Annotated in this window: 188 protein-coding genes, 1 tRNA gene, 1 other RNA gene and 1 pseudogene (1 of these 191 running past the window's edge); 109 read left to right on the plus strand and 82 right to left on the minus strand. The window is 58.0% G+C overall.

Annotation, left to right across the window (positions count from 1 at the left end):
- From sdhA to V6F78_RS00545, 10 genes are all read left to right on the plus strand, one after another.
- Window positions 1–1,068, plus strand: partial view of a succinate dehydrogenase flavoprotein subunit gene (gene sdhA / locus V6F78_RS00500; RefSeq protein WP_047274260.1) — the 3' portion only. It extends 708 nt beyond the left edge of the window; the window shows 1,068 of its 1,776 coding nt (coding positions 709–1,776); its start codon lies beyond the left edge, outside the window; the stop codon is at window positions 1,066–1,068.
- An 11-nt stretch (window positions 1,069–1,079) separates the two neighbouring features.
- A complete protein-coding gene (locus V6F78_RS00505) occupies window positions 1,080–1,784 on the plus strand; it encodes a succinate dehydrogenase iron-sulfur subunit (RefSeq protein WP_047274262.1) in 705 nt (234 codons plus the stop codon).
- 259 nt (window positions 1,785–2,043) lie between these two features.
- Window positions 2,044–4,875 (plus strand): 2-oxoglutarate dehydrogenase E1 component, encoded by a 2,832-nt coding sequence (locus V6F78_RS00510; RefSeq protein WP_047274264.1) that lies wholly within the window; start codon window positions 2,044–2,046, stop codon window positions 4,873–4,875.
- 39 nt (window positions 4,876–4,914) lie between these two features.
- Window positions 4,915–6,135 (plus strand): 2-oxoglutarate dehydrogenase complex dihydrolipoyllysine-residue succinyltransferase, encoded by a 1,221-nt coding sequence (odhB, locus tag V6F78_RS00515; RefSeq protein ID WP_047274266.1) that lies wholly within the window; start codon window positions 4,915–4,917, stop codon window positions 6,133–6,135.
- Between the two features lie 106 nt (window positions 6,136–6,241).
- Window positions 6,242–7,678 carry a dihydrolipoyl dehydrogenase gene (gene lpdA / locus V6F78_RS00520; RefSeq protein ID WP_047274268.1) on the plus strand — a complete coding sequence of 479 codons (1,437 nt, stop codon included), beginning with the start codon at window positions 6,242–6,244 and terminating at the stop codon, window positions 7,676–7,678.
- Window positions 7,679–7,904: 226 nt separating this feature from the next.
- A complete protein-coding gene (gene sucC / locus V6F78_RS00525; RefSeq protein WP_047274270.1) occupies window positions 7,905–9,071 on the plus strand; it encodes an ADP-forming succinate--CoA ligase subunit beta in 1,167 nt (388 codons plus the stop codon).
- Window positions 9,071–9,952 carry a succinate--CoA ligase subunit alpha gene (gene sucD / locus V6F78_RS00530; RefSeq protein ID WP_016780174.1) on the plus strand — a complete coding sequence of 294 codons (882 nt, stop codon included), beginning with the start codon at window positions 9,071–9,073 and terminating at the stop codon, window positions 9,950–9,952. Before sucC ends, sucD begins: the two co-directional genes overlap by 1 nt.
- Window positions 9,953–10,540: 588 nt before the next feature.
- Complete coding sequence (gene brnQ / locus V6F78_RS00535; RefSeq protein ID WP_047292762.1) at window positions 10,541–11,854, plus strand: branched-chain amino acid transport system II carrier protein; 1,314 nt, start codon at window positions 10,541–10,543, stop codon at window positions 11,852–11,854.
- 153 nt (window positions 11,855–12,007) lie between these two features.
- Window positions 12,008–12,748: a DUF599 domain-containing protein gene (locus V6F78_RS00540; RefSeq protein WP_047274276.1), complete on the plus strand. Its 741-nt coding sequence runs from the start codon at window positions 12,008–12,010 to the stop codon at window positions 12,746–12,748.
- Window positions 12,745–13,146, plus strand: a complete 402-nt coding sequence (locus V6F78_RS00545; protein ID WP_047277739.1) for an MAPEG family protein — start codon at window positions 12,745–12,747, stop codon at window positions 13,144–13,146. The genes V6F78_RS00540 and V6F78_RS00545 overlap by 4 nt, the downstream gene beginning before the upstream one ends.
- Window positions 13,147–13,213: 67 nt before the next feature.
- Here V6F78_RS00545 and V6F78_RS00550 read toward each other — a convergent pair whose 3' ends face one another.
- Complete coding sequence (locus V6F78_RS00550; RefSeq protein ID WP_047274280.1) at window positions 13,214–13,492, minus strand: hypothetical protein; 279 nt, start codon at window positions 13,490–13,492, stop codon at window positions 13,214–13,216.
- 336 nt (window positions 13,493–13,828) lie between these two features.
- On the opposite strand from V6F78_RS00550, the gene htpG reads away from it, so the two are divergent.
- Both htpG and V6F78_RS00560 read left to right on the plus strand, forming a co-directional pair.
- Window positions 13,829–15,733, plus strand: a complete 1,905-nt coding sequence (gene htpG, locus V6F78_RS00555; RefSeq protein ID WP_047274282.1) for a molecular chaperone HtpG — start codon at window positions 13,829–13,831, stop codon at window positions 15,731–15,733.
- Between the two features lie 58 nt (window positions 15,734–15,791).
- Window positions 15,792–16,520 (plus strand): dienelactone hydrolase family protein, encoded by a 729-nt coding sequence (locus V6F78_RS00560; RefSeq protein WP_047277737.1) that lies wholly within the window; start codon window positions 15,792–15,794, stop codon window positions 16,518–16,520.
- Window positions 16,521–16,550: 30 nt separating this feature from the next.
- On the opposite strand, the gene trhP is transcribed toward V6F78_RS00560, so the two are convergent.
- Window positions 16,551–17,906 carry a prephenate-dependent tRNA uridine(34) hydroxylase TrhP gene (gene trhP, locus V6F78_RS00565; RefSeq protein ID WP_048375846.1) on the minus strand — a complete coding sequence of 452 codons (1,356 nt, stop codon included), beginning with the start codon at window positions 17,904–17,906 and terminating at the stop codon, window positions 16,551–16,553.
- 160 nt (window positions 17,907–18,066) lie between these two features.
- Here trhP and V6F78_RS00570 point away from each other — a divergent pair, with 160 nt between their 5' ends.
- Complete coding sequence (locus V6F78_RS00570) at window positions 18,067–19,149, plus strand: AI-2E family transporter (RefSeq protein WP_047274288.1); 1,083 nt, start codon at window positions 18,067–18,069, stop codon at window positions 19,147–19,149.
- On the opposite strand, the gene V6F78_RS00575 is transcribed toward V6F78_RS00570, so the two are convergent.
- From V6F78_RS00575 to V6F78_RS00705, 27 genes are all read right to left on the minus strand, one after another.
- Window positions 19,146–21,263 carry a TonB-dependent receptor family protein gene (locus tag V6F78_RS00575; RefSeq protein WP_332726437.1) on the minus strand — a complete coding sequence of 706 codons (2,118 nt, stop codon included), beginning with the start codon at window positions 21,261–21,263 and terminating at the stop codon, window positions 19,146–19,148. The genes V6F78_RS00570 and V6F78_RS00575 overlap by 4 nt on opposite strands.
- 85 nt (window positions 21,264–21,348) lie before the next feature.
- Window positions 21,349–22,305, minus strand: coding sequence for a class I SAM-dependent methyltransferase (locus V6F78_RS00580; RefSeq protein WP_332726438.1), 957 nt, complete (start codon window positions 22,303–22,305; stop codon window positions 21,349–21,351).
- A 4-nt stretch (window positions 22,306–22,309) separates the two neighbouring features.
- Window positions 22,310–23,542 carry a YcaO-like family protein gene (locus tag V6F78_RS00585; protein ID WP_332726439.1) on the minus strand — a complete coding sequence of 411 codons (1,233 nt, stop codon included), beginning with the start codon at window positions 23,540–23,542 and terminating at the stop codon, window positions 22,310–22,312.
- 52 nt (window positions 23,543–23,594) lie between these two features.
- Window positions 23,595–23,726 carry a hypothetical protein gene (locus V6F78_RS00590; RefSeq protein WP_257011166.1) on the minus strand — a complete coding sequence of 44 codons (132 nt, stop codon included), beginning with the start codon at window positions 23,724–23,726 and terminating at the stop codon, window positions 23,595–23,597.
- Window positions 23,727–24,127: 401 nt separating this feature from the next.
- On the minus strand, window positions 24,128–24,979 hold the full coding sequence (locus V6F78_RS00595; protein WP_332726440.1) for an alpha/beta fold hydrolase: 852 nt from the start codon (window positions 24,977–24,979) through the stop codon (window positions 24,128–24,130).
- A 433-nt stretch (window positions 24,980–25,412) separates the two neighbouring features.
- The gene (gene nuoN, locus V6F78_RS00600) at window positions 25,413–26,882 is read right to left on the minus strand and encodes an NADH-quinone oxidoreductase subunit NuoN (protein ID WP_047274292.1); all 1,470 of its coding nucleotides are present in this window, start codon (window positions 26,880–26,882) and stop codon (window positions 25,413–25,415) included.
- Between the two features lie 7 nt (window positions 26,883–26,889).
- Complete coding sequence (nuoM, locus tag V6F78_RS00605) at window positions 26,890–28,422, minus strand: NADH-quinone oxidoreductase subunit M (protein WP_047292770.1); 1,533 nt, start codon at window positions 28,420–28,422, stop codon at window positions 26,890–26,892.
- 38 nt (window positions 28,423–28,460) lie between these two features.
- On the minus strand, window positions 28,461–30,314 hold the full coding sequence (gene nuoL / locus V6F78_RS00610; RefSeq protein ID WP_047277731.1) for an NADH-quinone oxidoreductase subunit L: 1,854 nt from the start codon (window positions 30,312–30,314) through the stop codon (window positions 28,461–28,463).
- Window positions 30,311–30,619, minus strand: a complete 309-nt coding sequence (nuoK, locus tag V6F78_RS00615) for an NADH-quinone oxidoreductase subunit NuoK (protein ID WP_003446970.1) — start codon at window positions 30,617–30,619, stop codon at window positions 30,311–30,313. The genes nuoL and nuoK overlap by 4 nt, the downstream gene beginning before the upstream one ends.
- A 1-nt stretch (window position 30,620) precedes the next feature.
- The gene (gene nuoJ, locus V6F78_RS00620; RefSeq protein WP_047292772.1) at window positions 30,621–31,124 is read right to left on the minus strand and encodes an NADH-quinone oxidoreductase subunit J; all 504 of its coding nucleotides are present in this window, start codon (window positions 31,122–31,124) and stop codon (window positions 30,621–30,623) included.
- 9 nt (window positions 31,125–31,133) lie between these two features.
- Window positions 31,134–31,682 carry an NADH-quinone oxidoreductase subunit NuoI gene (gene nuoI / locus V6F78_RS00625; RefSeq protein WP_016780194.1) on the minus strand — a complete coding sequence of 183 codons (549 nt, stop codon included), beginning with the start codon at window positions 31,680–31,682 and terminating at the stop codon, window positions 31,134–31,136.
- A gap of 12 nt (window positions 31,683–31,694) precedes the next feature.
- Window positions 31,695–32,702: an NADH-quinone oxidoreductase subunit NuoH gene (gene nuoH, locus V6F78_RS00630; protein WP_047274301.1), complete on the minus strand. Its 1,008-nt coding sequence runs from the start codon at window positions 32,700–32,702 to the stop codon at window positions 31,695–31,697.
- Entirely contained in the window at window positions 32,699–35,413 is a 2,715-nt protein-coding gene (gene nuoG, locus V6F78_RS00635) for an NADH-quinone oxidoreductase subunit NuoG (RefSeq protein WP_047277730.1), read from the minus strand. Before nuoG ends, nuoH begins: the two co-directional genes overlap by 4 nt.
- Window positions 35,414–35,545: 132 nt before the next feature.
- Entirely contained in the window at window positions 35,546–36,901 is a 1,356-nt protein-coding gene (gene nuoF, locus V6F78_RS00640; RefSeq protein WP_047274304.1) for an NADH-quinone oxidoreductase subunit NuoF, read from the minus strand.
- Window positions 36,898–37,395: an NADH-quinone oxidoreductase subunit NuoE gene (nuoE, locus tag V6F78_RS00645; RefSeq protein ID WP_047274305.1), complete on the minus strand. Its 498-nt coding sequence runs from the start codon at window positions 37,393–37,395 to the stop codon at window positions 36,898–36,900. The genes nuoF and nuoE overlap by 4 nt, the downstream gene beginning before the upstream one ends.
- Window positions 37,396–37,397: 2 nt before the next feature.
- Entirely contained in the window at window positions 37,398–39,182 is a 1,785-nt protein-coding gene (gene nuoC / locus V6F78_RS00650) for an NADH-quinone oxidoreductase subunit C/D (protein WP_047274306.1), read from the minus strand.
- Window positions 39,183–39,255: 73 nt separating this feature from the next.
- The gene (locus V6F78_RS00655) at window positions 39,256–39,930 is read right to left on the minus strand and encodes a NuoB/complex I 20 kDa subunit family protein (protein ID WP_019412096.1); all 675 of its coding nucleotides are present in this window, start codon (window positions 39,928–39,930) and stop codon (window positions 39,256–39,258) included.
- Window positions 39,931–39,940: 10 nt separating this feature from the next.
- Complete coding sequence (locus V6F78_RS00660) at window positions 39,941–40,354, minus strand: NADH-quinone oxidoreductase subunit A (protein WP_003446990.1); 414 nt, start codon at window positions 40,352–40,354, stop codon at window positions 39,941–39,943.
- Window positions 40,355–40,894: 540 nt separating this feature from the next.
- Window positions 40,895–42,220, minus strand: coding sequence for an isocitrate lyase (gene aceA, locus V6F78_RS00665; protein WP_047274311.1), 1,326 nt, complete (start codon window positions 42,218–42,220; stop codon window positions 40,895–40,897).
- A 232-nt stretch (window positions 42,221–42,452) separates the two neighbouring features.
- Window positions 42,453–43,196, minus strand: a complete 744-nt coding sequence (locus V6F78_RS00670; protein ID WP_048375869.1) for a secretin N-terminal domain-containing protein — start codon at window positions 43,194–43,196, stop codon at window positions 42,453–42,455.
- A 150-nt stretch (window positions 43,197–43,346) separates the two neighbouring features.
- A complete protein-coding gene (locus V6F78_RS00675) occupies window positions 43,347–43,769 on the minus strand; it encodes a GNAT family N-acetyltransferase (protein ID WP_332726441.1) in 423 nt (140 codons plus the stop codon).
- Window positions 43,762–44,928, minus strand: a complete 1,167-nt coding sequence (locus V6F78_RS00680; RefSeq protein WP_047280448.1) for a ribosomal protein uL16 3-hydroxylase — start codon at window positions 44,926–44,928, stop codon at window positions 43,762–43,764. The genes V6F78_RS00675 and V6F78_RS00680 overlap by 8 nt, the downstream gene beginning before the upstream one ends.
- Before the next feature lie 83 nt (window positions 44,929–45,011).
- Window positions 45,012–46,382: an adenylosuccinate lyase gene (gene purB, locus V6F78_RS00685; protein ID WP_169858786.1), complete on the minus strand. Its 1,371-nt coding sequence runs from the start codon at window positions 46,380–46,382 to the stop codon at window positions 45,012–45,014.
- A gap of 128 nt (window positions 46,383–46,510) precedes the next feature.
- The gene (gene hflD / locus V6F78_RS00690) at window positions 46,511–47,131 is read right to left on the minus strand and encodes a high frequency lysogenization protein HflD (RefSeq protein ID WP_047274318.1); all 621 of its coding nucleotides are present in this window, start codon (window positions 47,129–47,131) and stop codon (window positions 46,511–46,513) included.
- Window positions 47,128–48,261, minus strand: coding sequence for a tRNA 2-thiouridine(34) synthase MnmA (mnmA, locus tag V6F78_RS00695; protein WP_047292781.1), 1,134 nt, complete (start codon window positions 48,259–48,261; stop codon window positions 47,128–47,130). The genes hflD and mnmA overlap by 4 nt, the downstream gene beginning before the upstream one ends.
- Window positions 48,262–48,320: 59 nt before the next feature.
- Window positions 48,321–48,767 carry an NUDIX hydrolase gene (locus tag V6F78_RS00700; protein ID WP_047292783.1) on the minus strand — a complete coding sequence of 149 codons (447 nt, stop codon included), beginning with the start codon at window positions 48,765–48,767 and terminating at the stop codon, window positions 48,321–48,323.
- Window positions 48,768–48,915: 148 nt separating this feature from the next.
- The gene (locus V6F78_RS00705) at window positions 48,916–51,138 is read right to left on the minus strand and encodes an NADP-dependent isocitrate dehydrogenase (RefSeq protein ID WP_047292785.1); all 2,223 of its coding nucleotides are present in this window, start codon (window positions 51,136–51,138) and stop codon (window positions 48,916–48,918) included.
- A gap of 466 nt (window positions 51,139–51,604) precedes the next feature.
- Between V6F78_RS00705 and icd the strand changes: the two genes are divergently transcribed.
- Window positions 51,605–52,861: an NADP-dependent isocitrate dehydrogenase gene (gene icd / locus V6F78_RS00710; protein WP_047274325.1), complete on the plus strand. Its 1,257-nt coding sequence runs from the start codon at window positions 51,605–51,607 to the stop codon at window positions 52,859–52,861.
- 74 nt (window positions 52,862–52,935) lie between these two features.
- Here the strand turns inward: icd and V6F78_RS00715 are convergent, their stop codons facing one another.
- On the minus strand, window positions 52,936–53,208 hold the full coding sequence (locus V6F78_RS00715) for a cold shock domain-containing protein (protein ID WP_143517929.1): 273 nt from the start codon (window positions 53,206–53,208) through the stop codon (window positions 52,936–52,938).
- A 224-nt stretch (window positions 53,209–53,432) separates the two neighbouring features.
- Here V6F78_RS00715 and clpS point away from each other — a divergent pair, with 224 nt between their 5' ends.
- Both clpS and clpA read left to right on the plus strand, forming a co-directional pair.
- On the plus strand, window positions 53,433–53,795 hold the full coding sequence (clpS, locus tag V6F78_RS00720) for an ATP-dependent Clp protease adapter ClpS (protein ID WP_047274327.1): 363 nt from the start codon (window positions 53,433–53,435) through the stop codon (window positions 53,793–53,795).
- A 29-nt stretch (window positions 53,796–53,824) separates the two neighbouring features.
- On the plus strand, window positions 53,825–56,095 hold the full coding sequence (clpA, locus tag V6F78_RS00725; protein WP_047274328.1) for an ATP-dependent Clp protease ATP-binding subunit ClpA: 2,271 nt from the start codon (window positions 53,825–53,827) through the stop codon (window positions 56,093–56,095).
- A gap of 122 nt (window positions 56,096–56,217) precedes the next feature.
- Here the strand turns inward: clpA and infA are convergent, their stop codons facing one another.
- From infA to aat, 3 genes are all read right to left on the minus strand, one after another.
- Window positions 56,218–56,436, minus strand: coding sequence for a translation initiation factor IF-1 (gene infA / locus V6F78_RS00730; protein ID WP_002553999.1), 219 nt, complete (start codon window positions 56,434–56,436; stop codon window positions 56,218–56,220).
- Between the two features lie 100 nt (window positions 56,437–56,536).
- The gene (locus V6F78_RS00735) at window positions 56,537–57,244 is read right to left on the minus strand and encodes an arginyltransferase (RefSeq protein ID WP_047274330.1); all 708 of its coding nucleotides are present in this window, start codon (window positions 57,242–57,244) and stop codon (window positions 56,537–56,539) included.
- Window positions 57,245–57,352: 108 nt separating this feature from the next.
- The gene (gene aat, locus V6F78_RS00740) at window positions 57,353–58,039 is read right to left on the minus strand and encodes a leucyl/phenylalanyl-tRNA--protein transferase (protein WP_332726442.1); all 687 of its coding nucleotides are present in this window, start codon (window positions 58,037–58,039) and stop codon (window positions 57,353–57,355) included.
- 425 nt (window positions 58,040–58,464) lie between these two features.
- Between aat and V6F78_RS00745 the strand changes: the two genes are divergently transcribed.
- The 6 genes from V6F78_RS00745 to cysG all read left to right on the plus strand — a co-directional run bounded on the left by V6F78_RS00745 (window position 58,465) and on the right by cysG (window position 66,083).
- Entirely contained in the window at window positions 58,465–60,867 is a 2,403-nt protein-coding gene (locus tag V6F78_RS00745) for a DNA translocase FtsK (protein ID WP_047292790.1), read from the plus strand.
- A gap of 52 nt (window positions 60,868–60,919) precedes the next feature.
- Window positions 60,920–61,543, plus strand: coding sequence for an outer membrane lipoprotein chaperone LolA (lolA, locus tag V6F78_RS00750; RefSeq protein ID WP_047292791.1), 624 nt, complete (start codon window positions 60,920–60,922; stop codon window positions 61,541–61,543).
- Window positions 61,544–61,694: 151 nt separating this feature from the next.
- Window positions 61,695–63,020: a replication-associated recombination protein A gene (locus tag V6F78_RS00755; RefSeq protein ID WP_047292793.1), complete on the plus strand. Its 1,326-nt coding sequence runs from the start codon at window positions 61,695–61,697 to the stop codon at window positions 63,018–63,020.
- Window positions 63,017–63,391 (plus strand): fluoride efflux transporter CrcB, encoded by a 375-nt coding sequence (gene crcB, locus V6F78_RS00760; protein ID WP_047274335.1) that lies wholly within the window; start codon window positions 63,017–63,019, stop codon window positions 63,389–63,391. Before V6F78_RS00755 ends, crcB begins: the two co-directional genes overlap by 4 nt.
- Before the next feature lie 16 nt (window positions 63,392–63,407).
- Window positions 63,408–64,688, plus strand: a complete 1,281-nt coding sequence (gene serS / locus V6F78_RS00765; protein ID WP_047277720.1) for a serine--tRNA ligase — start codon at window positions 63,408–63,410, stop codon at window positions 64,686–64,688.
- Window positions 64,689–66,083 carry a siroheme synthase CysG gene (gene cysG / locus V6F78_RS00770; protein WP_332726443.1) on the plus strand — a complete coding sequence of 465 codons (1,395 nt, stop codon included), beginning with the start codon at window positions 64,689–64,691 and terminating at the stop codon, window positions 66,081–66,083.
- Window positions 66,084–66,121: 38 nt separating this feature from the next.
- On the opposite strand, the gene V6F78_RS00775 is transcribed toward cysG, so the two are convergent.
- The 3 genes from V6F78_RS00775 to V6F78_RS00785 form a co-directional block, all read right to left on the minus strand.
- Complete coding sequence (locus V6F78_RS00775) at window positions 66,122–67,309, minus strand: osmoprotectant NAGGN system M42 family peptidase (RefSeq protein ID WP_047274338.1); 1,188 nt, start codon at window positions 67,307–67,309, stop codon at window positions 66,122–66,124.
- Between the two features lie 71 nt (window positions 67,310–67,380).
- Window positions 67,381–69,126 (minus strand): N-acetylglutaminylglutamine synthetase, encoded by a 1,746-nt coding sequence (gene ngg, locus V6F78_RS00780; protein WP_047292798.1) that lies wholly within the window; start codon window positions 69,124–69,126, stop codon window positions 67,381–67,383.
- A 3-nt stretch (window positions 69,127–69,129) separates the two neighbouring features.
- A complete protein-coding gene (locus tag V6F78_RS00785) occupies window positions 69,130–70,902 on the minus strand; it encodes an N-acetylglutaminylglutamine amidotransferase (RefSeq protein ID WP_047292799.1) in 1,773 nt (590 codons plus the stop codon).
- A gap of 511 nt (window positions 70,903–71,413) precedes the next feature.
- Here V6F78_RS00785 and V6F78_RS00790 point away from each other — a divergent pair.
- The gene (locus V6F78_RS00790) at window positions 71,414–76,228 is read left to right on the plus strand and encodes an NEL-type E3 ubiquitin ligase domain-containing protein (RefSeq protein WP_332726444.1); all 4,815 of its coding nucleotides are present in this window, start codon (window positions 71,414–71,416) and stop codon (window positions 76,226–76,228) included.
- Between the two features lie 9 nt (window positions 76,229–76,237).
- Here V6F78_RS00790 and mnmC read toward each other — a convergent pair whose 3' ends face one another.
- Window positions 76,238–78,217, minus strand: a complete 1,980-nt coding sequence (gene mnmC, locus V6F78_RS00795; RefSeq protein ID WP_332726445.1) for a bifunctional tRNA (5-methylaminomethyl-2-thiouridine)(34)-methyltransferase MnmD/FAD-dependent 5-carboxymethylaminomethyl-2-thiouridine(34) oxidoreductase MnmC — start codon at window positions 78,215–78,217, stop codon at window positions 76,238–76,240.
- 141 nt (window positions 78,218–78,358) lie between these two features.
- Here mnmC and pap point away from each other — a divergent pair, with 141 nt between their 5' ends.
- Entirely contained in the window at window positions 78,359–79,873 is a 1,515-nt protein-coding gene (gene pap / locus V6F78_RS00800) for a polyphosphate:AMP phosphotransferase (protein WP_047292805.1), read from the plus strand.
- A 66-nt stretch (window positions 79,874–79,939) separates the two neighbouring features.
- Here the strand turns inward: pap and V6F78_RS00805 are convergent, their stop codons facing one another.
- Window positions 79,940–81,331 carry a class II fumarate hydratase gene (locus V6F78_RS00805; RefSeq protein WP_047275355.1) on the minus strand — a complete coding sequence of 464 codons (1,392 nt, stop codon included), beginning with the start codon at window positions 81,329–81,331 and terminating at the stop codon, window positions 79,940–79,942.
- Window positions 81,332–81,525: 194 nt separating this feature from the next.
- On the opposite strand from V6F78_RS00805, the gene V6F78_RS00810 reads away from it, so the two are divergent.
- The 7 genes from V6F78_RS00810 to V6F78_RS00840 all read left to right on the plus strand — a co-directional run bounded on the left by V6F78_RS00810 (window position 81,526) and on the right by V6F78_RS00840 (window position 89,340).
- Window positions 81,526–82,041 carry a DUF2059 domain-containing protein gene (locus V6F78_RS00810; RefSeq protein ID WP_047277713.1) on the plus strand — a complete coding sequence of 172 codons (516 nt, stop codon included), beginning with the start codon at window positions 81,526–81,528 and terminating at the stop codon, window positions 82,039–82,041.
- Between the two features lie 11 nt (window positions 82,042–82,052).
- The gene (locus V6F78_RS00815) at window positions 82,053–82,358 is read left to right on the plus strand and encodes a BolA family protein (RefSeq protein WP_047275352.1); all 306 of its coding nucleotides are present in this window, start codon (window positions 82,053–82,055) and stop codon (window positions 82,356–82,358) included.
- Between the two features lie 102 nt (window positions 82,359–82,460).
- Window positions 82,461–83,399, plus strand: coding sequence for an oxygen-dependent tRNA uridine(34) hydroxylase TrhO (gene trhO / locus V6F78_RS00820; protein WP_047275350.1), 939 nt, complete (start codon window positions 82,461–82,463; stop codon window positions 83,397–83,399).
- A 3-nt stretch (window positions 83,400–83,402) separates the two neighbouring features.
- Window positions 83,403–84,038 (plus strand): DsbA family protein, encoded by a 636-nt coding sequence (locus V6F78_RS00825; RefSeq protein ID WP_047277711.1) that lies wholly within the window; start codon window positions 83,403–83,405, stop codon window positions 84,036–84,038.
- Window positions 83,968–85,848, plus strand: coding sequence for an ABC transporter ATP-binding protein (locus tag V6F78_RS00830; protein ID WP_230683769.1), 1,881 nt, complete (start codon window positions 83,968–83,970; stop codon window positions 85,846–85,848). Before V6F78_RS00825 ends, V6F78_RS00830 begins: the two co-directional genes overlap by 71 nt.
- A gap of 202 nt (window positions 85,849–86,050) precedes the next feature.
- Window positions 86,051–88,507 carry an EAL domain-containing protein gene (locus V6F78_RS00835; RefSeq protein WP_047292807.1) on the plus strand — a complete coding sequence of 819 codons (2,457 nt, stop codon included), beginning with the start codon at window positions 86,051–86,053 and terminating at the stop codon, window positions 88,505–88,507.
- Window positions 88,508–88,551: 44 nt separating this feature from the next.
- Window positions 88,552–89,340 (plus strand): TenA family transcriptional regulator, encoded by a 789-nt coding sequence (locus tag V6F78_RS00840; RefSeq protein ID WP_047275344.1) that lies wholly within the window; start codon window positions 88,552–88,554, stop codon window positions 89,338–89,340.
- Window positions 89,341–89,417: 77 nt separating this feature from the next.
- Here V6F78_RS00840 and V6F78_RS00845 read toward each other — a convergent pair whose 3' ends face one another.
- From V6F78_RS00845 to V6F78_RS00860, 4 genes are all read right to left on the minus strand, one after another.
- Window positions 89,418–90,158, minus strand: a complete 741-nt coding sequence (locus V6F78_RS00845; protein ID WP_314398217.1) for a YciK family oxidoreductase — start codon at window positions 90,156–90,158, stop codon at window positions 89,418–89,420.
- Window positions 90,159–90,203: 45 nt separating this feature from the next.
- Window positions 90,204–90,875 carry an N-acetylmuramic acid 6-phosphate phosphatase MupP gene (gene mupP, locus V6F78_RS00850; RefSeq protein ID WP_047275340.1) on the minus strand — a complete coding sequence of 224 codons (672 nt, stop codon included), beginning with the start codon at window positions 90,873–90,875 and terminating at the stop codon, window positions 90,204–90,206.
- 3 nt (window positions 90,876–90,878) lie between these two features.
- The gene (gene ubiG, locus V6F78_RS00855) at window positions 90,879–91,577 is read right to left on the minus strand and encodes a bifunctional 2-polyprenyl-6-hydroxyphenol methylase/3-demethylubiquinol 3-O-methyltransferase UbiG (protein WP_047275338.1); all 699 of its coding nucleotides are present in this window, start codon (window positions 91,575–91,577) and stop codon (window positions 90,879–90,881) included.
- A 63-nt stretch (window positions 91,578–91,640) separates the two neighbouring features.
- Entirely contained in the window at window positions 91,641–92,972 is a 1,332-nt protein-coding gene (locus V6F78_RS00860; RefSeq protein WP_070414232.1) for a TRZ/ATZ family hydrolase, read from the minus strand.
- A gap of 108 nt (window positions 92,973–93,080) precedes the next feature.
- On the opposite strand from V6F78_RS00860, the gene mtnA reads away from it, so the two are divergent.
- The 32 genes from mtnA to V6F78_RS01020 all read left to right on the plus strand — a co-directional run bounded on the left by mtnA (window position 93,081) and on the right by V6F78_RS01020 (window position 128,373).
- Window positions 93,081–94,157, plus strand: coding sequence for an S-methyl-5-thioribose-1-phosphate isomerase (gene mtnA / locus V6F78_RS00865; protein ID WP_332726446.1), 1,077 nt, complete (start codon window positions 93,081–93,083; stop codon window positions 94,155–94,157).
- 273 nt (window positions 94,158–94,430) lie between these two features.
- Window positions 94,431–97,094, plus strand: a complete 2,664-nt coding sequence (gyrA, locus tag V6F78_RS00870; protein WP_047277709.1) for a DNA gyrase subunit A — start codon at window positions 94,431–94,433, stop codon at window positions 97,092–97,094.
- Between the two features lie 149 nt (window positions 97,095–97,243).
- On the plus strand, window positions 97,244–98,329 hold the full coding sequence (serC, locus tag V6F78_RS00875) for a 3-phosphoserine/phosphohydroxythreonine transaminase (RefSeq protein WP_047275388.1): 1,086 nt from the start codon (window positions 97,244–97,246) through the stop codon (window positions 98,327–98,329).
- Entirely contained in the window at window positions 98,329–99,423 is a 1,095-nt protein-coding gene (gene pheA, locus V6F78_RS00880; protein WP_047275333.1) for a prephenate dehydratase, read from the plus strand. The genes serC and pheA overlap by 1 nt, the downstream gene beginning before the upstream one ends.
- A gap of 11 nt (window positions 99,424–99,434) precedes the next feature.
- Window positions 99,435–100,547, plus strand: coding sequence for a histidinol-phosphate transaminase (hisC, locus tag V6F78_RS00885; RefSeq protein ID WP_332726447.1), 1,113 nt, complete (start codon window positions 99,435–99,437; stop codon window positions 100,545–100,547).
- The gene (locus V6F78_RS00890; RefSeq protein ID WP_332726448.1) at window positions 100,540–102,783 is read left to right on the plus strand and encodes a bifunctional prephenate dehydrogenase/3-phosphoshikimate 1-carboxyvinyltransferase; all 2,244 of its coding nucleotides are present in this window, start codon (window positions 100,540–100,542) and stop codon (window positions 102,781–102,783) included. Before hisC ends, V6F78_RS00890 begins: the two co-directional genes overlap by 8 nt.
- Window positions 102,780–103,469 carry a (d)CMP kinase gene (gene cmk, locus V6F78_RS00895; RefSeq protein WP_047277706.1) on the plus strand — a complete coding sequence of 230 codons (690 nt, stop codon included), beginning with the start codon at window positions 102,780–102,782 and terminating at the stop codon, window positions 103,467–103,469. Before V6F78_RS00890 ends, cmk begins: the two co-directional genes overlap by 4 nt.
- A 123-nt stretch (window positions 103,470–103,592) precedes the next feature.
- Complete coding sequence (gene rpsA, locus V6F78_RS00900; protein ID WP_016780248.1) at window positions 103,593–105,287, plus strand: 30S ribosomal protein S1; 1,695 nt, start codon at window positions 103,593–103,595, stop codon at window positions 105,285–105,287.
- Between the two features lie 327 nt (window positions 105,288–105,614).
- Entirely contained in the window at window positions 105,615–105,923 is a 309-nt protein-coding gene (ihfB, locus tag V6F78_RS00905) for an integration host factor subunit beta (protein WP_047275326.1), read from the plus strand.
- 11 nt (window positions 105,924–105,934) lie between these two features.
- Window positions 105,935–106,183 (plus strand): lipopolysaccharide assembly protein LapA domain-containing protein, encoded by a 249-nt coding sequence (locus V6F78_RS00910; RefSeq protein WP_047292814.1) that lies wholly within the window; start codon window positions 105,935–105,937, stop codon window positions 106,181–106,183.
- Window positions 106,184–106,492: 309 nt separating this feature from the next.
- The gene (locus tag V6F78_RS00915) at window positions 106,493–107,863 is read left to right on the plus strand and encodes an LPS O-antigen chain length determinant protein WzzB (protein WP_094991254.1); all 1,371 of its coding nucleotides are present in this window, start codon (window positions 106,493–106,495) and stop codon (window positions 107,861–107,863) included.
- Between the two features lie 79 nt (window positions 107,864–107,942).
- Complete coding sequence (locus tag V6F78_RS00920) at window positions 107,943–109,400, plus strand: MBL fold metallo-hydrolase (RefSeq protein WP_332726449.1); 1,458 nt, start codon at window positions 107,943–107,945, stop codon at window positions 109,398–109,400.
- A gap of 112 nt (window positions 109,401–109,512) precedes the next feature.
- Entirely contained in the window at window positions 109,513–110,040 is a 528-nt protein-coding gene (gene rfaH, locus V6F78_RS00925; protein ID WP_048376002.1) for a transcription/translation regulatory transformer protein RfaH, read from the plus strand.
- Between the two features lie 159 nt (window positions 110,041–110,199).
- A complete protein-coding gene (rfbA, locus tag V6F78_RS00930; protein WP_047275317.1) occupies window positions 110,200–111,072 on the plus strand; it encodes a glucose-1-phosphate thymidylyltransferase RfbA in 873 nt (290 codons plus the stop codon).
- Complete coding sequence (locus V6F78_RS00935; protein WP_095007857.1) at window positions 111,072–111,488, plus strand: sugar 3,4-ketoisomerase; 417 nt, start codon at window positions 111,072–111,074, stop codon at window positions 111,486–111,488. The genes rfbA and V6F78_RS00935 overlap by 1 nt, the downstream gene beginning before the upstream one ends.
- Window positions 111,482–112,678, plus strand: coding sequence for an ankyrin repeat domain-containing protein (locus V6F78_RS00940; protein ID WP_332726450.1), 1,197 nt, complete (start codon window positions 111,482–111,484; stop codon window positions 112,676–112,678). The genes V6F78_RS00935 and V6F78_RS00940 overlap by 7 nt, the downstream gene beginning before the upstream one ends.
- On the plus strand, window positions 112,678–113,784 hold the full coding sequence (locus tag V6F78_RS00945; RefSeq protein WP_332726451.1) for a DegT/DnrJ/EryC1/StrS family aminotransferase: 1,107 nt from the start codon (window positions 112,678–112,680) through the stop codon (window positions 113,782–113,784). The genes V6F78_RS00940 and V6F78_RS00945 overlap by 1 nt, the downstream gene beginning before the upstream one ends.
- Before the next feature lie 2 nt (window positions 113,785–113,786).
- A complete protein-coding gene (locus V6F78_RS00950) occupies window positions 113,787–115,043 on the plus strand; it encodes an O-antigen translocase (protein WP_047292823.1) in 1,257 nt (418 codons plus the stop codon).
- A gap of 34 nt (window positions 115,044–115,077) precedes the next feature.
- Window positions 115,078–115,983, plus strand: a complete 906-nt coding sequence (locus tag V6F78_RS00955) for a glycosyltransferase family 2 protein (protein WP_047292825.1) — start codon at window positions 115,078–115,080, stop codon at window positions 115,981–115,983.
- Window positions 115,984–115,996: 13 nt separating this feature from the next.
- On the plus strand, window positions 115,997–116,848 hold the full coding sequence (locus V6F78_RS00960) for a glycosyltransferase family 2 protein (protein WP_080963769.1): 852 nt from the start codon (window positions 115,997–115,999) through the stop codon (window positions 116,846–116,848).
- Between the two features lie 262 nt (window positions 116,849–117,110).
- Window positions 117,111–117,527 carry a hypothetical protein gene (locus tag V6F78_RS00965; RefSeq protein WP_332726452.1) on the plus strand — a complete coding sequence of 139 codons (417 nt, stop codon included), beginning with the start codon at window positions 117,111–117,113 and terminating at the stop codon, window positions 117,525–117,527.
- Window positions 117,528–117,541: 14 nt separating this feature from the next.
- On the plus strand, window positions 117,542–118,006 hold the full coding sequence (locus V6F78_RS00970) for a hypothetical protein (protein ID WP_332726453.1): 465 nt from the start codon (window positions 117,542–117,544) through the stop codon (window positions 118,004–118,006).
- 1 nt (window position 118,007) lies between these two features.
- Window positions 118,008–119,066: a glycosyltransferase family 4 protein gene (locus V6F78_RS00975; protein WP_332726454.1), complete on the plus strand. Its 1,059-nt coding sequence runs from the start codon at window positions 118,008–118,010 to the stop codon at window positions 119,064–119,066.
- Window positions 119,059–120,183, plus strand: coding sequence for a GDP-mannose 4,6-dehydratase (gene gmd, locus V6F78_RS00980; protein WP_047280429.1), 1,125 nt, complete (start codon window positions 119,059–119,061; stop codon window positions 120,181–120,183). The genes V6F78_RS00975 and gmd overlap by 8 nt, the downstream gene beginning before the upstream one ends.
- Before the next feature lie 3 nt (window positions 120,184–120,186).
- Entirely contained in the window at window positions 120,187–121,161 is a 975-nt protein-coding gene (fcl, locus tag V6F78_RS00985) for a GDP-L-fucose synthase (protein WP_332726455.1), read from the plus strand.
- A complete protein-coding gene (locus tag V6F78_RS00990; protein ID WP_277620544.1) occupies window positions 121,121–121,636 on the plus strand; it encodes a GDP-mannose mannosyl hydrolase in 516 nt (171 codons plus the stop codon). Before fcl ends, V6F78_RS00990 begins: the two co-directional genes overlap by 41 nt.
- A 19-nt stretch (window positions 121,637–121,655) precedes the next feature.
- The gene (locus V6F78_RS00995) at window positions 121,656–123,071 is read left to right on the plus strand and encodes a mannose-1-phosphate guanylyltransferase/mannose-6-phosphate isomerase (protein ID WP_332726456.1); all 1,416 of its coding nucleotides are present in this window, start codon (window positions 121,656–121,658) and stop codon (window positions 123,069–123,071) included.
- Window positions 123,072–123,075: 4 nt separating this feature from the next.
- A complete protein-coding gene (locus tag V6F78_RS01000; RefSeq protein ID WP_332726457.1) occupies window positions 123,076–123,825 on the plus strand; it encodes a glycosyltransferase family 2 protein in 750 nt (249 codons plus the stop codon).
- 5 nt (window positions 123,826–123,830) lie between these two features.
- The gene (locus tag V6F78_RS01005; protein WP_332726458.1) at window positions 123,831–124,799 is read left to right on the plus strand and encodes an NAD-dependent epimerase/dehydratase family protein; all 969 of its coding nucleotides are present in this window, start codon (window positions 123,831–123,833) and stop codon (window positions 124,797–124,799) included.
- A 39-nt stretch (window positions 124,800–124,838) separates the two neighbouring features.
- On the plus strand, window positions 124,839–125,858 hold the full coding sequence (locus V6F78_RS01010; RefSeq protein ID WP_332726459.1) for an MraY family glycosyltransferase: 1,020 nt from the start codon (window positions 124,839–124,841) through the stop codon (window positions 125,856–125,858).
- Between the two features lie 75 nt (window positions 125,859–125,933).
- On the plus strand, window positions 125,934–127,931 hold the full coding sequence (locus tag V6F78_RS01015) for a polysaccharide biosynthesis protein (protein WP_047292835.1): 1,998 nt from the start codon (window positions 125,934–125,936) through the stop codon (window positions 127,929–127,931).
- Between the two features lie 109 nt (window positions 127,932–128,040).
- Window positions 128,041–128,373 (plus strand): ComEA family DNA-binding protein, encoded by a 333-nt coding sequence (locus V6F78_RS01020; RefSeq protein ID WP_047275289.1) that lies wholly within the window; start codon window positions 128,041–128,043, stop codon window positions 128,371–128,373.
- An 84-nt stretch (window positions 128,374–128,457) separates the two neighbouring features.
- Here the strand turns inward: V6F78_RS01020 and V6F78_RS01025 are convergent, their stop codons facing one another.
- On the minus strand, window positions 128,458–128,994 hold the full coding sequence (locus V6F78_RS01025; protein ID WP_332726460.1) for a TetR/AcrR family transcriptional regulator: 537 nt from the start codon (window positions 128,992–128,994) through the stop codon (window positions 128,458–128,460).
- A 132-nt stretch (window positions 128,995–129,126) separates the two neighbouring features.
- Entirely contained in the window at window positions 129,127–129,294 is a 168-nt protein-coding gene (locus V6F78_RS01030; protein WP_070414737.1) for a DUF2897 family protein, read from the minus strand.
- 230 nt (window positions 129,295–129,524) lie between these two features.
- On the opposite strand from V6F78_RS01030, the gene pyrF reads away from it, so the two are divergent.
- Window positions 129,525–130,223 (plus strand): orotidine-5'-phosphate decarboxylase, encoded by a 699-nt coding sequence (gene pyrF, locus V6F78_RS01035; protein ID WP_047277690.1) that lies wholly within the window; start codon window positions 129,525–129,527, stop codon window positions 130,221–130,223.
- 84 nt (window positions 130,224–130,307) lie between these two features.
- Here pyrF and V6F78_RS01040 read toward each other — a convergent pair whose 3' ends face one another.
- Entirely contained in the window at window positions 130,308–131,312 is a 1,005-nt protein-coding gene (locus V6F78_RS01040) for an NADP-dependent oxidoreductase (protein WP_332726461.1), read from the minus strand.
- A 171-nt stretch (window positions 131,313–131,483) separates the two neighbouring features.
- Between V6F78_RS01040 and V6F78_RS01045 the strand changes: the two genes are divergently transcribed.
- The gene (locus V6F78_RS01045) at window positions 131,484–132,245 is read left to right on the plus strand and encodes an SDR family oxidoreductase (RefSeq protein WP_332726462.1); all 762 of its coding nucleotides are present in this window, start codon (window positions 131,484–131,486) and stop codon (window positions 132,243–132,245) included.
- Window positions 132,246–132,297: 52 nt separating this feature from the next.
- Here the strand turns inward: V6F78_RS01045 and V6F78_RS01050 are convergent, their stop codons facing one another.
- Window positions 132,298–133,488, minus strand: coding sequence for a benzoate/H(+) symporter BenE family transporter (locus tag V6F78_RS01050; RefSeq protein ID WP_047275280.1), 1,191 nt, complete (start codon window positions 133,486–133,488; stop codon window positions 132,298–132,300).
- A 228-nt stretch (window positions 133,489–133,716) separates the two neighbouring features.
- Here V6F78_RS01050 and V6F78_RS01055 point away from each other — a divergent pair, with 228 nt between their 5' ends.
- A complete protein-coding gene (locus V6F78_RS01055) occupies window positions 133,717–134,484 on the plus strand; it encodes a GntR family transcriptional regulator (protein ID WP_047275278.1) in 768 nt (255 codons plus the stop codon).
- Window positions 134,485–134,600: 116 nt separating this feature from the next.
- On the opposite strand, the gene guaD is transcribed toward V6F78_RS01055, so the two are convergent.
- The 4 genes from guaD to xdhA are packed head-to-tail and all read right to left on the minus strand — an operon-like array spanning window position 134,601 to window position 140,559.
- Window positions 134,601–135,899, minus strand: a complete 1,299-nt coding sequence (gene guaD, locus V6F78_RS01060; protein ID WP_332726839.1) for a guanine deaminase — start codon at window positions 135,897–135,899, stop codon at window positions 134,601–134,603.
- 8 nt (window positions 135,900–135,907) lie between these two features.
- On the minus strand, window positions 135,908–136,750 hold the full coding sequence (gene xdhC, locus V6F78_RS01065) for a xanthine dehydrogenase accessory protein XdhC (protein WP_047292846.1): 843 nt from the start codon (window positions 136,748–136,750) through the stop codon (window positions 135,908–135,910).
- Window positions 136,743–139,112, minus strand: a complete 2,370-nt coding sequence (xdhB, locus tag V6F78_RS01070; protein WP_094990992.1) for a xanthine dehydrogenase molybdopterin binding subunit — start codon at window positions 139,110–139,112, stop codon at window positions 136,743–136,745. Before xdhB ends, xdhC begins: the two co-directional genes overlap by 8 nt.
- Window positions 139,105–140,559, minus strand: a complete 1,455-nt coding sequence (xdhA, locus tag V6F78_RS01075) for a xanthine dehydrogenase small subunit (RefSeq protein ID WP_047292850.1) — start codon at window positions 140,557–140,559, stop codon at window positions 139,105–139,107. Before xdhA ends, xdhB begins: the two co-directional genes overlap by 8 nt.
- A gap of 233 nt (window positions 140,560–140,792) precedes the next feature.
- On the opposite strand from xdhA, the gene V6F78_RS01080 reads away from it, so the two are divergent.
- From V6F78_RS01080 to V6F78_RS01110, 8 genes and pseudogenes are all read left to right on the plus strand, one after another.
- The gene (locus V6F78_RS01080) at window positions 140,793–141,452 is read left to right on the plus strand and encodes a GntR family transcriptional regulator (RefSeq protein WP_047275271.1); all 660 of its coding nucleotides are present in this window, start codon (window positions 140,793–140,795) and stop codon (window positions 141,450–141,452) included.
- A 2-nt stretch (window positions 141,453–141,454) separates the two neighbouring features.
- Window positions 141,455–144,943, plus strand: a complete 3,489-nt coding sequence (gene smc, locus V6F78_RS01085) for a chromosome segregation protein SMC (protein ID WP_332726463.1) — start codon at window positions 141,455–141,457, stop codon at window positions 144,941–144,943.
- Window positions 144,944–145,200: 257 nt separating this feature from the next.
- Window positions 145,201–146,091 carry a cell division protein ZipA gene (gene zipA / locus V6F78_RS01090; RefSeq protein WP_047292853.1) on the plus strand — a complete coding sequence of 297 codons (891 nt, stop codon included), beginning with the start codon at window positions 145,201–145,203 and terminating at the stop codon, window positions 146,089–146,091.
- Window positions 146,092–146,188: 97 nt separating this feature from the next.
- Window positions 146,189–148,546, plus strand: coding sequence for an NAD-dependent DNA ligase LigA (ligA, locus tag V6F78_RS01095; protein WP_332726464.1), 2,358 nt, complete (start codon window positions 146,189–146,191; stop codon window positions 148,544–148,546).
- A gap of 259 nt (window positions 148,547–148,805) precedes the next feature.
- Window positions 148,806–148,902: signal recognition particle sRNA small type (gene ffs, locus V6F78_RS01100), an RNA gene on the plus strand.
- Between the two features lie 856 nt (window positions 148,903–149,758).
- Window positions 149,759–150,022, plus strand: a pseudogene (locus V6F78_RS22380) (PAS domain-containing protein); the annotation flags it as partial.
- Window positions 150,023–150,244: 222 nt separating this feature from the next.
- On the plus strand, window positions 150,245–151,306 hold the full coding sequence (locus V6F78_RS01105; protein ID WP_371058065.1) for a methyl-accepting chemotaxis protein: 1,062 nt from the start codon (window positions 150,245–150,247) through the stop codon (window positions 151,304–151,306).
- A gap of 22 nt (window positions 151,307–151,328) precedes the next feature.
- A complete protein-coding gene (locus tag V6F78_RS01110; protein WP_083333900.1) occupies window positions 151,329–153,026 on the plus strand; it encodes a putative bifunctional diguanylate cyclase/phosphodiesterase in 1,698 nt (565 codons plus the stop codon).
- Window positions 153,027–153,030: 4 nt separating this feature from the next.
- Here V6F78_RS01110 and V6F78_RS01115 read toward each other — a convergent pair whose 3' ends face one another.
- Window positions 153,031–153,774, minus strand: a complete 744-nt coding sequence (locus V6F78_RS01115; RefSeq protein WP_048377003.1) for a substrate-binding periplasmic protein — start codon at window positions 153,772–153,774, stop codon at window positions 153,031–153,033.
- A 144-nt stretch (window positions 153,775–153,918) separates the two neighbouring features.
- Here V6F78_RS01115 and dnaX point away from each other — a divergent pair, with 144 nt between their 5' ends.
- The 3 genes from dnaX (at window position 153,919) to recR (ending at window position 157,152) form a co-directional block, all read left to right on the plus strand.
- A complete protein-coding gene (gene dnaX, locus V6F78_RS01120) occupies window positions 153,919–155,985 on the plus strand; it encodes a DNA polymerase III subunit gamma/tau (RefSeq protein WP_048377004.1) in 2,067 nt (688 codons plus the stop codon).
- A gap of 74 nt (window positions 155,986–156,059) precedes the next feature.
- On the plus strand, window positions 156,060–156,398 hold the full coding sequence (locus V6F78_RS01125) for a YbaB/EbfC family nucleoid-associated protein (protein WP_017527493.1): 339 nt from the start codon (window positions 156,060–156,062) through the stop codon (window positions 156,396–156,398).
- 151 nt (window positions 156,399–156,549) lie between these two features.
- On the plus strand, window positions 156,550–157,152 hold the full coding sequence (gene recR, locus V6F78_RS01130) for a recombination mediator RecR (protein ID WP_047275252.1): 603 nt from the start codon (window positions 156,550–156,552) through the stop codon (window positions 157,150–157,152).
- A 44-nt stretch (window positions 157,153–157,196) separates the two neighbouring features.
- Here the strand turns inward: recR and V6F78_RS01135 are convergent, their stop codons facing one another.
- Both V6F78_RS01135 and fnr read right to left on the minus strand, forming a co-directional pair.
- Complete coding sequence (locus tag V6F78_RS01135; protein WP_047292866.1) at window positions 157,197–157,742, minus strand: adenine phosphoribosyltransferase; 546 nt, start codon at window positions 157,740–157,742, stop codon at window positions 157,197–157,199.
- 47 nt (window positions 157,743–157,789) lie between these two features.
- Complete coding sequence (fnr, locus tag V6F78_RS01140; RefSeq protein ID WP_047277670.1) at window positions 157,790–158,524, minus strand: fumarate/nitrate reduction transcriptional regulator Fnr; 735 nt, start codon at window positions 158,522–158,524, stop codon at window positions 157,790–157,792.
- A 187-nt stretch (window positions 158,525–158,711) separates the two neighbouring features.
- Between fnr and V6F78_RS01145 the strand changes: the two genes are divergently transcribed.
- Window positions 158,712–159,152: a hypothetical protein gene (locus V6F78_RS01145; RefSeq protein ID WP_047275380.1), complete on the plus strand. Its 441-nt coding sequence runs from the start codon at window positions 158,712–158,714 to the stop codon at window positions 159,150–159,152.
- Here V6F78_RS01145 and hemN read toward each other — a convergent pair.
- From hemN to ccoN (V6F78_RS01215), 14 genes are all read right to left on the minus strand, one after another.
- Window positions 159,145–160,527 (minus strand): oxygen-independent coproporphyrinogen III oxidase, encoded by a 1,383-nt coding sequence (gene hemN, locus V6F78_RS01150; RefSeq protein ID WP_047277668.1) that lies wholly within the window; start codon window positions 160,525–160,527, stop codon window positions 159,145–159,147. The genes V6F78_RS01145 and hemN overlap by 8 nt on opposite strands.
- A gap of 136 nt (window positions 160,528–160,663) precedes the next feature.
- Window positions 160,664–161,347 (minus strand): sulfite exporter TauE/SafE family protein, encoded by a 684-nt coding sequence (locus tag V6F78_RS01155; protein WP_047282560.1) that lies wholly within the window; start codon window positions 161,345–161,347, stop codon window positions 160,664–160,666.
- On the minus strand, window positions 161,340–161,570 hold the full coding sequence (ccoS, locus tag V6F78_RS01160; protein WP_070414730.1) for a cbb3-type cytochrome oxidase assembly protein CcoS: 231 nt from the start codon (window positions 161,568–161,570) through the stop codon (window positions 161,340–161,342). Before ccoS ends, V6F78_RS01155 begins: the two co-directional genes overlap by 8 nt.
- Window positions 161,571–161,590: 20 nt before the next feature.
- Window positions 161,591–164,041, minus strand: coding sequence for a heavy metal translocating P-type ATPase (locus tag V6F78_RS01165; protein ID WP_047292870.1), 2,451 nt, complete (start codon window positions 164,039–164,041; stop codon window positions 161,591–161,593).
- Window positions 164,042–164,145: 104 nt separating this feature from the next.
- A complete protein-coding gene (locus V6F78_RS01170) occupies window positions 164,146–164,691 on the minus strand; it encodes a FixH family protein (RefSeq protein ID WP_047280410.1) in 546 nt (181 codons plus the stop codon).
- A 12-nt stretch (window positions 164,692–164,703) separates the two neighbouring features.
- A complete protein-coding gene (ccoG, locus tag V6F78_RS01175) occupies window positions 164,704–166,119 on the minus strand; it encodes a cytochrome c oxidase accessory protein CcoG (protein ID WP_047275235.1) in 1,416 nt (471 codons plus the stop codon).
- 328 nt (window positions 166,120–166,447) lie between these two features.
- Window positions 166,448–167,425 carry a cytochrome-c oxidase, cbb3-type subunit III gene (ccoP, locus tag V6F78_RS01180; RefSeq protein ID WP_047292874.1) on the minus strand — a complete coding sequence of 326 codons (978 nt, stop codon included), beginning with the start codon at window positions 167,423–167,425 and terminating at the stop codon, window positions 166,448–166,450.
- A complete protein-coding gene (locus tag V6F78_RS01185; protein ID WP_080960189.1) occupies window positions 167,422–167,613 on the minus strand; it encodes a cbb3-type cytochrome oxidase subunit 3 in 192 nt (63 codons plus the stop codon). Before V6F78_RS01185 ends, ccoP (V6F78_RS01180) begins: the two co-directional genes overlap by 4 nt.
- Window positions 167,614–167,618: 5 nt before the next feature.
- Entirely contained in the window at window positions 167,619–168,227 is a 609-nt protein-coding gene (gene ccoO / locus V6F78_RS01190) for a cytochrome-c oxidase, cbb3-type subunit II (protein WP_047275230.1), read from the minus strand.
- The gene (ccoN, locus tag V6F78_RS01195) at window positions 168,227–169,669 is read right to left on the minus strand and encodes a cytochrome-c oxidase, cbb3-type subunit I (protein ID WP_047275228.1); all 1,443 of its coding nucleotides are present in this window, start codon (window positions 169,667–169,669) and stop codon (window positions 168,227–168,229) included. The genes ccoO (V6F78_RS01190) and ccoN (V6F78_RS01195) overlap by 1 nt, the downstream gene beginning before the upstream one ends.
- Before the next feature lie 480 nt (window positions 169,670–170,149).
- Complete coding sequence (gene ccoP / locus V6F78_RS01200; RefSeq protein ID WP_047275226.1) at window positions 170,150–171,088, minus strand: cytochrome-c oxidase, cbb3-type subunit III; 939 nt, start codon at window positions 171,086–171,088, stop codon at window positions 170,150–170,152.
- Window positions 171,085–171,276: a cbb3-type cytochrome oxidase subunit 3 gene (locus V6F78_RS01205; protein WP_080960194.1), complete on the minus strand. Its 192-nt coding sequence runs from the start codon at window positions 171,274–171,276 to the stop codon at window positions 171,085–171,087. Before V6F78_RS01205 ends, ccoP (V6F78_RS01200) begins: the two co-directional genes overlap by 4 nt.
- Before the next feature lie 15 nt (window positions 171,277–171,291).
- A complete protein-coding gene (gene ccoO, locus V6F78_RS01210; RefSeq protein ID WP_047275222.1) occupies window positions 171,292–171,900 on the minus strand; it encodes a cytochrome-c oxidase, cbb3-type subunit II in 609 nt (202 codons plus the stop codon).
- Window positions 171,901–171,910: 10 nt separating this feature from the next.
- Window positions 171,911–173,335, minus strand: a complete 1,425-nt coding sequence (gene ccoN, locus V6F78_RS01215) for a cytochrome-c oxidase, cbb3-type subunit I (RefSeq protein WP_047275220.1) — start codon at window positions 173,333–173,335, stop codon at window positions 171,911–171,913.
- A 73-nt stretch (window positions 173,336–173,408) separates the two neighbouring features.
- Here ccoN (V6F78_RS01215) and V6F78_RS01220 point away from each other — a divergent pair, with 73 nt between their 5' ends.
- Window positions 173,409–174,092: an alpha/beta family hydrolase gene (locus V6F78_RS01220; protein WP_048377008.1), complete on the plus strand. Its 684-nt coding sequence runs from the start codon at window positions 173,409–173,411 to the stop codon at window positions 174,090–174,092.
- A gap of 50 nt (window positions 174,093–174,142) precedes the next feature.
- Here the strand turns inward: V6F78_RS01220 and V6F78_RS01225 are convergent, their stop codons facing one another.
- The 3 genes from V6F78_RS01225 to acnA all read right to left on the minus strand — a co-directional run bounded on the left by V6F78_RS01225 (window position 174,143) and on the right by acnA (window position 179,472).
- Window positions 174,143–175,708, minus strand: a complete 1,566-nt coding sequence (locus V6F78_RS01225) for a methyl-accepting chemotaxis protein (RefSeq protein ID WP_047275216.1) — start codon at window positions 175,706–175,708, stop codon at window positions 174,143–174,145.
- Between the two features lie 114 nt (window positions 175,709–175,822).
- On the minus strand, window positions 175,823–176,614 hold the full coding sequence (locus V6F78_RS01230; protein WP_095008523.1) for a CPBP family intramembrane glutamic endopeptidase: 792 nt from the start codon (window positions 176,612–176,614) through the stop codon (window positions 175,823–175,825).
- A gap of 116 nt (window positions 176,615–176,730) precedes the next feature.
- Complete coding sequence (gene acnA, locus V6F78_RS01235) at window positions 176,731–179,472, minus strand: aconitate hydratase AcnA (RefSeq protein ID WP_047292878.1); 2,742 nt, start codon at window positions 179,470–179,472, stop codon at window positions 176,731–176,733.
- Window positions 179,473–179,779: 307 nt separating this feature from the next.
- Between acnA and rlmM the strand changes: the two genes are divergently transcribed.
- Together rlmM and tusA are read left to right on the plus strand one after the other, a co-directional pair.
- The gene (gene rlmM / locus V6F78_RS01240; protein WP_048377011.1) at window positions 179,780–180,856 is read left to right on the plus strand and encodes a 23S rRNA (cytidine(2498)-2'-O)-methyltransferase RlmM; all 1,077 of its coding nucleotides are present in this window, start codon (window positions 179,780–179,782) and stop codon (window positions 180,854–180,856) included.
- Between the two features lie 14 nt (window positions 180,857–180,870).
- Window positions 180,871–181,119, plus strand: coding sequence for a sulfurtransferase TusA (gene tusA, locus V6F78_RS01245; RefSeq protein ID WP_047277650.1), 249 nt, complete (start codon window positions 180,871–180,873; stop codon window positions 181,117–181,119).
- A 90-nt stretch (window positions 181,120–181,209) separates the two neighbouring features.
- On the opposite strand, the gene V6F78_RS01250 is transcribed toward tusA, so the two are convergent.
- Window positions 181,210–182,613 carry an MATE family efflux transporter gene (locus tag V6F78_RS01250; RefSeq protein WP_047292881.1) on the minus strand — a complete coding sequence of 468 codons (1,404 nt, stop codon included), beginning with the start codon at window positions 182,611–182,613 and terminating at the stop codon, window positions 181,210–181,212.
- Between the two features lie 176 nt (window positions 182,614–182,789).
- On the opposite strand from V6F78_RS01250, the gene pdxB reads away from it, so the two are divergent.
- Window positions 182,790–183,932 (plus strand): 4-phosphoerythronate dehydrogenase PdxB, encoded by a 1,143-nt coding sequence (pdxB, locus tag V6F78_RS01255; RefSeq protein WP_047277648.1) that lies wholly within the window; start codon window positions 182,790–182,792, stop codon window positions 183,930–183,932.
- 53 nt (window positions 183,933–183,985) lie between these two features.
- On the opposite strand, the gene V6F78_RS01260 is transcribed toward pdxB, so the two are convergent.
- Window positions 183,986–184,162 (minus strand): PA1571 family protein, encoded by a 177-nt coding sequence (locus tag V6F78_RS01260; protein ID WP_047275201.1) that lies wholly within the window; start codon window positions 184,160–184,162, stop codon window positions 183,986–183,988.
- A gap of 255 nt (window positions 184,163–184,417) precedes the next feature.
- Between V6F78_RS01260 and V6F78_RS01265 the strand changes: the two genes are divergently transcribed.
- Window positions 184,418–186,175, plus strand: coding sequence for an ABC transporter transmembrane domain-containing protein (locus V6F78_RS01265; protein ID WP_442965102.1), 1,758 nt, complete (start codon window positions 184,418–184,420; stop codon window positions 186,173–186,175).
- A gap of 119 nt (window positions 186,176–186,294) precedes the next feature.
- Here V6F78_RS01265 and ppnP read toward each other — a convergent pair whose 3' ends face one another.
- Both ppnP and V6F78_RS01275 read right to left on the minus strand, forming a co-directional pair.
- Window positions 186,295–186,576, minus strand: coding sequence for a pyrimidine/purine nucleoside phosphorylase (gene ppnP, locus V6F78_RS01270; protein ID WP_047292885.1), 282 nt, complete (start codon window positions 186,574–186,576; stop codon window positions 186,295–186,297).
- 78 nt (window positions 186,577–186,654) lie between these two features.
- Window positions 186,655–187,197, minus strand: coding sequence for an exonuclease domain-containing protein (locus tag V6F78_RS01275; protein WP_332726465.1), 543 nt, complete (start codon window positions 187,195–187,197; stop codon window positions 186,655–186,657).
- Window positions 187,198–187,429: 232 nt separating this feature from the next.
- Here V6F78_RS01275 and V6F78_RS01280 point away from each other — a divergent pair, with 232 nt between their 5' ends.
- Both V6F78_RS01280 and V6F78_RS01285 read left to right on the plus strand, forming a co-directional pair.
- Window positions 187,430–188,209, plus strand: a complete 780-nt coding sequence (locus V6F78_RS01280; protein ID WP_254658303.1) for a substrate-binding periplasmic protein — start codon at window positions 187,430–187,432, stop codon at window positions 188,207–188,209.
- A gap of 61 nt (window positions 188,210–188,270) precedes the next feature.
- A complete protein-coding gene (locus tag V6F78_RS01285) occupies window positions 188,271–189,272 on the plus strand; it encodes a GNAT family N-acetyltransferase (RefSeq protein WP_169859008.1) in 1,002 nt (333 codons plus the stop codon).
- 53 nt (window positions 189,273–189,325) lie between these two features.
- On the opposite strand, the gene V6F78_RS01290 is transcribed toward V6F78_RS01285, so the two are convergent.
- Window positions 189,326–189,874, minus strand: a complete 549-nt coding sequence (locus tag V6F78_RS01290) for an RNA polymerase factor sigma-70 (RefSeq protein ID WP_047292898.1) — start codon at window positions 189,872–189,874, stop codon at window positions 189,326–189,328.
- Between the two features lie 367 nt (window positions 189,875–190,241).
- Between V6F78_RS01290 and V6F78_RS01295 the strand changes: the two genes are divergently transcribed.
- Entirely contained in the window at window positions 190,242–191,000 is a 759-nt protein-coding gene (locus tag V6F78_RS01295; RefSeq protein WP_332726466.1) for a thioesterase II family protein, read from the plus strand.
- A 114-nt stretch (window positions 191,001–191,114) separates the two neighbouring features.
- Window positions 191,115–204,113: a non-ribosomal peptide synthetase gene (locus V6F78_RS01300; RefSeq protein ID WP_332726467.1), complete on the plus strand. Its 12,999-nt coding sequence runs from the start codon at window positions 191,115–191,117 to the stop codon at window positions 204,111–204,113.
- 48 nt (window positions 204,114–204,161) lie between these two features.
- Here the strand turns inward: V6F78_RS01300 and dsbG are convergent, their stop codons facing one another.
- Genes dsbG through dsbD form a run of 3 tightly spaced genes read right to left on the minus strand, consistent with a single transcriptional unit; the run spans window position 204,162 to window position 207,526 of the window.
- Window positions 204,162–204,935: a thiol:disulfide interchange protein DsbG gene (gene dsbG / locus V6F78_RS01305; protein ID WP_047292903.1), complete on the minus strand. Its 774-nt coding sequence runs from the start codon at window positions 204,933–204,935 to the stop codon at window positions 204,162–204,164.
- The gene (locus V6F78_RS01310) at window positions 204,914–205,783 is read right to left on the minus strand and encodes a TlpA disulfide reductase family protein (protein ID WP_047275375.1); all 870 of its coding nucleotides are present in this window, start codon (window positions 205,781–205,783) and stop codon (window positions 204,914–204,916) included. The genes dsbG and V6F78_RS01310 overlap by 22 nt, the downstream gene beginning before the upstream one ends.
- Window positions 205,784–207,526 carry a protein-disulfide reductase DsbD gene (gene dsbD / locus V6F78_RS01315; protein WP_332726468.1) on the minus strand — a complete coding sequence of 581 codons (1,743 nt, stop codon included), beginning with the start codon at window positions 207,524–207,526 and terminating at the stop codon, window positions 205,784–205,786.
- Window positions 207,527–207,652: 126 nt separating this feature from the next.
- Between dsbD and V6F78_RS01320 the strand changes: the two genes are divergently transcribed.
- The 5 genes from V6F78_RS01320 to V6F78_RS01340 all read left to right on the plus strand — a co-directional run bounded on the left by V6F78_RS01320 (window position 207,653) and on the right by V6F78_RS01340 (window position 213,173).
- A complete protein-coding gene (locus tag V6F78_RS01320) occupies window positions 207,653–208,333 on the plus strand; it encodes a response regulator (RefSeq protein ID WP_047275179.1) in 681 nt (226 codons plus the stop codon).
- The gene (locus tag V6F78_RS01325) at window positions 208,330–209,664 is read left to right on the plus strand and encodes an ATP-binding protein (protein WP_047282548.1); all 1,335 of its coding nucleotides are present in this window, start codon (window positions 208,330–208,332) and stop codon (window positions 209,662–209,664) included. The genes V6F78_RS01320 and V6F78_RS01325 overlap by 4 nt, the downstream gene beginning before the upstream one ends.
- A 161-nt stretch (window positions 209,665–209,825) precedes the next feature.
- The gene (cycA, locus tag V6F78_RS01330) at window positions 209,826–211,238 is read left to right on the plus strand and encodes a D-serine/D-alanine/glycine transporter (protein ID WP_047292907.1); all 1,413 of its coding nucleotides are present in this window, start codon (window positions 209,826–209,828) and stop codon (window positions 211,236–211,238) included.
- Window positions 211,239–211,462: 224 nt separating this feature from the next.
- On the plus strand, window positions 211,463–212,869 hold the full coding sequence (locus V6F78_RS01335) for an aspartate aminotransferase family protein (protein WP_047292909.1): 1,407 nt from the start codon (window positions 211,463–211,465) through the stop codon (window positions 212,867–212,869).
- Between the two features lie 82 nt (window positions 212,870–212,951).
- Window positions 212,952–213,173: an MbtH family protein gene (locus tag V6F78_RS01340; protein ID WP_047275172.1), complete on the plus strand. Its 222-nt coding sequence runs from the start codon at window positions 212,952–212,954 to the stop codon at window positions 213,171–213,173.
- A gap of 83 nt (window positions 213,174–213,256) precedes the next feature.
- Here V6F78_RS01340 and V6F78_RS01345 read toward each other — a convergent pair whose 3' ends face one another.
- Window positions 213,257–214,336, minus strand: coding sequence for an asparaginase (locus tag V6F78_RS01345; RefSeq protein ID WP_047275170.1), 1,080 nt, complete (start codon window positions 214,334–214,336; stop codon window positions 213,257–213,259).
- A gap of 439 nt (window positions 214,337–214,775) precedes the next feature.
- Between V6F78_RS01345 and V6F78_RS01350 the strand changes: the two genes are divergently transcribed.
- From V6F78_RS01350 to rbsD, 6 genes are read left to right on the plus strand one after another with little or no spacing between them, the layout of a single operon-like run.
- The gene (locus V6F78_RS01350; protein WP_332726469.1) at window positions 214,776–215,726 is read left to right on the plus strand and encodes a sugar ABC transporter substrate-binding protein; all 951 of its coding nucleotides are present in this window, start codon (window positions 214,776–214,778) and stop codon (window positions 215,724–215,726) included.
- A 54-nt stretch (window positions 215,727–215,780) separates the two neighbouring features.
- The gene (locus V6F78_RS01355; protein WP_169839596.1) at window positions 215,781–217,334 is read left to right on the plus strand and encodes a sugar ABC transporter ATP-binding protein; all 1,554 of its coding nucleotides are present in this window, start codon (window positions 215,781–215,783) and stop codon (window positions 217,332–217,334) included.
- The gene (locus tag V6F78_RS01360; protein WP_094990974.1) at window positions 217,331–218,308 is read left to right on the plus strand and encodes an ABC transporter permease; all 978 of its coding nucleotides are present in this window, start codon (window positions 217,331–217,333) and stop codon (window positions 218,306–218,308) included. Before V6F78_RS01355 ends, V6F78_RS01360 begins: the two co-directional genes overlap by 4 nt.
- A 3-nt stretch (window positions 218,309–218,311) precedes the next feature.
- Window positions 218,312–219,346 (plus strand): LacI family DNA-binding transcriptional regulator, encoded by a 1,035-nt coding sequence (locus V6F78_RS01365; protein WP_094990973.1) that lies wholly within the window; start codon window positions 218,312–218,314, stop codon window positions 219,344–219,346.
- 9 nt (window positions 219,347–219,355) lie between these two features.
- On the plus strand, window positions 219,356–220,276 hold the full coding sequence (rbsK, locus tag V6F78_RS01370) for a ribokinase (protein ID WP_332726470.1): 921 nt from the start codon (window positions 219,356–219,358) through the stop codon (window positions 220,274–220,276).
- Window positions 220,273–220,677, plus strand: coding sequence for a D-ribose pyranase (gene rbsD / locus V6F78_RS01375; protein ID WP_332726471.1), 405 nt, complete (start codon window positions 220,273–220,275; stop codon window positions 220,675–220,677). Before rbsK ends, rbsD begins: the two co-directional genes overlap by 4 nt.
- Window positions 220,678–220,810: 133 nt before the next feature.
- Here the strand turns inward: rbsD and V6F78_RS01380 are convergent, their stop codons facing one another.
- On the minus strand, window positions 220,811–221,005 hold the full coding sequence (locus tag V6F78_RS01380) for a hypothetical protein (RefSeq protein WP_047277613.1): 195 nt from the start codon (window positions 221,003–221,005) through the stop codon (window positions 220,811–220,813).
- 133 nt (window positions 221,006–221,138) lie between these two features.
- On the opposite strand from V6F78_RS01380, the gene V6F78_RS01385 reads away from it, so the two are divergent.
- Both V6F78_RS01385 and V6F78_RS01390 read left to right on the plus strand, forming a co-directional pair.
- On the plus strand, window positions 221,139–221,444 hold the full coding sequence (locus tag V6F78_RS01385) for a hypothetical protein (RefSeq protein WP_047292922.1): 306 nt from the start codon (window positions 221,139–221,141) through the stop codon (window positions 221,442–221,444).
- Window positions 221,445–221,603: 159 nt separating this feature from the next.
- Window positions 221,604–221,915: an I78 family peptidase inhibitor gene (locus V6F78_RS01390; RefSeq protein ID WP_048377032.1), complete on the plus strand. Its 312-nt coding sequence runs from the start codon at window positions 221,604–221,606 to the stop codon at window positions 221,913–221,915.
- A gap of 69 nt (window positions 221,916–221,984) precedes the next feature.
- Here the strand turns inward: V6F78_RS01390 and V6F78_RS01395 are convergent, their stop codons facing one another.
- Together V6F78_RS01395 and V6F78_RS01400 are read right to left on the minus strand one after the other, a co-directional pair.
- Window positions 221,985–222,197 (minus strand): cold-shock protein, encoded by a 213-nt coding sequence (locus V6F78_RS01395; protein WP_003179963.1) that lies wholly within the window; start codon window positions 222,195–222,197, stop codon window positions 221,985–221,987.
- A gap of 294 nt (window positions 222,198–222,491) precedes the next feature.
- Complete coding sequence (locus tag V6F78_RS01400; protein ID WP_332726472.1) at window positions 222,492–222,818, minus strand: hypothetical protein; 327 nt, start codon at window positions 222,816–222,818, stop codon at window positions 222,492–222,494.
- A 355-nt stretch (window positions 222,819–223,173) separates the two neighbouring features.
- On the opposite strand from V6F78_RS01400, the gene thrS reads away from it, so the two are divergent.
- From thrS to V6F78_RS01445, 9 genes are all read left to right on the plus strand, one after another.
- Window positions 223,174–225,096: a threonine--tRNA ligase gene (thrS, locus tag V6F78_RS01405; RefSeq protein ID WP_047292933.1), complete on the plus strand. Its 1,923-nt coding sequence runs from the start codon at window positions 223,174–223,176 to the stop codon at window positions 225,094–225,096.
- A complete protein-coding gene (infC, locus tag V6F78_RS01410; protein WP_169835808.1) occupies window positions 225,096–225,647 on the plus strand; it encodes a translation initiation factor IF-3 in 552 nt (183 codons plus the stop codon). Before thrS ends, infC begins: the two co-directional genes overlap by 1 nt.
- 60 nt (window positions 225,648–225,707) lie before the next feature.
- A complete protein-coding gene (gene rpmI / locus V6F78_RS01415; RefSeq protein WP_002553160.1) occupies window positions 225,708–225,902 on the plus strand; it encodes a 50S ribosomal protein L35 in 195 nt (64 codons plus the stop codon).
- 29 nt (window positions 225,903–225,931) lie between these two features.
- A complete protein-coding gene (gene rplT, locus V6F78_RS01420) occupies window positions 225,932–226,288 on the plus strand; it encodes a 50S ribosomal protein L20 (protein WP_047275143.1) in 357 nt (118 codons plus the stop codon).
- Between the two features lie 109 nt (window positions 226,289–226,397).
- Window positions 226,398–227,414, plus strand: coding sequence for a phenylalanine--tRNA ligase subunit alpha (gene pheS, locus V6F78_RS01425; protein ID WP_047275141.1), 1,017 nt, complete (start codon window positions 226,398–226,400; stop codon window positions 227,412–227,414).
- A gap of 26 nt (window positions 227,415–227,440) precedes the next feature.
- Complete coding sequence (gene pheT, locus V6F78_RS01430; protein WP_169859002.1) at window positions 227,441–229,819, plus strand: phenylalanine--tRNA ligase subunit beta; 2,379 nt, start codon at window positions 227,441–227,443, stop codon at window positions 229,817–229,819.
- Between the two features lie 3 nt (window positions 229,820–229,822).
- Complete coding sequence (gene ihfA / locus V6F78_RS01435) at window positions 229,823–230,125, plus strand: integration host factor subunit alpha (RefSeq protein ID WP_002553164.1); 303 nt, start codon at window positions 229,823–229,825, stop codon at window positions 230,123–230,125.
- Window positions 230,106–230,462 (plus strand): MerR family transcriptional regulator, encoded by a 357-nt coding sequence (locus V6F78_RS01440; RefSeq protein WP_047275136.1) that lies wholly within the window; start codon window positions 230,106–230,108, stop codon window positions 230,460–230,462. The genes ihfA and V6F78_RS01440 overlap by 20 nt, the downstream gene beginning before the upstream one ends.
- 78 nt (window positions 230,463–230,540) lie before the next feature.
- A tRNA-Pro gene (locus V6F78_RS01445) sits at window positions 230,541–230,617 on the plus strand.
- Window positions 230,618–230,686 lie beyond the last annotated feature (69 nt).

The following is a 230,686-nucleotide window of genomic DNA, read 5'->3' on the forward strand; positions in this document are numbered from 1 at the left end:
GTGCAGGACATCGAAATGTGGCAGTTCCACCCAACCGGTATCGCCGGCGCGGGTGTACTGGTTACAGAAGGTTGCCGTGGTGAAGGTGGATACCTGATCAACAAGCACGGCGAGCGTTTCATGGAGCGTTATGCGCCGAACGCCAAAGACCTGGCTGGACGTGACGTAGTCGCTCGCTCGATGGTTAAAGAAATCATCGCGGGCAACGGTTGCGGTCCGGATGGCGACCACGTGATGCTGAAACTCGATCACCTGGGTGAAGAAGTGCTGCACAGCCGTCTGCCAGGCATCTGCGAACTGTCCAAAACGTTCGCGCACGTTGACCCGGTTCTGGCGCCAGTTCCAGTAGTTCCTACTTGCCACTACATGATGGGCGGTGTTGCCACCAACATTCATGGTCAGGCAATTACTCAGGACGCTGAAGGCAATGACGCAATCATTCCTGGCTTGTTCGCGGTCGGTGAAGTGGCGTGCGTATCGGTTCACGGTGCCAACCGTCTGGGCGGCAACTCGTTGCTCGACCTGGTGGTGTTCGGTCGTGCGGCTGGCCTGTTCCTTGAGCAGACCCTGAAAGAAGGCGTTGATTACGCCCGTCCACGTCAGGCTGATATCGATGCTGCCCTGGCACGTCTGGATGGCTTGAACTCGCGCACTGATGGCGAAGACGTGGCTACCCTGCGTAAAGAGCTGCAAAGCTGCATGCAGAACTACTTCGGTGTATTCCGTACTGGCGAATACATGCAGAAGGGTATTGCCCAGCTGCAAGAGCTGCGCAAGCGCATCGCCAACGTGAAAATCAACGATAAGAGCCAGGCATTCAACACGGCCCGTATCGAAGCACTTGAGCTGCAAAACCTGCTTGAAGTGGCTGAAGCCACTGCAATCGCTGCTGAAACCCGTAAAGAATCGCGCGGTGCTCACGCCCGTGAAGACTACGAAGATCGTGACGACGTTAACTGGCTGTGCCACACCCTGTACTTCCCGGGTGAGAAACGCGTAGCCAAGCGTGCGGTGAACTTCTCGCCGAAAACCGTTCCGACCTTCCAGCCAATGGTTCGTACTTACTAAGGGTGGCCGATATGTTGAAAGTCAGTGTTTATCGCTACAACCCGGATCAGGACGCTGCACCGTTCATGCAAGAGTTCCAGGTCAATACCAATGGTAAAGACCTCATGGTGCTGGACGTTCTGGCCCTGATTAAAGAGCAGGACGAAGGTTTTTCCTATCGTCGCTCTTGCCGCGAAGGCGTGTGTGGCTCCGACGGCATGAACATCAACGGCAAGAACGGCCTGGCGTGCGTAACGCCGCTGTCCGCTGTCGTAAAAGGTAACAAGTTGGTGATCCGTCCGCTGCCAGGTTTGCCGGTTATCCGTGACCTGGTCGTCGACATGAGCATCTTCTACAAGCAATACGAGAAGGTGAAGCCGTTCCTGCAGAACGATACGCCGGCCCCGGCCATCGAACGTCTGCAATCGCCAGAAGAGCGTGAAAAGCTCGACGGTCTGTACGAGTGCATCCTGTGCGCTTGCTGCTCGACTTCGTGCCCGTCCTTCTGGTGGAACCCGGACAAGTTCCTGGGCCCTGCTGCACTGCTGCAAGCCTACCGTTTCCTGGCTGACAGCCGTGACACCAAGACCAGCGAGCGTCTGGCTTCACTGGATGACCCGTTCAGCGTATTCCGCTGCCGCGGGATCATGAACTGCGTGAACGTGTGTCCGAAGGGTCTGAACCCGACTAAGGCCATCGGCCACGTGCGTAGCATGCTGCTGCAAAGCGGCGTCTGATACACCGCTCTACCGTAGATCGCTGTAACCGAAGATGCTGCGGCGCAGGCTTCAACCGGCGCCGTAGTTTTAACCTGAGCAGCAGCTCACAAAGTTGCGGCTCTTATTTTGAAGAAATGAGACCAGCAGGGGCATCCGGGCTGGTACCCGGACTATCAGCGTGATCCTAAGTGGCTTGTTTTAGTCGCTGTATTCGGACTTTCTCAAGCATGCTCTGGTGTTCTCGTCGATGGTGTCCCCTAACCGAGGGTGACCAAGCATGCAAGAAAGCGTGATGCAGCGCATGTGGAACAGCGGCTATCTTTCAGGTGGTAACGCTGCCTATGTGGAAGAGCTCTACGAGCTCTACCTGCACGACCCTAACGCTGTGCCAGAAGAATGGCGCACCAAATTTCAGACGTTGCCGACTGACGGCAACTCTGCCAACGATGTTTCGCACTCCACAATCCGCGACCATTTCGTGCTGCTGGCAAAGAACCAGCGCCGCGCCCAACCGGTTTCCGCCGGGAGCGTGAGCAGTGAGCACGAGAAGAAGCAGGTTGAAGTGCTGCGATTGATCCAGGCCTATCGGATGCGCGGCCACCAGGCAGCCCAGCTTGATCCGCTGGGGCTGTGGCAGCGTCCTGCACCTGCAGACCTGTCGATCAATCATTACGGCTTGACCAATGCCGATCTTGATACGACCTTCCGTGCCGGCGACCTGTACATCGGCAAAGAGGAAGCGAGCCTACGCGAAATTCTCGAAGCGTTGCAGCAGACATATTGCCGCACCATTGGCGCAGAGTTCACGCACATCGTCGATTCCGAGCAGCGCCACTGGTTTGAACAGCGCCTCGAAAGCGTGCGCGGCCGCCCAACGTATTCGGCTGAAGTCAAAAGCCATCTGCTTGAGCGCGTCACGGCTGCCGAAGGTCTGGAAAAATACCTGGGCACCAAATACCCGGGCACAAAGCGTTTCGGCCTGGAAGGTGGCGAGAGCCTGATTCCTTTGCTGGACGAGCTGATCCAGCGTTCGGGCAACTACGGCACCAAAGAAATCGTCATCGGCATGGCCCACCGGGGTCGTCTGAACGTATTGGTGAACACCTTCGGCAAAAACCCGCGCGAGTTGTTCGACGAGTTCGAAGGCAAGAAAAAGATCGAGCTGGGTTCCGGTGACGTTAAATACCACCAGGGCTTCTCCTCCAACGTCATGACCTCCGGTGGCGAAGTTCACCTGGCCATGGCGTTTAACCCGTCCCACCTGGAAATCGTTTCTCCAGTGGTTGAAGGGTCTGTACGTGCACGCCAGGATCGTCGTAACGACAAGACGGGCGACAAGGTTCTGCCGATTTCCATCCACGGTGACGCTGCGTTCGCAGGTCAGGGCGTGGTCATGGAAACCTTCCAGATGTCGCAAACACGCGGCTTCAAGACTGGCGGTACCGTACACCTGGTGATTAACAACCAGGTGGGCTTCACCATCAGCAACCCGCTGGACTCGCGTTCCACCGAGTACTGCACCGACGTCGCGAAAATGATTCAAGCGCCGATCCTCCATGTCAATGGTGATGATCCGGAAGCCGTCATGTTCGTGACCCAGCTGGCTATCGACTACCGCATGCAGTTCAAGCGTGACGTCGTGATCGACCTGTTCTGCTACCGCCGTCGCGGTCACAACGAGGCCGACGAGCCAAACGGCACTCAGCCGCTGATGTATCAGCAGATCGCCAAACAGCGCACCACCCGTGAACTGTATGCCGACCGTCTGACTCAGGAAGGTGTGGTTGACACAGATCGCGTTCAGGCCAAGATCGACGAATACCGCAACGCGCTGGACAACGGTCTGCATGTGGTAAAAAGCCTGGTCAAAGAGCCTAACAAAGAGCTGTTCGTAGACTGGCGTCCATACCTGGGCCATGCCTGGACTGCGCGTCACGACACGCGTTTTGATCTCAAAACCCTGCAAGAACTGTCGGCCAAGCTGCTGGAAATTCCAGAAGGCTTCGTCATGCAGCGTCAGGTGTCGAAGATCTACGAAGACCGTCAAAAAATGCAAGCCGGTGGCCTGCCGATCAACTGGGGTTATGCCGAAACCATGGCATACGCGACCCTGGCGTTCGAAGGTCACCCGATCCGCATGACGGGTCAGGACATCGGCCGCGGTACGTTCTCGCACCGTCACGCCGTGTTGCACAACCAGAAAGACGCCAGCACCTACATTCCGTTGCAGCACCTGTACGAAGGTCAGCCTCGCTTTGACCTGTACGACTCGTTGCTGTCGGAAGAAGCGGTATTGGCGTTTGAATACGGCTACTCGACCACCACGCCAAACGCGCTGGTGATCTGGGAAGCCCAGTTCGGCGACTTCGCCAACGGTGCGCAGGTTGTGATCGACCAGTTCATCACCAGCGGCGAGCACAAGTGGGGTCGCCTGTGCGGTCTGACCATGTTGCTGCCACACGGTTATGAAGGTCAGGGCCCCGAGCACTCCTCGGCACGTCTTGAGCGTTACCTGCAGCTGTGCGCCGAGCACAACATTCAGGTGTGCGTACCGACCACTCCGGCACAGATCTACCATCTGCTGCGTCGTCAGGTCATCCGTCCGCTGCGCAAGCCGCTGGTGGTACTGACGCCGAAGTCGTTGCTGCGCCACAAACTGGCCGTGTCGACCCTCGAAGATCTGGCAGAAGGTTCGTTCCAGACCGTTATCCCGGAAATCGACGCGCAGGATCCGGCGAACGTCGAGCGCATCGTCCTGTGTAGCGGCAAGGTCTACTATGACCTGCTGGAAAAACGCCGTGCCGAAGGTCGTGAAGACATCGCCATCGTGCGTCTTGAGCAGCTGTACCCGTTCCCTGAGGACGACTTGATTGAAGTCCTGGCTCCGTACAAAAACGTCAAACACATTGTTTGGTGTCAGGAAGAGCCGATGAACCAGGGTGCCTGGTACTGCAGCCAGCATCACATGCGCCGCATCATTGGCGGTCACGACAAGTCGCTCGTACTTGAGTACGCGGGCCGTGACGCTTCTGCTGCACCTGCTTGTGGTTATGCATCGATGCACGCCGAGCAACAGGCCAAACTGTTGCAAGACGCGTTTACTGTTTAACGCCTTCGCGCACTGAACCGAATTAAAGGAACCACGAACATGGCTATCGAGATTAAAGCCCCAACTTTTCCGGAATCGGTTGCCGACGGCACCGTTGCCACCTGGCACAAGCAACCGGGCGACGCTGTAAAGCGTGATGACCTGATTGTTGATATCGAGACCGACAAAGTTGTGCTGGAAGTACTGGCCACCGCTGATGGCGTACTGGGCGCAATCGTCAAGAACGAAGGCGACACCGTTCTGTCCGACGAAGTGCTGGGCTCTATCGTTGAAGGCGGCGCGGCGGCTCCAGCTGCACCGGCCGCTGCTGCTCCTGCCGCTCAGGCCGCTGCACCTGCTGCCGATGGCGAAGATGACCCGATCGCTGCACCGGCTGCGCGCAAAATTGCTGAAGAAAACGGCATCAACATCGCTTCCGTTGCCGGTACTGGCAAAGGTGGTCGTGTGACCAAGGAAGACGTCGTTGCTGCTGTAGCGGCCAAAAAAGCCGCGCCTGCTGCTGCACCTGCCAAAGCGGCTGCGCCTGCTGCAACTGCACCGGTATTCGCTGCTGGCGACCGCGTTGAAAAACGCGTTCCGATGACCCGCGTTCGTGCCACTGTGGCCAAGCGTCTGGTTGAAGCGCAGTCCAACATGGCGATGTTGACCACCTTCAACGAAGTGGACATGACTGAAATCATGGCACTGCGTTCGAAGTACAAGGACCTGTTCGAGAAGTCCCACAACGGCGTGCGTCTGGGCTTCATGTCGTTCTTCGTGAAGGCCGCCACTGAAGCGCTGAAACGCTTCCCGGCTGTCAACGCTTCGATCGACGGTTCCGACATCGTTTACCACGGCTACGCAGACATCGGCGTTGCCGTGTCCAGCGACCGCGGCCTGGTGGTGCCTGTTCTGCGTAACGCAGAGCTGATGAGCCTGGCGGAAATCGAAGGCGGTATCGCTGCCTACGGCAAAAAAGCCCGTGACGGCAAACTGTCGATTGACGAAATGACCGGCGGTACGTTCACGATCACTAACGGTGGTACTTTCGGTTCGATGATGTCGACCCCGATCGTTAACCCGCCGCAAGCTGCGATCCTGGGCATGCACAACATCCTTCAGCGTCCTATGGCCGTCAACGGTCAGGTTGTCATCCGTCCGATGATGTACCTGGCTCTGTCTTACGATCACCGCTTGATCGACGGCAAAGAAGCTGTAAGTTTCCTGGTAGCAATCAAAAACCTGCTGGAAGATCCAGCGCGTCTGCTGCTGGATATCTGATAGAAGCAGCCATGAGCTGCAAGTCTGAAGCCTGCGGTCGTTCGCGACCTGGCTTTGGCTTGCAGCTCGCGGCTTGAAGCTTGTCGCTAAAAGAGGATTCTTTTACATGTCTCAGAAATTTGACGTTGTAGTGATTGGTGCGGGCCCTGGTGGCTACGTTGCAGCCATCAAGGCCGCTCAACTGGGCCTTTCGACTGCTTGCATCGAAAAATACACCGACAAGGAAGGCAAACTGGCGCTGGGCGGTACCTGCCTGAACGTTGGCTGCATTCCATCCAAGGCGCTGCTGGACAGCTCCTGGAAGTACCACGAAGCCAAGGATGCATTCGCCATCCACGGCATCAGCACCGGTGAAGTGAAGATGGACGTGCCAGCGATGGTAGGCCGTAAGGCCAACATCGTTAAAGGTCTGACTTCCGGCGTTGCAACCCTGTTCAAGGCCAACGGTGTGACGTCCCTGCAAGGTCACGGCAAATTGCTGGCCGGCAAGAAAGTTGAACTGACCAAGCCGGACGGCAGCGTAGAAATCATCGAAGCCGAGAACGTGATTCTGGCTTCGGGTTCGCGCCCGATCGACATTCCGCCAGCTCCAGTTGATAACAACGTCATCGTTGATTCGACCGGCGCCCTGGAATTCCAATCCGTACCCAAGCGTCTTGGCGTGATCGGTGCAGGTGTGATCGGTCTGGAGCTGGGTTCGGTATGGTCACGTCTGGGTGCTCAGGTGACGGTTCTCGAAGCCCTGGATACTTTCCTGATGGCGGCTGACGCTGCTGTGTCCAAGGAAGCCTACAAAACCCTGACCAAGCAAGGTCTGGACATCAAACTGGGCGCCCGCGTTACCGGTTCCAAGGTTAACGGCGAAGAAGTCGTTGTGACCTACACCGACGCCAACGGCGAACAGACCATCACCTTCGACAAGCTGATCGTAGCGGTAGGCCGCCGTCCGGTGACCACCGAGCTGCTGGCAGCCGACAGCGGCGTGACCATTGACGAGCGCGGTTTCGTGTTTGTTGACGATCATTGCGCCACCAGCGTACCGGGCGTTTACGCCATTGGTGACGTAGTGCGCGGCATGATGCTGGCTCACAAGGCTTCCGAAGAAGGCATCATGGTTGTCGAGCGCATCAAAGGTCACAAGACCGAGATGAACTACGACCTGATTCCATCGGTTATTTACACTCACCCGGAGATCGCGTGGGTCGGTAAAACCGAACAGGCCTTGAAAGCTGAAGGCGTTGAAGTTAACGTCGGCACCTTCCCGTTCGCCGCCAGTGGCCGTGCCATGGCAGCAAACGACACCGGTGGCTTTGTAAAAGTCATTGCTGATGCCAAAACTGACCGCGTACTGGGCGTCCACGTGATTGGCCCGAGCGCAGCAGAGCTGGTACAGCAGGGCGCTATCGGTATGGAATTCGGCACCAGTGCCGAGGATCTGGGCATGATGGTTTTCTCCCATCCAACCCTGTCCGAAGCGTTGCACGAAGCAGCGCTGGCAGTGAATGGCGGCGCCATCCACATTGCCAACCGTAAGAAACGTTAAGACCAGACAATAAGAAACCACGGCGGTTTGCCCGTCGTGAGCCTTGCTCGCAAGCCTCACCGCGGAACTTCCGCCGGACGCAGTCTTGTCCCGTTTCAATCAGGCCCGACTCCGCCCACGCGGGTGTCGGGTTTGTTGAAACAGTGCAAGCAGCAGTCACAGGTGGTGCGGCACTAATAAAAGTGCAGCGCCGAATGCGCAGTACCTAACGAAGACGGTAAAAAGCATGAATCTTCACGAGTATCAGGGTAAGCAGCTGTTCGCTGAATACGGCCTGCCAGTATCCAAGGGTTATGCAGTAGACACCCCGGAAGCGGCCGCAGAAGCATGCGACAAAATCGGCGGGACCGAATGGGTTGTAAAAGCCCAGGTTCACGCAGGTGGTCGCGGTAAAGCGGGCGGTGTAAAGCTGGTTCGCAGCAAAGAAGACGCTAAAGCATTCGCACAACAGTGGTTGGGCAAGCGTCTGGTGACCTACCAGACTGACGCCAATGGTCAGCCGGTCACCAAGATCCTGGTTGAATCGTGCACTGATATCGCTAAAGAGCTGTACCTGGGCGCTGTCGTTGACCGTTCGAGCCGTCGTATCGTGTTCATGGCTTCCACCGAAGGTGGCGTGGACATCGAGAAAATCGCGCACGACACTCCTGAAAAAATTCTTAAAGCCACGATTGATCCATTGGTTGGCGCTCAGCCATTCCAGGGTCGTGAGCTGGCTTTCCAGCTGGGTCTGGAAGGCAAGCAGGTTTCCCAGTTCGCCAAGATCTTCGTAGGTCTGGCCAAACTGTTCCAGGACCACGATCTGGCCCTGCTGGAAGTGAACCCGCTGGTTATCAAGACTGACGGCGATCTGCACTGCCTCGATGCGAAAATCAACATCGACGCTAACGCCATGTACCGTCAGCCAAAGCTGAAGACTTTCCACGACCCGTCCCAGGACGATCCGCGCGAAGCGCACGCTGCCCAGTTCGAACTGAACTACGTAGCGCTGGAAGGCAACATTGGCTGCATGGTTAACGGCGCTGGCCTGGCCATGGGCACCATGGACATCGTCAATCTGCATGGCGGCAAACCTGCCAACTTCCTCGACGTTGGCGGCGGTGCTACCAAAGAACGTGTGACTGAAGCGTTCAAGATCATTCTGTCCGACAGCAATGTTGCCGCAGTATTGGTTAACATCTTCGGCGGCATCGTTCGTTGCGACATGATTGCCGAAGGCATCATCGGTGCAGTGAAAGAAGTCGGCGTTAAAATCCCGGTGGTTGTGCGCCTTGAAGGCAACAACGCTGAACTGGGCGCTAAAGTACTGGCAGAAAGCGGCTTGAACATCATCGCTGCTACCAGCTTGACCGACGCTGCTCAACAAGTTGTCAAAGCTGCGGAGGGCAAGTAATGAGCGTCCTGATCAATAAAGACACCAAAGTTATCTGCCAAGGCATCACCGGTTCGCAGGGCAGCTTCCACACCCAGCAAGCCATTGAGTACGGCACCAAAATGGTCGGCGGTGTGACGCCGGGCAAAGGCGGCACCACTCACCTGGACCTGCCTGTTTTCAACACGGTAAAAGAAGCAGTAGCGGCGACTGGCGCAACAGCCAGCGTTATCTACGTACCGGCTCCGTTCTGCAAGGACTCCATCCTTGAAGCGGCGTTCGGTGGCATCAAGCTGATCGTGTGCATCACTGAAGGCATTCCTACCCTGGACATGCTGGACGCTAAAGTTAAGTGCGACGAGCTGGGCGTGACCCTGATCGGCCCTAACTGCCCAGGCGTGATCACGCCGGGCGAATGCAAAATCGGCATCATGCCAGGTCACATCCACTTGCCAGGCAAAGTAGGCATCGTGTCGCGTTCCGGCACCCTGACTTACGAAGCCGTCAAGCAGACCACTGACGCCGGTTTCGGTCAGTCGACCTGCGTGGGCATCGGTGGTGACCCGATTCCTGGCTCCAACTTCATCGACATCCTGAAGCTGTTCCAGGAAGACCCGAAGACCGAAGCGATCGTGATGATCGGTGAGATCGGCGGTTCGGCTGAAGAAGAAGCGGCTGCCTACATCAAGGCAAACGTGACCAAGCCGGTTGTTTCCTACATTGCTGGTGTGACTGCCCCTGCTGGCAAGCGCATGGGCCATGCGGGCGCAATCATCTCCGGCGGCAAGGGCACTGCAGACGAGAAGTTTGCTGCTCTGGAAGACGCAGGCGTTAAAACCGTGCGTTCGCTGGCAGACATCGGCAAGGCTCTGTCCGAGCTGACTGGCTGGGCTATCAAATAAGCCACGTGCTTGATTGAGTGCTACACCAGACAAAGGCCACCTTCGGGTGGCCTTTGTGCGTTCAGTACCCCGGTACTTTGAAAAACCCTGTGGCAGGGTCATTATTCAGACTCCAGGCTGTAATCTTCGCTGGGTCTGGTCGCTTCAGGTTTGGCTGCACAGGAATGCTACCTGCCAAGCATTGCGTTCGTTTGAGACGTTCAATAGCGTCTTTGACGGGGCCAGCCCCCCTTGAAGCAGCGTCGTGCTGATCGCCATCAGCGACAAATCCCGTACAACCTGTTGCCGGACTCCCAGCCGTTTAGTGAATGGGTGCGTAGGTTGTTGTGTGCTGCCATGTAGGAAAAGCACACCAAGGCGAATTTCGATGTCATCAAAGCGACAACTGCATGCGTTCATCGGACAGAACGCCCTGCAACAGTGCGTTGCAGGAAAAAAATGGGTAATCTGACGGCCAATTCTGCGTTCGCATCCCACAAGGAAGCCACGCGCTAGACGGGTTGGACTTATACAGTTCGACAGCATTTCCCACATCCGCACGGGAAATTCCCCCTCTAAATTCCGATTCAGTAGTGTGGTATTTCCGTAATGAAAGTATTGAAAGGCCAGGACATCCTGGCACTTGGGTTTATGACGTTTGCCCTGTTCGTTGGGGCTGGCAATATCATTTTCCCGCCGATCGTTGGCCTGCAAGCCGGACCGAATGTCTGGATTGCGGCGTTGGGCTTTCTGATCACCGCTGTAGGCCTGCCAGTCATCACCGTTGTGGCGCTGGCGAAAGTCGGCGGTGGCATGGCTGCGCTGAGCAGTCCGATCGGTAAAATCGCCGGTGGCTTGTTGGCCGCTGTTGCGTACCTGGCGGTAGGTCCGCTGTTCGCGACCCCGCGTACGGCCACCGTATCGTTTGAAGTCGGTCTTGCGCCCCTGACCGGAGAAAGCCCGCTCGCGCTGTTCCTGTACAGCTCGGTGTACTTCCTTATCGTGTTTTTCGTTTCACTGTACCCAGGCCGTCTGCTGGACACCGTGGGGCGCTTTCTGGCGCCGCTGAAAATCATCGCGCTGGCGATCCTCGGTATCGCTGCATTTGCATTGCCGGCGGGCGACATTGGCGTGGCCACCCCGGAATACGTTGCAGCGCCGTTCTCCCAAGGGTTCATCAATGGTTACCTGACCATGGACACGCTGGGCGCCCTGGTATTCGGCATCGTGATCGTTAACGCCATCCGCTCCCGTGGCGTGGAATCGCCCAAGCTGATTACCCGCTATGCCATTATTGCGGGTCTGATTGCAGGCGTCGGTTTGGCACTGGTGTATGTCAGCCTGTTCCGTCTCGGCTCGGGCAGTCATGAAGTTGCCGCTGGCGCCACCAACGGCGCGGCGGTGCTGCACGCGTACGTTCAGCACACCTTCGGCTCGCTGGGCAGTGGCTTCCTTGCCGTGTTGATTGCACTGGCTTGCCTGGTGACAGCAGTGGGTCTGACCTGTGCCTGTGCCGAGTACTTCAGTACTGTTCTGCCACTGTCCTACAAGGCCCTGGTGGTCATACTGGCCTTGTTCTCGCTGGGCGTGTCCAACTTGGGCCTGACGCAGTTGATCGCGTTCTCCATCCCGTTGCTGACAGCGATCTACCCGCCGTGCATCGTGCTGGTGGCGCTGAGTTTCTGCAAAGGCCTGTGGCATGCTCAAGCCAGGATTGTAGGCCCGGTCATGCTGGTGTCGTTTATCTTCGGTTCCATTGACGCACTCAAAGGCGCTGGTATGGCGGGCTGGATTCCGACCCAACTGGTCAACATGCCGTTCAGTGAGCAAGGTCTGGCGTGGCTGGTGCCTTCGCTGGTCGTTCTGCTCGGGGCGGTGATTTGCGACCGCATGCTGGGCAAGCGTCACGAAGCCTTGGCGTGATTGTTCAGTCCGCCAAAAGCGGGCGATGAACCCATAAAAAATGCCCTGTATCAATTTGATACAGGGCATTTTTTATGGGCGTGCCTTTTTGCTGGCCAAAGCGTCGAACGAACGTGCATAACTCTCACCTTCACGTGCGCTTCGGGAAACCCCATGTCGTTCATTCAGTCAAATTGGACTCATCTTTTAGCCGCTCTCTGGTTTGTCGTGTGCTGGGGTGGCTACACCCGCTATGCCACCTGGAAAGCGCGCGACACGGCTTGTCTGGCCAGTGTGCTGCACTTGTATCGAAAGGACTGGATGCGCCGCATGCTGTTGCGCGACAACCGCATTGCCGACGCTAGCGTGATCGGCAATCTGGAGCGTAATGCATCGTTTTTTGCTTCCAGCACGTTGATCATCCTGGCGGGTATTCTGACCGTGCTGGGTGCATCGGAGCGGGCAGTGTCCCTGTTGGCCGACATCCCGATGGTGCAACAAGCGTCGCAGGGCATGTCTGAAATCAAGTTGTTATGCCTGGCACTGGTGTTCGTCTATGCCTTTTTCACCTTTAGCTGGTGCATGCGCCAATACAACTTTGCCGCCATCCTTATTGGTTCGGCGCCCATGATTGGCGAGCGCGATGTGGCGGAACAAGAGCGCAAGGCGTTTGCATTGCGCGCCGCTAAAGTGATTTCGATGGCGGCCAACCAGTTCAACTTTGGCCTGCGTTCGTATTACTTCGGCATGACCATGCTGGCGTGGTTCGTCAGCCCGTGGTTATTCATGCTCATGAGTGCGGGTGTTGTCGTGGTTTTATACCGACGCGAGTTTCATTCCGACGTGTTGAGTGTCATGGTCTACACCCCGACTGAGGCGCTATTGCCTGAGCCAAACAAGGACGCAACCCCATGAGTATTCCGTTCTGGTGTGTGTTTATCAGCGCGTTGCTGATTTTTATTGCACGCATACCCGTAGCAAAAGCCATGAAAGAGCAGGGCGGTTATGACAACCAATTGCCCCGTGAACAACAGGCACGTTTGACCGGTTTGGGCGCGCGGGCACTGGCAGGGCATCAAAACAGTTTTGAAGCCTTCATGCTGTTTGCCGCCGCTGTATTGATGGCACACACCACCCAGACTCAGGGCTTTGTGATTGACACTTTGGCCATCGTTTTTGTCTGTGCGCGGAGTGTGTTTTTGCTGTGCTATTGGGCAGATCTGGCGTGGCAACGCTCCGTGGCCTGGGTGGTCGGAATGCTTTGCACGCTGTTGTTAATGTTGAGCCCGACGTTCAAGACGCTGTTGCTCTGATCGGTCAAACTGCAGACAAAGTAAAGCCCGCATCAAGCGGGCTTTCTTTTGCAGCCAAGTAAAGGAATTACTTGGTAGCAGGAGCGGCTTCTGGAGCAGCCGGTGCAACTGGAGCAGCCGGAGCGGCTTCTTCAGCAGCAGCTTTGTTCGATTCAGCTTGAGCTTTAGCCGCTTCAGCATTCTCTTTTGCTGCTTCGTTTACTTTGTCTTGTGCTTCATTCATTTTTTCTTGAGCTTGCTCGGAGTGTTGAGCAGCATCTTGTGCTTTGTCTTCGGATTTTTTGTCGCAAGCAGCGAGACCGAGGGAAGCAGCCAACATCAAGGCAACAGCGAAAGTCTTACGCATGGGGTGTTTCTCCTTATTGAGTATATCTACCGGCCGTTTGAGCACAGGCCGATAGCTTAAGTTCCTTGGGTGTGCAGATATATAAATGCACGCCGCGCGCGAATTCTACGCAGTCACCGGCGGACAAGCCAAGCACATTAGTAATGGCCCGGTAATATCGTCGTAATGCCCTGTATAGAGGGGCTCGACACGGTGCAGCAACCGGCGAAAAGCAATGGGTCCGTTTTGATTCAAAACACAGGCCTTGAAATTTCGATGCCAGCCCCAACGTTCATGACATCCCGCCGCCAACCCTCTAGGGCGTGGCTCATGCCATCAAATTGGAGTTTTATAACAATGAGCGTGGAAACTCAAAAGGAAACCCTGGGCTTCCAGACCGAGGTCAAGCAACTGTTGCACCTCATGATCCATTCGCTGTATTCCAATAAGGAAATCTTCCTTCGCGAATTGATCTCGAACGCCTCCGACGCTGTCGACAAATTACGTTTTGAAGCGCTGTCCAAGCCAGAACTTCTGGAAGGCGGCGATGAACTTAAAATCCGTGTGAGCTTCGACAAGGACGCCAAGACCGTCACCCTCGAAGACAACGGTATCGGCATGAACCGTGACGACGTCATCACCCACTTGGGTACGATTGCCAAGTCCGGCACTGCCGATTTCATGAAAAACCTCTCGGGCGATCAAAAGAAAGATTCGCACTTGATCGGTCAATTCGGCGTGGGCTTCTACTCTGCTTTTATCGTCGCTGACAAAGTCGACGTGTTCAGTCGTCGTGCCGGTACACCTGCCAGCGAAGGCGTTCACTGGGCGTCCAAAGGCGAGGGCGAGTTTGAAGTTGCCACGATCGAAAAACCTGAGCGCGGCACCAAGATCGTTCTGCACCTGAAGTCCGGCGAAGAAGAATTCGCCGATGGCTGGCGCCTGCGCAACATCATTAAAAAGTACTCTGACCACATCGCCTTGCCGATCGAGCTGCCAAAAGAACAGGCCGCTGCAGAAGGCGAAGAAACGCCTGCGCTGGAATGGGAAACCGTTAACCGCGCCAGCGCCTTGTGGACCCGTCCTCGCACTGAAGTCAAGGACGAGGAATACCAAGAGTTCTACAAGCACATCGCCCATGACTTCGAAAACCCGCTGGCCTGGAGCCACAACAAGGTCGAAGGCAAGCTGGAATACAGCTCGTTGCTCTATGTGCCTGCCCGCGCTCCGTTTGACTTGTACCAGCGTGAAGCGCCTAAAGGCCTGAAGCTGTACGTACAGCGCGTATTCGTCATGGATCAGGCTGAGTCCTTCCTGCCGCTGTACCTGCGCTTCATCAAAGGCGTGGTCGACTCCAACGACCTGTCGTTGAACGTGTCGCGTGAAATCCTGCAAAAAGACCCGATCATCGACTCCATGAAGTCGGCGCTGACCAAGCGTGTCCTGGATATGCTGGAAAAACTGGCGAAGAACGAGCCCGAGAAATACCAGGGCTTCTGGAAAAACTTCGGTCAGGTGATGAAAGAAGGCCCGGCTGAAGATTTCGCCAACAAAGAAAAAATCGCCGGTCTGCTGCGCTTCGCGTCTACCCACGAAGAAGGCGGCGAGCAGACGGTTTCCCTGGCGCAATACCTTGAGCGTGCCAAAGAAGGCCAGGACAAGATCTACTACCTGACCGGTGAAACCTACGCTCAGGTCAAAAACAGCCCGCACTTGGAAGTCTTCCGCAAGAAAGGCATCGAAGTGCTGCTGTTGACCGACCGTATTGATGAGTGGCTGATGAGCTACCTCAGCGAATTCGACGGCAAAACCTTTGTTGACGTAGCCCGTGGCGACCTCGATCTGGGCAATCTGGACTCCGAAGAGGACAAGAAAGCCGCAGAAGAAGTGGCCAAGGCCAAAGAAGGTTTGGTAGAGCGCATCAAGACGGCCTTGGGCGACAGCGTCAGTGAAGTGCGTGTATCGCACCGTTTGACGGACTCCCCGGCCATTTTGGCCATTGGCGAGCAGGATCTTGGTTTGCAAATGCGTCAGATCCTTGAAGCCAGCGGTCAGAAAGTGCCGGATTCCAAGCCCATTTTCGAATTCAACCCGGCTCACCCGTTGATCGAAAAACTGGATGCGGAACAGAGTGAAGAGCGTTTCGGCGATCTGTCGCACATCTTGTTCGACCAGGCGGCACTCGCGGCAGGCGACAGCCTGAAAGATCCGGCGGCCTATGTCCGTCGACTCAATAAGTTGTTAGTTGAGTTGTCCGTGTAAGACGTCTATAAAAACCCGCTTCGGCGGGTTTTTTTTGTTTCAAATTCAGAGGTTTTCAATGGAATCAATAACGCTCCAATCGGTGATCTACCAAATTGATGGCCAGCCTTACGAGGGCCGTCTTGCCTATGATTCGAGCCGAGCGGATCCGTTACCGGGGTTGCTGATGGCGCCCAACTGGATGGGTATCAGTACCGGGGCTGAAGAGATTGCCAAGTCCGTGGCCGAACAGGGCTACGTTGTACTGATTGCCGACTTGTATGGTCAGGGTGTCCGGCCATCGAACGCTGACGAGGCGGGTGCGGCGATGATGCCGCTGAAAAACGACCGTGCCTTGCTGCGTAAACGCATGTGGGCCGCCTACGATAACTTGCGTACCACCTCGTTTGCCAAGGTCGACAGCGCCAAACTCGCAACCTTCGGCTTTTGTTTCGGCGGCTGTTGCTCGCTGGAGCTGGCCCGTGGCGGAGCGCCGTTGAAAGCAGCGGTATCCTTCCACGGTACTCTGGATACCCCCAATCCTGTTGATGCCAACAGCATCAAGGGCGCCGTTCTGGTGCTGCACGGGGCGTCCGACCCCCTGGTGCCCCACGAGCAGCTCCCGGCCTTTGAAAACGAGATGAATGCAGCGGGCGTTGACTGGCAGTTGCTCAGCTATGGTGGCGCTGTGCACTCGTTCACAGATCCCCACGCCAACGTCCCGGGCAAGATGATGTACGACGCCAAAACGGCGAAGCGCGCTTTTATCGCGATGCATAACCTGCTGGATGAAGTGTTCAGGGATTGATCGCTTCACCCGCAGCAATGACGCTGGCTGTTACAGCGCTGTGTGTTTGATCGTCTCGCTGATGGTCAAGTCCCGCATCAGCAATGCATAGCCCAGGTCCACTTGATCGGGAATCGGCAGGTACACCGTGTGGCCATCACCGGGCGCAACCTCAATTGGCAAGTTGGCACTGCTGTGTAATTGATAAAGGTCGAAGTGGTAGTTGCCGCGCGGGGTCATCAGTTCCAGATGATCGCCCACGGCAAACCGGTTTTTAACCTTGACCTCGGCCATGCCGTTGCGCCGTTCCCCTGTCAGCTCGCCCACGAACTGCTGACGCTGGGACAGTGAACTGCCATGCAGGTAGTTCTGGTACTCGTCATGCACATGGCGACGCAGGAAGCCTTCGGTGTACCCGCGTTGCGCCAGAGACTCCAGGTCAGTCATCAGGCTTCGGTCAAAATCACGGCCTGCCACGGCGTCATCAATGGCCTTGCGGTATACCTGCGTGGCCCGGGCGCAGTAAAAGTGCGACTTGGTGCGGCCTTCGATTTTCAGCGAATGCACGCCCATGTGCGTCAGTCGGGACACGTGCTGAACGGCGCGCAGGTCCTTGGAGTTCATGATGTATGTGCCATGCTCGTCTTCAAACGCCGCCATGGGCTCTTCAGGACGATTGGCTTCATGCAACATAAACACCTGGTCGGTCGGCTGGCCTATGCCCAGGGTCGGCTCCACAGACGGGTCAACCACGTTGACGATATTGCCCAATTCATTCTCGGTGGCGGGCGCAGCTTCATACTTCCAGCGGCAAGCGTTGGTGCAACTGCCCTGATTGGCATCTCGCTTGTTCATGTAGCCGGACAACAGGCAGCGCCCCGAATAGGCCATGCACAGCGCGCCATGCACGAAAATCTCCAGCTCCATGTCAGGCACTTGCTGACGAATCTCTTCGATTTCTTCCAGTGACAATTCGCGGGACAGGATGATTCGGCTCAGCCCCTGCTGGCGCCAGAATTCGACGCTCGCCCAGTTCACCGTATTGGCCTGCACCGACAGGTGGATCGGCATGTGTGGAAAGTGCGTGCGCACCAGCATGATCAGGCCCGGATCAGACATGATCAACGCATCCGGGGCCATCGCAATCACCGGTTCCAGGTCCTTGAGAAAGGTACGCAGCTTGGCATTGTGCGGCGCGATATTGACCACGACGTAAAAGCGTTTGCCCTGGGCTTGCGCTTCTTTAATGCCGATGGCCAGGTTGTCGTGGTCGAATTCGTTATTGCGCACCCGCAAGCTGTAGCGCGGTTGGCCTGCGTACACGGCATCGGCGCCATAAGCGAAGGCGTAACGCATGTTCTTCAGGGTGCCGGCAGGGGCGAGGAGTTCGGGCGGTGCAAGGGACATAGTCGAGCCATTCGCAAAGGGCGCGATGTTAATCGAGCTTAAACAGTGGAATGTTGATCTGGATCTATGCTTTATGCAGCAACGATGGCACTTGGCAGACGCTTTGCGGACTAAGCAGGCGCTAACCGACGAATGTGCGCCTTACTGACATGGACGGCCTATGAACGAAACAAGCCTGCAACGCAAAACCCTGCTGTTATTGTTGGCCTTGGTCACAATTGCTTTCATCTGGATTCTGTTGCCGTTCTACGGCGCGATTTTCTGGGCCGTCGCACTGGGGATTCTGTTCGCCCCCTTGCAACGTAAATTACTGCTCAAGCTCAAGGGGCAACGCAACCTGGCGACCTTCGCCACCTTGGGCATATGTACCGTGATCGCCATTTTGCCGGTCATCGTCACCACCGCCCTGCTGGTGCAGGAAGTGGCGATGCTCTACAACGACGTGCAAAGCGGCAAGATCAACGTCGCAAGCTACGTCATGCAGTTCAAAGACATCTTGCCGATGAATGTTCAGAATTGGCTGGACCGCTTTGGCCTGGGCAATATCGCCGGTTTGAGTGAAAAAGTGTCTAAGGGTGCGCTGGAAGGCAGCCAGTTCTTTGCCACGCAGGTCTTCAGTTTTGGCCAGAGTACCTTCGAGTTGGTGGTGAGCTTTTTCATCATGTTGTACCTGCTGTATTTCTTTATCCGTGATGGCCAGCAGATGGTGCGCAGCATTCGTAATGCGGTGCCGCTGGCTGAGCAACAGAAGCGTTTGCTGCAGCTCAAACTGCGTCGCGTGGTGCGGGCGTCGGTCAAGGGCAACCTGGCAGTCGCTATCACACAGGGTGCCTTGGGCGGGCTGATGTTTTGGTTCCTGGGCATCCACAGTTCGTTGTTCTGGGCGGTGTTGATGATGTTTCTGTCGCTGCTGCCCGCCGTCGGCGCCGGTATTGTCTGGGCCCCGGTGGCCATCTACTTTCTGGTGACGGGCCAGGTGTGGGAGGGCGTGGTTCTGGCGCTGTATGGGGTGTTGGTGATCGGCATGGTGGATAACGTACTGCGCCCGATTCTGGTGGGCAAAGACACCAAAATGCCGGACTTCCTGATCCTGATCTCCACCTTGGGCGGCATGGCCATTTTTGGTCTCAATGGCTTTGTGATCGGGCCGTTGATCGCAGCCCTTTTTCTCTCCAGCTGGGGACTGTTCAGCGGAACGCGTCGCAAAGTCCGACTGCCCGCTGACATTCAGCCACGCGACTAGCGGAAGTTGTAAGACACCCCGACGTAGGCGCCCATGCCTTCGCCGGGGGTTGAGCGCGCAGCGTCCTTGCCCATATCGTCATAACCGGGCGTGACCGTTGCGGCGTAGCGCTGGCGGGTCAGGTTGCGCAGGTCGAGCCAGGTTTGCCAGTCTTTCTTGGGTGAGGCATACCCGAATGTGGCGCCCCACAGCCTGTACGAAGAGGTGTAATACGAGTTGGCGTAATCCACGGCCATGGGTGAAGCCACCTGCGTGTTGACACCCGCGTAGAACCCGCGCGGATGGTTGTAGCGAAGCTCGGCCTGATAGTAATGGCGGGGAATGCCGGGCAGCGCGTTACTGCCAAAACGATCGTCGTTGCGGTAGTGGAAGTCACTGAATGTGTAGGCCTGTCGCAAAGAGACGTTGCCAATCCCGTCTTTCTCCCACAACAGACTGTTGAGCCCGGCTTCAATCCCTTGATGAACAGTGGGGCTGGCGTTGGATTCGCCCACAATCGGTGCTTGAGTGGCGGTTGCAGCCTGAGTTTCGACGCTGAGTAACTCGTGGCGAATGGCCGAGTAGTACCAGGCGAGATCCCATTGGCCGAGCCATGAGTCGCCGCGAGTCCCCAACTCAAGAGTCGTGGCTGTTTGATTGCGTAAGGCAACAGGTGTGCTTTGACGGCGGGTGGCAGGGCCATTCCCGACGGGGAAAGTGATGGGCGAGCCCCAGATCATTGACCATGGGTGAGGCGGCTCGACGGAGCGACTCACATTGCCATACACCTGTAACTGGGAACTGAATTCATAACGCAGGCCGATACGTGGCGCGTAGTCCCAATCATGTTGGCTGACCTTGCCGCCGCTCTCGGGGTAGCTCACCTCGCTTTCACGACGGGTATAGATAAGGGCCATGCCTGTGGTGAGCCATACATCGGGTATCAGTTCCAGATCGTTGCTGGCGTGCAGCACGGTGTCCGAGCCTTGGTAGCTGAAGTCACGCATCTTTGTACCCGGAGGGTACGCTGCGGTGTTGCCCGCCGGTATCCGCACATACTCCGAAGCCCCGCTATTGGGCAGGTGCTTGGTACTGCGCAAGCCCACGGTGGTGTTGCTTTGCTGTCCGAACAGCGTGTCACGACGCTTGTAGTTCAAGGTGCCGCTCACATCGGTGTAGGCGACTTTCAGCCGGTTAGGGCCTTCACGCAGGTCCATCGGGTAGTCGTGATACACCATCGCAGCTTCAAGTTGCGAATTGTCGTCCAGGTACATCGTCGTCTTGTTGGCGAACCACGTACTGCCGGGTTGTGGACGGCTGTAATCTCCGGCGACATAGACCGGGTTGGACGAGCGGGGATGATGCTTGATCTGATCTTTAGTGACCCGGCCTGCCAGTTGGTTATCAGTCTCGCGATAGCGCAAATAAAAGCGCGTCTCCAATTGCGGGCTGAAACGATAACCGATGTTCGCCGCCATACCTTTGCTGCTGCCACGGGTATGGTCTTGATAACCGTTGGTATCGGAGTCATTCAGGGAAATGTAGTAATCAAGATCGCCCAGTACTTGCCCCGAACTGATCTGGCGCTTTTGATAGCCGTAACTGCCTGCCTCATACCGCACTTGCAGCGGGGCGGCGTCGTAGCCGGTATGGGTGACGTAGTTGATCGAGCCGCCCAGAGCCAGTGCCCCTGCGTCAAAACCATTGGCGCCGCGCAGGACTTCGGCGCGGCTGAGCCATAACGGTTCAAACAACTCATAAGGTGTGCCACCGGGACCGGTCAGCGGCAACCCGTCGAACATCACGTACAAACCTGAACCGTGCGCGCCGGGTACCCGATTGAGGCCAGAACCGCGCACCGAAACCTTGGCACCGTCATTGCCCGCTGACTGCGCATAGACGCCGGGCTGGTACGCGAGCACGTCGGTATTGCTGCCTGTTCGGCCGGTTTCAACCGTGTTCAGGTCAATCACATTGCTGGCGCCGGGCACTTCGTTCATCCGGGCTCGGGCCAAGTCCAACTCGCTGCTTTCTTCACTGCGAACCTGAACTTCCCCCAGCTCAAGTGGCCCTGCGAAGGAGGGCGATGCACAGGCAAGGGCCAAAGGCAGTAGCGGATAACAGAGAGAACGCATGAATGACAGGTCCAGGAGTGGTCGGGCGGCGCGCAAGCCTATACAAGGCAAGAATCGCTCGCAACCAGCACTTGGGGCTGAGGGTTTAATCAGTCGGTGATTGCAGCACATAGCATTCAAACAACTCCAGTTGGCCCGGCCGCGCGGCCAGGGAGGACATGAGGTTCAAGCCCAATACGCCCGCCCAATACCCCATATTGGGTAGCACCGGGGTATGGCCGAACACGATTGCCAACGCCCCCGGCTTCAATTGCCTCAAAAGCAGCACCAGCAGGTGTTGGGCTTGATCGCGACTCATCACCTCGGCGTTGAGAAAGCGCAGAAACATAACATCGCATTCTGCCGCCGGCTCCAGCGTTGCTTGCGCCGCACGATGGTGAAATTCCAGATTGGGTAATCGATGACGGGCGCGAGCCTGGTCGATCATGCTTGATGAGCAATCGGCCCCCGTGCAACGGGTATGGGGCAGGGCGCGGGCAATGGACGCCATGAACGCACCGGTGGAACACGCCGGGTCGAGGAGTTGAGCACCGGGCGTGAGTCGCGATTGCAGCAGGGCGATGCAATGCTCTCGAAAGTGCTGTTCATCCCTGTCCAGTGTATGGGCCAGTGCTTCGCTGAAGCGCCAGTGCTCCTCGCGCATGACGTGTTCCTGTGCGCGGTTATCGAGGACAGGGTAGGGGAAGTAGAGCGCGCTGTCCGTCAGGTTGGATGCCAGGAGAAAGCGCTGAGTTTTTTCTTGCTCGCACGCCGTAATGAACTGCACGGTGATGCCATCGTTCTCATAAACAACACGGGTAAAGCGTCCCAGCAACATGGACGGCTGGATCAGGCTAGACAGGTGCTGTCTGCCTTCGAAGGCGGTTGTAAGTGTTTTACGGCCCACCCAAAGGGTGTCCTTGATAGTGAGCATGAACAGGTTGTTAAGCCCGGGACCCACGGGTTCTGTCCACGACTTGTGTTGGTGGGGCTTCATGCAGCAGATCTCACGGATCTGCTGCTGGACGTGCTGCTCTTGGTGGACGCTCAGGCCATGATTCATAAGGTCACCCGTAACACTCATTGAGTGCCTGTCCGTGGGCTTGCGGGATGACAACGTTACCGGTGCTTACGATATAAAAACGTTCAAGCCCCGGAATCACCACATTGGCCAACGTGGTACCGCTGTCGGTTTGATAGAGGATGCTGATCCCCAGTTCGCGGTTGTGGCTGCGCACGTTATGGGCAATGACGCGAATCTGTTCGTCCAGCGTGTGGTGTTCGCAGTCCGCCGGTAGCGTCACACATTGCTGACGGGACTTGCTCATTAGGCCGTCTATATCCAGATGTAAACAACGCTGGAGCCGGGGGAACGGTGCCAAGTGACGCCATTGCCGTTCCAGGTGTCGGGCAGTGTCGGCACGGGTTGCGCTCAAACGCAATTGCACCAGTTCGGTCAGGGCGCGTTCGGCAGCATGGGGGGCGCTTAATGAAGTACCACAACCGAAAAGGCCAATAGGCCGGTTATCGCCAAGGCTGAAGGCGAGGTAGGTGTTAACGCAAAACTCACTGCTGATGTCGAGTAGAACCACGTCTGCATCCAACTCTGATTCAACGTCCTGCCAGAGTGTGGCCAGTGGATGGGGAGGTTGCGGACGCTGCACCCGACGTAGAGGCCGGTCTTGTTGATAATAAAAATGTCTGAGCAGGAAAAGTGAAAGTGCATCGCGCTCCAGGCATTCATTAATGGCGTGCAGTGCTGCTTCGTTGTAGGTGGCGCCAATGGCGATGCCGCTGTTGCTGAAGTAACGCCGAATACCGGCGTAGTAGAAGGTGTCCCCGGCCAACGGCCTGGCGCTGTACGCGGGCAAGCTGAAGGCGACCGGGTAGTAGAAGGTCGAAGTGTCGAGGGGACTGTGGTATTGGCGGCTGGCGATGTGAGCTTCAGTGTGTTGAATGACGCAATCCAGAAGACTGTCGTCGTGAAAGAACCCGTCGCGCGCGTAACGGTTCGCAGGGCGCATCTCAATCCCCGCGTGCATTTCATGGTGTTCGCTCAGGTAGTGTTCCAGCGCCTCGAAATAGGCCCCTACCAAGGCGCTGTCAGCATAGCCTTTTCCGGAACCGGCCCCCTTGGGCGTCGTGTGTGCGTCAGTCAGCGTGACGCGGGTATTCACGACGCGTTCCCCGAGCGTGTGAGCCGAGCCGACAAGCCCGAGGCAGGCCAGTTCTTGAAGCACTCGGGCATAGGCCTCGGCTAATGAAAGCTCACGTTCGTGCGCAATAATCGAGTGAGTCATAAGACATTCCGATTTAAGGAGGGGACGTCACAAACGTCCCCTCTTTGAAGTATCAGTCTGCGGTGAGTTCTTCTTTCTCAGCGTCGGTCAGTTCAAGTTGTTCCAGATGTTGCTGCTCGGTCTGTGAATCAAGCGTTTCTGTATCTGGCAGCGCTTGGGTGTTCATTGCCATGTAGTAGCCCATATCGAAAACCTTTTCTTATTGGATGGTTGGTTTGAATTGGCTTTGACTGTCAAAGCACGCGTTGAATTTAGTGGTGCCTGTTATTTCATGTCAATGAACGTTATTTTCAAAATTTTAGTTGAGGGCAATGTTTGGGTACATGTTTATAGTTGCTCGGCGCTGTTCAATATATCGTCGCTGTGCTGTTACGCAGCACACAGTTTAGCGTGCTGCTTCAGGCCGATAGGAAAAAGGCAATTGAGTTGGAGTGCAAGGTGGTGCGTGTAAGATGTTTAGAGTTGAACTTCAAATAGGGTACTTGCGCCGCGTAGAAAATCTTCTGGCGTGTGTAGTGGTTTTTATTGATTTAAGAAAAAGAGGATGAATTCAACTTCATTAGTCAGTATTTTCTTACACGAGCCTCAAGGATTCAGTGTTTCGCGAATTTTACTGAGTAAGGTTGGCTCAAGCGCATTGTGGCCAGCCCTCACCTGTACGACTGAGGCGCGAGACCGTTTCCGAAGCCACTCAAGGCTGGCCATACCGCACGTATCGTCGATGCCCTGAATCAGGGTCATCCTCGGACTAATCCTGAGGAGCATGTCGGCAGGGGTGAAAAAGTAGTGATTGAGGTGGTAATGCAGTTCGAGGCGGATGGAGGCAATGGCTGAGTGATCCACAAAGGCGTTCAGTTGCTCATCAGTCATGGACTCTCCCAGATGCGCTTTGCTCCAGTACATTGCCGCCGTCTGACGGGCTTGCGGGGTGCCGGTGCATAACGTGTTGTAGGTTCGCTGAAGGGTCAGTCCTGCCTCGGGTAAACGTTCAAGGGTCTGCTGAAGTATCCGGTCATAGGTATCGAAAACCTCATCGACAGGTGCAAATACGGAGGCGGCAATGCCGCGTTTTACCCGATGCTTAAGACGGTGCTGGTATTTCAACGCCAGCCAACTGCCCCACGACACTCCGAGCAGGCTGATGCGCTCAAAACCGAAATAGTGCCGCAGATCGTCTATGTCTTGAACCACTGCATCAGTGTTGTTGTTTGTTAACTCGCCTTGGGGAGTGGAGCGTCCGCAGCCTCGCTGATCAAATAAAATAACGTCAAAATGATTAAGGTCGAAGAACAGCAGATGCTTGTTGTTGCAGTAACCGCCTGGCCCGCCATGAAGAAAGAAGATGGGCTCGCCTTGGGGGGTTCCATGTCGCTCCCAATATAATTGATGACCGTCGCTCGTCGAATAATGACCGCTATGTTCAATGGCGGGATGCATAAAGTATTCCTGTATGTGTAAGCGTGAAGTGCAAGGGTGAGTTCAGGTAAGTGGTTGAACGTGAAAGTGAAAGGCTGATGAATTTATGAGGGGCGACAATGACTGTCAATGCGTCGTTGATCAGGATTCTGTTGGGTATTTTTTATAAGCTGTACACGTAAGAAGGTGTGTTCATATGCAATGTTTTAAATAGGTAAAGAATGTTTGATTCATGTGTTTAAGTTAGGCGTGAGTTCACAGTTAAATCGTGTGACAGGCGTTATCAGCGAATGGGTAGAAAGCTTAAATAAATGACCATTTTTACTGTCAGTCGTCGGTGGGTCGATGTGGATTTCTTAGGCTCCTGCGCGGCGTGGGGTGTGATAACGCGCAGACAAAAAAATACCCCGTGAAAGCCAGGCTTTCACGGGGTAGTGGGGCGAGCGAAGGGTGTTTAGCCCAGCAAGCCCAGTGTTGCGCGTTGCACCAGTTCCAGCATCGGCTGAGGGTAAACGCCCAGCACGAACACCAGTATCGACACCGCCAGCAGCATGACGCCGCCTGCCTTCTGCTCCCAGTTCAACGGGGCATCGTGGCGATGCAGTTTTGGCTCAACCAGGTACAGGGTGACCATCACACGCAGGTAGTAGAACACGCCGATGGCGCTGCCCAGGATCAGGGAAGCCACCAACCACCATTGCTGCGCCTGAACACCGGTAGCAATGATGTAGAACTTGCCGATGAAGCCTGCGGTCAGCGGAATACCGGCCAACGACAACATCATCACGGTCAGCACGGCAGTCATGTACGGACGGCGCCAGAACAGGCCGCGGTATTCATACAGGGCATCCGCATCACGCCCTTTGTAAGGCGAGGACATCAACGTGATCACACCGAATGCACCCAGGCTGGTGAGCACGTAGGTGATCAGGTAAACGCCGATGGCTTCCATGGCCATGCCTTTGCTCGCAACCAGAGCGATCAGCAGGTAGCCGAAGTGAGCGATCGACGAATAACCCAGCAGACGCTTGAGGTTGGTTTGCGTCAGCGCCAGCAAGTTACCAAACAGGATCGAGGCGATCGCGATCACGGTCAGTACATCGCTCATCACACCGGTGGTGGCCGCCGGGGAGATCTGGAACAACCGCACCATCACTGCGAAGACAGCGACCTTGGAGGCGGTGGCCAGGAATGCAGCCACAGGAGCTGGCGCCCCTTCGTACACGTCTGGTGTCCAAAGATGGAAAGGAACCAACGACAGCTTGAACGCCAGACCGACCAGCATCATGCCCAAACCCAGCTGGGCAATGGCGCTCGGAGCGCCTGTGGCGGCCAGTGCGTGACCAATACCGCTGAAGCTCAGGCTACCCGCTTCGGCATACAACAAGGCCATGCCGAACAACAGGAACGCAGAACCGGCCGCCGACAGCACCATGTATTTGATGCCGGCTTCCAGTGAGCGCTTGTTGAAAAAGGCATAAGCCACGAGCCCGTAAACAGGCACCGAAAGCAGTTCCAGACCGATGAACAGGCCAGCCAGGTGTTGCGCGCTGACCAGTACCAGTCCGCCCGACGCTGCCAGCAGCATCAACAGGTAAAGTTCTTCGCGGTTGCCCGGGTAACCGGTGCCGCCTTCACCCAGATAAGCATGCGCAAGTGTTACGCAGGCCAGGGTCGCGACCAGAATCAGCCCGATGTACAAGTAGGCAAAGTTGTCCAGCATCAACAGCGGAGTGACCGCCAGTGGAGCGACTTTCAACGCCGGGAAGATCGACAGCAATGCCAGGTTAAGACCCGCCACCGAAAGCAGGAAGGTCTGTGAGTGGTTGCGGCGCCACGCGATTGCCAGCATCACCACAACGAGGGTGATGCTGGTGATCAACAGTGGAGCAAGCGCGATAAAGTGTTGGATCGTGAATTCCATAGCGCTCTTACCGGGCCGAAGCGAGTTGAGTGAAGGCGGTGCCGAGCCATTGCTGCACGCCATTCATGGTCGCAGCAGAGGTGTCGAGGAACGGTTGCGGGTACACGCCGATGAAAATCAGCAGAACCGCCAGACCGAGCACCATGATCATTTCACGTGCATCCATGCCGGCCAGTACGGCGTCGGACTTGGAAGGGCCGAAGTAGGCGCGGTGAATCATGATCAACGAGTAGACCGAACCAAACACCAGGCCGGTTGTTGCAATCGCCGTGACCCAAGGGAAGCTGGCGAACGAGCCCATCAGGATCAGGAACTCGCCAACGAAGTTACCGGTGCCCGGCAAGCCCAGCGACGCCGCGGCAAAGAACAGGCTAATGGCTGGCAGGTAAGCGATCTTCGACCACAAACCACCCATTTCACGCATGTCACGGGTGTGCAGGCGCTCGTACAACTGACCGCTGAGGATAAACAGTGCCGCCGCCGATACACCGTGCGCCAGCATCTGGATCACCGCGCCCTGCAGAGCCAGCAGACTGCCGGAGTAAATCCCGATCAGTACGAAGCCCATGTGGGAAACACTGGAAAAAGCGATCAGACGCTTGATATCGGTTTGTGCGAAGGCGAGGAATGCGCCGTAGAAAATCCCGACCAGGCCCAGTGTCATGGCAATCGGCGCGAATTCGGCCGAAGCATTCGGGAAGAGCGGCAGGGCGAAACGCAGCAGGCCGTACGCAGCGGTTTTCAGCAAGATACCGGCCAGGTCGACCGAGCCCGCGGTAGGCGCTTGCGCGTGAGCATCCGGCAACCAGGAGTGGAACGGCACGACCGGCAGTTTCACGGCAAATGCAATGAAGAAGCCGAGCATCAGGATGTACTCGGTGGTGAGCGACATCTTGGTTTTCAGCAACTCGGCATAGCTGAAGGTCAGCACGCCGGTTTCATTGAAGTTGACCAGCACCAGACCCAGGATCGCCACCAGCATGATCAGGCCGGAAGCCTGGGTGAAGATGAAGAACTTGGTCGCTGCGTAAATACGGGTTTTCTTGCCGTCCGATGAACTGTGACCCCAGAGCGCGATGAGGAAGTACATCGGCACCAGCATCATTTCCCAGAAGAAGAAGAACATGAACAGGTCGATGGCGAGGAATACGCCGACCACACCGCCCAGGATCCACATCAGGTTCAAGTGGAAGAAGCCCACGTGACGCTGGATTTCTTTCCAGGAACACAAGACCGACAGCACACCCAGCAAGCCGGTGAGCAAGATCATCAGCAGGGACAGGCCGTCCAGTGCCAGATGCACGCTGATGCCGAAACGTTCGATCCAGACGTGCTTGAATTCAAGCGCCCAGACCGGGTCGGCACCCGGGTTAGGGGCCAGGTGGTAATCCCCGTGCGCCCACAGCCAAAGGCCGAGCGCAAGTTCGAGGGACATGGTCAGCAACGCAATCCAGCGTGGCAGGGTGGCGCCGAAGCGCTCACCCAGCCAGCACAACAGGCCGCCGATAAAGGGGATCAGGATTAGCCAAGGCAGAATCATGACGGGCTCAATTCCTTTCGCAATGTCGAAGGTTCATATCAGACCGCTACCAGTACGATGGCGCCCATGACCAGTACAGCACCGGCAGCCATGGAAGCAGCGTACCAACGCAGTTGACCGGTTTCGCTGCGGCTCAGGGCGTTGTGCCCGGCCTTGGCCATCTTCGGGACCAGGCCGATGGTCTGGTCCAGAGGGTCCTTGCGCAGCAGGCGGCAGATCAACAGGTACGGTTTGACGAACAGTTTGTCGTACAGCCAGTCGAAGCCCCACGCGGCGAACCACCAGGCCGACAGGAAACGACCGATGCCGCTGTTGGCTACAGCCGTCACGAAACGACGTTTGCCCAGGTAAAGCAGGGCTGCCAGCAGGATACCGGCCAATGCGATGGCGCCCGAGGCGATTTCAAGGCTGTGCTTGGCTTCGCCGCCGGCATGGCCAACGCTTTGTGGCAGTACGCCCGCCAGAGGAGGCGTGATCATTGCGCCGATAAAAGTCGACAGGACGATCAGCACACTCAGTGGCAACCAGTACGAAACACCATGGCCCGCGTGGGCTTCAGTCTTGGCTTCACCGTGGAAGGTGATGAAGATCAGGCGGAAGGTGTACAGCGAGGTCATGAACGCACCCACCAGACCGGCGTACAGCAACTCGTTGTTACCGCTGGCGAAGGCTTCCCAAAGAATTTCGTCCTTGGAGTAGAAGCCTGCGGTCAGCAGAGGCAAGGCCGACAAGGCCGCGCCGCCGACGATGAAGCTGATGTAAGCCAGTGGTAGTTTTTTCCACAGGCCGCCCATCTTGAAGATGTTCTGCTCGTGGTGGCAGGCGACAATCACCGCACCGGAAGCAAGGAACAACAGTGCCTTGAAGAAGGCGTGGGTCATCAGGTGGAAAATCGCACCATCCCATGCGCCGACGCCCAAGGCCAGGAACATGTAGCCGATCTGGCTCATGGTGGAGTAGGCGAGGATACGCTTGATGTCGGTTTGCACCAGTGCCGCAAAGCCGGCCAGTACCAGTGTCACGCCGCCCACGATGCCCACCAGATGCAGGACTTCAGGCGCCAGGGTGAACAGGCCGTGGGTACGAGCGATCAGGTAAACACCGGCGGTCACCATGGTGGCGGCGTGGATCAGTGCCGACACGGGCGTCGGGCCTGCCATGGCGTCTGCCAACCAGGTTTGCAGAGGCAATTGCGCCGATTTACCGACCGCGCCGCCCAGCAGCATCAGGGTCGCCAGCACGATCCAGAAATCACCGGCCTGGAACTTCAGCGGTGCCTGAACCAACAGCTCCTGAATGTTCAAGGTGCCCAACTGCTGGAACAAAATGAACAGGCCGATGGCCATGAACACGTCGCCGATGCGGGTCACGATGAAGGCTTTGAGTGCGGCGTTACCGTTGTTGCGGTTGCTGTAGTAGAACCCGATCAACAGGTAGGAGCACAGGCCCACGCCTTCCCAGCCGAAGTACACGAACAACAGGTTATCGGCCAGGATCAGGAACAGCATGCTGGCGATAAACAGGTTGGTGTAGGCGAAGAAGCGCGAGTAGCCGTCTTCACCGCGCATGTACCAGGAGGCAAACACGTGGATCAGGAAGCCGACGCCGACCACCACGCCGAGCATGGTGACTGACAGGCCGTCCAGGTACAGGGCGAAGTTCGGTTTGAACTCGCCCACTGCCATCCATTGCCACAGCACTTGCGTGTAGTGACCGCCTTCAGGCGGCGCAACGTTGAATTGCCAGATCACGTACGCGGCCACCAGCGCCGACAGGCCGATGGAGCCAACACCGATCAGGGCCGAGAGGTTTTCGCTGAAGCGTCCACGGGAGAACGACAGCAGCAAAAAGCCGATCAGGGGGAATACGAAAGTCAGAAAGAGAAGGTTCATCCGCGCATCTCACTGGCAGCATCGATATCAAGCGTGTGGAAGCGGCGATACAGCTGCAGCAGGATCGCCAGGCCAATACTGGCCTCAGCGGCTGCCAGGGTGATCACCAGAATGAACATCACTTGTCCATCCGGCTGCGCCCAGCGTGCACCGGCAACGATGAACGCCAGGGCAGCCGCGTTCATCATGATTTCCAGACTCATCAATACGAAGAGAATGTTACGGCGAACCATCAGTCCAACCAGACCGAGGCAGAACAGGACACCTGCTACTGCAAGGCCATGTTCCAAAGGTATTCCAGGCATCTTATTGCTCCTTCGCCTCGTTGCGGCCCAAGTGGAACGCCGTCACCGCTGCTGCAAGCAACAGCATCGAGGCGAGTTCGACCACCAGCAGATACGGGCCGAACAGGCTTATGCCGACGGCTTTTGCATCAATGGTGGTTTGACCGATGGCTGCGCCGCTCTGCTGTGCAAACAGCACGTACAGCAATTCGGCCAACAGGATGGCGGACAGAACGCTCGGTCCGATCCAAATGCCGGGTTTGAGCCAGTGGCGCTCCTGCGTCACCGAGGCCGGACCTTGGTTGAGCATCATCACCACAAACACGAACAGCACCATGATGGCGCCAGCGTAGGCGATCACTTCGAGAACGCCCGCAAACGGCGCGCCGAGGCTGAAGAAGGTCATCGCCACGGCAATCAGCGAAATAATCAGGTAGAGCAGGGCGTGCACAGGGTTGGTGTTGGTGATCACGCGCAGCGTGGACACGACAGCGACACCCGATGCGAAATAGAAAGCGAATTCCATCGTTCTTCCTTAAGGCAGCAAGCTCTTCACGTTGATCGGCTCGGCTTCGTTCTGAGCAGCGCCTTTCGGCTTGCCCTCAACGGCCATACCCGCAACACGATAGAAGTTGTAATCAGGGTTCTTGCCGGGACCGGAGATCAGCAGATCTTCTTTCTCGTACACCAGATCCTGACGTTTGAACTCGGCCATCTCGAAATCCGGCGTGAGCTGGATGGCGGTGGTCGGGCAGGCTTCCTCACACAGGCCGCAGAAAATGCAGCGTGAGAAGTTGATGCGGAAAAACTCCGGATACCAGCGGCCATCTTCGGTTTCGGCTTTTTGCAGCGAGATGCAGCCCACCGGGCACGCCACGGCGCACAGGTTACAGGCAACACAACGCTCTTCGCCGTCCGGGTCGCGGGTCAGGACAATCCGGCCACGGTAACGCGGTGGCAGGTAGACCGGTTCTTCCGGGTATTGCAGCGTGTCACGCTTGCGGAAGGCATGGCCAAACACCATCACCAGGCTGCGAAGCTGGGTGTAGGTGCCATGCACGATGTCAAACAAGTACTTGAACATGGGTCTCTATCCTCACTGAACCGCGCCGGCGGGCGTGTTCAACAACACGACTGCGGCGGTTACCAGCAAATTGATCAGGGTCAGCGGCAGGCAGAACTTCCAGCTGAAGTCCATCACTTGGTCATACCGAGGGCGCGGAATAGAGGCGCGCAGCAGGATGAAGATCATGATGAAAAACGCAGTCTTCAGGGCGAACCAGATAAACGGAATCTGCGGCAGGATGCCGAACGGCCCGTGCCAACCACCGAAGAACAAAGTCACCAGCAACGCCGAGATCAACACGATCCCGATGTATTCACCCACGAAGAACATGCCCCATTTCATGCCGGCATATTCAATGTGGTAACCATCGGCCAGTTCCTGCTCCGCTTCCGGCTGGTCGAACGGGTGACGGTGAGTCACGGCGACGCCAGCAATGAAGAAGGTCAGGAAACCGAAGATCTGCGGAATGATGAACCACAGGTTTTGCGCTTGATATTCAACAATGTCACGCATGTTGAACGAGCCGACCTGAACCACGATGCCCATCAGCGACAGGCCCATGAACACTTCGTACGACACAGTCTGGGCCGAAGCGCGCAGGCTGCCGAGCAGGGCGAACTTGTTGTTGCTCGACCAGCCGGCGAACAACACGGCGTACACCGACAGACCGGCCATGGCGAAGAAGAACAGGATGCCGATGTTCAGGTCTGCTACACCCCAGGTCGGGGTGATCGGGATAATCGCGAAGGCGATCAGCAAGGCGCTCATGGCCACTACCGGTGCGAGGGTGAAAATCACCTTGTCGGCAAACGGCGGGGTCCAGTCTTCCTTGAAGAACATCTTGATCATGTCGGCGGCGATCTGAAACGCGCCGAACGGGCCGACGCGGTTCGGACCGTAACGGTCTTGCCACAGGGCGAGCAAACGGCGCTCGACCCAGCTCAACAGCGCACCGCACACCACCACGGCGAGCAGGATTACCACGGCTTTGACCACCGAGAGAATCACGTCGATCACTTCAGGCGTGAACCAGGTCATTGGGCTGCCTCCTGCAAACCGTCAACGGTAAGACCAAAGATCGCAGGCGGGATGCCAGCCAAGCCGGCAGGCAATGCCACCAGGCCAGCACCCAGCTCTTCATTGATACGCAGCGGCAGGCGCAGGGTCACACCGGCTACGTTCAGGCTGAGCAGGGCACCGTCATTGACGCCCAGGCGATCGGCTTCGGACTTGGCCAGTGCGATGTAGGCGGCCGGGATGCGTTCTTGTACCGGCGCGGCTTTCGAGGAGTTCTCCTCGCTGCCCAGCAGGTGATAGAACGGCACGACGTGCCAGGTGCCACGGGCCGGGTTGAACGGGCCTGGAATGTTGGCGCACCAGTTCAGCGAATCACCTTTGCTTTCGATCAGGCGAATGCCCGGATCGCCCGCACGGATGTGGCCGCCGACTTCGTCTTGGAACTTGTTCCACGCTTGTGGCGAGTTCCAGCCCGGCGACCAGGCAAAAGGCACTTGCTGACGCGGCTCAACGGAGCCCGAGTAACCTTCCATGGAGAAGGCGAACGCGGTGTCCGGGTCTTGCGGAGTACGCGGTTCGTGAACGCTGATGTTGGCGCGCATGGCGGTGCGGCCGCTGTAGCGCAGCGGTTCGCGTGCCAGTTTCAGGCCTTTGATGCGGAATTCGGCCGAAGGCGCAGCGTCTACGATGCCGGCCAGATCTGGCGTGCAGGCAGCAGTGGCCTGAGTCACGTGATCCAGCAGCGTCCAGTCCACCGGCTTGTTCAGCAGGGTGCTGCGCAGGGCGTGCAACCAGCGCCAGCCTTCATGGATCAGGTTGGCGGAATCCAGATAACGAGGGTCGAACACCTGGAAGAAGCGCTGGGCGCGGCCTTCCTGGCTGACCAGCGTACCGTCGGCTTCAGCGAAACTGGCGGCCGGTAGTACCAGATCGGCACGGTCGGTGGTGGCGGTTTTCTGATGGTCGGCAACAATCACAACCTTGGCAGCGTCCAGCGCAGCGTTCACCTTCACGGCGTCCACGCGGGTGAACAGGTCGTTCTCCAGCACCACGATGGCGTCTGCCTGGCCGTCAATCACGGCTTGCAGCGCGGCGTCTACCGATTCGCCGCCGAGCATGGCCAGACCCAGGCTGTTGGCTTCCGGCACGACCAGGCTGATGGAGCCGGCTTTTTCGCGCAGGTGCAAGGCTTTGGCAATGTTGCCCGCCGCTTCGATCAGGGCTTTGGAGCCCAGTGACGTACCGGCAATGATCAGGGGGCGCTTGGCAGCGAGCAAGGCGTCTGCGATGCGCTGGGCCAATTGCTGGGCTTCGGCATCCAGACCGTCGACAGCAGGCGCGCTTGCATCGAGGGCGTGAGCCACGGCGAAGCCGATGCGGGCCAGATCGTCCGGTGCAGCGTGAACGCATTCTTCAGCGACGTCGTCCAGCTTGGTTTCAGCCAGGCTGGCGATAAACAGCGGATTCAGCGCGTGCTGACCGATGTTTTTCACCGCGGCGTCAAGCCATGGCTGAACGCGCATGGCCTCGGCCATGTCTTCAGCTTTGCCCTTGACGGACTGACGCAATGACAGCGCCATACGAGCGGCGGTCTGGGTCAAGTCTTCACCCAGAACGAAAATCGCGTCATGGTCTTCGATGTCGCGCAGGTTCGGCACCGGCAGCGGGCTGTCCTTGAGGACTTGCAGCACCAGGCGGATACGCTCCAGCTCACCGGCTTCGATACCCGAGTAGAAGTGCTCGGCGCCTACCAGCTCGCGCAACGCGTAGTTGCTTTCGAGGCTGGCACGAGGCGAACCGATACCCACAATGTTGCGACCGCGCAGCAGTTCGGCGGCCTTGTCCAGGGCCGCGTCGACGCTCAGCTTGTTGCCGTCGGCCAGCAGCGGCTGACGTGGGCGGTCGCTACGGTTGACGTAGCCGTAACCGAAGCGGCCACGGTCACACAGGAAGTACTGGTTGACCGAACCGTTGAAGCGGTTTTCGATCCGGCGCAGCTCGCCATAACGTTCGCCCGGGCTGATGTTGCAGCCGCTGGAGCAACCGTGGCAGATGCTGGGCGCAAATTGCATGTCCCACTTGCGGTTGTAGCGCTCGGAGTGGGTTTTGTCGGTGAACACACCGGTCGGGCAGACTTCGGTGAGGTTGCCCGAGAACTCGCTTTCGAGAACGCCGTCTTCAACGCGACCGAAGTACACGTTGTCGTGGGCGCCGAAAACGCCGAGGTCCGTACCGCCCGCATAGTCTTTATAGAAGCGCACGCAGCGGTAGCAGGCGATGCAGCGGTTCATCTCGTGAGCGATGAACGGGCCGAGTTCCTGGTTCTGGTGGGTACGTTTGGTAAAGCGGTAACGGCGTTCGTTGTGACCGGTCATCACGGTCATGTCTTGCAGGTGGCAGTGACCGCCTTCTTCGCACACAGGGCAGTCGTGCGGGTGGTTGGTCATCAGCCATTCGACAACGCTGGCGCGAAACACTTTCGCTTCTTCGTCGTCGATGGAAATCCAGCTTCCGTCAGTGGCCGGGGTCATGCAGGACATCACGATACGACCACGGGTGTCGTTCTCGTCGGTGTATTGCTTGACTGCACACTGGCGGCAGGCGCCAACACTGCCCAGGGCAGGGTGCCAGCAGAAATACGGAATATCGAGTCCCAGCGACAGACAGGCCTGTAACAGGTTGTCTGCCCCATCGACTTCGAGCTCTTTGCCGTCTACGTGGATAGTGGCCATGGTTCAAAGGTCTTCGTTGGCCCGGTGTCAGCGGGCGTGGCTAATGGAATCTTGTTATTCGTTCGAAGCAACCCAGCCTTACGGCGTTATCGAACGATCAGAGGGCGGCACGGACCGCCCCCATTCAGAACGTTACGCGCCGATAACAATCGGGCGTGCCAGAGGGGGAACACCGGGTTTTGCTTGCGCAATGCCGGCTTCGAACTCTGGACGGAAGTACTTGATTGCGCTGCCCAGTGGCTCCACGGCGCCCGGTGCGTGAGCACAGAACGTCTTGCCCGGACCGAGGAAACCCACCAGACCCAGCAGGGTCTCGATGTCGCCCGGCTGGCCTTCGCCTTTCTCGATGGCCATCAGCAGCTTGACGCTCCATGGCAGGCCATCACGGCACGGGGTGCAGAACCCGCACGACTCGCGCGCGAAGAACTGTTCCATGTTGCGCAGCAGTGAAACCATGTTCACGCTGTCATCCACGGCCATGGCCAGACCCGTACCCATACGGGTACCGACTTTGGCAATACCCCCGGCGTACATTTGTGCGTCGAGGTGCTCGGGCAACAGGAAACCCGTACCGGCACCGCCTGGCTGCCAGCACTTGAGCGTGAAGCCGTCGCGCATGCCGCCTGCGTAGTCTTCGAACAGCTCGCGAGCGGTGACGCCAAACGGCAGTTCCCACAGCCCGGGATTCTTGACCTTGCCGGAGAAGCCCATCAGCTTGGTGCCATGGTCTTCGCTGCCTTCGCGGGCCAGGGATTTGTACCAGTCAACGCCATTGCCGATGATGGCCGGTACGTTGCACAGGGTCTCTACGTTGTTCACGCAGGTCGGCTTGCCCCAAACGCCCACGGCCGCCGGAAACGGCGGTTTGGAGCGCGGGTTGGCGCGACGGCCTTCAAGGGAGTTGATCAGTGCGGTTTCTTCACCGCAGATATAACGCCCGGCACCGGTGTGTACGAACAGTTCGAAATCAAACCCCGAACCCAGGATGTTTTTGCCCAGCAGGCCTGCTGCCTTGGCTTCTTCGACGGCACGGCGCAGGTGCACGGCCGCGGTGGTGTATTCGCCACGCAGGAAGATGTAGCCGCGGTAGGTTTTCAGGGCGCGAGCACTGATCAGCATGCCTTCGATCAGCAGATGGGGCAGTTGCTCCATCAGCATGCGGTCTTTCCAGGTGTTGGGCTCCATTTCATCGGCGTTACACAACAGGTAACGGATGTTCATGGATTCGTCTTTGGGCATCAGCCCCCACTTCACACCCGTGGGGAAACCTGCACCGCCACGACCTTTGAGGCCGGCGTCTTTCACGGTCTGGACGATATCGTCCTGAGCCATGTCGGCGAATGCCTTGCGGGCAGCCGCGTAGCCGTTTTTGGCCTGATATTCGTCAAGCCATACCGGCTCGCCGTCGTCACGCAGACGCCAGGTCAACGGATGGGTTTCTGCCGTGCGCGCAATGCGGTTGGCAGGCCCGAAAGAAGTCAGGGTCATGGGTAGCCCTCCAACAACGTGGCAACGCCCGATGGCTGGACATCACCGAATGTGTCGTCGTCGATCATCAACGCCGGCGCTTTGTCGCAGTTGCCCAGGCAGCACACCGGCAGCAGCGTGAAGCGGCCGTCTGCGGTGGTCTGGCCCAGGCCGATGCCCAGCTTGGTCTGGATCTCGCTGACCACGGACTCGTGACCACCGATGTAGCAGACCATGCTGTCACACACGCGAATGATGTGACGGCCGACCGGCTGGCGGAAGATCTGGCTGTAGAACGTCGCCACGCCTTCAACGTCGCTGGCGGGAATGCCCAGCAGCTCGCCGATGGCGTAGATCGCGCCGTCCGGCACCCAGCCACGTTCCTTTTGAACGATCTTCAGGGCTTCGATCGACGCTGCGCGCGGATCTTCGTAGTGATGCATCTCGTGCTCGATGGCCGAGCGCTCGGTTTCGCTAAGGGCGAAACGGTCTGTCTGGATAAGCGTGCTGTTCATGCTTAGCGGTCCACGTCGGCCATAACGAAATCGATACTACCCAGGTAAGCAATCAAGTCCGCGACCATTTCGCCTTTGATCACCGAAGGGATCTGCTGCAAATGGGCAAAACTTGGGGTGCGAATCCGGGTGCGGTAGCTCATGGTGCCGCCGTCGCTCGTCAGGTAATAACTGTTGATGCCCTTGGTCGCTTCGATCATCTGGAAGGATTCGTTGGCCGGCATCACCGGGCCCCACGAAACTTGCAGGAAGTGCGTAATCAAGGTCTCGATGTGCTGCAAGGTGCGCTCTTTGGGCGGCGGCGTGGTCAGCGGGTGGTCCGCCTTGTACGGGCCGGCCGGCATGTTGCGCATGCACTGCTCGATGATTTTCAGGCTCTGGCGCATTTCTTCGACACGCACGATGCAACGGTCATAGGCATCGCCATTGGCCGCCAGCGGCACTTCGAACTCGAAGTTCTCGTAGCCGGAATACGGACGCGCCTTGCGCAGGTCGAAGTCGCACCCGGTAGAGCGCAGGCCAGCACCGGTGACACCCCATTCCAGGGCCTCTTTGGTGTTGTACTGGGCAACGCCGATGGTACGGCCACGCAAGATGCTGTTGTCCAGCGCGGCTTTTTGGTATTCGTCCAGACGCTTGGGCATCCAGTCGATGAATTCCTTGACCAGGCGATCCCAGCCATTTGGCAGGTCGTGGGCAACGCCGCCGATGCGGTACCAGGCCGGGTGCAGGCGGAAACCGGTGATCGCCTCAATCACTTTGTAGGCGCGCTGACGGTCGGTGAAGGTGAAGAACACCGGGGTCATGGCGCCCACATCCTGGATGTACGTCCCCAGGAACAGCAAGTGGCTGGTGATGCGGAAGAATTCGGCCATCATGATGCGGATGGTGTCGACCCGGTCCGGCACTTTGATGCCTGCCAGTTTTTCTACCGAGAGCACATACGGCAGGTTGTTCATCACGCCGCCGAGGTAATCGATACGGTCGGTGTACGGAATGAAACTGTGCCATGACTGGCGCTCAGCCATTTTTTCGGCGCCACGGTGGTGGTAGCCGATGTCAGGCACGCAGTCGACGATTTCTTCGCCGTCCAGTTGCAGAATGATGCGGAAGGCACCGTGAGCCGAAGGGTGGTTCGGGCCCAGGTTGAGGAACATGTAGTCCTCGTTCTCGCCGGAACGCTTCATGCCCCAGTCTTCAGGCTTGAAGCGTGCGGCTTCTTCTTCGAGCTGGACTTTGGCCAGGCTCAGGCTGTACGGGTCGAACTCCGTGGCGCGCGCAGGAAAGTCCTTGCGCAGCGGGTGACCTTCCCAGGTCGGCGGCATCATGATGCGCGACAGGTGAGGGTGCCCGGCGAAGTCGATGCCGAACATGTCCCAGACTTCCCGCTCGTACCAGTTGGCGTTCGGCCAGATCCCGGTCACGGTCGGCAGGCTCAAATCGCCTTCGGACAGGGCCACCTTGATCATGACGTCGCTGTTACGCTCAAGCGACATCAGGTGATAGAAGACGGTGAAATCGGCACCCGACGGCAGGCCCTGACGCTTGGTGCGCAGACGTTCGTCGACACCGTGCAGGTCATAGAGCATGACGTAGGGTTTTGGCAGGTTGCGCAGGAAGGTCAGGACTTCGACCAGTTTGGCGCGGGCAACCCAAAGCACCGGCATGCCGGTGCGCGTGGCCTGGGCAGTGAATGCATCAGGACCAAAACGGTTATTCAGTTCGACAACCACATCGTGGTCGTCAGCCTTGTAAGGCGGGATGTACAGAGCGGAGCCTGTAGTCATGGTTTTTTATCGCTTTCGTTCAACGTAAAGAATGAAGCCAGTGTCTCGTTCTATAAAAAGAAGCGGGGCTGGATCAGACTTCGTCGGGGCTGCGCAGGTTGGTCACCTGAATACGCTGTTCGCGGCGCTGTTCCTTTTGCGATGGCATCTCGGCGCGGTACACGCCTTGCTCGCCAACGACCCAGGAAAGGGGGCGACGCTCCTGGCCAATCGACTCTTGCAAGAGCATCAAGCCTTGCAGGAAAGCCTCCGGGCGGGGTGGGCAGCCGGGTACGTAAACGTCCACGGGCAAAAACTTGTCCACCCCTTGAACCACGGAGTAGATGTCGTACATGCCACCGGAGTTGGCGCACGAACCCATGGAAATGACCCATTTAGGTTCAAGCATTTGCTCGTAGAGGCGCTGAATGATCGGCGCCATCTTGATGAAGCAGGTACCGGCAATAACCATGAAATCCGCCTGACGCGGCGAGGCCCGGATAACTTCGGCGCCAAAGCGCGCGATGTCGTGGGGCGCCGTGAAGGCGGTGGTCATTTCCACGTAGCAGCACGACAAGCCGAAGTTGTACGGCCACAGGGAGTTTTTACGCCCCCAGTTGACCGTGCCGTTCAGCACGTCTTCAAGCTTGCCCATGAAAATGTTTTTGTGGACTTGATCTTCTAACGGATCGGAAACGGTTTCCCGTTTGCCGATCGGGTACTGCTCGTTAGGAGCATCCGGGTCGATCCTGGTGAGTTCGTATTGCATCGCCAAAGCCTCATTGTTTCAGCTTGGCCTGCCGCTTACGACGAGCTTCCGGTGCCCAATCAAGAGCACCCACCCGAAATAGGTAGACAAGGCCTGCCAACAGAATTGCTATGAAAACGAGAGCTTCGACGAATCCGGTCCAGCCGCTTTCGCGAACAGACACAGACCAGGCAAAGAGAAAGAGGGCTTCGATATCGAAGATCACGAACAGCATCGCGACCAGATAGAATTTGGCTGAGAGCCGCAAGCGGGCGCCACCGGTGGGTAGCATGCCGGACTCGAACGGTTCGTTTTTGCTGCGGCCCCAGGCTTTTGACCCGAGGAGGCTGGAGACGCCAAGCATGAAGGCACAAAGGCCGACAACGCCGAGAAGGAAAATGGCAAAGCCCCAGTTGTGGGCTATGAGTCCTGTCGCTTCGGGCATGCTGGTAATCCTTAACAGAGAGCCAATGTCTCTGAGCTCAAAAAGGTAATAAAGCAGTGACGATATGTCGCAGCGCAATTGATGGGCGGGATTTTATGGCTAAACACCCAGCAAGTAAATTTTCTAAGATGAATAAATTCAGTCCTTTAGTGGTATAGCTTCCTCCAAAGTCTACGTAGGCCACGTGGCACGGGCATTACAGCTTATTTCAGCGATGATGTTTTGTTTGCGCTGCAATGAACAACGCGGCGCCCAAATGATAATGAATATCGTTTAAATCCGAGTCTGTTGTTTTACAGCTTAGCCTGCCTGCGCAAGTTGGCTTATATATGTAGCCATTGCAAGTTTCGAACTTGGTTTTCTAACCCGATTCTGTTTTCGATTGATGGACCTGGATCAGGTTTTCGTCGATGTGCGGGGGGATCTTGACGAAATTCGGATAAAAAAACGCCCCGAACCAGTCGGGGCGTTATGTTCAAGGCATTGCGTTTGTTCTTTACAGGCGAGGCAATGGCCGTCGTTTCACTGGTTGCCGGGCAATCAGTGGAACTGTTCTTCTTCGGTCGAACCGGTCAGGGCGGTGACCGAGGACGAGCCACCCTGAATCACGGTGGTCATGTCATCGAAGTAACCGGTGCCTACTTCCTGCTGGTGTGCAACGAAGGTGTAACCCTTGGCGGCGTCAGCAAACTCCTGCTCTTGCAGCTTCACGTAGGCGGTCATGTCGTTACGGGCGTAGTCGTGCGCCAGGTTGAACATGCTGTGCCACATGTTGTGAATGCCAGCCAGGGTGATGAACTGATGCTTGTAGCCCATTGCCGACAGTTCGCGCTGGAATTTGGCGATGGTCGCGTCGTCCAGGTTTTTCTTCCAGTTGAAGGAAGGCGAGCAGTTGTAGGACAGAATCTGGTCCGGGTATTCCTTTTTGATCGCTTCAGCAAAGCGGCGCGCTTCGTCCAAGTCCGGCTTGGCGGTTTCACACCAGATCAGGTCGGCGTACGGCGCGTAGGCCAGGCCACGGGCAATCGCTTGATCCAGGCCAGCGCGCACTTTGTAGAAGCCTTCCTTCGTGCGTTCACCGGAGACAAATGGCTTGTCGTACGGATCGCAGTCGGAAGTCAGCAAGTCGGCAGCGTTAGCATCGGTACGGGCCAGAATGATGGTCGGTACGCCTGCCACGTCGGCAGCCAGTCGGGCCGCAGTCAGCTTCTGTACGGCTTCCTGGGTGGGCACCAATACCTTGCCGCCCATGTGCCCGCATTTTTTAACCGACGCCAGTTGGTCTTCGAAGTGAACGCCTGCAGCGCCGGCTTCGATCATGTTCTTCATCAGCTCGTAGGCATTGAGTACGCCGCCGAAACCGGCTTCAGCATCTGCCACGATGGGGGCGAAGTAGTCGATATAACCTTGGTCGCCCGGGTTCTTGCCGGATTTCCACTGAATCTGGTCGGCGCGACGGAACGAGTTATTGATGCGCTTGACCACGGTTGGAACGGAGTCCACCGGGTACAGCGACTGGTCGGGGTACATGGATTCGGCAGAGTTGTTGTCTGCCGCCACTTGCCAACCCGACAGGTAGATAGCCTGGATACCGGCTTTAACCTGTTGTACTGCCTGGCCCCCGGTCAGGGCGCCCATGCAGTTGACGAAATCTTTTTCAGGACGGAAGGACGGGTGTGCGCCCTGAGTCACCAGTTTCCACAGCTTTTCGGCGCCCATTTTTGCAAAGGTGTGCTCGGGTTGAACCGAGCCGCGCAGGCGGACCACGTCAGCAGCGGAGTAATCGCGAGTCACGCCTTTCCAGCGTGGGTTTTCGGCCCAGTCTTTCTCGAGGGCTGCAATTTGCTGTTCGCGTGTCAGTGCCATGGTGATAAACCTCGTCGCATAGGTCTGGGTTGAAAAATTTTTGCTCCACCAGGCACACAACCATTTTGTTCGTATACGTGCGTGAATGGCTTCTCGCTAGCGGTCAGAGGCGCTTTACAGGGCCTCTGATCGGCGGGAGCGGGGCCATCATGCCTTCGCTTTTTTGAGTCGTCAAACGTTTTGTAGTGCTTTTTTGGTGGCACTACATATTTGGTCTAATACGACCCGTCAGTCAGTTTTGGCCTTTTGGGTCGAGTGCGTCGACTTTGACCCGCAATGTCATGTCATCCCGGCTTTGAGTCGAGTAGGTGCGGGTTTGGCCCTGCTGGCCAGCCAGATTCTGGCCGCTGATGCCCGCCACTGTGATCCATTGGCCGAGGGGGCCGCTGACCTGTGTGTCGGTACTTTGCACGTTCACTACATCCGGCTGTTCCTGGCTCATGCGGTCGCGGTTGGTGCTGATCGCCAGGTGTACCGTTTCACCCGTAACGCTGGCGGTGATGTAGAAGCCCTTGGTCACATTGCGATAAGCAGTTTGTGCCGAGAGGCGCCCGTATGCGTCGGTCTGGGTGCTGGTCTGGGGAATGCTTTGGCCTGTCTGGATCAAGGCGGGAACACCTTCAGTGGCCTGAATCTGCTGAACGCCGCCGTCACGGCTGGCGGTGCTGTAGACCCGCGTATTGCTATTGCTGTCAGGCAGGTTGCTATCGCTGGTATCGACGGTGATCAGCAAACGGCGCGCAGGCGTGTCGAGCTGGCTGAGCAAGTCTTCCAGGCCCTGGATTTTCTGGGCCGGGGCCTCGACGATGAGTTGATTGCCGTAAACGGTGACGTTGCCGTCCTTGCCGATGAAGTTCTGGGCCACCGGCAGTAAGTCCGCGCTAGTGCGGTTTTGCAGTGTGATGACTTGGGTATCGGCAAGGGCGCTGAGGCTCAACAGCATCATCAGACCGGCGATGAGTGGGCGTAAGACCATGTCTGTTATCTCCGCAAGGCTTGAAAAGGGATGAAAGCAGTGTGCCAGTTTGTCGGCCTAAATGTGACGGGGTTGAATGACATACAGCAAAACGCCCTGCGATCCGACGATGGCAGGGCGTTTTTTATTCAGGAGCAGCGTTCACGTGTGTCAGGCGGAGCGCACCATGTCCACGTGCGGAATGCCCGCCTCCAGAAACTCGTCGCTCACGATCTTGAACCCGAGCCGCTCATAGAAAGGCGTGGCGTGCACCTGTGCGCTCAGCTTCACCTCTTTCAAGCCGAGTTCTTCGGCTTGTTCGAGGGTGGCCTGCATCAGGGCGTCGCCGACTTTCAGCCCGCGCCAGTCCTTGAGGACGGATACGCGGCCTATCTGGCCATCCGCCAGGAGTCGGGCCGTGCCAATGGCGAAATCGCCCTCAAAGGCCAGAAAGTGTACGGCGCTCATGTCGTCCGAATCCCACTCCAGTTCGGGCGGGACGTGTTGTTCGTTGATAAACACCGCTTCACGGATGCGTCGAAGTTCGGCGTTATCCTTTTGCCAGTCGGCGACACGTACGCGAATTTTATTCATCAGCGAACCCCAGGCTTCCTTGTTTGACCAATTCACACAGCAGGTTGCGGCCATCCTCATCTGCCAGCCACGGGCCGAGGTTTTCGGCATGCAAGGCATCGGCGGCACAGATCATTTTCAAGAGATCGCGCAGTTTGCCCGGCAGCAGACGGCTCTGTCCGCTGGCAAACAGAAGCAGGTCTTCATCCACTTCAGACCAGGCCAGTCGGGCACTCGGGTTGCGGATCAATACCGCGCCCTGGTCGAGACTGCCGAGCAGGTCTTCTTCTTCGAGCTCGGGGCCGACGACGAGTTCCGGATAGCGCGGCTCGGTCATGAACTGGCCGAACCAGGTCAGAAGCATGCGTTCATCGCTCATGTGTTCCGCGAGCAAACCTTTCAAGCGATCCAGCGCATCGCGCTGGATCTGATGCGGGTCGCTGACCGGTTGTGCGTCGGCATCGGTGTAACGTTCTTCATCCGGCAGGTACTGGCTGAGGAAGTCGGTGAAGTGGGTCAGTACTTCAGCGGCGCTCGGGGCGCGGAAACCGACCGAGTAGGTCAGGCAGTCGTCCACGGCTACACCGCTATGGGCAAGGCGTGGCGGCAGATACAGCATGTCGCCGGGTTCCAGTGTCCACTCATCGGTGGCCTGGAAGTCTGCCAGGATGCGCAGGTCGGCGTGTTCCAGCAGGGCGCTGTCGGAGTCGCACATCTGGCCGATCTGCCAGTGGCGCTTACCAGCCCCTTGCAGCAGGAATACGTCGTAATTGTCGAAGTGCGGACCGACGCTGCCGCCGGGGGCGGCGTAGCTGATCATCACGTCGTCAATGCGCCAGCTCGGCAGGAAGCGAAAGTGCTCCAGCAGCTCGCCCACTTCAGGCACGAACTGATCGACGGCTTGCACCAGCAAAGTCCATTCGCGTTCAGGCAGTTTGCCGAACTCATCTTCGGCAAAAGGCCCGCGGCGCAGCTCCCACGGGCGTTCGCCGTGTTCGATGACCAGTCGTGATTCGACCTCCTCTTCAAGTGCCAGACCGGCCAGTTCGTCGGCATCGATCGGGCTTTCGAAGTCAGGGATTGCCTGTCGGATCAGCAGCGGTTTTTTCTGCCAGTAGTCGCGCATGAATTCGCGTGCAGTCATGCCGCCCAGAAGTTGAAGAGGAAGATCAGGATTCATGTGTAACCTATTGAAAAGTTGCGCTTTGTATTCGGGAATAAAAACGCCCGGCACGGCCGGGCGTTAGTAGGTCGTTACAGCACTCAGATGCGCTTGGCCTGTTCGACCGCGTTGCCGATGTAATTGGCAGGGGTCAGCAGCTTCAGCTCGGCCTTGGCCGCTTCCGGCATTTCAAGGCTGTCAATGAACGTCTGCAGTGCTTCAGGGCTGATGCCCTTGCCGCGCGTCAGCTCTTTGAGCTTCTCGTACGGGTTTTCAATGTTGTAGCGGCGCATGACGGTCTGGATCGGCTCCGCCAGCACTTCCCAGCAGGCATCCAGGTCAGCAGCGATTTTCTGGGCGTTGAGCTCCAGTTTGCTGATGCCTTTGAGGCTGGCTTCGTACGCGATCACGCTGTGAGCAAAGCCCACGCCGAGGTTGCGCAGCACGGTGGAGTCGGTCAGGTCGCGCTGCCAGCGGGAGATGGGCAGTTTGCTGGCCAGGTGCTGGAACAGCGCGTTGGCGATCCCCAGGTTGCCTTCGGAGTTTTCGAAGTCGATCGGGTTGACCTTGTGCGGCATGGTCGATGAACCGATCTCGCCCGCGATGGTGCGCTGTTTGAAGTAGCCCAGGGAGATGTAGCCCCAGATGTCGCGGTCGAAGTCGATCAGGATGGTGTTGAAACGCGCAATGGCGTCGAACAGCTCGGCAATGTAGTCGTGCGGTTCGATCTGCGTGGTGTATGGGTTGAAACCCAGGCCCAGTTCGTCTTCGATGAAGGCGCGGGCGTTGGCTTCCCAGTCGATCTGCGGGTAGGCCGACAGGTGGGCGTTGTAGTTGCCCACGGCGCCGTTGATTTTACCCAGCAGCGGTACGGCGGCCACTTGAGCGATCTGGCGCTCCAGGCGGTAAACCACGTTGGCCAGCTCTTTACCCAGGGTGGTAGGCGACGCCGGTTGACCGTGGGTGCGCGACAGCATCGGCACGTCGGCAAAGCGGATGGCCAGTTCACGGATGGCTTCAGCGGTTTGACGCATCAGTGGCAGCATCACCTCATCACGGCCTTCGCGCAGCATCAGGGCGTGGGACAGGTTGTTGATGTCCTCGCTCGTGCAGGCAAAGTGGATGAATTCGCTGACATTGGCCAGTTCCGGCAGCTTGGCAGCCTGCTCCTTGAGCAGGTACTCAATGGCTTTGACGTCGTGGTTGGTGGTGCGCTCGATCTCTTTGACGCGTTCGGCGTGTTCCAGAGAGAAGTTTTCGGCCAGTTCATTCAGAACGGCGTTGGCTTCGGGGGAGAAGGCCGGGACTTCCGGGATGGCGGCGTGGGCAGCCAAACGCTGGAGCCAGCGAACTTCAACCAATACGCGGGCACGGATCAGGCCGTACTCGCTGAAAATAGGGCGCAGGGCCTGGGTTTTGCCGGCGTAGCGGCCGTCAACAGGGGAAACCGCAGTGAGCGAAGAGAGCTTCATGGGGTGTTCTCGGACAGTCGGGCAACGAAATGGGGCGCGTATCATACATGAAAAAACGGCCGGTCCGTTGCCAAGTGACCGGCGTCATACGCGAAGCGACGTTACAAAGGTGTGCGTTCTGGCGGGTGTTAGCCGCGCAGCATCGGATAAAGCTCTTTGAGCAGCTTGCGACGGCTGAATACCAGCTGCCAGCGATGACCGCCCAATTGGCGCCACAAGCGAGCCGAGCGGATCCCGGCCAGCAGCAGAGCGCGAATTTTGGCGGCGTTGCTGGGTTGTTGCAGGTTGCGCATGTCGCCGTGGACCTGAATGCGCTGGCGCAGCGTGCTGAGGGTGTCCTGATACAGTGCGCCACAGGCAGCCACGACGTTTTCATGGGCCGGACCGAAGTGCTCGACCTGGGACTGGATCTGCGGCAAGCGTTTGCCGATCAGTTCAAGCATGTCGTCACGCTTGGCCAGTTGGCGCTCCAGGTTGAGCATCGACAGGGCGTAGCGCAAAGGCTCGCGCTGCAACGTATTGGGGTCGCGTTCAAGGGCGCCAATGAGGGCCCGGTAACCTTCGCGCAGGTTGATGTCGTCACCGCCAAACACTTCCAGCGTGTCTTTCGGGTCGCGCACCAGCAATGTGCCAAGCATGCAGGCCAGATCCGCTTCGCCGACCTGGCCGGTGCGGGCGATTTTGTCCACCAGCACGGCAGCCAGAAAAACCCCGCCGAGTGCGATCAGTTGTTCCTGGGTGGCATTCATGCCTGTTCGCCCTTGTGGTTCCAGGGTTCGGCCACTTCGATCACGCCGCCACCCAGGCACACTTCGCCATCGTAGAACACCACTGACTGGCCGGGTGTAACGGCGCGTTGCGGGTCATCGAAGGTCGCGCGGTAGCCGCTGGCGGTTTTTTCCACCGTGCAGGGCTGATCGCTCTGGCGATAACGCACTTTGGCGGTCAGGCGCAGCGGGCTGTCGAGGTTAATCGGGTTGACCCAGAAAATCTCCGACGCGAGCAGGGCGCGCGAAAACAGCCATGGGTGATCGTTACCCTGGCCGACAATCAGCTCGTTGTTTTCGAGGTCTTTGTGCAGCACGTACCACGGCTCGTCGCTGGCGTCTTTCAGGCCGCCGATACCCAGGCCCTGCCGCTGGCCAATGGTGTGATACATCAGGCCGTGGTGGCGGCCGATGACTTCGCCGTCGGTGGTTTTGATCTCGCCCGGTTGAGCGGGCAGGTATTGCTTGAGGAAATCGCTGAAACGGCGTTCACCAATGAAGCAAATACCGGTGGAGTCTTTCTTCTTGGCGGTCGCCAGGCCATGTTGCTCGGCAATCTTGCGCACTTCGGGTTTTTCCAGTTCACCGACCGGGAACAGGGTGCGGGCAATTTGCTCGCCGCCTACCGCGTGCAGGAAGTAGCTCTGGTCTTTGTTTGGGTCCAGGCCCTTGAGCAGCTCGGTGCGGCCGTCGATGTCGCGACGGCGCACGTAGTGGCCGGTGGCAATCAGGTCGGCGCCAAGCATCAGGGCGTAGTCGAGAAACGCCTTGAACTTGATTTCACGGTTACACAGGATGTCCGGGTTAGGCGTGCGTCCGGCCTTGTATTCGGCCAGGAAGTGTTCAAACACGTTGTCCCAGTATTCGGCGGCAAAATTGGCGGTGTGCAGCTTGATGCCGATTTTGTCGCACACGGCCTGGGCGTCTGCCAGGTCATCCATGGCGGTGCAATAATCCGTTCCGTCGTCTTCCTCCCAGTTCTTCATGAACAGGCCTTCCACCTGATAGCCCTGCTCCATGAGCAGAACGGCGGAAACGGAAGAGTCAACACCGCCGGACATGCCGACAATGACGCGCTGTTTTTCGGGGGCGACTAAGGCTGGATCACGCATAGGGTTTCAATGAGTGTCTTGAAAAAGGACGCGATTCTAGCAGGCCCGAGCGCTCAAGGCTAAACCGAAGGGCGGATTAACGAGAGGTCAAACAATTTTCCGGACAGATAATCGTCGATGCAAAGCAAGGTCAGTTCGCTGCGCCAGCGGTGGCGTTGTGCGAGTAACTCGTCGCGGGTCAACCACCGCGGGCCGATAATCCCCGTATCGAGCGGTGAGTCGGGGTGATGCTTGAGCGCTTTGCCTGCAAAGCACACGCGCTGATAGGTCACACCATTGCTGGGGGCGGTGTACAGGTAAATGCCGATCACGCCAGTCAATTCAACGTCATAGCCGGTTTCTTCGAAGGTCTCGCGAATCGCGGCCTGGATCAGGCTTTCATTGGGGTCCAGATGCCCGGCAGGCTGATTAAGCACAGCGCGCTCGTGCTTGAGCTCTTCGACCATCAGGAAGCGACCATGGTCTTCGACGACCGTGGCAACTGTGATGTGGGGTTTCCATTCCATAAAATGTGCTCGGCTTGAAGGAGGGTGGGTTCTGGATCCTACAGAAAGTGTGTGCCAACCCCAACCTCTGCAGGTGTCGGCAGTGGGAAGCCCAAAAACACAAACCCCGGCGTCGTGGGCCGGGGTTTGTGGTGTTGCGGTGTTGCTCTTACACCGAAGCGATGATCGCGTTCAGTGTGGCGCTAGGGCGCATAACGTTGCTGACCTTGTCGGCATCGGCGTGGTAGTAACCACCGATGTCGACCGGCTTGCCCTGAACGGCGTTGAGTTCGGCAACGATGGTTGCTTCGTTCTCGGCCATGGCCTTTGCCACTGGGGCAAACTGGGCTTGCAAGTCTTTGTCTTCGGTCTGGGCTGCCAGGGCTTGTGCCCAGTACAGAGCCAGGTAGAAGTGGCTACCGCGGTTGTCGATATTGCCGACTTTGCGCGATGGCGATTTGTTGTTGTCGAGGAACTGGCCAGTGGCCTGGTCCAGGGTTTTGGCCAACACCAACGCTTTCGGGTTGTTGTAGGTCGTGCCCAGGTGCTCCAGGGAAGCAGCCAGTGCCAGGAATTCGCCCAGCGAGTCCCAACGCAGGAAGTTTTCTTCCAGCAGTTGCTGCACGTGCTTGGGTGCCGAACCGCCCGCGCCGGTTTCGAACAGGCCGCCGCCATTCATCAGCGGAACGATCGACAGCATTTTGGCGCTGGTGCCCAGCTCCATGATCGGGAACAGGTCAGTCAGGTAGTCGCGCAGAACGTTACCGGTCACCGAGATAGTGTCCAGACCCTTGCGGGTGCGCTCCAGCGTGAACTTCATGGCCTCAACCGGGGACATGATGCGAATGTCCAGGCCGCTGGTGTCGTGATCCTTCAGGTAAGCCTGAACTTTCTCGATCATCACGCCGTCGTGGCTACGTTGTGGGTCCAGCCAGAAAACAGCAGGGGTGTTGCTGGCGCGAGCGCGGTTGACGGCCAGTTTGACCCAGTCGCGGATCGGCGCGTCTTTGGCCTGGCACATGCGCCAGATATCGCCCGCTTCGACTTTTTGTTCCATCAACACGTTGCCGTTGCTGTCGCTCACGCGAACCACGCCATCGGTCTTGATCTGGAAGGTCTTGTCGTGGGAGCCGTACTCTTCGGCTTTCTGGGCCATCAGGCCAACGTTTGGCACGCTGCCCATGGTGGTCGGATCGAAGGCGCCGTGTTGCTTGCAGTCTTCGATAACCGCCTGGTAGATGGTTGCGTAGCAGCGATCCGGGATCACGGCCTTGGCGTCGTGCAGTTGACCGTCAGTGCCCCACATTTTGCCGGAGTCACGGATCATGGCGGGCATCGACGCGTCGACGATGACGTCGCTCGGCACGTGCAGGTTGGTGATGCCTTTGTCGGAGTTAACCATCGCCAGCGCTGGGCGATTGGCGTAGACCGCCTGGATGTCCGCCTCGATTTCGGCTTGCTTGTCCGCCGGCAGGGCCTTGATGCGGGCGTACAGGTCGCCGATGCCGTTGTTCAGGTTGAAACCGATTTCTTTCAGGACGTCAGCGTGTTTTTCCAGCGCGTCCTTGTAGAACTCGGCCACGATCTGACCAAACATGATCGGGTCGGAGACCTTCATCATGGTGGCTTTCAGGTGAACCGAGAACAGTACGCCTTGTTTCTTGGCGTCTTCGATTTCGGCCGCTACGAACTGGCGCAGGGCTTTTTTGCTCATGACGGAACAATCGATGATCTCGCCGGCCTGTACGGCCGTTTTTTCTTTCAGGACGGTGGTCGTGCCGTCTTGAGCGATCAATTCGATTTTGACGCTGTCCGGGGCTTCAATCAGGGCCGCTTTTTCGCTGCCGTAGAAGTCGCCTTCGCTCATGTGAGCCACGTGGGACTTGGAGTCTGCGGCCCAGGCGCCCATTTTGTGCGGGTGCTTGCGTGCGTAGTTTTTCACCGACAGCGGTGCGCGGCGGTCGGAGTTGCCTTCGCGCAGTACCGGGTTTACGGCGCTGCCCATGACTTTGCTGTAACGCGCTTTGACGTCTTTCTCGGCATCAGTGGTGACTGACTCGGGGTAATCCGGGATATCGAAGCCCTGCGCTTGCAGTTCTTTGATCGCGGCCTGCAATTGCGGGACCGAGGCGCTGATGTTAGGCAGCTTGATGATGTTGGCTTCAGGGGTAACGGCCAGGGCGCCCAATTCGGCGAGGTGGTCTGCTACGGCCTTGGCACCCAATTGCTCGGGGAAGCTGGCAAGGATTCGGCCTGCCAGAGAGATGTCGCGCGTCTCAACAGCGATATCAGCCGGAGCGGTGAACGCTTCGATGATAGGCAGCAGTGAATAGGTGGCGAGGGCCGGAGCTTCGTCGGTGAAGGTATAGATGATCTTCGAACGGGTGGGCATTTCGGATTAACTCTCTTCTTTGCTGAGCGTGCTCAGATTCTCGAGATGCGCAGGGTAGGCGCTTTCGTTCACAGTGAACAATGAGCCGAAAGTCGAGGTTCTTCGCGGTGATGTGAATGCATCAGTAGAGCGTCAAGCGGTCGAGCCGGGGTAACGGCTCAGCCTTTCTAGGCCTGAAAGACTCATTGCAGTGTGGTGCTTCGCGATGACTCCGCGGTCACCGGCGCAGTATACATAGGTCACTAATGTTCCGGCGAGGGCTGAGGTGGATCAGCGGTTATCCATTGGTCTAAGAAGCGTTCGCATATCGCCCTGTATTGTGTCGCTAACCCCTTTGTATCCGGGCTTGTCAGGAGGGTTGTGGCAGGCATGTAACCGGGTATGTAGAACATTCGGTTTGCGTCCCCATTCAACTGGGTTACGCTCGAGAGCGGCATAGATGTTAAACCCACATATGGAGTTCAGCATGGGATACAACAAGATCAAGGTTCCAGCCGCAGGTGAAAAAATCACCGTCAATGCAGACCACTCCCTGAACGTGCCCGACAACCCGATCATTCCTTACATCGAAGGTGACGGCATCGGTGTCGATATCAGCCCGGTCATGATCAAAGTGGTGGATGCTGCTGTGAGCAAGGCCTACGGCGGCAAGCGCAACATCTCCTGGATGGAGGTGTATGCGGGCGAGAAGGCGACTCAGGTTTACGATCAGGACACGTGGCTGCCTCAGGAAACACTGGATGCAGTCAAGGAATACGTCGTGTCGATCAAGGGCCCGCTGACCACGCCGGTCGGTGGCGGTATTCGCTCCTTGAACGTAGCCCTGCGCCAGCAACTCGATCTGTATGTCTGCCTGCGCCCCGTGCGTTGGTTTGAAGGCGTGCCCAGTCCGGTCAAAAAGCCGGGCGACGTCGACATGACCATCTTCCGCGAGAACTCCGAAGACATTTATGCCGGCATCGAATGGAAGGCCGGTTCGCCTGAAGCGAACAAGGTGATCAAGTTCCTGAAAGAAGAAATGGGTGTGACCAAAATCCGTTTCGACCAGGACTGCGGCATCGGCGTCAAACCGGTCTCCCGAGAAGGCACCAAGCGTCTGGCGCGCAAAGCCTTGCAATATGTGGTGGACAACGACCGCGAGTCGCTGACCATCGTGCACAAAGGCAACATCATGAAGTTCACCGAAGGTGCCTTCAAGGAATGGGCTTACGAAGTGGCGGCCGAGGAGTTCGGCGCAACCCTGCTCGACGGCGGCCCGTGGATGCAATTCAAGAACCCTAAAACCGGACGCAATGTCATCGTCAAGGACGCCATTGCCGACGCCATGCTCCAGCAGATTCTGCTGCGTCCCGCCGAATATGACGTGATCGCCACGCTCAATCTCAACGGCGACTACCTGTCCGATGCACTTGCAGCAGAAGTGGGCGGTATCGGTATTGCGCCGGGCGCCAACCTGTCGGACACCATCGCAATGTTCGAGGCCACCCACGGCACGGCGCCCAAGTACGCGGGCAAGGATCAGGTCAACCCCGGATCGCTCATTCTGTCTGCTGAAATGATGCTGCGACACATGGGCTGGACCGAAGCGGCGGACCTGATTATCAAAGGCACCAATGGTGCAATTTCGGCCAAAACCGTGACGTATGACTTCGAACGCCTGATGGAAGGCGCCACGTTGGTGTCGTCTTCAGGTTTTGGCGATGCGCTGATTGCCCATATGTAGGGCTTTAATGACAGAAAAGGCCGATTCATGTGAATGAATCGGCCTTTTTTTGCACTGACTGTGGGATCGGCGGGTCAGACCGAGAGGGTGTTGGCCTCTGTCGCAGTCGTGGGGGAGGTGACTTTATTGCTGGTGATCTTCACTGCGTGCAGGCCTTTGGGGCCTTGAGTGATTTGGAAATTGACTGGCTGGCCCGCTTTGAGCGTCTTGTAGCCGTCCATTTCAATGGCTGAAAAGTGGGCGAAAAAGTCGATCTTGTCTCCGTGTTCATCTTTGCCTTCCTTGGCGTCCGTGTTGATAAAGCCGAAGCCTTTGGCATTGTTGAACCACTTGACCGTGCCTTGCATACTCATATCCCTCTGCTGCAAACGACTCCATCACTGGAGTATCATCCAGTTCACTCGCACATCGACCCTGAAAGTGGTTGACTGTGCGGACCTTTACTCCCCACATTGGGTACCAATGGTTGTAACACCGTTTTACCGATAGTCAAGGTCACGCGGCGGCGCTGTTGAAATTTGACGCGTCTGCCTCCATCACTGTAACCGCACAACGACGAACCTTTCTTTCCATGCATGCAATCAGCCAGATTCGACTAACATTCAATCAGGATCGACCCGATTTTGATGACGACGACTCCGCTGGCTTGGCTGTGCAAGAGGCTAAGCCCGCACTTCAGGCGCCGCCGATGTACAAGGTGGTTTTGTTCAACGATGACTACACACCCATGGATTTCGTCGTCGAAGTACTTGAGGTGTTTTTTAACTTGAATCGCGAATTGGCGACCAAGGTCATGCTGGCCGTTCATACAGAAGGACGGGCAGTGTGCGGCATCTTTACCCGCGACATTGCCGAGACCAAGGCCATGCAGGTAAATCAGTACGCACGCGAAAGCCAGCATCCGCTACTCTGTGAAATCGAGAAGGACGGTTAACGCCGACCACTTGGGTATGAGGTGAAGCCATGTTAAACCGCGAGCTCGAAGTCACCCTCAATCTTGCCTTCAAGGAAGCCCGCTCCAAGCGTCATGAGTTCATGACGGTTGAGCACCTCCTTCTTGCGCTTTTAGATAATGAGGCAGCCGCAACCGTTCTACGCGCCTGCGGCGCAAACCTCGACAAACTCAAGCATGACCTGCAAGAGTTTATTGATTCCACAACCCCTCTGATCCCCGTTCACGATGAAGACCGTGAAACCCAGCCTACGCTCGGTTTTCAACGGGTTCTGCAGCGTGCGGTATTTCACGTCCAAAGTTCGGGCAAGCGTGAAGTGACCGGCGCCAACGTGCTGGTGGCCATTTTCAGCGAGCAGGAAAGCCAGGCGGTATTCCTGCTCAAGCAACAAAGCGTTGCCCGCATTGATGTGGTGAATTTCATTGCACACGGCATCTCCAAAGTGCCGGGTCACGGTGAACATTCCGACGGCGAACAGGACATGCAGGATGAGGAAGGCGGTGAAACCTCCTCTTCGAGCAATCCGCTGGACGCCTATGCCAGTAACTTGAACGAGCTGGCCCGTCAGGGTCGCATTGACCCGCTGGTTGGGCGTGAGCATGAAGTCGAGCGCGTGGCTCAAATCCTTGCGCGGCGCCGTAAAAACAACCCGTTGCTGGTCGGTGAGGCCGGGGTGGGTAAAACCGCAATTGCCGAAGGCCTGGCTAAACGTATTGTTGATAATCAAGTCCCGGACTTGCTGGCCAATAGCATCGTCTACTCGCTGGATCTGGGCGCGTTACTGGCCGGTACCAAATACCGTGGCGATTTCGAGAAGCGGTTCAAGGCGTTGCTGGGTGAGCTGAAGAAGCGCCCGCAAGCCATCCTGTTTATCGATGAGATCCACACCATTATTGGTGCTGGCGCTGCATCGGGTGGCGTGATGGACGCGTCCAATCTGCTCAAGCCGCTCCTGTCTTCCGGGGACATCCGCTGCATCGGTTCCACGACGTTCCAGGAATTTCGTGGCATTTTCGAGAAGGACCGTGCACTGGCGCGTCGCTTCCAGAAAGTGGACGTGTCTGAGCCGTCGGTTGAAGACACCATCGGCATTCTGCGCGGGCTGAAAGGGCGTTTTGAGCAGCACCACAGCATCGAATACAGCGACGAATCGCTGCGTGCCGCGGCTGAGCTGGCATCACGCTACATCAATGATCGCCATATGCCCGACAAGGCCATTGATGTCATCGACGAGGCGGGTGCTTACCAGCGCCTGCAACCGGTTGAGAAGCGCGTCAAGCGTATCGAGGTCGAGCAGGTGGAAGACATCGTGGCGAAAATCGCCCGAATTCCGCCTAAGCATGTGTCCAGTTCCGATAAAGAACTCCTGCGCAACCTTGAGCGTGACTTGAAACTGACCGTATTTGGTCAGGATGCGGCCATTGATTCTTTGTCGACGGCCATCAAGCTCTCCCGTGCAGGGCTCAAGTCGCCTGACAAACCGGTCGGTTCCTTCCTGTTCGCAGGCCCGACGGGCGTGGGTAAAACCGAAGCGGCCCGTCAACTGGCCAAGGCGCTGGGTGTTGAGCTGGTGCGCTTTGACATGTCCGAGTACATGGAAAGGCACACCGTCTCGCGTCTGATCGGTGCTCCTCCCGGGTACGTAGGGTTTGATCAGGGGGGGTTGCTGACGGAGGCAATCACCAAGCAGCCGCATTGCGTGTTGCTGCTCGATGAAATCGAGAAGGCGCACCCTGAAGTCTTTAACCTGTTGTTGCAGGTCATGGACCACGGGACGCTCACCGACAACAACGGGCGCAAGGCCGACTTCCGTAACGTGATCATTATCATGACCACCAATGCCGGGGCCGAGACCGCTTCCAGGGCTTCGATCGGGTTTACCTTCCAGGATCACTCGTCCGATGCCATGGAAGCGATCAAGAAAAGCTTCACGCCGGAGTTCCGCAACCGCCTGGACACCATTATTCAGTTTGGTCGCCTCAGTCACGAGGTCATCAAAAGCGTGGTGGACAAGTTCCTTACCGAGCTTCAGGCGCAGCTGGAAGACAAACACGTGCAGCTTGATGTCACAGACGCGGCACGTGGCTGGCTGGCGGCGGGTGGTTACGATGTGCTGATGGGTGCGCGTCCGATGGCGCGTCTGATTCAGGACAAGATCAAGCGCCCGCTGGCGGAAGAGATCCTTTTTGGCGAATTGGCCGATCATGGCGGTGTGGTTCACATCGACCTGAAAGACGGCGAGTTGACCTTCGAGTTTGAAACCGCGGTTGAAATGGCTTAAAGCAGCCCAGCATAAAAAAAGCGCCGAAAGGCGCTTTTTTTTATGGCGTGATGATCCGGATGCTGACAAATCGCAGGCAAACAAAAACGCCCGGCAGAACCGGGCGTTTTGTATTGACTTGATTAGCGAGCGCGGTAAGTGATGCGCCCTTTGCTCAAGTCATAGGGCGTCAGCTCGACGCGCACTTTGTCACCGGTAAGAATACGGATGTAGTTCTTGCGCATCTTGCCGGAGATATGCGCGGTTACGACGTGCCCATTTTCCAACTCCACGCGAAACATGGTGTTGGGCAGGGTGTCGACGACAGTGCCTTCCATTTCGAAGCTGTCTTCTTTCGACATGCAGTAAAGCCCTCGGTGTCCAGTGAATGGCCCGGTGCAACTGCGCCAGGCAAAAGCGGCGTGCATTGTGCCCGAAAAGTGGGGTTCACGCCAAGGGGGTTCAGTAAAGAGTGCTCCATCTTTGGTTAATCAGCAGTTCAATAGGCCTGTATTCGGTCTTGTAATTCATTTTTTTGCAGTTTTTGATCCAGTAACCGAGGTAAACGGCTTCCAGTCCAAGGCGCTCGGCTTCCGTGATTTGCCACAGGATGCAATAGCGGCCCAGGCTGCGGCGCTCTTCGTCGGGATCATAAAAGGTGTAAACCGCAGACAGGCCGTTAGGCAGCACATCCGTCACGGCCACTGCCAGCAGCCGTCCGTCCAGCCTGAATTCATAGAATCTGGAAAATGGCAGATCGCGCACCAGAAACGTCGAAAACTGATCGCGGCTGGGCGGGTACATATCGCCATCGGCATGGCGCTGCTCGATGTAGCGCTGATACAGGTCGAAGTGTTCTTCGCTGAACCCCGGCCTGGCCACCTGCACGTGCAGGTCTGCATTGCGCTTGAAGATGCGCTTTTGCTGACGGCTCGGGTTAAACAGCGCCACAGGGATGCGTGTTGCCGTGCATGCATCGCATCGCAGGCAGTGTGGGCGGTAAAGGTGGTCGCCACTGCGGCGAAAGCCCATTTCGGACAAGTCGGCGTACACCTGCACGTCCATCGGCTGGCTGGGATCGAGGAACAGCGTTGTGGCTTGTTCGTCGGGCAGGTAGCTGCAAGCGTGAGGTTGAGTGGCATAAAACTTCAAACGCGCCAGCTCGGTCATGATCGGCCCTCGGTGAATCCTTGAATTAAGTGTAAGCCAGCTCGGAAAACTCGCCCGTTAAACCTGGAGTGTTCTCCCGCACCCGGCGCGGGCAACTTTGCGCTACGGTCATGCCTGGCGGGGCCAGCAGGTGGTTGTCGGTTGATCGAGATGGTTGTGCAGGTAATCGGCGAACTGCACGCGCGGGATGGAGCGTGCGCCGAGGCTTTCGAGATGGCGGGTAGGCATCTGACAGTCAATCAAGACAAATCCCCAGGCCTGAAGCTGTTTGACCAGGGTAGCAAATCCGACTTTGGACGCGTTGTCGGCGCGGCTGTACATGGATTCGCCAAAAAACAGTTGGCCCATCGCCAGGCCGTACAAGCCGCCCACCAGTTCATCGTTCTCCCACACCTCAACAGAATGGGCGTGTCCACGTTCGTGAAGTTCGATGTAAGCATTTTGCATGTCGTCCGTGATCCACGTGCCATCGGCGTAGGCGCGTGGTGCCGCGCAAGCCTGGATGACCGCCTGAAAATCTCGGTCGTAGGTAACGGTGTATCGCTGCTGGCGCAGCACTTTGCCCAGACTGCGTGAAACATGCAGCTCATCTGGAAATAGCACCGTGCGCGGGTCTGGCGACCACCACAGGATGGGCTGGCCTTCGGAAAACCACGGAAAACAGCCGTGACGATAGGCCTGGACCAGGCGGTCGGCCGACAAATCGCCGCCTGCGGCAAGCAAACCATTGGGCTCGCGCATGGCGTTGGCCAAGGGGGGGAATGTCAGGGAGTCGCGTTTCAACCAGGTCAGCATGGCATTGAGTCTTACAGTAGAAGGGGAGGGCGGCTGCAACTCTGTCGCGCACGTGCGGTCTCAGTCGATCTGGCAGTCAATTCAGGGGCTGTGTGGCGCCTGTGATAAGTCTTTGTCACACAAGGTAATGCATGCTCAAATTGGCGCTTTGGGGCGTAGCACAAGACAATTTCTGTAACCTCGGGTGCCAGCATGGCATCGGCGGCGCAAACCCGTACAATGGCCCGCCTGTTTGAGCTGTTCTAAGCTGCACAGTATTCACTGTTTTACATGGCGGGCTGGTCATGAAAAAACACGTAATAGTACAAGGCTGTGTGTAAGGCTAGTCCAGTTTCATGTCTGAACTTGTCACCTGCTCGCCGTGAGCAGTATTTTTGCAGTCAATCCATAGTAGGGCGCGCCACAGGCGCAGGAAAACACGCGTTTTGAAGAAATCCACAGCAGCACCTAAAGAAGTTCCTCTCTGGCGTCAGCAATTGCACTACCGGCTCAAGGAAGGTGCGTTGATTGCGATTGGCGCCCTTTGCCTGTTCCTGATGATGGCGTTGCTGACCTATGCCAAAGACGATCCCGGCTGGAGTCATAACAGCCGCGTGGTGGATGTGCAGAACTTCGGCGGGCCTGCCGGTTCTTACAGCGCGGACATCCTGTTCATGGTGCTGGGCTACTTCGCCTACATCTTTCCGCTGCTGCTGGCGGTCAAGGCTTACCAGATCTTCCGTGAGCGGCATCAGCCCTGGCAGTGGAGCGGCTGGCTGTTTTCGTGGCGTCTGATCGGGCTGGTGTTTCTGGTGCTGTCCGGCGCGGCCCTGGCCCACATTCATTTTCACTCGGCTTCCGGCCTGCCGGCGGGCGCCGGTGGTGCACTGGGCGAAAGCCTGGGGGATCTGGCCAGGAACGCGTTGAACGTGCAGGGCAGTACGCTGCTGCTGATTGCGTTGTTCCTGTTTGGCCTGACCGTATTCACGGACTTGTCGTGGTTCAAGGTGATGGACCTGACGGGCAAGATCACCCTTGATCTGTTTGAGTTGATTCAGGGCGCTGCCAATCGCTGGTGGTCAGATCGTGCTGAACGCAAGCAACTGCAAGCGCAATTGCGAGAAGTCGACACCCGTGTCAGTGAAGTGGTGGCTCCCAGCGTTTCCGACAAACGCGAGCAGGCCAAGGCCAAGGAGCGCCTGATTGAGCGCGAACAGGCCCTGAGCAAGCACATGTCTGAACGTGAAAAACACGTGCCGGCGGTGATTGCCCCAGTGCCCACCAAGGCGCCGGAGCCCAGCAAGCGCGTGCAGAAAGAGAAGCAGGTGCCGCTGTTTGTCGACAGTGCGGTTGAAGGCACGCTGCCACCGATCTCGATCCTCGACCCTGCCGAAAAGAAGCAGCTCAACTACTCCCCTGAATCACTGGCGGCGGTGGGGCATCTGCTCGAGATCAAGCTCAAGGAGTTCGGCGTAGAGGTCTCGGTGGACTCCATCCACCCGGGCCCGGTCATTACCCGTTACGAGATTCAGCCCGCAGCAGGCGTCAAAGTCAGCCGCATTGCCAACCTGGCCAAGGACCTTGCACGTTCTCTGGCGGTAACCAGCGTGCGGGTGGTTGAAGTCATTCCGGGTAAAACCACCGTGGGTATCGAGATCCCTAACGAAGACCGCCAGATCGTGCGCTTCAGCGAAGTGCTGTCGACCCCCGAATTTGATAATGCCAAGTCGCCGGTTGCCTTGGCCCTGGGGCATGACATCGGCGGCAAACCGGTGATTACCGATCTGGCGAAAATGCCGCACTTGCTGGTAGCCGGTACTACGGGTTCCGGTAAGTCGGTAGGCGTCAACGCAATGATCCTGTCGATCTTGTTCAAGTCGGGCCCGGAAGACGCCAAGCTGATCATGATTGACCCGAAAATGCTCGAACTGTCGATTTACGAAGGCATCCCGCACTTGCTTTGCCCGGTAGTGACCGACATGAAAGACGCCGCCAACGCCTTGCGCTGGAGCGTGGCGGAGATGGAGCGTCGCTACAAGCTGATGGCCAAGATGGGCGTGCGTAACCTCGCGGGCTTCAACCAGAAGATCAAGGACGCCCAAGAAGCGGGCGAGCCGTTGACCGATCCGCTGTACAAGCGCGAAAGCATCCACGACGAAGCGCCGCTGCTGACCAAATTGCCGACCATCGTCGTGGTGGTCGACGAATTTGCCGACATGATGATGATCGTCGGCAAGAAGGTGGAAGAGCTGATCGCCCGCATTGCGCAAAAGGCCCGGGCGGCGGGTATTCACTTGATTCTCGCGACCCAGCGTCCTTCGGTGGATGTGATCACCGGTCTGATCAAGGCCAACATTCCGACCCGCATGGCGTTTCAGGTGTCGAGCAAGATCGACTCCCGGACCATCATCGACCAGGGCGGTGCCGAGCAACTGCTGGGGCACGGTGACATGCTCTACATGCCGCCTGGCACTAGCTTGCCGATTCGCGTGCATGGTGCGTTTGTGTCCGATGAAGAAGTGCACCGTGTGGTAGAAGCCTGGAAGCTGCGCGGCAGCCCGGATTACAACGACGACATCCTCAGCGGGGTGGAAGAGGCGGGCAGCGGCTTTGAAGGCGGTGGTGGCGAAGGCGGTGATGATGCAGAGACCGACGCCTTGTATGACGAAGCTGTCCAGTTTGTACTGGAAAGCCGTCGCGCCTCTATTTCAGCCGTTCAGCGAAAATTGAAGATCGGCTACAACCGCGCGGCGCGCATGATTGAATCCATGGAAATGGCCGGGGTTGTAACCTCCATGAACACCAATGGCTCGCGTGAAGTTCTGGCGCCGGCCCCACTACGCGACTGATCGGCCCGCGGCGCACTCGCGGGCCGGGTTTAACTAATCAAAGAGGGTTTTCATGCGTTTTTTCAGCATGCTGTTGCTACCGGTTCTGGCTATGTCTTCTCTTGCGGCTCATGCCGGCGAACAGGATGTAAAGCGGTTAGGCCAACTGCTGGGGCAGTCCAACACCATCAGTGCCCGTTTCAGTCAGTTGACGCTGGATGGCAGCGGCACTCAATTGCAGGAAACGGCCGGTGTCATGTCGGTCAAGCGCCCTGGGCTGTTCTACTGGCACACCGATGCACCTCAAGAACAGACCATGACCTCGGATGGCAAGAAGGTCACTCTTTGGGACCCGGATCTGGAGCAGGTGACCATCAAGAAGCTGGATGAGCGCTTGAACCAGACACCTGCTTTGCTGTTGTCGGGAGACGTCTCAAAAATTGATCAGAGCTTTGACGTAACCTCTAAGGAGCAGGGAGAGGTGTTGGTGTTCACGTTGAAACCCAAAACCAAAGACACCCTGTTCGACTCGCTCACGTTGTCTTTTCGCAACGGCAAGATCAACGATATGCAATTGATCGACAGTGTCGGTCAGCGCACCAATATCCTGTTCAGCGGGGTGAAGGTGAATGAAGACATTCCTGCCAGTACATTCAAGTTTGTCGTGCCCAAAGGCGCTGATGTCATCCAGGAGTAACTCACTGTGCCGATCGGGCGGTGACGCGCGGCTAGTATTTTTCTGGCCGTGCCAGAGCGTTTTTTTTCGCGCAGTCAGCGCCCCCGTGGCAGGGCGTGAGCATCGCCATGGCATTGGCCCGCAGCACACACGTGAGGTTGTTTAAGCAGTGATGGACCTGTTTCGAAGTGCACCAATCGCTCAGCCTCTGGCAGCCCGTTTGCGCGCCGCCAATCTGGATGAGTACGTGGGCCAGCAACATGTGTTGGCCCGCGGCAAGCCCCTGCGTGAAGCGCTGGAACAGGGCGCGTTGCACTCGATGATCTTCTGGGGCCCGCCGGGGGTGGGCAAAACCACGTTGGCGCGGTTGCTGGCGCAAGTGTCTGACGCGCACTTTGAAACCGTATCAGCGGTGCTGGCGGGCGTTAAAGAGATTCGCCAGGCCGTGGAAGTGGCGAAGCAGCAGGCCGCTCAATATGGCCGTCGTACCATCCTGTTCGTCGATGAAGTCCATCGTTTCAACAAGTCGCAGCAGGACGCGTTCCTGCCGTATGTTGAAGACGGCACGCTGATTTTTATCGGCGCTACCACGGAAAACCCGTCTTTCGAGCTCAACAACGCACTGCTGTCGCGGGCGCGGGTGTACGTACTCAAAAGTCTGGATGAAGCGGCCTTGCTCAAGTTGGTGCAACGCGCCCTGACCGAAGAAAAGGGCTTGGGCAAGCGGGGGCTGACCCTCAGCGATGAGGGCTTTCACGTGCTGCTCAGGGCTGCCGACGGCGACGGTCGGCGCCTGCTCAACCTGCTTGAAAACGCGGCTGACCTGGCTGAAGACCGCAGCGAAATCGGGACTGACCTGCTGCAAAGCTTGCTCGGCGATACCCAGCGACGTTTCGACAAAGGCGGCGAAGCGTTCTACGACCAGATATCGGCCCTGCACAAATCGGTGCGCGGCTCCAATCCCGACGGCGCCCTGTACTGGTTCGCGCGGATGATCGATGGCGGCTGCGACCCGCTGTACATCGCGCGCCGGGTGGTGCGCATGGCCAGTGAAGACATCGGTAACGCCGATCCACGGGCCCTGAGCCTGTGTCTGGCCGCCTGGGACGTACAAGAGCGTCTCGGCAGCCCTGAAGGCGAACTGGCTGTGGCGCAGGCCATTACCTACCTGGCCTGTGCGCCTAAAAGCAATGCGGTGTACATGGGGTTCAAAGCTGCGCTGCGCAGTGCGTCGGAATATGGCTCGCTTGAAGTGCCGCTGCACTTACGCAATGCGCCGACCAAACTGATGAAGCAGCTCGGTTATGGCGACGAGTACCGTTACGCCCACGATGAGCCGGATGCCTACGCAGCGGGGGAGGATTATTTCCCCGATGAACTGGAGCCTTTGCCGCTCTATCAACCGGTGCCGCGCGGCCTTGAGCTTAAAATCGGCGAGAAGCTCAAACACTTGGCCGCACTGGACCGCGCCAGCCCCTTGCAGCGGAGAAAACCTTGATTCCATTGGTCGCAGCTGTTTCTATCGGCGGTGTCGCCGGCACGTTGTTGCGCTTTGCGACTGGAAACTGGATCAACGCCAATTGGCCGCGGCACTTCTATACCGCGACATTGGCCGTTAATATCGTGGGCTGCCTGCTGATTGGCATTCTTTACGGACTTTTCCTGATCCGCCCGGAAGTACCGATCGAGGTCCGTGCCGGACTCCTGGTGGGTTTCCTGGGTGGTTTGACCACCTTTTCATCCTTTTCACTGGATACGGTGCGCCTGCTTGAAAGCGGGCAAGTGCCACTGGCACTGGGCTATGCGGCTCTCAGCGTATTCGGCGGGCTGCTCGCAACCTGGGCTGGCCTGTCCCTGACCAAACTTTGATAAACGAGAAACCGACATGCTCGATTCCAAACTGTTACGTAGCAACCTTCAGGACGTAGCGGACCGCCTGGCATCCCGAGGCTTCACGCTGGACGTGGCGCGCATTGACGCGCTCGAAGCCAAGCGCAAGGAAGTCCAGACCCTGACCGAGAAGCTGCAGGCAGAGCGTAATGCGATCTCCAAAAGTATCGGTCAAGCCAAGGCGCGCGGCGAAGACATCGCGCCGCTGATGGCCAGCGTAGAAACCATGGGCAGCGATCTGGCCAACGGCAAGGTTGAGCTGGACGCGATCCAGACTGAACTGGATTCGATCCTGCTGAGCCTGCCTAACCTGCCGGACGCCTCTGTGCCTGTGGGCGCGGACGAAGACGACAACGTCGAGATCCGTCGCTGGGGTACACCGGCTGCGTTCGATTTCGATATCAAGGACCACGTCGCGCTCGGCGAGCAACACGGCTGGCTGGATTTCGAAACGGCCGCCAAATTGTCCGGTGCACGTTTTGCCTTGTTGCGTGGCCCGATTGCCCGCCTGCACCGCGCCCTGGCGCAGTTCATGTTGAACCTGCACATCAATGAACACGGCTATGAAGAGGCCTACACGCCTTACCTGGTTCAGGCCCCGGCGTTGCAGGGGACTGGCCAGTTGCCCAAGTTCGAAGAAGACCTGTTCAAGATCAGCCGCGAAGGCGAAGCGGACCTGTACCTGATCCCGACCGCTGAAGTGTCGTTGACCAATATCGTGTCCGGCGAAATCGTCGACCACAAAAACCTGCCGATCAAGTTCGTGGCTCACACCCCGTGTTTCCGCAGTGAAGCCGGTGCGTCGGGTCGCGATACCCGTGGCATGATCCGCCAGCACCAGTTCGACAAGGTTGAAATGGTGCAGATCGTCGAGCCGTCCACCTCGATGGATGCGCTGGAAGGCCTGGTGGGTAACGCGGAAAAAGTGTTGCAACTGCTGGAACTGCCGTACCGCACCCTGGCGCTGTGCACCGGGGACATGGGGTTCAGTGCGGTCAAGACCTACGATCTGGAAGTGTGGATTCCGAGCCAGGACAAATACCGCGAAATCTCCTCGTGCTCCAACTGTGGCGATTTCCAGGCGCGCCGCATGCAGGCGCGTTTCCGTAACCCGGAAACCGGCAAGCCGGAGCTGGTGCACACCTTGAACGGTTCGGGTCTGGCGGTGGGCCGTACGCTGGTGGCCGTGCTGGAAAACTACCAGCAGGCAGACGGTTCGATCCGTGTACCGGACGTGCTCAAGCCTTACATGGGCGGCATCGAGGTCATCGGCTAAATGGAGTTTCTGCCGCTGTTTCATAACCTGCGTGGCAGCCGTGTCCTGGTGGTCGGCGGCGGGGAGATTGCCTTGCGCAAGTCTCGCCTGCTAGCAGACGCCGGCGCGGTGTTGCGGGTGGTTGCACCCGCCATTGAGCCGCAGTTGTGCGCGTTGATCGACAGCAGCGGTGGTGAGCAAGTCTTGCGCGGCTATGAGGAGGTAGACCTGCAAGGGTGTGTACTGATCATTGCCGCAACGGACGACGAACCGCTCAATGCCCAAGTCAGCGCCGACGCTCATCGGCGTTGCGTGCCGGTCAATGTGGTGGACGCGCCTGCGTTGTGCAGTGTGATATTCCCGGCGATCGTCGATCGCTCGCCGTTGGTGATTGCGGTGTCCAGCGGGGGCGATGCGCCCGTGCTGGCCCGCTTGATCCGCGCCAAGCTCGAAACCTGGATTCCTTCGACCTACGGTCAACTGGCTGGCTTGGCTGCGCGTTTTCGTGCCCAGGTCAAAGGCCTGTTCCCAGACGTGCAACAGCGTCGAGCGTTTTGGGAAGACGTGTTTCAGGGGCCGATTGCCGACCGCCAACTGGCCGGGCAGGGCGCAGAAGCCGAGCGTCTGTTGCTCGCCAAAATCAATGGCGAAGCAACGCTGGCCACCGGCGAGGTTTACCTTGTGGGGGCCGGGCCGGGCGATCCGGACTTGCTGACCTTCCGCGCACTGCGCTTAATGCAACAGGCCGATGTGGTGCTGTACGACCGCCTCGTGGCGCCTGCGATTCTGGAACTGTGTCGCCGTGATGCCGAACGTATTTATGTCGGCAAGCGCCGTGCCGATCATGCGGTCCCGCAAGACCAGATCAACCAGCAACTGGTGGATCTGGCCAAGCAGGGCAAGCGTGTGGTGCGCCTCAAAGGGGGCGACCCGTTCATCTTTGGTCGCGGGGGGGAGGAAATCGAAGAACTGGCCGCCCACGGGATTCCGTTTCAGGTGGTGCCGGGCATTACGGCCGCCAGCGGGTGTGCGGCGTATGCCGGTATTCCGCTGACCCATCGTGACCACGCGCAGTCTGTGCGATTCGTCACCGGTCACCTCAAAGACGGCACCAGCAACTTGCCGTGGAGCGATCTGGTCGCCCCGGCGCAAACCCTGGTGTTTTACATGGGGCTGGTGGGATTGCCGATCATCTGCGAGCAGTTGATCCGCCATGGTCGTTCTGCGGACACCCCGGCCGCCTTGATCCAGCAGGGCACGACCACCAATCAGCGGGTATTCACCGGCACGCTGGGCAATCTGGCCACGCTGGTCGCTGAGCACGAAGTCCATGCACCTACCTTGGTGATCGTGGGCGAAGTCGTACTGCTGCGTGAGAAACTTGCGTGGTTTGAAGGGGCGCAGGCCGAGGTCTAAGTTCTACCCCTCACCCTGGCCTGGGTGAGGGGCTTTTATCACGTGCGGTTATCGCCCACCAGGCTATCCACTGACGGCACCCGTGTGTCGCTCTCCATTTGCGTGTCGTGCTCCAGCTGGTGACTGAACCTGTCCAGCGAGCCTTGCGCAGGCTGCGCATCGCTGGCAAACACCGGCGGGCTCATCATGTACGCCCCGAGCAAGCGACTTAACGCCGCCAGACTGTCGATGTGGGTGCGTTCATAGCCATGCGTGGCATCACAGCCAAATGCCAACAGTGCACAGCGAATATCGTGCCCCGCCGTGACCGCTGAATGCGCATCGCTGAAGTAGTAGCGAAACATGTCCCGGCGTACCGGCAATTCGTTCTCCGCGCCCAGGCGCAGCAAATGCCGCGACAGGTGATAGTCATACGGGCCGCCTGAATCCTGCATCGCCACGCTCACCGCGTGTTCGCTGGAATGCTGGCCGGGGGCCACCGGGGCAATGTCGATCCCGACAAACTCACTCACGTCCCAAGGCAGGGCGGCAGCAGCCCCGCTGCCGGTTTCTTCGGTGATGGTGAACAGCGGGTGACAGTCGATTTGCGGCTGTTCGCCACTTTCCACAATCGCCTTCAACGCGGCCAGCAAAGCGGCCACCCCGGCTTTGTCATCAAGATGCCGGGCACTGATGTGGCCGCTTTCGGTGAATTCCGGCAATGGGTCGAACGCCACGAAGTCCCCCACGTTGACCCCCAGCGAATCGCAGTCGGCGCGGGTCGCGCAGTACGCATCAAGGCGCAGCTCGATGTGGTCCCAACTGATCGGCAGTTCATCGACGCCGGTGTTGAAGGCATGCCCTGATGCCATTAAAGGCAACACGCTGCCACGGATCACGCCGTTGTCGGTAAACAGGCTCACGCGGCTGCCTTCGGCAAAACGGCTGGACCAGCAGCCTACCGGGGCCAGCACCAGACGGCCGTTGTCCTTGATCGCACGCACGCTGGCGCCAATGGTGTCCAAATGCGCAGACACGGCGCGATCCGGGCTGTTTTTCTGCCCTTTGAGGGTGGCGCGCAAAGTGCCGCGACGGGTCAGTTCAAAGGGAATGCCCAGCTCCTCAAGGCGCTCTGCTACGTAACGCACAATGGTGTCGGTGAAACCGGTGGGGCTGGGGATGGCGAGCATCTCCAGCAATACCCGTTGCAGGTAATCGAGATCGGGTTCGGGAACAGTGCGGTTCATAAAGACTCCTGAAACGAGGCCCACCGCGCGCACGGCGTGCGGCGGGCCTGACGGGATGTTCAGCGGCTGGCCTAGGGCGCAGGCTGACGGTGAGGGAACAACAAGTCGATGAAGCGCTCGGCGGTGGGTTGCGGCTCGTGGTTGGCCAGCCCGACCCGCTCATTGGCTTCGATAAACACGTACTCGGGTTGATCGGCGGCGGGGACCATCAAGTCGAGCCCTACCACCGGGATATCCAGTGCGCGTGCGGCCCGCACAGCGGCATCCGCGAGCACCGGGTGCAAGATGTCAGTGACATCTTCCAGGCAGCCGCCGGTGTGCAGATTGGCAGCGCGGCGCACCGCCAGCGTTTCGCCCGCGGGCAGCACACTGGCGTATTCATACCCGGCCGCCTGCACCGTGCGCTCGGTTTCCGCGTCGATCGGAATACGACTCTCCCCGTCGGTGGCGGCCTGCCGTCGGCGGCTCTGTGCTTGGATCAATTGCAGGATGCTGTGATGACCATCGCCCACCACTTGGGCTGGGCGCCGGATAGCGGCGGCCACCACGTCAAAGCCGATCACCACAATGCGCAGGTCGAGGCCTTCGTGGAAACTCTCAAGCAGCACGCGACTGTCAAACGCCCGTGCGGCTTCAATGGCCTGCTGCACCTGCTGAATGTCGCTCAAGTCAACGGCCACGCCATTGCCTTGCTCGCCGTCCAGCGGTTTGACCACGATGCGTGCGTGTTGCTCCAGAAACGCCAGGTTGTCGTCGGCTTCGCCCGCCAGTTGTTGCGTAGGCAAGCTCAGGCCCGCCTCACTCAACACCTTGTGGGTCAGGCTTTTGTCCTGACACAAACTCATGCTGATGGCGCTGGTCAGGTCCGACAGCGACTCGCGGCACCGAATGCGCCGCCCGCCGTGGCTCAGGGTAAACAGACCGGCGGTGGCGTCATCAATCTGCACGTCAATCCCGCGCTTGTAGGCTTCTTCCACCAAAATCCGCGCATAAGGATTGAGCCCGGCTTCAGGGCCGGGGCCCAGGAACAGAGGCTGATTGATGCCGTTCTTGCGCTTGATGGCAAAGGTCGACAGGGTGCGAAACCCCAGCTTGTTGTAGAGGTTCTTCGCCTGTTGGTTGTCGTGCAGCACCGACAGGTCGAGGTAGCTCAGGCCACGGCTCATGAAATGCTCCACCAGATGGCGCACCAGCACCTCGCCCACGCCGGGGCGCGGGCACAGCGGATCGACCGCCAGGCACCACAGGCTGCTGCCGTTTTCCGGGTCGTGAAACGCGGTGTGGTGATTCAAGCCCATGACGCTGCCGATCACGGCGCCGCTGTCTTCATCTTCCGCAATCCAGTACACCGGGCCGCCCTGATGGCGGGCCGTGAGCAGGGTCGGGTCAATCGGCAACATGCTGCGGGCGATGTACAGCGAATTGATGGCCTCCCAGTCAGCATCGGTTTGCGCCCGGCGAATGCGGAAGCCGCGAAACACACGGGTGGCCTGGCGGTAATCGGTAAACCACAGGCGCAAGGTGTCCGAGGGGTCGAGAAACAACTGTTGCGGCGACTGCGCCAGCACCTGTTGCGGCGCGGCCACATACAGGGCGATGTCACGCTCGCCGGTTTGCTCATTCAGCAGTTCGTTGGCCAGGCTGGCCGGGTCGGGAAAGGTGTGCCCGATCAGCAGGCGTCCCCATCCGCAGTGCACAGCAACCGGTTGGGTATCCAGTGCGCTGCCGTCTTCGGCGAAGCGCGCTTGCAGACGTTCGTAGGAGGGCGCTTGTCCGCGCAGCAAGCGTTGGCTGTAGGCAGTGGCGAGGGGTTTCATGGGTCAGATTCCTTGTTCGCTCAGCCACAGGTTCAGGGCTGCCAGTTGCCACAGTTTGGAGCCATTGAGCGGCGTTAACTGGCTTTGTGGGTGGGTCAGCAGGCGGTCCAGCATGGCGGGCTGGAACAGGCCGCGGTCCTGGCTCGGATCGAGCAGCAAGTCACGCACCCAGTTCAGGGTATCGCCCTGCAAATGTTTCAGGCCGGGGACCGGGAAGTACCCTTTTTTACGGTCGATCACCTCGCTGGGGATCACCCGCCGGGCGGCTTCTTTAAGCACCTGCTTGCCGCCATCGGGCAGTTTGAAACGGGCCGGGATGCGCGCCGAGAGTTCGGCCAGCCGGTAGTCGAGAAACGGCGTACGTGCCTCAAGGCCCCAGGCCATGGTCATGTTGTCGACCCGTTTGACCGGGTCATCCACCAGCATCACCGTGCTGTCCAGGCGCAGCGCCTTGTCCACGCCTGCGTCGGCACCCGGCTGGGCGAAGTGCTCGCGCACAAAGTCCCCGGCAGCGTCATTGGCCGTGAGCCATTGTGGCTGCACGGTGGCTTTGTATTCGTCGTAGCTGCGATCAAAGAACGCCTCGCGATAGGCCGCATACGGATCGCTGGCGCCATCGACCTGCGGATACCAGTGATAACCGGCGAACAGCTCATCGGCGCCCTGACCGCTCTGCACCACTTTGCAATGCTTGGCGACTTCGCGCGACAGCAGGTAAAAGGCGATGCAGTCATGGCTGACCATCGGCTCGCTCATGGCGCGGAAAGCCGCAGGCAATTGCTCGATGATTTCGTGTTCGCCAATGCGCAGCTGGTGATGACGGGTGCCGTAATGCTTGGCAATCAGGTCTGAATACTGGAATTCATCACCCCGTTCACCGCCTGCGTCCTGAAAACCGATGGAAAAGGTCGACAAGTCTTGTACGCCCACCTCGCGCAGTAACCCCACCAACAAGCTGGAGTCCACACCGCCCGAAAGCAGCACGCCCACATCCACCGCCGCGCGTTGGCGAATGGCCACGGCTTCACGGGTGCTGTCGAGTACGCGGTCGCGCCAGTCTTCGAGCGTGAGGTGAGCCTCGTCGGCGTGGGGGCCATAGGGCAAGGTCCACCAGGTTTTCTGCTCCGTATTGCCTTGGGCATCGATGCGTAGCCACGTCGCAGGCGGCAGCTTTTCAATACCTGCAACCAGCGTGCGCGGGGCCGGCACCACCGCATGGAAATTCAGGTAATGGTTGAGCGCAACCGGGTCGAGCATCGGGCTGATATCGCCGCCCTTGAGCAGGGCTGGCAGGGTTGAGGCGAAGCGCAACCGTTCGCCGGTGCGCGACAGGTACAGCGGCTTGACGCCCAAACGGTCGCGGGCAATGAACAGGCGCTTGGCGTCCCGCTCCCAAATGGCAAAGGCAAACATGCCATTGAGCTTGGGCAGCAGCGCCTCGCCCCACGCGTGATACCCCTTGAGCAGCACTTCAGTGTCGCCCCCGGAATAAAAGGCATACCCCAGGGCTTCCAGTTCGGCGCGTAGTTCAGGGAAGTTGTAGATCGCCCCGTTGAACGCCAGGGAAAGGCCCAATTGACTGTCGATCATGGGCTGCGCAGAACCATCGGACAGGTCCATGATTTTCAGGCGGCGATGACCGAGGGCTATCGGCCCTTGACTGTGAAATCCCCAGGCATCGGGACCACGGGGTGCAAGGTGGTGGGTGATGCGTTCGATGGCTGCCAGGTCGGCAGGTTGTTGATCAAAACGTAACTCTCCAGCTAATCCGCACATACTGCTTGAACCCTTTTAAATCGGGGCCTTTCACGCTACTGCCGGGTTGCAGGATGTTCAGCGTGTACAGCCCGCCCCCGTCATGGAGCAGTGGCTGCGTGTTGCACCGGTTAAAAGCACGGTCTGCTGGCGTGGATCAAGTCGGGCGATAGACATCAAACACACCCTGGCACACGTGTGCCGGGTGTCATGCATCCTGCGGTGCCTCACACCCAGCGTGCGCAGTGCTAACAACCAGTAGCGTTCAGGCCCTGTTTTGGATCGGACGTAATGCTCTGACCTGTCTCCCGATCCATCCGGCGCGAATACCCAGTCAGAGCGCGCCGCTGTGAGTGACATGGTTTTTGTGAGTGCCGGGAAAGCGCGATCGTTCAAAAAAATTACAAATGGTCGTTTTCTGAAGGCCGTGAACGCGTACTCAAACATCCGCCGGTCATATTTATTTAGGTCATTAGGCAGGGGTTGCAGGGATAGGTTGGTGAGCTTATTCGACCTAGGCAGAGCTGTTGATATGACCGATACCCTCGCAACGTTGCCCCTTGATGCACGCGATTCAACCCTGAGTGATCTGCAGCCCCTTGAACTGGTACGCGGGCACATGCCCAAGTGGCTGCTGAATGCTCCGGCGAACACCCTCAAGGCGCTGAATACCGCCATGGCCCAGAGCCGTGCTTACCATGCCGTGTCAGGGCAGCGTTTTTCCGAGCTGGAAGGCATCGAAGCGTATTGCGCTCCGTTGCTTGAGGCTGAAGTCAAACGCAGGTTCGGCAATGTGCTCGACATTTTTCATGACCATCTGCATGTGGCACACGTGCACCTGATGACAGATGACACGCTGCTGGGCACGCTTCGTCATTACACCGTACTCGATGAACCCAAAACCCTGCTGTGGGCGGCCCTGCAAAATTTTTCGGAAGGCGAGGCCCTGCCCGGCGGTTTTAGCCCGCAAAGTCGAATCCGTCTGGCACGTTACCCAGGGACGGCGAGCCCTGTTCATCCTCACCAATTCGCCGCCTTGAGCCGTGAACTGAACCTGGGACTCAAATATCAGCAGTATTTGCAGGCGTTTTTGGGTGTTGCCCCCACGGGGGCGTCTGAACAAACGGACGCTCACGCCCAAACCGTGTCCAATCTGCGTGTACTCAAGCGTTATGACATGGAGGTGGATGCCCACATTGCGCACCTGAAAAACAACCTCAGCGACACGGCCTATCATGCCCTCCTGGGGTTGTTGTCGCAGAGTGCTGAACCCAGAGGACGAGGCAGCCCCACGCTTGACGGCAACGCGTTAGTACAAAGCTCGCTGTCGATACTGGACACCGTGATTGACGGTGTAGTGATTTTTTCGGCCCATGCACCGTTGTTGCACCCCAATGAACGCGTGCTGGTTTACATCCCCAACGACCCGGTTTCACCGTTCTTTGAGTTCAACTCATTGCAGGTGTTTATAGAAGAGTTGCAGGTGCGCCTCAAACGGTCGGAGTACGTGGATTTCTTCTCGCGTTTCGTCGCACTTGGCGCAAGGCCCGGCTTTTTGCAAAAGGTTAAGGCCGCCCCTCAATGGCTGGCGCTGGTGACCTCACCGCTGCGCGAGAGCGCCGCGCATTATCTGTGTACGGTTCAGTTGAAAAACATGTTTGCCGATGCCCGGGTGTTGGCCGTGCCGACGGGGGTGCAGGACGAGCAGGAACGCGAGCAAAAGTGGCAGCTCTATCAGAGCGTCGGCCTGTTTATCGTTAACGTGGCGTCGTTGTTTGTCCCGGTGCTTGGCGGGGTGATGCTGGCGGTTGCTGTGGGGCAGATGCTCTCAGAAGTGTATGAAGGCGTTGATGACTGGGCGCATGGTGATGTTGATCATGCGCGCGAGCACCTGTTGAACGTCGCACTGGACATCGTGACCACGGCTGCCACCGTGGTCGGGGGCGTGGTGGTCAAAAAGGTCGCCAGCCGCTTGAGCGAGACCACCACCGCCTTTTTTGAAGATTTCGAACCCATTCGCCGCGAAGACGGCACGGCGCGGTTATGGAACAAGCAGCTTGAACACTATGCCTATACCGGGGCGGCCGAGCACCGCCAGCACACGCGCGATGCAACCGGTTTTTTCAAGGTCGATGGCAAGCAACTGGTCACCGTGGATGGCAAACACTATGCCGTCGAACACGATGGATCCGCCAGGCAGTGGCGCATCGTCCACCCGCGTCGGCCAAAGGCATTCAAGCCCGGGCTTTTGCACAATCAGCAAGGGGCATGGCAGCACGCGCACGAACGTCCCCTTGAGTGGCAGGGCAGTGGGGTGCTGATAGGGCGATTGGGGCACGGTTCGACAGGTCTGGATGAATCGACGCTAGAGCAGATTCGTGCGTTGACAGGGACAGAAGCCGATGTAATGCGTCGTGTGCATCTGGAAAACCTGAAGCCACCCCCGATGTTGAACGTCAGCCTCAAACGCTTCGAGATGGACCGCCAGATCACCGGGTTTATCGAACAGATGAGGGCGGGGGGGTACACACAGCCCAAGTGGGCGGATTTGCAACTGAGCCTGCTGCCGCACTTGTCGGGTTGGCCCGAAGGCAAAGGGCTGGTGCTGGTCAATGGGGCGGGAGGCTCCCACCTTGAGTACGGCGTTGTGGAAGGGGAACGCCCCGACCTTGTCACTCTCACGCACACGGCGCTTGAACAAGGCAAGGTGCTTGAGACGGTGCTGGCGGCGCTGTCCCCAGAGCAAGTGAAGACGTTGCTGGGCAGCGACATCTCGGTGTCGCCCCTGCCTGTCGCAGCCTTGTCCAACGCCTTGAGTGCTTATGCCAGTGATAATCGGGCGGCCTTGTTTGAGCGCCTCTACGCACGTTTCAATGTGTCCGATTCCGCGCTGGTCACACCCATTGAAACGGCTTTTTCCGGGCTGCCAAAACCGGTGGCCCAGTCGCTGGTCGAGTCGGCCACCGATGTTGAACGCGATACGTTGCGCACCGGTAAGGTGCCCTTGACGCTGGCCGAACACGCCCGTGCCTACCTGCGTGACGGGCGTTTGAATCGCGCGTTTGAAGGCTTTTACCTGACCTCCCACATACCGAGCGCCATCGATACCAATCGTCTGGCCGGTCATTTTCTCGGTCAGATGCCCCATTGGCCGGTCAGTGCCTCATTTGAACTGCGCGATGCTTCTCCTTTGGGTGCGGTATTGCAACGGTGGGGGCGCTCTACACAACCGACGCGCTTGCTGGTCAAAACACAACACGGTTATCAGCGGTATGCACTTAAAGACAAGCGTTATGCCCTGGAACCGGGTGAGGATGCGCTGTTGTCAGGTGCGGTTTTCAAGTTGTTGAACAATCGCGAGCGCGAGGCGTTAGGGTTCTCGACAGCCAATGACGCGCCTGCTTTTAACGCAGTGTTGGGTTCAGTGGCGGTCAGTCAGCGTGAAGCATCCGCACACGCGTTGGGTATGCAATCGATCAAACCGCAATTCAAACCGCCGGTGCGCATGCTCGACGGTCAAATCGGGTATCCGCTTTGCGGGTTGGATCAGGGGCGTTATGCCCAGTCGTTACAACGCCGGGTGCGCGATCTGTACCCTGAATTTGCCGACCATCACGTGCAGGCGTACCTGGATTCCATCACCGAGAGCCAGCTTGAACCGCTGGTTTATCTGCGGGCACGCAAGCGGCAGAGGAAAATACTGCGTCAGGCGCTTCAGGCGTGGATTGATGCAGCCCCTCTGGACATGGCCGGTGCCCCCGCTTTGCACGATTACCCGGAAAGCCGGTATCAGGCCTCGCGCATGATTCAACGCAGTTGGCGTAAAGATCCGACCCACATGCCCTGGATCGATCGTCATCAAACCTATGAGTTGAATCTTGACGGCTTGCGCGTGGGCAATATGCCCAGATTGCCCACGCAGATCGATTTCAGCCACATCACGGATTTGAACCTCAGCAACATGGATTGCCGTCATAACGCTGACACGTTCCTTGAGTCGTTCACGGGGCTGAGGTCGTTACAGATGGACCATAACCGACTGGTGAATCTGCCCTCGCAATTGAAGACTATGCGGCAGTTACGACAGCTTTCACTGGCACACAACCTGTTGTACTTCACGGCAGAAGACACCGCTGTACTGGGTTCACTGCATGTGCTTGAAACGTTGAATCTCAATGACAATCTGCTGGGCCCCTCGCTGGATCTGAGTGAACTGCCGTACTTGCGCCGGGTGTATCTGCGCCGCACCTGGATTGAGCAGTGGCCAAGGGGGCTGCTCTCGCGGCCCATGCTGGAAGCGGCCGATCTGCGAGAAAATCAGTTGATGGATATTCCCGAACTGATTTATCAGGCCTCTGCCACGGTCACGCGTAATATTTCCTTGTCGGGCAACCCATTGTCAGCAGCGACCCGCTTGCGCCTTTCACGCTTTGTCGCCCAGGACGGTGGCAGCAGCTTCGGGATCAACACGGAGACCTTGATGAGTGAAACGGCGGCTTTTGATTTCTGGACCACCGGTATCACCAATCATGAGTTGGTGCGACGTGAGGCACTCTGGGCCGAGTTGAAAACAGACCCGTCTTCAGAAGACTTCTTCACGGTGATCGGCCGTCTGACCTCAACCGCAGATGCCCAGACCGTGCGCCAGGACTTGAGCCGCCGGATCTGGGAGATGATTGAGGCGGCCAACCGAAATCACACGCTGCGTCGCGACTTGATGAATATCGCCGCGGCGCCGCGCAGTTGCACAGACAGTGTTGCCCTGACTTTCAGCGCATTGGAGGTGACCATGCAACTGGCCAAGCTGAGTGCTGGCGGGTCAGCGCAGGAATCCGACCTGCTGAACTTCGCCACGGGTCTGTTCAGGCTCGATCAAGTGGGCAAAGTGGCCAGTGATGCGTGTGAGGCGCGATTGACTGCAGGAGGCCCTGCTCCCGATGAGGTGGAAGTCCATCTGGCTTACAGGATTGGCTTAAGTCAGGCCCTGAACCTGCCTGATCAGCCTCGCAGCATGGCCTTTAAAGAGATTGCTGGTGTCAGGCAAGCGGACCTGGACGCTGCCAAAGAGCGGGTTGAAGCCGCCGAAAAAACACCAGCGTTAGGTGAATTTGTCAGCAGCACCGAGTTCTGGCGTGAGCATTTGATTCGAAAATATCAGTCTGAATTTTCTCAGCTAACGGCCCCGTATTTTGAGCAATTGAGTGAATTGCTGCGCAACTCCCCGGAAATGAACAGTGAACGCTACCTCAGGTTGGTGAATGAGGTTCGGGCCGCAATGGACACGGCCGTTGACGGGTGGAGCCTGGCCAAAACACAGGCCATATTGCCAGCGCCCCCGTCCCGTTGAGGGGCGGCGTCAGCGCCTGCGAACCAACGCGCGTACGGCAAAGCGATTGGGGTGACAGGCTTGGGCAACGTCACGCGGCAGGGGCAGGGGCTCATTGTTGATCCACGCCGCCAACAACTCGCCCGACAAAGGCGCGGTTATCAGGCCGCGTGAACCATGACCGCTGTTGATATACAAACCGTCGAGCCATGGGCACGGTACGTCCGGCGCTTGCCGGGCGTCCTTGCTCAGTACGGCATACGCCTGGTCGAACGCCTGCGGGTCGGCAAGCGGCCCGACGATGGGCAGGTAGTCCGGGCTGGTGCAGCGAAACGCAGCCCAGCCCTGCAATGACTCGGGATCAAGGTGTTCCTTGCCCAGACGCTGCACCAAATCCGGGGAAATTTCTTGCAGCAACTCCAGATTGCCCTGATGGCCTTCGGGCGTGGTGGTCAAATCGTCATTATGGAAATCAAAGCTGGCGCCCACGGTGTGCTCGCCAAGTCGGCCGGGCGCCACATAACCCTCGGCGCAGACGACGGTGTTCAGCGCGGCACTGCGGGGGGTTTCGATCAATTGGGTGATTTGCCCGCGAATGCGCTTGAGGGGCAAGCCGCTGCTGGCCGGGAAGCGTTTGACCTCGGCGGCCCCCGCCAATATCACCACTGAGGCAGTGGCCAGCACGCGGTCGTCGTGCAACGCGCGCCACTGGCCGTCTACCTTGTCGAGTTGCAGCACGTCATGGTGCGTCAGGACTTTCACATTCGGGTGCAGTGTCTGGAAGCGGCACAAGGCCGGAGGGTGCACCCAGCCGCCCTCAGGGTAGAAAAGGCCGCCATGGGCCAGCTCGACACCGGCCAGGGCTTGGGCTTGGGGTTGATCCAGCAAGTGAACCAGCGCAGCAGGAAAGGCGGCGGCCAGTTGTGCCTGACGGTCAGCCTCCTTGGCATTGAAACCCAGTTGCAGCACGCCGCAGTCGTCCCAGTCCCGACCACGCTGCAAGTGTTCAAGCACACGACGGGTGTAGCCGAAGCCGCAGACGATCATCTGCGACAGCGCGGTGCCGTGCGCGGAAAGCTTGAGGTACAACACGCCCTGCGGGTTGCCCGAAGCCTCCTTGGCCAATCGTTCGTGACGCTCCAGCAGGGTCACTTGCCAGCCGCGTTTGGCCAGGCTGTTGGCGCTGGCGCATCCCGAGAGCCCGGCGCCAATTACCAATGCCGTGCGCGGGCCGTTGATTTGCGGCGGGCGAGCGAACCAGGGTTTGACGCCGGGTTCGGCCACCGCAGTTTCAGGCTTCCCCAAAAACACGCCCCGCAGAATTTCCCACTTGTGCCCGATTCCGGGCGTGCGACGCATTTTGAAGCCGGCTTCATTCAGCGCGCGGCGCACCCAGCCGGTGCTGGTAAAGGTGCTGATTGTGGCATCGGGTGCTGCCAGACGCGCCAACTGCGCAAACAGTTCGGGGGTCCACATCGCCGGGTTTTTTGCCGGGGCGAAGCCGTCCAGAAACCAGGTGTCGATTCGCGCATCGAGCTGCGGCAATTGTTCCAGCACATCGCCAATCAGCAAGGTCAGCGTGACCCGCCCGTTGGCCAGACTGAGGGTCTGGAACCCCGGATGAATCGCGAAATAGCTCGCCAGTAAGGGTTCACTGTACGGCGCCAGCTCTGGCCAGAGGCTGAGGGCGCGTTGCAGGTCCTCGCGGGTCAGCGGGTATTTTTCGACACTGACGAAATGCAGTCGGGCGTCAGGGTGGGCGGTTTCTTCAAACAATTGCCACGTACACAGAAAGTTGAGGCCGGTGCCGAAACCGGTTTCGCCCACCACAAAATGCCCGTGGGCGGGCAGGGCGGCAAAGCGCTCGCGCAAGGCATTTTGTTCAATGAACACATAACGGGTTTCTTCCAGACCGGATTTGTCCGAAAAATACACGTCGTCAAACAGTCGCGAGTGGGGGCGACCCTGGTCATCCCAGTCGAGCTGGGCATTGGGCATTTCAATCGTCATGGGGGGCTCGGTATCGGCAAGGCGGCCATTCTAGCGGATTGGCAGATGACAGCATGACCCATGACAGATTTGTGATCATTCTCCCCTACGCATGACAGATCATTCCGCTAGTCTTGTGGGCATCTTGCCAGGGAGTTTTCCATGTTCGAATCCGCTGAAATTGGCCATGTCATCGACAAAGAAACTTACGACAACGAAGTGCCCGCGTTGCGTGAGGCCTTGCTCGAAGCACAATACGAGCTGCATCAGCAGAAACGTTCTGCAGTGATTGTGCTGATCAACGGGATCGAAGGGGCTGGCAAGGGCGAAACCGTCAAGTTGCTGAACGAGTGGATGGACCCGCGACTGATCGAAGTGCGCACCTTCGACACCCAGACCGATGAAGAACTGGCGCACCCGCCGGCCTGGCGCTATTGGCGTCAGTTGCCGGCCAAGGGGCGAATGGGGGTGTTTTTCGGCAACTGGTACAGCCAGATGCTGCAAGGGCGCGTGCATGGTCAGTTCAAGAACGCGGTGCTCGATCAGGCAATCAATGGCGCTGAACGGCTGGAAAAACTGCTCTGCAATGAAGGCGCGGTGATATTGAAGTTCTGGTTTCACCTGTCGAAAAAACAGATGAAAGCCCGGCTCAAAGCCCTGAAGGACGATCCGCTGCACAGCTGGCGCATCAGCCCGCTGGACTGGCAACAGTCCGAAACCTACGACAAGGTGGTGCATTTCGGTGAGCGGATGATTCGTCGCACCAGCCGCGACTTCGCCCCGTGGAACATCGTTGAAGGCGTGGACCCGTATTACCGCAGCCTGACGGTGGGCAAAATCCTGCTCGAAGGCCTGCAAGCAGCAATCAATACCCCCAAAGTCAAGCCGCACTCCATCACGGTGCCGCCTTTGCCGGACCCTATAGACGGCAAGAGCCTGCTCGATTGTCTGAACATGACCCATCGTCTGGACAAAGACGATTACGAGGAGCAGTTGATTACCGAGCAGGCGCGTCTGTCCGGACTCATGCGCGATAAACGCATGCGCCGTCACGCGTTGGTGGCGGTGTTTGAAGGCAACGATGCGGCGGGCAAGGGCGGCTCGATCCGGCGCGTGGCCGCCGCCCTGGACCCCCGTCAATACAGCATCGTGCCAATTGCCGCCCCTTCGGAAGACGAACGGGCGCAACCGTACCTGTGGCGCTTTTGGCGGCAGATCCCGGCGCGCGGCAAGTTCACGATCTTCGACCGCTCTTGGTACGGGCGCGTGCTGGTGGAACGCATTGAAGGCTTTTGCGCTCAACAGGACTGGCTGCGCGCCTATGGCGAGATCAATGACTTCGAAGAACAGTTGCACAATGCGGGCGTCATCGTGGTCAAGTTCTGGCTGGCGATTGACAAGGACACCCAGCTGGAGCGTTTTCAGGCGCGCGAAACCATCCCGTTCAAACGCTTCAAAATCACTGAGGAAGACTGGCGCAACCGCGAAAAGTGGGACGAATACCGCGCGGCCGTGTGCGACATGGTGGACCGCACCAGTACTGAAGTGTCGCCCTGGACCCTGGTAGAAGCCAATGACAAGCGCTGGGCGCGGGTCAAAGTGTTGCGCACCCTTAACGATGCGGTGGAAGCCGCGTTCGAGAAACGCGACCGGCACGATAAAAAGCACAAGAAGTAACTAACGCGATCTTTCTCGGTGTTCGGCAGCGACGACAACGGTGGTGTCGTCGCTGCGCGCCTGCCGTCAGTGCTTACCGGTGCCCAACATGTTCTCTGGCCGCACCCACTGGTCGAATTCTTCGTCTGTGAGGTAACCCAGCTCCAGCGCGGCTTCGCGCAGGGTCAGGCCTTCGGCGTAGGCTTTTTTGGCGATTTCGGCCGATTTGTCGTAACCAATGTGCGGATTGAGTGCCGTCACCAGCATCAGGCCACGTTCCAGATGTTCAGCCATTTTCGCCGCGTCGACTTCCAGCCCGGTGACGCAATGCTTGTGGAAGTTGCTGCAGCCGTCTGCCAGCAGCTGGATCGATTGCAGCAGGTTGTGGACGATCACCGGCTTGTACACGTTCAGTTGCAAGTGTCCCTGGCTGGCGGCAAAGCCGATGGTCACGTCGTTGCCCATCACCTGGCAGGCCAGCATCGACAGGGCTTCGCACTGCGTCGGATTGACCTTGCCCGGCATGATCGAGCTGCCCGGCTCATTGGCGGGCAGTTTGATTTCGGCCAGCCCCGCGCGTGGGCCGGAACCCAACAGGCGGAAGTCATTAGCCAGTTTCATCAGCATGACCGCCAGAGTTTTCAGCGCACCTGACAAGTTGGTCAGGGGCTCGTGCCCCGACAGCGCGGCGAATTTATTGGGTGCAGTGACAAAGGGCAGGCCGGACAGCGCGGCCAGTTCAGCGGCAATCGCTTCGGCAAACCCGTGGGGCGCGTTCAGGCCGGTGCCGACGGCGGTGCCGCCCTGGGCCAACTCGTAGACCGCAGGCAGGGCCGCGTAGATGCCGCGTTCGGCGTAATCGAGTTGCGCGATAAACGCCGACACTTCCTGACCAAAAGTAATCGGCGTGGCGTCCATCATGTGGGTACGCCCGGTTTTCACCAGCTTCATGTGGCGTGCCGAGAGCTCCGCCAGGCCGCCGGTCAGTTCGCTGATAGCGGGCAGCAATTGTTCATGCACCGCTTTGGCCACGGCGATGTGCATGGCAGTGGGGAAGCAGTCGTTGGAGCTTTGGGAACGGTTGACGTGGTCATTGGGGTGCACCGGCGACTTGCCACCCCGGCCCTTGCCCGCCAGCTCGTTGGCGCGTCCGGCCAGCACTTCGTTGGCGTTCATGTTGCTTTGGGTGCCGCTGCCGGTTTGCCAGACGGCCAGCGGGAATTGGTCATCGTGTTCACCAGCCAGCACTTCATCGGCGGCCTGTTCGATCAGGCGGGCGATGTCGGCAGGCAAGTCGCCATTGCGGTCATTGACCCGGGCAGCGGCTTTTTTGATCAGCACCAGGGCGTGCAGCACGGGCAGCGGCATTTTCTCGTTGCCGATGGCAAAGTTGATCAGCGAACGTTGGGTCTGCGCGCCCCAATAGGCCTCCTCTGGCACATTCACTTCACCCAGGCTGTCGGTTTCGATACGGCTCATCTGGTGGCTTCCTCTCAGAAATGGATCACTGAGCTTAGGCCCGGATCGGGGAAAGGGGTTCAATCTTTGGTTTTATCGACTTTTGTCGACAGGATGAGAACCCTTATCACCCTCGGGGTTGAGTGACACACTTTGTTAGGCGCAGAATGGGCGTCCTTGGGGTTCTACCTCGCTTGCTAGATAAAGGAAACTCGATGACCCGTCTTCGCGCCATCTGTACAGCAGTTGCTCTGGTATGCGCCAGCGGCCAGGTTTTTGCCGATGCTGCCAGCCACGCTGCCAGTGCTGAAACCTTCCTGAAGCTGGCCCATGCCGACAAGCTGGGTACCCCGGTCTACATGCAAGTGCAGCAAATGTTCGCTCAACGCTTTGAGCAGACCAAAGCACCTGCCTCCAAGAAAGCCCTGCTGGAAACCTACCAGGCCAAGGCCAACACTGCGCTGGATCAGGCCATTGGCTGGGACAAGCTCAAGCCGGACATGGTCAAGTTGTACACCACCAACTTCAGCGAACCCGAGCTCAAGGAACTGGTTGCGTTTTACCAGTCGCCACTGGGTAAAAAAGTCTTGGAAAAAATGCCTCAGTTGACCCAGCAATCGGCACAAATGACCCAGGCCAAACTCGAAAGCGCCGTACCGGTGGTCAATAAGCTGCTGGCAGACATGACCGCAGAGCTGGAGCCAAAAGCGGCCCCGGCCAAGAAGAAGTAAGCGGAGCCTCAATGAACATGCAACAACGTATTGAATCGACGCTTGCCGCCTTGCAGCCTGTGCACCTGAGCGTGCTCGATGAAAGCCACATGCACAGCCGCGGGTTGCAGACGCACTTCAAGGCCGTGCTGGTCAGCGAGCAGTTTGCCGGTCTCAACAGCGTCAAGCGTCACCAAAAGGTATACGCCACCCTGGGTGACTTGATGGGCGAGTTCCATGCGTTGGCCTTGCACACGTACACGCCTGAAGAATGGGCGAAAATCGGCACGGCCCCGGCATCGCCGACTTGTGCTGGCGGTGATCGCCCGTTGGCTTAACCCGGGGGCTTTTTGCTAGAATCCGCAGCGCGCCGCTTAGCCGGCGCGTTTTTTTTGCATCCGGTTCACCCCTTACGAGGGTAGCCACCTGGAGAGAGTCCCATGACTGCGCCAATCGTTGTCGCTGCACTGTATAAATTCGTCACCCTTGAAGACTACGTCGAACTGCGTGAGCCGCTGCTCAAGGCCATGGTCGACAATGGCATCAAGGGCACTTTGCTGATCGCTGAAGAAGGCATCAACGGTACGGTTTCCGGCAGCCGGGAAGGCATCGACGGGCTGATGGCCTGGCTCAGGAATGACCCGCGCATGGTCGATATCGACCACAAGGAATCCTACTGCGACGACCAGCCGTTCTACCGGACCAAGGTCAAGCTCAAGAAAGAAATCGTCACCCTCGGCGTTGAAGGCGTAGATCCGAACAAGAAAGTCGGTACTTACGTCGACCCCGAAAACTGGAACGCGCTGATTAGCGACCCAGAAGTTTTGCTGATCGATACCCGCAATGACTACGAAGTGTCCATCGGCACGTTCGAAGGCGCTATCGACCCGAAAACCACCAGTTTTCGTGAGTTCCCGGACTATATCAAAGCCAACTTCGACCCGGCCAAACACAAGAAAGTCGCCATGTTCTGCACCGGCGGCATTCGTTGCGAAAAAGCCTCCAGCTACATGCTCAGCCAAGGTTTTGACGAGGTGTATCACCTCAAGGGCGGAATCCTGAAATACCTCGAAGAGGTGCCGCAGGAAGAAACCAAATGGCAGGGCGACTGTTTCGTGTTCGACAACCGCGTCACCGTGCGCCATGACCTGACCGAAGGTGAGTACGATCAATGCCACGCCTGCCGTACGCCGATCAGCGCGGCCGACCGTGAGTCCGAGCATTATCAGCCGGGTATCAGTTGCCCGCATTGCTGGGACAAACTGAGCGAGAAAACCCGTCGCAGCGCCATCGACCGCCAAAAGCAGATCGAATTGGCCAAAGCCCGTAACCAGCCGCACCCGATTGGCCACAACTACCGTAAACCTGCCGAGGCCTGAGCCATGTCAGCGCGCCTGCTCTATGTGATGGACCCCATGTGTTCGTGGTGCTGGGGCTTTGCGCCCGTCGCCCGGGCCTTGGTCGAGCAGGCGCAGGCCGCCGGAGTGGAGTTGCATCTGGTGGTCGGCGGGTTGCGCACGGGCAGTGGATCAGCCCTCGAACCGCACACCCGACGCTACATTTTGGAGCATTGGCAGGCGGTCACTGAGGCCACCGGCCAGCCGTTTACGGTTGACGGAGCGTTGCCCGAGGGTTTCGTGTATGACACCGAACCCGCCTGTCGGGCGATCGTTGCCGCGCGCAGCCTGGCCCCCGATTGTGCGTGGACCCTGACGGGTTTGATCCAGCAAGCGTTCTACGTGCAGGGCCGTGATGTGACCCAGGCCAGTGTGCTGGTGGAGCTGGCTGAAACAGCCGGTGTGCCGCGCATCGAATTTGCGGCGGCCTTCGACAGTGTCGAGCAACACGCCGCGACGGCGGCTGATTTTACATGGGTGCAAGATTTGGGCATTGCCGGGTTCCCGACGCTGCTGGCTGAGCGCAATGGCCAGCTGGCGTTGCTCACCAATGGCTATCAACCGCTCGACCCTTTATCTGATCTGCTCGGGCGCTGGCTGGACCGTGCCGCGCGTGGGTAACCCCAAGGAATCCCCTCTGAGTACTTCCCAACCGGATCGCCTGACCTGGGCTGAAATCCGTCGGCTGGCCCTGCGTCACAAAAAAGCGCTGTGGATTGCCAATGGCGTCGCAGTGCTGGCCACCCTGTGCAGCGTGCCGATCCCGTTGTTGCTGCCCTTGCTGGTGGACGAAGTGCTGCTGGGCAATGGCGATGCCGCGCTCAAGGTGATGAATCAGTTCTTGCCGACCACGCTGCAGTCTTCAGTGGGGTATATCGGCCTGATGCTGCTGGTGACGTTGATGCTGCGTTGTGGCGCGTTGTTGTTCAACGTGCTGCAAGCGCGGTTGTTTTCGCGGTTGGCCAAGGACATCGTGTTTCGCATCCGCCTGCGGTTGATCGAACGCCTGAAACGCATCTCGCTGGCGGAATACGAGAGCTTGGGCAGCGGTACCGTAACCACACATTTGGTGACCGACCTGGACACCCTGGACAAGTTCGTGGGCGAGACCCTGAGCCGGTTTTTGGTGGCGATGCTGACGCTGGTCGGCACGTCCGCGATTTTGTTGTGGATGCACTGGCAGTTGGCGCTGTTGATCCTGCTGTTCAACCCGCTGGTGATTTACGCCACGGTGCAGTTGGGTAAGCGGGTCAAGCACCTCAAAAAGCTCGAAAACGACAGCACCGCGCGCTTCACCCAGGCGCTGACTGAAACCCTGGATTCTATCCAGGAGGTGCGCGCCGGCAATCGTCAGGGCTACTTCCTCGGGCGCCTTGGGCACCGGGCTAAAGAGGTACGCGATTTCGCCGTGGCCTCGCAATGGAAAAGCGACGCCTCCAACCGGGCGAGCGGGTTGTTGTTTCAGTTCGGGATCGATATTTTCCGCGCTGCCGCGATGTTGACCGTGCTGTTCTCGGACTTGTCGATTGGCCAGATGCTCGCGGTTTTCAGTTACCTGTGGTTCATGATCGGCCCCGTTGAGCAGTTGCTGAACCTGCAATATGCGTTTTATGCGGCGGGCGGGGCGGTGACGCGTATCAACCAATTGCTGGCCCGCGCTGACGAGCCGCAGTACCCCGGTGGGGCCGATCCGTTCACGGGCCGGCAGACCGTCGGGGTGCAAGTGCGGGACTTGTGTTTCAGCTATGGCGAAGAGCGCGTGCTCGATCACTTGAACCTGACCATTGCACCGGGCGAAAAGGTGGCCATCGTCGGGGCCAGCGGTGGCGGCAAAAGTACCCTTGTTCAGTTGCTGTTGGGGCTGTACACGCCTCAGTCAGGCAGCATCTTCTTTGCTGGCGAAAGCCAGCCGGCCATCGGACTCGACACCATTCGTGAGCATGTTGCCGTGGTCTTGCAGCATCCGGCCCTGTTCAACGACACGGTGCGCGCCAACCTGACCATGGGCCGCGAGCGCACCGACGAAGCCTGCTGGCGGGCGCTGGAAATCGCCCAGCTCGACGGCACCATTCATACCTTGCCCCAAGGGCTGGACAGCATTGTCGGGCGCTCCGGCGTGCGGCTGTCCGGCGGTCAGCGTCAGCGGCTGGCCATCGCGCGCATGGTGTTGGCCGATCCCAAAGTGGTGATCCTCGATGAGGCGACCAGTGCGCTGGACGCTGCCACGGAATACAACCTGCATCACGCTTTGGGAAAATTCTTGAGCGGGCGCACGACTTTGATCATTGCCCACCGCCTATCTGCGGTAAAACAGGCGGATCGGGTATTGGTGTTTGATGGCGGCCGCATTGCCGAGCAGGGCGATCACCAACAGCTTATGGCTGAAGGCGGGCTCTACGCCAAGTTATACGGGCACTTGCAGCAAAGTTGAGCCTGCGTCGACGTTGCGTTTTCCCTGTTGAGTGCTTGAATCCCCAACATCAATCTCTTTTTTGTGCCTGATTGCCCGCCCGAAGCCTTTAGAGAGGGTCTGCACGTCTGGTTGTTTTGCTTGTCTGAAATTGACCTAGTCTCAAGTAGCTGTGAGGTATTTTCTCTGGTTTTCATCCAGCAATCTGAATGAAAGGGAACTCATGAAGCGTAAACGTGAACTTGGTACACCGCGGCTGTTGGGCATTGTGTGGCCGTTTATCGCGGTGGTGCTGTTCCAGGCGTTATTAGGCTGCGTGAGCCTGTATATGCTCTCGGCGGTTCGGGGTTATGTGGCGGGCGAAAGCCTGTGGTCCAAGGGTCAAAAAGATGCCATTTACTACCTCAATCTGTACGCAGACAGCCGCGATCCGGCCATTTTTGACAAATATCAGCAGGCTATCCGGGTGCCGCAAGGTGGTCATAATCTGCGGTTGGCGCTGGACCAGTCCCCCCCCGATCTGAATGCCGCCCGCGAAGGCATCTTGCAGGGCGGCAACAGCCCGGATGATGTAGCGAGCATTATTTGGTTCTATCGCCACTTTCGCCATTTCAGTTACCTGGACACCGCTATCCAAAAATGGACGGTGGGTGACGACTACCTGATTCAGCTCGATACGCTGGCGCAGGAAATGCACCAAAAAATCAGTGCCAATCAGGCCACCGACGCGGACGTGCAGCGCTGGAAGCAGCGGATTTTCGAAATCAACGAAGGCGTGACTCCGGCCGCCAAAGCGTTCAGTGACGCCCTGGGTGAAGGTTCGCGCTTCATTCAACAGTTGTTGATCTTCATTAACCTCGCCACCGCCCTGATGCTGATTCTGCTGGCCCTGTTGCGCACGCATAAAATCCTGGCGCAGCGCCGGGCCTTTGCCGAGGCGTTGCAGGTGGAGAAAGAGCGTGCACTGGTGACGTTGGAGTCGATTGGCGACGGGGTGATTACCACCGATGTCAATGGCGCCATCGACTACATGAACCCGGCTGCCGAACACCTCACTCACTGGAACTCCAAACAGGCGCAGGGCGTGCCGTTGGCGGCACTGTTCAGGTTGCTGGATGAAAATGCGCCCGATGACGGCTTAAAGCTGATCGACCATATTTTGAGCGGCCAGTTGGGCAACAGCAGCGACCACTCCAAGCTGATTCAGCGCATGGATGGCACCACGGTCGCCGTGACGCTGGTGGGCGCGCCTATTTTCAGTGCAGGTAAAGTGAGCGGCGCTGTGCTGGTGCTGCATGACATGACCCAGGAGCGGCAATACATCGCCAATCTCTCCTGGCAAGCGACCCACGACGCTCTGACCGGACTGGCCAACCGCCGTGAGTTTGAGTACCGCCTGGATCTGGTGCTGCAAAACCTGGGCCGTCAGCAGGGGCGGCACGCCTTGATGTTCCTCGACCTGGACCAGTTCAAATTGGTCAATGACACCTGTGGCCATGCGGCAGGCGATGAGCTGTTGCGCCATATTTGTGCGCTGCTGCATTCGGGGTTGCGCGAGGGCGATACCTTGGCGCGTCTGGGCGGTGATGAGTTCGGCATCCTGTTGGAGAACTGCGCGCCGGATATGGCGGAAAAAATTGCCGAGGGTTTGCGTCAGACCGTTCAAAGCCTGCATTTTGCGTGGAAGGGCCGTCCTTTCCTTAACACCATCAGCATTGGTCTGGTACACATTCACCAAGCCCCTGTGACGCTGGAAGGCTCGCTGCGCGCAGCGGACATGGCCTGTTACATGGCCAAGGAAAAAGGCCGTAACCGGGTGCAGGTCTACCATGCCGACGACTCGGAGTTGTCTTTGCGTTTTGGCGAAATGGCGTGGGTGCAACGCCTGCACGTGGCCTTGGAGGAGAACCGGTTTTGCCTGTATTCGCAGGAGATCACGCCGCTGGGGCAGGGCGTGCAAGACGGGCATATCGAAATCCTGCTGCGGCTGCACGATGAGTCGGGGCACATCATCCTGCCCGACAGCTTTATTCCGGCCGCAGAGCGCTATGGCTTGATGACATCGATTGACCGCTGGGTGGTCGAGAACGTGTTCAAAGTGATTTCTGAATGCTCGGCCTTGGGTTCTGATCAGTCGATGGCCATGTGTGCCATCAACTTGTCGGGCTCCACCATCGGTGATGAGGACTTTTTGCAGTTCCTGCATGAACAGTTCGCGTGTTATGGCGTGGCGCCGGAGCGGGTGTGTTTCGAAATAACCGAAACCAGCGCGATTTCCAATCTGGGCAGTGCGATCCGCTTTATCAATGACCTCAAAGGGTTGGGCTGCCACTTCTCGCTGGATGATTTTTGCGCCGGGATGTCATCGTTTGCGTACCTCAAGCATCTGCCCGTCGACTTTTTGAAGATCGATGGCAGTTTTGTAAAGGATATGCTGGACGATCCCATTAACCGCGCTATGGTTGAGGTTATTAACCATATCGGGCATGTTATGGGCAAACGCACTATTGCAGAGTTCGTTGAATCGTCGCAGATTGAGCAGGCATTGATCGAGATTGGTGTCGATTATGCTCAGGGTTACATCATTGAACGGCCGCGATTGTTCACCAGTGACAGCCTGTTGTCCCGCCCCAAGCGCTCATGGCCGTTGGCTTTGAAGGCGCCGGGCTCGTTGCGTTGAGGTTTTGCAGGTCTGTCTAATCACCTCTCAAAAGGAACCCGATTGTGATCGATACATTTGTTCGTACTGGCCCGCTCATGGAAGCCACCAGTTATCCGCAATGGGCTCAGCAGCTGATTCGTGACTGCGCGCCGAGCAAACGCCGGGTCGTGGAGCATGAAATCTACCAACGCATGCGCGACAACACGATCAACCCCAAAACCATGCGCATGTACCTGATCGGTGGCTGGCCGGTTGTCGAGCAATTCTCGCTGTACATGGGGCATAACCTGGGCAAAACCCGCTATGGCCGCCACCCCGGCGAAGACATGGCGCGTCGCTGGCTGATTCGCAACATTCGCGTCGAACTCAACCATGCCGATTACTGGGTGCATTGGGCGCGTGCCCATGATGTGAGCCTGGACGACATGATCGCCCAGGAGATCCCGGCAGAATTCCAGGCATTGAACGACTGGTGCTGGCACACGTGCACGGCGGACTCCCTGGCGGTCTCGATGGCAGCGACCAACTACGCCATTGAGGGCGCCGTGGGTGAATGGTCAGCGGTGGTCTGTTCCAGCACGGTGTATGAGGACTCATTCCCGCAGGAGGGGCGCAAGCGCGCCATGAAGTGGCTGAAGATGCATGCTCAGTACGATGACGAGCATCCCTGGGAAGCGCTGGAGATTATTTGCACGCTGGCGGGCTTGAACCCGAGCGAGGCGCTGCAAACTGAACTGCGCAAAGCGATTTGCAAAAGTTATGACTACAAATACCTGTTCCTGCAAAGCTGCCTGCAGTACGAGAAGGCGCCCGTGGCGCGCGAGCGCCTGGAGATGGTCGAGGCCGGTTAAGGCGTTTGATTTGAATGTGAGCGCATAAAAAAACCGCAGGTCGCGTACAGCGCAACCTGCGGTTTTTTAGTTCACGCTTACTGCGCGTCGAAGGCCTGGCCGTTGATGCCGCTGCTGTCCGGGCCCATCAGGTACAGGTACACCGGCATGATCGCGTCGGGCAGCGGGTTGTTTTCCGGGTTTTCGCCCGGGTATGCCAACGCCCGCATGCTGGTGCGGGTTGCGCCCGGGTTGACGCTGTTGGCGCGAACCGGCGCGATGCCGTCCACTTCATCGGCCAGGGTTTGCATCAAACCTTCGGTGGCGAACTTGGACACGCCGTACGCCCCCCAATAAGCCCGGCCTTTGCGACCCACACTGCTTGAGGTGAAGATCACCGAGGCGTCCTGCGACAGCTTGAGCAGCGGCAGCAGGGTGCTGGTGAGCATGAACATGGCGTTGACGTTGACCTGCATCACGCGCATGAAGTTCTCACCCGACAACTGCTCCAAAGGCGTGCGCGGCCCGATGATCGAGGCGTTGTGCAGCACGCCATCCAGGTGACCGAATTCGCTTTCGATCATGGCGGCCAGTTCGTCGTACTGGTGTGGCTGTGCCGTTTCCAGATTGAACGGGATAACCGCAGGCTGTGGGTGGCCTGCGGCTTCGATTTCGTCGTACACCTGGCTCAGATTGGCCTCGGTTTTGCCCAGCAGCAGCACCGTGGCGCCATGGGCTGCGTAGGTTTTGGCGGCGGCAGCGCCGATGCCCCGGCCAGCGCCGGTAACAAGAATGACGCGGCCCTGAAGCAGGTCGGGGCGGGCGGTGTAATCAAACATATAAAGCCTCTACGAGAAGATGGGGTCTAAGGCGGCGCTTGCTGCTTAGCAACTGCACATCGCGTTATCCAATACTTTGCGCAAATCGCAGGGGTGATCGACCACGACGTCAGCGCCCCAGTGATCCGGGTTGTCGTCGGGGTTGATATAGCCAAAGCGCACGGCGGCGGTCTTGGTGCCTGCATCGCGGCCCGATTCGATATCGCGCAGGTCGTCACCGACGTACAGCACGCTGGCCGGGTCGAGATCGAGCATCTTGCATGCCAGTGTCAGCGGCTCGGGGTCCGGTTTGCTGCGCGTGACATGGTCCGGGCAGATCAGCAGTGCCGAGCGCTCGGCCAGCCCCAGCCGCTCCATGATCGGCTGTGCAAAGCGCACCGGTTTGTTGGTGACGACGCCCCAGATCAGGTGTGCTTTTTCGATGTCGGCCAACAGCTCGGCCATGCCATCGAACAGCCGCGTATGAACGGCGCAATTGTGCTGGTAGCGTTCCAGGAACTCCAGGCGAAGGGCTTCGAACCCCGGGGACTCTGGGTCCATGTTGAACGTCACGGCTACCATGGCGCGTGCGCCGCCAGAGATTTCGTCGCGGATCAGCTTGTCAGCGATAGGTGGCAGGTCGCGTTCGGCCCGCATCGCCTGGCAGATGGCAATGAAGTCCGGCGCGGTATCGAGCAGGGTGCCGTCCATGTCAAAAAGAACTGCTCTTAAACGCATGGGTTACTCCTCGCGCAGGGTCTGGATCATGTAGTTGACGTCGACGTCCGACTCCAGCTTGTAATGCTTGGTCAGCGGGTTGTAGGTCAGGCCGATGATGTCTTTGACGCTCAGTCCGGCCTGACGGCTCCATGCACCCAGCTCGGAAGGGCGAATGAACTTCTTGAAGTCGTGGGTCCCGCGCGGGATCAGCTTCATGATGTATTCGGCGCCAATGATCGCGAACAGATAGGCTTTCGGGTTGCGGTTGATGGTGGAGAAGAACACCTGGCCGCCCGGTTTGACCAGACGATGGCAGGCGCGGATGACCGAGGCCGGATCGGGCACGTGCTCAAGCATTTCAAGGCAGGTGACCACGTCGAACTGCTCTGGCATTTCTTCGGCCAGCGCCTCGGCGGTGATCTGGCGGTAATCCACTTCCACGCCGGATTCAAGTTGATGCAGGCGGGCTACGGCCAATGGCGCCTCGCCCATGTCGATGCCCGTCACCTGGGCGCCGCGCTGGGCCATGGATTCACTGAGAATGCCGCCGCCGCAGCCCACGTCGAGGACTTTTTTGCCGGCCAGTTGCACGCGCTCGTCAATCCAGTTGACGCGCAACGGGTTGATGTCGTGCAGTGGCTTGAATTCGCTCTCACGGTCCCACCAGCGATGGGCAAGCGCTTCGAATTTGGCGATCTCGGCGTGGTCAACGTTGCTCATGGGTCAATCCTCTAAAACTGAAAAATCCGGGTAATGCGGCGGGCTGACACCCCCGCGTTGGTCTCAATGGGTGTGGCTGGCGATGCGCTCGCCCCAGGCTTTGGCGTTCGCGATCAGCTGTTGTTCATCCAGGCGGGTCAGGCGCCGGTCTTCGACCAACTGCTTGCCGCCCACCCACAGGTGCTGGACGCAGTCCCGGCCTGTGGCGTAGATCAGTTGCGACACGGGGTCGTAGACCGGCTGCTGGGCCAGCCCGCTCAAGTCGAAAGCCACCATGTCTGCATATTTACCGAGTTCAATGGAGCCGATATCGCTTTCAAGGCCCAAGGCGCGGGCGCCGTTAAGGGTCGCCATGCGTAACGCGCGGTGGGCGTCAAGTGCCGTGGCCGAGCCTGCGACGGCCTTGGCCAGCAAGGCAGCGGTGCGGGTTTCGCCCAACAAATCGAGGTCATTGTTACTGGCCGCGCCATCTGTGCCTACCGCCACATTCACCCCGGCCTGCCATAAACGCTCGACCGGGCAGAAGCCGCTGGCCAGTTTCAGATTGGACTCGGGGCAGTGAATCACGCTGGCGTTGCTTTCTACCAGCATCGCCAGGTCGTCATCGCTGATCTGGGTCATGTGAACGGCCTGGAAGCGCGGACCCAGCAACCCCAGGCGAGCGAGGCGGGCCAGCGGCCGCTCGCCCGTGTGCGCCTGCGCCTGATGCACTTCATGGGCGGTTTCGTGCACGTGCATATGAATCGACGCGTCCAGCTCATCGGCCACCACGCGGATTTTTTCCAGGTTTTCGTCGCTGACGGTGTAGGGCGCATGCGGGCCGAAAGCGATGTTGATCCGTGGATGACATTTAAGGTCGCCAAACAGTTCCACCGCCTGGCGCAACGACTCGTCCGCCGAACTCGCGCCGGGGATCGGGAAGTCGAGGATCGGAATCGCGACTTGCGCGCGGATGCCGCTTTCATGAACACGGTCGCAGGCGACCTTGGGGAAAAAGTACATGTCGCTGAAGCAGGTGATGCCGCCTTTAAGCTGTTCGGCAATCGCCAGGTCGGTGCCGTCGCGCACGAACGCTTCGTCGACCCACTTGCCCTCGGCGGGCCAGATATGGTCTTGCAGCCAGGTCATGAGCGGCAGGTCATCGGACATCCCGCGAAACAGCGTCATGGCTGCATGGCCGTGGGCGTTGATCAGCCCCGGGCAAAGCAGATTGCCGGGCAGTTCGCGGGTCTGGACAGCGGTGAGCTTCAGGGCGGTCGCGCGCGGGCCGATGAACACGATGCGCCCGTCACGAATACCGACACCGTGGTCCTTGAGTACGACGCCGGCCGGTTCGACAGGCACCAACCAGGTTGGCAACAGTAATAAGTCGAGGGGCGCAGTCGCAGTCGGCATCGAAAAGGGTGTCCAGTGCTTTATAAAAAGGAGGCGAAGTATACCCGAGCGTCTTGCTGGAGGGCTCGCTATAATCGGCGGCTTTGTTTCTGGGTGATGGGGGAAGGCATGCGCGATCGACTGTTGGCGGCGGAAAAGGTGAAGGCCATCGACTGGCGGGGCGAGGCCCTGTATCTGTTGGATCAGCGTATTTTGCCGTTCGAAGAAAGCTGGTTGCCCTACACCAGCGCTGAGTGTGTCGCACAGGCCATTCGCGACATGGTGGTGCGTGGCGCGCCGGCGATCGGTATCGCCGCCGGCTACGGCGTGGTGCTCGCTGCACGCACGCGCAAGGCGGCTGGCGGTGATTGGGTGGCCGCGCTGGAAGCCGACTTTTTGCTATTGGCTGATTCGCGGCCGACGGCGGTCAATCTGTTTTGGGCGCTGAACCGTATGCGCGAGCGCCTGGCCCGCGTGCAGCATCGCGAGGATGCGCTGCAGGCGCTCGAAGCCGAAGCCCTGGCCATTCATGACAGTGATCGCGAAGCCAACCTGACCATGGCGCAACTGGGTGTCGATGTGATTCGTCGGCATCAAGGCAACGCCCAGGCCGTGTTGACCCACTGCAATACCGGTGCGCTGGCGACTGGCGGTTTTGGTACGGCGCTGGGGGTGATTCGTGCGGCCTTCCTGGAAGGCATGATTGAGCAGGTCTATGCCGATGAAACCCGGCCGTGGCTGCAAGGTTCGCGCCTGACCGCCTGGGAATTGGCCAATGAAGGGATCCCGGTGACGTTGAATGCCGACTCGGCGGCGGCGCATATCATGAAAACCAAAGGGGTGACCTGGGTGATTGTGGGGGCCGATCGCATCACGGCAAACGGCGATGTGGCGAACAAAATCGGCACCTACCAGTTGGCCGTCAATGCCATGCACCATGGCGTGCGGTTTATGGTGGTCGCCCCCAGCTCGACCATTGACATGGCGCTGGACAGCGGTGAGTCGATCCCGATCGAGGAGCGGGACGGCGAAGAATTGCTGAGTGTGGGCGGCAAGCGCGTGGGCGCGCAGGTGTCAGCGTTCAACCCGGTGTTTGACGTCACGCCCGCGGACCTGATCGATGTGATCGTGACCGAAAAGGGCATCGTCGAACGTCCGGATGCCGCCAAAATGGCCCAGTTAATGTGTCGCAAGCGGCTGCATTAAGACGCTCTCGGCTCCCCAGAGCGCGTTTAAGCCGATAATTGGTGCACTTACTGTGTGCCATGCGCATCAGGGGGATAGGTGCGTGGCGGCGATTGTGATAACATCCGGCGGTTTCCAGGGTGGCCCGCAGGGGTTGCCCTTAATGCGCAAATCCGTGTCATAACTCGTTGATTTGTCGTAAGTCGTTGCTTGGCACGTGGCCAGCATCGGCGAGCTTCGTTCGTCCCGAATGGATGTGGCGAAGTTTCACCCGAAAAAGGAATCAGGCTTCTCATGGGCGAACTGGCCAAAGAAATCCTCCCGGTCAATATCGAAGACGAGCTGAAACAGTCCTACCTCGACTACGCAATGAGCGTAATTGTCGGGCGGGCACTGCCTGATGCACGCGATGGCTTGAAGCCCGTGCACCGGCGTGTGCTGTTTGCAATGAGCGAACTGAACAACGACTGGAACAAGCCGTACAAGAAATCTGCCCGTGTGGTCGGTGACGTAATCGGTAAGTATCACCCGCATGGTGATACTGCGGTGTACGACACCATCGTTCGAATGGCTCAGCCATTCTCCCTGCGCTACCTGCTGGTAGACGGTCAGGGTAACTTCGGTTCGGTCGACGGCGACAACGCCGCCGCCATGCGATACACCGAAGTGCGCATGACCAAGTTGGCCCACGAACTGCTGGCCGACTTGCACAAAGAGACCGTGGACTGGGTGCCGAACTACGATGGCACGGAAATGATCCCGGCGGTCATGCCAACCCGTATTCCCAACTTGCTGGTCAACGGCTCCAGCGGCATCGCCGTGGGCATGGCCACCAACATTCCCCCGCACAACCTGGGTGAAGTGATCGACGGCTGCCTGGCGCTGATCGACAACCCTGAGCTGAGCGTCGATGAGCTGATGCAGTTCATCCCCGGGCCGGACTTCCCGACAGCGGCGATCATCAACGGCCGTGCTGGCATTATCGAAGCCTATCGCACCGGTCGTGGCCGTATTTACATGCGCGCCCGTTCGATCATTGAAGACATCGACAAGGTCGGTGGTCGCCAGCAGATCGTGATCACCGAACTCCCTTACCAGTTGAACAAGGCGCGTCTGATCGAAAAGATCGCCGAACTGGTCAAAGAGAAGAAGCTCGAAGGCATTACCGAGCTGCGCGACGAGTCCGACAAAGACGGTATGCGTGTCGTGATCGAGCTGCGTCGCGGTGAAGTCCCGGAAGTCATCCTGAACAACCTGTATGCCCAGACGCAGCTGCAAAGCGTGTTCGGCATCAACATCGTGGCCCTGATCGACGGTCGTCCGCGCATCCTGAACCTCAAGGATCTGCTGGAAGCCTTCGTGCGCCACCGCCGCGAAGTCGTTACCCGCCGTACGGTATTCGAGCTGCGCAAAGCCCGCGAGCGCGGTCACATCCTTGAAGGTCAGGCCGTTGCCCTGTCCAACATCGACCCTGTGATTGCCCTGATCAAAGCGTCGCCCACGCCGTCGGAAGCCAAGGAAGCGCTGGTTAGCACGCCTTGGGAGTCTACCGCCGTGGTGGCCATGGTCGAGCGCGCAGGGGCCGATTCCTGCCGTCCGGAAAACCTGGACCCGCAATACGGCCTGCGTGATGGCAAATACTTCCTGTCGCCTGAGCAGGCTCAGGCCATTCTTGAATTGCGTCTGCACCGCCTGACCGGTCTTGAGCACGAGAAGCTGCTGGCCGAATACCAGGAAATCTTGAACCAGATCGGCGAGCTGATCCGTATCCTCAACAGCGCTGTGCGTTTGATGGAAGTGATTCGCGAAGAGCTGGAAGTGATCCGCGCCGAATACGGTGATGTGCGTCGTACTGAAATCCTGGATGCCCGTCTCGACTTGACGCTGGGCGACATGATTCCGGAAGAAGAGCGTGTGGTCACCATTTCCCACGGTGGTTACGCCAAGACCCAGCCACTGGCGGCTTATCAGGCTCAGCGCCGTGGCGGTAAGGGCAAGTCGGCTACCGGCGTCAAGGATGAGGACTACATTGCTCACCTGCTGGTAGCCAACAGCCACACCACGCTGTTGCTGTTCTCCAGCAAAGGCAAGGTGTACTGGCTCAAGACCTATGAAATTCCGGAAGCCTCCCGTGCAGCCCGGGGTCGTCCGTTGGTCAACCTGCTGCCGCTGGATGATGGCGAATACATCACCACCATGCTGCCAGTCGAGGAATACACCGAAGGTCACTTCATCTTCATGGCCACTGCCAACGGCACTGTGAAGAAGACCCCTCTGGAAGCCTTCAGTCGCCAGCGCAGCGTCGGCCTGATCGCCCTGGAACTGGATGAAGGCGACGTGCTGATCAGCGCCGCGATTACTGACGGCGAGCGCGAAGTCATGCTGTTCTCCGATGGCGGCAAGGTGACGCGCTTCAAAGAGTCTGACGTGCGTGCCATGGGCCGTACGGCGCGAGGCGTGCGCGGCATGCGTCTGCCGGAAGGCCAGAAGCTGATTTCGATGCTGATTCCTGAAGAGGGCAGCCAGATCCTGACGGCTTCGGCGCGTGGTTATGGCAAGCGCACCCCGATCAGTGAGTTCCCTGAATACAAGCGTGGCGGTCAGGGCGTGATTGCCATGGTCAGCAACGAGCGCAATGGCCGTCTGGTCGGTGCGGTTCAGGTGCTGGACGGTGAAGAGATCATGCTGATTTCCGATCAGGGCACTCTGGTGCGTACCCGTGTCGATGAAGTATCGAGCCTGGGACGTAACACGCAGGGCGTCACCTTGATCAAGCTGGCAAGCGATGAAACGCTGGTCGGGCTTGAGCGGGTTCAGGAGCCTTCGGAAGTCGAAGGCGAAGAACTCGAAGGTGAGGGCGAAGACGGTATCGAGATCGAAGGCGAGGTCCTCCGGGACGGCGCTGACGACGAGCAACCGCTAGAGGCTGCCGCTGACGAAGAAGCACCGCAAGAATAAGCGGACACACAGGGGGCGGATGAGAATTCGCCCCCTTGTTGTTTGTCCCGTATGAAAAATCGGCATCCCCGTGGGCGCGGTCTCGCGTTCAGTCGCAGTGCCGAGAACCGATTTATTGCATGACCCACCAAATCAGAGCGAGAGTGGATGTGAGCAAACGAGCCTATAACTTCTGCGCAGGTCCAGCTGCGCTTCCTGAAGCTGTCCTGTTGCGTGCCCAGTCCGAGTTGCTCGACTGGCATGGCAAAGGCCTGTCGGTCATGGAAATGAGCCATCGCAGCGATGAGTTCGTGTCCATTGCCACCAAGGCTGAGCAGGACCTGCGTGACCTGCTGTCTATCCCCTCGAACTACAAGGTTCTGTTTCTGCAAGGCGGCGCAAGTCAGCAGTTTGCTCAGATCCCGCTGAACCTGCTGCCGGAAAATGGCAAGGCCGATTACATCGACACGGGCATCTGGTCCCAGAAGGCCATTGAAGAAGCGTCGCGTTTTGGTGCGGTCAATGTGGCTGCCACGGCCAAGCCTTATGACTACTTCGCGATCCCGGGTCAGAACGAATGGAATCTGAATAAGGACGCGGCCTATGTGCATTACGCGCCTAACGAAACCATTGGTGGCCTGGAGTTTGACTGGATTCCGCAAACCGGTGATGTGCCGCTGGTGGCCGACATGTCCTCTGACATCCTGTCGCGCCCTGTGGATGTATCGCGTTTTGGCATGATTTACGCCGGTGCGCAGAAAAACATCGGTCCGAGCGGCATTGTGGTCAACATCATCCGCGAAGACCTGCTGGGGCGTGCGCGCTCCATCTGCCCGACGATGCTTGATTACAAGGTCGCGGCCGATAACGGCTCGATGTACAACACGCCGCCGACCCTGGCGTGGTACTTGTCTGGCCTGGTGTTCGAGTGGCTGAAAGAGCAGGGCGGTGTAGAAGCCATTGGCAAGCTCAATGAAGTGAAAAAGCGCACGCTTTACGACTTCATCGATGCCAGCGGCCTGTACAGCAACCCGATCAACAAGACAGACCGCTCGTGGATGAACGTCCCGTTCCGTCTGGCCGATGACCGTCTCGACAAACCGTTCCTGGCGGGTGCCGAGGCACGCGGCCTGTTGAACCTTAAGGGTCACCGTTCGGTAGGCGGTATGCGGGCTTCGATCTATAACGCTGTGGACATCAACGCCGTCAATGCGCTGGTGGATTACATGGCGGCGTTCGAGAAGGAACACGGCTAATGTCCGAACAGGAACTCAAAGCCCTGCGTTTGCGCATTGACAGCCTGGACGAAAAGGTCCTGGAGCTGATCAGTGAGCGTGCGCGCTGCGCGCAAGAGGTCGCGCGCGTCAAAATGGGCTCGCTGGCGGAGGGCGAGGTGCCAGTGTTTTACCGGCCTGAGCGTGAGGCGCAGGTACTCAAGCGGGTGATGGAACGCAACAAAGGCCCGCTGGGTAACGAAGAGATGGCGCGCTTGTTCCGCGAAATCATGTCGTCGTGCCTGGCGCTGGAGCAGCCGCTTAAAGTGGCTTACCTGGGGCCTGAAGGGACCTTCACGCAAGCCGCCGCAATGAAACACTTCGGTCATGCCGTCATTAGCAAGCCAATGGCTGCCATCGATGAGGTGTTTCGTGAAGTGGCGGCCGGGGCAGTGAATTTTGGTGTGGTGCCGGTGGAAAATTCCACTGAAGGGGCCGTTAACCACACGCTGGATAGCTTCCTTGAGCACGATATGGTGATTTGCGGCGAGGTTGAGTTGCGCATTCACCATCACTTGCTGGTGGGCGAGAACACCAAGACCGACAGCATCAGCCGTATCTATTCCCATGCCCAGTCGCTGGCCCAGTGCCGCAAGTGGCTGGACGCGCACTATCCGAACGTCGAGCGTATTGCTGTATCGAGCAACGCCGAAGCGGCCAAGCGCGTGAAAGGTGAGTGGAACTCGGCAGCCATTGCTGGCGATATGGCGGCGGGCCTCTACGGGTTGACGCGACTGGCCGAAAAGATTGAAGACCGCCCGGACAACTCCACGCGGTTCTTGATGATCGGCAATCAGGAAGTGCCACCGACCGGTGATGACAAAACATCGATCATTGTGTCCATGAGCAACCGGCCGGGTGCGCTGCATGAGTTGCTGGTGCCGTTTCATGAAAACGGCATCGATCTCACGCGCATCGAGACGCGTCCCTCGCGCAGTGGTAAATGGACTTACGTTTTCTTCATTGACTTTGCTGGCCACCACCGAGATCCGTTGGTCAAAAGCGTGCTGGAACAGATCAGTCAGGAAGCGGTAGCACTCAAAGTGTTGGGTTCCTACCCGAAAGCGGTTCTTTAAGGCGATTTCACATGAGCGGTGATTTTCTCGCCCTGGCATTGCCGGGCGTGCAACAACTTTCGCCTTACGTCCCAGGCAAGCCTGTGGACGAGCTGGCGCGTGAGCTGGGGATTAACCCGGACACGATCGTCAAGTTGGCGAGTAACGAAAACCCGTTGGGGCCCAGCCCTAAAGCGTTGGCGGCTATTGGCGACGCGCTGGCAGAACTCACGCGTTATCCCGATGGCAACGGTTTCGCCCTCAAGACATTGCTGGCAGAGCAGTGTGGCGTCGAGCTGGATCAGGTCACGCTGGGGAATGGTTCCAATGACATTCTGGAATTGGTGGCGCGAGCCTATCTGGGGCCGGGCCTGAATGCCGTCTTCAGCGAGCATGCGTTTGCGGTGTACCCGATCGTCACGCAGGCTGTGGGTGCGCAAGCGCGCGTAGTGCCAGCCAAAGCCTGGGGTCATGATCTGCCCGCCATGCTGTCCGCGATCGACGAGTCCACGCGAGTGGTGTTCATTGCCAACCCGAACAACCCGACCGGGACCTGGTTCGATGCGAATGCGTTGAACGAGTTTTTGCAGGATGTTCCGCAACGGGTGCTGGTGGTACTGGATGAGGCCTACATCGAATACGCGGATGGCGGCGATTTGCCAGATGGTCTGGAATTCCTGTCTGCTTATCCAAACCTGCTGGTATCGCGTACCTTCTCCAAGGCTTACGGCTTGGCGGCATTGCGTGTGGGTTACAGCCTGTCAGCGGCCGGCGTGGCAGATGTGCTGAACCGCGTGCGTCAGCCCTTCAACGTCAACAGTCTGGCATTGGCGGCTGCCTGCGCTGCGTTACGCGATGTGGAGTATCTGGCACAAAGCCGGCGTCTGAACCAGGCCGGTATGCAGCAGTTGCAAGAGGGTTTCCAGGCGCTGGGCCTGAGCTGGATTGCGTCCAAGGGCAATTTCATTGCGCTGGATGTAGGGCAAGACGCAGCGCCCGTGTATCACGGGTTGCTGCAGGAGGGGGTGATTGTGCGCCCTGTCGCCAACTACGGCATGCCGAACCACTTGCGCATCACCGTGGGGCTGCCCGCTGAAAACACCCGCTTGCTTGAAGCGTTGACCAAGGTTCTCGCTCGTGGGTGATGTCATCTCGAAACAGTCGGCCAAGCCCTTAGTGGGCCGACTGGTAGTGGTCGGATTGGGGCTCATCGGCGGCTCCTTTGCCAAGGGGCTGCGTGAAAGCGGGTTGTGCGTGGAAGTGGTCGGCGTCGATCTCAATGCTGCATCCCGTACCCTGGCCGTAGAGCTGGGCGTGGTTGATCGCTGTGAGGCGGATCTGGCAGTAGCCTGCCGCGGCGCTGATGTGATTCAGTTGGCGGTGCCGATCCTGGCCATGGAAAAAATGCTCGCTCAATTGGCGGGCATGGATCTGGGCCAGGCCATCCTGACCGATGTCGGCAGCGCCAAAGGCAATATTGTGCGCGCAGCCACTCAAGCGTTTGGCGGCATGCCGCCGCGCTTTGTTCCGGGCCATCCGATTGCGGGCTCCGAGCAAAGTGGGGTAGAAGCGTCAAATGCGCGTCTGTTCGAGCGGCACAAAGTTATTTTGACCCCGGTAGCCGACACGGACCCCGGAGCGCTCAAGGTTGTGGATGCGATGTGGCGCGCCCTTGGGGCTGACGTCGAGCACATGCAGGTTGAGCGTCACGATGAAGTCCTTGCGGCGACTAGCCATTTGCCACACTTGCTGGCATTTGGTCTGGTGGATTCTCTGGCCAAGCGCAACGAGAATCTGGATATTTTTCGCTACGCTGCGGGTGGCTTTCGCGATTTCACAAGAATCGCGGGCAGCGACCCGGTGATGTGGCATGACATTTTCCTCGCCAATCGCGAGGCAGTGCTGCGCACATTGGATACATTTCGCACAGACCTCGACGCCTTGCGCGACGCGGTCGATGCAGGGGATGGGCATCAATTATTGGGCGTGTTCACGCGCGCCCGTGTTGCTCGCGAGCATTTCGGTAAAATACTGGCCCGCCGGGCATATGTGGACCCTATGAATACGAATGATCTGATTTTCCTGGCAAATCCTGGTGGACACGCAATCGGCCGCATCCGTGTACCAGGCGACAAGTCCATTTCTCACCGCTCGATCATGCTTGGCTCGCTGGCTGAAGGCACGACCGAAGTGGAAGGGTTCCTTGAAGGCGAAGATGCGCTGGCAACATTGCAGGCTTTTCGTGACATGGGCGTGGTCATCGAAGGGCCGCATCAGGGGCGCGTCACGATTCACGGTGTCGGGCTGCACGGCCTGAAAGCGCCACCGGGGCCTATTTATCTGGGCAATTCCGGCACCTCGATGCGCTTGCTGTCAGGTTTGTTGGCGGCGCAACCGTTTGATACCACCCTGACCGGGGATGCCTCGCTGACCAAGCGTCCAATGAATCGCGTGGCCAATCCATTGCGTGAAATGGGCGCCGTCATTGAAACCGCTGCCGAAGGGCGTCCGCCAATGACGATTCGAGGCGGGCATGCGCTCAAGGGCATGAATTACACCCTGCCGATGGCAAGTGCCCAGGTTAAGTCCTGTCTGCTCCTGGCTGGCTTGTACGCTGAAGGCAAGACCTCGGTGACCGAGCCTGCGCCAACACGCGACCATACCGAGCGCATGCTGCGTGGCTTCGGCTATCCGGTGACGGTCGACGGTGCCACTGCTTCCGTTGAGTCGGGCCATAAGCTGACAGCGACACACATTGAAGTGCCGGGTGATATCTCCTCCTCAGCGTTTTTCCTGGTTGCCGCTTCGATCGCTGAAGGTTCGGATCTGGTGCTTGAACATGTCGGGATTAACCCGACCCGTACCGGTGTGATCGACATTCTGCATCTGATGGGGGCCGATATTACTCTCGAGAACCTGCGCGAGGTGGGGGGCGAGCCGGTTGCAGACCTGCATGTGCGTGCAGCGAAGCTCAAAGGTATCGATATCCCGCAAGCATTGGTGCCACTGGCTATTGACGAGTTCCCGGTATTGTTTGTGGCGGCTGCGGTGGCAGAAGGTCGGACTGTACTGCGAGGCGCCGAAGAGTTGCGTGTGAAGGAGTCGGACCGTATTCAGGTAATGGCTGATGGCTTGCAGGCACTGGGCGTAAAGTGCGAGACGACCCCGGACGGCATCATCATTGAGGGTGGTGCGATAGGGGGCGGCGAAGTCCATGGTCATGGTGATCATCGTATTTCGATGGCGTTCAGCGTGGCTTCGTTGCGTGCCACTGCGCCTATTCGCATCCATGACTGCGCAAACGTTGCCACGTCCTTCCCCAACTTCCTGGCGCTGTGCAAGCAGGTCGGCATGAATGTCGCTGAAGAGGCGCAGTCGTGAATCCGTTGGCGCCGGTGATTACCATTGACGGACCGAGCGGTTCGGGTAAAGGCACAGTAGCGGGGCGGCTGGCCACGGAGTTGGGCTGGAAGCTGCTGGATTCAGGTGCCTTGTATCGTCTGCTGGCGCTGGCAGCCCGGGATCATGGTGTCGCGCTGAATGACGAGACGTTGCTGCAGCAGCTGGCGGCGCATCTGGACGTGCAGTTCGTCGGAGCGACAAATGGTCAGCCTGCCAAGATCATCCTGGAAGGGACGGATGTCACACTGGATATTCGCAATGAAGCGGTGGCGGCGGGGGCATCCGCTGTGGCGGCGTTGCCCGCTGTTCGTGAGGCTTTGCTGCAGCGTCAGCGAGATTTTAAGGAATTGCCGGGCCTGGTTGCGGATGGGCGTGATATGGGGACGGTGGTTTTTCCGGACGCTCCGCTCAAGATCTTCCTCACCGCCAGCGCTGAAGAGAGGGCGAGGCGTCGCTACTTGCAGTTGAAGGCCAAGGGCGATGATGTTAGTCTCCCGCGTCTGCTGGACGAGATACGTGCCCGCGATCAGCGTGATACGCAGCGTGCAATAGCCCCGCTTAAGCCGGCGGCTGATGCCATACAGCTTGACTCTACGGAGTTGTCTGTCGAGCAGGTGCTTGAACGCATCAGAAGTGAAATCGCCCTGCGCGATATCGCTGGATGACCAAGAAAGCATGCAGGAGACCAGAAATAGTCCTGTATGCCTTCTTTTATATGAACGTAACCCACATTGTCTGGAATGTGGCAGATGGGCGTATTCCTTCGCCCTTATTCAACAGGAATTAAAATGAGCGAAAGCTTTGCAGAACTCTTTGAAGAAAGCCTAAAAACCCTGAATCTTCAGGCTGGCTCGATCATCACCGCTATCATCGTTGATATCGATTACCAAGCTGGTTGGGTTACCGTTCACGCTGGTTTGAAGTCTGAAGGCCTCATCCCGCTGGAGCAGTTCCACAACGACGCTGGCGAACTGAACATCAACATCGGTGATGAAGTTCACGTTGCGCTGGACGCGGTCGAAGACGGCTTTGGCGAAACCAAACTGTCCCGTGAAAAAGCCAAGCGCGCTGAATGCTGGATCGTTCTGGAAGCAGCCTTCGCAGCAGAAGAAGTGGTCAAGGGCGTTATCAACGGTAAGGTTAAAGGCGGCTTCACTGTCGACGTTAACGGCATCCGTGCGTTCCTGCCAGGTTCTCTGGTTGACGTTCGTCCAGTGCGCGACACCACGCACCTGGAAGGTAAAGAGCTGGAATTCAAGGTCATCAAACTTGACCAGAAGCGCAACAACGTTGTTGTTTCGCGTCGCAGCGTACTGGAAGCAGAGAACTCGGCAGAGCGCGAAGCGCTGTTGGAATCCTTGCAAGAAGGTCAGCAAGTTAAAGGTATCGTTAAAAACCTCACCGACTACGGCGCGTTCGTGGATCTGGGTGGCGTTGATGGCCTGCTGCACATCACTGACATGGCGTGGAAGCGCATCAAGCATCCTTCCGAAATCGTCAACGTTGGCGACGAGATTGATGTAAAGGTTCTGAAGTACGATCGCGAGCGCAATCGTGTTTCCCTGGGCCTCAAGCAACTGGGCGAAGATCCATGGGTTGCTATCAAAGCCCGTTACCCAGAAAGCACTCGCGTTACCGCTCGTGTAACCAACCTGACCGACTACGGCTGCTTCGCTGAGCTGGAAGAAGGCGTTGAAGGTTTGGTACACGTGTCCGAAATGGACTGGACCAACAAAAACATCCACCCTTCGAAAGTCGTACAAGTCGGCGACGAAGTGGAAGTTATGGTTCTGGACATCGACGAAGAGCGTCGTCGTATCTCCCTGGGCATCAAGCAGTGCAAATCTAACCCATGGGAAGATTTCTCTGGCCAGTTCAACAAGGGCGATAAAATCTCCGGCACCATCAAGTCGATCACCGATTTCGGTATCTTCATTGGTCTGGACGGCGGCATCGACGGTCTGGTTCACCTGTCCGACATCTCCTGGAACGAAGTGGGCGAAGAAGCCGTACGTCGTTTCAAGAAGGGCGACGAGCTGGACACCGTTATCCTGTCTGTTGATCCAGAGCGTGAGCGCATCTCCCTGGGTATCAAGCAGCTGGAAAGCGATCCGTTCTCCGAGTACGTACAAGAGAACGACAAAGGCGCAATCGTTAAGGGCATCGTGAAAGAAGTTGACGCTAAAGGCGCCATCATCACTCTGGCCAACGATATCGAAGCGACTCTGAAAGCCTCCGAAATCAGCCGTGACCGCGTTGAAGACGCGCGCAACGTTCTGAAAGAAGGCGAAGAAGTAGAAGCCAAGATCATCAGCGTTGATCGTAAGAGCCGCGTAATCCAACTCTCCATCAAGTCGAAAGATGATGCTGAAGAGAAAGAAGCAATCCAGAGCCTGCGCGACAAGCCAGCTACCTCTGACATTGCTGCTGGTCCGACCACTTTGGGCGACCTGCTGCGTGCACAAATGGAAAAGCAGAACTAAGTTCTGATTGACCATTAAAAAGGGCGACTTCGGTCGCCCTTTTTTGTGCGCGCGGGTTTGATAGTGTTTTCTGTCCTGGGGGTTCTCATGCCCTGCGAGGTTGTGGAGCGTTCTCGCTGGTTGAGTCGAATTCAAGCCAATCCAGGTGTCGCTTATTGCAGGGCTGATCGCAGCGTGTCTGTGGTTCTCTTCATTAACCCGAACATACCTAAAAGTTCCCCTTCAATATTTCTTCAGATAAGTCAATCCCCGGGCTGTTCAAAGTCACTTGATCATGCTAAAACCTTTCAAGCGCTGATCTAGCTGCTTGAAAAAGAAGGGAAAAATATGACGAAGTCGGAGTTGATCGAACGAATTGTCACCCATCAAGGGCTACTCTCATCAAAGGATGTGGAGCTGGCCATCAAGACTATGCTTGAACAAATGTCACAGTCCCTGGCGACCGGAGATCGAATAGAGATCCGCGGTTTTGGCAGTTTTTCACTGCACTACCGTGCACCGCGTGTGGGGCGTAACCCAAAAACCGGGCAGTCTGTCAGTTTGGACGGAAAGTTCGTCCCTCATTTCAAGCCGGGCAAGGAATTGCGGGATCGGGTGAATGAGGACGAGGAAGATGACTTTAATCCTGAAGAGTAAAGGAGCTGCTCATGCGTGCTATTAAGCGCACAGCCGTCGTGGTGGTGTCTCTGCTGATTTTCTTTGGTGTGATTGTTTTCATTCTTGAAAATCAGCAAGCGACATCACTGACGTTTCTTGGCTGGAATACGCCACAGCTGCCAGCTGCATTGTTCTTTGTCGGGGCTCTGTTGTTAGGGCTAGCAATTGGCCCGCTTATTGGTTTTCTTGCCTACTGGCGAAAAACCGCCGGCTTGAAGCGCCGCATGCACCTTAGCTGACCTGCGCGTTCAACGTTCATGCGCTTGAGCTTTTACGAGGCGAGTCAGGCGCGTTGAGTGAGGCGGTGTAAGAAATACGGCTTTTTCTGTGTAAGTGATTTCTCAGGAGAATCCCTACTTATTCTCAAGCCTTGTATTGTTTTGTAATACTGGCAGAATGCGGGCTGTTCTCGATTGCCAGCTATTTTTTGTGCTTCACCAGGTGCGCAGTGATGCCATTACCCGGTTGAAAATAAATCGTATTTCAAGCACGCAAGAAAAATTTCTGCATGACGAGCCCGCAGTTTCTTTTGAAGGCAGGCCCTTGTTGTGACCAGTATTTCTCGTATACCCAGTGGCTCATCATCCGATGAGATTGACCTGATTGCCTTGTTTCAGGCGATTTGGCAACAAAAGAAAATGATCATTGCCACAACTATCATCAGCGGGGTGATAGCACTGGGCTATGCCTATTACGCAACGCCTGAATATCAAGTCACCAGCGTTCTTCGCCCTGCGGCGATCAATGAGCTGGACGCGCTGAACCGGTCAGGCGTCTACACGCTGCCACCCAGCGAAGCGTTGATGAAAGTGGGGGCCAGCCTGGAGTCGTACGATTCGCGCTTGGGCTTCTTCCGGGACAATCAGGAACTCTTCAGGCAATTCAAGCGTCCAGGCCGGACACTTGAGCAAAGTTTCGAAGAGTTCAACCGTGACTCGCTCAAGCTGGTTCTGCCAGACCCTAAAAAAGCGGATGCACTCAGTGCTTTCATTGGTCTTGAGCTGAATTACCCCAAGGGCGTGGATGGTGTGCAGATTCTCAATGGCTTTGTTGATTACGCAATCAATGCAGAGCGCGAGCAGATCGCTGCTGACCTGAAAGTCATCGTCAATAACCGTCTGACTGAGCTTAAAGGCAAGATCGACGCTGCCCGCTCAAGTTATGAAAATGACAAGGCAGCTCGTATCGCCACGTTGCAGGAGGCAGATAACCTCAAGCGTGCTCAGCTACAAGACGAGCTGAAAGCCTTGCGTCAGCAGCTGAAAGTAGCGCGTTCAGACAGAATGGCGCAATTGTCCGAAGCGATTGGCATTGCCAAAACCTTGGGGATTCAAAAGCCAACCACGCCTTCTGCCTTGGGCGACTCTGTACGTTCGGGCGATACCAGCGTCATGCGTACCGAAATCAACAACCAGCAGATTCCTCTCTACTTTATGGGTGTTGAAGCCCTGGAGGCGGAGCGTGCGGCCTTGCAGCAGCGTAAAACAGATGACTTTACCGAAGGGCGCATTGCACAGATCGCCCGTGAGTTGCAATTACTGCAAAGCAACAGGGAAGTAGAAGTGCTCAAGCAGCGTCAAAATGAAGACGTGTTTTTGAGTGGGGTTGAACCTCTGCGTGCTGAAGTCGTACGGTTGGGCAACTTGAACAATCTGGATTTCACAAACCTGAAGCTTGTTTCCATCGACCGTAAAGCATTGGAACCTATGGCGCCTGTTAAACCCAAAAAGTCGTTGATTGTAGTGATGGGGTTGCTGCTCGGTGGCATGTTTGGAGTCTTCATTGCGCTGATGCGTTACTTGGTCAAGTCGCATCGACTTCAGCAGCAAAGACTGTCGCCAGTGCTCTCTGCAACGTTAAGCGGAGCACAGGGTGTGGTGAGCGGTAACGGAAAAGTCTTGCAAAGTGATCGTCGCTGATCGGTTAGATGCCTGGATGCATCTCGACCTGACTTGTGGACTAATTGCCTCTTCATAGAGTTGAGCCGAGAGCAAGCCTATGCCGTATCCACACATCATTCACCATGGGGCCGTTAATGGCGTCACAGGTTCATGCCACCAACTGGTGATGGACGCTAATGCCAGTCTGTTGATTGACTGTGGCCTTTTTCAGGGAAATGAAAAAAGTGCCAATACCAGCGTTCATGGCCAGCAGCAAGGCATCGATTTTTGCCTGGAAGGTATCAAGGCGCTGGTGGTTACGCATGTGCATGCTGACCACGTGGGTCGAATTCCTTGGTTGCTGGCAGCGGGTTTCGATGGGCCAATCATTTGTAGCGAACCCTCGGCCAAGCTTTTGCCATTGGTTCTTGAGGATGCTTTCAAGCTTGAAATAAGTCGCGACTCCAAAAAAGTTGAGCGTTATCTAGAGTATGTAGATGCCCGCATTGTGGCGTTGCCCTACGGACAATGGCACGCGATTGAATCCGGTGAGCATGTACTGCCGCGAATCCGCTTACAGCGCGCAGGCCACATCCTGGGTTCGGCGTATGTGGAATGTGATCTGAGCTACCCGGCTCATGACCATAACTCAAGAATCGTGTTTTCTGGCGATTTGGGTGCCCCGCATACCCCTTTGTTACCGTCTCCTCAATCTCCCGAACGTGCGGATGTACTGGTCCTGGAAAGCACCTACGGCGATCGTTTACATGAGGACAGAGCTTGCCGTCAGTTCAAGCTTGAACACGCCATCGACAAGGCATTGGCAGACCACGGCACTTTGTTGATTCCGGCATTCAGCATAGGCCGTACCCAAGAACTGCTCTGCGAAATTGAAGACATCCTGCACCGAAAAGCAATCCTTGCAGTGAATCCTGCAGCGGCGAACAAGGATCAATCCTTACCGGTGAATTGGCCGCAATTGCCTGTCATCATCGATTCCCCCCTGGCAGGTCGGCTAACAGCTGCATATCGCCAACTGGAACCTTACTGGGATGGGCCTGCACGTGAGCGCTTGCGCGATAATCGTAACCCTCTGCTTTTTGAGCAATTAATCACTATCGATAGCCACGCAAAACACCTGCAAACGGTCAACTATTTGAGCAGTACGGGTCGCCCCGCCATTGTGATAGCGGCAAGTGGCATGTGCTCCAGCGGTCGAATTGTTAATTACCTCAAAGCCATGCTTTCAGACCCAAGGCATAATGTCCTTTTTGTGGGTTACCAAGCGCAGGGTACAGCTGGCGCAAATATTCAAAAATACGGATCGACAGGTGGTTTTGTTGAGTTAGAAGGTGAGCGCTGTATTATCCGTGCAGGCGTTTCGAGCTTAGGCGGATATTCTGCCCATGCTGACCAGCATGGCTTGCTCAACTTTGTATCCGCTATCGACCCGTTGCCCAAACAAATACGCTTGGTGCACGGCGAGCTTTTTGCAAAACAAACCTTAGCGAATGAACTCTACAAGCTCTACAACACTCGAAGCCAATCACTTGAGCTACTGATTCCTGAAGATTAAACCTGAACACGTGCGATGACATATCGCCACTATCAAAAGACCCTGACGGTTTGCCCGCGCAATCATGACAGGCACGATGGCAGACCACGGAAGACCGCTTGATGATTGACCCATGGACCTGAGAAGCAACCACAATGCCCCGACATCCGTTGCGCCAAAGCAGGGCAACTGGTACTTGGTGCAGTGCAAACCTCAACAAGATGAGCGCGCAGAAGAAAACCTTATGCGTCAGGGCTTTGGATGTTCACGTCCAGTCTGCCGCCGTGAGCGCATGCTAAGAGGCAAGCGTCAAATCATCGAAGAATCGTTGTTTCCAGGCTATCTCTTCATCCACATGCCAGCCGGTTCAAACTGGGCGCCTCTGCGCTCGACGCGAGGTGTGGCACGTATTGTTGCGTTTGGTGGACGCCCCTTGGCAGTCGCTGACGATCTCATCGAAACACTCCAGTCGCGTGTCAAAACGCAGCTGATCTCCCAGTTCACGCCAGGTGAGCACGTTGTCATCAAGGATCACGGATTTGAAGGCGTTGAATCCATCTTCATGGCAATGGAGGGAGATGAAAGGGTCATTTTGCTTATCAATCTGCTAAATCGGCAGCAACAGATCAGTTTGCCTCTGGCGAGTATCGCCAGTCGCTAAAGCAATACTCAGGATCGCATCCTGGGCAGCTATGGATTAAACCGTTCTCAGGAAATTGACGATCAATCCTGGGGCGGTAGCGTGTTTAAACTTTAAGCTGACACTTCGGTTGGTTGAGTGCTCACCAAGCGCTGAAAAATTATTACGGACGACTAAGTCATGAAAGGCATTATTTTAGCCGGCGGATCGGGTACAAGGTTGTACCCGATTACTAAAGGCGTCTCTAAGCAACTTTTACCCGTCTACGACAAGCCGATGATTTACTACCCGCTTTCGGTATTGATGTTGGCGGGCATTAAAGATGTGCTGCTCATCAGTACGCCGCAAGATATTGATAGCTTCAAGCGCCTTTTAGGAGATGGTTCAGACTTCGGTATTAATTTGAGTTACGCGGAGCAAGCATCACCTGACGGGCTGGCGCAAGCCTTTATTATCGGGGAATCATTCGTCGGTCAGGATTCAGTGTGTTTAGTGCTAGGCGACAATATTTTCTATGGTCATGGTTTTGGCACCATGTTGCGCAATGCAGCCAAAATAACCGATGGTGCTACAGTTTTCGGTTATCAGGTTAAAGATCCTGAACGCTTCGGTGTGGTTGAATTTGATAAAGAAAAGCGAGCTATTTCGATTGAAGAGAAGCCACTTAAACCGAAATCTGACTATGCCGTGACTGGGCTTTATTTTTACGACAATGAAGTGCTTGAAATTGCTAAGTCAGTCAAGCCTTCGGCGCGGGGTGAGCTTGAAATAACCAGTATCAACCAAGCCTACCTGGATCGTAATAAACTGAACGTTGAATTGCTCGGTCGTGGTTTTGCCTGGTTAGACACCGGTACTCATGAAAGCCTGCTCGAAGCAAGTCACTTTGTTGAAACCATTGAGAAAAGGCAAGGTTTCAAAGTCGCCTGTCTGGAAGAAATTGGATTTAATAATGGCTGGCTTGAGCTTTCACATTTGCAACGTCAAGGTGATTTGCTGTCCAAGAACAGTTATGGACAATACTTGCTAACGCTTGCAAAGAGTATTCGCTAATGGAACTTGAGAAGTGGATTGAATTTCAACGTTTAGGCGATGAGCGTGGCGATTTGGTTGCTTTAGAAATAGGCCAGCAGCAAGAAGTGCCCTTTGAAATAAAGCGTGTTTATTATATCTATCGTACGGGCGAAGGTGTAAGTCGCGGTTTTCATGCGCACAAGACTTTAAAGCAAGTGGCTATTTGTATTTCTGGAAGCTGTAATATTATTTTAGATGATGGTTTTTCACGGTTGGATGTACACTTGTGTTCCCCAACCAAAGGTTTATTGATCGAAAGCTTCATGTGGCGGGAAATGCACAGCTTTAGTGAGAATTGCGTGCTTCTTGTGTTGGCGAGCGCTCATTATGATGAGTCTGATTATATCCGGAACTATGAAGAGTTTTTGCGCGTCGCAAGAGGTCATGAATGTTAATTATTGCCGGCAAAAATGATATTGCTGTTCATGGTCTGGAGTTGGCACTTTCTTTTTTGCCGAAAGAGAAAGTGGCAGTTGTTTGTAATCGCAACGAATCAGGAGCTGATGAGTGGCAACGCTCTTTGAGAAAAGCAGCACAGTTCCATGGTGTAAAAGAGATAAGCCTTGAAGAAGCGTATGCGCAGGCAAACATCCTATTTCTGTCTTTGGAATTCGATAGGATCGTGGTGCCAGAAAAGTTCAGTATTAAGAATGTGTTCAATATACACTTCTCTCTGCTGCCTAAATATAAAGGTATGTTTACCTCAGTTTGGCCATTGTTAAATTACGAATCTCATTCAGGTGTCACATTGCATCGTATTGATCAAGGAATCGATACGGGTGGCGTAGTAGATCAATGTGAATTTGAGATCTTGCCATGGTGGGTGTCCAGAGATCTCTATTTTGCTTACACAAACACCGCGATAAAAGTCTTGGCCAGAAATTTCTCAGATTTGATCGCTGGACAATCCGTTTTCAGCCCTCAGGACAGTGTAAGATCTACTTACTATTCAGCAGGCTCTATTGTTTTTTCCGAGGTGAAACTGCCTGTAAAAAAAACAGCATGGGAAATTCAGCAATATATTCGTGCCTTCTCATTTCGTGAGTATCAATTTTTGCGCTTTGATGGAGAAGCAGTTGTTTCTGCCACGCTATTGAGTACTTCTTCAGGACTAAAGGCTGGAGAAGTTGTATGTAAAAAGTCCGATAGTGTTGTGGTATCAACGATTGACTATGATATTGAGCTTTATTTTGACAGATTAGATTCGTTATTAGAGTCATGTCGAGAAAATGATGTGAGCTCAGTCCGTAGACTGATATCCAATTGTGCTGGCTACAATGATGCAGGCAGTCATGGATGGACACCTTTGATTGTGGCTTGTTACGCTGGCTCTTTAGAAGTAGTCAAATATCTTGTTGGGCTAGGTGCTGATGTAAACAGACCCAATCGAAAAGGTACGACGCCGTTAATGTATGCCAAAGATGCTTATTTTTCAGGGCGCTGTAAAAAAATATTCACTCTATTAGTCAAGCATGGTGCCGATCTTGAGCATAGAGACGCAGCAGGCAAAAAATTAAAAGAATATGTCTCAACTGCTCAGTACAAAGAGCTGTTGGTTAGTTTGACGCACGCGGGTGACTTGTAATGATACCTTTTCTCGATTTGAAACAAATAAATAAAGTATTTAGTGAAGAGCTTCTCGCCGCCTGTAAGCGCGTAATTAATTCGGGTTGGTATATTGGAGGTGCGGAGCTTCTTTCTTTTGAAACGGCGTTCGCTGACTATTGTGGGGTTAAACATTGTGTGGGAGTGGCCAATGGTCTCGACGCGCTCGTATTGACCATTAGGGCTTGGAAGGAACTTGGAAAACTTACAGATGGCGATGAAGTCATTGTGCCCTCGAATACTTATATAGCTAGCATTTTGGCAATCAGCGAGAATGGATTGACACCAGTATTGGTTGAACCAAATCCCAATACTTATAATCTATGCCCTGAAAACACCAGGCAGGCAATAACGCCCAGGACCAAAGCCATTTTGCCCGTGCATTTATACGGGCATTTAGCTGATATGCCTGCTTTCATGCAGATCGCCGAAGAATACAATTTGCTTGTTCTTGAAGATTCCGCTCAAGCCCATGGGGCAAGTTTGCATGGAAAAAAGGCAGGTAGTTGGGGACATGCCTCAGGCTTCAGTTTCTACCCAGGGAAGAATTTGGGCGCTTTGGGGGATGCGGGTGCTATCACTACAAATGATGATGCGTTAGCTGACACACTGAGAGCGCTTAGAAACTACGGATCTCAAGAAAAGTATAAAAACTTATACAAGGGTGTGAATAGCCGTCTGGATGAAATTCAGGCTGCGATGCTAAGTGTTAAGTTGAAGTACCTCGATGTCCAGACTGCACATAGACAACTCATCGCCTCTCTGTATCTGAATGAAATTAAAAATCCGGAAATCAGTTTGCCTGGCGTGGACGTGTCGAACCAGGTTTGGCATCTATTCGTCATCAGGACTAAACACCGAGCAGCCCTGCAACACCATTTGCAAGAACATGGCGTGCAAACGTTAATTCATTACCCGATAGCACCTCACAAGCAAGATGCTTATAAGGAGTTTGCGCACCTCCAACTGCCCGTGAGTGAACAACTGCACGCTGAAGTGTTAAGTTTACCTATTGGTCCTGAGTTAAGTTCCGAAGAAGCACGTCATATTGTGTCAGTCTGCAATAGCTTTAGCGTCAAACATTAAGTATGACGCTAATCAAAACGAGTCTGCTCAATGCGATTGCAGTCATCATAAAAATGCTCACCTTGTTGGGGATCAATAAGGTGCTTGCCGTGTACGTTGGTCCTTCTGGATATGCAGCGATAGGGCAGTTTCAAAACGCTGTACAGATGATTACCGCTTTTTCCAGTGGGGCAATCAATACTGGCGTTACAAAATATACCGCCGAATACCAAGGCGATGTTGAGTTGACACGCCGGTTATGGAAAACGGCAGGCATGATTGTGATCTGTGCCTCTACTGCAGTCGCACTCTTGGTTGCCATTTTTTGTGTTCCGCTTGCACGCTATTTTCTCAATGATGTGACGTTGTCTGGTGTATTTCTCTGGTTTGCAGCGACCTTGGTATTATTTACATTCAATGCCTTGCTACTCGCTATTCTTAATGGAAAAAAAGAAATCCATAGTTATGTATTGGCCAACATTGCAGGGAGTATATTTTCTTTAGCCGTAACCGTGTTAATGACGATGTACTACAAGCTCTACGGTGCTTTAGTCGCGTTGGCTATTTACCAGTCTATTTCGTTTTTTGTCACATTAGCGATCTGTGGGCGAAAACCCTGGTTCCGTGTGAAGGATATGATCGGGCGTATTGATGGAACGATTGCTCTTAATCTCTCAAAATTTACAGCGATGGCACTCACGTCCGCAGCATGTTTACCCCTCACGTCAATTTTAATTCGTAACACACTTGGCGAACATTTTGGCTGGGACAGTGCTGGTTATTGGGAAGCAATGTGGCGCTTGAGCACCGCGTATCTGATGTTGGTCACGACGACGTTAGGGGTGTATTACCTTCCAAAATTATCTGAATTGAAAGCATCAACGGACATACGTGCTGAAATCATCAATGGTTACAAATACATACTACCGGTCGCTGTTATTATCGGTGTCAGCGTTTATGTTTTGAAGGATTTCATCATCAGTGTGCTGTTTACGCCTGATTTTTATCCCATGCGCGACCTTTTTGCATGGCAGTTAACAGGTGATACGCTAAAAATTGGCAGCTGGATCATTGGTTATCTAATGATCAGCAAGGCAATGATTCGGTTATACATTGTTTCCGAAATAATCTGTGCGTTAGTTTTTGTCGCGAGTGTTAAGTTTTTCACTGTGGTATTGGGTTTTCAGGGCGCAGCTATTGGATATGCCTTCACATACTTTTTATATTGGCTTGTGATGGGGTCTATCGTCTGGAAAAGAATCGATCGTCTTGAGTCCTGAATAAGCAGTCCGACATTAACTGAGTAGGCAATTTATGAGTTCTGAGCCGTTAGTAACCATTGTGATTCCCTCCTATAACCATGAACGCTATGTCGTGGATAGTATAAAAGGGGTGGTATCTCAAACCTATAATAACGTTGAGTTAATTATTATTGATGACGGCTCAACGGATGGTTCAGTGTCTAGAATTGAATCCATGCTGGACACTTGCCGTGAACGCTTCAAGCGATTCGAATTTCGCTCGCGACCCAATAAAGGTTTATGCGCCACCCTCAATGAAGCCTTGGAGTGGTCTCAAGGTGAATTTTTTTCATTAATCGCCAGTGATGATATTTTGCTGGAGAATAAAACCAGCGTATTGGTTGACGTTTTAAAGACAGACGATTCCATCGTGGCAGCCTTTGGCGGCCTTGAATTGATTGATGATCTAAACCGTCCTGTTGCCAGTGTGTACGGGGCTGATAAAGTTCACACATTTGATGAGATCATCATGGGGGAAACAGTCCCCGGAGCGCCTGCCGGGCTGATGAGAACGCCTGTATTAAAACGTGTAGGTGGGTACCCTGAATCTTTGAGTGTCGAAGATTGGTACATGTGGTTGACGTTAACCAACACCGGGCAGCGTTTGCGATCGATCAAAGAACCCGTTGTCAAATACCGGTTACATGAAAATAACACCGCAAAAAAATACAAGTTGATGCATGAGCAACGATTGAAAATACTCAGCTTTTTTACACAGAGTCATCTTTATTCTCGTGCCGTCAATCGGGCGTATTTAACGTCTGCAGCGGAGGCCAGTAGTGTTCCCGATGTTCCATTTACCCTCGCAATGATCAGGTCAGCTAAGGGTGAAAGTTATCGCTTACGCTGCCTGTACCTTGTCAAATCGTTACTTCCTAAATCTATTGTTAAAGTTGCCAAGATTTTTTTGAAAAAATAAGGATGCGTGTGAGATGAGTAACGTGCGGTTGTCGTTAATTGGAACAAGTCAGGGTGGGCGCGAGAAAGAAGTACGCCGTTTATTAAATAGTTTGGTAGGCTACTTTGATTCATTAGAGATAATCTTTGTAGACCAAACTTCTGGTGACCATTTACAAACTATTTTCAATGATTTTTTTGGTGTCGTAAACTTCAAGTTATTAAAGAGTCAGCCTTGCCCGTTGTCTGTTGCCCGAAATATAGCTCTTGATTATGCATCAGGTGAGGTTATCGGGTTTTGTGATGATGATGCTTATTACAATAATGATATTCTTGCAGAATTAGTTGGTGGTTTAGAGCGCGGCGCTGTTATTTCTTTTCCTGTGCGGGATGGTGTAACTGGAAAATCTTATGCGTCACGTTCCTATCCAGCAAAATTCAAAAAACTTAACTATCTGGGTGTAATTAAATACTCATTAAGTGTGGGGACATTCATTTCATTGCGGTCGCTCGATGATAGATCTCACATCAGATTTGATGAAAGGTTGGGGGCTGGTACTAATCTAGGTGGTTCTGAAGAAACAGAACTGTTTTTCAGATTGATAAAATACGGTTATCAAGCTTATTTCAGTGACAAGGCTTCCGTATTTCACGATGATGATTTTTGTGGGTCTGATATTCTACCTAAAAAATATCAGATGTATGCAATTGGTTATGCTGTAGTTATTAAAAAATACATGCTAAGTTCGCATGGTTTGTTGATGTTAGAAGTGGTGCGGGTTGTTGTGAGAAGTTGTGCGGGCTTGCTTTTTTCTTCCAAGAGAAAGGTGTGCGCTTCTCGGCTAAAAGGTTTTTTTAGCGGTATTTTCTTTAGGTCCTTGAGTTGATAGTGAGGAGAGGGGGGTGATAAAAATCAATAAAACTTTTTTGTTTGTTTTTTTTGCTTACAAATATTCCTTTTCTATATGCGTATTTTTACGATGATCCTAACGGGCTTGTAAGTGTTGATTTCTCATTAAGTGAAGCTATTGTTTTGCATGTGTTGTGTACTGTTTTTTTTCTTGCTGGATATTTTTTACCTTCTTGGTTTCTCGAAAAAGTTATGTTAATAGATGCTACACTTTAAGAGGTCCAGTATTTGTTGTTTTGATGTCGCTGAGTGTTCTTGGAGTTTTTACTTCGATCTGGCAGATTCAGCAAACCCTGCCAATTATGGATTATTTTTCCTCCATGCTAACTGGTCAGGCTGGTGCTGAAGTTAGAGATGCATATCTGTTGGATAGTCGTAGTGGAGGTTTGCCGGGTTATATAAAGATATTTAATAATGCACCGTTAGCTGTTTTTCTATTCGCATGTGCAGCGGTTAACTATTTGAATTTGGATCAGGCCTCAATGAGGCAAATGAAACGGTTATTGTTTTTTTCATTCTTTTTTGTAGTATTTAAGACGTTCTTGTCTCTGGATAGAATTACTATATTGGCTCTGATGCTGTGTTACTTTGATTATGGCGCTAGGAAAGGCTTTACTTTCAAGCAAGTTGCTGTTTTGTTTTTTTGTTGGTTATAGCAAATGTACTTTCCATGAGTCGAATGCAGGGGTATAGCGTCTTTGATTTTGTATTTATGTATATGAAGCTAGGGCTTATAAATTTGCAATTACTGTTACAAGTCGATTATGGCTATACTTTTGGTTTTCAAACTATTTTTCATTTTTTAACATATGTTTGGCCCGGCGTGAACGATTCATTGGGTATTGAGTTTCAGGATTATAAGTGGTTTTGGAATCCAGCATTATATTTCGCATCTTATGGGTATCTGGATTTTGGGTATTTTGTGTTGTTGTTATATTCCTTTTTAGGAGCTTTAAGTGCTTTCTTTGATACGGGGGTTAAACGCAATAATAGCAAGGTCCTGATTTCACTCTATTTTGTATTTTTGTATGCGGTTGCCTCTTTGTTTACAGTTCCTGTCATTCGTGGTGTTGAGTTTGTCTTAGCAGTTTTATTGGCCTCATTTTTTGCTATTTTTCTAGTTAAGAAGGTGTAATTTGATTCTCATAGACGGCATTGTGTTTTCACTTCAACGCTCTGGTGGTATATCTGCTTGTTTTAAGGAGTTGATAGGATTCCTGATTTCGGATGATGTGAAATTCAAATTTTTATCGTATGGAGGGAATGACATGTTTGATGTGTCATGCATTCCTGAGTTTCAGCAGGTTGCCTCTAAATCTCCTTATTATCTACGGCGTTTAGAGCGCTATATGGATCAGCCTGTCTCTGAAGATATAAAGATATTTCACTCAAGTTATTATAGACTCCCTAAGAATAAAAAAATCAAGACAGTCACTACAGTGCATGATTTCACCTACGAGCATTTTGAGGTCGGAGCTAGGCGCGTAGTACATACCTTTCAAAAGCGTCGTGCTATTTTAAATAGTGATATTGTCATATGCATATCTGAAAACACTAAGAATGACTTGTATAAATTCATACCTGAGGCCCGAGGGAAAGATGTTCGAGTTATCTATAATGGGGTTTCTCCTAACTATAGAATCCTTAATTGCGTAGATGAGCCTTCCACAGCGTTTGTGCTGTTTGTAGGAGCGCGCTCTGGGTATAAAAATTTCTCATGCTTAGTGGCTTCTCTGGAACATTTGCCCCAATATCGTTTGGTGTGTGTGGGAGGGGGGGCGTTTAAGCAACAGGAATTGGCACAGCTAGATGCCTTAATTCCGGGCAGATATAAGCATGAAAGCTATTTGACTAATGAACAATTGAATAAACTTTATAATCAGGCTTTCTGCCTTGTTTACCCATCTTTATATGAGGGGTTTGGTATACCTGCTTTAGAGGCAATGAGGGCGGGTTGCCCTGTGGTAGCCGCTGCGTTCTCATCTTTGCCTGAGATATGTGCTGATGCCGCAATACTATTGGCTGAGGTTTTGCCAGAGACCATTAAAGGTGCTATAGAATCACTCGAAGATAAATTGCTTAGAGAGTCGTATATCCTTAAGGGTTTAAAAAATTCATCCAGATTTTCATGGGAAAAAAACGCCCAGGAAATCATTGGTATTTACAAAGAGTTGTGTGGAGAAGCACGTGAGTAAAAAAATAGCGTTGATTACAGGTGTCACAGGCCAGGACGGTTCTTATCTGGCGGAGTTTCTGCTGGAAAAAGGTTATGAAGTTCACGGTATCAAACGCCGGGCTTCGTCCTTTAACACGCAACGTGTGGACCACATCTATCAAGATCCGCATGTCGATAATCAGAATTTTGTTCTTCATTATGGCGATTTGACGGACTCTTCAAACCTGACCCGTATCATTCAGGAAGTTCAGCCTGATGAAGTCTACAACCTGGGTGCTCAATCCCATGTTGCGGTCAGTTTCGAGTCACCTGAATACACGGCTGACGTCGATGCGATGGGGACCCTACGGATTCTCGAAGCTATTCGCCTGTTAGGCCTTGAAAAAAAGACCAGGTTTTATCAAGCATCGACGTCTGAGCTTTATGGGTTGGTGCAGGAAATTCCTCAGAAGGAAACGACGCCTTTTTATCCTCGCTCGCCTTACGCAGTCGCGAAAATGTACGCCTACTGGATCACGGTTAACTACCGTGAGGCTTATGGCATGTACGCCTGTAACGGCATTTTGTTTAACCATGAATCCCCACGTCGTGGTGAAACGTTTGTGACCCGTAAGATTACCCGTGCCTTGGCCAATATTTCACAAGGCTTGGAGTCCTGTGTCTTCTTGGGCAACATGGACGCGTTGCGTGACTGGGGTCATGCAAAAGACTACGTGCGCATGCAGTGGATGATGCTGCAACAGGAACAGCCTGAAGATTTTGTGATCGCGACCGGCGTGCAATATTCGGTGCGTGAATTCGTCCGCTGGTCGGCCGCTGAGTTGGGCATTACCTTGCGTTTTGAAGGTACCGGTGTTGAAGAAATCGGTGTGGTCGAATCCATCGATGGCGCATTGGCTCCTGCCCTCAACGTGGGTGATGTCGTGGTGCGTGTCGATCCACGTTACTTCCGTCCCGCTGAAGTTGAGACGTTGCTGGGCGATCCGACCAAGGCCAAGACCAAGTTGGGCTGGACACCGGAAATCACTGTGCAAGAAATGTGCGCCGAAATGGTGCGTGAAGACCTTAAAGTCGCTCAGCGCCACGCCTTGCTGAAGCAGCACGGGCATGATGTCCCTGTCGCCACGGAGAACTGATCTGTGTCCCGGGATCTTAATGAAGCAGTACTGGTAGTCGGGTATCGCGGAATGGTCGGTTCGGCCATTGTGCGGCGTTTGCGGGATTTGGGTTATCAGAATGTTTTGACTGTTGGCCGTGAAGATTTGGATTTACTGGATCAGCAAGCGGTCAAGGCTTACTTCAACGCTCATCAGATTGATCAGGTGTATTTGGCAGCTGCGAAAGTGGGTGGTATTCACGCGAATAACACGTATCCCGCAGATTTTATTTACGACAATCTGATGATTCAGGCGAATGTCATTGAGGCCGCTCATCGCGCAGGCGTACAGAAGTTACTGTTCCTCGGATCTTCGTGCATTTACCCCAAGCACGCTGAGCAACCAATGACCGAGCAGGCGTTGCTCACAGGCACTCTGGAGCCGACAAATGAACCGTATGCCATTGCCAAGATTGCCGGTATCAAACTGTGTGAGAGTTACAACCGTCAACACGGTCGTGATTACCGAAGTGTGATGCCTACCAATCTGTATGGCCCGCATGACAACTATCACCCGGATAACAGTCACGTCATCCCTGCTTTGTTGCGCCGCTTTCATGATGCTGTTGCGCAAGGTACAGAGGAAGTCGTGATCTGGGGCAGTGGGCAACCGATGCGTGAGTTTCTCCATGTTGATGACATGGCTGCTGCCAGTGTTCATGTCATGGAGCTGGATGCTGATATTTACCAGGCCAATACCCAGCCAATGCTGTCGCACATTAATGTGGGTACCGGCATTGATTGCACCATTCGTGAGCTGGCAGAAACGATCGCCAAGGTTACCGGGTTTACGGGGACACTGACGTTTGATGCCAGCAAGCCTGATGGCGCACCCCGCAAGTTGATGGATGTATCACGCTTGCGCTCTATGGGTTGGGAGGCAAGTATTGATCTGGAGACGGGTCTGGCAAATGCCTATGAGTGGTTTGTTGCTCACCGGCAAGCGGTGCGAGGCTGATATGTATTTGGAGCATGACACCTTCAAAACGGTTGTCGACTCCACATGCCTGGTTTCTATCGATCTGGTCATCACGCGTAGCGACGGTCGAGTTCTGCTCGGCCGTCGAGTCAATCGACCGGCGCAGGGTTATTGGTTTGTTCCGGGCGGCCGAGTCTTCAAAAATGAGTCACTGGATACGGCATTCTCACGTTTGACGGCACTTGAGCTTGGTACCTCTTTTGAACGCACTAAGAGTGCTTTTTTAGGTGTTTACGAGCATTTTTATGACAACAGTGTGTTTGACGCTCAACCGGTGCAAGTCAGTACTCACTACGTGGTCATGGCGCATCATGTGAACCTGGCGGAGTCGGTGGAGTTAAACCTGCCTTCTGATCAGCATGCGGCCTATGTGTGGTGGACGCTTGACGAAATAAAAGACAGCCCACTTGTTCACCATTACACTCGTGCCTATTTGGCCGCGTTGACCCAGTAAGAATCAAAGGATGATTTCGATGTTTGTTCCAGTAATTATGGCGGGTGGTTCGGGCACCCGTTTGTGGCCACTGTCCAGGCAGTTGAACCCCAAGCAGTTCCTGCCGCTTGTTGATGCTGATTCCACCATGCTTCAGGCTACGCTCAAGCGTCTTGAGGGATTGGATCAATCGATGCCTGTGCTGATTTGCAATGAGCACCATCGTTTTCTTGCGGCAGAACAGCTTCGGCAAGTCGGCATGGAACAGGCCACCATCATTCTTGAGCCAGTAGGCCGTAATACGGCGCCTGCGATTGCCCTGGCTGCGATGCAGGCTACGCGTGACGGCGCTGACCCGATTATGTTGGTGCTGGCTGCAGACCATCTGATTAAAGATGTAGCAGCGTTTCAGGCAAGTGTCCTCATCGCCTTGAATCTTGCACAGACGGGTAAGTTAGTGACCTTTGGGATCACGCCTACACACCCGGAAACCGGTTATGGCTATTTGCAAATGGGGAAAAGCGCAGGTGAGGGCGGTTTCGAAGTCAGCCAGTTCGTCGAAAAACCGGATCTGAGCACAGCCCAGGCGTACTTGGCAGACGGCGGGTATTACTGGAACAGCGGCATGTTTATGTTCCGCGCAAGCCGCTACCTTCAAGAGCTTGAGGTGTTCCAGCCTGATATTTTGGCTGCTTGCCGCGCGTCTCTTGAGCAAGGCCAAACGGACATGTTTTTCACCCGCGTGAACAGTGACATCTTTGGGGCTTGCCCGGATGATTCGATTGATTATGCGGTGATGGAGAAGACGGCGCATGCTGTCATGGTGCCACTTGACGCGGGTTGGAGTGATATCGGTTCATGGTCTGCTCTCTGGGATGCTGGCGAGAAATCAGCTGACGGCAATGTCATCAAAGGTGATGTGCTCTCAGAAAACACAACTGGGAGTTACGTTCACGCTACTCATCGATTAGTCACAACGGTGGGTATAGAGAACATGATTGTTGTTGAAACCAAAGATGCAGTGTTGGTTGCTCATAAAGATCATGTACAAGACGTCAAGAAAATTGTCGATCAATTGAAGAGTTCCAAGCGCCACGAACAGGTCAATCACCGCGAGGTGTACCGCCCTTGGGGTGTTTACGATTCAATCGATAACGGTGAGCGGTATCAGGTCAAGCGGATAACGGTCAAACCCGGCGAAAAGCTCTCTGTTCAAATGCACCACCATCGCGCAGAACACTGGATTGTCGTGAGTGGCACGGCGAGCGTCACCAATGGTGATAAAACGTATCTTGTGACCGAAAATCAGTCTACCTACATTCCGATAGGGCAAATTCACGCGTTGGAGAATCCTGGCATGATCCCGCTTGAATTGATTGAGGTTCAGTCGGGTTCGTACTTGGGTGAGGACGATATTGTCCGCTTCGAAGATATCTATGGTCGTGTGAAGGGTTGATGCGTTGAAAATTTCCATTGTTACCGTTTGCTATAACAGCGCTGCCACGATCCGCGATACGCTGGAGTCCGTACTGTCACAGACTTACAACAATATTGAATATATTGTTGTTGATGGGGCTTCTAAGGATTCCACGCTCGACATTGTGAATGAGTACGCAGGCCGGATATCGACAATTGTCAGTGAACCTGACAAAGGTATTTACGATGCCATGAATAAAGGCGTCAACCTGGCAACGGGCGACTTTGTCGGAATTTTGAATTCGGATGACATTTTCGCCAGTGCAACGACGATCGAAAAGCTTGTTGATTTTTTGCTTGCCAACCCCGGTTGTGACGCATCTTATGCGGATTTGGTATTTGTTGAACGCGATAATACGGATTCGGTAACCCGTAGATACTCGTCAAAGGGTTTCTCGCCCTGGAAGGTGCGCTTTGGCTTCATGGTGCCTCATCCGACGTTTTATGCCCGCAAAAAGCTGTTTGAGCAGTATGGTGTTTACACGTTGGGCTACCGAGTGTCAGCCGATTTTGAATTAATGGCGCGCTTTATTACCCGCAGTATCAACTTGCAACGCCATGATGCAGTGATGGTAAAAATGCGGGAAGGGGGTATCAGCACAACAGGATTCTGGTGGAAGGTTCATCAAAACATGGAGATTGTACGTGCCTGTAAAGAAAACGGGATCTATACCAATATTTTCATGGTTGCAATGAAGATTCCTTTCAAGCTCGCCAGTTATATCTTCAAGTGAAGCCGATGAAAACCCTATTGCTAACCGGAGCAACTGGTTTTGTAGGCTCTGCTTTATTGACGCATCTCTGTGCACATACTCAGTATGAGGTGCGCGTTGCTACCCGGTCTGAGCCTGCTGCAGATTTGGCACAAGCGTTCAAAACATTCAACGTAGGCGATTTTTCATCCAGCCCAGACTGGGGTGAAGCACTCGCAGGTGTCGACTGCGTCGTTCATATGGCGGGGCGTGCGCATGTGATGGCACGCGAAAAAGATGCACTCTCACTCTTTCGTAGAGCGAATACGGATGCAACCCTCGAACTGGCTCGCCACGCGATTGAAAAGGGTGTTCAGCGATTCGTTTTCATCAGCTCAATAGGGGTTAATGGCGCCTATACACCGTCAACGGCGTTTGATGAAACCTGTCCGGCGCATCCCCATGCCGATTACGCGATTTCTAAATTTGAGGCTGAAGAAAGCCTGAAGGCGTTGTGTGATTCGCATGCCATGGAGCTAGTCATTATTCGGCCTCCATTGGTGTATGCAGCCCATGCACCAGGCAATTTTCAACGCTTGCTAAAGCTGGCTTCAACGGGTGTGCCTCTTCCATTTGGAGGCGTGCGTAATAGCCGAAGCATGATTGCATTGGAGAATTTGGTTGATTTCATTTCGCTTTGTATGGTCCATCCAAAGGCTGCAAATGAACTTTTTCTCGTCAGTGATGGCATAGATATCTCAACGCCTGACCTGGTCCGGTGCATCGGCCGCGGTATGGGGCGCCGGATTGTGATGTTGACGATTCCGGACCCGATGATGCGGCTCGTGGCTTCATGCATCGGCAAGCAGAACCTGTACACACAGTTGTGTCGCTCATTGACGGTTAATTCCACCAAGGCTCGTCAACTTTTGGGGTGGATTCCTCCCGTTACCACTGAGCATGCACTGGTCCAGGCAGGTCGTGAGTACATTAACGCCAGATCAATTCGATCGTGAAATGAAAGGACAGGGGCAGTGCTTTATGGAGTGTTGTAAATGATGTGGGTACTTTTATTGGTTGCAGGTTTGGCTGCATTGCTTTTGACGGGTGCGCTAAGGCGCTACGCCTTGGCCAACAGCTTGATTGACACTCCCAATGCTCGTAGTTCGCATACTGTCCCTACGCCTCGCGGTGGGGGCGTAGCCATTGTCATCAGTTTTTGTGTAATGCTCCCTGTGTTCGCCTATCTGGGCGTGATTGATAGGGCCATGACGTTGGCGCTGCTGGGGGCTGGCATTGGCATCGCAGTGCTGGGTTTTCTGGATGACCACGGCCATATTGCTGCGCGCTGGCGGTTATTGGGGCATGTGCTAGGTTCTGTGTGGGCTCTGTTCTGGCTCGGGGGCTTACCTGCGGTCACAGTCTTCGGGGCAAGCATTGACCTTGTCTGGTTAGGGCATATCGGTGCCGTTTTATACCTGGTGTGGATGCTTAATCTCTATAACTTCATGGACGGTATAGACGGGCTTGCCAGTGTCGAAGCCATCACGGCGTGTTTGAGTATCGTGCTCATTTACAGCCTGTGTGGGTTTGCTGATTTGATCTGGGCGCCTGCTTTGTTGGCAGTCACGGTGGCCGGTTTCTTGTGCTGGAATTTTCCGCCGGCCAAGATTTTCATGGGCGATGCCGGTAGCGGCTTCCTCGGCATAACCCTCGGTATTCTGTCGCTGCAGGCCTCATGGGTATCGTTTAACCTGTTTTGGGCGTGGATTATCTTACTGGGCGTTTTTATTGTTGATGCCACGTTTACCTTGATTCGACGCTTGGTTCGCGGTGACAAAGTGTATGAGGCGCATCGCAGCCATGGTTACCAATTTGCCTCGCGTCGCTACGGTAAACATCTGCCGGTGACCTTGGCCGTGGCAGTGATCAATGTGTGTTGGCTACTGCCCATTGCGCTGTGTGTCACCTTGTTGGGGCTAGATGGTCTGTTGGGTGTGCTGCTGGCGTATTTGCCTTTGATTTTGTTGGCGGTCAAGTTTCAGGCGGGTCAGCTGGAAGTTGCCAAGCATTAACGTGTGTGGGCGGACCTGTTCAGGTTAAAGCTTTTTGTAATCCGTTTTACGCGGTTAACGGTGGTAGAGGAACTTATGGATAAACTTCGGTCTTACTTGCTAGCTTTACCGCGGCGTTATAAACGTGTTTTACAGATAGGCACAGATGTAGTACTGGTCTGGCTTGCACTCTTGCTGGCATTTCTCGTGCGCCTGGGCGTCGACGATATGATCAATCCGGTCAAGCTGCACTTTTGGCTTTTTGTCGCTGCGCCGCTCGTAGCCATCCCCCTGTTCATCCGCTTCGGCATGTACCGAGCCGTGATGCGTTATTTCGGTAACGACGCACTCATCGCCATTATCAAAGCGGTCAGTCTTTCTTCTTTAATATTGGCCGTCGTCGTGTATTGGTACAGCAATCACAACAATGTCGTCCCGCGTTCGATCATTTTCAACTATTGGTGGCTGAGTCTGATCATGCTCGGGGGCTTGCGTCTGGGCATGCGTCAGTATTTTCTCGGTGACTGGTTCGCTGCTGCTCAGCATGTGCCCTTTACCAGCCGTGATGACGGTCTGCCGCGTGTTGCCATTTATGGCGCAGGCGCTGCCGGTAATCAGTTGGTCGCGGCGTTGCGTATGGGGCGGGTCATGCGGCCTGTGGCGTTCATCGATGATGACGAGAGCATTGCCGATCGGGTGATTTCAGGGTTGCAGGTGTTCAAGCCTGATCATATTCAGCAGATGATTGATCGCACCGGCGCACAAGAGCTGCTGCTGGCGATTCCTTCTTCTTCCCGTGGGCGACGCCGCGAGATTCTCGGCCTGCTTGAAGGGTTCCCGCTGCACGTACGCAGTGTTCCCGGCTTCATGGATTTGGCCAGTGGCCGGGTGAAGGTTGACGATATTCAGGAAGTGGATATCGCTGACTTGCTCGGAAGAGACGCGGTGCCGGCCCAGGGCGAGCTGCTTGAGCATTGCATCAAAGGCCAGAGCGTCCTGGTTACGGGCGCAGGCGGTTCCATCGGTTCCGAGCTGTGCCGTCAGATTCTGGCTTTGCGCCCGACCACGTTGCTGTTGTTTGAACACAGTGAGTTCAACCTTTACAGCATCTTGTCGGAGCTTGAGCAGCGGGTTAATCGCGAATCGCTTTCGGTCAGGGTGTTGCCGATTCTCGGGTCTGTACGCAACCAGTCGAAATTGCTGGATGTGATGCGGACCTGGAATGTGGACACGGTTTATCACGCGGCGGCGTACAAACATGTGCCGATGGTCGAGCACAATATCGCCGAAGGTGTGCTGAACAATGTCATCGGTACGTTAAACACGGCTCAGGCGGCGTTGCAGGCTGGCGTGGCTAACTTTGTACTGATCTCGACCGATAAAGCCGTGCGGCCGACCAATGTGATGGGTAGCACCAAGCGTCTGGCGGAAATGACATTGCAGGCTTTGAGCCGGGAAGTGGCTCCGGTGTTGTTCGGCGACAAAGCCAATGTGTCACACGTCAATAAAACCCGCTTTACGATGGTGCGCTTTGGCAATGTACTGGGCTCTTCGGGGTCTGTGATTCCGTTGTTTCACAAGCAGATCAAAGCCGGTGGGCCTTTGACCGTCACTCACCCGAAAATAACCCGCTATTTCATGACCATCCCCGAGGCCGCGCAGTTGGTTATTCAGGCGGGCTCCATGGGGCAGGGCGGTGATGTGTTTGTGCTCGACATGGGCGAGCCGGTACGCATCGTGGAACTGGCGGAGAAGATGATCCATTTGTCCGGCCTGAGCATCCGTTCTGACAAGAACCTGCATGGCGACATCGAGATTGAATTCACCGGCCTGCGCCCCGGTGAAAAGCTATACGAGGAATTGCTGATAGGCGACAACGTGGTTGCGACTCAGCATCCGATGATCATGAGTGCCAACGAAGACATGTTGTCGTGGGAAGAGCTGAAGCATCGATTTTCCAGTTTGCTGGAAGCTGTCGATAACGATGATTACACCCGCGTTCGTCAGTTGTTGCGCGATACCGTCAGCGGTTATGCCCCAGAGGGTGAGATCGTGGACTGGATCTACCAGCAGCGTCGTTCTGAGCCTTCTTGAGGACATACTCTGCAATTGACACATTTTTGACACTCGCAAGCCATGGTCTAGGTTTTGAGAACAGCTCAGGAAAGCTGTTTCCATTTAACGATGTATTGGAGTGTCAATTATGCGTATCACCCTTGTTCCTTCGTTTGTCATGGCTGTCTTGTTGGGCTTTTCAGGTGCTGTTGTGGCTAACACTGCCCCGGCATCGCCAGCACCCGTGGTGTCTGAAGCCGTGATCAGCCCTGAAGCCCAAGTCGTGACCATCAATTTGAACACCGCTGATGAAGCCACCCTGCAGCGTGAATTGTTGGGCGTCGGGGCTGCCAAAGCCAAGGCGATCGTGGCTTACCGCGAAGCCAACGGTGATTTCGCGTCAACGGATGAGTTGATGGAGGTCAAGGGCATTGGTAAGGCGATATTCGAGAAAAACCGGGACAAAGTCGCGATTAACTAAGCGATCCCGTTGAATGAAAAAGGCCAGTCATTGACTGGCCTTTTTGCAGGTTGGGGGTCAGGCCGACTTGCCTGAGGCTTTCAACTATGTGCGAGTGACATCGAGGATTTTCCCGCGAAGCGCTTCGCTCTGCGCACCGCGCGCGAGTACGAGTGCTCCCACCAACGCGGCAAACAACACCATGCTTTGATCTTCGGCATCTGGCCCTTGAAGTTCGGCCTGGATTTGTTTGAGGCGAGCGTTGATGACGTTGTCGGTGATAGCACTGCGGTTGCCGTTCTGCGCCATCTCGACTGACATGGTCGGCAGTGGGCAGCCTTCATGGGGGGAGGAGAGGTGCCGGTCGGACAAATACGTATCGATGAAGGTATGCAGCGCGCTCGGGCCGTTGAAGAGTTCAGCGCAGCGTCCATCGACTTCCTCCGCCGCGTGCTGAAGGGCTTTGTCGACCAGCTCATCCTTGGAGGCGAAGTGGGCGTAGAAGCCGCCATGGGTCAGTCCCAATGCCTTCATAAGAGGTTGCAACCCCGTGGCGCCTATGCCGTCACGTCGAAAGCGAGTGGACGCTTCCTCAATGATGCGCTGATGGGTTTGGGCCTTATGGTGTTGGGAGTACCTCATGACGGCTGTCTCTTGATTTCAAACAGCCATCATATGCGTCAGTGCGTGAGCAGCGCAGTGGTCTATTCATCCAATCATGTGTAGGTCATTGGCTATGAGATTGCACGACTCTTCCTTGAGGCGGTCGGGACGTCAGTTGTCTTTCGACTCCTTGGCGTCCATTTCGGCGTTGCGTTGCGCCACGCGTTGACGCTGTTCGTCAGTGAGTTCGACCTTGTTGGCGGTGTCGCGCAGGGTCATGAGGCCGCCCACGATGGCGCCAATTGCAACAATCAGAATTAACCAGGCATACCACGGCATAAGACTCTCCTTGAATGATCGTTCATCCGGGCTTCGGGGGCCCGGCGAGTGGCGTTATGTAGCTGTGAGTGCTCGCAGCCGTCAGTGGTTCAATTGTAGGCTGCTTGTGCCGCGACGCCTGTTTATTGTTCGGCACCGACTAATAGGGTGAATTTACAATCATCGGGTGCCGGTGAGCGGTAGGTTCCGCTACAATGCGCGCCGATTTCGACCAGCCTGAGAACCCGCTAATGTCCGATTGCCAGACTCCTATTATCGTCGCCCTGGATTTCCCTACGCGTGACGCCGCATTGAAACTGGCCGATCAGTTGGACCCCGCGCTGTGCCGCGTGAAAGTGGGCAAAGAGTTGTTCACCAGTTGTGCCTCGGAAATCGTCGGGACACTGCGTGACAAAGGTTTCGACGTTTTTCTGGACCTTAAATTTCATGACATTCCAAACACCACGGCGATGGCTGTCAAAGCGGCTGCCGAGATGGGCGTGTGGATGGTCAACGTTCATTGCTCGGGCGGCATGCGCATGATGGCGGCGTGCCGTGAGGTGCTGGACAAGCGCTCCGGGCCGCAACCCTTGCTGATTGGTGTCACCGTGTTGACCAGCATGGAGCGCGAAGACCTTGCAGGTATCGGTTTGGACATCGAACCCCAAGAGCAAGTGCTGCGCCTGGCAGCCCTGGCACAAAAAGCCGGGATGGACGGTCTGGTGTGTTCTGCGCTGGAAGCCCAGGCTTTGAAAGCCGCACACCCTTCGTTGCAACTGGTGACGCCGGGGATTCGTCCTGCGGGCAGTGCGCTGGATGATCAGCGTCGCATCCTGACGCCGCGTCAGGCTCTGGAGGCCGGTTCGGATTACCTGGTTATCGGGCGCCCCATCAGCCAGGCCGCAGATCCTGCCAAGGCGTTGGCCGCGGTGGTCGCAGAGTTGGCGTAAGCGCTGACGCTGCCTTGCAGGTGTCGATGCCTTCGCAATGAACGTATCGACACCTGTGCGGCTTAAGACTGTTGACGAGCGCGTTTAGACTTTCAACACCAGCTTGCCGAAGTTTGCGCTGTTGAACAGTTTCATCAGCGTCTGCGGGAAGGTTTCCATCCCTTCGACAATGTCCTCCTTGCTTTTCACTTGGCCCTTGGCCAGCCATCCCTCCATTTCTTGCCCGGCCGCTGCATAGCGATCGGCGTAGTCCATCACCACAAAGCCTTCCATGCGTGCGCGATTCACCAGCAACGACAAGTAATTGGCCGGGCCTTTCACAGCCTCTTTGTTGTTGTACTGGCTGATGGCACCGCAAATCACCACCCGCGCCTTGACGTTCAGACGACTCAGCACGGCATCGAGAATGTCGCCGCCCACGTTGTCGAAAAACACGTCAACCCCATTAGGGCATTCACGTTTAAGGCCGGCGATCACGTCTTCGTTTTTGTAGTCAATGGCGCCGTCAAAGCCCAGCTCGTCGGTCAGGTAGGCGCACTTCTCTTGACCGCCTGCAATCCCGACCACGCGGCAACCTTTGAGTTTGGCGATTTGCCCGGCAATGCTGCCGACTGCACCGGCCGCACCGGAGATCACCACGGTGTCTCCGGTTTTGGGCGCGCCGACTTCGAGCAAGGCAAAGTAGGCGGTCATGCCAGTCATGCCCAGCGCGGACAAATACACCGGCAGCGGCACCAGTGTCGGATCAACTGTGTAGAAGCCGCGAGGTGCGCCGAGGAAATAATCCTGCACGCCCAGTGCGCCATTCACGTAGTCGCCCACCTTGAAGTCGGGATGCCGGGAGGCGATGACCTTACCCACACCCAGCGCGCGCATGACCTCGCCCAAGGCCACCGGTGGAATGTAGGACTTGCCTTCATTCATCCAGCCCCGCATGGCCGGATCGAGGGACAGGTATTCATTTTTAACCAGCACCTGCCCTTCGGCGGGTTGGCCCACCGGCACTTGCTGATAGGTAAAGGTGTCACGTGTGGCTGCACCGACTGGGCGTTTTGCGAGCAGGAACTGGCGGTTGGTCAAATCGGTCATGGCACAGACTCTTTAAAAGGCAAAGGGTGTTGATAGACGTTATGCGGGCGGACATCAAGTGAATGCGTGTTCACGAATGGTTTTTCATCAGTGGTGATGATGGTAGTGGGCAGGGTTTTATCACTGGGATAAATAAAAGAATGACTGTCTGGGCTGAGGAGGATAAAAACAATGAGCATGACGTTTGCAGGGTGTGTGGCGGTCGTGACCGGTGCCGGGGCAGGCATTGGGCGCGCCACCGCGTTGGCGTTTGCCGAACAGTGTCTGACGGTGGTGGTCTCCGACGTGGATGTCGCGGGCGGCGAAGCGACGGTCCGGCAAATTGAGACGGCCGGGGGGACAGCGGTTTTTGTGCGATGCGACGTCACGCAGGAAGCCGATGTCCAGCACCTGATGGAGCAGACGATCAGTGCGTTCGGGCGTCTGGATTATGCCTTTAACAATGCCGGGATCGAAATTGAGCACGGACGCCTGGCAGACGGCACGCTGGACATGTTCGACGCGATCATGGCGGTCAACGTTAAAGGCGTGTGGCTGTGCATGAAATATCAGTTACCGCTGATGGTGGCGCAGGGAGGTGGTGTCATCGTCAACGCCGCTTCTGTCGCCGGGTTGGGGGCGGCGCCGAAGATGAGTATTTATGCGGCGTCCAAGCACGCGGTCATCGGGCTGACCAAAACCGCAGCGATTGAGTATGCGAAGAAAAAAGTCCGCGTGAACGCGGTGTGCCCGGCGGTGATCGACACCGATATGTTTCGCCGTGCCTATGAGGCCGACCCGCGCAAGGCCGACTATGCTGCGGCGGTGCACCCGGTCGGGCGGATTGGCACTGTGGAGGAGGTCGCCAGTGCCGTGTTGTACCTGTGCTCTGAGGGCGCCGCGTTCATCACCGGGCATGCGCTGGCAGTGGATGGCGGAGCAATGGCGATCTGATCGCCCCGAGCGTGTAGCCGCAAACCTGCGGCTACACGGTTGCAGAGGCCGGTTATTTACCCTTCCAGCTCAGAATCATTAAAGTCAGCACGCCCGCCACAATCCCCCAGAAGGCCGAGCCCACCGAGAACAGCGTCATGCCCGACGCCGTGACCATGAACGTTACCAACGCGGCCTCGCGTTCTTTGGATTCGTTCATGGCGATGGTCAGGCCGTTCATGATTGAGCCGAACAGCGCCAACGCCGCAATCGACAGCACCAGTTCTTTAGGAAAGGCCGCGAACAGGCCGGCCAGTGTTGCCCCGAAAATCCCCGCAATCCCGTAAAAAATGCCGCACCACACGGCTGCGGTGTAACGCTTGTTCGGGTCTTCGTGGGCGTGCGGCCCGGTGCAAATGGCAGCGCTAATGGCAGCCAGGTTGATGCCGTGGGAGCCAAACGGTGCCAGCAGCAGTGATGCCACCCCGGTGGTGGTGATTAGCGGGGAGGCGGGCACGGTGTAGCCGTCTGCGCGCAACACCGCCACCCCCGGCATATTTTGCGAGGTCATGGCCACGACAAACAGGGGGATGCCGATGCTGATCGTGGCGGCGAGCGAGAAGGACGGCGTGGTCCATTCCGGTACCGCCACCTCAAGGGCGAAACCGTTGAAGTCCAGCAGCCCCATCAACCCTGAAATCAGCGTCCCGATCAACAACGCGCCAAGCACCGCGTACCGCGGGGCCACACGCTTGACGATCAGGTAGGTGAAAAACATGCCCAACACCAGCCCGGTTTGGTGCTGGGCGGCGACGAAGATTTCACTGCAAATCTTGAACAGAATGCCGGCCAGCAGGGCGGAGGCCAGTGAGGCCGGGATGCGTTTGACCAGACGCTCAAAACTGCCAGTCACGCCGCACATGATCACCAGCACCGCGCACGTGATGTACCCGCCGATCGCCTCGGGGTAACTGACACCGCCCAGGCTGGTAATCAGCAAGGCAGCGCCGGGGGTAGACCAGGCAATGGTGATCGGAGTGCGGTAGCGCAGCGACAGGCCGATACTGCAAATCGCCATACCGATCGACAGCGCCCAGATCCATGAGGAAATTTGCCCACTGGTCAGGCCGGCCGCCTGACCCGCCTGAAACATCAGCACCAGCGTGCTGGTATAGCCGGTCATCATCGCGATGAAACCGGCCACCACGGCGCTAGGCGAACTGTCTGCCAAAGGGCGTAAACGCAGAGGGGTGGCGTCAGTCATCAAACGGTATTCCTTATTCTTTAAAAGGATGGAGCAGGGCGCCAGCCTAAACGCAAAAGTTACACTTCATTGCAATACAGCCGTGACTGCAAACAGCCGTACAGTCGTACTGGCAATCTGGGTTGTGTACAATGCGCGCTGTTTTTTAGTATTAATTCATTACCAGCGGTGCCCGTTTACCGACTAACGCAAACCCTCTTACGCCGTCGCTATCCCACACGAGACCTCATGAACGAACAGTTGCAGCCCCTCAAGAAACCCACCCGCACTGGCAAGGCCGGTCGCAGCGGCACTCAGGACGATATTGTCTACGCGCATATTTTTGAGGCCATCCTCGAACAGCGATTGGCGCCGGGCACCAAGCTGAGTGAAGAAGCGCTGGGTGAAATTTTTGGGGTGAGCCGCACCATCATTCGCCGTGCATTGTCGCGTCTGGCCCATGAAGGTGTGGTGTTGTTGCGCCCCAACCGCGGTGCCGTGGTGGCCAGCCCCAGCATTGACGAAGCGCGGCAGGTGTTTTTTGCCCGGCGTCTGGTTGAGAAGGCCATCACCGAACTGGCCGTCGAGCACGCCACTGCCGAAGACCTTGCCGACTTGCGCAAGATGGTCCAGGACGAGCGCGACAGTTTCTCGCGCGGGGATCGCGGCGCGGGGATTCGGCTGTCGGGCGAGTTTCACCTCAAGCTGGCCGAAGCGGCAAAAAATGCCCCGCTGATCAGCTTTCAACGCAGCCTGGTGTCCCAGACCTCGCTGATCATTGCGCAGTATGAGAGCGGCAACCGTTCCCACTGTTCTTATGACGAGCACATGCAACTGATCGACGCGATTGAAGCGCGTAACGGCGAGCTGGCCGTGAGCCTGATGATGCACCACATGGATCACATCGACAGCAAACTCAACCTCGACGAAGAAAGCGCCTCGGACGATTTGCACGCTGTGTTTTCGCATTTGCTGCAAACCAAAGGCAAACCGGCACGTCCCTCGGCCAAGCTGTAACGGGGTGCGTGCCGGCGGTGGTCGGGCGCCAGCGTCCGTAAACCCTGGCCCCGATATCCCAAACACATGACGGACCACTTCGCCCTGCGCGTCAGCGACGTCGCAGGGCGAGTCGGTCAGCGCTGGTGCACCTTGTTGCCCGCCGCGAAGGTCTGCTGAACGGTGCGGTCGTCGCCCAATGTCATCAGCACAAACAGGGTTTGCGCGATGCTCTTGGATTGCTTGAGGCGATAGCTGAGCAACGGGGTCGCGTTGTAGTCCAGCACCACAAAGTCCGCGTCAGTGCCCGGTTGCAGGGTGCCGATGCGGTCTTCCAGGCGCAGTGCCCGCGCGCCGCCCAATGTCGCCAGGTACAACGATTTGAACGGGTTCAGACGCAGCCCTTGCAGTTGCATGACTTTGTAGGCTTCGTTCAGGGTGTTGAGCAGCGAGAAGCTGGTGCCGGCGCCCACGTCCGTGCCCAGGCCTACGTTAAGGTTGTGCTTCTCAGCCATGGGCAGGTTGAACAGACCGCTGCCGAGGAACAGGTTTGAGGTTGGGCAGAAGGCCACGGCCGAGCCGGTTTCGGCCAGACGTGCGCACTCGTCATCACACAGGTGCACGCCATGGGCAAATACCGAGCGTTCACCCAGCAGTTGGTAATGGTCATACACGTCCAGATAGCCTTTGCGTTCAGGGAACAGGGATTTCACCCACTCAATTTCCTGAAGGTTCTCGCTGATATGGGTGTGCAAGTACAGGTCCGGGTATTCGCCCAACAACTTGCCGGCCAACGTCAGTTGCTCCGGGGTGCTGGTGGGGGCGAAGCGCGGGGTGACGGCGTAATGCAGGCGCCCTTTGCCATGCCAGCGCTCGATCAGTGCTTTGCTCTCGCTGTAGCCGGTTTCTGCGGTGTCTGTCAGATAGTCCGGTGCATTGCGGTCCATCATCACTTTGCCCGCGATCAGGCGCAGGTCCAGGCGCTGTGCCGCTTCAAACAGGGCATCCACGGACTGCGGATGCACGCTGCCAAAGACCAGCGCTGTCGTCGTGCCGTTGCGCAGCAGTTCCTTGAGGAAGACCTCTGCGACTTCTTGGACGTGGCCTTTGTCGGCGAACTGGCTTTCGCACGGGAAGGTGTATGTGTTGAGCCAGTCAAGGAGCTGTTCGCCGTAGGAGCCAATCATGCCGGTCTGCGGGAAATGGATGTGCGTGTCGATGAAACCCGGTGTGATCAGCGCGTCGCTGTACGTGGTCACTTCGACGTCTGACGGTAAGGACGCCAGTAAGTCGCAGGCGTTGCCCAGGGCTTTGATCTGACCGTTTTCAACGATCAGCAAGCCGTCTTCGAAGTATTCATAAGAGGCATCGATCCCGACCTGCGCCGGGTCGGCGATGCTGTGCAGGAGGGCGGCGCGGTAGGCTTTACAAGTCATCATGTTTCTCAGTTCGTGGCCTGGCTGCGTCGTGAGGACGGCAGCAGTTGTTTAATGGGTTCAACGCTGGCACTCGGTTGGCCGAAGTGGGCGTTGTAGGTGGCGATAATTTCGCCGGCGATGGAGATGGCGATTTCAATCGGCAGTTTGCCTTTGACTTCGCTCAACCCCATGGGGCAGCGCATGCGCTGCAAATGGGGGGCGCTGATGCCTCGCGCACGCAGGCGATGCTCGAACTTCATGCGTTTGGTGCGAGAACCAATCAAGCCGAAGTAGCCAAAGTCGTTGCGCGTGAGCAAAGCTGCACTGAGTTCCAGGTCCAGGGCGTGATTATGCGTCATGACGATGCAGTAGCAACCCGCGGGCAGCCCTTTGATTGCATCCACGGGCTCATCGGTAACGATTTTTTGCACGCCTGCCGGGATCAGTGCCGGAAATTCCTGTTCGCGTTCATCGATCCAGCGGATGCGGCACGGCAGGTCGGCCAACAATGGCACCAGCGCCCGGGCCACATGCCCCGCGCCAAACACGGCGATTTGTGCTTGCACCTGGCCCATCGGCTCAAACAACAGCACGGCGACGCCGCCGCAACATTGCCCGAGGCTGGCGCCGAGGTTGAAGCGTTGCAGATCGGGCGCCTGCTTGCCGTTGGCCAGCATGTCGCGGGCGATCTGCATGGCCTTGTATTCCAGATGGCCGCCGCCGATGGTGTCGAAGGTCTGTGTGGCGCTGATGACCATCTTCGACCCGGCGTTACGCGGTGTGGAGCCCTGTTCTTCGATGAGGGTGACCAGCACGCAGGGTTCTCCCTGACGCTGCAGGTCGGCGAGGGCGTTGATCCAGTTATGCATGGCGTTCACCGTGCTGGCGCATTTGCTCGCAGCCCCACAGCACGCGCTCGGGGGTGGCAGGTGCGTCGATTGCGGGCTGCACGCGGTAGTCCGCCAGGCTCGCCACGGCATCTTTGATCGCGCACCACGCGGCAATGCCGAGCATAAAGGGCGGCTCGCCCACAGCCTTGGAATGGAACACGGTGTCTTCGGGGTTTTTGCGGTTTTCCACCAGCTTTACCCGCAGATCCAGTGGCATGTCGGCGACTGCGGGGATTTTGTAGCTGGCGGGGCCGTTGGTCAGCAACTTGCCTTTGGCGTTCCACACCAGTTCTTCCATGGTCAGCCAGCCCGCGCCTTGAAGGTAGCCGCCTTCGACCTGTCCGATGTCGATGGCCGGGTTCAGGGAAGCGCCGACGTCATGCAGGATGTCGGTACGTAACATTTTGTACTCGCCGGTCAGCGTATCGACGATCACTTCGGCGCAGGCCGCGCCAAATGCGAAATAGTAAAACGGACGGCCCCGGGCCTGACTGCGGTCGTAGTAGATTTTCGGGGTCTTGTAGTAACCCGTGCTCGACAGGGACACCTGCCCGAAATACGCCTGCTGGATCAGGGTCTCGAAACTCAGTAACAGGTCGCCTGCTCGCACCTGGCCGTTGTGAAACTGCACGGCCTGTTCACTGACCGCATATTTTTCGGCGGCAAAGGTAATCAGCCGTTGCTTGATGATTTCGGCAGCGTTCTGCGCGGCCTTGCCGTTCAGGTCTGCCCCGCTGGAGGCCGCCGTGGGCGAGGTGTTGGGCACTTTGTCAGTGTTGGTGGCGGTGATCTGCACGCGGCTGATGTCCACCTGGAAGACTTCGGCCACCACTTGCGCGACCTTGATATTCAACCCCTGGCCCATCTCGGTGCCGCCATGGTTGAGGTGGATGCTGCCGTCGGTGTAAATATGGATCAGCGCGCCCGCCTGATTGAGAAAACTCGCGGTAAAGGAAATACCGAATTTGACCGGTGTCAGCGCCAGGCCTTTTTTCAGGATCGGGCTGTTGGCGTTGAACGCCCGAATCGCCTCGCGCCGCTCGGCGTATTGACTGCTGGCTTCGAGGTCGGCGGTCATTTCTTCCAGCAGGTTGTGCTCCACGGTCTGGTAGTAGTGGGTCACGTTGCGATCGGTCTTGCCATAGTAGTTGGCCTTGCGCACGGCCAGCGGGTCGAGCCCCAGATGGCGGGCGATGTGGTCCATGACCTGTTCGATGGCCACCATGCCTTGCGGGCCGCCGAACCCCCGGTACGCGGTATTGGAAGCCGTGTTGGTTTTGCAGCGATGACCACGGATGGTGGCATCGCCCAGGTAGTAAGCGTTGTCGGCGTGGAACATGGCGCGGTCGACAATCGAGGCGGACAAGTCAGGGGAATAGCCGCAGTTGCCCGCCAGGTCCAGTTCAATGCCTTGCAAGCGCCCGCTGGCGTCGAAGCCCACATCGTATTCGACGTAAAACGGGTGGCGCTTGCCGGTCATGTGCATGTCTTCGACCCGCGGCAGGCGCATCTTGGCCGGTTGCCCGGTGAGGCGCGCGACCACGGCGCACAGGCACGCAGGACTGGCGGCCTGCGTTTCCTTGCCACCGAAGCCGCCGCCCATGCGGCGCATGTCGACCACGATGTTGTTCATTGGTACGTCAAGCACCAGCGCCACCAGTTTCTGGATTTCGGTGGGGTTTTGGGTTGAGCAGTACACGATCATGCCGCCGTCTTCGGTGGGCATGACCGAAGAGATTTGGGTTTCCAGGTAGAAGTGTTCCTGCCCCCCGATATGCAGCGTGCCTTTAAGCCGATGGTCGGCGTGGGCCAGCGCCGTGGCCGAGTCGCCGCGCTGATGGGTGTGGCTGTCGAGGACAAAGTGTTGATTGCGCAAGGCCTGCACCACGTCGAGCACCGGTTCCAGGTCCTCGTATTCGATGATGGCGGCCATCGCGGCGTTGCGTGCGGTCTCCAGGTCGCAGGCGGCCACGGCCAACACGGGCTGGCCGACAAACTCCACGGTGTCGATGGCCAGCAGCGGGTCGCCGGGCAGCAGCGGGCCGATGTCTTTCAGGCCGGGGATGTCTTCATGGGTTATGACCAGTCGCACGCCGTCAAAGGCGTAGCAGGGCGTGGTGTCGATGCTGAGGATTTTGGCGTGAGCCCGATCCGACAGGCGCGCGTAGAGATGCAACTGGTTGGGGTACTCCAGCCGGTCGTCAATGTATTGGGCTTCGCCGGACACATGCTTTTCGGCGCTGTCGTGTTTGACGCTGCGGCCCACGCCGGTTGTCAGGTCTTGCGCGAACAGGGCGGTGAGTTCGGCCTGGGACAGCTCGGTCTTGTGATGGTTAGACATACGCTGTCACCCGCGTGTCGAAAGTTGGGGTTTGCAGTTCGAGGGCGTACTTGCGCAGCAGGTTTTGCGCGGTCAGCAAGCGGTATTCCTTGCTGGCGCGAAAATCCGACAGCGGTGTGAAGTCTTCGGCCAGTGCCCGGCAGGCGCGTTCGACGCTGGCGCTGTCAAAAGGGTTGCCAATCAGCACGGTTTCGCAGGCCGAGGCGCGCTTTGGGGTAGCAGCCATGCCGCCGAACGCAATCCGCGCGGCGGTGACGATGCCGTTATCGAGGGTCAGGTTGAAGGCGGCGCACACGGCGCTGATGTCGTCGTCCAGCCGTTTTGACACTTTATAGGCGCGCAAGGCGCGGGCTGCGGTGGCGCGTGGCAGGACGATTTTCTCGATGAATTCGCCTTCCTGTCGGGCGGTCACCCGGTAATCAATGAAGTAATCCTCAAGTGGCAGGCTGCGGCAGGTGTTGCCCTTGCGCAGCACGAGGCTGGCCCCCAGGGCGATCAGCAAGGGCGGCGTGTCGCCAATCGGGGAGGCGTTGCCAATGTTGCCGCCCAGCGTGCCCTGATTGCGGATTTGCAACGAGGCGAAGCGTTGCAGTAATTCGCCGAAGTCCGGGTATTGGGCATTGAGGACGGAGTAGGCGTCGGTGAGGGTCACGGCCGCACCGATCTCGATGCGGTCTTCAATGAATTCAATGCGCTTCATTTCGGCCACGTGGCCCACGTAGATCATCACCGGCAGCGGGCGATGCAATTGCGTGACCTCCAGCGCCAGGTCGGTGCCGCCGGCCAGCAGCCGCGCTTGCGGGCACGCCTCATACAGGTCGGCCAGGTCGCTGAGGGTCAGGGGCAGCAGGCAGCGTTTGTCGCCGCTGTTGAGTTCACCGGTCTGTTGGGGGGCGATGGCATTGAGTGCGGCCAGGGTGGCCTGCTCGCGTGCATCAAATTGGTCACCCCCCTGCACCGAACAGGCGCGTTCGGCGGCTGCCAGAATCGGCCGATACCCGGTGCAGCGGCACAGATTACCCGCCAGCGCTTCATGGGTCTGATGGGCGTCGGGTGCGGTGCTGTTCTTTTGCAGCGCAAACAGCGACATCACAAACCCGGGCGTGCAGAACCCGCACTGCGAGCCGTGGCACTCGACCATGGCGCGCTGCACGCTGTGCAATTGGCCTTGATGCTTGAGGTCTTCCACGCTGATCAATTGCTTGCCGTGCAGGGCCGACACAAAGGTCAGGCAGGCATTGAGGCTGCGATAGCGCAGGCGTTGCTGGCCCTGCGGGTCGGTCTGGATTTCGCCCACGACCACCGTGCAGGCGCCGCAGTCGCCACTGGCGCAGCCTTCCTTGGTTCCGGGTTTATGCAGGTGCTCGCGCAGGTAATTGAGCACGGTCAGGTTCGGGTCCAGCGCGTGCTCGGTACGCAGCGTCTGGTTGAGTAGGAACTGGATCACGGAAGGCCTCGCAAAATCATTATTGTTATCGAGCGGGATGGGCTGAATTTAGTCATAACTGACTCGCGGGTCAAGAAAATGAACAAAGGCCTGCAAAATGGTGTTCTGCGACGGCGATTAGCCATTTATTTGCGGGTTTCGTGCCAAATTCACTGTTGCGGGCACTCCGCTAGAGCCCGGCAAGTGCGTTACACTTCGCCGCCTGCACTGATCAAAGATTTTGAAGGTAAAACATGACGTTCAAGGCGCCGGATAGCCTCGCCGAGCAAATCGCTCATCACCTCGCCGAACGGATCATTCGGGGCGAGTTACAGCCAGGGGAACGCATTCAGGAACAGAAGGTGACGCTGGCGCTCAATGTCAGTCGCGGCTCTGTGCGCGAAGCGTTGCTGATCCTCGAACGTCGGCACCTGATCGCCATCCTGCCGCGACGCGGCGCGCACGTCACCGAGCTCAGTGCGCACAAGGTGCAAAGCCTGTGCACGCTGATGAGCGAGCTGTACATCCTGCTGGGCAATGCCGTGGCGCAACGTTGGGCGGTTCAGGCCGACCTCGGGCCATTCCTGCAAATCCAGCAGCGCCTGACCGCCAGCCTTGAGCGCCAGGACATCAGCGCATTTGTCGAAGACAGCTTCAATGTCATGCGCGCGGCCTATCCGTTTGCCAACAACCCGTACCTGCAAGAAACCGTCGAGAACCTGCATCCCGCCATGAGCCGTGCCTATTACCTGGCACTGGAGCAACGCAAGGCGGCAATGAGCGAATTCCTGGCCCTGTTTGCGCAGTTGCTCGACGCAGTACTGGCGCGTGATCTGCCCAAGATCCGCCTGGTGCTCGGCAGCTACGCCCAGCGCAGTTGCGATTTGGTGCTGACTGCCTTGACGGTTGCCTGAGCGTGCGGCTCAAGTGCATCAAGCTGGCCGGTTTCAAGTCGTTCGTCGACCCGACAACGGTTAACTTTCCGAGCAACATGGCGGCGGTGGTCGGCCCCAATGGCTGCGGCAAATCGAACATCATCGACGCCGTGCGCTGGGTGATGGGCGAAAGCTCGGCCAAGAACTTGCGCGGCGAGTCGATGACCGATGTCATCTTCAATGGCTCCACCAGCCGCAAGCCCGTGAGTCAGGCCAGCATCGAGCTGGTGTTTGATAACTCCGACGGTACGTTGCTGGGCGAGTACGCGGCTTACGCCGAGATTTCGATCCGGCGCAAAGTGACCCGCGACAGCCAGACCACGTATTACCTCAATGGCACCAAGTGCCGACGCCGTGACATCACCGACATCTTCCTCGGCACCGGCCTGGGACCGCGCAGCTACTCGATCATCGAGCAGGGCATGATCTCGAAACTGATCGAGTCCAAGCCCGAAGACCTGCGTAACTTTATCGAAGAAGCAGCGGGTATCTCCAAGTACAAGGAGCGCCGCCGCGAGACCGAAAACCGCATCCGCCGCACCCACGAAAACCTCGCCCGCCTCACTGACCTGCGTGAAGAGTTGGGGCGTCAGCTGGAGCGCTTGCACCGTCAGGCCCAGGCGGCGGAGAAGTATCAGGAATACAAAGCCGAGGAGCGTCAGCTCAAGGCGCAACTGTCGGCGCTGCGCTGGCAGGCTCTGAACGAACAGGTTGGCCAGCGCGAAGCGGTCATCGGTAATCAGGAAGTCAGCTTTGAAGCCCTGGTGGCCGAGCAGCGTAATGCCGATGCGAGCATCGAGCGTCTGCGCGACGGGCACCATGATCTGTCAGAGCGCTTCAATCTGGTGCAGGGCCGTTTCTACTCCGTGGGGGGTGACATTGCCCGCGTCGAGCAGAGCATTCAGCACGGTCAGCAACGCTTGCGCCAGTTGCAGGACGATTTGCGTGAAGCTGAGCGTTCGCGCCTTGAAACCGAATCGCACTTGGGGCACGACCGCACGCTGCTGGCCAAGCTGGGTGAAGAACTGGCGATGCTCGAACCCGAGCAGGCGCTCACCAGTGCCGCCGCCGAAGAGGCGGGTGCGGCGCTCGAAGAATCCGAAGTCACCATGCAGGCCTGGCAAGAGCAGTGGGATGCCTTCAACCTGCGCAGCGCCGAGCCGCAGCGTCAATCTGAAGTCTTGCAGGCGCGGATTCAGCAACTGGAAACCAGCATGGAGCGCGTGGCCGAGCGCCAGCGTCGACTGGCTGAAGAGCGCGCCTTGCTCGCGGCTGACCCTGAAGATGCGGCCATTCTGGCGTTGAGCGAATTACTGGCCACCAGCGAGCTGACTCACGAAGAGCTCCAGGGCAACGAAGAGCAGCTCGTCGAGCGTCTGGAGCAGGTGCGTCACGACTTGCAGCAGGCGACCCACCGTCAGCAACAGGCTCAGGGCGAATTGCAGCGGCTTAATGGCCGTTTGGCATCACTGGAAGCCTTGCAACAGGCGGCCCTCGATCCGGGCACCGGCACGGGTGAATGGCTGCGTGCGCATCAACTCAACCAGCAACCGCGTCTGGCTGAGGGCTTGCGCGTTGAGCCGGGCTGGGAACTGGCGGTTGAAACCGTGCTGGGCGCCGACCTGCAAGCGGTGCTGGTTGACGATTTTGCCCCGCTCGATCTGGCCGGCTTTACTCAGGGCGATTTGCGCCTGTTCAGTGCCGGCACGCCCGGCCACGCTGAAGCAGGCAGTTTGCTCGACAAGGTTGAATCGGATTTCGACCTTGCACCCTGGCTGGGGCGGGTCAAGCCGGTCGACACCCTTGAACAGGCGCTGGTCCTACGCCCGCAGCTGGCTGAAGGGCAGAGCCTGATCACTCGCGATGGTTTTTGGGTGGGGCGCACGTTTTTGCGCGTGCGCCGTGCCAGTGAAGCGGAAAGCGGGGTGCTGGCCCGCGGCCAGGAAATACAGCGTCTGGAGCATGAACGCGATGAGCGCGAAGCCACGTTGGCAACCCTTGAGGAGCAGTTACAGCGCTTGCGCGAGCAGCAACTGACCCAGGAAGAAGCCCGTGAGCAGGTGCGTCGGCGTTTGCAGGATGAAGCGCGTCAACAGGGTGAGATCAAAGCCAGGCTTTCGGCCAGTAAAGCCAAGGTCGAGCAATTGACCCTGCGTCGTCGTCGTCTGGATGAAGAGTTGGCTGAATTGGCTGAGCAGCGCGCCCTGGAGCACGAGCAGGTGGGTGAAGCGCGCCTGCAATTGCAGGAAGCGCTGGACGCCATGGCCACCGATACCGAGCAGCGCGAGTTGTTACTGGCCCGGCGCGACAGCTTGCGTGAGCGTCTGGACCGGGTGCGTCAGGACGCTCGTCAGCACAAGGATCACGCTCATCAGTTGGCCGTTCGGCTGGGGGCGCTCAAGGCGCAGCACGATTCCACGCGTCAGGCCCTTGAACGTCTGGAGTTGCAGTCGGAGCGGCTGGCCGAAAAGCGCGAGCAACTTTCGCTGAACCTGGAAGAGGGCGAGGCGCCTCTGGAAGAGCTGCGTCTGAAGCTCGAAGAATTGCTCGACAAACGCCTGAGCGTGGATGAAGAGCTCAAGGTCGCGCAAACCGCCCTTGAAGACGCCGACCGCGAATTGCGCGAGGCCGAAAAACGCCGAAATCAGGCCGAGCAACAATCGCAACTGATTCGCGGCCAGCTCGAACAGCAGCGCATGGAATGGCAAGCGCTGACTGTGCGGCGCACCGCGTTGCAAGACCAATTGCTGGCCGATGGCTATGACCTGCACGGCGTGCTGGCCACCTTGAGCAGCGAGTTGAACGAGCAGCAGGCCGAAGAAGAGCTGGAGCGCATTGGCGCACGAATTCAGCGCCTGGGGGCGATCAACCTGGCGGCCATCGATGAGTACCAGCAGCAGTCCGAACGCAAACGCTATCTGGATGCTCAAGATGCGGATCTGGTTGAAGCGCTTGAGACGCTGGAAAACGTCATTCGCAAGATCGACAAAGAAACCCGCAGCCGTTTCAAAGACACCTTTGATCAGATAAATGGTGGATTACAGGCACTTTTCCCAAAAGTTTTCGGTGGCGGCAGCGCTTACTTGGAACTGACGGGCGAAGATTTACTCGATACAGGAGTAACGATCATGGCGCGGCCGCCGGGCAAGAAGAACAGCACCATCCATTTGTTGTCCGGTGGTGAGAAGGCATTGACTGCGCTGGCGCTGGTTTTTGCCATCTTCAAGTTGAATCCGGCACCGTTTTGCATGCTCGATGAAGTGGATGCGCCGCTTGATGATGCGAACGTAGGGCGTTATGCCCGTCTGGTTAAAGAGATGTCACAGACGGTGCAGTTCATCTACATCACCCACAACAAAATCGCCATGGAAATGGCCGATCAGTTGATGGGGGTGACGATGCACGAGCCCGGATGTTCGCGTCTGGTGGCGGTTGATGTCGAGGAGGCCATGGCAATGGTGGATGCTTGAGCTATAAGCAAAGAGGGACAAAAAAATCTTTGCATAAGATATTTCCCAAAGAGTTGACCGATTTGGTTTGCATGCTTGTAGGGCTTCGGCATAGCTCAATGCGACAGACGGTGTAAAGTTATCTTTGGTCGTGCTAATTTAGCGTCTAATTTTTTTATACGTGGGTAAAACGCCATTCAGAACATAGAGTTGGCGCCACGTTTTAAAGGGCTTTAGGCTCTTCTTCATAGAATCATTTTTTAGGGGCACGGGATTACATGGAAATCGGTCTGCGCGAGTGGCTGATCGTCATCGGCATAGTGGTCATCGCCGGTATTCTTTTTGATGGCTGGCGCCGCATGCGCGGTGGCAAAGGCAAGCTCAAGTTTCGTCTTGATCGAAGCTTTTCTAACCTGCCCGACGAGGAGGAGACCAGCGCCGAGTTGCTCGGGCCTCCGCGAGTGCTGGACACCCCGCATCACAAAGAGCCGCAGCTTGATGAGCACGACCTGCCATCGGTGAGCATGCCGCCTCGTGAGAAAGGCGCCAAGCGCGGCAAGCGTGGCAGCGAGCCAAGCCAGGGCGACTTGAACCTCAATCTGGACCTGGAAGACGACGGCCCGAGCCTCAGCGCCGCCCGTGATGACTTCCCGGCGGAATCCAAACCGGCCCGTGGTCGTGCCACGGCCAGCCCGTCGGTGCCGGCAGTGGCTGAAGAGAAAGAAGCGCCGCAAGCGGCAGAAGAAGTGCTGGTCATTAGTGTCATCAGCCGCGACCCGGCGGGCTTCAAGGGGCCAGCCCTGTTGCAGAACATTCTGGAAAGCGGCCTGCGCTTTGGCGAGATGGATATTTTCCACCGCCACGAAAGCATGGCCGGCAATGGCGAAGTGCTGTTTTCGATGGCCAACGCTGTGAAGCCGGGTGTATTCGATCTGGACGATATCGACCTGTTCAGTACGCCTGCCGTGAGTTTCTTCCTGGGGCTGCCGGGGCCGCGTCATCCCAAGCAGGCGTTTGATGTGATGGTGGCCGCGGCGCGCAAGCTGTCGCAGGAACTGAACGGCGAGCTCAAAGATGACCAGCGCAGCGTGTTGACGGCGCAAACCATCGAGCATTACCGCCAGCGCATCGTTGAATTTGAACGTCGCGCATTGACTCAAAAACGCTAAGCCCTGTGGGAGTCAGCCTGTTTGCTCCCACTCCAGCGCGAACGAATTAACTCAAGAGCAGCCTCGGCTGCTCTTTTGCATTGTGAGAGAACACCCCATGACCGCCGCCCATGACCGAATCCTAGCGCTGCGCGCTGAACTGGATCAGCACAACTATCGCTACCACGTGCTCGACGAGCCGAGCATCCCGGACGCCGAATACGATCGTCTGTTCCATGAGCTCAAAGCGCTGGAAGCCGAGCATCCCGAGTGGGTCACGCCGGACTCCCCGACCCAGCGGGTGGGCAGCGCTGCGTTGTCGGCCTTCACGCAGGTCCGCCATGAAGTGCCGATGCTGAGTTTGGGCAACGCCTTCGATGAGGCGGACATGCGCGAGTTCGACCGCCGGGTCAATGAAGGGCTGGATTTGCCCTCCGGCGACCTGTTTGGTGGCGGTGCTGAGGTCGAATACAGCTGCGAGCCCAAGCTGGATGGCCTCGCGGTCAGTCTGTTGTACCGGGACGGGCATTTGGTGCGCGGTGCCACGCGAGGTGATGGCGCCACGGGTGAAGACATCAGCGTCAACGTGCGGACCGTGCGCAACATCCCGCTCAAGCTGCATGGCAGTGGCTGGCCCGCCGTGCTGGAGGTGCGGGGTGAAGTGTTTATGTCCAAGGCCGGGTTTGAGCGCCTGAACGAAACCCAAATGGCGGCAGGCGGTAAAACCTTCGCGAACCCGCGTAACGCGGCGGCGGGCAGCCTGCGGCAGCTCGACTCGAAGATCACCGCCAGCCGTCCGCTGGAATTTTGCTGTTACGGCTTGGGCCAGGTGTCTGAAGAATTTGCTGACACGCACATCGGTAATCTTAAGCAGTTGCAAAAATGGGGCATGCCCATCAGTCATGAGCTGAAGTTGGCCAAGGGCATTGCCGAGTGTCTTGAGTATTACCGTGACATCGGTGAGCGGCGCGCTTCACTGCCGTATGAAATCGATGGGGTGGTGTTCAAGGTCAACAGCCTGGCCTCGCAGCGTGAGCTGGGGTTTCGTGCCCGCGAACCGCGTTGGGCCATCGCCCATAAATTCCCGGCGATGGAAGAGCTGACCGAGCTGCTGGATGTGGAGTTTCAGGTGGGCCGAACCGGCGCGGTGACCCCGGTGGCGCGTTTGAAACCGGTGAAGGTGGCGGGCGTGACGGTCTCCAACGCCACGTTGCACAACATGGACGAAGTGGCGCGACTGGGGTTGATGATCGGCGATACCGTGATCATTCGCCGTGCTGGCGATGTGATCCCGCAGGTGGTGCAAGTGGTGCTGGATCGCCGTCCGGAACATGCCCGCCCGGTGCACATTCCGCACAACTGCCCGGTGTGCGGCTCGCATGTCGAGCGCACGCAACTGATCAAGCGCAGCAAAGGCCGCGAAACGGTCACTGAAGGCGCGGTGTACCGTTGCGTCGGCCGTCTGGCCTGCGGTGCTCAGCTTAAGCAGGCGATCATTCATTTTGTCTCGCGCCGGGCGATGGATATTGAAGGGCTGGGCGAGAAAAGCGTTGAGCAGTTGGTGGACGAAGGTTTGGTGCGTTCGCCGGCAGATCTGTACATGTTGAATTTCGATCAGATTGTCGAGCTGGAGGGTTTTGCCGAGTTGTCGACCAACAACCTGCTGGCCGCCATCGCTGACAGCAAGCGGCCGACACTGGCCCGCTTTATCTATGCCCTGGGCATTCCGGATGTGGGCGAGGAAACCGCCAAAGTGCTGGCGCGCTCGCTGGCTTCGCTGGAGCGCGTCCAGCAGGCGTTGCCGCAGGTGCTCACGTACTTGCCGGATGTCGGTCTGGAGGTCGCCCATGAGATTCACAGCTTCTTCAGTGATGAGCATAACCAGCAGGTGATCCAGCAGTTGCTGGAGCGCGGCCTTGAGTTGCAGGATCAGGGCGATCTGGGGGCTGAATTTGCCGCGAGCGCGACGTTGGGTGGCTTGATCGACAAACTGCATATCCCGTTTGTGGGGCCGGGCGGCGCGCAAAAGCTAGCCGACAAGTTTGGTTCGTTGCAAGGCGTGATCGATGCGGACTGGCTCGACATGCGCCAGGCCTTGCCGGAGAAGCAGGCCAAGGCGGTGCGAGCGTTTTTTGATAACCCCGACAATGCAAACCTTGCGCTGGCGATCGAGGCGCAGTTGCGTGATTTTGGCATGCACTGGCACAGCGAGAAAAAAGTCGTGGTCGGTTTGCCTCTGGCAGGGCAGACCTGGGTGCTGACCGGGTCGCTGGAACTGATGAGCCGCGATGTGGCCAAGGACAAGCTCGAAAGCCTGGGTGCCAAGGTCTCGGGTTCGGTCTCGGGCAAGACCCATTGCGTGGTGGCGGGGCCGGGTGCGGGGTCCAAGCTGGTTAAGGCCAATGAGCTGGGGCTCAAGGTGCTGGATGAGGAGGCGTTTGTCGCCTTTCTGGCGCAGCAGGGCATCAGCCTCTAAATCTGTGCAGGCGCTGCCGGGCGGCGTCCGGCAGCGTAGCCGGGTCAAAAAAGCCGTTTTTGTCGCTCGAAGGGAATCGCGTGCTGCTGATTTTCCCCGCAGGACGCCCGACCCCGCCCTGTGATTCGCGGACGCCGACCCGGTAATCCAAGTACTTGAGCCCATTCATTTTTTTATTCTTGAATAGGCGGTTGTAACTTTTCTTCAGACAGGTACAATGGCGCCGTTCGCTGCTAGGCGAATGTTGTTATGGTGACCCTATCGGTCCCTCCGCAACGATTACCCGTGAACCTGGTCAGATCCGGAAGGAAGCAGCCACAGCGGGAACATTGTGTGCCGGGGTGTGGCTGGTGGGGTTGCCTCCATTTTGAATCCCCCTTTTTTATCTCCTCACAACGCCGGTTACGACCTGGCGGTGTTTTTGTGTGCGTGTTCGTTTTGCCGTCTTTTTTGCGCCCAGTCAGGTGTTGAATCACGCGATATGAAGGGCAGTTAATGAGTGCACTTGCTCAGATTTCAGTTTTCATATTTCGAATTTGTCTTTCGCCTTTTATGGCATCGTCTAGATTTTCTATAAGTCTTTCCAGCGGCTATGAAAAAGTTAGTCAAGCCGCCTACACCGTTTGCAGGGGCTTTAGATGATGGGTGTACGGTTTTAAAAGATGCATTAACAAGTGTGAATTATTGGCATGCTGCGTCGGTTCTTTATACTTCCATTTAAATAGCTTGATGTTATGGGGCTGAAGTGAATATGTCTTTAAGACAATCCTTAAAAATTATTGGATCCAATAATTAGAGTCGTCAAAGCTCTGCAGACGGCTCTAGCACGGCCTTTGCCGGGGATTTTCGCGAATGTTGTTGAGAGGTATTCGTGCAACTCGGGCATCGTTCTTTGTCGCACTGGACTCTGTATTTGTCTGTGGTGACGGGCTGTTGAATCAATGCGTTGTTATAAGGCATAGGGTCAAGGCCGGGTTGTTGTCTGGCCATCTTACTTGCAAAGCTGAGATTACTTTGTAGAATTGCGCCACGTTTGATCTTCTTCAAGCCCACACCTGTTCAAAGAGGTTGGGTGTTGTTGCACGTCTGCTTAATATTGCCCGGTGCGTATTAAGTGTATGTGCGGTGAGCCTTGGGGTTGTTCTGTTCTTACATGGCGCGCCTGTGCGTGCTATCCACAGGTGGAGTTTTACCGTGCGCATTAACCTTCCCGTGACCGGTGTCGAACAAACATTTCCCGAGCATCAGCGGTTGATCTCAGCCACGGATGTCCACAGTCATATCACTTACTGCAATGCCGAATTCGCCGCCATGAGCGGTTTTACTCAGGATGAGTTGATCGGCAGTACGCACAATCTGGTTCGCCACCCCGACATGCCTGCCTCAGTTTTCGAATTGATGTGGCGCTACCTCAAGGCCGGTAAAAGCTGGATGGGGGTGGTCAAGAATCGCTGCAAGAACGGCAACTATTACTGGGTCAGCGCGTATGTCACGCCGATTCTGGAAGGCGGTCGTGTGGTCGGGTACGAGTCGGTGCGGGTCAAGCCCACCCGTGAGCAGGTGGCCCGCGCTGAGGCGCTCTATGCGCGCTTGCGTGAAGGCAAACCTGCGGTGTCGGCGTTGCACCGCGTCACCCACGCCGCGGGCGCCCTGTTACTGCCGGTCACCGCGGCCATCGTGTCGGTTGCCAGTGCTTATGTGCTCCCGACGCTGGCCGCACAAAGTCTCACGGCCGCGCTGTTTATCGGGGTGGGGGTGTGGGGGCACCGGCGCGTGGGCCAGCAATTCCAGCACATCCTCAACGCTTCTGCGGATTCATTCTCGGACCCGATCAGCGCCAGGGTGTACAGCGACGCCGACGGTGCTGTCGCCCGGTTACACATGATTTTGATCAGCGAAGAAGCGCGTCTGAAGACCGCACTGACCCGCTTGCTGGATTTGGCCAACCAGATGGCCGAAGCGGCGGCGGACTCCAGTCAGTTGTCCAGCGACACGGAAAGCGCCTTGTTGCAACAGCGTGCCGAGACTGACATGACCGCGGCCGCCATGACCGAAATGGCCGCGTCGATCTCCGAAGTGGCGATGCATGTTCAGCACACGGCGGTAGAGGCCAAAACCGCGAACCAGTTGGCCCAAGAGGGCAGTCTGGTGGCCGGTACCACCCGTGATGCCATTCAATTGCTGGCCAATACGGTGAATCAAATCAATGGCGCGGTGGGCAATCTGGCCGGCCAAACCCAAGAAATCATGCTGGCTGCCAGCATGATTCGCGCGATTGCCGATCAAACCAACCTGTTGGCACTCAATGCTGCGATCGAGGCCGCACGCGCAGGCGAGCAAGGGCGCGGGTTTGCCGTGGTGGCGGATGAAGTGCGGGCGCTGGCGGGCAAGACCCGGGAGTCGACCGAGCAGATCCAGGGCATCATCGAAAACCTGCAAACGGGCGCCGAGGAGGCGGTCAATATTGCCAGTCTGGGCATTCAGGAGGCCGAGCAGGGCGTGCGTCAGGTACTGCAAGCGCAGGAAGCGCTGCAGGGCATTCGTCAGGCCGTAGAGCGCATCACTGACATGAGCCAGCAGATGGCCGCTGCGTCGCAAGAACAGTCCTCGGTGGCCGAAGATGTTTCACGCCAAATCAACAATGTTGCTCAAACCGTGCAAAATACCGCGCAAAACGCCAATGCGGCAGTCGTGCGTGGTGGCGAACTCAAACGAATCTCTACAGGGCTTCGGGCCCTGGTGGATCGTTTCAATCGGTAATTGGCAAGGCGTGAAGTGAATCATGGACGATATGTACCGCAAAGCGGTAGATGCTGCGGCGATCTTTTCTGAAACCGATTTAAGTGGGCGCATCACCTACGTCAACGAGCAGTTCTGTGACGTGTCGGGTTACCCGCGTGAGGAATTGTTGGGGGCCAACCATCGCATCCTGAACTCGGGTTTTCATCCGCCCGAGTTCTTTGTCGGCATGTGGCGCACCATTTCCCGGGGGCAGGTCTGGAAAGGCGAAATCTGCAACCGGGGTAAAGACGGCACGGTCTACTGGGTGGACAGCACCATGGTGCCGCTGGTGGATGAATCGACCGGGCAAGTGCGCAAGTATTTGTCTATCCGTTTTGATGTCAGCGAAAAGCGTCAGTTGCTGCACACCCTGCAATGGCGCGTGGGGCACGATGTGCTGACTGGCTTGCCAAACCGCGCCTACCTCTCCGACCTGTTGAATCAGGCCCTCGAATCTTCGCGCGCCGATGGCATTCCGCTGGCGGTGTGCATGCTCGATCTGGACGGCTTCAAGGCAGTCAATGACGGTTACGGCCATGCCAGCGGCGACTTGCTGCTGATCGAGGTGGCCAAGCGTTTAAAAAGCATCATGCGCGGTGAAGATGTCGTGGCGCGTCTGGCCGGGGACGAATTTGTCCTGATCCTGCGCCATGTGCGCGATGCGGATGAGCTGCACGGGGCCATGCAGCGGGTATTGACCGCCATTTCCCGGCCCTACACGGTGGGTGAAAACAGCCTGAGTGTGTGTGCCAGCATTGGCGTCACGCTTTACCCGCTCGACAACGAAGATGCCGACACGCTGTTGCGCCATGCCGATCAGGCCATGTACGTGGCCAAGCAAAGCGGACGCAACCGCTATTACGTGTTCGATGTGCTCAAGGGGCGCGAGATCAAGGCCACCCACGAACAGGTCGAGCGTGTACGCCAGGCCTTGGCAGCGGGTGAGTTGTGTTTGCACTACCAGCCCAAGGTCAACATGCGTACCGGCGAGGTGTTGGGTTTTGAAGGCCTGTTGCGTTGGCATCATCCGAAGAAAGGGCTGATGGAACCCTGCGATTTTTTACCGGTGGTCGAGCAGACCGACTTGATTATCGACATCGGGGAATGGGTGATCGATCAGGCGATCCGGCAAATGCACGAATGGCAAAGGGCCGGGGCGCACTGGTCAATTAGTGTCAACATTGCGGCCCGGCACTTTCAGCGCGCGGATTTTGTGGCGCGTCTTAAGGTGTTGCTGGGTCGGTATGCGGAGGTGGCGCCCGAAAAGCTGGACCTCGAAATCATTGAGTCGGCGGCCATTGAGAACATGCAGCATGTCAGTCAATGCCTTAAAGCCTGTCAGGCTTTAGGCGTGCGTTTTTCGCTGGACGATTTCGGTACGGGCTATTCCTCGCTGAGCTACCTCAAGCGCTTGCCGACCGAAACCATCAAGATCGACAAATCCTTTGTGCGTGACATCCTCCACGATCAGGATGACCTGGCCCTGACCACGGCGGTGGTCGGGTTGGCGCGCGCGTTTGGGCGCAACGTGATTGCCGAAGGGCTGGAGAGCGAAGCGCAGGGTTGCCTGCTGATGGAGCTGGGCTGCGAAGTGGCGCAGGGCTATTTCATTGCGCGGCCCATGCCGATTCGCGAAGTGGCCAATTGGGTGGCCGGTTTCGAACCGCCCGGGGCATGGTTGCAGGCCGCTTGCGCCTGAGCGGTCACAGCGGCGCGGGTGCGGTGTAACGCGAAATGATGCGCTCTATTTCCCCGGACTGGCGCATGGCAGACAGGGTGCTGAGGATTTTTCCCGTTGGCAGCTGCGGGTCGTTACGCACCATGCAACTGAGCATTTGTTCCTGCACCAGCGCCACGTCGTGCAGTTGGTCTGCCGGTTCGAGGTCTTTATTGATCCAGTCCACTGCCCATTGATTACTGACCGCATAGTTGAAGCGTCCGATGATCAGCATTTGCAGGACTTGTTCCTGGCTGCGGGCGTCATCGCGCTGCAGCCTGCCCGCATCGAACAACGGTTGCAGGGAGGGATAGGTGTAGCTGAGCACTGTACCGACCGACTGTCGCTCCAGGGTTTGCAGATTCACCGGCGCCGGGCGCTGGCGTGTGCCGACCAGCACATCGCGTTGTGCGAGCAGCGGTTCGCTCCACAGGTACTGGTCGGCGTTCGGGCCGACCCAGGCAGGGGTGACAAAACAGCGCACATCCATTTCGCCATGGTCCATGGCGCTCTGAACCCGCGCCCGGGCCAGTACCTGAAAGTGCGCCGGATAGCCTATCTGGCGCGCCAGGCTTTGCATGACGTCAAACAGGATGCCTTCAGTGGGCTGGCCGTTCTCGTGCCGCACCATGGGCATCGCCCAACTGTCTGCAATGGCGAAACGCATAGGCGGCAGTTCCGCCAGACAGGGCGCGGCGGCCAGTATCAATAACAAGGGGGGCCAGCGCATAAGATCTCCGGCAGAGGGGGGCAAAACGATATAAATAGCCCGTCAGGCAGCAGCATAGCCAGATTAGGCGGCCACATCGGATGCAATTTTGCCCTTGCTCCGCTAGCATTAGCGCCTTCCGCTTTTCAGACGCGACGGTTATCAATGAGTTATCAGGTTCTTGCACGTAAATGGCGTCCGCGCTCGTTCCGCGAAATGGTCGGCCAGACCCATGTGCTCAAGGCTCTGATCAACGCCCTGGACAGTCAGCGCTTGCACCACGCCTACCTTTTCACCGGTACCCGTGGCGTGGGCAAGACCACCATTGCGCGGATCATCGCCAAATGCCTGAACTGTGAAACAGGTATCACCTCGACCCCGTGTGGCGAGTGTTCGGTGTGCCGCGAAATCGACGAAGGCCGTTTTGTCGACCTGATCGAAATCGACGCCGCCAGCCGCACCAAGGTCGAAGACACCCGCGAGCTGCTCGATAACGTGCAGTATGCGCCGAGCCGAGGGCGCTTCAAGGTCTACCTGATCGACGAAGTGCACATGCTCTCCAGCCATTCGTTCAATGCGCTGCTTAAAACCCTTGAAGAGCCGCCGCCCTACGTCAAGTTCATCCTGGCGACGACCGACCCGCAAAAGCTGCCGGCGACCATTTTGTCGCGCTGCCTGCAATTCTCGCTCAAGAACATGACCCCGGAGCGCGTGGTTGAACACCTGAGCCATGTGCTGAGTGTCGAAAACGTTCCTTTTGAAGACGATGCCCTGTGGCTGCTCGGGCGTGCCGCAGACGGTTCGATGCGCGATGCCATGAGCCTGACCGATCAGGCGATTGCGTTCGGTGAAGGCAAAGTGCTGGCTGCGGATGTGCGGGCCATGCTCGGTACGCTGGACCACGGCCAGGTGTTTGACCTGCTTCACGCCTTGATTCAGGGCGATGCAAAAGCCTTGCTTGAGGCCGTGCGCCATTTGGCCGAGCAGGGGCCGGACTGGAATGGCGTGCTGTCGGAAATCCTCAACGTGTTCCACCGCGTAGCGATTGCCCAGGCATTGCCTGAAGGCGTCGACAATGGTCACGGCGACCGGGATCGGGTGTTGGCGCTGGCGCAGGCGATGCCGGCCGAAGATGTGCAGTTTTATTACCAGATGGGCCTGATCGGTCGCCGCGATTTACCCCTCGCGCCCGACCCGCGGGGCGGGTTCGAAATGGTGCTGCTGCGCATGTTGGCCTTTCGTCCTGCCGACACCGGGGACGCACCGAGTCAGCCGCTAAAGCCGGTGGGGATCAGCCAGGCCACAGTTGATTCCGCTCAAGCCGTGGCGACGGCTGCTGCGCTAACGCCGGTCGCGACACCGGTGCCGGAACCCGTCGCGGCGCCTGAACCCCAGGTTGCCCCGCCCCCGACGCCTGCCCCGGCCCCAGTGGTTGAGCCACGGGCGCCTGTGGTCGCAGAAGTCGATCTGCCGTGGAACGAGCCCGCTGTGCCGGTCGTCGAGCAAGCGCCTGCCCCCGAGCCGGTGCTGGAGACCGTCAGTGAGCCCCCCGCGTTGCCGTCGATGCCATTGCCTACCCCGGACAGCGTGGTGCCCGACGCGCCGCAGTGGACGGCCGCACCGATCCCCGAGCCGACCGCCGAGCAAGTCGATGCGGCCCTCTCAGGCATGGACCGCGATGACGAGCCGCCGTTGGACGAAGACTACATTGAGCCGGACATGGACTCGGCGGCCTACAGTTATCTGGACGAGCTGGCCAGTGAGCATGCGGCCGAGCATGAGCCTGCGCCGGAGCCTGAACCGCAGCCCGCCGCGATGCCGGCGACCGGTCTGGCCCTTGAATGGCTCAACATGTTCCCCAAATTACCGGTGTCGGGGATGACAGCAAGCATTGGTGCCAACTGCACGCTGATCTCGGCCGAAGGGGATGAGTGGCTGCTGCACCTGGATCCGGCGCACAGTGCGTTGTTTAACGCGACCCAGCAGCGTCGTTTGAACGATGCCCTGAACCAACACTTGCAGCGCACACTTAAAGTCACCATCGAGCTGATCAAGCCCGAACAGGAAACCCCGGCGCAAGCGGCAGCCCGTCTGCGCGCCGAGCGTCAGCGACTGGCGGAGGAATCGATCTATGCCGACCCGTTGGTCCAACACATGATTGAACAGTTCGACGCCGCCGTGCGTGACGATACGATCCAGCCTGTCGACGTGGTCGAGCCCCAGGCGTCGTAGCGGCGGATAAAAAATTACAGCCCGTGGTCGAAGGCCATGGGCATATTGTGCATATACCGTTTGAGGTGATTCCCATGATGAAAGGTGGCATGGCCGGCCTGATGAAGCAGGCGCAGCAGATGCAGGAAAAAATGGCCAAGATGCAGGAAGAACTGGCCAACGCAGAAGTCACCGGCAAGGCAGGTGGCGATATGGTGAGCGTGGTGATGACCGGTCGTCACGACATCAAGCGCGTAAGCATCGACCCCAGCCTGCTGGAAGGCGTGAGCGATGATGATCGTGAAGTGCTGGAAGACTTGTTCGCCGCGGCCGTTAACGACGCCGTGCGCAAGATCGAAGCCAACAGCCAGGACAAAATGAGCGGCGTGACCGCCGGCATGCAATTGCCACCGGGCATGAAGCTGCCGTTCTAAGGTGCTGTGAGAAAGCCGGGCGCCGCGCCCGGCTTTTTTTTGCGCGTTTTTTGTCGTCGCTGTCGCGGGCTGTGGGGGTGACGAGAGCATTTGACGCTGCCTGACCGGGCGGGTATAAACCGCCTCTCGTTGTTTTGTCGGACTTTTCCCTATGAGCTTTAGCCCCCTGATTCGCCAACTGATTGATGCCTTGCGCACTTTGCCGGGCGTGGGTCAAAAGACCGCTCAGCGCATGGCCCTGCAGTTGCTTGAGCGTGACCGCAGTGGTGGCTCGCGTCTGGCGCTGGCGTTGAGTCAGGCGATGGAAGGGGTAGGGCATTGCCGGTTGTGTCGCACCCTGACCGAAGACGACCTGTGCCCGCAGTGCGCGGACCTGCGTCGCGATGACACCCTGCTGTGTGTGGTGGAAGGCCCGATGGACGTCTATGCCGTGGAGCAAACGGGGTATCGCGGGCGCTATTTCGTGCTCAAGGGGCATTTATCGCCGCTGGATGGCCTGGGGCCAGAGGCGATTGGCATTCCGCAGTTGATGGCGCGTATTGAATCGCAAGGCACCTTTACCGAGGTCATCCTGGCCACCAATCCGACGGTCGAAGGCGAGGCCACCGCGCATTACATTGCGCAGCTGCTGCACAGCAAAGGTTTGATCGCCTCACGCATCGCCCACGGCGTGCCGTTGGGTGGCGAGCTTGAATTGGTGGATGGCGGAACGCTGGCGCATTCGTTCGCTGGACGCAAACCCATCGCCTTGTGAGACCCATCGCCCTTGCTGGCGAACGTGACAGCAAGGGCGATGCTTTATTCGGTCAGCGAAAACTCAGTCAGGCTGAAGGTCGCAATGCCGATGTCATTCAGGCGCTTTGAACCGCCCAGTTCCGGCAGGTCGATGATGGCCGCCGCTTCAAAGACCGTTGCCCCCATGCGCCGTGCCAGATTGGCCGCCGCAATCAGCGTGCCGCCTGTGGCAATCAGGTCATCCACGATCAGCAACGAATCCCCTTCGCACAGGCTGTCAGCGTGCGCCTCCAAAAACGCTTCGCCGTATTCGGTCTGATAGCCTTCAGCGATCACGTCCGCCGGCAGTTTGCCTTGCTTGCGAAACAGGATCAGGGGCTTGTTGAGCTGGTGTGCCAGAACCGATCCGATCAGGAACCCGCGTGCATCCATGGCGCCAATGTGGGTGAAGTCGGCTTCGACGTAGCGTTCGATAAACGAATCGGCAATCACGCGCATGGCGCGAGGGGACTGGTACAGCGGGGTGATGTCGCGAAAAATCACGCCCGGCTTGGGGAAGTCAATGACCGGGCGGATCAGCGATTTTAGGCAGAAGTCGTTCAAGACCATGGTGTGGGTGTGTCCTGGCGTGCGTAAAGCGCGCCAGTATAGCGGCTTTAGCCTTCCAAAGACCCGCCCGCCAGCGCACACAGCTTGATCGGGTCAAGGATGTTGACTTCCTTGCCCTCGGCGATCAGCAATTCGTCGGTCTGTAGGCGCGTGAACACCCGCGAGACCGTTTCAACGGCCAGGCCCAGGTAGTTGCCGATTTCATTGCGCGACATGCTGAGGCGGAACTGGTTGGCCGAGAAGCCGCGAGCCCGGAAGCGGGCAGACAGGTTGACCAGGAACGTGGCAATGCGCTCGTCAGCGGTCTTTTTCGACAGCAACAGCATCATTTGTTGGTCGTCGCGGATTTCGCGGCTCATCACGCGCATCAACTGGCGACGCAGTTGCGGCAATTGCAGGGCCAGCTCGTCCAGGCGCTCAAACGGGATTTCGCACACCGAGGTGGTTTCCAGTGCCTGTGCCGACACCGGGTAGGCTTCAGTGTCCATGCCGGAGAGGCCGACCAGTTCACTGGGCAAATGGAAGCCGGTAATTTGCTCTTCGCCGCTGTCACTCAGGCTGAAGGTCTTGAGCGCGCCAGAACGGACTGCGTACACCGAACCAAACGTATCGCCCTGGCGAAACAGGAACTCCCCTTTTTTCAGGGGGCGGCCTCGCTTGACGATCTCATCCAGCGCGTCCATATCTTCCAGATTCAATGAAAGTGGTAAACACAGAGGCGCCAGACTGCAGTCCTTGCAGTGTGCCTGGTTATGAGCGCGCAGTTTTACTGGCTCGGACATTTCTTTAATCCTTGTGGGAAAACACACATAAGTTACAAGGGTAACTCAGCAAGGGAATCCAGACCAGTGCGCCTTCTCTGGGCGCAACGCTCAAGAAATGTAGGATTTGGCCGATAAACGGGTATCGCAGATAAACGGAGCAGGGAAGATGTCGTCGATGGGAGGGGTAACCCTGGGGCAAAGTGGGATGTTGCACATCCCGGCGCCCGTGCAGAACACGCAGGGTCAGAAAACAGCCGACAAAGACGCGAAACTTGACGTGGACGCCACGACTCCCGCTGAAGGCGTGTCGGTCACCATTTCGGGCGCCGCCCTGAAAGCGGCCGGGGCGCAGAAAGCTGACAACAGCGACATTGAAGACAGCGGTTTGCCCGACAACATTCAGAAACTGCTGAAGATGATTCGCGACGTCAAAAAGCAGATCGCCGAGAAGCAGCAGCAACTGCAACAAGTGTTGACCAACAGCAGCCTGAGCCCGGAACAGGCCAAGGCTCAAGCGTCGGCATTGCAGGGTGAGATTTCCAGCCTGACGGCCAGTCTGATCACGCTGAACGCGAGCCTGGCCAAGGCCATGAAAGACATGAGCAGCGACGACGCGCTCAAGGCCGCTTCGTTAGCCGCTAAATAACCCGCGAATAGCGCTGGCGGTTTTGTTGCTCCAGGTACGCATCAAACACCATACACACCGAGCGCACCAATAACCGCCCCGCCGGCAGAACGGTCAACTGGTCACTGTCCAGTGCGATCAGGCCGTCTTGCGCCATCGCTTCCAGTGCGGGCCACTGGGCCGCGAAATACCCCCTGAAGTCGATGTTGAACGCCTGCTCGATGCGTGCAAACGGCAAGTGCAGGTTGCAGATGATTTGCTGAATCACTTCGCGGCGGATCCGGTCGTCCTGGTTGCAGATCAGCCCGCGGCTGGTGGCCAGTTGGGCACTGGCCAGCGTGGTCTGGTACTGCGCCAGATCGCTGTTGTTCTGGCAGTACAAATCGCCGATCTGGCTGATGGCCGATACCCCGAGCCCGATCAGGTCGCAATGACCGTGGGTGGTGTAGCCCTGGAAATTGCGTTGCAGCGTGGCTTCTTCCTGGGCAATGGCCAGTTCGTCATCCGGCAGGGCGAAGTGGTCCATGCCGATGTAGCGGTAACCGGCTTTGGTCAGTTGCTCGATGGTGTTTTGCAGCATCTGCAGCTTGTCGGCAGGGGACGGCAAATCACTGGCATTGATCCGGCGCTGTGGCATGAAGCGTTCAGGCAAGTGCGCGTAATTGAACACCGACAAACGATCCGGCTGCAGGTTAATCACTTCGTCGACCGTGCGCGCAAATGCCTCGGGCGTCTGTTTCGGTAGCCCGTAGATCAGGTCGATATTGATCGAGCGAAATTGCAGGGTGCGCGCCGCGTCAATCACCGCGCGGGTTTCTTCCAGGCTTTGCAAGCGGTTCACGGCCCGTTGTACCTGCGGGTCGAGGTCTTGCAGGCCGATGCTGACCCGATTGAACCCCAGCTCGCGCAACAGCCCCATGGTCGACCAGTCGGCTTCGCGCGGGTCGATCTCGATGCCGTAGTCGCCGGAGTCATCGTCCAGCAGGTTGAAATGCTGGCGCAGCTTGGCCATTAACTGGCGCAGTTCGTCATGGCTGAGGAACGTCGGCGTGCCACCGCCAAAGTGCAACTGCTCGACCTTTTGGTGGGGGTCGAGGTGGCAGGCGATCTGCTGGATTTCCTGCTCCAGGCGTTGCAAATAGGGCTGTGCGCGGCCCCGGTCCTTGGTCACGACTTTGTTGCAGGCGCAGTAATAGCAAATGTTGGCGCAAAACGGCACGTGCACATACAACGACAGAGGACGCAACGCCTTGCGGCTTTCTCGCAACGCATGCAACAGGTCAAACGGGCTGACCTGGCTGTTGAACTGCATGGCTGTGGGATACGAGGTATAGCGCGGTCCGGCCATGTCGTAACGGCGAATTAAATCTGAGTCCCAACGAATGGCGTCGAGCATGCGGGCATTCCCCCGGGATGGCTGGCAATGCTCGGCAGTCTAGGGGGTGGGTCACTGTTGCATCTTGATTTGCATCAAGAGCTGTGGTTGCAGCTTTGTAGCAGCCTGCACCGCACGGGGCGTCACGCTGCCCGATTCAATGCCCCATTAACCAATGCTGGTGCGGGCCGGGCAGGGTCCAGATGCCGAACAGGATCACCAGCATGCCGCCTGTCATGCGCACGCTGCGCTTGCGCAGCAGGGCCGTGACACGTTCGGCCGCCAGCCCCGTGGCCAGCAACACGGGCCACGTGCCAAGGCCAAACGCCAGCATCAACAGCGCGCTGTCGGTCGCGCTGCCCTGGCTGGCTGACCAGATCAGGGTGCTGTACACCAGTCCGCACGGCAGCCAGCCCCAGAGTGCGCCCAGCAGCAAAGCGCGCGGCAGGCTCGATACCGGCAGCAGACGCGTCGCAATCGGCTGAATATGACGCCACAGGCCGCGCCCCAGGCTTTCAATGCGCGTCAGCCCGCTCCACCAGCCCGCCAGGTACAAGCCCATGCAAATCAGTAGCACGCCCGCGAGGATGCGCATGAACAGCGCCGCCGGGCTATTGGCCACGGCCCAGCCTGCGAGCCCAAGCAATAAACCGGCTGCGGCATAGCTGAGGATTCGACCGAGGTTGTAGGCCAGCAGCAACCTGAAGCGTCGGCTGCGTTGTTCTTTCGGAATCGCCAGGGTCAGGGCGCCCATCAACCCGCCGCACATGCCCAGGCAATGGCCACCGCCCAACAGGCCGAGGATGACGGCTGAAACCAGCAGCGGCGCCAATTCAAGCATGGGGCGGCGCTATTTGATCGTCGTCTTTGGGCGCGTCCGGGTGCAGGCCTTTGGCCTCGTCGACGGCGGCGGTGTGCTGCGGGTCTTGGTCGTCAAACAGAATGCTGTGGGCCGGGCTGTCCAGGTCGTCGTACTGGCCGCTGTCCACCGCCCAAAAGAAGATGTAAATGGCGACCCCGACAATCAGCAAGGCCGCGGGAATCATGACGTAAAGCGCTGGCATAAGAACTCCGGACGGCCGTTTCAGGCCGGCATCGGCTGAGGATCGAGGGTAGGTTGAAGGCTGGCGGGCTTCGGCATACGCGTCAGGCGCAAGGCGTTCAACACCACGATCAGTGAACTGATGGACATGCCCACGGCGGCCCACACGGGGGTGATCCAGCCCAGCGCCGCAAAGGGCAGCATCAGGCCGTTGTACAGGCCTGCCCACAACAGGTTTTCGATGATAACCCGACGTGTGCGCCGGGCAAGGCCAAAGGCTTGCACCAATGCCTCGAGCCGATTGGACAGCAGCACGGCATCGGCGCTGGTTTTCGCCAGGTCAGTGGCCGATCCCATGGCCACGCTGATGTCGGCAGCGGCCAGCACCGGCACGTCGTTGACCCCGTCACCGAGCATCAGCACGGTGCGGCCCTGGGCATGCAACTGTTGCAGCACGTGCAGTTTGTCGTCGGGGCGCAGGCCGCCGCGCGCTTCATCAATCCCCAGCTCGGCCGCCACACTGTCGACCATCGGGGAGGTATCGCCCGACAGCAGCAGCGTGCGCCAGCCGCGGGCCTTGCAGGCCGCCAGCAGCGCCGGGGCGTCAGCGCGCAAGCGGTCATCGAGGACAAACCAGGCCAGCGGCCCCTGAGCGTCCCCCAGCAGCAGCCATTGGCCAGGCTCCTGCGGCATGTCCGGCACGGCCGTCCCGCTCAGTTCACAGACAAACCCCGGCTGGCCGATGCGCAAGCGCTGCGCACCCACGCGCCCTTCGAGACCCAGGCCGGGCGTGCTGTGCACTTCCTCTGCGGCGTGGGGTGCGCGACCGAAAGCGCGGGCAATCGGGTGTTCGGAGCGATTTTCCAGCGCAGCGGCCAGCCCCAGGCAGTGGTCGCTGTCCAGATCACGCAGGGGGCGAATGGCCCGCAGCGCCAGACGGCCTTCGGTCAAGGTGCCGGTTTTGTCGAAAATCACGGTGTCGATCTGGTTCAAGCCTTCGATCACGTGCCCGCGTGTCAGCAGCAGGCCCAGCTTATGCAACGTGCCGGTGGCCGCCGTGAGCGCGGTGGGGGTCGCCAGCGAGAGGGCGCACGGGCAGGTTGCTACCAGCATGGCCAGCACAATCCAGAACGCGCGGGACGGGTCCAGTTGCCACCACACCACGCCGATGGCGGCCGCCGCGAGCAACGAGAACAGCAAAAACCATTGCGCGGCCTTGTCGGCTATTTCCGCCAGGCGCGGTTTTTCGCTTTGGGCGCGGTCGAGCAGGCGCACGATAGCCGACAGGCGTGTGTCCTGGCCCAGAGCCAGCACTTCAATGGTCAGGGCGCCTTCGACGTTCAGCGTGCCCGCCGTGACCGCGTCGCCGGGGCTGCGGGGCTGTGGCAGGTATTCGCCGGTCAGCAGTGATTCGTCGATGCTGGATTGCCCGTCGAGGATCTTGCCATCGGCGGGCAGGATCGAGCCGGGATGCACCAGTACTTGGTCACCGACCTTGAGTTCGGTCAGCAGGATGCGCTCGCTTTGCCCGTCAGGGCTCAGGCGCAGGCAAGAGGCGGGCAGCAGATTGACCAATTGCGCAGTGGCGGCAGCGGTGCGCTCCCGGGCACGTCGTTCGAGGTAGCGCCCGGCCAGCAGGAACAGCGCAAACATGCCCACGGCGTCGAAATACAGTTCGCCAATGCCGGTAATGGCAGTCCAGATACCGGCGATGTAAGCACCGCCGATGGCCAGCGACACCGACACGTCCATGGTCAGGTGTCGGGTGCGCAGGTCGCGCATGGCGCCTTTGAAAAAGGGCGCGCAGCTGTAAAACACGATCGGGGTGGTCAGAAACAGCGCGACCCAACGCAGGATGGTGTGCATCTCGGGGCTGAGGTCGATGTTGAATTCGGGCCAGGTGGCCATGGTTGCCATCATTGCTTGAAACCACAGCAGCCCGGCGACGCCCAATTGGCGCAGGGCCAGGCGGTTTTCGCTGGCCAGTTGTTCGGTGGCGCGGTCGGCCTGATACGGGTGGGCGGCATAGCCGATGTGGCGCAGTTCGCTGAGCACTTCGCTCAGCGGCAACTGGCTGTCGGCCCAGCGCACATGCAGGCGGTGATTGGACAGGTTCAGCCGTGCCTCGCTCACGGCCGGTAAGCGGCGCAGGTGTTTTTCAATCAGCCAGCCACAGGCCGCGCAACTGATGCCCTCAATCAGCAGGGTGGTTTCAGCCTGCTCGCCTTCATGCCGCACAAACGGTTGTTGCACGTCGGGGCGGTCATACAGGGCCAGTTCTTCGACCAACTGCACCGGCAGCGCTTCAGGGTTGGCGGAGGCTTCGCTGCGGTGCTGGTAATAGCTTTCCAGCCCGCCGGCGACGATGGCTTCGGCCACGGCCTGACAGCCGGGGCAGCAGAACTCGCGGGTTTCCCCGAGAACGACCGCAGTGAAGCGACTGCCGGGCGGAACGGGCAGGGCGCAGTGATAGCAGGGTACGGGAGTGGTCATGGCAGTCTGTCGCGAGGCTGTGCGCTGAACATACATCATTGCCCGCGAGGCCAGCGTGGCAGGGTTCGCGTTTCCCTGTCACGGCGGCCTTGCGGGCAACGTTGTTACTGTTTGGAGTGGACTTCAGCGCCTTGCAGGGGCTCGTCACCCAGCAACAGGTCTTTGTCGTGACCGACTTCTTCTTCTTCCTCAAACAGGCGCCAGGTCTTGCCATCTTCAACGCCCAGCAGCTCGACGAAACGGCGCCCTTCAACCTTGTCATCCAGCTGGCCGATGTAACGGCGCGGCTCCGATTCACTTTGTGTCAGCGGCACCTTGCGGTCCTTTTCGGGCTGGGTCGGGGAAATCAGGTTCAGTTCAATCGTTTTCGGGTGGCTGTTGCCGTCGAGCAGCAGCACCACTTCACCGGTCATGCCATCCAGGTGCAACGTCGCCTTGAGGTTGAGCTGCTGACCCAGCAGTTCGCGGTCGAGCGAACGGTTGATGCCTTTGCCAGCCTCGTAGTAGTTGTCATTGACCAGATGATCGGGGTTGTTCACGGCGATGGTGACCATCGACAGCGTGAGCGTCACCGAGCAGGCCAGGATGGCAATGATGATCCACGGCCACAGGTGTTTGTACCAGGGGCTGTAGGGTTTTGGTGCTGGCATGGCAAGGCTCTCTTATCTGATTTGGGGGCCGATGAAGCGGCTCTTGGCTTTTACGTTGATGTCGCTGTTGTCCGCGTCCTTGAGAATGAAATACACCTCGTTGGTACTGGACGGCAGTGCTTCTGGGGCAATCGACAACTCGACCGGCATGCTGACGATATCGCCCGCCGCGACCTTGATCTCGCGCCTGCCTTGCAGTTTCAGGTCCGGCAGACCCGTGGCATCGAGCACGTACGTGTGGTCGTGCTGGTCCTTGTTCATGATCTTCAGGCTGTAGACGTTTTCGATCCGGCCTTCAGCGTTTTCGCGGTACAGCACGCGGTCTTTGCTGACATCGAACCCGACCAGGCTGCGGGTAAAGAAGGCAGCAGCCAGCAGGCCCATCATCGTCAGCAGCACCAGCGCATAACCGATCAGGCGAGGGCGCAGCTTATGGGTTTTTTGCCCGGACAAGTTGTGCTCGGTGGTGTAGCTGATGAGGCCGCGCGGGTAGTTCATCTTGTCCATGATGCTGTCGCAGGCGTCGATGCAGGCCGCGCAGCCGATGCATTCGATCTGCAGGCCGTCACGGATGTCGATCCCGGTCGGGCACACCTGCACGCACATGGTGCAGTCAATGCAGTCGCCCAGGCCTTGAGCCTTGTAGTCTGCGTCCTTTTTACGCGGGCCACGGACTTCACCGCGACGCGGGTCGTAGGAAACAATCAACGTGTCTTTGTCGAACATCACGCTCTGGAAGCGCGCATACGGGCACATGTAAATGCACACTTGTTCGCGCAGCCATCCGGCGTTGCCGTAGGTGGCGAGGGTGAAGAAACCGACCCAGAAATACGCCCAGCCATCGGCCTGACCGGTGAAGAAATCGATCACCAGTTCGCGAATGGGGGAGAAGTAGCCGACAAAGGTCATGCCAGTGACAAAGCCGATCAGCAGCCACAGGCTGTGCTTGCTGAGCTTGCGCACGAACTTGTTGGCGCTCATCGGCGCTTTGTCGAGTTTGATGCGCTGGTTGCGGTCACCTTCAGTGACTTTTTCGCACCACATGAAGACCCAGGTCCACACGCTCTGCGGGCAGGTATAGCCACACCATACACGCCCGGCGTACACGGTAATGAAGAACAGGCCGAAGGCGGCGACGATCAGCAAGCCCGACAGCAGGATGAAATCCTGTGGCCAGAAGGTGGCGCCAAAAATGAAGAATTTACGTTCCGGAAGGTTCCACCAGACAGCCTGGTGGCCGCCCCAGTTGAGCCAGACAGTGCCGAAGTACAGCAAAAACAGCACAGCCCCCCCGACCATTCGCAAATTGCGGAACAAACCGGTGAATGCGCGGGTGTAGATTTTTTCCCGGGCAGCATAGAGGTTGACGCTTTCAGGTGCCTTCTTGGCAGGTGGCGTTACATCGTGTACTGGAATCTGATTACTCATTAGTGCGTCCCACGGCAGTGGAAAAATGCCGCGACCAGTGCGTGCCGGCCGCAGTCAGAAGGTGTTGCAGTGGCGCAATGATACGCCTGTGACTCTAGCTCAAGGGTGCGACCTTTGGTCGCGTTCCGAAAAAACAGAACTTGGTATAGCAGTTGTAACAAGTCATGACACAGATCAATTGACTTCAGTGCCTGCCTACAGGCCGAAAAGCCCGCAGCGTGCTTGGCCAGAGCGGTTTAGTTGGGTTACGTGCCGTTTCTGAGGGCGTAAAAAAGCCCCGCCAACACAGGGTGGCGGGGCTCTTTGTCAACGCGGTCAAACCACTGGGTTATTCAGCGGCCTTGGCGTCTTCACCGTGGGACAGGCTGTACACGTAAGCGGCCAGCAAGTGAACCTTGTCGTTCCCTTGCAGATCCGCTTGAGCAGGCATTTGGCCTTCACGGCCGTAACGGATGGTCTGCTGCAGTTGAGCGAAGCTCGAACCGTAAATGAACGCGCCCGGGTGAGTCAGGTTGGGGGCGCCCATCAGCGGGTTGCCTTTGCCTTCCGGGCCGTGACACACGGCGCAGTTGGTGGCGAACAGCTCTTTGCCTTTGGCCGGATCAGCCTTGGCGCCTTCTGGCAGCTTGCGGCCGTCCAGTTGAGTCAGCACGTAAGCGGCTACGTCGCTTACGCCCTGCTCGCCGATCACGTCGGCCCAAGCCGGCATCATCGCGTGGCGGCCGGCCATGATGGTGGCCTTGATCTCTTGCGGGCTACCACCCCAGCGCCAGTCGGCGTCGGTCAGGTTAGGGAAGCCGTACGCGCCCTTGGCGTCGGAGCCGTGGCACACCGAGCAGTTGGACGCAAACAAACGGCCGCCCATTTTCAGTGCTTGCGGATCTTTAGCGACTTCTTCAATGGGCATGGCAGCGAATTTGGCGAAGATCGGACCAAACTTGGCGTCCGACTTGGCCATTTCCTTTTCCCATTCGTGAACCCCGGTCCAGCCCGTCTGGCCATTGGCAAACGGCGTTTCCTTTTGTAGGTCGAGGTACTGGTAGCCCGGCAGCAGGCCTTTCCAGTTACCCAGGCCCGGGTACAACACCAGGTAGCCCAAGGCAAAAATCACGGTGCCCACAAACAGCATGAACCACCATTTCGGCATCGGGTTGTCGTACTCTTCAATCCCGTCGTAAGAGTGCCCAACTGTCTCGTCAGTCTGTTCGCTGCGTTGCCCCTTGCGGGTGGCCAACAACAACCAGGTCAAGGCGAAGATGGTACCCAGAGTGAGGACTGTAACGTACAGACTCCAGAACGTAGTCATTCTTTGTTACTCCTAGAAGCTTGCTCTTGCTCGACGTGCTTGATGGCTTCGGGATCATCCTTGAACGGCAACAGGGTTGCGTCTTCAAACTCCGACTTGCGCCGCGGGCTGAATACCCACAGTGCCAAACCGATAAAAGCCACCATCACGACGACAGTGCCCAGGCCACGAATCATCCCGATATCCATCTAGATCACCGTTTGCTTTTGATGATGGTGCCCAAGCCCTGGAGGTAAGCCACCAGTGCGTCCATTTCGGTTTTGCCCTTCACTGCATCCTTGGCACCGGCGATGTCTTCGTCGGTGTAAGGGACGCCGAGCGTGCGCAATACTTCCATTTTTTTCGCGGTGTCCTTGCCGTCCAGCTTGCGTTCCACGAGGAACGGATACGCGGGCATGACCGATTCAGGCACCACGTTGCGCGGGTTGTACAAGTGCGCACGCTGCCAGTCATCGGAGTAACGGCCGCCGACGCGGGCCAGGTCCGGACCGGTACGCTTGGAACCCCACAGGAACGGGTGATCCCAGACGCTTTCACCGGCGACCGAGTAGTGGCCGTAACGTTCGGTTTCAGCACGGAACGGGCGGATCATTTGCGAGTGGCACTGAACACAACCGTTGGCGATGTAGATGTCGCGGCCTTCGAGTTCAAGTGCCGAGCGCGGCTTCATGCCTTCGACGGGCGTGTTGGTCACGTCCTGGAAGAACAGCGGAACGATTTGGGTCAAACCACCAATGCTCACGGCGATGACCATGAAGAAGGCCATCAGGCCGATGTTCTTCTCGACTGTTTCGTGCTTCATCAGTGGGCTCCAACGACAGCGATCTTGGTGGCTGCTTCAGCTTCTACCGGGTTCGAGGCGCGTACCGTGCGGAACACGTTGTACGCCATGAACAGCATGCCGCTGGCGAAGAAAGCACCGCCGATGGCGCGAACGATAAAGCCCGGATGGCTGGCTTGCAGCGCTTCGACGAACGAGTACGTGAGGGTGCCGTCGTCGTTGATGGCGCGCCACATCAGGCCCTGGGTGATGCCGTTGACCCACATCGAGGCGATGTACAACACCGTACCGATAGTGGCCAGCCAGAAGTGGGTGTTGATCAGGCTGGTGCTGAACATGGCCTTTTGCCCGTAGAGGCGCGGGATCATGTGGTACAGGGCGCCGATCGAAATCATGGCCACCCAGCCCAGAGCGCCGGCGTGAACGTGGCCGATGGTCCAGTCAGTGTAGTGCGACAACGAGTTGACGGTCTTGATGGCCATCATCGGACCTTCGAAGGTCGACATGCCGTAGAACGCCAGCGAAACCACCAAAAAGCGCAGGATCGGGTCGGTGCGCAGCTTATGCCAGGCGCCCGACAGGGTCATCATGCCGTTGATCATGCCGCCCCAGCTGGGTGCCAGCAGGATGATCGACATGGCCATGCCCAGCGACTGAGCCCAGTCCGGCAGTGCGGTGTAGTGCAAGTGGTGCGGACCGGCCCAGATGTACAGGGTGATCAGTGCCCAGAAGTGCACGATCGACAGGCGGTACGAGTAGATCGGACGCTCGGCCTGCTTGGGAACGAAGTAATACATCATCCCCAGGAAGCCTGTGGTCAGGAAGAAACCCACGGCGTTGTGGCCATACCACCACTGAATCATGGCGTCGGTCGCACCGGCATAGGCCGAGTAGGACTTGAAGAACGTCACGGGCAGGGAAGCGTGGTTCACGATGTGCAGCATGGCCGTCACGATGATGAATGCACCGTAGAACCAGTTACCCACGTAGATATGCTTGGTTTTGCGCTTGGTAATGGTCCCGAAGAACACAATGCCGTAGACCACCCAAACGATGGCCAGCAGGATAGCCAAAGGCCATTCCAGCTCTGCGTATTCTTTGGTCGTGGTGTAACCCAGCGGCAACGTGATCAGGGCGCCGACGATCACCGCTTGCCAACCCCAGAAGGTGAAGGAGGCGAGGGTATCGGAGATCAGGCGCGTCTGGCAGGTGCGCTGCACGACGTAATAAGAGGTGGCGAACAATGCACAACCACCGAAGGCGAAAATCACCAGGTTGGTGTGCAAGGGACGCAGACGGCCGAAGGTCGTCCACTCAAGGCCAAGGTTTAATTCAGGCCACACAAGTTGTGAAGCGATGAAAACCCCGAGCCCCATGCCAAGGATCCCCCAGACCACCGTCATGATGGCGAACTGGCGGACTACCTTATAGTTATAAGCAGTCGGACTGATTGCTGTGCTCATTCTAAGGTTCCACGGTTTAGGTGTTTTATTAGGAGTAAAAATCGGGCGCAAGTATGTATAAAGCGTAGGGTTATTGCAACGCAGCATGACCTCGGTCAATGCTTTCCAACGCTGATTCTGCGCCCTTTCCACACGCTTCGTAGGGATAAATTCCGCCACGAAAATCAACCGCATGGAGCACGCAGGCGAAGGGGGGTGGGACGGACAAAACCGGGCGGGAATAAGGCACGACGACATCATGGCGAAGACCGCAATCGACGATAGCCGGTATAAACCCAACCGTGTGGCCGGAAACACTGCCCTTCAACTGACCGATTTTTTTCGCTTGACCTGAACCCGGCGCACGCCGAATCGCAGAATTAAGAGCTTAGTCCTGAATGGCGAGAGAGCAATAAAGGACGGCTGAGAGGTGCGACACTTGGTCGCGCTTTGAGGCGGGAACTGCCGCACCAAAATGATGCGGCAGGAAATGTCCGGAAATTATTCCGCTGATTTTTCCTCTTGCTTACCGTGGGACAAGCTGAACACGTAGGCCGCCAGCAGTTGCACCTTGTCGTTGCCCAGCAATTCGTTCTGCGCCGGCATGTGACCTTGACGGCCGTGACGGATGGTTTGTTGCAACTGCGCCAGGCTGGTGCCATAGATGAAGGCAGCCGGTTGGGTCAGATCAGGCGCACCCATGATCGGTGTCCCTTTGCCGGTTGCCCCGTGGCACGCCACACACGTGGTGTCGAACGCTTGCTTGCCTGCGGCCAGATCCACCGTGGTGCCTTGCGGCAACGGCAGGCCTGCCAGGTCATGACGCACATAAGCCGCTACGTTCTTGACCCCGTCTTCGCCCAACACTTCGCCCCAGGCCGGCATGGCAGCCATGCGGCCACCCATGATGGTGGTCTTGATGGTGTCGGCATCGCCGCCCCAACGCCATGAGTTGTCGGCCAGGTTAGGGAAGCCGAACGCGCCTTTGGCATCCGAACCGTGGCATACCGAGCAGTTGGAGGCGAACAGGCGACCGCCCATTTTCAGGGCTTGCGGGTCCTGAGCGACTTGCTCCACAGGCATGGCGGCGTACTTGGCGAAAATCGGGCCGAACTTGGCATCGGCCTTGTCCATTTCCTTTTGCCATTCGTTGACGCCGGTCCAGCCGTTTTCATAACCCGGCAGCAGGCCTTTCCAGTTGCCCAGGCCGGGGTAGAGGATCAGGTAGCCGACGCCAAATACCAGCGTGCCGACAAACAACATGAACCACCATTGCGGTAGCGGGTTGTCGTATTCCTCGATGCCGTCAAAGGCATGGCCCATGGTCTCGACGGTTTCGCCCTTGGTTTCACCCTTGCGCGTACCGACCAGCAGCCAGGTCAGGCCAATCAACGTGCCGATCGTCAGCACGCTGATATAGATACTCCAGAAGGTGGTCATGCTTTGTTACTCCTAGACGCTTGTTCTTGCTCGACGTGTTTGATGGCTTGCGGATCGTCCTTGAATGGCAGCAAGGTCGCGTCTTCGAATTCCGACTTGCGACGCGGGCTGAACACCCACAACGCCAGGCCGATAAAGGCCACTGCCACCACGACAGTGCCCAGGCCGCGAATCATTCCACTACTCATCTCGAAGACCATGGCTCACCTCTTGCTCTTGATCGCAGTGCCGAGGCCCTGCAGGTAAGCCACCAAGGCGTCCATTTCCGTCTTGCCCTTGACCGCATCCTTGGCACCGGCGATGTCTTCGTCGGTGTACGGCACGCCCATCATGCGCATCACTTCAAGTTTCTTTTGGGTATGGCTGTCATCGACCGGTGTGGCCACCAGCCATGGGTAGGCAGGCATCTTCGACTCGGGCACGACGTTGCGCGGGTTGTACAAGTGCGCACGGTGCCAGTCATCGGAGTACCGGGCGCCGACGCGGGCCAGGTCCGGACCGGTACGCTTGGAACCCCACAGGAACGGGTGATCCCAGACGCTTTCACCGGCGACCGAGTAGTGACCGTAGCGTTCGGTCTCGGCACGGAACGGACGAATCATCTGCGAGTGGCACTGAACGCAGCCTTCGCGGATGTAGATGTCCCGGCCTTCCAGTTGCAACGCGGTATAAGGCTTCATGCCTTCCACCGGGGTGTTGGTCACGTCTTCGAAAAACAGCGGCACGATCTGCGTCAGGCCGCCGACACTCACACACAGAATCATCAGCAACAGCATCAGGCCAATGTTCTTCTCTACGACTTCATGTTTCATCACGAACTCCTCAGGCCATCTGCGCGGCGGCTACGACTTCAGCGGGCTCGGCGTTACGCACGGTGCGCCAAGTGTTGTAAGCCATCAGCAACATGCCGCTGAGGAAGATCGCACCACCGATCAGGCGGACGACAAACCCAGGGTGGCTGGCCACCAGTGTTTCGACGAAGGAGTAGGTCAGCGTGCCGTCTTCGTTGACGGCGCGCCACATCAGGCCTTGCGCGATGCCGTTGACCCACATCGAGGCGATGTACAACACGGTGCCGATGGTTGCCAGCCAGAAGTGGGCGTTGATCAGGCCCAGGCTGTACATCTGCGGGCGACCGAAGATTTTCGGGATCATGTGGTAGAGCGCGCCAATCGAGATCATGGCCACCCAGCCCAGAGCGCCGGCGTGAACGTGGCCGATGGTCCAGTCGGTGTAGTGAGAGAGGGCGTTGACGGTCTTGATTGCCATCATCGGGCCTTCGAAGGTCGACATGCCGTAGAACGCCAGCGACACGACCAAAAAGCGCAGGATCGGGTCGCTGCGCAGCTTATGCCAGGCGCCCGATAGGGTCATCATGCCGTTGATCATGCCGCCCCAGCTCGGTGCCAGCAGAATCAGCGACATCACCATGCCCAGCGACTGTGCCCAGTCCGGCAGTGCGGTGTAGTGCAAGTGGTGCGGACCGGCCCAGATGTACAGGGTGATCAGCGCCCAGAAGTGCACGATGGACAAACGATAGGAATAGATCGGACGTTCGGCCTGTTTCGGCACGAAGTAGTACATCATCCCCAGGAAGCCCGCTGTCAGGAAAAAGCCTACAGCGTTATGCCCATACCACCACTGCACCATGGCGTCAGTGGCGCCACCGTAGAGGGAGTAGGACTTGGTGAAGCTGACCGGGATTTCCAGGTTGTTCACGATGTGCAAAATCGCCACGGTCACGATAAACGCGCCGAAGAACCAGTTGCCCACGTAGATGTGCTTGGTCTTGCGCTTCATGATCGTGCCGAAGAACACGATGGCGTACGCGACCCAGACAATGGTGATCAGGATGTCGATCGGCCATTCCAGCTCGGCGTATTCCTTGGAGCTGGTAAAGCCCAGTGGCAGGCTGATCGCCGCCAGCAAAATCACCAACTGCCAACCCCAAAAGGTAAACGCGGCGATTTTAGGCGCGAACAAGGTCGCCTGGCAGGTGCGTTGCACCGAATAGAACGACGATGCGAACAGTGCGCATCCGCCGAAGGCGAAGATCACAGCATTGGTGTGCAGTGGGCGCAGGCGCCCGAAACTTGTCCAAGGCAAATTGAAGTTAAGTTCTGGCCAGACCAACTGCGCGGCGAGAAAAACGCCGAGCCCCATACCGACGATGCCCCAAACCACCGTCATAATGGCAAATTGGCGGACCACCTTGTAGTTGTAGGCGGTACTTGTAGAAGTGTTCATGGTTCCCCATCCACGGATCAGGTGCGTGCAAACGCGCGCCTGGAGTTATAGGCAGACTAAAAGCGAGGCAAGCATGGGGGTAGCGGGTGATGTCGGTATTGACGGGGATCAATGGGCGCAGTGCGTGCAGCAACGCGGCTGGCTCTGGAATGGCGCTGTGCAAGGCGCCGGTTGGACCTTGATCCTGGCCCATGGTGCAGGCGCGCCGATGGACAGTCAGTGGATGGCTGAAATGGCTGAACGCCTTGCCGTTCGCGGGGTTAACGTACTTCGCTTCGAGTTCCCGTACATGGCGCAACGCAGGCGCGATGGTGGCAAAAGGCCTCCCAATCCGCAGCCGGTGTTACTCGAATGTTGGCGTGAGGTAGTGGGCGAGGTGCGACGGCATGTCGCTGGGCCAATTGCCATCGGCGGCAAGTCCATGGGCGGGCGCATGGCCAGCCTGCTGGCAGATGAGCTGGGCGTGGATGCGCTGGTGTGCCTGGGCTACCCGTTTTATGCGGCTGGCAAACCGGAAAAACCACGGGTGGCGCACCTGGCGCACGTCAAGACGCCGACCCTGATCGTGCAGGGCGAACGCGATGCGTTGGGCAACCGTGAAGCGGTGGAGGCGTATACGTTGTCACCGGCGATTGAGGTGCACTGGTTGGTGGCCGGTGACCATGACTTGAAGCCGCTTAAAGCATCGGGCTTTAGCCATGCACAGCATCTGGAGGCTGCGGCAGACAGGATTGTGAGCGGGTTGAAACCCGCCTAGTCGCGGCCGGGCAGCACGAGGCTGCGTTCGGCGGCGACACGGTATCGGCTTTAGCGGTTAAACCGCTCTACCAGCGAGTACTGCACGTTCACGGTCTGGGTCAGTTCTTCGCTCAATTGCGCCGAGCGCTGGGCCTGATCGGAAGTCTGGTCAGCCAGGTCAGCGATGGTGCTGATGTTGCGGCTGATTTCTTCTGCGACCGAGCTTTGCTCTTCGGTGGCGGCGGCAATTTGCGTGGTCATGTCGGTGATGTTGGCCACCGCTTCACTGATCCCCACCAGCGCCTGATCGGCTTCCAGGACCCGTGCCACGCCTTCTTCGGCCTGACGATGCCCGGCGTCCATGGTTTGCACGGCGCTGGCTGCCGTCTGTTGCAGCTTGGCAATCAGGCTGTGGATCTGGCCGGTCGAGGTGCTGGTGCGTTGCGCCAGTTGGCGCACTTCATCCGCCACCACGGCAAAGCCACGGCCCATTTCCCCGGCGCGGGCCGCTTCAATGGCGGCATTGAGGGCCAGCAGGTTGGTCTGGTCGGCAATGCCTTTGATCACGTCTACCACGCCGCCGATTTCATCGCTGTCCTTGGCTAGCTGGGTAACGGTCGCGCCGGTTTCACCGACCACCACCGACAGGCGCTCGATGGCTTCGCGGGTTTCCCCGGCGATGTCGCGGCCGCGACTGGTCAGGCGGTTGGCTTCCTGGGTGGCGTCCGCGGTGCGTTGCACGTGGCTGGCCACTTCTTGCGTGGTGGCCGCCATCTGGTTTACGGCGGTGGCCACTTGCTCGGTTTCCAGGCGCTGGCGCTCAAGCCCGCTGGAGCTTTGATGCGCCAGGGCGTCGGACTGACGGGCCTGATCGCTCAAGTGCTCGGCGGTGTCCTGCAAGCGCGTCAGGCAGGTTTTCAGGCGGGCTTCCTGGCTGAGAATGGACATCTCCAGACGCGCCTGCGGGCCACGGCTGTCGGTGTACATCTGCGCAATCAGCGGGTCAGACGTGGTCTGTTCCGCCAGGCGCAGTAAGCGTTTGATCCCGCGTTGCTGCCAGGTCAGGCCCAGCAGGCCCAGCGGAATGGACAACAATGCCGCCAGTGCAAACCCCCAGCTGGAGGTGAGCAGGGCGCCAATCATGAAGCTCAACTGGCTGACCAGAATGAACGGCAGCCAGTCCTGCACCACCGGCAGCCACTTGTCGCGCTGCGGAATCGCAGGCTTGCCGCGGTTGATCCGCGAATACAGGGCTTCGGCGCGACGAATTTGTTCGGCGGTCGGTTTGACCCGCACCGACTCGTACCCCACCACACGCTCGTTTTCAAACACCGGCGTGACATAGGCATTGACCCAATAATGGTCGCCGGTCTTGCAGCGGTTTTTAACGATGCCCATCCACGGCAGGCCCTTTTTCAGGGTGGTCCACATGTGGTCAAAGACCGCTGGCGGCACATCGGGATGGCGCACGAGGTTGTGCGGCGCGCGCATCAGCTCATCACGCGAGAAGCCGCTGATCTCGACAAAGGCGTCGTTGCAATACGTGATCACACCTTTGGCGTCGGTCGTGGAAATCAACCGTTGCTGAGCGGGGAATGTGCGTTCGCGTTGTGTGATGGGCTGGTTATTACGCATGTCGTTTCAATCCGCAAGGCTTTGAAAGGGTGTCGGCGTCGGGTGGGATTTGTTTAATTTATATTTCAGTCAACGGGCGCCATTGAGGGCGCCGCGCAGGCCGCGATTCGGTGCTCAGTGCATCAGCATCGGGTAGGTAAAAAAAACAAAGTGCAGCACGTTGAGTCCCAAATGGGTGGCAATCGCTGCCCCCAGGCCGCCAAAACGGTAGGCCAGACCATAGCCGAGCCCTGCGATTCCCGCCAACAGCATCCATTGCCAGCCTGCGGCAAAATGCGCCAGGCCAAACAACAGCGAGGCGATCACCAGCGCGAGGGTCTGGCCATAGGGCAGCTGTTTGAACCAGCGGCTCAGTCCGCCTTGCACATAGCCGCGAAACAGCGCTTCTTCGACCAGGGTCACCAGCAGCAGGTTGTTCAATAGCCACAGCCAACCCTGCGCTGGCCATTTCGGTGCCCAGGCGATCATGCCCAGCAGTAAGGCGCCGCCCAGCGCACCCATTGCCGCCAGCGCCAGCCCCATCAAGGTCGCGCCCAGCGAGGCACGCCAGTTGAAGCGCGTGGCAATCCACGGGCACACCAGCAGCAACCAGAACCCGATCAGCGGTTTGTCCAGGTTCAGGTACATCGAGAAGGGCACCGCATCGGCGGTCAGCCGTTCGGGGGCGATGGCGCGGCCGTTGTGAAAACCCGGCAGCCAGTGCAGGGCCAGCGCCAGTGCCAGCAGCACAAACAGGCCGTGCCCGGCATAGCGCAGGTATGGAGTACGGGTTTGTAACACCGCGAGCCCGCTGATGATGAGCAATGACAAGGCGGTGATGACTTGCAGGCTTAATTGGCCGTAGCTCAGGGCCAGGCCGTAGCCCAAGGTTAAGAGGGCCAGATAAGGCCAAGGCAGTGCACGCATGAAAATCCCTTGAGTGATCGTTAAAAAAAACGCCCCGAAGGGCGTTCGGGGCGCGTCAGTATAACGATCAGGCTTTTACGGATTTATCAATAAACGTCGTAAGTGCCGCCCGGATGTCAGGAGGCAATCAGTTGACGCAGCACGTAATGCAGAATGCCTCCGGCTTTGAAGTACTCGACCTCGTTCAGGGTGTCGATGCGGCACAGCACCTCGACCTGTTCCTGGCTCCCGTCTTCACGGGTGATGACCAGGGTCAGGTTCATGCGCGGCTGCAACTGGGCGCCGGTCAGGCCGAGAATGTCGAGGGTTTCCTTGCCGGTCAGGTTCAGGCTTTTGCGGTTCTGGTCCAGCTTGAACTGCAACGGCAACACACCCATGCCCACCAGGTTGGAGCGGTGGATACGCTCGAAGCTTTCGGCAATCACCGCCTTGACCCCCAGCAGGTTGGTGCCTTTAGCGGCCCAGTCACGGCTGGAGCCAGTGCCGTATTCCTGACCGGCAATCACCACCAGCGGCGTGCCGGATGCCTGATAGCGCATGGCTGCGTCGTAGATCGACAGCTTCTCGCCAGTGGGGATGTAAAGCGTGTTGCCGCCTTCTTCACCGCCAAGCATTTCGTTGCGAATGCGGATGTTGGCGAATGTGCCGCGCATCATGACTTCATGGTTGCCGCGGCGTGAGCCATAGGAGTTGAAATCCCGGGGTTCGACGCCTTTTTCGCGCAGGTAGCGCCCGGCCGGGCTGTCCGCCTTGATATTACCGGCAGGGGAGATGTGGTCAGTGGTGACCGAATCCCCAAGCAAGGCCAGCACCCGGGCGGCCTTGACGTCGGTAATGACCGGCAAGGGTCCGCTGATGTCGTCGAAGAACGGCGGGTGTTGAATGTAGGTCGAGTCCTCTTGCCACACGTAAGTGGCCGCTTGCGGCACTTCAATGGCTTGCCACTGCTCGTCCCCGGCAAACACCTCGGCGTATTCCTTGTGGAACATCGCGGTGCTGACCTGCGCCACGGCATCGGCGATCTCTTTTTGGCTGGGCCAGATGTCGCGCAGGTAGACCGGTTGGCCATCCTTGCCCATGCCCAGCGGCTCGCTGCTGATGTCCGTGCGCACACTGCCAGCCAGCGCATAAGCCACCACCAGAGGGGGCGAGGCGAGCCAGTTGGTTTTCACCAACGGGTGAACACGGCCTTCGAAGTTGCGGTTGCCCGACAACACGGAAGCCACGGTCAGGTCGTTCTGGGTGATGGCTTTTTCAATGGGGTCAGGCAGCGGCCCGGAGTTGCCGATACACGTCGTGCAGCCGTAGCCCACCAGTGAGAAACCCAGTTGATCCAGATAAGGCGTCAGCCCGGCAGCTTTGTAGTAATCGGTGACCACTTTGGAGCCGGGCGCAAGGGAGGTTTTGACCCAGGGCTGGGTCATCAGACCTTTTTCCACGGCTTTCTTGGCCACCAGACCGGCCGCCATCATCACGCTCGGGTTGGAGGTATTGGTGCAAGAGGTGATTGCGGCAATCACCACGGCGCCATTTTTCAGGCGATAGGTTTTGCCTTCCCAACTGTATTCAGCTTCGCCCACCAAATCGGCATTGCCCACCGCCACGCCACCACCGCCCTCGCTCTCAAGGCGGCCTTCTTCTTTATTGGTGGGTTTGAATTGCAGGCTCAGGAAGTCATCGAAGGCCTGACCCACGTTCGGCAGCGACACGCGGTCTTGCGGGCGCTTTGGCCCGGCCAGGCTGGCTTGCACGGTGCCCATGTCGAGGGACAAGGTGTCGGTGAACACCGGTTCCTGACCCGGCTCGCGCCACAGGCCCTGCGCTTTGCAATAGGCTTCGACCAGCTTTACCGTGGCTTCGGGGCGACCTGACAGGCGCAGGTAGTCCAGCGTGATGTCATCCACCGGGAAAAAGCCGCAGGTTGCGCCATATTCGGGCGCCATGTTGGCCAGCGTGGCGCGGTCGGCCAGTGGCAAATCGGCCAGGCCGTCGCCATAAAACTCGACAAATTTGCCGACCACGCCTTTGCTGCGCAGCATTTGCGTGACGGTCAGCACCAGGTCGGTGGCGGTAATGCCTTCTTTGAGCTTACCGCTGAGTTTGAAACCCACCACTTCCGGGATCAGCATCGACACCGGCTGGCCGAGCATCGCCGCTTCCGCTTCGATACCGCCCACGCCCCAGCCCAGTACGCCAAGGCCGTTAATCATGGTGGTGTGAGAGTCGGTCCCCACCAGCGTGTCGGGGAAGGCGTACGTGCGGCCGTCTTCTTCCTTGGTCCAGACCGTGCGGCCCAGGTACTCCAGGTTGACCTGATGGCAGATGCCGGTGCCCGGCGGTACGACGCTGAAGTTGTCAAAGGCACTTTGGCCCCAGCGCAGAAACGCATAACGTTCGCCGTTGCGCTGCATCTCGATATCAACGTTCTGTTCAAAGGCACTGGGGCTGGCGAATTTATCGACCATCACTGAGTGGTCGATCACCAGGTCCACCGGCGACAGCGGGTTGATCCGCTGCGGGTCGCCACCGGCCTTGGCCATCGCGGCGCGCATGGCTGCCAGATCGACCACGGCGGGCACGCCGGTGAAGTCCTGCATCAACACCCGCGCCGGGCGGTACTGGATTTCGCGGTCCGAACGGCGCTCTTTGAGCCAGGCGGCGAGCGCCTTGAGGTCGGACTCGGTGACGGTTTTATCGTCTTGCCAGCGCAGCAGGTTTTCCAGCAGCACCTTGAGCGACATGGGGAGCGTGCTCAAATCGCCAAGCGTATTGGCGGCCAATGGCAGGCTGAAATAGTGATAAGTCTTATCGTCGACTTTTAAGGTAGAGAGGGTCTTCAGGCTATCGAGGGAGGACATGAAATGACTCCTTAGATCCGCACGGTAACGGATCGTGTGGAACAAACTGAGCTTCTAACCTAGGGGCTGGTCGCGTGTCATTGCACGCCGCGCTCCGACGGGACGAAAGCCCACGGGGTATAGGGCGGCGGCTATGCAACGTGAACAGACCCTAGCCCTGATTCATCAAACTGGCTAATAACTGGACTGCCTAGGCAAGTTCAAGGTTCCAATCTCAGTTATCATGCCGGCCTTTTTGTGACAGTCCTTGCTCCAAAGCAGGGTTGTGCAGCGGACCAATCCTTGTCAGCTGCCCAGGAGTGATTCAATGAACACCGTTTTTATGCACTGCCGCCCCGGTTTTGAGGGTGAAGTCTGCTCGGAAATCGCCGAGCACGCCGCGCGCCTCAATGTGTCCGGCTACGCCAAAGCCAAACCGGCCAGTGCCTGCGCCGAATTTGTGTGCACCGAAGAAGGCGGCGCTGAGCGGCTGATGCGCGGTTTGCGTTTTGCCGAGTTGATTTTCCCCCGCCAGTGGGCGCGGGGCACGTTCGTCGACCTGCCCGAAACCGACCGTATCAGCGTGATCCTCGACCGCATGGACGGTTTTCCGGTATGCGGCAGTCTATGGCTGGAAATGGTCGACACCAATGACGGCAAAGAGCTGTCCAATTTCTGTAAAAAGTTTGACGCCCATTTACGCAAGGCGCTGATTAAAGCCGGCAAATTGGTGGAAGACGATGACAGCAAGCCGCGCCTGTTGCTGACGGTCAAAAGTGGCCGTGAGTTGTTTCTCGGTCTGGCTGAGTCCGACAACAGCGCAATGTGGCCTATGGGCATACCGCGCCTGAAGTTCCCCCGTGAAGCGCCGAGCCGCTCGACCTTGAAGCTTGAAGAGGCCTGGCACCATTTCATCCCTCGCGACCAGTGGGACGATCGCCTGCACAGCGACATGACCGGGGTTGACCTCGGCGCCGCGCCCGGCGGCTGGACGTGGCAGCTGGTCAATCGCGGCATGCTGGTCACGGCTATCGACAACGGCCCAATGGCCGAAAGCCTGATGGACACCGGCCTGGTCCAGCACTTGATGGCCGACGGTTTTACCTTCAAGCCGCGTCAACCGGTGGACTGGATGGTCTGCGATATCGTTGAAAAGCCCGCGCGCAATGCGGCGATGCTGGAAGAGTGGATCGGCGAAGGTCATTGCCGTGAGGCGGTGGTCAACCTCAAATTGCCGATGAAACAGCGCTATGCCGAAGTCCGGCGTTTGCTCGACCGTATCGCTGAGGGCTTCAAGGCGCGTGGCATCACGGTGGAGATCGGCTGCAAGCAGCTGTACCACGACCGTGAAGAAGTCACCTGCCATTTGCGTCGAATAGACGTCAAAAAACCCAAATCTCGCTGATTCAGGAGTTACTGATGATTCTTGCTGACCTGCCGGTTGACGGCACGCTGGACGCCACCGGGCTCAACTGCCCGGAGCCTGTCATGATGTTGCACCAACACATTCGGGACCTGGTGCCGGGCGGCCTGTTGAAGGTGATCGCCACCGATCCGTCCACGCGCCGGGACATTCCAAAATTCTGTGCGTTTCTCGACCATGAACTGATCGGTCAGACAGAAGAAGCGGGGACTTACCTGTACTGGATCCGTAAGAAGCAGGGCTGAACCCCAAGGTGACCCGCAGCCGCTATCAAGGGCTGCGAAGGGTTGCACTGCAACCCGGCCAAGCAAGCGTTTGGTTGAAGCGCCAGCCGGTTATTTGCCGGCGGCGCGAATGCGTTTTTTCGCGCTGCTCACCAGGCGCACGCTGAGCATCAGCGCCGCGCAGGTCAGGCCCGCAATCAAGCCTTGCCACAACCCGCTCGGGCCGCTCGGCTCGCCCAGCCAGTCAGTCAGGCCCAGCGCATACCCCACGGGCAACCCCACGCCCCAGTACGCAAACAAGGTCATGATCATCGTCACCCGGGTGTCTTGATAGCCGCGCAAGGCGCCTGCCGCCGTGACCTGAATCACGTCCGAAAACTGAAACAGCGCCGCGAACACCAGCAACAACGTGGCGACTTCCAGCACCTGGGGGTCGGCGGTGTAAATACTGGCAATTGGCCCGCGCAGCAACAGAATCAAACTGGCCGAGATGAACGCCCAGATCAGCGCCGTGCCCATGCCCACGCCGGCCACAAATCGGGCTTCGCGCGGTTGCTGGCGGCCCAGTGCCTGACCGACGCGCACGGTAATGGCCATGCCCAGCGAATACGGGATCATGAACACCAGCGAACTGAAGTTAAGCGCAATCTGATGACCCGACACCACGGTGGCGCCGAGGCTGCCGATCAACAGGGCGATCACCGCGAAGATGCTGGATTCAGCGAACACGGCGATACCGATGGGCAGGCCGACACTGAGCAGTCGCTTGAGAATCGGCCACTTCGGCCATTCAAAATGGCTGTACACCTGACTCGACTGATAGATCGCACCGCGCATCGTCCAGACCACCATGCCCAGGGCCATGAACCACATCACGATCGCCGTGGCCCAGCCGCAACCCACGCCGCCCATGGCCGGCACGCCAAAATGGCCGTAGATGAAGATGTAGTTGAGCGGAATGTTCAGTGCCAGCGCGATCAGGCCCAGCACCATGCTCGGCCGGGTTTTGCCCAGCCCGTCACTGAACCCGCGCAAGACGCAGTAAACCGCCACCGCGGGCATGCCGCTGGCAATCCCGTACAAATAGCCCATGCACGGCTCGATCAAGTCGGGGGCGACCTTCATCCAGTGCAGCAACGGTTCGGCAACCATCAGGATCCCGGTCGCGCACAGCCCGGTGATGAACGCCAGCCACAGGGCCTGGCGCACGATCGGGCCGATTTCGCCGTGGGTGTTGGCGCCATAACGCTGGGCGACTTTCGGGGTGGTGGCCAGCAGAATCCCAGACATCAACAGAAACACCGGCACCCACACCGAGTTGCCCAGCGCCACCGCTGCCAGATCGCGCGGCCCGACGCGCCCGGCCATCACGGCGTCGACAAACCCCATGGCCGTCGTGGCCACTTGGGAAATGATGATGGGAAGCGCCAAGGCAAGCAGGGCGCGCACTTCTGTGCGCACCCGCGCAGGGCGGCTGACAGGGGGGGTAGCAAAATCAGCAGAAACAGCGTTCACAAGTGTGCATCCAGCGTGTAGTAGGCGCAAAAGCGGGGATTGTACGCGCCCGGCACCGCCGGGCAACTGTGCAGTTGTAGTGCGTTTGTAAGCACCGGGGCTGAAGCGGTGTGACACCTTGCTGGCTCATTGTGTACAACAACGCCTACACTGCTGCTCCGCCAAAGGAGCCTGCCATGTTGATTGTTGCTGATGAAAATATTCCGCTGATCGAAGAATTCTTTGCCTCATTCGGTGAAATACGCCGTTTGCCGGGGCGTCAGATCACCCGCGCCGACGTGCATGACGCCGATGTGCTGCTGGTTCGCTCGGTCACACGGGTCGACCGCGAACTGCTGGAAGGCAGCGCCGTGAAGTTTGTCGGCACGTGCACCATCGGTACCGATCACCTGGCGTTGGACGACTTCGAACACGCCGGCATTCAGTGGGCCAGCGCCCCCGGTTGCAACGCCCGCGGCGTGGTGGATTACGTGCTTGGCAGCCTGCTGACACTGGCCGACATCGAAGGTGCCGACCTTGCGCAGCGCACCTATGGCGTGATTGGCGCGGGTGAGGTGGGCGGTCGGCTGGTCCGGGTGTTGCGTGATCTGGGCTGGAAGGTCCAGGTGTGTGACCCCCTGCGTCAGGCGGCTGAAGGCGGAGATTACGTCAGCTTGGAGCAGATCATCGAGCAGTGTGACGTCATCAGCTTGCACACCCCGTTGAGTAAAAGCGGTGATTTCGCGACATGGCATTTATTGGATGAGGCCCGGTTGAACCGGCTCAAACCCGGCACCTGGCTGATCAACGCCAGCCGTGGCCCGGTGGTGGACAACGCTGCGCTGCGCAACGTGCTGAATGCCCGTGAAGACCTGCAAGCCGTATTGGATGTGTGGGAAGGCGAGCCGCAGGTTGATGTGGAACTGGCCGACTTGTGCGTCTTGGCCACACCGCACATCGCCGGTTACAGCCTGGATGGCAAGCAGCGCGGCACCGCGCAGATCTATCAGGCGCTGTGCGCGTTCCTCGGTCAGACGCCGCAGGTGCAACTGGCGGATTTACTGCCGGCGCCCTGGCTGGCCAAGGTTGAATTGAGCGCCAACAGCGATCAAGCGTGGGCCTTGGCCATGGTGTGCCGTGGCGTCTATGACCCGCGTCGGGATGACGCTGATTTTCGACGTACCCTGACTGGCCCGGTCGATCAGCAAAAGCAGGCGTTCGATGGTTTGCGCAAGCACTACCCGGTGCGGCGTGAAATTGAAGGGCTGACCGTGCACATCGAAGGGCACAACCCCGCGTTGACTAAAATGGCCGCCGCCCTCGGCTGCGTGGTGGTTTAACCGCGTATAAAAAAACCGGCCACTTGGGCCGGTTTTCAAAAGACGGGGGTCTGTCAGTTCTTGTGCTTGGGTGTGACCAGGCGTTTATCCAGCTCTTCGCACGCCTGTTGAATCATCGCTTCGGTGATCTCGACTTCTTTGCCTTGCGCATCAATGATTGCGCACCCCACAGACTGGTTGGGCTGGGTACGAATCACCGGTACTGATTGAACATTGTGTTGCAAATCCATGGCCTGTCTCCTCATCAGGGTGTAGCGCTAATGTAGTTCCATTTAGTGACCAAGCTGTGACAACCCTTGGCGGCCATTTACTCAAACAGAAATATCCTGAAACTTCCAGTCTCACCTTAGAACAATCCGACCTAGGGTTGGCATGAGCCGGTCATATTCAAACCGAGTGAGAAAGGTTTACATCGAAGCCTGTTTTTTCGTTGTAGGCTGTCCACTGCCCATGTGGGGCATTTCTTGTTTATTCGGGTGTTCTGGATGCTTTCTTCTCGTCATCGCCGGGCGCTTCGTCTGGCGACTCATTTTGTAGCGCCTTATCGCTGGCACACCGCAGGCGCCTTGCTGGCACTGATTGTGACGGCCGGCATCACGCTGTCGATGGGGCAGGGCATTCGTCTGCTGGTGGACAAGGGCTTTATGACTCAGTCCCCGCACCTGCTCAATCAGTCCATCGGCGTGTTCCTGCTCCTGGTGCTGGCGCTGTCCGTGGGGACGTTCGTGCGCTTTTATCTGGTGTCGTGGATCGGTGAGCGGGTGGTGGCCGACATCCGGCGTCAGGTGTTTAACCACCTGATTGACTTGCACCCCGGTTTTTATGAAAACAACCGCAGCTCGGAAATCCAGTCGCGGCTGACGGCGGACACCACGTTGCTGCAATCGGTGATCGGTTCTTCGCTGTCATTGTTCTTGCGCAACAGCCTGATGGTGATCGGGGGCATCGTGCTGTTGTTCATCACCAACCCCAAGCTCACCAGCATCGTGGTGGTGGCCTTGCCGCTGGTGCTGGCGCCGATCCTGATTTTTGGCCGCCGGGTGCGCAGCCTGTCGCGTCAAAGCCAGGACCGGATTGCCGATGTCGGGAGCTATGTGTCCGAAGCCCTGGGGCAAATCAAAACCGTCCAGGCCTACAACCACCAACAGCAGGACCGGCAGCGCTTTGCCCACACCGTTGAACAGGCTTTCGCCACCGCGCGCAAGCGTATCGTGCAGCGTGCCTGGCTGATTACCTTGGTGATCCTGCTGGTGCTGGGCGCGGTCGGGGTGATGTTGTGGGTGGGCGGCATGGACGTGATTGCCGGGCGCATTACCGGTGGCGAACTGGCAGCCTTTGTGTTTTACAGCCTGATTGTCGGCAGCGCGTTTGGCACCTTGAGTGAGGTCATTGGTGAGTTGCAGCGGGCGGCCGGGGCCGCAGAGCGGATCGCCGAGTTGTTGCAATCCAAAAGCCTGATCTCGGCGCCGGCCAGCGGGTTGCTGGCACTGCCCGAACAGGTGGCGGGCACTCTGCACCTGCAAGGTGTGTCGTTTGCCTACCCCTCGCGCCCGGAACGCTTTGCCCTGGAAGACCTCACCCTGACCGTCCATGCAGGCGAGACGCTGGCGCTGGTCGGGCCGTCGGGGGCGGGCAAGTCGACGTTGTTCGATTTGCTGTTGCGCTTTTACGACCCGCAGCACGGTCAGATCCTGCTGGACGGGCTGCCCCTCACGCAACTGGACCCGCAGGACGTGCGCCGCTGTTTCGCGTTGGTGTCACAAAGCCCGGCGCTGTTCTTTGGTTCGGTGGAGGACAACATCCGCTACGGCAATCCCGACGCCACGCTGGAACAGGTGCAAGCGGCGGCGCGCATTGCCCATGCCCATGACTTCATTTTGCAAATGCCCGAGGGTTACAGCACCCATTTGGGGGAGGGCGGGCTGGGATTGTCCGGCGGCCAGCGTCAGCGCCTGGCGATTGCCCGCGCGCTGTTGGTGGACGCGCCGATCCTGTTGCTCGATGAAGCCACCAGTGCGCTGGATGCCCAGAGCGAACACTTGATTCAGCAAGCCTTGCCCAGCCTGATGTCAGGCCGTACCACGCTGGTCATCGCCCATCGCCTGGCCACCGTGCAGAATGCGGACCGCATTGCGGTGATGGATCAGGGCAAGTTGATAGCAATCGGCACCCACGCGCAGCTCATTGCCACTAACCCGCTGTATGCGCGGTTGGCAGCGTTGCAGTTCAATGTGCAGGGGTAAACGGATAGCGATCAGGTCGGGAGAGCGGAGTGTGTTGACATCCTTCGCCGCCCTCGCCAGCGATCACCGCGGCGGGATGCCGGGTCATCGCTGGCGAGGGGGGGCGCTTCAACCGCCGGTTAGCGGTATTCGCACAGGTAGGCGGTTTCAACCACGACCTTGAGCTGGAACTTGCTATTGGCCGGTACGTTGAACTGGCTACCGGTCTTGAACGTTTCGAAGACCTCGCTGCCCGGCAATTTGACGTTCAGCTCGCCCGACACCACGTGCATGATTTCACGCTCGGCAGTGCCGAATTCGTATTCACCCGGGGCCATGACGCCGATAGTGGCCTTGCCTTCGGCTTGCGTGAAGGCAATCGACTTGACGGTGCCGTCGAAGTATTCGTTGACTTTAAACATGGCGATTCCTCGGTAGGGGCTTAAAAAGGCTGGCCAGTATGCAGAAGCCGTTTTATCCCGTCACGCCCTTTAAGGGTGCTAATCGGCCAGAATCAGCGGCAGTAAACGTGCGGTATTTCGCGCGTCTTCCAGTGCCCGGTGCTGCTGGCCGTGAAACTGCAGGCCCGCCAGTTGCAGCGCGCTGTTGAGCCCTAAGGCCTGCTTCAAGTGACGTGCCTGTGCGAACTGTTGTTTAAGGTTGTGATGCGCCAGATGCGCCAATGCACTGTTGAGCTGTTTTTGCTGCCATTCCTGCTGCAGTTGCTTACGGTCGTAGTCGCCCCAGCTGGCCCAGGCTTCAAGGTGGGGCAAGTGCTGGCGCAGCCAGCGTTCAAACTGCTCCCAGACCTGCGTCATCGGCATGGCGGAGTCGATATTGGCCTGGGTAATGCGCGTCAGTTGGCGGCAGAAGGGCGTCAGTAAAGGGCGGCGCACGGGCCGTATAAACCGTTGAAAATGGTCAACCTCACGGCCCGAACGGGTGACGATGCTGGCACCGATTTCAATCACCTCCATTTCCTCTAGAGGCCAGCCGCCGTCGTCGGTGGTGGCTTCCAGATCAATTACCAGCCAGTGCGGCATGTGCGGCTTCCTTAAACAGCATCGGTGTTGAGCAGTGGAGCGTAACCAAAGCAGTGAGATCCGCCTAGGCTCTTTTTTGTGTGGGCCAGTCAAGGGCTTCCTTGGTAGGCTACGCGGGTTTGAATGGCCATCGCGCCCGATGTAAGGTCGTGCACAGAACAATAAGTTCCAGCCAAAGGCGTAACCAGAGGTATACGGTTTGAAGTGTTTGCCAGTCCGGATGGCTCACAGCATGTTGCTGGTCTTTGGCATGACGTTGCTGACGCCCGTGTGGGCCGTGCAGGAAGTCAGGGTCGGCGCTGCTCACTTTCCCCCCTACACAGTGCGCCCCGAAAGCGGCGTCGACACTGGCTTGTTGCCGCAATTGCTCGATGCCCTCAACCAACTGCAAAACGACTTCCGTTTTGTTCCGGTGCCCAGTTCCATTCCCCGTCGCTTCCGTGATTTCGATCAGGGGCGAGTCGATGTAGTGATGTTCGAGAACCCGGCCTGGGGCTGGCAGGACATTGCCTACAGCGCGGTCGACATGGGCCTTGAAGATGCCGAGGTGTTCGTTGCCAGGCAACAGCCAGACCGCCAACAGGATTACTTCGACGATTTGAGCAATAAACGGCTGGCGCTGTTTAGCGGCTATCACTACGCGTTCGCCGGGTTCAACCCTTCACCCCGTTACCTGGCGCAGCACTTCAATGCCACGCTCACGTACTCCCACGAAAGTAACCTGCTGATGGTGCTGCGTGGCCGGGTCGATGTGGCGTTGATTACCCGTTCCAATCTCACCGAGCTGCTCGCCCGCAACCCGAAGATCAAGCCCCAGGTGTTGGTGTCCCAGCGCATTGACCAGATCTACCACCACTACGCCTTGCTGCGGCCACAGGCGCCGATTGCCGCCCCGCAGTTGGCGGCCCTGTTGCAACAGCTGCGTGACAACGGCCAGATCAAGGCGATCTTCGAGCCGTTTCAAGTGGACGTGGTGCCCATGCGTCGGCCACTGGCTGAGGTGCTGCCCTAAATTCTGCGGGTCGGCTAACGTCAAACAGCCTGACTGTTGACGATAATCGTGAGCCCAAGCCATGACTGCTGTTTTCCCGTTTCAACCCCGCTGGCGCGATCTGAGTGCCGACCTGACCGACACCCGCCTGAGCCTGACTGAGGGGCAACACCCGCTGATCGACCTGCGCCTTGAGCGTGGCGACACCCTTGAACTGCACCTGCAAGACGGTCACCCCGGCGCCTCGCTGCAAGGCGTGTGGGCGGCTTGTTACTGGTTGTTTGCCAGTGATCCTGCGTGTCAGCAATTGACCTGGCATCTCGATCCGCCCCCGCCCGCGGCATTGCGCAGCGGGCTGTTGCGTGCCACCGAGGTTGCCGGGCACTACCAATGCCTGCGCAGTCTGTTTTGGCAACAGCCCCGTCCATGGACCGGCGATGCGCCCGTGGCGGCGTACCCGCAGCACATGGTCATCAGCGGGGGTAAACGTCATCCGCTGCGCGCGCCCAAACCGGTGGGCGAGGTGTACCGGCGTTTTGATGCCCGGCTGGGCAGCTGGATATCCCTGCGCACCCTGGATATCGAAGCCGACCTTGAACGCTTCAACCGCTGGCAGAACACGCCCCGGGTCATGGATTTCTGGGAGGAGGGCGGCACCCTTGAGCGCCACCGCCAATTCCTCGAGACCTTGGCCGCTGACCCGCACACCGTCACCTTGATTGGCTGCATCGATGACCAGCCGTTTGCGTATTTCGAAGTGTACTGGGCGAAAGAAGACCGTATCGCGCCGTTTTATGACGTGGACGATTACGACCGCGGCATTCACATGCTGGTGGGGGAGCAGGCGCATCGCGGGCCGCACAAAGTCGCCAGTTGGCTGTCGGCGCTGACGCACTACGTGTTTCTGGACGACCCGCGTACTCAGCGCGTGGTGGCTGAGCCGCGCGCCGATAACGCGAAAATGATCGGCTACATGCAGTCTCACGGGTTTCACTGCGAGAAAGAGTTCAACTTCCCGCACAAGCGTGCGGCGCTGATGATGCAAAGCCGCGAGCGTTTCTTCGAAGGGTGCGAGCTGGTCTAGCGGCTGGCCGGGGCTTGCAGGGGCGGGCGCGCTCCTGCAAGTGGCGTTGACGCTCAGCGGCGCGCGAAGGTATCGCGTGGGGTGCCCGAGACCTTGCGGCAGTGGATCAGGGCGTCGCGGATCATGAAATTCACCAGCGTCGGCGACACCCCCAATTGCTTGGCAATGTCCTTTTGCTGAACCCCGTGCAGGCGATACATCTCGAAGGCATAGCGCGTACGGCTGGGCAGTTCGGTCAGTGCGTCGGCAATGTTTTCCAGGGTTGAAAAGTTGATGTGCGAGGTTTCGGGCGATGCGCCGTGGATGACCACATTCAAGCCTTCCTCTTGCGGGCCGGAGTATTTCTGCTCCAGCGCCTGCTTGCGGTAATGATCGATCGCCAGGTTACGCACGATCTGAAACAGGTAGCTCAATTGCGCCTTGAACGATGAGGTGATCTGCGGCGCAGCGTGCAAACGGAAGAAGGCGTCCTGCACCACATCTTCAGCTCTGGACCGACACCCGGTGATGCGTGCTGCAATCTTGACCAGGATGAGCCGGTTTTCAACAAAGGCTTGAAGTAAGGGTGAATCGCACCTGCTTGTGGACACTTGTTCCGTCATGGAAATCACCTGTTGCAATTGAAAAAGTGTGGGCGTCTGGACAAGCCACGGCCTACACAGCTCGCAACAAATTAGGTTGAATGATAATGATTGTCAATTGAGAAAGAGAATTAATGAAGTCGATTACCTCACTTTGAGAAACGCCTCACATCACGCACTGTCCGCTCAAAATCACCCCCTCTCGCGGGACTAATTATTTGCGTCGGCCAACCGTTCTCAATGGACATGGGCCGGTATCAGAGCTGGCCAAGTAATGGCTCGGACAGGAGGGCGAGATGGGAAAGGACCGTAAACACGCAGCGAGTTTAGAGGGGGCACCCACGCACCTTGCGCAGATCCATCCGGCGTCAGGCAGTGGCGTCGGGCGATGAGTGAGGTGATCAACATGCGCCTGTTTTGCCTGCCCCACTCGGGCGCCAGTGCCATGGCCTACAACCGCTGGCGGCGTTCATTGCCTGAGTGGCTGCACGTGCGTGCGCTGGAGCTGCCGGGGCGCGGGATGCGCATGGACGAACCGCTGCAATGCGACATCAAACGCCTGGCCCATCAACTGGCGGACGAAATCAGCCCCGAGCTGGATCGACCCTTCGCCATTTTCGGCCACAGCCTCGGCGGCTTGCTGGCCTTCGAGCTGGTGCATGCCTTGCGTGAGCGCGGCCTGCCAACGCCGTTAGCGCTGTTTGCGTCGGCCACGGCGGGCCCGGCCCGGCGCGATGTCAGCGAATACGCCGTGGCCAAGTCCGATGCGCAACTGCTCGCCCGGCTGCGCGAGTTGAAAGGCACCGACGACGCCGTGCTGGCCAACACCGAACTGATGCAATTGATGCTGCCCATCCTGCGCGCCGACTTTTTGCTGTGTGGCAGTTTCACCTATGGCCAGCGCACGCCGCTGGCGCTGCCGATTCACGTCTTTGGCGGCAAGCAGGACAGCGTTCGCGCCGATCAACTGCTCGACTGGCAGGCCGACACTTGCTGCAGGTTTTCCCTCGACATGTTCGAGGGGCATCACTTCTTTCTGGTGGAGCAGGAGCAACCCTTGCTGCGTTGCCTGCGCCGCTACGCCGAAGAACATCTGGCGCGCTGGCGCAACCATCAGGCCCGGCCAATGGCCAGCCCCCACGTGTAAAGCGCAGCCCCGGCTTCTCGTACTTCAAGCAGACCGATTTTTTTCAAGCCTGGAGCCTGTTGGCGTTTCGCCGTCACCGCGAAACCCCGTCGGCCCTCTACAGGAAACCCCAAGATGGACGCGTTCGAACTCCCCGGTACATTGGCTCAAGCCCTGCAACACCGCGCAGCCCGCACCCCGGACCGCCTGGCTTTACGCTTTCTTGCTGACGATCCGCAGGGTGGGCAGGTGCTGAGCTATGGCGACCTGGACCAGCGCGCGCGGACCATCGCGGCGGCCTTGCAGGCCACGGCCGGGCCGGGCGACCGCGCCGTATTGTTGTTCCCCAGCGGGCCGGACTACGTGGCGGCGTTTTTTGGTTGCCTGTATGCGGGCGTGATTGCGGTTCCGGCGTATCCGCCTGAATCGGCGCGCCGTCATCATCAGGAGCGTTTGCTGTCGATTCTGGCCGACGCCCAACCCCGCGTCCTGCTGGCCCACAGCAACCTGCGCCCGCCGCTGATGCAACTGGACGCGTTGACCGCTGCCGACGCGCCGCCGTTGCTGTGTGTGGATGCGCTTGAGCCCGGCCTGGCCCGACAGTGGCAGCCCGTGGCGGTGCAGGCCGATGACATTGCCTTTTTGCAATACACCTCAGGCTCCACGGCCTTGCCCAAAGGTGTGCAAGTGACCCACGGCAACCTGGTGGCCAACGAAGTGCTGATCCGTCGCGGCTTCGGCATCGACCTCAACCCCGACGATGTGATCGTCAGCTGGTTGCCGCTGTACCACGACATGGGCCTGATCGGCGGCCTGTTGCAGCCAATCTTCAGCGGTGTGCCGTGCGTGCTCATGTCGCCGGCGTATTTTTTGACCCGTCCGCTGCGCTGGCTGGAAGCCATCAGCGAGTACGGCGGCACCATCAGCGGCGGCCCTGATTTCGCCTATCGACTGTGCAGCGAGCGAGTCAGCGACAGTGCGCTGGCCGGTCTCGACTTGAGCCGTTGGCGCGTCGCGTACTCGGGTTCCGAGCCGATCCGTCAGGACACCCTGGAGCGCTTCGCTGAAAAATTCGCGCCCTGTGGGTTCAGTGCCAACAGCTATTTCGCCTCGTATGGCCTGGCCGAGGCCACGCTGTTTGTGGCAGGCGGCCAGCGCGGGCAGGGCATTCCTGCGTTGCGTCTGGACGAACTGGCGCTGGCTGACAACCGCATCGTGGCCGGTGACGGCAGCGCGGTCATGAGCTGCGGCACCCATCAGCCGGAACACGCAGTCATGATCGTGGAGCCCAACCGTCTGTGCGTACTGGCAGACGATTGCGTGGGCGAAGTTTGGGCCAGCGGCCCAAGCATTGCGCACGGCTATTGGCGCAACCCTGAAGCCAGCGCCACCACCTTCGTTCAATTCGAAGGTCAGACCTGGCTGCGCACCGGCGATCTGGGCTTTCTGCATGACGGTGAACTGTTTATCACCGGACGCCTGAAAGACCTGCTGATCGTGCGCGGGCAAAACCTCTACCCGCAAGACATTGAAAAAACCATCGAGCGCGAAGTGGAGGTGGTGCGCAAAGGTCGCGTGGCGGCGTTCGCGGTGAATGTCAAAGGCGAAGAGGGGATTGGCATTGCGGCCGAGATCAGCCGCAGCGTGCAAAAAATCCTGCCGCCCGATGCGCTGATCAACGCCATTCGCCAGGCCGTGGCCGAGGCCTGCCAGCAGGCGCCGAGTGTGGTGGTGTTGCTCAACCCCGGCGCCTTGCCCAAAACCTCCAGCGGCAAATTGCAACGTTCTGCCTGCCGCAATCGTCTGGCCGATGGCAGCCTCGACGGTTATGCGCAGTTCCCCTCCCACGGCCCTGCGCAGGCGGGCGAAGCGGACGCCGGGCGCGGCAGCGAGCTGGAAGCGTTGATCGCGTGGGTGTGGTGCGAACATTTGCAGGTCGAGCAAGTGGCCGCCGACGACCACTTTTTCCTGTTGGGTGGCAACTCGATTCTGGCCACGCAGGTGATCGCTCACCTGCAAGCAGAACTCAAGCTGGAGCTGAGCCTGCGTGTGCTGTTCGAAGCGCCGACGCTGGGGACGTTCGCGGCGCAGGTTGCCGCATTGCAACAGGCAGGCGGCCCGGCGCAGGGCGCCATACGTGCGTTGCCGCGTGAAGAGGGCTTGCCGCAATCCTTGGCGCAACACCGCCTGTGGTTCTTGTGGCAACTGGACCCGACCAGCCGCGCGTACACCATCCCCGGCGCGTTGCGGTTGCGCGGTGAGCTGGATCAGGCCGCGCTGTGCAGCAGTTTTGCGCAGTTGATCGAGCGCCACGAGGCATTGCGAACGCGCTTTTACGAACGGGACGGGCAGGCGATGCAGCGCGTCGACGAAGCGGCCGGCTTCGACCTGCACCTCATCGACATCAGCGATCTGCCAGCCGATCTGCGGGAGGCCCGTGCGCGGCAGATCCGCGAGCAGGAAGCCTGCACCCTGTTCGACCTGGAGCAGGGGCCGTTGTATCGGGTGATGCTGGTCAAGCTCGATGAACACGAGCACCACCTGCTGCTGACCCTGCACCACATCATTGCCGACGGTTGGTCGCTGAACCTGTTGGTCGACGAGTTCTCCCGGCTGTACGCGGCGGCTTGCCTGAGTCAGTCGCTGCAACTTGCCCCTTTGGCCTTGCAATATGCCGACTACGGCAGTTGGCAGCGTCAATGGCTGGCGCAAGGCGAGGCGGGGCGCCAGCTCGATTACTGGACCCGGCAATTGGGCGATGAACACCCGGTGTTGCGTCTGGCCACCGATCACCCGCGTTCGGCCCTTAAACGGTCCAGCGCGGCCCGTCACACCCTCAAGCTGGATGCCGCCTTGAGCGACGCGGTGCGCACCGCGGCACATGCGCACAACGCCACGTCTTTCATGTGGCTGCTGGCGACGTTTCAAACGCTGCTCTACCGCTACAGCGGCCAGCGCGACATTCGCATTGGTGTGCCCAGCGCCAACCGTGCGCGCCAGGAAACCCACGGCCTGATCGGTTTCTTCATCAACACCCTGGTGCTGCGGGCCGGACTGGACGGGCGTTTGCCGTTCTCTGAACTGTTGGCGCAAACCCGGCAGGTCACCCTGGAGGCACAGGCGCATCAGGACGTGCCGTTTGAACAACTGATCGAGGCACTGCCGCAGGCCCGCGAACAGGGGTTGTTTCAGGTCATGTTTAACCACCAGCAACGCGATCCGGCGGCCTTGCGCCGGCTGCCGGGGTTGTTGGCAGAAGAGCTGGACTGGCACAGCCGCGAAGCCAAGTTCGATCTGCAATTGCACAGTGAAGAAGATCGCCAAGGGCGGCTGACACTGTCGTTTGATTACGCCGATGAACTGTTCGAAGCCAGCACCATTGCGCGCCTGGCCGAGCATTACGTCAGCCTGCTGCACCAAGTCAGCAACACCCCGGAACAGGCAGTGGGCGACCTGCACCTCGTGACGCCCGGGCAAGCCGCCGAACAACAGGCCTGGGGTGCCGCGCCTTGCGCTCCGGCGTCTCAGTGGTTGCCGCAATTGCTGGAGCAACAGGCCCAGCAAACGCCCGACGCCGTGGCGTTACAGTGGGACGGCGGCAGCCTCGATTTTGCCGGGCTGCATGCCCAGGCTAACCGCTTGGCCCAGTACCTGCGTGACAAAGGGGTGGGGCCGGACGTGCCGGTGGCGATTGCGGCCGAGCGATCCCCGCAACTGTTAATCGGCCTGTTGGCAATCATCAAGGCGGGCGGCGCCTATGTGCCGCTGGACCCGGATTACCCTGCAGAGCGTCTGGCCTACATGCTGGAGGACTGCGGCGCGGCGTTGCTGCTGACCCAGAGCCCGCTACTGCAAGCCTTGCCGGCGGTGCAAGGCGTGAGCGTGATTGCGATGGACCTGCTCAAGCTCGACACCTGGCCCAGCCATGCGCCGGGCCTGCACCTGCACGGCGATAACCTGGCGTATGTGATTTACACCTCCGGCTCCACTGGCTTGCCCAAAGGCGTGGGCAATACCCATGCCGCGCTGAGTGAGCGTCTGCACTGGATGCAGGCCACCTATGGACTGCAGGCCGATGACGTGCTGCTGCAAAAAGCGCCGATCAGTTTTGACGTGTCGGTGTGGGAATGTTTTTGGCCGCTGATGACCGGTTGCCCGCTGGTACTGGCCGGGCCTGGCGAACACCGCGACCCGCAGCGCATTGCGCAAGTGGTGCAGCAATTTGGCGTGACCACGCTGCACTTTGTGCCGCCACTGCTGCGTGTGTTTGTCGACGAGCCGCAAACCGTGCACTGCCACAGCCTGCGTCGCCTGTTTTCCGGCGGCGAAGCGTTGCCCGCCGCGTTGCGTGACCGGGTGCTGGCGCAGTTGCCGAACGTGCAATTGCACAACCGTTACGGGCCGACTGAAACCGCGATCAACGTCACCCATTGGGCGTGCAGCCCGGCCGACGGCGAACGCTCGCCCATCGGTCGGCCGCTGGGCAACGTGCTGTGCCGCGTGCTCGACAGCGAACTCAACCCGCTGCCCGCCGGGGTGCCGGGTGAGCTGTGCATCGGCGGCATCGGTCTGGCGCGGGGTTACCAGCAGCGTCCGGGGCTGACCGCCGAACGGTTCATCGCTGACCCGCTGGGCGAGCCCGGCTCACGCCTGTACCGCACCGGTGATCGGGTGCGCTGGGGCGCTGAGGGGGCGCTGGAATACCTCGGTCGGCTCGATCAGCAGGTCAAGTTGCGCGGGTTCCGGGTAGAACCGCAGGAGATCGAAGCACGCTTGCTGGCGCAGCCGGGCGTGGCACACGCCGCCGTGGTGATTCGCGACACGGCCGCCGGGCCGCAGTTGATCGGTTACTACACCTGCGTTGAAAACCACGCGCTCGACAGCCAGTCACTGAGTGCCGCATTGGCACGGGAACTGCCGGAGTACATGGTGCCCGCGCAGCTCATGCAACTGGCGGCCATGCCCTTGAGCCCCAGCGGCAAGCTGGACCCGCGCGCCTTGCCGTCACCGCAATGGTGCGTGCGTGAACACGTCGAGCCCGTCACCGCGCTGCAACAGCAAATTGCCGCCATCTGGCGCGAAGTGCTGGGGCAGGCGCGCATCGGGCTGCGCGATGATTTCTTTGCCCTGGGCGGGCACTCGCTGCTAGCCACGCAGATCGTGTCGCGGGTCCGGCAGGCCTGTGACGTCGAATTGGCGTTGCGCACACTGTTTGAAGCCAGTGAGCTGGGGACGTTCGTGGACGCCGTGGCGCTGATTCAGGCAACCGGCACGCACAACACGCACTTGCCGATTGAAACGGTCGATCGCAGCCAGCCCGTACCCTTGTCGTACTCCCAGCAGCGCATGTGGTTCCTCTGGCAGATGGAGCCCGACAGCCCGGCTTACAACGTCGGCGGAATGGCGCGACTTAAAGGTGTGCTGGATGTGGACCGTTTCGAGGCAGCCTTGCAGGCGCTGATCCTGCGTCACGAAACCCTGCGCACCACGTTCCCGAGCGTGGACGGGGTGGCTTGTCAGAAGGTTCACCGTGAAACCGGCCTGCACATGGCCTGGCTCGACCTCAGCGCCCTGGACCCAACCACCCGCCAGCAGCGTTTGCAGGCGCTGGCCGACACCGAAGCGCATCGCCCGTTCGATCTGGAAACCGGCCCGTTATTGCGGGCGTGCATGGTCAAGGCCGGGGAGCGCGAGCACTACTTCGTGCTGACCTTGCACCACATCGTCACCGAAGGCTGGGCGATGGATATTTTCGCCCGCGAGCTGGGTCAGCTCTATGAAGCCTTTCTCGATGACCGGTTATCGCCGCTGGCGCCGTTGGCCGTGCAGTACCTGGATTACAGCGTGTGGCAGCGCCAGTGGCTGGAATCGGGCGAGCGTCAGCGCCAGCTCGATTACTGGACCGCCCAATTGGGGCATGAGCACCCGCTGCTGGAGTTGCCGGGCGATCGCCCACGGCCCCCGGTGCAGAGCCATCAGGGTGGGTTGTTTCGCTTTGACCTGAGTGATGAGCTGGCGGCCCGCGTGCGCCGTTTCAATGCCGAGCACGGCCTGACGCTGTTTATGACCATGACCGCCACCCTGGCCGTATTGCTTTATCGCTACAGTGGCCAGACCGACGTGCGCATCGGCGCGCCGGTGGCCAACCGCATTCGGCCCGAAAGTGAAGGGCTGATCGGCGCCTTCCTCAACACCCAGGTGCTGCGCTGCCAGCTCGACGCGCACATGAGTGTCGGCGCGTTGCTCGAACAGGTGCGCCACACGGTGATTGAAGGGCAGTCCCATCAGGACTTGCCGTTCGATCACGTGGTCGAAGCGCTACAACCGCCTCGCAGCGCGGCCTACAACCCGCTGTTTCAAGTGATGTGCAACGTCCAGCGCTGGGAATTCCAGCAGCGCCGGGAGCTGGCGGGCATGACCGTCGAGTACCTGGCCAACGACGCGCGGGCCACCAAGTTTGACCTGAATCTGGAAGTCACCGACCTCGACCATCGGCTGGGGTGCTGCCTGACGTACAGCACGGACCTGTTTGATGAACCGCGCATCGCCCGCATGGCCGCGCATTGGCGCACGCTGTTGGAGGGGTTGCTGGGTGATCCGCAACAACGCCTGAGCGACTTGCCGCTGATGCACGCCGATGAACGACAGCAACAGGTTGAGGCCATGGCCGCCCCGGCAGGTGATTACGCCCCGGACCTGTGTATTCACACGCTGTTTGCCGAACAGGCGCTGGCGCGGCCCGAAGCCATTGCCTTGACCTTTGCCGGGCAACACCTGAGTTACGGCGAGCTGGACAGCCGCGCCAACCGTCTGGCGTGGATGCTGCGTGAACGCGGCGTGGGCCCGCAGGTGCGGGTGGGGCTGGCGCTGGAGCGCTCGCTGGAGATGGTGGTCGGCCTGCTGGCCATTCTCAAGGCCGGGGGCGCTTACGTGCCGCTGGACCCGGAATACCCGCTCGAACGCCTGCATTACATGATTGAAGACAGCGGCATCGGCTTGCTGCTCAGCCACCGCGCTTTGTTTGAGGCCCTGGGGCCATTGCCGCAAGGCGTGGCGCGCTGGTGTGCCGAGCAAGACGGCGCGCAACTGGCCGCCTACCCGACTGCCGAGTTGCCGTTTATCAGCCTGGCGCAGCATCAGGCCTACCTCATTTACACCTCGGGTTCCACCGGACAGCCCAAAGGGGTGGTGGTGGCCCACGGCGAAATCGCCATGCATTGCCGTGCGGTGATCGATAGCTTCGGCATGCGCCCGGACGACTGTGAACTGCATTTTTACTCCATCAACTTCGATGCGGCGACCGAGCGGTTGCTGGTGCCGTTGCTGTGCGGCGCACGGGTGGTGTTGCGCGCTCAGGGGCAATGGGACGCGCAAGAGATCTGCCAGCTGATTAGTGAACAGCAGGTCAACATTCTGGGGTTCACCCCAAGCTACGGCAGCCAACTGGCGCAGTGGCTGGCCACGCAACAGCAGACCCTGCCGGTGCGCCTGTGCATCACGGGCGGCGAAGCCCTGACCGGTGAGCATGTGCAACGGATTCGGGCCGCGTTCCGGCCGCAACAGTTTTTCAACGCCTATGGCCCGACAGAGACCGTGGTCATGCCGCTGGCAAGCTTGGCGCCCGAGCAACTGGAGGAGGGCGCGGGCAGCGTGGCCATCGGCCGCGTGATCGGTGCCCGCGTGGCGTACATTCTCGATGCCGGGCTGGCACAGGTGCCGCAGGGCGCCACGGGCGAACTGTACGTGGGCGGCGCCGGTCTGGCGCAGGGCTATCACCAACGCCCGGGCATGACCGCCGAACGCTTTGTGGCTGACCCGTTTTCTGACGTGGGCGGACGGCTCTACCGAACCGGCGATCGGGTGCGCCAACGCGCTGACGGGCAGGTCGAATACGTGGGCCGGGTCGACCATCAGGTCAAAATCCGAGGCTTTCGCATCGAGCTGGGGGAAATCGAAAGTCGCCTGCTGGAACACCCGGCTGTGCGCGAAGCCGTGGTGCTGGCGCTGGACCTGCCCGGCGGCAAACAACTGGCGGCGTATCTGGTGTGCGACCCGGCGCAGCAGGACGAGGCCCGGCAAGCGGCCTTGCGTGAAGCGCTGAAGGCCGGGCTCAAGGTGCAGTTGCCCGATTACATGGTGCCGACCCACCTGATGCTGTTGGCCAGCATGCCGCTGACGGCCAACGGCAAGCTGGATCGGCGTGCTTTGCCCAGCCCGGACCCCGAGCTGAACCGTCAGCACTACGTGGCCCCCAGCAACCCGCTGGAACAGCACCTGGCGCAGGTCTGGTGTGACGTGCTGAACCTGGCGCAGGTTGGGCTCAACGACAACTTCTTTGAGTTGGGCGGCGACTCGATCCTGTCGATTCAGGTGGTCAGCCGCGCCCGGCAACTGGGCATCCATTTCAGCCCGCGGGATTTGTTCCGGCATCAAACCGTGCAAGCGTTGGCGAGCGTGGCCACGCACGCAGAGCAGACCACGGCCGAACAAGGGCCACTTACGGGCGAATCGGCGTTGACCCCGATCCAGCACTGGTTCTTCGACACCGACATGCCGCACCGCGCGCACTGGAACCAGTCGGTGCTGTTGCAGCCGACCTTGCGCCTTGAGCCCGAGCTGCTGGAACAGACGCTGGTGGCATTGTTGGCGCATCACGATGCCTTGCGCCTTGGTTTTGAGTGCCACGCCGGGCAATGGCGTGCTCAATACCGGAGCGATGCCGATCAGGCGCTGCTGTGGCAGGCCCAGGTGAATGACTGGCACGCCTGCGAGGCCCTGTTTGACGAGGCCCAGCGCAGCCTCAACCTGGACCGCGGGCCGTTGCTGCGGGCGCTATTGATCGACGGGCCGCAGGGTGAGCAACGCCTGCTGTTGGTGATTCACCATCTGGTCGTTGACGGTGTGTCCTGGCGGGTGCTGCTGGACGATCTGCAAACCGTTTATCGCCAACGGGCGGCGCAGGCGCCGCTGAACCTGCCCGCCAAAACCAGCGCCCTGCGTGACTGGGCCGAACGTTTGCAGGCCTATGCCGGCAGCGACGCCTTGCGCGAAGAACTGAGCCAGTGGCAAGCGCAACTCAACGGGCCACAGGTCGTGTTGCCTTGCGACCGACCGCAGGGCAGCCGGCAAAACCTGCACGCGCAGACGGTCAGCGTGCGTCTGGATGCCGAGCGTACCCGTCAATTGCTGCAACAGGCGCCGAGCGCGTATCGCACACAGGTCAATGACCTGTTGCTGACTGCGTTGGCGCGGGTCATGTGCCGCTGGACGGGGCAACCCTCGGCGTTGGTGCAACTGGAAGGCCACGGCCGGGAAACGCTGTTCGACGGCATCGACCTGAGCCGCAGCGTGGGGTGGTTCACCAGTGCCTATCCGGTGCGCCTGACCCCGCCACTGAGCGACGATCAGGGCGCTTCGATCAAAGCCATCAAGGAACACCTGCGCAGCGTCCCGCACAAGGGCCTGGGCTATGGCGTGCTGCGTTACCTCACCGACAACGCAACCCGCCAGGCGCTGGCCGCATTGCCCGAAGCGGCGGTCACGTTCAATTACCTGGGTCAGTTCGACCAGAGCTTTGCCAGCGATGCGTTATTCCGGCCGCTGGATGAACCGGTGGGGGCGGCCCATGACCCGCAGGCGTCGTTGCCCAACGAGTTGAGCATCGACAGTCAGGTCTACGGCGGCGAGTTGCTGCTGCGCTGGACCTTCAGCGCTGACCGATATGAAACGACCACCGTGCAGTCGCTGGCGCAGGACTACCTGCGCGAGCTTGAGGCGCTGATTGCGCATTGCGTGAGCGACGGTGCCGGTGGCCTGACGCCGTCGGACTTCCCGCTGGCCGCGCTCACTCAGGCGCAGCTGGACGCGCTGCCGGTGCCCGCCGAGTGCATCGAAGACGTGTACCCGCTGACCCCCATGCAGGAAGGCATGCTGTTGCACACCTTGCTGGAGCCGGGCACCGGGTTGTATTACATGCAGGACCGCTACCGCATCAACAGCGCGCTGGACCCGCAACGTTTTGCTCAGGCCTGGCAAGCCGTGGTCGCACGGCATGAAGCGTTGCGTGCCTCGTTCTGCTGGAACGCCGGTGAGCACATGCTACAAATCATTCATCGCCCCGGCGCCACCGCCGTGGATTATCAGGACTGGAGCGATGCGCCGCAGGAAGGCCACGAAGCGCGGCTGCAAGCGTTGCTCAAGCAGGAACGTGAAGCCGGTTTCGACTTGCTCAACCAGGCGCCGTTCCACCTGCGGCTGATCCGGGTCGGGGAGGCGCGCTACTGGTTCATGATGAGCAACCACCATATCCTGATCGATGCGTGGTGCCGCTCACTGCTCATGAGTGATTTCTTTGAAATCTACAGCGCGCTGGGCGAGGGTCGTGCGCCGCAGTTGGCGCTGGCGCCGCGCTACCGTGACTACATCGGCTGGTTGCAACAGCAGAACCTGCAACAGGCCAACCAGTGGTGGCAACGCAACCTGCAAGGCTTTGAACACACCACCTACATCCCGAGCGACCGTCCGTTCCTGCGCGAGCATGCGGGCGACAGCGGCGGCATGCTGGTGGGCGATTGCTACACCCGCCTTGAGGTGCAGGACGGCGTGCGGCTGCGGGAACTGGCGCAACAGCATCAGTTGACCATCAACACCTTTGCTCAGGCAGCGTGGGCGTTGGTGCTGCGCCGATTCAGCGGCGAGCGTGACGTGTTGTTCGGCGTGACCGTGGCCGGTCGTCCGGTGGAGCTGCCACAGATGCAACACACGGTCGGGTTGTTCATCAACAGCGTGGCCCTGCGGGTGCAGATGCCGGAGGACGTTCAGGCGCTGGGCGTGCGTCAATGGTTGAGTCAACTGCTGGCGCATAACATGGAGCTGCGCGAGTACGAATACCTGCCGCTGGTGACGATTCAGGAGCGCAGTGAGTTGCCAAAAGGCCAACCGCTGTTCGACAGCTTGTTCGTGTTCGAGAACGCGCCCGTGGACATGTCAGTCATGGACCGGGCCCAGCACCTGAAAGCGACCTCGGACTCGGGCCGTACCCATACCAACTTCCCGCTGACGGCTGTGTGCTACCCCGGTGATGACCTGGGCCTGCACCTGTCTTATGACCAGCGTTACTTCGAGCGCAGCAGCGTCGAACGGCTGTTGTCGGAATTCAAGCGCCTGCTGCTGGCGTTAATGGACGGGCTGGAGGGTGACATGGCGCAGTTGCCTTTGCTGGGCGACCGTGAGCGTGACTTCTTGATCGACGGCTGCAACCAGAGCCAGCGCGACTACCCGCTGGAGCACAGTTATGTCCAGTTGTTCGAAGCGCAGGTGGCGGCGCACCCCGAGCGGATTGTGGCCAGTTGCCTCGATCAGCAATGGTGCTACCGCGAGCTCAATACGGTCAGCAACCGCCTGGGGCATGCCCTGATCAACGCCGGTGTGCGCCCGGACCAACCTGTGGCGTTGCTGGCGGAGCGCGGTTTGCCGTTGCTGGGCATGATGATTGGCAGCTTCAAGGCCGGGGCCGGTTATTTGCCGCTGGACCCAGGGCTGCCGGGGGCGCGCCTGAGCCGACTCCTCGACCTCAGCCGCGCGCCGTTACTGGTGTGCACCGAAGCGTGCCGGGAACAGGCCCAAGGGTTGATCGACGACGCCGGGTGCCCGATCCGTCCGCGCCTGCTGGTCTGGGAAGAGGTGCAGGCAGCAGCGCTCGCCGGGCATAACCCGCAGGTCTACAGCCAGCCCGACCAGCTCGCGTACGTGATTTACACCTCGGGCTCAACCGGTTTGCCCAAAGGTGTGATGGTGGTACAGCGTGGCATGCTCAACAACCAGTTGAGCAAAGTGCCGTACCTGCAACTGACCGAGCGGGACGTGATTGCCCAGACGGCCTCGCAAAGCTTTGACATCTCGGTCTGGCAGTTCCTGGCGGCCCCGTTGTTCGGGGCGCGGGTGGCGATCGTGCCGAACACCCTTGCCCATGACCCGCAGGCGTTGTTGGCGCAGGTCACTGCGCAGCGCATCAGCGTGCTGGAAAGCGTGCCGTCGCTGATTCAAGGGATGCTGGCGCAGGCGCCTGTGCCCCTCGACGGCTTGCGCTGGATGTTGCCGACAGGTGAGGCGATGCCGCCGGAACTGGCCCAGCAATGGCTGGCGCGGTATCCGGAGATCGGGCTGGTCAACGCCTATGGCCCGGCGGAATGTTCGGACGACGTGGCGTTTTTCCGTGTCGATCAGGCGTCGACCCAGGGCAGCTATTTGCCGATCGGCACCCCGACCGACAACAACCGGTTGTTTGTGCTGGACAGCGCCCTGCAACTGGTACCGCTGGGCGCCGTGGGCGAGTTGTGTGTGGCGGGCACCGGGGTGGGGCGCGGCTACGTGAGTGATCCGCTGCGCACCGCCATCGCCTTTGTGCCGAACCCGTACGGCGCGCCGGGTGAGCGTTTATACCGCACCGGCGACCTGGCCCGACGTCGCCTGGACGGGGTGCTGGAATACGTGGGGCGCATCGACCATCAGGTGAAAATTCGCGGTTACCGCATCGAGCTGGGGGAAATCGAAGCGCGTCTGCACGAACAGCCGCCGTTGCGTGACGCGGCGGTTGGCGTGCAGGAGGGCGCCAATGGTAAGTACCTGGTGGGGTATTTGGTGGCCGCACCGTCGGCGCTGAGCCATGGCGAGGCGCTGCAGCGCATCCAGCAGCGTCTGCGGGCCGAACTGCCGGAGTACATGGTGCCGCTGCACTGGACGTGGCTGGAGCGGCTGCCGCTCAATGCCAACGGCAAGCTGGACCGCAAGGCGTTGCCGGCACTCGAGATCGGCCAACAGCCGCGCGAAGATTACCTGGCGCCGCGCACGGAGCTGGAGCAGACCCTGGCCGATATTTGGGCCGAGGTGTTGCAGGTGGACCGGGTGGGGGTCACCGACAATTTCTTCGCGTTGGGCGGGCATTCGTTACTGGCCACGCAAATCGCCTCACGGGTGCAGAAGGTGTTGCAACGTAACGTACCGCTGCGGGCGATGTTTGAGTGCAGTTGCGTACAAGCGTTGGCGCAGTACATCCAGGGGCTGGACAACAGCGAGATCAACGAAGAGAAGGTCGACCGTCTCAGTGACTTGATGGCGGAACTGGAGGGGCTGTAATCCACGTTCAGGCCCGTGCGTGATTCCGGCACGGGCCTGACGGAGGCGTTATTTCGGGCCGAGGATTTTTACCAGTGTTTCCGGCGACGGCGCACCTTGCTGTTGTTGCAAGTTGCCGTGTTCGTCGAGGTAGAAAATCGCCGGGGTGGCGGCGACGTCCAGTTCGGACATCAACTGCATATTGGCGTCGAGCTTGGCCTGCACGTCAGCCGGGATGCTGCCCAGTGCCTTGAGGGTGCTGGCCTTGCCGGCCTTTTCGTGGTCGTGCAGGGCTTGTTGCGGGTTTTTCGCCGCCAGCAGTGCGGCCGACTTGCCGGGGCTGTCTTCACGGATGATGCCAACCATGATGTGGCGTAACTGCACCTTGCCTGCGTCCACCCACGGGCGGGCCTGTTCCCAGAACATGTTGCAGTAGGGGCAGTTGGGGTCACTGAACAAGTACACGATGCGCGGGGCATCTTTTTTGCCGTCGGCAATCCAGTGGGTCTTTTCCATGTTGGCCCAGACTTGCTTGGCCATCGGTTCGTAGACCATCTTTTGCAGCGGCGCCAGGCTCAGGTCATTGCCGTTGGCGTCATACAAATTGCCCACCAACACGTTGCCGTCCTTCGTCAGGTACAGCGCCATGCCGCGGTTTTCATACTGCGCGGCATACCCGCGCAGGCCGCTTGGGGCATCAAAGCTGCCGATGATTTTCGCGCCCTTGGCTTCGATCTTCTTGATCGCCGGTGGCAGTTCTTCGGCGTGCAACAACGGGGATTGCAGCAGGGCTGCGCCCAGCAGGGTGCTCATGCTCAGGTTTAACAGTGTGCGGTTACGCATTGGGTATTCCTTGCAGGGTCGCCCTGGCGGGCTGACGGTGAAATGTTCGGGTCAAAACGTTCGAGGGCTCGTGCCAGGCTGGCTTCGGACAACTCACCCAGATGGCTGGCCAGCAGACGGCCGTCCGCGTTGTAGAACAGGGTGGTGGGTAGGGCCATGGAGCCGACTTTCTGCCCCAACTGGCCGCCGCTGTCGAACAGCACGTTGCTGAGGTTCAAGCCTTGGGTTTCAAGGAAGGTGCTGACACTCTGCATGCTCTCGCCCTGATTGACGAACAGAAAGGTCACGTTCTCGTGCTGATGCTGGGCGTTCTGCAAAACGGGCATTTCGCGTCGGCAAGGCGGGCACCAGGTGGCCCACAGATTGATCACCAGCGGGCCGCCTTTGTAGCTGCCCAGTTGTACCGATTCGCCATTGGCATTGCGCAGCACCATGTCGGGCAACTGCGTCCCTTTTTCGTACAGGTTGGAAGACAGGCTCGCCAGCAGCCAGAACGCCAGGCCGCTGCACAGCCCCCAGCCCAGCGGGCGTCGCAGTCCGGCGCGACGCCAGCCCCAGATCACGGCGCCCACCACCACAGCCAAGAGCCCCGCCCACACTACAAAGCCGCCGTCGCGCAGGTCGAGCATTTGCAACGGGTCTTGATGGAAGTAACGCCAGTAAGCGATGACAAAACCGATACGCGCCGCCAGTAAACCCAACAGGAACAGGCTGAACAGGACTGACTCCGGGTTTTCGCCACCGCGTTTGGCCACCCGCCACCCCACCAGCGTCGCCAGAGCGAGGGCCAGGATCAGCAGCAGGTGGTTGATTGCCAGCGCAAACGAACCGATGGTCAGGGTCAGCATTTAGAGGAGTTCCCGGGTGGCTTGCCAGTTATTCAAAAAGGTTTCGGCATTCACTTCGCCAGTGATGCGCTGTGCGCGACGCTCAATCCCGTTCGGCCCGATCCAGATAAACGTGGGCGGACCGGGTACTTGATAGCGGCTGAGCAGGTCGCGGCTGGCGACAGTATCGTCGGTCACGTCCAGGCGCAACAAACGTACACCGTTGAGGGCTTGCATGACCTGCGGTTGGCCGAAGACTTTTTTCTCCATCACTTTGCAGGACACGCACCAGTCAGCGTAGTAGTCGAGCATCACCCATTGGCCTTGCGCCTTGGCGGCTGCCAGTTCGCGCTCAAGATCGGCCGGGTTGTTAACCGTTATGAACGCGTCGTGGGCCGTTTGCGAAGGGCTGCCGGCCACGGTTTTCGCGGTGTACACCTGCAAGGGTTGCCATGGGTCGGTGCTGCCGCCCGCGGCGCCGATCAGCATCAGGCTGCCCCACAGACCGGCCAGCAGGCCCAGGGGGGCAAACAGCGCTTTGACGCGCAGAAACTGTTGCGCCTGTTGCCACAGGCTGCCGGCCACAATCAGCAACAGCACGCCCCACAAGGCCAGCCACAGCGATTCATCCAGCACCGGACGCACCAGCAGCAGCGCGGTCCCCAGGAACAGGAAGCCAAACAGCCCCTTCATCAGGTTCATCCAGGCCCCCGGCTTGGGCAGGAAACGACTGCCGACCGTGACCAGCAGCAACAGCGGCATGCCAATACCGACGCCCAGGGTGAACAGCACCAGGCCACCTTGCACGGCATTGCCGCTTTGCGCGATGTAGAGCAGCGCGCCCGCCAGCGGAGCGGTCATGCACGGCCCGACCAGCAAGCCGGAAAGGGCACCCAGGACCCCGGCCCCGATCAGGCTGCCGCCTTTGCGTCCGCGTCCGGCGCTTTCCAGCCGGTCACGCAAGGCGCCAGGCAATTGCAGTTCGAAAAAGCCGAACATCGGTAAAGCGAGCAGGACAAACAGCGCGGCAAAACTGCCCAGTAGCCAGGGTTGTTGCAACAGCGCCTGCAAATTGGCCCCCAAGAGCGCGGCCAGTACGCCGAGGCTGGCATACACCAGCGCCATGCTGATCACATAACTGCCGGCAACCGCAAAGCCGCGGCCGGGGCTGGCGCCGCTGCCGACCACCAGACCGGCGAGAATCGGCAGCATGGGCAAGGAGCACGGGGTGAAAGCCAGCAGCAGGCCGAGCCCGAAAAACAGCAATAAGCTCCAGCCCAAAGAACGCTGCTGCAAGCTGGACGCCAGTGATTGGTCTTGAGCTTGCCCCTGCTCGGCAGCGGGCTGTGTGCCGCCCAGGTCCACGGTCTGGCTTTGTGGCGGGTAGCACAGACCGGCATCGGCACAGCCTTGCCAACTGACTTTGACCTGACCGCTGGCCCCTGCCGGGATCAGCAGTTCAAGGCTGTCGCGGTACACCTGGGTGGCGCCGAAAAACTCGTCGCTGTGTTCTTGTCCTTGAGGGAGCTCGGGCGTCTGCGCGGGATCCAGCCCGTCGAATTTGAAGCGTTTTTTGTACAAGTAGTACTGATCGGTGATTTGCCAGTGCAGCCGGGTTTCGCCTGAAGGCAACGGCTCGGAAGTGAACACGAAGGCTTTGTTGGCCGGCAGGAAATCGGCTTTTTGTTCAAACGGGTTGTCACTGGCGTACGCCTGACTCAAGCCCGTCAGCAGCAGGAAAAAAAACACGATCAAACGAGACATGCGCCAAACCCTGGATATTCGAATTGAGGCTACCTTGGCGGCACTTGATTAACCGAGTGTTAAAAACGGCATAATCGGCCCTTAATCCCAGCGCCCTTAAATCGGCCTCTTTACGCGGGTACCTGCATGCACGTATTGGTTTGCGAAGACGATGAACTGATTGCCAGCGGAATTGTGGCCGGGCTGACGGCCCAGGGCATGACGGTGGAGCACGTCAACACCGCTGGTAAAGCGCGCGCGATGCTCAAGGCCGCCACGTTCGATGCCATGGTGCTGGACCTCGGGTTACCGGATGAAGACGGGCTCAAGCTGCTGCAGCAACTGCGCCAGCAGGGCTTTGATCTGCCGGTACTGGTTTTGACTGCGCGGGATGCGGTGACTGACCGCGTGGACGGCCTGCAAGCGGGCGCCGATGACTACCTGCTCAAGCCGTTTGACCTGCGCGAGCTGGCAGCGCGCCTGCACACGCTGTTGCGCCGAGTGGCGGGCCGCAGCGTTAACCTCATCGAGCACGGGCGCCTGACTTACGACCCCAGCAGCCGCGCCACATTGTTGGGGGGCAAGCCCGTGGACCTGTCCCGTCGCGAGCAGGCCTTGTTGCAGGCCCTGCTGCATAACCGGGGCCGGGTGCTGTCGACCGAGCAGCTCAAAGACAGCATTTACGGTTTCAGTGACGAACTGGAGAGCAACGCCTTGAACGTTCATATCCACCACCTGCGCCGCAAATTGGGCAATGGCATCGTTGAAACCGTGCGCGGCCTGGGCTATCGCCTGGGCCCGGCGGATGGCAACGAGCCCGAGGCATGATGAGCCTGCGTCTGCGGTTGAGCCTGACCATCGGTTCGGCGTTCATTGTGATCTGGATGCTGGCGGCGGCCTGGATGCTCAGTGACCTGCGCCAGCAGATGATGTTTTCCCTCGACCAGCGGCTGGTGGCCTCTGCGCGGATGGTCGCCGGGCTGTTGGAGCAATTGCCGCAATTGCCGGTAAAAGGCGAGGGCACCCATTTCAGCGCGGAACAACTGACCATCCCCGGTGGGATGGCCTGCCAGGTCAGTTCGCTGCGGGGCGAAATTCTGGCACGCAGCCATAACAACCCGGATCAGCCCATGCAGTCTGAATCCACCGGCTTTCGCGATCAGATCATTGACGGTGCCGCCTGGCGCACCTTCACCCTGGACCGTGGCGACCTGCGCATCACCACGGCCGACCGTCAGGTGGAGCGGGAAGCGTTGAACCTGTCGGTGTTGCTGGCGGCTTCGGTGCCTGTGGGCATGGCGCTGGTGGGCTGTTTATTGTTGCTGTGGCTGGGCATCGGGCAGGGTTTGGCGCCGCTCAAACGCATGCGCGATGCCCTGATGCGCCGCGATGCCGATTCGTTGCAGCCTTTACAGATCAGCCCGCTGCCCAGCGAATTGCAACCGTTGCTCGATTCACAGAACCAGTTACTGGCCCGTATCGCCAAGGCCATTGAGCGCGAGCGGCGCTTGACCGGCGATGCTGCCCACGAGCTGCGCAGCCCGCTGACGGCCATCAAGACTCACCTGCAAGTGGCGCGCATGACCGAGGGCGCGGCCCGCGAGCAATCGCTGGCCCACGCTGAAGCCGGGGCCGACCGCTTGCACCGCACGCTTGAGCAATTGTTGCTGCTGGCCCGGGTCGAAGGCAGTTTGTCGTTTGACGACGGTGTGCAGTGCTCGCCCGAGCAGGTGGCGCGCCTGGCCATTCATGATGCCGCCAGCGGGGCGGCCGATCGCATTGTGCTGAATGTGCCGGCGAATCTGCCTGACACCCCGCTGAAAGTCCCGTCCGTACTGGCCATTGCGGCCTTGCGCAACTTGCTGGAAAACGCCTTGCGCCATACATCGGCCGATACCCGCGTCGAATTGACACTTCGCGTCGTGGCCGCAGATGTGTATTTTGTCGTCCGCGATCACGGTCCCGGCATCGCGCCTGACACCTTGCAGCACATGACCCAGCGTTTTTGGCGCAACGACAACAGCAACGGCTGCGGGTTGGGGCTGGCCATTGTGCAGGCCATTGTCGAGCGCTGCGCCGGTGGGTTGAGCTTTGACAGTCAGCCCGACGGGTTGCGGGTTGAGCTGCGCATGCCCTTGCAAGCAGAGAGCGGCCAATGAGGCCGCTTTTTCATGATCCTTCCTGTCTGTAGGACAGTCCGGCAAGCACTGATGCAGCTCAGTGTTTTGCGTGCGCGTCGCCTTTAAAGTACCCCTCGATTTATAAGGGGGTTAAGTCAACTCCACCTATAAGAAAAATCCACTTGCAAGGTAAAAGAACATTGAAGGATTCAGCGTTTGATCAGCCACCTGTCGGTGAACCTCACGAACTCCAGCGCAGTTTGTCCAACCGTCACATTCAACTGATTGCCATTGGCGGCGCCATCGGCACCGGCTTGTTCATGGGCTCGGGCAAGACCATCAGCCTGGCGGGCCCCTCGATCATTTTTGTGTACATGATCATTGGCTTCATGCTGTTTTTTGTCATGCGCGCCATGGGTGAGTTGCTGTTATCCAACCTTAAGTACAAGTCGTTCATTGATTTCTCGGCCGACCTGCTGGGGCCGATGGCCGGTTACTTCATGGGCTGGACCTACTGGTTTTGCTGGATTGTCACGGGGATTGCGGATGTGATCGCGATTTCCGGGTACACGCAGTTCTGGTTTCCGGACGTCCCCTTATGGATGCCGGCGGTCGGGTGCGTGGCGCTGTTGCTGTCGCTGAACCTGATCACCGTGAAGATGTTCGGTGAGCTGGAGTTCTGGTTTGCCATGATCAAGATCGTCGCCATTTGTGCGTTGGTTTGCACCGGGTTGTACATGGTGGTCACGGCCTATCAGTCCCCCGCGGGGCACGCTGCAACGCTGAGCAACCTGTGGAATGACGGCGGGATGTTCCCCCATGGGCTGATGGGCTTTTTTGCCGGGTTCCAGATCGCTGTATTTGCGTTTGTCGGGATCGAGTTGGCTGGCACCACCGCCGCCGAGACGAAAGACCCCGAGCGTAATTTGCCCCGCGCGATCAACTCGATTCCGCTGCGCATCATCATGTTCTACGTGTTCGCGCTGATTGCGATTCTGGCCGTCACGCCGTGGCGCGACGTGGTCGCGGACAAAAGTCCTTTTGTTGAGTTGTTCATGCTGGCGGGGCTTCCGGCGGCGGCAGGCATCATCAACTTCGTGGTGCTGACCTCGGCCGCTTCATCGGCCAACAGCGGCGTTTTCTCTACCAGCCGCATGCTCTACGGCCTGGCCCTGGAAGGGGATGCGCCGCAGACATTCAAGCACCTGTCGCAGCGCGCCGTGCCTTCCAACGGGCTGATCTTCTCGTGCATTTGCCTGCTGGCCGGAGCGCTGGTGATTTACCTGATCCCCAACCTGATGCACGCCTTCACCCTGATCACCACGGTGTCTGCGACCCTGTTCATGTTTGTCTGGTCGATGATTCTGTTGTCCTACTTGGCCTACCGCAAGCAGCGCGCGCACTTGCATCAGGCATCGCGTTACAAGATGCCGGGCGGCAAAGTGATGGTCTGGGTGTGTCTGGCGTTCTTTGCCTTCATTCTGGTGTTGCTGGCGCTGGAGGGCGACACGCGGCAGGCGTTGTACGTGGTGCCGGGCTGGTTCCTGCTGTTGGGACTGGCCTACCGGTCCATTGTGCGCAACAAGCTGCAGGCGGCTAAAGGACTGCAATAAAGCGTGTATTGACGTGGTGTATCACAAGGGGATGGCCTGCAAGGTGCCATCCCCTTTGTCGTTCTGCCGATCCGTGGCGCGTGGATTGTGTGATTCGCCTCTAAATCCGGGCACCGCCAATGCGTTTCCAAAGCAGGAAAACCTGCAGCGCTCTTTCGTGCATCGAAAGTCCTCGCAGGTCTGCGGTTTTGGTCAATCTCATCAGCGCATTGAGGGTCCCAGAAATGTCAGTCGCTACCAGTCTTGTCGACGATCAGCCGGGTCGGGTCTGTACGACCGAAACGCTGTATGAATTTGAAGAATCTCCCTTGTTGGCCCGTCAGAGCCGCCAAGAATCCAACGCGCGCAGTTATCCGCGGCGCATTCCGCTGGCGTTGAAGCGCGCCAAGGGGCTGTACGTCGAGGACGTTGAAGGCCGGCGCTTTATCGACTGCCTGGCAGGCGCGGGCACCTTGGCGCTCGGGCATAACCACCCGGTTGTGATTGAGGCGATCCGCAAGGTGCTGGACGACGGTCTGCCTTTGCATACGCTGGACCTGACCACGCCGGTCAAGGATCAGTTTGTGCAGGACCTGTTTGGCCTGTTGCCAGACACCTTGGCCCAAGAAGCGAAAATCCAGTTTTGTGGCCCCACCGGCACCGACGCGGTAGAAGCGGCGTTGAAGCTGGTGCGCACCGCAACCGGGCGCAACACAGTGATCTCGTTCCAGGGCGGTTATCACGGCATGAGCCAAGGGGCGTTGAGCCTGATGGGAAGCCTTGGCCCGAAAAAGCCCATGGCCGCCTTGCTGGGCAATGGGGTGCAGTTCATGCCGTACCCGTACGATTACCGTTGCCCGTTTGGCCTCGGCGGGGAGCAAGGGGTGAAGGCCAACTTGCATTACCTGCACACGCTGTTCAGTGATCCGGAAGCCGGCGTGCAATTACCTGCCGCCGTGATCGTTGAAGTGGTACAGGGCGAGGGGGGTGTGATCCCGGCGGACCTGGACTGGCTGCGGGGGCTGCGGCGCCTCACGGAGCAGGCCGGGGTGGCGTTGATCGTTGATGAAATCCAGAGCGGTTTTGCCCGCACCGGCAAGATGTTCGCCTTTGAACACGCGGGCATCGTGCCTGATGTGGTGGTGCTGTCCAAAGCCATTGGTGGCAGTTTGCCGTTGGCGGTGGTGGTCTATCGCGAGTGGCTCGACACGTGGCTGCCCGGTGCCCATGCCGGTACTTTCCGCGGTAATCAGATGGCCATGGCCGCGGGCAGTGCCGTGATGCGCTACCTCAAGGACCACAATGTTGCGGCGCACGCGGCAGCCATGGGTGAGCGCTTGAGTGAGCACTTGCACATCCTGCAGCGCGACTTCCCGCAATTGGGTGATATCCGGGGGCGCGGGCTGATGCTGGGCGTGGAATTGGTTGACCCGTCTGGCCTGCCTGACGCACTGGGCCACCCGCCAGCCTTTGGCCGACTGGCGCCGCTGGTGCAGCGCGAATGCCTCAAGCGCGGATTGATTCTGGAACTGGGGGGGCGGCACGGCAGTGTGGTGCGGTTCCTGCCACCGCTGATCATCACCGGCGCCGAGATCGATCACGTGGCAGCCATGTTCGGCAATGCCCTGGCGGCGGCCATCGCCCGGCTCTAATTCCCGGCGTTGATCGCTCGTTTGTTCTATGACCCCGGCTGCGCGTGTTGGCGCAGCGGCTTAATGCGATGGAGACCCGCACATGAGTTCAGTATTTGACCGCGACGATATTCTTTTTCAGGTGGTGGTGAACCACGAAGACCAGTACTCGATCTGGCCTGATTACAAAGCCATTCCGAACGGCTGGCGTGCGGTGGGCAAGAGCGGCCTGAAGCCCGAATGCCTGGCCTACATCGAGGAGGTGTGGACGGACATGCGCCCGCTGAGCCTGCGCCAGAAGATGGATGCCGTGGCAACGCACTGAATCGCGCACTCACAAAAAAGCCAACTGACATGAACGTGTCAGTTGGCTTTTTTAATGCTCAAACGCCAGGGCGTCCGCTTGACTCAGTATTCCCAGAAAATCCGCTGCAGCTCTTTGCTGTCCTGGGTTTTGGTCAGGGCGACCATGGCCAGAATGCGGGCTTTTTGTGGGTTCAGGTCGTGTGCAACCACCCAGTCGTTTTTGTCGTCAGGTTGTTCTGCGTTACGCAGTACGAAACCACCGGCATTCACGTGGGAAGAACGGATGATCTGTACGCCGTCTTTACGCAAGGCCTGCAGGGTCGGCACCACGCGGGATGAAACCGAGCCGTTGCCGGTGCCTACGTGAATGATGGCTTTGGCGCCGGATTGAGCCAGTGCTTTATAGGCCGTGTCATCAACGTTGCCGTACGAGTAGGCGATGCCTACGTTTGGCAGGCTCTTGATGTTTTTGATGTCGAACTCAGAGTCCATGGTGTGACGCTTGGCAGGCAAACGGAACCAGTAGGACTTGCCTTCAACGACCATGCCCAGTGGGCCCCACGGGCTTTTGAACGCTTCGGTCTTGATGTTCATCATTTTGCTGACATCGCGGCCCGACTGGATTTCGTCGTTCATGGTGACCAGAACGCCTTTACCGCGTGCCTCCTTGCTGCCTGCAACGGCGACGGCGTTGTACAGGTTCAGCATGCCGTCAGCCGACATGGCTGTGCCCGGACGCATCGAGCCGACGACCACGATTGGCTTGTCGGTTTTTTCAACCAGATCCAGGAAGTACGCGGTCTCTTCCAGCGTGTCGGTGCCGTGGGTGATCACGATACCGTCGACGTCTTTGCTGTCGGCCAGCTCGGCAACGCGGCGGCCCAATTGCAGCAGGTTGTCGTTGGTGATGCTTTCAGAGGCGATCTGCATCACTTGTTCGCCACGCACGTTGGCCAATTGGCTCAACTCGGGTACACCGGCGATCAGTTGATCGATACCCACTTTGGCGGCGGTGTAGGTTGCGCTGTTGGCAGCGCTGGCACCTGCACCGGCGATGGTGCCGCCGGTTGCCAGAATGATGACGTTCGGTTTGGCAGGGGCTTCTTGTGCCTGAACGCTTGGCATAACCAGCAGAAGGGCCAATGCGCCCGGAACAATCGATTTCAAGACAGCTTTTTTCATTATGTTCTCTCTTAATGATGAGAGTGCTGATGCACATACACCTAGCACGGCACGTACCATCCACTGGCCACGGGCTGGCCATATAAAGGCATGTTTTGTGCCATTTTTTCCAAGTGTTTATAAATTACTTAACTGTTTGATTATTAAGGATAAAAAATAATTTTAGAGTGTTTAATCAAATTGACTGAAGACGGTTATCCGAATTTCGCTGTAACTTTCCGTACGGAAAGGCGTCCGTTCGTCGGTTTAATGGCGCCATTTTTTGTCGTTGACAAATACAAGTCGGGTTTCCATAGTGAGGTTCAAGCAAACGTTTGCGCGGTGGTGTTCCGTTCTTTATGAGTGCCTTTCGGCGCTTCAGACCGGGCGCTTTTGCAATGGCTGCCAGCCCGCGCAAACAGGATGTCGCTCACAATAATCATAAGATCGGAGTACTCCCATGAAGCTGCCCTTTGCTGGACGCTTGCTCGCCGTCGCCCTGTTCACAGCGGCCTCCTTTTCCCTTCCTCTTGCCCATGCCGACGTCTCCACACCCAAAGTCGGTCTGGTGATGAAGTCATTGGCCAATGAGTTTTTTGTCACCATGACCCAGGGGGCCGAGGACTATCAAAAACAGCACCCGGCTGATTTCGAGTTGATTTCCAACGGCATCAAGAACGAAACCGATACCCAGGGGCAGATAGACATCATCAACCAGATGATCATTGCCAAAGTCGATGGTCTGGTGATCGCCCCGGCTGACTCCAAGGCGTTGATCCGCGCCATTGAAAAGGCTCGGGATGCCGGGATTGTGGTGGTGAACATCGATAACCAGCTCGACCCGGAAGTGCTGAAAAAAAAGCAGCTGGATGTCCCGTTTGTAGGGCCTGATAACCGGGCTGGCGCGCGCCAAGTGGGTGAGTACCTGGCGAGCAAGCTGAACGCCGGCGACGAGGTGGCCATCATTGAAGGTGTGTCGACCACCACCAACGCGCAGCAACGCACGGCGGGCTTCAAAGACGCCATGAAAGCGGCGCACATCAAGGTGGTGTCCGTGCAGTCCGGTAATTGGGAAATTGAAGGCGGCAACAAGCAGGCCGCTGCGATTCTCAGCGAGTACCCCAATGTGAAGGCTCTGTTGGCGGGCAACGACAGCATGGCGATTGGCGCAGTATCGGCCATCCGTGCCGCCGGTAAGGCCGGAAAGGTGCAGGTGGTCGGCTACGACAACATCGATGCCATCAAGCCGATGCTGAAGAACGGCCGCGTGCTGGCTACCGCAGACCAGGCCGCCGCCCAGCAGGCCGTCTTCGGTATTCAGACCGCGCTCAAACTGATCAAGAACGAGCCGGTCGACGCACTGAAAAACGGGGTTATCGCGACGCCGGTTGAGCTGATCACCACCCCCTGATCCGTCCATACCCTTGGCACCTGCGTGTTTGACCCGGGTGCCTGGAGACATTTGATGCCAACTTCAGAGGCTGACGTGGTGCTTTCAGTGTGCGGCGTAGGTAAAACCTATGCGCAACCCGTCTTGAGCGCGATTGACCTGACCCTTTATCGCGGCGAGGTGTTGGCGCTGACGGGTGAAAACGGGGCCGGCAAAAGCACTTTGTCGAAAATCATCGGCGGGCTGGAAGCCGCTTCCACCGGTCAGATGCACTACAACGGTCTGCCTTATGCACCCGGTAGCCGCGCAGAGGCCGAGCGGTTGGGGGTGCGCATGGTGATGCAAGAACTCAATCTGTTACCGACGCTGACCGTGGCGGAAAATCTGTTTCTCGACCATCTGCCCGCCCGCGTCGGGTGGATCAATCGCAAGCGCTTGCGTCAGGCAGCGATCGACGCCATGGCGCAAGTCGGCCTTGACGCTATTGACCCCGACACGCTGGTGGGCGAGTTGGGGGTAGGCCACCAGCAGATGGTGGAAATCGCCCGCAACTTGATTGGCGACTGCCAGGTGCTGATTCTCGATGAGCCGACGGCCATGCTCACGGCCCGCGAAGTCGAGTTGCTGTTTATCCAGATCACCCGGTTACAGGCGCGGGGCGTCGCGATTGTTTACATCTCTCACCGACTCGAAGAGCTGGCGCGGGTAGCCCGGCGCATTGCGGTCCTGCGGGACGGGCATCTGGTGTGTGTCGAACCCATTGCCAATCATGACAGCCAGCAATGGGTCAACCTGATGGTCGGGCGCGAGGTGGGCGATCACTTGCCGATGGGCGAGCGTCCTCTGGGCGAGCCTGTGCTGAGGGTTTCAGGGCTAGGCCGCGGCACTAAAGTGATGGATGTTTCGTTTGAGGTCCGCCGGGGTGAAATTTTCGGGATATCCGGCCTGATCGGGGCAGGGCGCACAGAATTGTTGCGTCTGATTTATGGTGCAGACCTCGCTGACAGTGGCACGGTCGCCGTGGGCAACCCCCTGAACGCCGTGTCGATTCGCAGCCCGATGGACGCTGTCAGGCACGGTATCGCCTTGATTACCGAGGACCGCAAGGGCGAAGGTTTGCTGATGAGCCAATCCATCAGCAGCAATATCGGCCTGGGCAATATGGAACAGTTGTCGCGGGCAGGTTTCATCAAGGGTGAGCAAGAGCGGGCGCTGGCCCGGCGCCAGATTGACGCAATGGGCATTCGCTGTTCCGGGCCCGAGCAGGTCGTCTCGCAACTGTCGGGCGGCAATCAGCAGAAAGTCGTGATCGGCCGCTGGCTTGAGCGCGACTGCGGCGTATTGCTGTTTGATGAGCCTACTCGCGGCATTGATATCGGGGCCAAATTCGATATCTATCGCCTGCTTGCCGACTTGACCCGAGAGGGCAAGGCATTGGTCGTGGTGTCCAGCGACTTGCGCGAATTGATGCTGATTTGTGACCGCATCGGGGTGATGTCGGCAGGGCGCCTGACCGATACCTTCGAGCGCGACAGTTGGCGTCAGGAACAACTGCTGGCGGCTGCGTTTGCCGGTTATCACACACACGATGCACCACTGGCGTCAGTGGCGCCCAAGGACATTGCATGAACGCCAGTTCCTCGCCGCGCAACGCTGCGCACAATTTTTACGGCATGGGCACCTATGTGGGATTGGCTGGCGCGTTGCTTGCCATGATCGTGCTCTTTTCCAGTTTGAGTGATCACTTTTTTTCCTATGACACGTTGAGCACCTTGGCCAATCAGATTCCAGACCTGATGGTGCTCGCGGTGGGCATGACGTTTGTCTTGATCATCGGCGGCATTGATCTGTCCGTTGGCTCCGTGCTGGCGCTGGCGGCTTCGGTGGTGAGCGTCGCGATCCTGGGATGGGGCTGGAGCGTATTGCCCGCCGCGTTGCTGGGCATGTGCTGTGCGGCTGCGGTGGGTACCTTTACGGGTTCGATCACCGTTGCCTGGCGCATTCCTTCATTCATCGTGTCGCTAGGGGTGCTTGAAATGGCCCGCGGCGCTGCGTACCAAATGACCGGGTCGCGTACCGCTTACATTGGCGATGAGTTCGCGTGGTTGTCCGATCCGATTGCCTTTGGTATCGCGCCGTCTTTCATTATTGCGTTGCTGGTGATTCTGGTTGCGCAGGTGATATTGACCCGTACGGTTTTCGGGCGCTATCTGATTGGGATCGGCACCAATGAAGAGGCAGTCCGTCTGGCGGGCATCAACCCCAAACCTTACAAGGTGCTGGTATTCAGCCTGATGGGCTTGCTCGCCGGGGTGGCGGCCTTGTTCCAGATATCGCGTCTGGAGGCCGCAGACCCTAATGCCGGTGCGGGTCTGGAGCTGCAAGTGATCGCCGCCGTGGTGATTGGCGGGACGAGTCTGATGGGTGGCCGCGGTTCGGTGATCAGCACGTTTTTCGGGGTGCTGATTATTTCGGTATTGGCGGCCGGGTTAGCGCAGATCGGCGCGACAGATCCGACCAAGCGTATCATCACCGGTGCTGTCATTGTGATGGCAGTGATTTTGGATACTTATCGCAGTCAACGGGCACGGCGACGGAACTAAGCAATGGCAACGATCAAAGATGTTGCGGCAATGGCGGGGATTTCCTACACAACGGTGTCTCATGTCGTAAACAAAACGCGCCCGGTGAGCGAGCCGGTGCGGTTGAAAGTGGAAGAGGCCATTGCGCGCCTCGATTACGTACCGAGTGCGGTGGCGCGCTCTCTCAAAGCCAAGAGCACGGCGACCATCGGTTTGCTGGTGGCTAATAGCCTCAACCCTTATTTCGCTGAGTTGGCACGGGGCATCGAGGATTACTGTGAGCGTAACAACTACTGCGTGATCCTCTGCAATTGCGACGACGATCCGGACAAGCAGCGCAACTACGTGCGGGTGCTGCTGGAAAAGCGGGTGGACGGCCTGGTGGTGGCTTCGGCGGGCGGTGATTTAGGGCTGGCCAGCGGTTTGACAGGGGTGCGCACGCCGATGGTGATTGTTGACCGCAGCCTGGAGGGCATCGACGCCGATCTGGTGCGAATCGATCATGAGCAGGGGGCCTATCTGGCGACCCGGCATTTGCTTGATCTGGGCCATCGTGCGGTTGCTTGCATCGGGGGGCCGGCCATTACCAGTGTGGCGCAGCTGCGGCTGGCGGGTTATCTGCGTGCCCTGAGTGAGGCCGGGATAGCGCCGCAAGCGCACTGGATGGTTGAAAGTGATTTCAGTTGTACAGGTGGCTATGAGGCCGCTAACCGGTTGTTGGCCGCCGACCCGCCTTCGGCCGTGTTCGCGTGTAACGACATGATGGGCATCGGTGTGTTGCGCGCGGCCGCCGAACGCCAGATTCGAGTGCCCGAGCAACTGTCGGTGATCGGCTTTGATGATGTGCAGATGAGCCGGTATGTGTACCCGGCGTTGACGACAGTCGGGCAGTCAATCCTGCAGTTGGGTGAAACTGCCGCTCAGGTTTTGTTACGGCGCATCGCAACACCCGGGCGATCTGTGGAGCAGTTGATCGTCGCTCCCAGTCTCGTGCTGCGAGAATCCACCGGGCCGCACGGGGCTATTGCCCTGCAACGTCTCCAGCAATCCATCGGTTGAGTGTCGAGCATGCAAGCAAATGTGGTCGTGGTGGGCAGTTTGAATATGGATTTGGTGACGCGCACGCAGCGGTTACCGCAGCCAGGTGAGACGCTGTTTGGGGATGCGCTGCAAACGGTGCATGGCGGTAAAGGCGCTAATCAGGCGGTGGCCGCTGCACGGCTGGGCGCGCGCGTTGCGATGCTGGGGCGTGTGGGCAGTGACGCCTATGGCGCGCAACTGCGAGCGGGCCTGCTGGAGGAGCAAATTGAGTGCTCGGGGGTGTGCAGTGTGCCGGGCGGTGTCAGTGGCGTTGCCTTGATTGTTGTGGATGCCCACAGTCAAAACACCATCGTGGTAGTCCCGGGCGCCAATGCCGCCCTGACCCCTGGCGATATTGAGTCCTGTGACGCGATGTTGCAGGGGGCTGAGGTGATCGTCTGCCAACTCGAAGTGCCCTATGACACCGTCGCCCATACGCTGAAGCGGGGTCGGGCGCTCAATAAGACCGTTATCCTCAACCCGGCGCCGGTCAACGGGCCGTTGCCCTCGCAGTGGCTTGAGGCGATTGATTACTTGATCCCCAATGAAAGTGAGGCACAGGCGCTCAGTGGCGTGGTGGTTGATTCGTTGGCGTCTGCACAGCGCGCTGCTTTCAAGCTGATTGAGGCGGGCGCGCGCAATGTGATTGTGACGCTGGGGGCTAAAGGCGCGCTGTTCGTCAGCGGGCAGAAGGCCGTGCACTTTGCGGCACCGAGCGTGGAAGCGGTCGATGCTACAGCCGCGGGTGACACCTTTGTCGGTGCGTTTTCTGCAGCGCTTGCGCAGGGTAAAAACGAAGATCAAGCAATCCGTTTTGCACAAATTGCGGCAGCCTTGTCTGTTACGCGTCCGGGTGCTCAACCGTCAATTCCGGGCCTGGCTGATGTTTCAGCCTTTGCACCGTCATGAAAAAGACACCACTGCTGAACATCCAGCTCTCACGGCTGATTGCTTCGTTGGGGCATGGCGACGTTGTCGTGATTGCCGATGCAGGTTTGCCGGTGCCCAAGGGGGTGGCGCTGATTGATTTGGCCTTGACCCAGGGGGTGCCGGACCTGGCCACCACCTTGCGCATTGTCTTGAGTGAAATGCAGGTCGAAAACCATATTCTGGCCAGTGAGTTATTCCTGCACCCGTGCGCTGTGCTCACTGCCATTGAGGCTCACACCGAGCTTGGGCTACTGGGGACCAGGCGGCTGCTGGCCCACGATGCATTCAAAACGTTGTGCCTGAGTGCAAAGGCGATTGTGCGCACGGGGGAGTGCCATCCGTACTGCAATATTGCGCTCATCGCGGGCGTTACGTTTTAACGCGATGCGGTTCGCTCATCGAGTGTCTTCGGCAGCGTGACGAGCTTGGTCGCTCGGGTTCAACGGTTAAGTGAGTGAGCGCGCGGCATGGAGACTGATGCGAAAGGAGCGGGAGGGTTGAGTCTCTGAATCCTCAGGTTGTCTTTACAGGCAGGCCATATTTTTCGAAGACCTGATCGGTAAAGGCCTTTGCCGCTTCCGTGCCGAGTTCTTTTACCAGCAGGTCTATGCCGATAATGGCCAACTCTTCGGGGCTGCCCGGGCTGTAAGAACACTGTCCCTGTTGCCATTTCGCCTTGATGTCGGCGTCAATACTGACGTTGCTCATGGTTGGACTCGTTGCGTTAAAACGCTGGATCTTAGCAAAATGCCATTGAGATGCCATCAGTGTGGCAGCAGCCATGCGCGCCAGACAGCCCGCTGGCGTGTCACACTGACCATTTGAGGGAGTGGGCATTACGATGCATATCGATTTGAATAATCCAGAGGGGTTGACGCCGGAGGCTGTCAGGCAGCTATTGGCCTCGGCCAGTGATGATGTGCACACGCAGTTACGCGTAACCAAAGACGGGCGCGCGTACCTCTCTTCAGGCGTGGTGGGCGGTACAGACATTGACGGGCTGTTGTTCAGGCTGGAAACCTGGGCAGCGGGTTCCGGGTATGTGGGCAACGTTGCAGCCAGTGATGAGGTTTGGGTCATGCAAATCTTCAATGCCTTGAAGGAGAATTGGCCCAATCCACCGTTCGATTACATCGATGTGTATTGATGCAGCACACATTCCGTGACGATTAAGTAAAGGCGATACACTGCTTGTCGTCCAAAATCACGCGCCTGCGGTCACGCGTAATTCTTGCCTGGCGCTGTGCAACCTCTTTGCGCAAAAGCTGTCGCAAAGGTCTCGACTATTTACTGTTAAGGAGGCTCCATGTCCTGGAAGCTAGTGTCATTGGGTTCATTGCTGGCCGTGCTGGCGTTGTCTGGGTGCAGTACGCCGAGTTCTGACCAGGAACCTGCGACCACCCCCACCGCACACACGCGTTGTGACGCTCAAGCTGCAGCCTTTGCGGTCGGGAAAAAAGCGTCGGCGCAGCTCCTTGAGCAAGCCCGCGTCAAAGCCGGTGCGCAGACCGCTCGTATCCTCGGGCCCAACGATGTCATGACGCTTGAGTACCGCTCAGATCGCCTGAACCTCAATGCCGATGGCAATGCCGTCATTACGCGCGTGAACTGCGGGTAAGCAGTTCGCGTTTGTAGCAGGCACAAAAAACCCCGTCACCTGGACGGGGTTTTTTTGTTCGAAGGAGATTTACTCCGGACGAACCTGTGCAGCTTGCATACCCTTTTGGCCTTTCTCAGCCACGAAGGAAACGGTCTGGCCTTCTTTCAGGCTTTTGAAACCGTCGCTTTCGATAGCTTTGAAGTGTACGAACAGGTCGTCACCGCCACCTTGAGGAGTGATGAAGCCGAAGCCTTTTTCATCGTTGAACCATTTTACGGTGCCGGTTTGGCGATTAGACATGGTGTATCTCCAAGAAACTTATATTTTCAGTAGTACTGTGCTGCTCAGGCCAACTGGGCACACTTGGCTATCATAGTCGAAATGTGAGATTTGGGAGCCCCCCTGCGTCACTGTTTGATGCTTTATCAGCGTGTTCGAGCTGCGATGAAGGCCTGAAAGCCCCGTCTTATGGGGCTTTGACAATTAAAATGGCGCTTAAAAAAAGCATTATTTCTTACGTTTTTTTATACGGATGGCCACTTCTCATGCCTTTTGTGCTCGGTCAGGGCATAGGCAACCGCATCTTCGGGGTGTTTATTTCTTGGGTTTGGCGGGGACGGCCGCTGTAGCACGGCAAGACTGAATAGCATCCAGAGCTTGTGTGCGCAGTTCAGCGCTAGGTTGTACCGTTTTGCTCATCAACTGCTTGATCTGTGCTGTTGAAAAATTGGCCGACAATTTATCAGCGCCGCATGCGCAATATTCTTCAGCCTTTTTTTTGTCGATGTTTTGGCTGGCAGCAGCGACGCAGTCCTTCATGTAGTCTTTTTTAAGGACTGCAGGCCAATTGCCCGCGTGAGCGCTCAGTGGCAGAAGCAGTGCCAATGGGGTTGCGAGAGCCAAAAAACGTTTCATGGACATGTGATGTTCCTTACAGAATGTGAGGCTAAATGTGATTCACGCAGTATTTGAGGGGCCAAGTGCAGCTCAAGTTCACCATTTTGCAACGCGGGCAGTATTTTGGCTGCCTCAAGCTGAGCCCGCCATCATGTCGTCATGTGTGTTAGCATGCCGCCCTTGGTTTGTCGTGGTGATGTTCTGCATCCCGCGAAACAGAGCCATACACTTTTGATTTGAACTCCAGTCACTCTGGTTCGGTTAACGGTTGGCCGCAAGGCTCCTGCCACTGTGAGGCAGGCTCACCACCGAATCGCGTACTGGCTCATCCCAACCCACGTGACCTTTGGTAGGGGTCACCACTAGGAGAGGAGGCGCCATGCCAACTATTACTCTTCCCGACGGCAGTCAACGTTCTTTCGATCATGCAGTTTCAGTCGCCGAAGTTGCCGCTTCGATTGGCGCAGGTCTGGCGAAAGCCACTGTAGCCGGTAAAGTCAACGGCAAGCTGGTTGATGCCTGTGACCTGATTGAAAATGACGCCACGCTGCAAATCATCACGCCCAAGGATGAAGAGGGGCTGGAGATCATTCGTCACTCTTGCGCCCACCTCGTTGGCCATGCAGTGAAGCAGTTGTATCCAACGGCCAAAATGGTCATTGGTCCTGTCATTCAGGAAGGCTTCTACTACGACATTTTCTACGATCGTCCTTTCACCCCTGAGGACATGGCTGCTATCGAGCAGCGCATGCAGCAGTTGATCGAGAAAGATTACGACGTCATCAAGAAAGTCACGCCGCGTGCCGAAGTGATCCAGCTGTTTTCCGAGCGCGGCGAAGATTACAAGTTGCGCCTGATTGAAGATATGCCTGACGAGCAGGCCATGGGTCTGTACTTCCATGAAGAATACGTCGACATGTGCCGTGGTCCTCACGTGCCTAACACGCGTTTCTTGAAATCGTTCAAGTTGACAAAATTGTCGGGCGCCTACTGGCGTGGCGATGCTAAGAATGAGCAGTTGCAGCGTATTTACGGCACTGCGTGGGCTGACAAGAAGCAATTGGCTGCCTACATTCAGCGCATCGAAGAAGCCGAGAAGCGCGATCACCGCAAAATCGGTAAGCGTCTGGGGCTTTTCCATACTCAGGAAGAAGCGCCCGGGATGGTGTTTTGGCATCCAAACGGCTGGACCCTTTACCAGGTTCTTGAGCAGTACATGCGCAAGGTGCAGCGTGAGAACGGGTATCTTGAGATCAAGACCCCTCAGGTTGTGGACCGCAGCTTGTGGGAAAAGTCCGGTCACTGGGCCAACTACGCTGAAAACATGTTCACGACTGAGTCGGAGAGCCGCGATTACGCGATCAAGCCAATGAACTGCCCGTGCCACGTGCAGGTCTTTAATCAGGGTTTGAAAAGCTACCGTGAGTTGCCAATGCGTCTGGCCGAATTCGGTGCTTGCCACCGTAACGAGCCGTCGGGTGCTCTGCACGGCATCATGCGGGTTCGTGCATTCACTCAAGACGATGCGCATATCTTTTGTACTGAGGAGCAGATGCAGGCCGAATCGGCGGCATTCATCAAGCTCACCCTCGATGTCTATGCTGACTTCGGTTTCAAGGATATCGAGCTGAAACTGTCTACTCGCCCTGAAAAGCGCGTGGGTTCGGATGAGTTGTGGGATCGCGCCGAAAGCGCATTGGCCTCGGCGCTTGACAGTGCTGGCCTGGCGTATGATCTGCAGCCGGGTGAAGGCGCCTTTTACGGTCCGAAGATTGAGTTTTCTTTGAAAGATTGTCTGGGTCGTGTCTGGCAGTGTGGTACCTTGCAGCTCGATTTCAATCTGCCGATTCGTCTTGGTGCTGAATATGTCTCCGAAGACAACAGCCGCAAGCATCCGGTTATGCTGCACCGCGCGATCCTTGGATCGTTCGAGCGTTTCGTCGGTATTCTGATTGAACACTACGAAGGTGCGTTCCCTGCGTGGTTGGCGCCAACCCAGGCAGTGATCATGAATATCACTGATAAACAGGCCGATTTTGCTGCTGAAGTTGAAAAAACTCTCAATCAGAGCGGATTTCGTGCCAAGTCAGACTTGAGAAATGAAAAGATCGGCTTTAAAATCCGCGAGCATACTTTGCTCAAGGTTCCTTATCTCTTGGTTATCGGAGATCGGGAAGTCGAGATGCAGACTGTCGCTGTGCGTACACGTGAAGGTGCTGACCTGGGCTCGATGCCCGTCGCGCAATTCGCTGAATTCCTCGCACAAGCGGTTTCCCGGCGTGGTCGCCATGATTCGGAGTAATTATTATTAAGCGTGAAATGAGACAAGATAAACGAGCTGCACCGAAAGCCCCGATCAACGAGAATATCTCGGCACGCGAGGTTCGGTTAATCGGAGCTGAGGGCGAGCAACTTGGCATTGTCCCGATCGAAGAAGCGCTTCTTAAGGCTGAAGAAGCCAAACTGGATTTGGTGGAAATTTCCGCTGATGCAGTACCACCTGTTTGCAAGCTGATGGATTACGGCAAGTCGATCTTCGAAAAGAAGAAGCAGATTGCCGCAGCGAAGAAAAACCAGAAACAAATCCAGGTTAAAGAAATCAAGTTTCGTCCAGGGACGGAGGAAGGGGATTACCAGGTAAAACTGCGCAACCTGGTACGTTTCCTGAGTGATGGGGACAGGGCCAAGGTGTCGTTAAGATTCCGTGGTCGTGAGATGGCCCACCAGGAGCTGGGTATGGAACTGTTGAAGCGGGTTGAAGCTGACCTCGTCGAATACGGGACCGTCGAACAGCATCCTAAGATGGAAGGACGCCAGCTGATCATGGTCATCGCCCCGAAAAAGAAGAAGTAACCACCAGGGCACGGCAGGCCTTGCGGTTATGTTTATCAACTGAATGCGGAGTATCCGAACATGCCAAAGATGAAGACTAAAAGTGGTGCTGCTAAGCGGTTTCTGAAAACTGCTAACGGTATCAAGCACAAACACGCTTTCAAGAGCCACATCCTGACCAAAATGTCGACCAAGCGTAAGCGTCAATTGCGCGGTAGCAGCTTGCTGCATCCGTCTGACGTGGCAAAAGTCGAGCGCATGCTGCGCCTTCGTTAATTTTTGGTTAAGACTAGAGGAAGTAACTCATGGCTCGTGTAAAGCGTGGCGTTGTCGCCCGTAAACGTCACAAAAAAATTCTGAAACTGGCTAAAGGCTACTACGGTGCACGCTCGCGCGTATTCCGTGTTGCCAAGCAAGCGGTAATCAAGGCAGGCCAATACGCCTACCGTGACCGTCGTCAGAAAAAACGTCAGTTCCGCGCTCTGTGGATCGCTCGTATCAACGCTGGTGCACGTATCAACGGCCTGTCTTACAGCCGTTTCATCGCCGGCCTGAAAAAAGCGTCCATCGAGATCGACCGTAAGGTTCTGGCTGATCTGGCAGTGAACGAAAAAGCGGCGTTTGCTGCGATTGTCGAGAAAGCTAAAGCCACTCTGGCTTAAGTACCCCCGACAGTCACTTGGGCTTGCCTATGTAAGCTTGGGTGTTAAACGTCATAAACAGGGGAAGAGCCTTCAAGCTCTTCCCCTGTTTTGTATCTGGAGTCTGTACATGGAAAACCTGGATGCGCTGGTCTCTAAAGCACTAGAGGCTGTTGAGAGCGCTGAAGATATCAATGCCCTGGAGCAAATCCGGGTTCTTTACCTTGGTAAAAAAGGCGAATTGACTCAGGTGATGAAGACCTTGGGGAATTTGCCGGCAGAGGAGCGCCCACAAGTAGGCGCGCTCATCAATGATGCCAAGGAGCGTGTCACAGTGGTTCTCAATGCGCGCAAGGCTCAGTTTGAGGAGGCCGAGCTGGCCGCCAAACTGTCTGCCGAATCCATTGATGTGACCCTGCCTGGTCGCGGCCAGACCTCCGGCGGTCTGCATCCGGTAACCCGGACTCTGGAACGTATTGAGCAGTTCTTCACCCACATTGGCTACGGCATTGCCGAAGGCCCTGAAGTTGAAGACGATTACCACAATTTCGAGGCGCTCAACATTCCGGGTCACCACCCGGCGCGCTCTATGCACGACACCTTTTATTTCAATGCGAACATGCTGCTGCGTACCCATACCTCGCCGGTCCAGGTCCGTACCATGGAGTCAAAACAACCGCCGATCCGCATTGTCTGCCCGGGGCGTGTTTATCGCAGTGACTCGGATATCACCCATTCGCCTATGTTTCATCAGGTTGAAGGCCTGCTGATTGATCGCGATATCAACTTTGCTGATCTCAAAGGCACGATCGAAGAATTCCTTCGGGTGTTCTTTGAAAAAGAATTGGCCGTTCGTTTTCGCCCTTCTTACTTCCCCTTCACCGAACCCTCGGCAGAAGTCGATATGGAGTGCGTGATGTGCAGCGGCAAGGGTTGTCGCGTCTGCAAACAGACGGGCTGGCTCGAGGTGATGGGGTGCGGAATGGTTCATCCTAATGTTCTGCGCATGTCCGGCATTGACCCTGAAGAGTTCTCGGGTTTTGCTTTCGGCATGGGCGTAGAGCGTTTGGCCATGCTGCGTTACGGTGTGAACGACTTGCGTCTGTTCTTCGATAACGACTTGCGGTTCCTCGGACAATTTCGCTAGTCGTAACGCATTTTTAGGAGAGCAGGATGAAATTCAGTGAACAGTGGCTGCGTGGTTGGGTTAACCCGCAGGTAGAACGCGATGAGCTGGTTGCTCGTCTGTCGATGGCTGGCCTGGAAGTGGACAGTGTTGCACCGGTTGCCGGTGCATTTAGCGGTGTTGTTGTGGGCGAGGTATTGACCACTGAGCAACACCCGGACGCTGACAAGCTTCGTGTTTGCCAAGTAACCAATGGTATCGAAACTTTTCAAGTTGTCTGCGGGGCACCGAATGTGCGTCCGGGTCTGAAGATTCCGTTTGCGATGATCGGTGCTCAGTTGCCGGGCGACTTCAAGATCAAAAAGGCTAAGCTGCGCGGTGTTGAGTCCAATGGCATGTTGTGCTCTCAAGCCGAGCTGCACATTGGCGAGGGTAATGACGGTCTGATGGAGCTTCCTGCGGATGCTCCGGTAGGCGAAGATATTCGCGTTTATCTGAACCTCGAAGACGCGAGTATTGAGGTCGATTTGACCCCGAACCGTGGCGATTGCTTGTCATTGGCCGGTCTGGCTCGTGAAGTGGGGGCTTTGTACGCAGCAGAAGTGACACGCCCGGTGATTGAGCCTGTCCCTGCCGTACATGACGAAGTCCGCTCTGTAGAGGTGTTGGCGCCATCGGCCTGCCCTCGTTATCTGGGACGTATCATTCGCAATGTGGACTTAACCCGCCCTACACCCTTGTGGATGGTGGAGCGCTTGCGCCGCGCCGATGTGCGCAGCATCGATGCTGCGGTCGACATCACCAATTATGTGATGCTGGAGCTGGGGCAGCCTCTTCATGCATTTGATCTCGCCGAAATCAACGGCGGTATTCGTGTACGTATGGCGGAAGAGGGCGAAAAGCTGGTCTTGCTTGATGGCCAGGAAGTGACCTTGCGCAGTGACACATTGGTGATTGCAGATCATCACCGTGCGCTGGCTATTGCTGGTGTGATGGGGGGTGAGCACAGCGGCGTATCGGCGACCACGCGAGATGTATTTCTTGAGAGCGCCTTTTTCGATCAGATTGCCGTAGCAGGCAAAGCACGTTCTTACGGCTTGCACACGGATGCCTCCCACCGCTATGAGCGTGGAGTGGACTGGAACCTGGCCCGCGAAGCCATGGAGCGCGCCACTGGCTTATTGCTGGAGATTACAGGCGGGGAAGCAGGTCCGATTATTGAAACTGTTGCCCAGCAATTCCTGCCTTCGATTGCGCCCATCACCTTGCGTGCCGCGCGTATCAGTCAGATGCTGGGAATGGAGATGGACGGCAGCGAGGTCGAGCGTTTGCTCTGCGCCTTGGGACTGACAGTCACTGCAATTGGCCAAGGGCAGTGGCGCGTAGAGGTCCCAAGTCATCGTTTCGATATCAGTCTGGAAGTGGATCTGATAGAAGAGCTGGCTCGCTTGTATGGCTATAACCGTCTTCCAGTCCGTTATCCGCAAGCTCGCCTGGCGCCTCAGGCCAAGGCCGAAGCTCGCAGTGATTTGCCAGAACTGCGCCGTTTGCTGGTAGCGCGCGGATATCAAGAAGCTATCACCTACAGTTTCATTGACCCTAAACAGTTTGAGCTTTTCAGTCCTGACCTCGAGCCTTTGCTGTTAGCCAATCCTATATCCAATGATATGGCTGCAATGCGTGGTTCCTTGTGGCCTGGCCTGGTCAAGGCATTGCAACACAACTTAAACCGTCAACAGGATCGAGTTCGTCTTTTTGAAAGCGGACTGCGCTTTGTCGGGCAGCTTGAAAGTCTCAAGCAAGAGTCCATGCTGGCGGGCGTTGTGTGCGGCACTCGCTTGCCTGAAGGTTGGGCGCAGGGTCGTGAAACAGTCGACTTTTTTGACATAAAAGCTGATGTAGAAGCTGTGCTGGGCTTTGCGGGTGCTTTGGATTCTTTTGAATTTGTCCCTGGTCAGCATCCGGCGCTCCATCCAGGACAGACTGCACGCATTGAGCGAGATGGTCGTCTGGTAGGTTTTGTAGGCGCGCTTCACCCGGAACTAAACAAAAAACTGGGTCTGGACAGGCCGGTTTTTGTTTTTGAGCTGGTGTTGGCTGAAGTGGCATTGGGCAAAATGCCGAAATTCTCGGAGCTTTCGCGCTTTCCGGAAGTCCGTCGCGATTTGGCATTGATTGCCGATAAAGACGTGGCTGCCCGTGATGTGTTGAATATCATCCGTGAAAATGCGGGCGAATGGTTGACAGACTTGAGGCTTTTCGACGTTTACCAAGGTAAAGGTATTGATCCCAATAGAAAAAGCCTTGCAGTCGGCTTGACCTGGCAGCATCCATCGCGCACTCTTAATGACGATGAGGTGAATACCACGACGCAGAACATCCTCACCTCGCTCGAACAAAGGTTGAACGCCACGTTAAGGAAGTGACGTATGGGGGCTCTGACGAAAGCTGAAATGGCGGAACGTCTTTATGAAGAGCTGGGCCTGAATAAACGTGAAGCCAAAGAATTGGTGGAGCTTTTTTTCGAAGAGATCAGGCACGCTCTTGAAGACAACGAACAGGTCAAGTTGTCCGGTTTTGGCAACTTTGACTTGCGTGACAAGCGACAGCGGCCTGGCCGCAATCCGAAAACGGGAGAGGAAATCCCGATCACGGCACGCCGTGTGGTCACCTTTCGTCCAGGGCAGAAGTTGAAGGCCCGAGTAGAGGCTTATGCTGGAACCAAGTCATAACGACGAGCTCCCGCCCATTCCAGGCAAACGCTACTTCGCCATAGGCGAAGTTAGCGAATTGTGTGCGGTCAAACCGCATGTACTGCGATATTGGGAGCAAGAGTTTCCTCAACTGAATCCCGTAAAACGGCGCGGAAATCGCCGGTATTATCAACGCCAGGACGTGTTGATGATCCGGCAAATTCGCGCCTTGTTGTATGACCAAGGCTTCACAATTGGAGGTGCGCGACTGCGCCTTTCAGGTGATGAGGCTAAAGATGATACAACTCAGTACAAGCAATTGATCCGCCAAACCATTTCAGAGCTTGAAGATGTTTTGCTGATCCTTCGCAAATAACTTGGCGAATACTACTTCCTCTTTTCCAAAGCTTAGGGTATATTTGCAGCGTTATTTCAATTAGTTCTAACGCCTAGTCGGGGCGTAGCGCAGTCCGGTAGCGCACTAGCATGGGGTGCTAGGGGTCGAGTGTTCGAATCACTCCGTCCCGACCATATTATTCAATGACTTAGCCCAACTTTCGCGAGTTGGGCTTTTTCATGCTCAGGGACTTTTGCGGGGGA

It is taken from the genome of Pseudomonas sp. ESBL9, from assembly GCF_036668715.1.
GTDB lineage: Bacteria > Pseudomonadota > Gammaproteobacteria > Pseudomonadales > Pseudomonadaceae > Aquipseudomonas > Aquipseudomonas lundensis.

Excerpts from the sequence above, each read along its gene's own strand:
- V6F78_RS00505 (WP_047274262.1), top strand. The coding sequence starts at position 1,080 with ATGTTGAAAGTCAGTGTTTATCGCTACAACCCGGATCAGGACGCTGCA.
- V6F78_RS00510 (WP_047274264.1), top strand. The coding sequence starts at position 2,044 with ATGCAAGAAAGCGTGATGCAGCGCATGTGGAACAGCGGCTATCTTTCA.
- odhB (WP_047274266.1), top strand. The coding sequence starts at position 4,915 with ATGGCTATCGAGATTAAAGCCCCAACTTTTCCGGAATCGGTTGCCGAC.
- lpdA (WP_047274268.1), top strand. The coding sequence starts at position 6,242 with ATGTCTCAGAAATTTGACGTTGTAGTGATTGGTGCGGGCCCTGGTGGC.
- sucC (WP_047274270.1), top strand. The coding sequence starts at position 7,905 with ATGAATCTTCACGAGTATCAGGGTAAGCAGCTGTTCGCTGAATACGGC.
- sucD (WP_016780174.1), top strand. The coding sequence starts at position 9,071 with ATGAGCGTCCTGATCAATAAAGACACCAAAGTTATCTGCCAAGGCATC.
- brnQ (WP_047292762.1), top strand. The coding sequence starts at position 10,541 with ATGAAAGTATTGAAAGGCCAGGACATCCTGGCACTTGGGTTTATGACG.
- V6F78_RS00540 (WP_047274276.1), top strand. The coding sequence starts at position 12,008 with ATGTCGTTCATTCAGTCAAATTGGACTCATCTTTTAGCCGCTCTCTGG.
- V6F78_RS00545 (WP_047277739.1), top strand. The coding sequence starts at position 12,745 with ATGAGTATTCCGTTCTGGTGTGTGTTTATCAGCGCGTTGCTGATTTTT.
- V6F78_RS00550 (WP_047274280.1), bottom strand. The coding sequence starts at position 13,492 with ATGCGTAAGACTTTCGCTGTTGCCTTGATGTTGGCTGCTTCCCTCGGT.
- htpG (WP_047274282.1), top strand. The coding sequence starts at position 13,829 with ATGAGCGTGGAAACTCAAAAGGAAACCCTGGGCTTCCAGACCGAGGTC.
- V6F78_RS00560 (WP_047277737.1), top strand. The coding sequence starts at position 15,792 with ATGGAATCAATAACGCTCCAATCGGTGATCTACCAAATTGATGGCCAG.
- trhP (WP_048375846.1), bottom strand. The coding sequence starts at position 17,906 with ATGTCCCTTGCACCGCCCGAACTCCTCGCCCCTGCCGGCACCCTGAAG.
- V6F78_RS00570 (WP_047274288.1), top strand. The coding sequence starts at position 18,067 with ATGAACGAAACAAGCCTGCAACGCAAAACCCTGCTGTTATTGTTGGCC.
- V6F78_RS00575 (WP_332726437.1), bottom strand. The coding sequence starts at position 21,263 with ATGCGTTCTCTCTGTTATCCGCTACTGCCTTTGGCCCTTGCCTGTGCA.
- V6F78_RS00580 (WP_332726438.1), bottom strand. The coding sequence starts at position 22,305 with ATGAATCATGGCCTGAGCGTCCACCAAGAGCAGCACGTCCAGCAGCAG.
- V6F78_RS00585 (WP_332726439.1), bottom strand. The coding sequence starts at position 23,542 with ATGACTCACTCGATTATTGCGCACGAACGTGAGCTTTCATTAGCCGAG.
- V6F78_RS00590 (WP_257011166.1), bottom strand. The coding sequence starts at position 23,726 with ATGGGCTACTACATGGCAATGAACACCCAAGCGCTGCCAGATACAGAA.
- V6F78_RS00595 (WP_332726440.1), bottom strand. The coding sequence starts at position 24,979 with ATGCATCCCGCCATTGAACATAGCGGTCATTATTCGACGAGCGACGGT.
- nuoN (WP_047274292.1), bottom strand. The coding sequence starts at position 26,882 with ATGGAATTCACGATCCAACACTTTATCGCGCTTGCTCCACTGTTGATC.
- nuoM (WP_047292770.1), bottom strand. The coding sequence starts at position 28,422 with ATGATTCTGCCTTGGCTAATCCTGATCCCCTTTATCGGCGGCCTGTTG.
- nuoL (WP_047277731.1), bottom strand. The coding sequence starts at position 30,314 with ATGAACCTTCTCTTTCTGACTTTCGTATTCCCCCTGATCGGCTTTTTG.
- nuoK (WP_003446970.1), bottom strand. The coding sequence starts at position 30,619 with ATGCCTGGAATACCTTTGGAACATGGCCTTGCAGTAGCAGGTGTCCTG.
- nuoJ (WP_047292772.1), bottom strand. The coding sequence starts at position 31,124 with ATGGAATTCGCTTTCTATTTCGCATCGGGTGTCGCTGTCGTGTCCACG.
- nuoI (WP_016780194.1), bottom strand. The coding sequence starts at position 31,682 with ATGTTCAAGTACTTGTTTGACATCGTGCATGGCACCTACACCCAGCTT.
- nuoH (WP_047274301.1), bottom strand. The coding sequence starts at position 32,702 with ATGACCTGGTTCACGCCTGAAGTGATCGACGTGATTCTCTCGGTGGTC.
- nuoG (WP_047277730.1), bottom strand. The coding sequence starts at position 35,413 with ATGGCCACTATCCACGTAGACGGCAAAGAGCTCGAAGTCGATGGGGCA.
- nuoF (WP_047274304.1), bottom strand. The coding sequence starts at position 36,901 with ATGACCCTGACTTCTTTCGGGCCTGCCAACCGCATTGCGCGCACGGCA.
- nuoE (WP_047274305.1), bottom strand. The coding sequence starts at position 37,395 with ATGAACAGCACGCTTATCCAGACAGACCGTTTCGCCCTTAGCGAAACC.
- nuoC (WP_047274306.1), bottom strand. The coding sequence starts at position 39,182 with ATGACTACAGGCTCCGCTCTGTACATCCCGCCTTACAAGGCTGACGAC.
- V6F78_RS00655 (WP_019412096.1), bottom strand. The coding sequence starts at position 39,930 with ATGCAATACGAACTCACCAGGATCGACCCGGATGCTCCTAACGAGCAG.
- V6F78_RS00660 (WP_003446990.1), bottom strand. The coding sequence starts at position 40,354 with ATGCCCGAAGCGACAGGACTCATAGCCCACAACTGGGGCTTTGCCATT.
- aceA (WP_047274311.1), bottom strand. The coding sequence starts at position 42,220 with ATGGCACTGACACGCGAACAGCAAATTGCAGCCCTCGAGAAAGACTGG.
- V6F78_RS00670 (WP_048375869.1), bottom strand. The coding sequence starts at position 43,196 with ATGGTCTTACGCCCACTCATCGCCGGTCTGATGATGCTGTTGAGCCTC.
- V6F78_RS00675 (WP_332726441.1), bottom strand. The coding sequence starts at position 43,769 with ATGAATAAAATTCGCGTACGTGTCGCCGACTGGCAAAAGGATAACGCC.
- V6F78_RS00680 (WP_047280448.1), bottom strand. The coding sequence starts at position 44,928 with ATGAATCCTGATCTTCCTCTTCAACTTCTGGGCGGCATGACTGCACGC.
- purB (WP_169858786.1), bottom strand. The coding sequence starts at position 46,382 with ATGAAGCTCTCTTCGCTCACTGCGGTTTCCCCTGTTGACGGCCGCTAC.
- hflD (WP_047274318.1), bottom strand. The coding sequence starts at position 47,131 with ATGAATGCCACCCAGGAACAACTGATCGCACTCGGCGGGGTTTTTCTG.
- mnmA (WP_047292781.1), bottom strand. The coding sequence starts at position 48,261 with ATGCGTGATCCAGCCTTAGTCGCCCCCGAAAAACAGCGCGTCATTGTC.
- V6F78_RS00700 (WP_047292783.1), bottom strand. The coding sequence starts at position 48,767 with ATGGAATGGAAACCCCACATCACAGTTGCCACGGTCGTCGAAGACCAT.
- V6F78_RS00705 (WP_047292785.1), bottom strand. The coding sequence starts at position 51,138 with ATGCCCACCCGTTCGAAGATCATCTATACCTTCACCGACGAAGCTCCG.
- icd (WP_047274325.1), top strand. The coding sequence starts at position 51,605 with ATGGGATACAACAAGATCAAGGTTCCAGCCGCAGGTGAAAAAATCACC.
- V6F78_RS00715 (WP_143517929.1), bottom strand. The coding sequence starts at position 53,208 with ATGCAAGGCACGGTCAAGTGGTTCAACAATGCCAAAGGCTTCGGCTTT.
- clpS (WP_047274327.1), top strand. The coding sequence starts at position 53,433 with ATGCATGCAATCAGCCAGATTCGACTAACATTCAATCAGGATCGACCC.
- clpA (WP_047274328.1), top strand. The coding sequence starts at position 53,825 with ATGTTAAACCGCGAGCTCGAAGTCACCCTCAATCTTGCCTTCAAGGAA.
- infA (WP_002553999.1), bottom strand. The coding sequence starts at position 56,436 with ATGTCGAAAGAAGACAGCTTCGAAATGGAAGGCACTGTCGTCGACACC.
- V6F78_RS00735 (WP_047274330.1), bottom strand. The coding sequence starts at position 57,244 with ATGACCGAGCTGGCGCGTTTGAAGTTTTATGCCACTCAACCTCACGCT.
- aat (WP_332726442.1), bottom strand. The coding sequence starts at position 58,039 with ATGCTGACCTGGTTGAAACGCGACTCCCTGACATTCCCCCCCTTGGCC.
- lolA (WP_047292791.1), top strand. The coding sequence starts at position 60,920 with ATGCGTTTTTTCAGCATGCTGTTGCTACCGGTTCTGGCTATGTCTTCT.
- V6F78_RS00755 (WP_047292793.1), top strand. The coding sequence starts at position 61,695 with ATGGACCTGTTTCGAAGTGCACCAATCGCTCAGCCTCTGGCAGCCCGT.
- serS (WP_047277720.1), top strand. The coding sequence starts at position 63,408 with ATGCTCGATTCCAAACTGTTACGTAGCAACCTTCAGGACGTAGCGGAC.
- cysG (WP_332726443.1), top strand. The coding sequence starts at position 64,689 with ATGGAGTTTCTGCCGCTGTTTCATAACCTGCGTGGCAGCCGTGTCCTG.
- V6F78_RS00775 (WP_047274338.1), bottom strand. The coding sequence starts at position 67,309 with ATGAACCGCACTGTTCCCGAACCCGATCTCGATTACCTGCAACGGGTA.
- ngg (WP_047292798.1), bottom strand. The coding sequence starts at position 69,126 with ATGAAACCCCTCGCCACTGCCTACAGCCAACGCTTGCTGCGCGGACAA.
- V6F78_RS00785 (WP_047292799.1), bottom strand. The coding sequence starts at position 70,902 with ATGTGCGGATTAGCTGGAGAGTTACGTTTTGATCAACAACCTGCCGAC.
- V6F78_RS00790 (WP_332726444.1), top strand. The coding sequence starts at position 71,414 with ATGACCGATACCCTCGCAACGTTGCCCCTTGATGCACGCGATTCAACC.
- mnmC (WP_332726445.1), bottom strand. The coding sequence starts at position 78,217 with ATGACGATTGAAATGCCCAATGCCCAGCTCGACTGGGATGACCAGGGT.
- pap (WP_047292805.1), top strand. The coding sequence starts at position 78,359 with ATGTTCGAATCCGCTGAAATTGGCCATGTCATCGACAAAGAAACTTAC.
- V6F78_RS00805 (WP_047275355.1), bottom strand. The coding sequence starts at position 81,331 with ATGAGCCGTATCGAAACCGACAGCCTGGGTGAAGTGAATGTGCCAGAG.
- V6F78_RS00810 (WP_047277713.1), top strand. The coding sequence starts at position 81,526 with ATGACCCGTCTTCGCGCCATCTGTACAGCAGTTGCTCTGGTATGCGCC.
- V6F78_RS00815 (WP_047275352.1), top strand. The coding sequence starts at position 82,053 with ATGAACATGCAACAACGTATTGAATCGACGCTTGCCGCCTTGCAGCCT.
- trhO (WP_047275350.1), top strand. The coding sequence starts at position 82,461 with ATGACTGCGCCAATCGTTGTCGCTGCACTGTATAAATTCGTCACCCTT.
- V6F78_RS00825 (WP_047277711.1), top strand. The coding sequence starts at position 83,403 with ATGTCAGCGCGCCTGCTCTATGTGATGGACCCCATGTGTTCGTGGTGC.
- V6F78_RS00830 (WP_230683769.1), top strand. The coding sequence starts at position 83,968 with ATGGCTATCAACCGCTCGACCCTTTATCTGATCTGCTCGGGCGCTGGC.
- V6F78_RS00835 (WP_047292807.1), top strand. The coding sequence starts at position 86,051 with ATGAAGCGTAAACGTGAACTTGGTACACCGCGGCTGTTGGGCATTGTG.
- V6F78_RS00845 (WP_314398217.1), bottom strand. The coding sequence starts at position 90,158 with ATGTTTGATTACACCGCCCGCCCCGACCTGCTTCAGGGCCGCGTCATT.
- mupP (WP_047275340.1), bottom strand. The coding sequence starts at position 90,875 with ATGCGTTTAAGAGCAGTTCTTTTTGACATGGACGGCACCCTGCTCGAT.
- ubiG (WP_047275338.1), bottom strand. The coding sequence starts at position 91,577 with ATGAGCAACGTTGACCACGCCGAGATCGCCAAATTCGAAGCGCTTGCC.
- V6F78_RS00860 (WP_070414232.1), bottom strand. The coding sequence starts at position 92,972 with ATGCCGACTGCGACTGCGCCCCTCGACTTATTACTGTTGCCAACCTGG.
- mtnA (WP_332726446.1), top strand. The coding sequence starts at position 93,081 with ATGCGCGATCGACTGTTGGCGGCGGAAAAGGTGAAGGCCATCGACTGG.
- gyrA (WP_047277709.1), top strand. The coding sequence starts at position 94,431 with ATGGGCGAACTGGCCAAAGAAATCCTCCCGGTCAATATCGAAGACGAG.
- pheA (WP_047275333.1), top strand. The coding sequence starts at position 98,329 with ATGTCCGAACAGGAACTCAAAGCCCTGCGTTTGCGCATTGACAGCCTG.
- hisC (WP_332726447.1), top strand. The coding sequence starts at position 99,435 with ATGAGCGGTGATTTTCTCGCCCTGGCATTGCCGGGCGTGCAACAACTT.
- rpsA (WP_016780248.1), top strand. The coding sequence starts at position 103,593 with ATGAGCGAAAGCTTTGCAGAACTCTTTGAAGAAAGCCTAAAAACCCTG.
- ihfB (WP_047275326.1), top strand. The coding sequence starts at position 105,615 with ATGACGAAGTCGGAGTTGATCGAACGAATTGTCACCCATCAAGGGCTA.
- V6F78_RS00910 (WP_047292814.1), top strand. The coding sequence starts at position 105,935 with ATGCGTGCTATTAAGCGCACAGCCGTCGTGGTGGTGTCTCTGCTGATT.
- V6F78_RS00920 (WP_332726449.1), top strand. The coding sequence starts at position 107,943 with ATGCCGTATCCACACATCATTCACCATGGGGCCGTTAATGGCGTCACA.
- rfaH (WP_048376002.1), top strand. The coding sequence starts at position 109,513 with ATGGACCTGAGAAGCAACCACAATGCCCCGACATCCGTTGCGCCAAAG.
- rfbA (WP_047275317.1), top strand. The coding sequence starts at position 110,200 with ATGAAAGGCATTATTTTAGCCGGCGGATCGGGTACAAGGTTGTACCCG.
- V6F78_RS00935 (WP_095007857.1), top strand. The coding sequence starts at position 111,072 with ATGGAACTTGAGAAGTGGATTGAATTTCAACGTTTAGGCGATGAGCGT.
- V6F78_RS00940 (WP_332726450.1), top strand. The coding sequence starts at position 111,482 with ATGTTAATTATTGCCGGCAAAAATGATATTGCTGTTCATGGTCTGGAG.
- V6F78_RS00945 (WP_332726451.1), top strand. The coding sequence starts at position 112,678 with ATGATACCTTTTCTCGATTTGAAACAAATAAATAAAGTATTTAGTGAA.
- V6F78_RS00950 (WP_047292823.1), top strand. The coding sequence starts at position 113,787 with ATGACGCTAATCAAAACGAGTCTGCTCAATGCGATTGCAGTCATCATA.
- V6F78_RS00955 (WP_047292825.1), top strand. The coding sequence starts at position 115,078 with ATGAGTTCTGAGCCGTTAGTAACCATTGTGATTCCCTCCTATAACCAT.
- V6F78_RS00960 (WP_080963769.1), top strand. The coding sequence starts at position 115,997 with ATGAGTAACGTGCGGTTGTCGTTAATTGGAACAAGTCAGGGTGGGCGC.
- V6F78_RS00965 (WP_332726452.1), top strand. The coding sequence starts at position 117,111 with ATGTCGCTGAGTGTTCTTGGAGTTTTTACTTCGATCTGGCAGATTCAG.
- V6F78_RS00970 (WP_332726453.1), top strand. The coding sequence starts at position 117,542 with ATGAGTCGAATGCAGGGGTATAGCGTCTTTGATTTTGTATTTATGTAT.
- V6F78_RS00990 (WP_277620544.1), top strand. The coding sequence starts at position 121,121 with ATGAGTGGTTTGTTGCTCACCGGCAAGCGGTGCGAGGCTGATATGTAT.
- V6F78_RS00995 (WP_332726456.1), top strand. The coding sequence starts at position 121,656 with ATGTTTGTTCCAGTAATTATGGCGGGTGGTTCGGGCACCCGTTTGTGG.
- V6F78_RS01005 (WP_332726458.1), top strand. The coding sequence starts at position 123,831 with ATGAAAACCCTATTGCTAACCGGAGCAACTGGTTTTGTAGGCTCTGCT.
- V6F78_RS01010 (WP_332726459.1), top strand. The coding sequence starts at position 124,839 with ATGATGTGGGTACTTTTATTGGTTGCAGGTTTGGCTGCATTGCTTTTG.
- V6F78_RS01015 (WP_047292835.1), top strand. The coding sequence starts at position 125,934 with ATGGATAAACTTCGGTCTTACTTGCTAGCTTTACCGCGGCGTTATAAA.
- V6F78_RS01020 (WP_047275289.1), top strand. The coding sequence starts at position 128,041 with ATGCGTATCACCCTTGTTCCTTCGTTTGTCATGGCTGTCTTGTTGGGC.
- V6F78_RS01025 (WP_332726460.1), bottom strand. The coding sequence starts at position 128,994 with ATGAGGTACTCCCAACACCATAAGGCCCAAACCCATCAGCGCATCATT.
- V6F78_RS01030 (WP_070414737.1), bottom strand. The coding sequence starts at position 129,294 with ATGCCGTGGTATGCCTGGTTAATTCTGATTGTTGCAATTGGCGCCATC.
- pyrF (WP_047277690.1), top strand. The coding sequence starts at position 129,525 with ATGTCCGATTGCCAGACTCCTATTATCGTCGCCCTGGATTTCCCTACG.
- V6F78_RS01040 (WP_332726461.1), bottom strand. The coding sequence starts at position 131,312 with ATGACCGATTTGACCAACCGCCAGTTCCTGCTCGCAAAACGCCCAGTC.
- V6F78_RS01045 (WP_332726462.1), top strand. The coding sequence starts at position 131,484 with ATGAGCATGACGTTTGCAGGGTGTGTGGCGGTCGTGACCGGTGCCGGG.
- V6F78_RS01050 (WP_047275280.1), bottom strand. The coding sequence starts at position 133,488 with ATGACTGACGCCACCCCTCTGCGTTTACGCCCTTTGGCAGACAGTTCG.
- V6F78_RS01055 (WP_047275278.1), top strand. The coding sequence starts at position 133,717 with ATGAACGAACAGTTGCAGCCCCTCAAGAAACCCACCCGCACTGGCAAG.
- guaD (WP_332726839.1), bottom strand. The coding sequence starts at position 135,899 with ATGACTTGTAAAGCCTACCGCGCCGCCCTCCTGCACAGCATCGCCGAC.
- xdhC (WP_047292846.1), bottom strand. The coding sequence starts at position 136,750 with ATGCATAACTGGATCAACGCCCTCGCCGACCTGCAGCGTCAGGGAGAA.
- xdhB (WP_094990992.1), bottom strand. The coding sequence starts at position 139,112 with ATGTCTAACCATCACAAGACCGAGCTGTCCCAGGCCGAACTCACCGCC.
- V6F78_RS01080 (WP_047275271.1), top strand. The coding sequence starts at position 140,793 with ATGACGTTCAAGGCGCCGGATAGCCTCGCCGAGCAAATCGCTCATCAC.
- zipA (WP_047292853.1), top strand. The coding sequence starts at position 145,201 with ATGGAAATCGGTCTGCGCGAGTGGCTGATCGTCATCGGCATAGTGGTC.
- ligA (WP_332726464.1), top strand. The coding sequence starts at position 146,189 with ATGACCGCCGCCCATGACCGAATCCTAGCGCTGCGCGCTGAACTGGAT.
- V6F78_RS01110 (WP_083333900.1), top strand. The coding sequence starts at position 151,329 with ATGGACGATATGTACCGCAAAGCGGTAGATGCTGCGGCGATCTTTTCT.
- V6F78_RS01115 (WP_048377003.1), bottom strand. The coding sequence starts at position 153,774 with ATGCGCTGGCCCCCCTTGTTATTGATACTGGCCGCCGCGCCCTGTCTG.
- dnaX (WP_048377004.1), top strand. The coding sequence starts at position 153,919 with ATGAGTTATCAGGTTCTTGCACGTAAATGGCGTCCGCGCTCGTTCCGC.
- V6F78_RS01125 (WP_017527493.1), top strand. The coding sequence starts at position 156,060 with ATGATGAAAGGTGGCATGGCCGGCCTGATGAAGCAGGCGCAGCAGATG.
- recR (WP_047275252.1), top strand. The coding sequence starts at position 156,550 with ATGAGCTTTAGCCCCCTGATTCGCCAACTGATTGATGCCTTGCGCACT.
- V6F78_RS01135 (WP_047292866.1), bottom strand. The coding sequence starts at position 157,742 with ATGGTCTTGAACGACTTCTGCCTAAAATCGCTGATCCGCCCGGTCATT.
- fnr (WP_047277670.1), bottom strand. The coding sequence starts at position 158,524 with ATGTCCGAGCCAGTAAAACTGCGCGCTCATAACCAGGCACACTGCAAG.
- V6F78_RS01145 (WP_047275380.1), top strand. The coding sequence starts at position 158,712 with ATGTTGCACATCCCGGCGCCCGTGCAGAACACGCAGGGTCAGAAAACA.
- hemN (WP_047277668.1), bottom strand. The coding sequence starts at position 160,527 with ATGCTCGACGCCATTCGTTGGGACTCAGATTTAATTCGCCGTTACGAC.
- V6F78_RS01155 (WP_047282560.1), bottom strand. The coding sequence starts at position 161,347 with ATGCTTGAATTGGCGCCGCTGCTGGTTTCAGCCGTCATCCTCGGCCTG.
- ccoS (WP_070414730.1), bottom strand. The coding sequence starts at position 161,570 with ATGCCAGCGCTTTACGTCATGATTCCCGCGGCCTTGCTGATTGTCGGG.
- V6F78_RS01165 (WP_047292870.1), bottom strand. The coding sequence starts at position 164,041 with ATGACCACTCCCGTACCCTGCTATCACTGCGCCCTGCCCGTTCCGCCC.
- V6F78_RS01170 (WP_047280410.1), bottom strand. The coding sequence starts at position 164,691 with ATGCCAGCACCAAAACCCTACAGCCCCTGGTACAAACACCTGTGGCCG.
- ccoG (WP_047275235.1), bottom strand. The coding sequence starts at position 166,119 with ATGAGTAATCAGATTCCAGTACACGATGTAACGCCACCTGCCAAGAAG.
- ccoP (WP_047292874.1), bottom strand. The coding sequence starts at position 167,425 with ATGACTACGTTCTGGAGTCTGTACGTTACAGTCCTCACTCTGGGTACC.
- V6F78_RS01185 (WP_080960189.1), bottom strand. The coding sequence starts at position 167,613 with ATGGATATCGGGATGATTCGTGGCCTGGGCACTGTCGTCGTGATGGTG.
- ccoO (WP_047275230.1), bottom strand. The coding sequence starts at position 168,227 with ATGAAGCACGAAACAGTCGAGAAGAACATCGGCCTGATGGCCTTCTTC.
- ccoN (WP_047275228.1), bottom strand. The coding sequence starts at position 169,669 with ATGAGCACAGCAATCAGTCCGACTGCTTATAACTATAAGGTAGTCCGC.
- ccoP (WP_047275226.1), bottom strand. The coding sequence starts at position 171,088 with ATGACCACCTTCTGGAGTATCTATATCAGCGTGCTGACGATCGGCACG.
- V6F78_RS01205 (WP_080960194.1), bottom strand. The coding sequence starts at position 171,276 with ATGAGTAGTGGAATGATTCGCGGCCTGGGCACTGTCGTGGTGGCAGTG.
- ccoO (WP_047275222.1), bottom strand. The coding sequence starts at position 171,900 with ATGAAACATGAAGTCGTAGAGAAGAACATTGGCCTGATGCTGTTGCTG.
- ccoN (WP_047275220.1), bottom strand. The coding sequence starts at position 173,335 with ATGAACACTTCTACAAGTACCGCCTACAACTACAAGGTGGTCCGCCAA.
- V6F78_RS01220 (WP_048377008.1), top strand. The coding sequence starts at position 173,409 with ATGGGGGTAGCGGGTGATGTCGGTATTGACGGGGATCAATGGGCGCAG.
- V6F78_RS01225 (WP_047275216.1), bottom strand. The coding sequence starts at position 175,708 with ATGCGTAATAACCAGCCCATCACACAACGCGAACGCACATTCCCCGCT.
- V6F78_RS01230 (WP_095008523.1), bottom strand. The coding sequence starts at position 176,614 with ATGCGTGCACTGCCTTGGCCTTATCTGGCCCTCTTAACCTTGGGCTAC.
- acnA (WP_047292878.1), bottom strand. The coding sequence starts at position 179,472 with ATGTCCTCCCTCGATAGCCTGAAGACCCTCTCTACCTTAAAAGTCGAC.
- rlmM (WP_048377011.1), top strand. The coding sequence starts at position 179,780 with ATGAACACCGTTTTTATGCACTGCCGCCCCGGTTTTGAGGGTGAAGTC.
- tusA (WP_047277650.1), top strand. The coding sequence starts at position 180,871 with ATGATTCTTGCTGACCTGCCGGTTGACGGCACGCTGGACGCCACCGGG.
- pdxB (WP_047277648.1), top strand. The coding sequence starts at position 182,790 with ATGTTGATTGTTGCTGATGAAAATATTCCGCTGATCGAAGAATTCTTT.
- V6F78_RS01260 (WP_047275201.1), bottom strand. The coding sequence starts at position 184,162 with ATGGATTTGCAACACAATGTTCAATCAGTACCGGTGATTCGTACCCAG.
- V6F78_RS01265 (WP_442965102.1), top strand. The coding sequence starts at position 184,418 with ATGCTTTCTTCTCGTCATCGCCGGGCGCTTCGTCTGGCGACTCATTTT.
- ppnP (WP_047292885.1), bottom strand. The coding sequence starts at position 186,576 with ATGTTTAAAGTCAACGAATACTTCGACGGCACCGTCAAGTCGATTGCC.
- V6F78_RS01275 (WP_332726465.1), bottom strand. The coding sequence starts at position 187,197 with ATGCCGCACTGGCTGGTAATTGATCTGGAAGCCACCACCGACGACGGC.
- V6F78_RS01280 (WP_254658303.1), top strand. The coding sequence starts at position 187,430 with ATGTTGCTGGTCTTTGGCATGACGTTGCTGACGCCCGTGTGGGCCGTG.
- V6F78_RS01285 (WP_169859008.1), top strand. The coding sequence starts at position 188,271 with ATGACTGCTGTTTTCCCGTTTCAACCCCGCTGGCGCGATCTGAGTGCC.
- V6F78_RS01290 (WP_047292898.1), bottom strand. The coding sequence starts at position 189,874 with ATGACGGAACAAGTGTCCACAAGCAGGTGCGATTCACCCTTACTTCAA.
- V6F78_RS01295 (WP_332726466.1), top strand. The coding sequence starts at position 190,242 with ATGAGTGAGGTGATCAACATGCGCCTGTTTTGCCTGCCCCACTCGGGC.
- V6F78_RS01300 (WP_332726467.1), top strand. The coding sequence starts at position 191,115 with ATGGACGCGTTCGAACTCCCCGGTACATTGGCTCAAGCCCTGCAACAC.
- dsbG (WP_047292903.1), bottom strand. The coding sequence starts at position 204,935 with ATGCGTAACCGCACACTGTTAAACCTGAGCATGAGCACCCTGCTGGGC.
- V6F78_RS01310 (WP_047275375.1), bottom strand. The coding sequence starts at position 205,783 with ATGCTGACCCTGACCATCGGTTCGTTTGCGCTGGCAATCAACCACCTG.
- dsbD (WP_332726468.1), bottom strand. The coding sequence starts at position 207,526 with ATGTCTCGTTTGATCGTGTTTTTTTTCCTGCTGCTGACGGGCTTGAGT.
- V6F78_RS01320 (WP_047275179.1), top strand. The coding sequence starts at position 207,653 with ATGCACGTATTGGTTTGCGAAGACGATGAACTGATTGCCAGCGGAATT.
- V6F78_RS01325 (WP_047282548.1), top strand. The coding sequence starts at position 208,330 with ATGATGAGCCTGCGTCTGCGGTTGAGCCTGACCATCGGTTCGGCGTTC.
- V6F78_RS01335 (WP_047292909.1), top strand. The coding sequence starts at position 211,463 with ATGTCAGTCGCTACCAGTCTTGTCGACGATCAGCCGGGTCGGGTCTGT.
- V6F78_RS01340 (WP_047275172.1), top strand. The coding sequence starts at position 212,952 with ATGAGTTCAGTATTTGACCGCGACGATATTCTTTTTCAGGTGGTGGTG.
- V6F78_RS01345 (WP_047275170.1), bottom strand. The coding sequence starts at position 214,336 with ATGAAAAAAGCTGTCTTGAAATCGATTGTTCCGGGCGCATTGGCCCTT.
- V6F78_RS01350 (WP_332726469.1), top strand. The coding sequence starts at position 214,776 with ATGAAGCTGCCCTTTGCTGGACGCTTGCTCGCCGTCGCCCTGTTCACA.
- V6F78_RS01355 (WP_169839596.1), top strand. The coding sequence starts at position 215,781 with ATGCCAACTTCAGAGGCTGACGTGGTGCTTTCAGTGTGCGGCGTAGGT.
- V6F78_RS01360 (WP_094990974.1), top strand. The coding sequence starts at position 217,331 with ATGAACGCCAGTTCCTCGCCGCGCAACGCTGCGCACAATTTTTACGGC.
- V6F78_RS01365 (WP_094990973.1), top strand. The coding sequence starts at position 218,312 with ATGGCAACGATCAAAGATGTTGCGGCAATGGCGGGGATTTCCTACACA.
- rbsK (WP_332726470.1), top strand. The coding sequence starts at position 219,356 with ATGCAAGCAAATGTGGTCGTGGTGGGCAGTTTGAATATGGATTTGGTG.
- rbsD (WP_332726471.1), top strand. The coding sequence starts at position 220,273 with ATGAAAAAGACACCACTGCTGAACATCCAGCTCTCACGGCTGATTGCT.
- V6F78_RS01380 (WP_047277613.1), bottom strand. The coding sequence starts at position 221,005 with ATGAGCAACGTCAGTATTGACGCCGACATCAAGGCGAAATGGCAACAG.
- V6F78_RS01385 (WP_047292922.1), top strand. The coding sequence starts at position 221,139 with ATGCATATCGATTTGAATAATCCAGAGGGGTTGACGCCGGAGGCTGTC.
- V6F78_RS01390 (WP_048377032.1), top strand. The coding sequence starts at position 221,604 with ATGTCCTGGAAGCTAGTGTCATTGGGTTCATTGCTGGCCGTGCTGGCG.
- V6F78_RS01395 (WP_003179963.1), bottom strand. The coding sequence starts at position 222,197 with ATGTCTAATCGCCAAACCGGCACCGTAAAATGGTTCAACGATGAAAAA.
- V6F78_RS01400 (WP_332726472.1), bottom strand. The coding sequence starts at position 222,818 with ATGTCCATGAAACGTTTTTTGGCTCTCGCAACCCCATTGGCACTGCTT.
- thrS (WP_047292933.1), top strand. The coding sequence starts at position 223,174 with ATGCCAACTATTACTCTTCCCGACGGCAGTCAACGTTCTTTCGATCAT.
- rpmI (WP_002553160.1), top strand. The coding sequence starts at position 225,708 with ATGCCAAAGATGAAGACTAAAAGTGGTGCTGCTAAGCGGTTTCTGAAA.
- rplT (WP_047275143.1), top strand. The coding sequence starts at position 225,932 with ATGGCTCGTGTAAAGCGTGGCGTTGTCGCCCGTAAACGTCACAAAAAA.
- pheS (WP_047275141.1), top strand. The coding sequence starts at position 226,398 with ATGGAAAACCTGGATGCGCTGGTCTCTAAAGCACTAGAGGCTGTTGAG.
- pheT (WP_169859002.1), top strand. The coding sequence starts at position 227,441 with ATGAAATTCAGTGAACAGTGGCTGCGTGGTTGGGTTAACCCGCAGGTA.
- ihfA (WP_002553164.1), top strand. The coding sequence starts at position 229,823 with ATGGGGGCTCTGACGAAAGCTGAAATGGCGGAACGTCTTTATGAAGAG.
- V6F78_RS01440 (WP_047275136.1), top strand. The coding sequence starts at position 230,106 with ATGCTGGAACCAAGTCATAACGACGAGCTCCCGCCCATTCCAGGCAAA.